The following is a 230,686-nucleotide window of genomic DNA, read 5'->3' on the forward strand; positions in this document are numbered from 1 at the left end:
CACGCTTGAAAAATCCGCCTGGGATTTTACCGGCTGCGTATGTCTTTTCCTGGTAATTAACAGTTAGCGGGAAAAAGTCACGCCCTGGCTCTTCAGCTTTCTTTCCAACAACAGTAACTAATACTGTTGTATCACCCATACTCGCTAAAACAGCAGCGTCGGCTTGACGTGCGATAACACCCGTTTCTAACGTAACGGTGTGCTGACCATATTCAAAACTCTTTACGATTGGATTCACGTGAACCATTCCTTAAATTTAATTACCTTAATTACGCGCGTAAGTATACTTCAAGTTTATTCAATAGATAAAGGGAATAGATTAATGACAAAGCGGAATCTTTTCTCTAAAGTGAACATATGACTAAAAGTATGTTCCCAAAATACAACGACTCACCAAGCCAAGAAAATATAAGTTATTGAAATAATGGAAAAGAGTTGATGAAGGGAGATTTCAAATCACTGACATGGAAACAAACAACACTTGTTGTTTCCTCTACGTTATTTTTTGCTGTTGTTATTTTTCTTGTTGAAATATCGCTAGTTTTTGTCAACGCACGCCAGCAACTTATTTCAACACAGCAAGAATTGCTCAATTCAGTAGAGCAACCGGCGACTAATGCCGTCTGGGCCATGGACGAAACGTTAGCAGCGCAAACCATACAGGGATTGCTGAAGGTCGATAATATCGCTTCTGCTACTATCGAATTAGATGATGGCAGCCATTTTGTTGCCGTCAACAGCACTGTTACCGTTGAATCTTCTACACTATTTAAAGATATCAGTGATGAAATATTTGGCGATATCCAGCAAATATCTCGCACACTTTACCGCCCATTTTTCAGCAGCAGTAACTATAAGAAAGAACTCATAGGAAAGCTCACCGTCAACTATGATCCACAAAGTTTGACCGGGTCGCTGTTCGCAACTTTACGTTATAGCCTCTGGGCTACCTTAGTCCGCGCATTTTTACTGACATTAGTGCTATCTATTGTGTTTCACCGCTTCTTAACGCAACCGATAGCGCGCATCAGCGAAGCGATTGACAGAATCGACCCAGAGTCACCAGGCGACAATTTATTACCAAACTCACGACCGCATATGGATGATGAACTCGGTCTTGTCACCAGTAAATTTAATCAAATTTTAGTTCAATTTGCTAAGACTCAAAATAAGTTGCGTAAGATGGCCACCAGAGATCCATTGACAGGCTTACCCAATCGCGCTCTTTTGCTAGAAACCATTGCCGTCGCCATTCAACGCGCTAGAGTACATAGAACACAGTTTGTCCTACTGTTTATTGATTTAGATAGGTTTAAGAACGTTAACGACTCGCTTGGCCATGCATTTGGCGATCAGTTTTTAGTACAGATAGCACGTATTTTAGAAAGCGCTGTAGCTGAGTTAGGAACCGTTGCTCGATTAGGCGGCGATGAGTTTGTTATTTTGGCCGACGAATTGACATCTCCAGCCGAAGCCGCCGAGTTTGTCGATAAACTGTTATTACAGCTCAATACACCAATGCGCCTTGATGAGCATGCTATTCACCCTGCCGCATCAGTTGGGATATCTATCTACCCTGACGATGGTTTGACCGCTGACGATCTTATTCGCCACGCTGATATTGCAATGTACAGTGCAAAAGCTGCCGGCTCCAATCAATGGGCTTTCTTCAAACAACAGATGACTGAACGCGCAGCGGTTCGTTTAAGAACCGAAGCCTCACTACATGACGCATTGAGAAATAATGAATTTGTACTGCACTTCCAGCCGAAGCTAGATATAAAAACTGGTGAACTACTCGGTTGTGAAGCACTGATCCGATGGCAGAAAGATGGCCAACTTATTAGCCCAATGTCGTTTATTCCCGTCGCCGAAGAAACTGGAATTATCATTCCAATCGGTCGCTGGGTGATAGAGGAAAGTTGTCGCACTATTCAAAAGTGGCAACAACAGTACAATGTAACACTGCCTATTGCTGTTAACGTCGCCCCACAGCAGTTTGAACACATAAGTCTAGTGCCAGATATTAAGCAAGCAGCATTTCGCTACCAGATTGCAGCTGAACTACTAGAGATTGAGATCACTGAAACATCACTAATGAATGACATACAACTCGCGATTGAAAAGCTTGAGCAATTGCGCGCCGCAGGCTTTGGTATTGCAGTCGATGACTTTGGAACTGGTTATTCCTCGTTGTCATATCTACGCAATTTGCCAATCACTACCCTTAAAATTGATCGATGCTTTGTGAGTGATTTACCTCAGGAGAGTGCTATCGCTTCAACAATTTTGATGTTAGGAAAGCAGTTAGATTTAAAAATTGTTGCAGAGGGGATTGAAAGCGAAGCACAGCTTAGATGGCTACAAGAGCAGGATTGCTTATTAGGCCAAGGTTATTTATTTAGTAAGCCTTTAACATTAGCAGCGTTCGAAGATAAATATATAAAGCTCAATACCCGAGTAACCCAAGCAGTAAACTAATATTCACCTGCTATTATTTTTAAGCACAAAAAAAGGAGGCAAAGCCTCCTTTTAATAGGTCAAACGTTATCTAATTAAAGATTAACGACGTAGACCTAACTTCTTGATTAGCTCTTGGTAACGAACATTTTCAGTACGCTTAAGATATGCAAGAAGTTTACGACGTGTGTTTACCATACGTAGTAGACCACGACGTGAATGGTGATCATGGATGTGCTCTTTGAAATGGCCTTGAAGGTGGTTAATCTGCGCAGTTAGCAGAGCAACTTGAACTTCAGAAGAACCAGTATCATTTTCGCAACGACCAAATTCAGCTAAGATTTCAGCTTTTTTCTCAACACTTAGTGACATTTCTATCTCCAAAATAATAATTAAAAATCTTTAGCCGATCACTAACTCAGCCAAAGTGAGCGCGTATTCTACCTATTAAGCAAAATAGTAGCAACTAGATTTCTCACCGCGCGACAAAACATTGCTATTCGTCGGAATCCGTTCTCAAAACGATAAGTCGCTTAGGCGCAAGTAGACCGTCATCATTCATTTGGCCAACACCAACAAACTTGCGTTCCTCACCTAGGGTGATCCGCACAAGCTCATCGACTGGTAGATTAGCCACCTGCACCGGATTACCATTCATTAAGAAGGGAGCGATATCGTCAGAGACGTTGATCTCTTTAAAGCCACTCACCGAAGTATCCATCGGCAATAGAAGTGGATCCAACACCTCAGACAAGGTTAGAGACTCCTCTTCAACCTTATTTACCAGCGCTTCCAACTGTGCAAGCGATACCATATTATCGTATGGGTAACCCGCAACTTGGGTACGACGCAACATAATGACATGTGCACCACAGCCTAGCATTTCACCAAGATCATCGGTGATCGTGCGGATATAAGTCCCTTTTGAACAATGTATATCTAAGGTTAGCTCATCGCCTTCAAGACTGATGAAATTAAGCTCAAACACATTGATTGGACGCGCTTCACGGGGAACCTCAATGCCTTCACGAGCATACTTATATAAAGGTTGCCCTTGATATTTAAGCGCCGAATACATTGAAGGAACCTGCATGGTTTTACCGCGAAAATATTCAAGAGCGGTATCTAACTGCGCTTGAGTAAAATCTATTTCACGTGTCTGGACGACTTCACCATCAGAATCACTAGTATCAGTACGTTGCCCAAGTTTAGCGGTCACCAAGTAACGTTTGTCAGCATCAAGCAGATGTTGAGAGAACTTAGTTGCCTCGCCTAAACAGATAGGCAGCATGCCTGTTGCTAATGGATCAAGTGCACCAGTATGACCCGCTTTGTTTGCATCAAAAAAGCGCTTAACTCTTTGTAATGCAAAGTTTGAACTCATACCAGTGTCTTTATCAAGCAATAACACACCATCGACAAAACGACCACGAGAACGGCGACCCATTACTTGTCGTCCTCAGCCTTGCCGTCTTGCTCAACATTTTCTTGAGTGCCGTGCTCTTGTTGCTTTGCTTCATCATTACTGATCACGCGGCTAACAAGGTTTGACATACGCATACCTTCAACCAGTGAACTGTCATAGATAAAACGCAGTTCAGGCATCACACGCAGCTTCATACGGCCAGCCACAAGCGAGCGTATATAGCCCGCAGCATCATCTAATGCCTGCACTTTTTCTTGAACAAGCTTTTCGTCTTCTTCAAAGAAGGTCACGTAAACTTTTGCATAGCTTAAGTCACGTGAAACATCGACATCATTAACAGTAACAAAACCGATACGAGGGTCTTTCATATCACGCTGTAGCACCTGTGCAAGCTCTTGTTGTAACTGCTGTGCTATGCGGCGTGTACGACTAAATTCTTTTGCCATAATATGTTTACCATTTACTTTAAACAATAAAGGCGGCTTACGCCGCCCCTATAAATAAGTTACAAGATAGGTTACAAAGTACGCGCTATCTCAACGGTTTCGAAGACTTCAATCTGATCGCCAACTCTGACGTCATTATAGTTCTTCACACCGATACCACATTCCATGCCGTTACGAACGTCAGAAACATCGTCTTTAAAGCGACGAAGAGATTCAAGCTCACCTTCGTAGATAACAATGTTCTCACGTAGAACACGGATTGGAGCACTACGCTTAATAGTACCTTCTGTAACCATACAACCAGCGATAGCGCCAATCTTAGGAGACTTAAATACATCACGAACTTCAGCAAGACCAATAATTTCTTGTCTAAATTCTGGCGCTAGCATTCCGCTCATCGCGTCTCTAACTTCATCGATCAACTGATAAATGATGCTGTAGTAACGAAGATCAACACTTTCGCTGTCGATGACTTTACGCGCTTGTGCGTCTGCACGAACGTTAAAGCCGACCATAATAGCGTTCGATGCTGCTGCTAGGGTTGCATCAGTTTCAGTTAAACCACCTACGCCGCGAGCGATGATGTTAACTTTAACTTCGTCAGTTGATAGCTTGTTAAGCGAGTCTGAAATCGCTTCAAGGGAACCTTGAACGTCAGCTTTTAGTACCAAGTTAAGCTCTTGAACTTCACCTTCTACCATATTGGCGAACATGTTTTCTAGCTTAGACTTCTGCTGGCGAGCCAACTTAACGTCGCGGAACTTGCCTTGACGATATAGAGCAACTTCACGCGCTTTACGCTCATCACGTACCACTGTCGCTTCATCACCCGCAGACGGTACACCAGAAAGACCTAGAATCTCTACTGGAATTGACGGTCCGGCTTCAGTAATTGCTTGACCGTTCTCATCACGCATAGCACGAACTTTACCGTACTCAAGACCACAAAGAACGATATCGCCCTGCTTCAATGTACCTTCTTGTACAAGTACGGTTGCTACTGGACCACGGCCTTTATCAAGCTTAGATTCAACAACAACACCAGCAGCCATACCTTCACGAACCGCTTTAAGCTCTAGGACTTCAGATTCTAGAAGAATACCTTCTAGTAACTCATCAATACCATCACCGCTCTTAGCTGAAACGTGAACAAACATGTTGTCTCCGCCCCAATCTTCTGACATTACGCCATGTTGAGACAGTTCAGACTTAACACGATCAGGATCCGCTTCTGGCTTATCCATTTTGTTAACGGCAACAATTAGTGGCACGCCACCCGCTTTAGCATGCTGGATAGCTTCGATGGTTTGTGGCATAACACCATCATCAGCCGCAACCACTAGAATAACGATATCAGTCGCTTGAGCACCACGAGCACGCATTGCGGTAAACGCTGCGTGACCAGGAGTATCAAGGAAGGTGATCATGCCGTTTTCAGTTTCGACGTGATAAGCACCAATATGCTGAGTAATACCACCGGCTTCGCCAGAGGCTACTTTTGCACGACGAATGTAATCAAGTAGTGATGTCTTACCATGATCTACGTGACCCATGATAGTAACTACTGGAGCACGAGGCTCAACGCTTACGTCACCATTACGGTCAGCAAGTACTTGATGCTCAAGTTCGTTTTCGCGAGTCAGAATCACTTTGTGACCCATCTCTTCAGCAACAAGCTGCGCAGTTTCTTGATCAAGGACTTGGTTAATAGTAACCATAGAACCCATCTTCATCATCTGCTTGATGATCTCAGTCGCTTTAACAGCCATTTTTGAAGCTAGTTCTGAAACCGAAACGGTTTCGCCAATGCTAACTTCTGCTTTAACAACAACAGCTGACTTATTGAACGCGTGGTCCATTGATTCAGGTGCAACACTACGAGCATTACGTGAATTACGTGAATTACGTGAATTACGGCTGTCACGACGGTTGTCCTTGCCACCGCGACGCTTTCCTTTACCCGTTGTAGCAGGTGCAGGAGTCGGTGCTTTACGTGGACGACGATCACGCTTTTCAGCATTGGCGTCGGCAGTATCTTCCGCTGCACGCGCTTCAGTAGAAGTCGTAACGTGGTGGTCACCGGTCTTTTCAGCTTCTTTACGTGCTTTTTCTTCATCAGCCCAACGCTTAGCATTTTCTTCAGCTAATCGACGTGCTTCTTCTGTTGCGGCAGCAGCTTCTGCATCGGCCTTTGCCTTAGCGACTTCATCTTGTACAGCCTGAAGCTTGTCAGCTTCGGCTTTAGCTGCTTTTTCATCTGCAGTTTGCGCAGGAGCGGCTTCTTGCTTTGCCACTTTAGCTGCTGCTGTTTTTGCTTTAGCTTCTTCGTCAGCTTTCTGTTTTGCTTCGGCGTTTGCTTTAGCTTTAACTTCGGCTTCCGCTTTAGCTGCCGCAGCTTTAGCGTCTTCTTCAGCTTTTGCTGTTGCAGCTAATTCAGCTTCTTGCGCTTCATCACGCTTAACAAAAGTACGCTTTTTACGTACTTCTACTTTAACGTCTTTTGATTTACCGCCACTACCAGCAACGCTCAGGGTTGAAACTGATTTGCGCTGCAGCGTCATTTTAGTTGGTGCAGCATCGCCACCGTGTTGCTTCTTTAAAAAATCAAGCAACTGCTGTTTTTCTGTTTCAGAAACCGTATCTGTTGTCGATTTCTTAATACCAGCCTGAGAAAACTGTTCGACGAGTCGATCAGCACTTTTCCCAACTTCTGTGGCTAGTTTGTCTACTGTTGTATCTGCCATTATTAAATTCCCCTCTGTTGATCGACTTATGCTTCTTCGCCAAACCAACAGATATTACGGGCAGCCATAATGAGCTCACCTGCTTTTGCTTCTGTTAATTCTTCAATTTCGATCAAATCATCAATGCCTTGTTCGGCCAAATCTTCTAGCGTGATTACGCCTTTGCTTGCAAATACGAATGCCAAGTGTCTATCTAAACCTTCTAATGCTAGAAGATCTTCACTCGGTGAAACACCATCAAGTGCTTCCTCAGTCGCAAGTGCGCGAGTCGAGATCGCCGCTTTTGCACGTTCTCTTAAAGACTCGACGATATCTTCGTCAAATCCATCTATTTCTAATAGTTCTGATGTTGGTACGTAGGCAATCTCTTCTAAAGAAGTAAAGCCTTCGTCAGCCAGAACTTGAGCAAACTCTTCATCAACATCTAGCGCTTCAATAAGTAGGTTAACCACTTTTGCGCTTTCTGCCTGATGCTTAGCTTTCATGTCGTCAACTGTCATCACGTTTAGTTCCCAACCAGAAAGTTGAGTCGCTAGACGAATATTCTGACCATTACGACCAATAGCTTGCGCTAGGCTATCAGCTTCTACTGCGATATCCATTGAGTGGTTATCTTCATCTACGATGATTGACGCCACGTCAGCAGGTGCCATACAGTTGATAACATATTGCGCTGGGTTATCGTCCCAAAGCACGATATCAACACGCTCACCGCCAAGCTCGTTAGAAACGGCTTGAACACGTGCACCACGCATACCAACACATGCACCGATAGGATCGATACGACGGTCGTTAGATTTAACAGCAATCTTTGCGCGAGAACCTGGATCACGAGCTGCGCCCATGATTTCGATCATCTCATCGGCAATTTCAGGTACTTCAACACGGAAAAGCTCTATCAGCATTTCAGACTTAGTACGTGTTAGAAACAGCTGAGCGCCACGCGCTTCAGGACGTACAGAGTAAAGCAATGCACGTACACGATCGCCTGGACGGAAAGACTCACGTGAGATCAAGTCTTCTTTAAACAGCACGCCATCAGCGTTAGTGCCCAAATCAACGACAACACTTTCACGGTTGCTTTTCTTGACCACACCGACAATTAACTCACCTTCGCGATCACGAAATTGGTCAACGATCTGTGCGCGCTCAGCTTCACGTACTTTTTGTACGATAACTTGCTTTGCCGTTTGCGTCGTAATACGGTCGAATGCTACTGAATCGATTTCATCTTCAATAAAGCCACCTAGCTCTATTTCAGGTTCATCATATACTGCCGCTTCGAGAGTAATTTCACGGAAAGGGTTTTCTAATGGCTCGCCAGTGTCTTCAACAACCATCCAACGACGGAAAGTTTCATAGGCACCCGTTTTGCGATCAATAGCGACACGAACTTCAATGTCACCTTCATATTTTTTCTTGGTTGCTGTGGCTAGTGCAATTTCCAACGCTTCAAAAATCTTTTCGCGTGGTACACCTTTCTCATTTGAAACCGCCTCAGCGACTAGCAGAATCTCTTTATTCATTCTCTTGCCTCGTTCACCTTGAATTCATCAAAACTTAGCGATTAAATTGCCTTTACGGATGTTATCCAAAGCAACTATCAGTTCGTTACCGTCTACTGACAAAGTGAGCATTTGCCCCTCGACGCCAATAACCGTACCTTTCAAATTACGACCGCCTGCGACAGGCATCGTTAGTTGTACTTTTACAGTCTCACCGGTATAGAGTTCATACTGCTGTGCAGTAAATAGTGGTCTATCCACACCTGGTGAAGAAACTTCGAGTGTGTACTCTGTTGAGATTGGGTCTTCAACATCCATTACAGCACTAACTTGACGACTGGTCTCTGCACAGTCCTCAATAAAAATGCCTTTTTCGTTGTCTATATATAGACGCAAGATAGAGTGCTTACCTGCTTGAATATATTCCAAACCCCAAAGCTCGTGGCCTAATGCTTCAACTGGCGCTTTGAGCAGCTCTACCAGTTTGCTTTCTAATGTAGCCAAGGTTACCCCCTGAAAAACAAAAAAGGGCCTAATAGCCCATTAAAAAGTCACTAAACATGACAATTGTGTAAGTCCCAGATAACAAAAAACCCCGTAATGACGAGGTTGATAAATCCAGAACCTGTACAGTATAGGATCTAAATCCTGTACTGGGAAGCTGGTTGCGGGGGCCGGATTTGAACCGACGACCTTCGGGTTATGAGCCCGACGAGCTACCATACTGCTCCACCCCGCGACAACTTGTGCAAGTATATTGAGAATCATCTCTACTTGCAATAACAAAGCGTCTAACTCGACGACTTTATTATCTTTGATTTGGCCATTAAACAAAATCAAAGATTTGGTGCGGATGGGGGGACTTGAACCCCCACGAGCTTGCGCTCACCAGCCCCTCAAGCTGGCGTGTCTACCAATTCCACCACATCCGCATAATTTCTACGTCGATTGTTTTCATTAATGACTACGTTGAGAGGTTAATAGTCATTTAAACAATCTCTACTAATCGATTTGATTAATAGTATCCATAAGTTGCTATGGATTAGTCAGGGATTTTATCTTCTGACTTTTCAGCTTCTTGCTGAACTTGCTCAACAGCTTGTGCTGCATCGCTACCTAAATCGTTCCAAGCGTCTTCAGCTTTCGTATGGTTTGCACTTAAGTTACCGATGGTTAAACTTAAGGCAAAAAATGCAATTGCTAAAACTGCTGTTGAACGAGTCAAGAAGTTACCAGAACCTGATGAACCGAAAAGAGTATTCGATGCTCCAGCGCCAAAAGAGGCACCCATATCTGCACCCTTGCCTTGCTGGATCAAAATAAGTCCTACTAGACCTATAGCAACCAACAAGTATATAACCATTAGAACTTCATACATATTTATGCGCTCATCGCTATCGTACATAGACTGAGAAATTCAGTAGCATTGAGGCTAACACCGCCAATCAAGCCACCGTCTACATCAGGCTGCGCAAATAAATCCGCAGCATTACTCGGTGTTACGCTACCACCGTACAAAATCCTGATATTTTCTCCGATAAATGGAGAAACTTCAGAGAGGCGTTTGCGAATAAACGCATGAACTTCTTGTGCCTGCTCTGGCGTAGCGCTCTTACCTGTTCCTACAGCCCAAAGCGGCTCATAGGCGATAATCGCGTTGTCAAAAGCCATGGTGCCATTTTTTTCAATGACGATATCTAACTCTTCCGCAATAACTTCAAAAGTACGTCTTGCTTCACGAGCTGGACCTGATTCACCAACACAGAGTATCGGGGTCAAACCATGTTTTTGAGCTGCAGCAAATTTCTCTGCTACGATGTCACTCGTCTCTCCGTACATACGGCGACGTTCTGAATGTCCGATAATAACATATCGACATCCTGAATCTTTTAACATCTGCCCAGATATTTCGCCAGTATATGCACCGAAGTCATGTTGACTGACATTCTGCGAACCCATTCTGACAAGACAACCGTTTAAGGCTTCTTTATTTTCATCTAGCAGCTGTCGAACACTTTCTAAATAAATAGAAGGCGGACACAGAACCACTTCAGCTGAATCATTTTGGAGCTTGGTAGCGAATTTCTTGAATAGCTCTTGCGCTAGTTGCGCACTGCCATTCATTTTCCAATTACCAGCAACCATCGGACGTCTAAGTGCCATCACGGTCTCCTCTGAAAGCGGCGTGAATAATAGCGAACCACTTGTTAAGTTACAATAGCTAAAGGCGTAATTTTTAATAAACTCGGTTAGAACGCATATTTTTTACCCGACCAAGGAGTTATATCGACAATACAACTCCTTTAAACAGCCAGATCAAGGTTTATGCAATCAAGCTCTGTCTAATATTTATACCAGATGACGAACCGCATCTGCGATGTCATTAGCAAACTTGGTTACATCATTTCTATCATCACCTTCAACCATCACTCTTAGTAAGGGTTCGGTGCCTGATTTGCGCAGCAAAACTCGACCTCTAGCGCCAAGTTTCTGTTCTACTTCTGTTTGAGCCGCTAACACCTCAGCTGACGTTAGTGGATCATTGCTGCCTTCAAAGCGCACATTGACCAACACTTGCGGCAACATAGTAATACCTGCGGTTAAGTCCTCTAAATTAGCATTTTGACGGCGCATTGCAGCTAGAACCAAGATCCCAGCCACAATACCATCACCGGTTGTGCCATGATCTAGATTTAAAATATGGCCGGAATTTTCCCCACCGATTCTCCAGTCATGCTCTTTTAGCAACTCCATCACATAGCGATCGCCGACTTTTGAGCGAACAAACGGGATATCTAGTGCTTGCAGCGCAAGTTCTAAGCCCAAATTGGACATTAGTGTACCGACTACTCCGCCTTGCAATACGCCACGCTTTTGCGCATCACATGCCAAAATATAGAGAATTTCATCGCCATCAATTACCCGCCCATGACGGTTAACCATCATGATGCGATCACCGTCACCATCAAGCGCTATACCTAGGTCAGCATTCTCTTCCAGCACAGTTTCACAAATTTTTGCCATCGAAGTTGCACCAACTTTATCGTTGATATTCAATCCATTTGGTTTATCACCAATGGCGATAACTTCAGCGCCAAGCTCTTTAAATACACTTGGAGCGATGTGGTAGGTTGCACCATGAGCACAATCAACAACTATCTTTAGTCCACTTAATGTTTGTTCTGCAGGAAAATGGCTTTTGCAGTATTCAATATAACGACCCGCTGCATCATCTATTCGAACCACCTTGCCTAACAGATGAGATTCTACGCAGGTTAATGGTTTCTCCAATTCGGCTTCGATTTCAAGCTCAACTGCATCGTCAAGTTTACTGCCATCGGTATAGAAAAACTTAATACCATTATCATAATAGGGATTGTGTGAGGCACTGATCACTATGCCCGCTTCAGCGCGAAATGTACGGGTCAAATAAGCGACTGCGGGGGTTGGCATGGGCCCAATTAGCATCACATCAAGACCAGCAGCTGACAGTCCAGCCTCTAGTGCCGATTCGAATAGGTAACCAGAGATACGGGTATCTTTTCCTATAATGACTTTATGGGTGCCCGTTCGAGATAACACGCGCCCCGCTGCCCAGCCCAACTTCAGGGCTAATTCAGGTGTCATTTTACCTGCACCGACTTTACCGCGAATACCGTCAGTACCAAAAAATTGTCTTTGTTTCACGAAAACTCCAAACTTAATCGCTGTGGGTAGAAAAGAATGCACAGATCCTACCGAGTATTACTTTATTTAAGCTGAACGCCTACTTAGCTTAAATCCATGTGATTTTTAGTTGCGCTTAACACTGCCATCATATCGGCTGTTTCTTGCACATCATGCACTCGCACAATGTTTGCGCCCGCCTGCAATGCCAACATATTACCTGCCAGAGAAGCACTTAGTCTTTGTGACACTTCACGATTAAGTAATTGGCCAAACATGCTTTTTCGAGACAAACCAGCCAGAAGCGGAAGCTCAAACGAACTAAATTCAGCTAAACGCTGTAGTAACTGGTAATTATGCGCTAATGACTTACCAAAACCAAATCCTGGATCAAGCACAATGTTATCGCGCTTAATACCAACCCCAACACACGCAGCAATACGCTCCTCAAAAAAAGAGCTTATATCTTTAACAATGTCATCATAAACTGGCGCTTGTTGCATGGTTCGTGGTTGCCCTTGCATATGCATAAGGCAAACAGGAACACCAAGCTCACCTGCAGCCGCTAATGCACCAGGCTCTTGCAACGCCCTAACATCATTAATAAGGTGCGCACCCGCAGCTACAGCAGCCCTCATAACCACAGGCTTGCTAGTATCGATAGAGATCCATACATCATGAGCTTTAGTGACATACTCTATCAGCGGAATTACTCGAGCGAGCTCATCTGCTTCTGAGACATCCTTAGCGCCTGGCCGAGTAGACTCACCGCCGATATCGATAAAAGTAGCCCCCTGGGCGACCATATTATCAGCTTGGCGGCAAGCGGCTTCAAACGAAGAAAACTCTCCACCGTCAGAAAATGAATCAGGTGTGACATTAAGGATCCCCATAATTGCGGGGGTGGATAAATCTAACGATTTATTACCACAGGTTAATCTCGACAAAATAGAGCTCCATAAACAAGAAAACCCCATAAAGGGGTCTTCTTAAATTTTCTAAAGATTACTTAACTGGTGATTCATCAACATCACTTACATCAGTTTTATTATCTTCAGTGTCCTTAACGTCGTCTTTCTTTTCAGAAGATGCATCATTATTGTCATTATCGTTAGCCTGCTTATCTTTTTCCCATTCAGCAGGTAAACGAACTTCGCGACGCTCCATTAAGTCATCAATTTGATTCGAATCGATGGTTTCATATTTCATTAGCGCGTCTTTCATCGCATGAAGGATGTCCATATTATCTGTAAGATACTGTTGCGCTCTGTCGTAGTTAGACGATATCAGCAACTTAACTTCAGCATCAATAATACGCGCAGTCTCATCCGACATATGTTGTGACTTACCCATGCTGCGCCCTAAGAATACTTCATTCTCATCTTCAGCATAAAGTACTGGACCTAACTTTTCAGAGAAGCCCCACTGAGTCACCATGTTACGTGCTATCGATGTCGCATATTTAATATCCTGCGAAGCACCGGTAGAAACTTTTTCGCTACCGTAGATAATCTCTTCCGCTAAACGGCCACCGTAGGCAACTGAAATCTGACTTTCAAGTTTCTGTCTGCTTTGACTAATTGCATCAGCTTCTGGCAAGAAGAAAGTCACACCCAAAGCTCGACCGCGCGGAATAATCGTCACCTTATGCACCGGATCATGCTCAGGCACTAAGCAACCCACTATCGCATGGCCAGCCTCATGGTAAGCGGTCATCTCTTTCTCAGCTTCAGACATCACCATAGTACGACGCTCTGCGCCCATCATGATCTTGTCTTTGGCACTTTCAAACTCTTCCATACCTACAACACGGCGACTGTTACGAGCAGCAAACAATGCGGCTTCGTTAACAAGGTTCGCTAGATCGGCACCAGAAAAACCAGGTGTACCACGGGCGATAACACTCGCCTTGACACCGTCAGCCAATGGTACTTTACGCATATGGACTTTAAGAATTTGCTCGCGACCACGCACATCCGGCAGACCCACAACCACTTGACGGTCAAAACGACCCGGTCGTAATAACGCCGCATCTAACACGTCCGGACGGTTAGTCGCTGCGATAACGATTACGCCTTCGTTACCCTCAAAGCCATCCATTTCAACCAGCATCTGGTTCAAGGTTTGTTCACGTTCATCATGACCACCACCAACACCCGCGCCACGTTGGCGACCAACAGCATCGATTTCATCAATGAAGATGATACATGGCGATGACTTCTTAGCTTGTTCAAACATGTCACGAACTCGCGACGCACCAACACCAACAAACATTTCAACGAAATCAGAACCTGAAATAGTAAAGAACGGCACTTTAGCTTCACCAGCAATGGCTTTAGCAATAAGTGTTTTACCGGTACCAGGTGGACCAACTAACAGCACACCAGTAGGAATTCGGCCACCTAACTTTTGGAAACGTGTTGGCTCTTTTAAGTAATCAACCAACTCTTTAACGTCTTCTTTCGCTTCATCACAACCTGCAACGTCAGCAAAAGTCGTTTTAATTTGGTCTTCGCTCATCAATTTGGCTTTACTCTTACCAAATGACATCGCGCCTTTACCACCACCGCCTTGCATCTGACGCATGAAGAAAATCCATACACCAATAAGCAGTAACATTGGGAACCAGGAGATAAAGATTTGGGTTAGGAAACCCGACTCCTCAGCTTCTTGCCCCTTCATCATGATACCTTTACGGTTCAGATCATTGATCAAGTCAAGGTCTGGCATTGGCATGATGGTGACAAACTTCTCACCGGTGCGCATTGTTCCTTCGATGGTACGTTGATCACTTTTCACTTCGACAGTGCTAACCTGCCCAGCTTTAACGTCATCTAAAAAGGTAGAATAGTCCATCTTCTGCTTATTAGAAGAAGAGGGGGAATAGCCCTGAAACACTGACATCAAAACAACAGCGATGACAACCCAGAGAATTAAATTTTTAGCCATGTCACTCAAATTACTCGACCTCTTTTAAAGTCTTTCGAAAACTAATGTTAGAGTACTTACGATAGATTACTATAACTTGTACCCCGTCGCCACAAGATAGACTTCTCGCGATCGTGCTCGCGATGAATCCGGCTTACGTGTTTTAACGGTTTTAAATGCTTCTTTAACTATTTTCATGTATTCGTCAAAGCCCTCCCCCTGAAAGACTTTAACAGCAAAACAGCCATTAGGAGCCAAAACTTGATGGCACATGTCTAATGCGAGTTCGACTAAATACATAGCACGGGGTTGATCAACTCCGCCTGTACCACTCATGTTGGGCGCCATATCAGATAACACGACATCCACTTTAGCGTCGCCGACTCGAGTCAGTAGCGCTTCAAGTACTTTCTCTTCGCGGAAATCACCCTGCAGGAAATCGACTCCTACAATTGGATCCATAGATAAAATATCACAGGCGATGACTTTACCTTTGTCACCCGCGAGCTTAACAGCCACTTGTGACCATCCTCCCGGTGCCGCACCTAAATCGACCACTGTCATACCTGGTCGTATAAGTTTATCTTTCTCTTGGATCTCCTCTATCTTAAAGGCCGCTCGCGACCTAAAACCGCGCTTTTGCGCCAGCTTGACATAGTGATCATCGAAATGTTCTTGCATCCAGCGTGAAGAACTGGCTGTTCTTTTTTTACCTGACATTTAAAATCCGCAACAATTGAGAGTTACACAAAGCATATATAAGGGTAGAATAGCGGCTTTTCAACAGTAACTCAGCATAAAGTTGGTATAAATGAACTTAACAACCAAACAAAAACAGCACTTAAAGGGCTTAGCGCATAATTTGAAGCCTGTAGTGATGCTTGGTGGCAACGGTCTGACTGAAGGTGTACTGGCTGAAATTGATAGTGCACTCTCTCATCATGAATTGATCAAAGTGAAATTAGCCTCTGGTGACAGAGAGCTTAAAAATGCAATTGTCGACGCCATTGTACGTGAAACCCAAGCTGATAAAATACAGCTTATCGGTCACGTCTTAGTACTGTTCCGTCAGTCTGAAGAAATGAAAATTGCTGTGCCTAAGGCAAAGTAATTAGCAACGGCCTCTTCAATCCATAAAAGAAGCCTTAGCAAGATAGATAAAAAGAGCCGCTGATTACTCAGCGGCTCTTTTTTTGCCATTTTATGGCGTCTGGCTAATCGGTTCCACTTTATAATGCTCCCCACTAACCTTCAGGAGTTCCGGTAAGCAAGTGCCCACCGAGATAGAAGATATAGTGCCAATTACAATGCCTAAAAACATAGCGATGGAAAAGCCTTCCAATGGTGCGCCCCCCATACTCCATAATGCAGCAACTGTAATTAAGGTAGTGCCACTCGTGACCATTGTGCGCGATAACGTTGCTTTTACAGCACTACTGCAAATTTGCTCGATCGCCATTTTGGGCTTTGCTATCAATATTTCTCTAATCCTGTCAGCTATGACTATCGAGTCGTTTAACGAGTAACCTAGGATGGCTAATACTGCCGCTAAAATAGTTAAATTAAATTCCATTTGAGTGAGTGAGAAAAATGCCAAAACAAATACCACATCATGGAACAAGGCTAATAGTGCACCACTAGCGAGCCGCCATTCGAATCGAAAACTTAAATAGGCAAGGATACAAAGCATTGCAACCAATAGGGCTACGCCACCTTGCTCCGCAAGCTCCTGACCGATTTGCGAACCAACAATACTTGAATTAAGCACTTCAACATTATTGCTTAACGGTGCAAATATACTGGCCATATCGGTACTTGATTCAGCATCAACCTTACTATACCTAAGCACCCAGCGTCCTGCCTCTCCGGCAGAGATAACGCTCACCTCTTGAGCTGAATGCTCAGCCAACAGCTGGCTTATCTGAGAGGCCTTAATCCTACTATCAAGCTTTACCTCGGTTACGACCCCACCCGTAAAATCCAAGCCCCAGTTAAAACCGTTACTCACTATAATGGCGATAGAGGAGATCATGATTATTAAAGACAGCAAACTTGATAGGTAACGGGCTTTAGTTAACTTACTCATATTGATTAATTTCATCTTATACCTTCACATCGCGGTTAAAATCGCGGCCATAAAGCCAATTCACTAGTGCTCTAGAAGCAAAAATACCGGTAAACATGCTGGTTAATAAGCCTAGCCCTAAGGTCAAGGCAAAACCTTGAATGGGGCCATTGCCAATGGAATACAGCACGACAGCCGTAATCATGGTGGTAAAGTTAGCATCTAAAATGGTTGAAAATGCGCTATCAAACCCCTTATCAATTGCATGAGCAAAGCTGCTGCCCTCCTTTAATTTGTCTTTAATTCTTTCAAATATAAGCACATTGGTATCGACCGCCATACCAACTGTTAAGACCAATCCAGCGATTCCCGGTAGGGTCAACACCGCCCCAGGAATGAGTGCTAGCAACCCAAATAGCACGACCATATTGGAGATCAATGCCACATTCGCTATCCAGCCTAAACGGCGGTACCAAAGCCCCATAAACAGCAAAGTGATGGCCATGCCTAGTGCAAGTGCGGAGAATCCGTTAGTGATATTTTCCTCGCCTAAACTCGGGCCTATCGTACGCTCCTCCACTATAGTCACCGGTGCAGTCATAGATCCCGCCCTAAGCAATAATGCCAGCTGCTGCGCACTGGCATAGTCGCCAGCACCTGTAATGCTAAAACGGTCCCCCAATTGAGACTGAATTGTTGCCACACTAATCACTTCAGTGGTTTGGCTAATTTTGCCTTTATCGTCTCGGCTATATTCACTGTACGATGTCGCCATCGGCTTACCGATATTCGCACGAGAAAAATCAGACATCATTTTGCCGCCTTCACGATCAAGGTGGATCACCACTTCAGGCAGCCCCATCTCACCTGATTGAGCTCTAGCATCTACAATGTGTTCACCGCCTAACACTGCCCGCCTGGCTACAGATACAGACCCGCCTTGGTCATCTTTTAAAGTTTTGGAATTAATCGAATCTGGTTGCATGACCTGATAAAAAGCTAAACTCGCAGTCGCACCAATCACAGATTTAGCCGCTGCTGGGTCTTGAATACCTGGCAGTTCGATGCGAATGCGCTGCTCTCCTTGACGCTGGACTAGCGCCTCGGTGATCCCCAACTGCTCAATTCGGCTGCGCATAATCTGCAGATTTTGCTTAACGGTCAGATCTCGAATATTAATCTTCTCACTATCAGACAGTTTAATATTAAGTGAATTGCCTCCAGAGTTGGTCGTTTGCCAATGAGGATATTGCTTATTAATAAACTGACGCAGCGCTTGCCTGTGACTAACTTTTGATGTTGAGATCAGCACGCTGTCACCAACCAACTGTTGAACTGTAACGCCATAGAACGACTCTTCTCGTACGAACTGTCTAATCGATTCAACAAAGGTGTTGTAGTGCAGTTGATAAACAGGCTCAATTTCGACATCCAGTAAAAACTGCACTCCCCCTCTAAGGTCTAAGCCTAGTTTTATCGGTGAAAAACCTAAAGACAACAGCCAGTTTGGAGCTGAAGGCGCTAACGTTAATGTTAGCTCCGATGGGTTCTCTACTTGCTCCGCAAGTAGAGATTTAACTTGAGCTTGTTGCGAATTATCCTCTAACACAACCAAGGTTTGACCTTTAGACTGGTCAATGCGCTTAACACCTATGCCTTTGGAGACTAATTGTTGATGTAATACTAAAGCGTCTGTCTTTAGGCCCGCTTCCCTGCTCACTTGAATTGCAGCATCTTCACCATAAAAAGTCGGCAATGCGCTGAATAACATAATGGTGATAGTGACCACTAACAACACATATTTCCATGCACTGTAATGGTTTAAAATTGTCGCTTTATTCTGTTTTCTCATACTGTATTGCTCTTTATATTCACTAAAAACGCGAAAAAAGTTCTGCTCCACATCAATCAACCAATCTACTTTTCAAGCAGACTCTAATTGAGTAGTGCAGCAGTAATAACTATCAAAGACTGGGCTTTATGGTTAACGAATCGAGTTTAATCACACCTCAACAGTAAAGCGCCACAACAGATCCAAGGGCACTCGATTCAAAACACAACCTGTAATGAATACACAAGCACACTTCCTAATGTATAAAGCTTAAGCTTCATACACTGCTATAAAATGTTGTTGATAGTTAAGCCTGAAACGGCTATCGGGATTTAGCTAATGGAGCGAGTATGGGATAAACGATATAAAAGATTGGATTCTTTCCATGCGGAAAGCCTAAAAGATGATCCACCAACATGTAGTTGCCAATCTACCGCTGGTGCAAAGTCCATGCGATAACCAACGGTTAAAGAGGGAACTGGTGGTGAGACAAATTCAAATGCGAGTCGGTAATCTGGTCGACTTTGCAGCCGCTCATGTTGCGCAAAGCTCATAAAGCGCTGAGAGACGAGTGGCGCATACTCTGAACTATGGCCCTCTGTTTGCTTTAGATGCCGACCTTGTAAATTATCTTCTATTTTTAAGGGCGTTTTTGCTGAAGGCTCCAACAGAGTTAGAATCAAGGGAGCTTCAATGTCCAAATCTTGAACAGATAGGCTCTGCACATTGACCTGTTCATCTGCTGTAGTGAGTGCAGGTTGTTGGGTATGGGTATGGTTTTGGTTTTGTTCAGATGCACTTGCAGACATAGGTGTGAGAAATAATCCCCCCATGAACAACAAAATAAATCCAAACCGCCAAAATAACTGCACTAATTGCTGCCTACGCCAAGTATATCTATTGAGGCTTATATACTAAGCGTAGAACTCAGCTTATACAAACTTTTAATGGCATCGGTACAAAGTGCCCATAAACGCCCATAAAAAAACCGCTAAAAAGCGGTCTTATTTACTATCTAATAAATTAACTTAGATATATTCGACTTTAACAATCTCAAAATCGTTGGTGCCGCCGGGTGTGGTAATAGAGATCTCATCATCTACGCTTTTGCCCACTAAACCACGAGCGATAGGCGAGCTCACTGACAATAAATTCTCTTTCACATTAGCTTCATCTTCACCCACAATGCGATAAGTGACCTCTTCATCGGTATCGATGTTTAAGATAGTCACAGTGGTACCGAAAATAACGCGTCCAGTATTAGGCATTACCGTTACATCAATAATCTGTGCATGAGACAATTTGCCTTCGATATCGCGAACGCGGGCTTCACATAGCCCCTGCTCTTCTCGAGCAGCATGATATTCAGCGTTTTCTTTTAAATCACCAAGCTCACGAGCTTCACCGATTGCCTGTGCAATTTTCGGACGACGATCAAATTTCAAAATTTCTAACTCTTGGCGCAATCTATCTGCACCGACGACAGTCATTGGAACCTTACTCATAAGCTTCTTTCGTCTCCTTTAAAACAAAAGCAGGCCTCGCTGACGGGTTAATTTGTCAACGTGGCTATAATCTGTGGAATTGCGCTATTGTAAACGCTGAGGGCAAATGTTGCACCCTAGGAATCTATAGAGCTTACTCAACCTTGAGGGGAGTTGCTAGCAAAGTCAGATAAATTTTTATTAACCGAGATTCCCTTCACTAAATTTACTTGATGGCCTCAACCAGCAGTGCGTAAGTTTGCCATTTATCCTTGCCCTATTCTTCGGTTGATTTTCGACTCTTTAGTTTTAGCGTAACCGTGTAAATATTTCATAAAAAAGGCCGCAATAATGCGGCCTTTTCAGCGTCACTAAATATTACTTAGCAATACGTTTATGCAGCTCTTGCACTGAAGACACGTTGGTACGGTCATCGGCAGCATGGGCCATACACGTTGCAAATGCAGCATTCAATGTCGTGGTGTAGTTCACTTTATAACGCAGTGCACCGCGGCGAAGCTGACGCGAATCTTCAATCGCCTTACGACCTTCAGTTGTATTAACAATGTAGGTGTATTCGCCATTCTTAATACGGTCAAGAATATGCGGACGACCTTCGTGTACCTTGTTTACTAGGCGTGGGTTAATACCCGCTTCACCTAAGATAACCGCAGTACCGTGAGTCGCATCGATCTCATAACCCAGTTCAATCAACTTAGCGGCTAAATCAGCAACGCGCGCTTTATCACTGTTACGAACAGACAGTAATGCACGGCCAGACTTAGGCACTTCAGACGTCGCACCAAGCTGTGCTTTAGCATAAGCCTCGGCAAACGTGTCACCAACACCCATCACTTCACCTGTTGAGCGCATTTCAGGACCGAGTAATGGATCTACACCTGGGAATTTGTTAAACGGCAACACCACTTCTTTCACAGAGAAAAACGGCGGAATGACTTCCTCAGTAAAGTTCTGTGACTTAAGGCTTTGACCCGCCATAACACGTGCGGCAATCTTAGCTAACGGGATGCCAGTCGCTTTCGATACGAAAGGAACAGTACGTGCAGCACGCGGATTAACTTCGATCATGTAGATCTCATTATCCTTAACCGCAAACTGTACGTTCATCAATCCGATAACACCTAATTCCATCGCCAACTTGCCCACTTGCTCACGCATGCGGTCTTGAATATCTTGGCTTAAGCTGTATGGCGGCAATGAGCAACCAGAGTCACCAGAGTGAACCCCCGCTTGTTCGATATGCTCCATGATGGAACCGATAACAACCGTCTCACCATCACAAACAGCATCGATATCAACTTCAATCGCGTTATCAAGGAATCTATCGAGCAATACAGGTGATGCATTTGACACACTCACCGCTTCATTGAAATAACGACGCAGATCTTGCTCGTCATAAACAATCTCCATTGCGCGGCCACCCAATACATAAGATGGACGAACAACGAGCGGATAACCGATACGCTCTCCAGAAATAACAGCACCTTCAACGGTAGTCACTGTGTCATTTTCTGGCTGCTTCATGTTCAAACGCTCAATCGCTTGCTGGAAACGCTCACGGTCTTCTGCACGGTCGATTGCATCAGGGCTTGTACCAATAATGGGTACGCCTGCAGCTTCTAAATCACGCGCCAATTTGAGCGGTGTTTGTCCACCGTACTGCACGATAACGCCTTTTGGCTTTTCGATACGGACGATTTCAAGCACATCTTCAAAGGTAATCGACTCAAAATATAGACGGTCTGAAGTGTCATAATCGGTCGATACCGTTTCAGGGTTACAGTTAACCATGATGGTCTCGTACCCGTCTTCACGTAGCGCTAGCGCTGCGTGGACACAACAGTAATCAAACTCAATACCTTGACCAATTCTGTTTGGTCCGCCACCCAACACCATGATTTTGTCACGATTTGATGGGTTAGCTTCGCACTCTTCTTCATAAGTTGAGTACATATATGCAGTATCAGTCGCGAACTCAGCCGCGCAAGTATCAACACGCTTGTATACAGGGTGAATTTCAAAACGAGTACGCAGTTTACGCACCTCAGACTCGCTCACTCCAGCTAGCGCTGCTAAACGAGAATCGGCAAAACCTTTACGCTTAAGCTTACGCAATGCGTCTGCATTTAACCCTGCAAGACCTGCTTCAGCCACCTGAGCTTCAGACTTAAGTAAGTCTTCAAGTTGTACTAGGAACCATGGGTCGATATTGGTTAACGCAAAAATATCATCAACTGATAAACCGCTGCGGAATGCATCGGCGATATACCAAATACGCTCAGCACCCGGCTCTTTTAGCTCATGGCGAATGCGCGACATAGCATCAGGTTCAGTGATGTCGATTTCAGGGCAAAGACCATTTTTACCGACTTCAAGACCACGTAGAGCTTTTTGCAGTGACTCTTGGAAAGTACGGCCAATTGCCATCACTTCACCAACAGACTTCATTTGAGTGGTTAGACGGTCGTTAGCACCAGCAAACTTTTCAAAGTTAAAACGAGGTATTTTAGTGACAACGTAATCGATGGCTGGCTCAAATGACGCAGGAGTCGCTCCACCAGTAATGTCGTTACTCAGCTCATCGAGTGTAAAACCAACTGCCAGCTTGGCTGCAATCTTAGCGATTGGGAAACCTGTCGCCTTTGATGCCAATGCAGATGAACGCGATACACGTGGGTTCATCTCGATGATAACCATGCGGCCATCTTCGGGGTTGATACCAAACTGTACGTTAGATCCACCAGTTTCAACACCAATCTCACGCAAAACAGCCAGTGATGCATTACGCATCAATTGGTACTCTTTATCCGTAAGTGTTTGGGCTGGAGCGACTGTGATTGAATCCCCCGTATGCACACCCATTGGGTCGAAGTTTTCAATGGCACAGACAATGATACAGTTATCATTACGGTCACGTACCACTTCCATTTCGTACTCTTTCCAACCAATCAAAGATTCGTCGATAAGGAGTTCACTGGTTGGCGATAACTCAAGACCTTGAGAACAGATATCCTCAAACTCTTCTTTGTTATAAGCGATACCACCGCCACTGCCGCCCATGGTAAATGATGGACGAATAATACATGGATAGCCGACTTCAGCTTGTACGGCGCGAGCTTCATCCATGTTATGCGCAATACCTGCACGAGGACATTCTAGCCCAATCGCCTTCATCGCTTTGTCAAAACGGCTACGGTCTTCCGCTTTATCGATAGCATCAGCAGTTGCGCCAATCATATCGACGTTAAACTCTTTTAGTACGCCACGGCTTTCAAGCTCAAGTGCACAGTTAAGTGCAGTTTGGCCACCCATTGTTGGTAAGATCGCATCAGGGCGCTCTTTAGCAATAATGTTGCGTACAACTTCCCAGTGAATTGGCTCGATATAAGTTGCATCGGCCATCTCTGGATCTGTCATGATTGTTGCAGGGTTAGAGTTAACAAGAATAACTCGATAACCCTCTTCGCGTAGGGCTTTACAGGCTTGAGCGCCTGAGTAGTCAAACTCACAGGCTTGACCAATAACAATTGGTCCAGCACCTAGGATAAGAATACTCTTTATATCGGTACGTTTTGGCATTGCTTAAATCTTCTCCCGGATGAGGTTACTACTTGGCGTTCTGGCGATACAGTTCAATCAAATCAATGAAGTGATTAAACAAAGGCGCAGCATCATGTGGTCCAGGGCTTGCCTCAGGGTGACCCTGAAAACTAAACGCTGGCTTATCAGTGAGATGAATACCTTGCAAAGAGCCATCAAACAATGACTTGTGAGTCACTTTGATATTGGCCGGCAGTGTTGATTCATCTGCAGCAAAACCGTGGTTTTGGCTGGTGATCATCACATTGCCTTGCTCGATATTGCTCACTGGATGGTTTGCACCATGATGGCCAAATTTCATTTTTAAGGTTTTAGCGCCTGAGGCTAATGCTAATAACTGGTGACCTAAACAGATGCCAAAGACAGGAATATCAGTCTTCAAAATCTCTTGAATCGCAGCAATCGCATAATCACAAGGCTCTGGGTCACCAGGACCATTTGATAGGAAAATCCCATCTGGGTTCATCGCCAACACTTCCGATGCAGGTGTTTGTGCTGGTACCACTGTGACATCACAGCCACGGTCAACGAGCATGCGCAATATATTACGCTTAACACCATAATCATAAGCAACGACTTTATACTTAAGCTCAGCTTCAGTCTTATCTGACGGCAGGCCACCAACTAGACGCCAGCTACCGCTGCGCCATTGATATGCTTCTGTGGTAGTTACTTCTTTGGCTAAGTCCATGCCTTTTAAACCAGGGAACGCTTTAGCTGCTGCTAGCGCTTTGGCTTCATCCAAGTCACCCACAAGAATACATCCTGCTTGGGCGCCTTTTTCTCGTAAAATACGAGTCAATTTACGGGTATCAATATCCGCAATACCAACCACATTGTTGGCCTCTAAGTATTCACTTAAAGATTGCTGATTGCGGAAGTTACTTGCGATAAGCGGCAAGTCTCGAATAATCAGGCCACAAGCATGAACAGAAGACGATTCAGTGTCTTCATCATTTGTGCCAGTATTACCAATATGTGGGTAAGTTAAAGTTACGATTTGACGTGAGTACGATGGATCAGTCAAAATTTCTTGGTAACCAGTCATTGAAGTGTTAAATACCACTTCACCAACAGACATCCCTTCAGCACCAATTGCAGTGCCAGAAAAAACGGTTCCATCTTCAAGTACGAGTAAGGCAGACTTTGTCAACGCGACCTCCGGAAAGAGCCAAGCCATTGAAATACAATGTTTTTTGTGTTTTTTTAAAATACCAACTTTCGCTAAAATACGAAATTTTGACAAATTCCGCCGATTTTATATGGAAAATTGCTATCCGTCTATAGCGGAACTGTGCTTTTATCAAAAATTACTGTTCGCGCAAAAAAAAACCGCTAATCGCGGTTTTTAGTATTTATTGTTTTAGGCCAAGGACTTGCTGCATATCATACAGACCAGAACCTTGAGCGCTGAGCCAGGAGGCGGCACGCATAGCACCATTAGCAAAAGTCATTCGACTCGATGCTTTATGAGTAATTTCGAGTCGTTCACCAATATCGGCAAACAGTGCAGTATGTTCACCAACAATATCGCCTGCACGTATGGTAGAAAAGCCAATGGTTTCTCTATCGCGCTCGCCAGTGATCCCTTCTCTGCCATATACGGCACATTTTTCAAGATCGCGACCTAAAGTTTCGGCGATAACTTCGCCCATTTTTAGCGCTGTGCCTGAAGGTGCGTCCTTCTTGTATCTGTGGTGACCTTCGATAATCTCGATATCGCTGTATTGACCCATTACTTCTGCAGCAACTTCAAGTAGCTTCCACAATAAGTTAACACCGACGGCCATATTAGGTGCCATCACAATCGGCACTTGTGTAGAGTATGCTGAAATAAGCTCTTTTTGAGCTTGATTGAAACCTGTGGTGCCAATAACAATAGCTTTACCATGTTTAGCACACCACTCAGTATGGGTGACACTAGCCTCAGGCGATGTAAAGTCGATGAGTACATCAAAATCATCAACGGCCTTGTCTAGTGAATCGGTAATCGCAACATTCATTGCGCCCACACCTGCAAGTTCTCCAGCGTCAACACCCATCAACGTCGAACCCGCACGCTCAATCGCAGCGCCCAACAAAATAAGATCATTTTGTTTAGCCGCTTCAATAAGAGTTCGTCCCATACGACCACTGCCGCCGGTAATAGCCACTCTTACTTTTTCAGTCATCTCAGTCACTCCCTGCAAATGTCAAAAAAAAGCCTAAGGATTAACTTAGGCTTATTGTCTAACTTAGATAATCTCTAACAATTCAACTTCAAATACCAAGGTTGAATACGGTGGGATTGAAGCACCTGCTCCACGTTCACCGTATGCTAGGTGATGCGGTACGAACAGTTTCAACTTAGTACCAGTAGGCATGAGTTGTAATGCTTCAGTCCAACCAGCGATAACGCCAGAAACTGGGAATTCAGCAGGCTCGCCACGAACAACTGAGCTATCAAATACATCACCAGAGATGAAAGTACCATGATAGTGAACACGTACTGTAGAGTCATAACCAGGCTTCTCGCCGTTGCCTTCAGCAATAACTTCATACTGTAGTCCAGATTCAGTAGTCATCACGCCTTCACGAGCAGCGTTATCAGCTAGGTATTTATCACCCTCTTCTGATGCAGCAGCGGCAGCAGCTTCTTGAACTTTCTGGATACGTTGGCTGATTTCAGTAAATGCAATTTGCATATCTTCCATAGCAACAACACTTTCTTTACCTTCAAAAGCGTCAGATAGACCCAATTGAACAGCAGAAATATCGATACCTTCAAATGAGTTAGCAGCTAGCTGCTCACCAAGTTGACGACCAACACCGTAACTTGCTTGCTCTTCAATTGTACTGAACTTATCAGACATAATGATTGTACTCTCAATGATTTCAATGAATTTTCGCGCGCAACTTTAGCATATTTTCTGTGATATAGCCCTAAAAAGCGTAGCTATTTTGGCCTGCGGCAACTATTTTTCACGCTAATACGATTAGCTTCATAAAGCGGTTGAGCTTTATCCTGCATTAGTTGTAATTGGCTAATACGCTGGCCATGGGATGGATGGGTTGAAAGTAGTTCGGGCCCCTGTTCACCTCCCACTTTGGCCATATTACGCCACAGTTCGACACTTTGGGCGGGATCGAACCCTGCTTTCGCCATCAACTCAATCCCCATAATGTCAGCTTCACTCTCCTGCTCTCGACCATAAGGCAGGGTATAGCCCACTTGTACACCCAACCCTAATGCCGCCATGTATACCTCTTGATTTGACATTCCGCCTACGCCTAAAGCAAGATCCGCTAATTGCATTCCCGCCCCAGTCATCTGTGCGCGCGATACTTGTTCATTACTGTGGTTGGCCAGCACATGCGCCACTTCATGGCCAATCACCGTCGCCAATTGGTGTTCATTGACTGCTACATTGAGCAAACCGGTGTAAACCCCGATATGACCTCCAGGCAGTGCAAAGGCATTCACTTGTTTTGAGTCGAATACGATCACCTCCCAGGGTTGGCTTTGATCCGGTAACGCACGTGTAATGCGATTCGCCACACAATCTACATATTGGTTTAGAGTCTCGTGATTACTGATTTTCTCTCTCTTTTTAAGCTCAGCAAAGGACGAATCTCCTAGTTGTGACATCTCTTGAGCAGAGAACAGTAGTGTTTGACTGCGGCCTGTCGGCGACTGATGAGTCGCACAGCCTGAGGTGATTAAAACAGCAAGAAGTAATAGCGGAAATATTTTCATCGATGGGTAATCCTTTGTAATACTAGACCTAGGTTCTAGGTTCTAGGTTCTAGGTTCTAGGTTCTAGGTTCTAGGTTCTAGGTTCTAGGTTCTAGGTTCTAGGTTCTAGGTTCTAGGTTCTAGGTTCTAGATTCTAGATTCTAGATTCTAGATTCTAAAAAGATTCTATCAAACTTTCACTAATTTTTGACTCTAGATTATTACCACAATTAACCATCCTTGGATTATGGCATAAGTGTTCCAGACACAAATATCACAATTAACCACCCTTGGATTGTGGCATAAATGTTCCAGACACAAATATCACAATTAACCATCCTTGGATTGTGGCATAAATGTTCCAGACACAAATACCACAATTAAGTTATGCCGATTGCTACTAATTAAAGAGCAACTTTTGTTCTTCCATAAAAAAACCTCGCAATGCGAGGTTTTATAAATTTAATTTCAGCGATAGCGCTTTGAAATCAAATTAGCTATTCAAATCCTGAAAGAACTTTTTAACACCGTCAAAAAAACCATCAGCTTTAGGGCTATGTTTTTTTGATTGACCAGTGAGAGTCGCTTCAAACTCAACTAATAGTTCTTTTTGGCGCTCGTTAAGGTTGACTGGAGTCTCCATCACAACCTTACACAGTAGATCGCCTACTGCATGGCTACGAACAGACTTCACACCTTTACCGCGCATGCGGAACATACGACCAGTTTGGGTTTCCGTTGGGATCTTAAGGTTGACCTTGCCATCAAGTGTTGGCACTTCAATCTCGCCGCCTAACGCCGCCTTGCTAAAGGAGATTGGCACTTCACAATAAAGGTTATTGCCATCTCTTTGGAAGATTGCATGCTCACGTACACTGACCTGAACATATAGATCACCAGGAGGTGCACCATACTCGCCCGCTTCGCCTTCGCCAGATAGACGAATACGATCGCCATTATCAACACCCGCTGGGATCTTAACTGACAGAGTTTTGCTCTTCTCAACACGCCCTTCGCCATGACACTTATTACAAGGGTCTTTAATGATCTTACCGCGACCATGACAAGTAGGACAAGCCTGCTGAACAGCGAAGAAGCCTTGGCGCATCTGTACTTGGCCTTGGCCATGACAGGTACCACAAGTGGTCGGCTTTGAGCCTTTCTTAGCACCGCTACCATCACAAGGTTCACACGCAACCAGTGTAGGAATGCGCAGCTCTTTGCTTAAACCTTTAACTGCTTCTTCTAAAGACAGTTCAAGGTTGTAACGCAGATCGCTACCTCGGGCAGCTTGACGCTGTCCGCCACCGCGACGTCCGCCACCGAAGATATCACCAAATACATCGCCAAACACGTCGCCAAAATCTGCTCCGCCGTGTCCGCCGCCACCACGATTAGGATCAACGCCAGCATGACCAAACTGATCATAGGCCGCTTTCTTATCGCTGTCGGTTAGGATTTCATAAGCTTCTTTAACTTCTTTAAAGCTTGCTTCTGCTTCCTTATCACCTGGGTTACGGTCAGGGTGAAACTTCATTGCTAAACGCTTATAAGCTTTTTTAACTTCGCGTTCGCTGGCGTCGCGTCCAACGCCTAATACTTCGTAAAAATCTCGCTTTGACATAATCTCATGCTTTCTTTGCTGGAGTTGCACGAACGGGCGTTAGAGTTTCCTCATAACGCCCGCTGGAATAAATTAGGAGTTACCCGTCATTATTTTTTGTCGTCTTTCACTTCTTCAAACTCAGCGTCAACAACGTCATCAGCTGCGTGAGCCTCTTGTTGAGCTTCGCCTGCGCCTTCTGGTTGACCTTGCTGTGCTTGCGCTTTAGCTTGGGCAATTTCCATTAACTTAGCAGAGGCTTCCATAAGTTCTTGAGTCGCTTTTTCAATCGCTTCTTTGTCATTGCCTTTATTGGCAGTTTCAACAGCAGTCATTGCAGCTTCAATCTTCTCTTTCTCATCGCTTGGTAACTCTTCACCAGCTTCTTCGATCTGCTTCTTAGTTGCGTGAACCATGCCATCAGCCTGGTTACGAGCAGTTACTAGCTCTTCGAACTTAGCATCTTCATCAGCATGAGCTTCAGCATCACGAACCATTGCTTCAACTTCTTCATCACTTAGACCTGAAGAGGCTTTAATGGTAATGTTTTGCGCTTTGCCGGTCTTCTTGTCTGTAGCAGATACATGCAAGATACCATCAGCATCGATGTCGAAAGCAACTTCAACTTGTGGCATACCACGTGGAGCTGGCTCAATACCCTCTAGGTTAAATTGACCTAGTGACTTGTTGCCGCTTGATTGCTTACGCTCACCTTGAAGTACGTGAATAGTCACAGCACTTTGGTTGTCGTCAGCAGTCGAGAAAGTTTGCGAAGCCTTAGTCGGGATAGTGGTGTTCTTCTCGATAAGCTTAGTCATTACGCTACCCATAGTCTCAATACCTAGAGACAGTGGAGTAACATCTAGTAGCAATACGTCTTTAACGTCGCCAGATAGAACGCCCGCTTGAACTGCTGCACCGATAGCAACCGCTTCATCAGGGTTAACATCTTGACGTAGCTCTTTACCGAAGAATGAAGATACTTCTTCACGTACTTTAGGCATACGAGTCTGGCCACCAACAAGAATCACTTCATTGATATCAGAAACTGATAAGTCAGCATCTGCTAGGGCAACTTTTAGTGGCTCAAGTGAACGAGTAATCAAGTCTTCAACCAGTGACTCAAGTTTTGCACGAGTGATCTTAACCACTAAATGCTTAGGACCTGTTGCATCAGCTGTGATGTAAGGCAGGTTAACTTCAGTTTGTGTTGTGCTTGAAAGCTCAATCTTCGCTTTTTCAGCAGCTTCTTTAAGACGCTGCATCGCTAGTGGATCATTACGTAGGTCAAGGCCCTGCTCTTTTTGGAACTCTTCAGCAAGATACTTGATCATACGGTTATCAAAATCTTCACCACCTAAGTGAGTGTCACCGTTAGTCGCAAGAACTTCAAAAGTTTGCTCGCCATCAACGCTGTCGATTTCAATGATAGAGATATCAAATGTACCACCACCTAAGTCGTATACAGCAACGATGTTATCGCCCTGCTTCTTATCAATACCGTATGCAAGTGCTGCAGCTGTTGGCTCGTTGATAATACGCTTAACTTCAAGACCGGCGATACGACCAGCATCTTTAGTTGCTTGACGCTGTGAATCGTTAAAGTATGCAGGAACAGTAATAACAGCTTCTGTGACTTCTTCACCGAGGAAATCTTCTGCAGTCTTCTTCATCTTCTTCAAGATTTCAGCAGAGATTTGTGGTGGCGCCATTTTCTTACCTTGGGCTTCAACCCAAGCATCGCCATTATCAGCACCAACAATTTTGAATGGCATGATGTCAACGTCACGTTGAACTTCGTCATCTTTAAAACGACGACCGATAAGACGCTTAATAGCATATACGGTGTTAGTTGGGTTTGTTACAGCCTGACGCTTTGCAGGTTGGCCAACTAAAGTTTCATCTGCAGTGTATGCGATGATTGAGGGTGTAGTACGATCGCCTTCAGCATTCTCTAATACGCGAGCTTTGTCGCCATCTAATACTGCAACACAAGAGTTTGTTGTGCCTAAATCGATACCAATAATTCTACCCATGGAGTCCTCCGAAATCGTCTTAACTAATTTGTTATCTGGTAATAGAAATGGGGTCAGACTGAATCGTTTTCAAGTCTTACATTTTGCCCATCTCGTCTCTTGGTTACCTATATTGGGACGTTTGAAACGAATACAAGGGAAAAATGTAAATTTTGTCATTTGATTGCGTTTTTTTGATCTCACACTCAGTTCCAATTAATCGCGAAACGTATAATGCATACAATCGAAGAAGGTATCGTTCAGTTTAACGCCTGTGATAACTGAGCGCTTGAATGTAGTCTCGAAGTAGAGTAATTAAAATTGAAACAATCCCATCAGGCTTATGCTTTCGGCATAAGTGCAATATTGCTGTGGTCGACCGTAGCAACGGCTTTTAAAATAGCCCTGACACATTACACCCCTCTGCAGCTGGTGTTAGTTGCTGTGACGACCTCTATTGTAGCGCTTGGATTTATCTTGGTGGCACAAAATAAGTTGTCATTGATACGACATCAATTTGTTAGCCGGCCACTATTTTATCTACAAACGGGTTTACTCAACCCTTTCTTGTACTATCTAGTGTTATTTAAAGCCTATGACTTATTACCCGCACAGCAAGCGCTGTCGCTTAATTACACTTGGGCTATTTTACTGCCACTACTGTCAGTGCCTTTATTGGGGCAAAGGCTAAGAAAGAGTGATATCGCCGCAGCCCTTGTTGCCTACTTGGGCGTATTTACCATTGCAACTAAAGGTAATTTGACTGGGTTTGAGTTCGAAAGTACCACCGGAGTGATACTCGCGCTAACAAGTACCCTGCTGTGGTCTCTCTATTGGATAGTTAATACTAAAGATAAGGGCGATCCTGTGGTGAGCTTATTACTCAGTTTTCTGGTTGGTCTGCCTTTTATTATCACGGCACTGCTTATGACACAGACACTGCCGACCTGGAATGTAGAAGGCATGCTTGCCGGGGTATATGTTGGTCTGTTTGAGATGGGTGTGACCTTTGTGCTTTGGCTTATTGCGCTAAAGAAAGCCGAGCGCACCGCCAGTATCACCACATTGGTATTTATCACCCCGGTACTGTCGATTGGTTTTATCGCATGGATATTGCACGAAAGCATCGAACGTTCTACCTATGTCGGTTTAGGATTGATCCTTGCGGCTCTCGCACTGCAACAAGCCCTGCCCAAGCTCGGTGACTGGCGCGATAAAAAGCGAATTCCAGTGCAGTAACCTTATTAATGTTGCCGCAAACGAGAACGACAAAAAACCGACTGCTAGGTCGGTTTTTTGTGCGTCATCTAAAAATAGCTATCGAATAATCACTATTGGAAATGCTAACCCTACAACTTAACCACCACTATTTCACCGACACCAACATCAACTGACAATGCCGCTTCGCCACTCAGATCCTTACTTGAATATGACTGAGCCACCAACCTTTCTTCTACTGCTAAATGCTTTCCCTGCTCTGAAATCGAAACATCACCCACACCAGAGTCTAGATCGATAGAACTAAAAGAGGCTTGATGCTCGACTCTGGCACTACCAATGCCAAGCGCAATTTCAATATCATTCGACAGCCCCGTAACTTCAATATCACCAATGCCAACCTCCAATGATAGAGCTGCCTGTTTTGGTAAATAAACTATCCATTGCTGCTCTATATTATCTTGCTCACTCAGCATCAAACTGATTTCAGTTGCCGTTACGTTTGATTCGATAGCCACGGCACCCAGATCTGTGTCTCCCCAAAAAAACAACCAGCTAGTATCAGCGCCTTCAACCACCACTTCAATTTTAATCTCACTGCTATCTGTGGCAAAAAACTTTGCCGAACCGATCTCCATATCCAAACTAACTCGTTGGCCGCTATAGACATAACTCTGGTTAAGGGTGCGTGTCGATTCTGCTACAGCGCTAGTTGATGCCAGTGCTAAGATAAGAGCAAGCGATGTCAGGATACGAGTTGTTATTGTTTTGCTTTTAGTCATACAGAAGTCCTTTTGATCCGATTCATTTCAATTGTTAAGTATTCAAATGCAATCAATAGGCCAAGTTTAAACACCCTACATATCAACAAGATAGGAACATACTAATGATGGCTTAAATGTAACAGTAATCTAATACACTAACTAATCGCCTTTCTTACCAGTCGTTTTGCGGGTATAGGAGCAATCTCAGACAAAGGCGCGCAATAACTTTGAGGTCAATAAAAAGGCCGCTATCGCGGCCTTTAAAAGCAATTGAGTGATTAACCTCTTACGGTATAATCTCCCCAAGCCAACCATTTATATGTGGTAAGCGCTTCAAGCCCCATTGGCCCACGAGCATGCAATTTTTGCGTACTGACAGCAACTTCAGCGCCAAGGCCAAATTCACCACCATCGGTAAAGCGGGTACTTGCATTAACGTAAACGGCTGCAGAGTCTACCGCGTTCATAAATTCGCTCGCGGTATGAATATTATCAGTCAAAATCCCCTCTGAATGACCACTCGAATATTGTCGGATATGCGCAATGGCGTCATCAAGCGTGTTAACCACTTTTATTCCTAGGTTTAACGATAACCATTCGGTTGAAAAGCTTTCGTCGGTTGCCGCTAGCACCTCTTGCTCATTCATCGCCATAACGGCTTGAGTTTGTTCACAACCATAAAAGCTAACACCTTTAGTTGCTAACTGCTTACATAGCGCCGGGATGAAACTCTGCGCATTCTTTTGATGCACCAATACTGTATCTAAAGCATTGCAAACGGTTGGGCGCTGTACTTTAGCGTTTTCTACCACTGAAATTGCCTTTGCTAGATCCGCCTGCGCATCAACAAAAAGATGGCAGATACCGATACCACCCAAAATAACTGGAATAGTGGCTTGTTCAGCACATAAGCGTTGTAAGTTCTGTCCGCCTCTTGGCACTATCATGTCGACATATTTATCCAGTTTCAATAAGCCAGATACCAAGCTTCTATCCGGATTATCAATAAGCTGAACACAATCCTCAGGTAGACCTTGCTCCGCCATCGCACTGCGAATGACTTTGCACAGGGCTCTATTCGAAGCTAAGGTTTCTTTACCACCACGCAGTATCACTGCATTACCGGTTTTTAATGCTAAGACTGCAATATCAACAGTAACATTCGGGCGAGCCTCGTAAATGACACCGATGACGCCAAGTGGTACACGGCGACGAGATAACCGCAGACCATTATCCAATAGCCGACTATCAATTTCACTGCCCACAGGATCAGTTAGACCAATAACATTATCAATGTCGGCTATAACACTGAGCAACCTTGACTCATCTAATAGCAATCTATCTATCATCGCTGCTGACAAACCGTTAGCTTGAGCTTGCTCAACATCTTTTTGGTTAGCAGCAATTATCTCAGATTTTGCATAAGTTAATTTACTTGCAATACCACGTAATAAGGCCGTTTTCTGTATGCCTGTTAAGCTCGCTAGCGCATAGCTTGCCGTCTTCGCCTTTTGACCAAGACTATTTAGAAATTCGCTATTACTCATAACACCACCATATCGTTGCGGTGAACCACTGCATCACCATAATCATAACCGAGCACCGACTCGATGCTATCTGAATGTTTACCCGCTATCAGCCCTAAATCTTTTGAACTATAGCGACTCATACCTTTAGCGCGGACTTTACCTTTAGCATCTGTAAGCTCGATGGTATCGCCACGCTGAAACAGACCGTCAATCTCAGTAATTCCTTTCGAAAGAAGGCTTTTTCCTTTATTTGTCACCGCGACAACAGCACCAGGATCGAGCTTAACTTGGCCACGGGTTGCTGGGCCAGCCAAGATCCACTGTTTGCGACTCTCTAATGGATTTTTTAATGCTGCAAAATGGGTACCCACGGGCGTTGAACAGACCACTTTTTGAATAACATTTTCATGATGACCCGAAGCAATCACAACATCTACACCTGCCCTTCTTGCAATGTCAGCAGCTTCTAACTTAGTCGCCATACCGCCAGTTCCAAGCCCTGAGACAGCCCCACCCGCAAGCAGACGCAAACTATCGTCAATATTAACCACTTGAGTGATTAGTTTTGCATTTGGGTTTGTGCGCGGATCGGCATCAAATAGGCCTTTTTGGTCGGTCAACAAAATAAGCATGTCCGCATCACAGAGCAGCGCCGCTCTTGCTGATAGGTTATCGTTATCACCAACTTTAATTTCAGCCGTTGCCACTGCGTCATTTTCATTGATGATGGGGATGATGCCATGGGCTAACAGTGCGTTTAACGAATCCCTTGCATTAAGGTAACGCCCTCTGTCATGAAGATCTGCACGGGTCAGCAGTAGTTGACCGACGTGCAAGCCATAAATACTAAATAACTGAGACCATGCGAGGATCAGCTGGCCTTGACCAACAGCTGCCAATAATTGCTTGCTCGCAATAGTATCGGGGAGCTTGGGGTAGCCCAAGTGCTCTCTCCCTGCGGCGATAGCACCAGATGTACACAGCACAACCTCGACACCCGCCTTCATCAAACTGGCCATTTGACGTGCAAGTTCGACTAAATGTGCCTTATCCAATTTTTGGCTGCCTGATGTCAGCACACTCGTTCCCAACTTTACCACTACACGGCGGTAACCGATCTCACTTAAGTTCATTTTTATCTAGCTAAAATGCATTGAATAAACCTTATACCTAATCTCAGTTTGAATTGGTAGTGACGACTCACAAAGAGCAGTAAAATAATAAGATCAATTAGATATATCTCATGTTCTTGATATTAAATTCAGCCATTTGGCAGTAGAAGCTGAGAATAGATAAGAAAGCCACCCTAGTGGTATTCAACTCGATGAGGTTTGAATTATTTGAACATGTTAAAAGCTTAACCAACTTGCATAAAAAATCCGAGACCTAGAGATAGGGCTCGGATCCTTAAGCAATTAGAAGCTCAGTCAACCGCTCAATAAATCATAAAATGAACGGTATTATAGTCACATGACTGGCTTTTAACGGTCTCAGCTAAACGGTAAAATGTTAAGCTTTCTCGATAACGCCTTCATCACCCTTGCCCTTAGTCTTGATGATAATCAATGAGGCAATGACAGCAGTAGAGACAAGACCCGCTATGGTTGAAATGGTGATAGGCAGCCCAGCACCTAAGGTGTGTGAGCTCAACAGGAAGCTAATCACTACCGTAGTCATGAACATGGCCGGTGCCGTACAGATCCAGTGGAACTTGTTGTGTCGCAGCAGGTATGCTGAGGCTGTCCATAACATCATGACCGCAGTCGTTTGGTTTGCGACACCGAAGTAACGCCAGATAACACCGAAGTCAACTTGAGTCAGAATTGCACCTATGATGAATAGGGGGATGGCTAACATTAAACGCTTAGGTAATGCAGTCTGTGGTATCTTGAAAAATTCAGCCAGGATTAAACGAGCTGAACGGAAGGCAGTATCGCCAGAGGTGATAGGCAAAACAATAACACCTAGGATTGCCATAAAGCCACCGACGGCTCCCAGAAGCCCAGTTGATGCTTCATATACAACGTTTGCCGGGTTACCCGCCATCCCTTCGTTAAGACCTTCAACACCACCGAAGAAAGAGAGAGCAATTGCACACCAGATAAGCGCAACTACGCCTTCACCTATCATAGCGCCGAAGAAAACAAAGCGACCGTTAGTTTCACTTTCTACACAACGAGCCATTAAAGGAGATTGAGTCGCATGGAAACCGGATACTGCACCACAGGCAATAGTAATAAACAGTGCAGGCCACAAAGGCATATCATTAGGATTAAGGTTGGTCAGGAAGTCGCCAGCCTCGAAGCCAGGTAATAGTGTGTATTCACTCGAGACCATGATGGCAATAGTCAGACCGATTGACATGAAGAGCAGAAGCGCACCGAAGAATGGATAGAGTCTACCGATGATCTTATCGACCGGTACAATAGTAGCGATAAGATAGTAAGCAAAGATAACGCCTAGGAAGATTGATACATCCCAACCAGTTAGCTTTCCTAGTAGCCCTGCGGGTGCCGAAATAAATACCACACCAACAAGCAATAATAAGATGATGGCAAATACATTCATAAAGTGCTTTGCGCCTTTACCTAAGTATTTACCTGCCAGATTCGGAACTGACTGACCGTTATTACGAACAGACAACATACCGGAAAAGTAATCATGAACGGCACCGGCAAAAATACAACCGAAGACAATCCATAACATGGCCGCAGGGCCATAAAGAGCACCGAGAATAGGGCCAAATATGGGTCCTACACCTGCGATATTGAGCAGTTGAATAAGGTAAACCTTACCCTTAGACATAGGCACAAAATCAACGCCATCTGTTTTAGTAAATGCCGGTGTTTGGCGTTGAGCATTGATACCGAAGACCTTCTCTACGAAAGCACCATAGACAAAATATCCACCTATAAGCAGGCCGACACACATTAGAAACCACATCATAATTACACTCCCCCATTTTGAATTGCAGACAGTGTAAAGAGGTTTGTCATTTAGAAAATGGAGAATAAGGTGAGTGGTCAGATTGAGAGGGTTAACGGTTTTATATCGACCCTAAGTGGTTTTACCTTGTTACAGACCTGACAGGGTGTCAGCGGCAATGTTAAACATTTGAAAGGCAGAGCTTAACGAACTCCGGCAGTGCTCGTTGCTTTTTATGCCATCCAACTCGACTAAAAAGCTAACAGGTTATAGGAAACCGAATATCTGCTTCAGTGGTTTTAAGTAACGCCTTGAAACCGGCACTTTAGCGCCTGAGGCTGTTGTGACTTCGGCTCCGGTTTCCTGGATCTCTATTTCAGATATTGCTTCAGGACTTATCAGGTACTGTCGATGACATTTGATTAATGAGGTTTTTTCTTCCAGTACTTTTAAGGTCAAATGCGTATGTACTTGCTCCTTATCAGTTGCAACATGAACACCACTAAGATCGCTGAACGCAAACTCTACCTCTTTAATCGATATCACCTTAAGCTTACTTCCGCTATAGCAAGGGAGATGAGTTAACAGCTCAGGTGTAAGAATACTGACGGATCTTGGTTTAAGATCTATTCTGACGCGATTTAATGTCTGTTGAAGCCGCTTTTCATCAATCGGCTTTAACAGGTAATCGAAGGCGTGATTATCGAAGGCCTTGATAGCAAATTCATCGTAGGCGGTTACGAAAACGATACGTGGCATGATGTCGGGATCCAGCATGCCAATGAGTTCAATACCGGTGATCCTTGGCATTTGAATGTCCAGAAAGATCAATTGGGGCTTAAGCTTGGTGATCATCTGCAGTGCTTCGATAGCATTACTGCATTGGCCAATGATCTCTATATCTGAATTTTCACTCAGTAGATCGGCTAACTCTTCTCGAGCATAATGCTCATCATCGATAATTAGTGATGTGATCACGTATGGGTTTCCGTATAGGGTAGCTTAATGCAGACTCTGGTGTATTCATCTTTGCGACAATCGACATCTATACCAAATTCAGATCCAAACTGGTTTTGAATTCGTTTATGAACCAAATTCATCCCCAGCCCCTCCGAATTGTTATCTAACTTGTATAGCCCTGCATTATCAATTACCTCTAATATTAATAAATCATCGTGGATCTTGCCAGTAACGCTTATAAGCCCCTGCTTTAGCATATTGCTGGTACCATGCTTTACTGCATTCTCAATGATGGGTTGCAGGGTAAATGCCGGCAAACGAAAAGACAACAGACGTTCAGGGATATCTATCTCAACGTTTAGCTTATCGAGAAAGCGTGCTTTCTCGATAGTCAGATATGAATCTATATGTTCAAGTTCGTCAGAAAGAGTCACGAGTCCAGTGGTGCGTTTGAGGTTAATTCTTAAAAATTGAGATAATTGCTGGATCAGTTGCCTTGCCTTTAACGGATCTCTTTTTGTGATTGCTGCGATGGTATTGAGCGCATTGAAGAGGAAGTGAGGATTAACTTGCGCCTGCAATAGCTTCAACTCTGCCTGAGTGAGCATACTTTGTTGACGCTCGAAGCGACCAAATAAGATTTGGTTCGACAATAATCGACCAATTCCTTCACCCAGCGTACGGTTAATGTTGAGAAATAGCTTATTCTTTGGCTCGTAAAGTTTAATGGTTCCAATGACCTCATTTTCGCTACGAAGCGGGATCACTAAGCTGGAGCCTAATCTACATTGTGGCGAGATAGAACAGGAGTAAGCCATATTGACCCCATCGGCAAACATGACACAATTATTATCGATGGCATCTTGAGTTATTTTCGATGATATTGGAGTGCCTGGAATATGATGGTCGGCGCCAGTTCCAATAAAGGCCAACAGGTGCTCTCTATCGGTTATCGCAACGGCTCCTACATGGGTTTCTTCGATAATTATTTGGGCAACCTGCGTACTACTTTTTTGATTGAACCCCTTCGATAACACCCCAACGCTGCGTTCGGCAATTTTTAATGCTTGAGTTGAAAATGCGGATGAGAGTTTGTCGAACATGGTTTTTTGATCTCTTACCATACTCATAAACAGGGCTGCACCGATGGAGTTCACTAAGAGCATAGGTAGGGCAATCTGTTTGACCAACTCCCATGCATCGGCAAAAGGTTGAGCGACGAGTAAAATAACCCCCATCTGAAGCATCTCTGCACAAAAGGTTACCAGACAAACCAACAAAGGGGCGTAAATTAGTTCACTTTTGTCTTGCCTGCGTAAATAGAGACTGACTATGCCCGCTGAAAACCCTTCGAGAGTCGTAGAAATTGCACAGGCCAGATCGGTAAAACCTCCCATGCTGTATCTGTGTAAACCTCCCGTAAGTCCGACTAAAAAACCTGTCACAGGCCCGCCTAACAGCCCGCCTAAGACGGCCCCCATGGCACGGGTATTGGCAATAGCATCGTTTGTCTGTTCACCAAAGTAGGTTGCCATGATGCAAAAACCGGAAAAAATCAGGTAAATGAATATCTTGTGAGGCAAACGGGTTGCGGCTTCTGCAAAGAACTTGAATAAAGGGGTCTTACTGACAAGATAGACCATCACCAGATAAAGGCTCATCTGTTGAGTTAAAAGTAAAATCAACGACATGATAAGTATTCCAATGAGTCATTGTTGGCATTCAGTAGCAAGATATGCAGAATATCAATTCAAATTTCGGTTGAGATCTATCTGTGAGTGTAAGAGCAAAGTCTAATTTTCGAAAATAATTTATTAAAGATATAGATAGTTTGTACCTCATAATGAGACAGCGTATATCGAACTCAGCAACTGCCCATGAAGTTATGCTATTAATGTTACCCCTTGGGAAAGCGATTAGCAAAGAGGAGTAACACTCTTGATGCATAAATAGTTAGAGCTCATGCTTATTATCACACCAGCTCAGCAAATACGATGACTGCTGCACAGTGGCGTGAATTTTATAGCAGCAAAAAAAAGCCACACAAGGTGGCTTTTAGTTGGTCGCACTCAATAGACGCTATTCTTGAGTTTTAGCGCGCTTAACCATAGATAAATTTGGCGATAAACAGCGCCGCTAATACCAGCACACCAAAACTTAAATCTTTATAACGGCCACTCATTAACTTGATCACTGCGTAAGAGATAAAGCCCATCGCGATACCGGTAGCGATGGAAAAAGTCAGCGGCATTAAAATACAAACCACCACCACAGGCGCGGCTTCGGTAATGTCTTCCCATTCAACATGCACTAGGCCTGACATCATCAAAATAGCGACATAAAATAGCGTTCCAGCGGTGGCGTATGCAGGCACCATTCCCGCGAGAGGAGAGATAAACAGTGAACCCAAAAACAGTAACCCCACCACGACCGCGGTTAAGCCTGTGCGCCCACCCGCACTCACGCCCGCCGTGCTCTCAATGTAACTGGTGGTGGTAGACGTTCCCAACATCGCCCCCGCTATGGTTGCAGTACTGTCAGCGGTTAATGCTCTGTTTAGCCGTGGTAGTTTACCCTTGTCATCTAAAAAGCCACCTCGCTGTGCGACAGCAATCAAAGTGCCTGAAGTGTCAAACAGATCAACAAATAAAAATGCGAATACCACCGACAACATGCTCACTTCAAGCACACTCGATAGATCCATCTTCATAAAGGTAGGCATGATTGATGGCGGCATAGCCACCATACCCTGATACTGCACATCACCAAATAACAGCCCAAGCCCAGTTACCGCCAGAATGCTAACAATTACCGCAGACTTCATCCCTCTGTGCACCATGGCAATAATCAAGAAAAATCCCAGTACCGCCATCACCGCCGGAAATGCTGTCACATCCCCCATCGTCACCAAGGTTGCTGGGCTTGCCACCACAATCCCGGCACTTTTTAAGCCAATCAGCGCTAAGAACAAGCCGATACCAGCCGCTATGCCTATGCGTAAAGACATAGGAATACTATTAACAATCCACTCTCGAATACGTACCAGTGACAGCACTAAAAAACAGATCCCCGATAGAAACACCGCCCCGAGTGCGGTTTCCCATGAATAACCCATCTCACCCACAACCGTGTAGGTGAAAAAGGCGTTCAAGCCCATTCCTGGTGCAAGCGCTATCGGATAGTTAGCAACAATCCCCATAATCAAGCAACCAATAGCCGCGGCTAAACAGGTGGCAACAAACACTGCGCCATGGTCCATTCCCGCATCGGCGAGCATCATAGGGTTAACAAAGATGATATAGGCCATGGTTAAAAAGGTGGTCAAGCCAGCAACAGCCTCTTGTTTTAACGACGTTTGATTTTCTTTTAGTTTGAATAGTTTTTCTAGCATGGAACAAGGTTCCTTGATTTTTATTATGTAGGGTTAATACGGTTTCTACTGTCATATAAATGTTTACGAACTGTTAAGCTCGCACATTTTTAGGCGATTATACGGGCAGATATCAGTTGATGCTAGCGATTTGCTCTAGCTTAGAACAGGCTAATTTAAATAGTATTTTTTGAAAGAAGAACAAACAAAGTCAAGCAGGCTAAAAGGATATATGGCACTCAAATAAGCTTTACACTTATATCCAGAACTTCAATTTTAATCAAATGCAATTAAGCTGCATTGCGCTTTTGCAAGTCGCCGTGAATATGTCCCTATAGGCTCTTCTAAATCATCCATGATTTAGAAGCTTGCACAGCCCAATTCAGATGAATAGCTAGCAAGCCCCCTTTAGTAGCTAACTCATTATTAGATAAAAACGAGCTCGTTTACGTCTAATAATGAGTTAGAGCAATGCAGGGAGCAATTGCCGAGTGAAGCTTCAGGGCTGAATCCCAGTGCCTTTAAGTCTAAAATAGGCCATATTGAAATTGCAGAGCATGCGCCCTGTGTCTTAACAAGCCGCCACAAGTACGTCCATGTAGGCTCTGCTAAATCATCCGTGATTTAGAAGCTTGCACGCCCCACAGCACATGCTCTGCCAGCAAGTTCAATGTAGCGTCTGACACGCTTCTGGACAGAAACGAGTTTGTAACGCCCCTCTAAAAAGTGAACCATGTGCTGGCGGGCGATTTGCTCAGCAAATGGCATGACAGCCTTGGAGAATTTTAATTCAGAGGCTTGTTAGTAACCTTTGCAAACTGCCAAACATCTCTATTTGCATATAAAACCCAGCTAAGCTTCGGGGATACTAAATAGAAACACAAAATATCGGTAGTATCCTGAAAATCAGAAAAATCTTTCCAATTTAAATGAAAGCTACCACTCAACCGCCTGATTTCACCAGTAGACTTATATATCCGTTCAAATTTCTCAAAAGCAAATACAGTCTCATTACTCTTAAATTCAGGGAGGGGTGAGAATAATTGTTCAAAATCTTCTTTGGTTAGCCAATTGTCTAGCTCTGAATTTTCACCTTGAATCATTGCCCAATCACTAGATATAAGGTTCAATTCAAGATCGTTTTCTATGTCAATAATTGACTTCAAATCGTCAAACTTCAATTGCCCCCTCCTTGGCTACTAACGCCCATTTAAGGGGCTGATAATAGTTTGCTAAAATGTGTAGCGTAGCGAAACCGAGCAAACTGCACAGTCCTTATTGATTAGCTTGTTAGGGTTACGTTGCACCCACATTTAAATCTAGTTCTTCTTTTATAGGCTTAACATTAACCTTTTTAGGGATAAAAAAGAAATGCTCACTGCTATTGTTAATTATTAGAGTTAGTTTATTGATATCAGCTAACTCTGTGATTTCATATTTAGTTATTTGCTCCCAAGGAAACAAAACAATAGCACCACCTTTTAACCTAACTATTCCGTTAGGGCCAGAATCGATTTTTATAGGCGACAACCAAGAAATAACATACAACAACCAACATAACGTAAAACCAAAAGTTGGTGCGATCCATAACCTTGAGATAACCGTTTGGACATAGTTATCATGTGCAACTAGTGAAACAATGATTAAAATAAGAAATATCAGAGACCACTTTAGGCAGCGTAATAATACTTCTTTTGATATGAGATTAAGCTTCTCTTGATGTTTGATTGAGAAAGCCCAAGGTTCAGTCCACTTCATAAATCGAGAGTAACCCTAACGCCTACTTAAGCGGAAAAATATAGTTGGCTAAAATGTTGAACGGAGTGAAAACAGCCAACTGTATTTTTTCCGTTTGAAGTTCTTGTTAGCAGTTACTTATATAAACCTTCGACATATTTATTAATTGGCTCTTCCAAAAGATCTTGTGGGTGATCGCCTCCAAAAGTTGCCCACTTACTTTCACCTGAAAATGTAGTGTTACCAATTTCTTTTTTTGTTTTTGAGTCAAAGGTAATTATTTGAATTTCGAGCTTATCAGATATCCCAGACCATTCAGTTGCACGATCTTCCCAATGAAGAATGATCGGCTGGACGTAATACCCATATGTATCAGAATCAATTGTGTCTAGGCAACTGTCACCATCACATTCAGTAGTAATAGATACTTTACGAGAATTTTTGGAAAATGCCCTTCTTACTTCATTCGCTGTCATACGACCAGAAGTTCTATATTCTTTATCGTCATACCATCCATTTTTAGGTGTAGAAATTAATACACCTGTGTTTTTATTTAATTGTATTTCTGGTTTTTGAAATTCATTGTGTTTATAAGAAGAGCTACACCCAGCTAAAGTTAATAAAGTGGCTCCCAAAAAGATAATACTACGATTCATGCACATAACTCCTTTGTACTGCTAACGCCCGCATAAGGGGCTGGTAATAGTTTGCTAAAATGTGAAGCGAAGCGGAACCGAGCAAACTGTTACCAGTTGATCTTCACCCGATAAAATAGACACCGTCCATTTTCAAAATAATCTCTGCTCAAATTCAACAGGTGTTTTATATCCTAAGCTCGAATGTAGGCGCTGTCTATTGTAGAAATAGTTTAAATAACCTTTGAGCTTAGAATGTAATTTAGTGCTCGTTGCAAATGTGTTCCCTCTGATCACATCCGCTTTCAATGAATGAAAAAAAGACTCAACCTCAGCATTGTCTGTACAACAACCAGGCCTGTTCATGCTGGCTATAATGTTGTGACACGCTAAATACTGCTGAACCACATGAGCTCTGTACTCTGCCCCTCTATCGGTGTGAAAAAGGACAGTCTCACTGGGTTTACGCTTTCTTATTGCGAGTTTCAAGGCCTTTAAAGTCAACTCAGTTGTTTTGTTCTCCCCAAATGCCCAGCCTATTACTCGGCGGGAAAACAAGTCGATGACAACAGCTAAATAATGCCACCGAGCCCCTACTTTTAAGTACGTAATATCTCCAGACCATTGCTGGTTCATATCTGTTGCTTTGGCCATATCTTTACGCCTATTTTCAATGGCTTTGTAGAAGAACTTTACTTTCGCTGGTTTACTGTAAGTCTTTAATGCTCGAGCCCTTAGGCCATTCTCTCGCATCAATCTAGCGACTCGCTTTTCACTGGTAATAACGCCTTCTTTTATAAGAGCATGAAATACACGGGGGCTACCATACGTTTGGTGATTGGCATTAAATACTTGCTCAATCTTTATCAGCAAATTAGCATCAGAAACTGCTCGTGAAGATATAGGGCGATGACACCAAGCATAATAACTGGTAAGCCCCCAGTTTTCTAGACACTTTCTAGGTTTTCATAATACTGCTTCTCGAACTTGATCGGAGACAGTCCATTATTACTACCATGATGCCGCACTGGATTATAGAAATATTCGATATAGTTAAATACTTCTGAGCGTGCTTCATCTCTGGTTTTATAGACTTTTCGCTTAACCCTGTCTTTTTTCAGCAGCGAGAAGAAACTCTCAGCGACAGCATTATCATGGCAGTTTCCTCTTCGGCTCATACTGGCTTCAAGGTTGTGTTCTTTTAGAAAACTACGCCAATCTGAGCAGGTATATTGCACTCCTTGATCGGAATGTATTAGCACCTTTTCTGTAGGTGAGCGTCTCCATATAGCCATCAATAGAGCATCTATAACTAACTCTGCCTTCGGTGTACTTTTCATCGTCCATCCTACGACTTGTCTTGAAAAAAGGTCTATCACAACGGTGAGATACAGCCAGCCTTCATGGGTACGAATATAAGTGAAATCGGTCACCCAAATCATATTGGGTTTGACGACATCAAAGCCTCGATTTAATGTATTAGGTGCCGTATGGTTAACATCGCCTCCGCCAAAGGTTGGATTGCGTTTATAACCTCGTACAGCTTTAATTTCAGCCTGTTTCATGATTCGATATACACGGTTTTTACCAACAACTTCACCATCATCTTTAAGGTCCAAGGTGATATTTCGATAGCCATAAACGCAACCACTTTCCAGCCAAAACTGTTTAATCTTACCCAGCAAGCGTTTGTCTTCAGTCGCTCTTCGACTCTGAGGTTCCTTCAGCCAGGCATAGAAACCACTACGATGGACTCCAAGTATTTCGCATAAGATTTTCACAGGATACTGCTTGAGCCTAGACTTTATGAACGTGTACTTTTCTTTGACTCGCTTGCAAAGTACACGGCGGCCTCCTTTAGGATGTTTCGCTCTTCGGTTACACGGCGAAGCTCCGCCTTGAGCTTACGTATTTCGTCTTGCTGATTATCAATGGTGATGTGCTGCTTTTCTGGCTTATCAAACTTGTTAATCCAGTTGTGCAAACTTTTGGAAGTAACCCCTAATCTGTCAGCAACATCTGCTATTTTATAGCCACGTTCAGTGACCTGTTTAACGGCTTCAATTTTGAACTCATCGGGATATCGTTTTCCGCGCATGTAACACCTCATATTTTTGGTTAAGTATAACTCTATGAAGTGTCTACTGTTCTAGGGGCTTACCACCAGTCCCGTCTTAATGCGCTTGTTATGCTACTAGAGCTCTTTAAATTGTATGTTACTAAAAAATTCTTCTGCGCTTTTATTTAGTTCTGGGTACTCTTTGCCTTTAAAGTGACGAAGAGAATACTCTGTATGTACGCCAACAGATTTTTTAAATGGGTGTATGCAATTATACCCAATATACTCTATTTGCATTACGGCTGATTTATTACTATCAATTTTTGCATTGTTATCTTGAGAAATTGTTCTGTGCTTAACGCATGTTGCACCATTAAGGTTTACTAATTTTTCGACGTTTTCTTTAAGTTCAAACCTACCAATATCAGGTGAAGATGCTCTGTGCTGGACTACGTGCGATAAGAATTCTTTATCCGAAAGGAATTCAGGGATTTCATAGAGAGACATATTTATAACGCCACTACCGTTATCCGTCACTTTAGCGCCAAGAGCAACTTGGTAGCCACTTGAAGTAATAACAGACCAACTGCCATTTTGGGGTGATAATGATGTAACACCATAAATATTAACAGGTGTGCCTGAATTCAATTTTGAGGTAGTTGTTGCGCATGAAGTCACAAACAACAACGAAGTCATAATGATGGTTAGTTTAAACACCGAACTCTCCTTGTAGCATAGACATAATGACTCCCCACTAAAGATGCTGATCTCCAATCAATCGTGGGTTAGCTGAAAGCCAGAGCCATAATAGTTTTGTTAAAGAAACTAAATCGGAGATCAGCATGAATAAACATAACATACTTTTTATTGGCCTTGATACACATAAAGAATTTGTAGAAGTTGCTTATATTGAAGATCAAAGAGGAGCGCAAGCGGTTCATTTTGGACGAGTTTCAAGTGCGAAAGCCTCTATCACTAAACTGGCTAGGCAGTTTCAATCTAAGTATCCAGAAGCAACCTTACACTTTGTGTATGAGGCAGGACCCTGCGGTTACTGGATCTACCGATTGCTTACCAGCCTAGGTTACTGTTGCTATGTTATAGCCCCTTCACTTATTCCCAAAAAGCCTGGTGAGAAAATTAAAACCGATAAACGTGATGCGCTTAAATTAGCAAAGCTGCTTAAGTCGGAAGATCTTACCGCGATTTATGTTCCAGAGCCTGAAGATGAAGCTATCCGCGATTTATCTCGTGCTCGTGAGACCGCGATGAAAGATTTAAAAGACGCCAAATACCAGCTTAAAGCGCTTCAGCTAAGAAACAATATTAACTACAGAGGCACTGCTAATTGGTCGCTAAAGCACTTACGCTGGCTGACTGAACTGATATTGCCGCACCCGAGTCAACAGATTGTCTTGCAAGAATACTTACAAACCATTTCAGAGCGGATCGCGAGGCTAAAACGGCTAGACAATGAACTTGAGCATCACGTTAAAAAGTGGCGTTACTATCCAGTCATCAAAGCCATACAAGCATTACGTGGAGTGAGGTTACTGGTTGCTGCAGGTGTCATTGCTGAGTTGGGAGACTTAACTCGCTTTGATCATCCCCGAAAACTAATGAGTTATGTAGGCTTAGTGCCTTCAGAGCACTCGAGTGGCGGCAAGCGGCATGTGGGTGCGATAACGAAATGCGGCAATGGTCGAGCAAGGCGGCTATTAGTCGAAGGGGCTCACTCCTATCGCTACCCCGCTAAGATCTCAACCGAGATGCAAATAAGACAAGAAGGTTTACCGAAAGAAATCATTGATATTGCATGGCAAGCGCAGCTTAGGCTTTGTCGTCGATACCAAAAACTCACGTACAAAGGTAAACATAACAACGTAGTCGTGACAGCCATAGCCAGAGAAATTATTGCTTATATTTGGGCTATTTCACGAGAAGTGGTACTGACAAATGTTAACCCTAAACTACGGTTGTCGAGAGTACCTGCATGATGAACGATTTTGAGCTAATACAGTGGGTCAAGCATCGGATGTGACACGATCACCGAGGGCGTTAGGATGGCAATACGGTTAACTCTGTATTGAACCACGAACATAGACTGAAGACAGGTGTCACGACGGATTATGTAAGGTAGGCGCTGCTTATTGAAAGATAAGTAATCCACGGATATCAGCATGACAACCGACGAAATTGCTTGCTTCATCGACTGTGTTAGCTCAATCCAATTTGGATGAGAAGAAAAGATAAAGGCTTAAGTATTTAGGCCGGTATCGTCATGTTCTGCTTGACGTGGGGAGTCATACCAACGCCCCATTAAGAGGCAAAAAACAGCTTGCTACAATGCCTGAGGAACGAAGGACAGCAAGCTGTTTTTTGTCCTTTTGAATGGCTTGTATGGATAATAAACCCACCTAATTACACTTAATTCCCAGTTTCGGGTAATGTGAGACCCAGGCTTTAGCTGCAACTAAAGCTTTCATTTGTCGTAGTTCGATTGAATGATGGATCCTCTATCGAGAGACCGATAACAAGAAAGAACGCGACAAACGACTCCAAGCAAAATACTCGAATAGTCTACTGGGTCTCGAACCCGCATTTGCAAGCAAGAGTTAGCTTATTATGAAATCAAAAACTAATCAAAACATTAACGTTGGTGTCGATACTGGTAAGTACCAACTCGACATTTATATTCGACCATTAGATATCTATTTCACCGTTTCTAACGATGATAAAGGGATTAAAGAAGCAGTGCGCCTCATTAAAAAGCACCATCCTGAGCGTATTGTCATTGAAGCGACAGGACGTCTTGAGATGCCCTTTATCATGGCTTGTGCTAACGCCAATTTACCCTTCGTGATAGCCAATCCAGTTCACATTAAACGCTTTGCTGGAGCAATAGGCCAACGCGCTAAAACAGATAAGCTAGACGCACAGCTGATAGCTCATTACAGTGAAGCGATTAAACCTAGGCTATCAACGCTGAAACCTGATGTCATGCAGGCTATGAGCGATCTCGTAGGAAGGCGGAGCCAGCTTTTGGTCATGCAAACGATGGAAAAGAATCGGCTTCAAATTCTCCCTCAAGAGCTTGCAATGACGATCAAGCCAATCTTAACGGTCTTCAAAAATCAGATAACGAAGATAGAAGATAAAATCGTTAAACTCATCGAATCGAACGCTGACTACCAAGCTAAAAACCTTATCCTGCAAAGCATGAAAGGAATAGGTAAAATTGCCGCAACATCCATTATCAGTAACCTACCAGAGCTTGGCTATATTAATAACAAAGAAGCCAGTTCGTTGGTTGGTGTAGCACCGATGAATAAAGAAAGTGGACGCTTTAAAGGCCATAGAAAAATCCAGGGAGGGCGACATCAAGTTAGAACCGTTTTGTACATGGCAATGATGTCAGCAATACAATCCAACCCCGTTTTTAAAGAGACTTATCAGCGACTCGTTGCAGCTGGAAAACCTAAGAAAGTAGCCATTATTGCCTGCATAAGGAAGATGGTTGTGATCTTAAATTCGATGCTAAGAGATGGTGTTTTGTGGGAAGCGCCAAAAGCTTAAAATTAGTTATTGACGCCATAGTCTCTTGTTAGTATGCTTTAGCACGGTCAAAGATTGTTTCCACACAACCGCTAATTGTTGGAAATAAACTTGATGCATTTATATGATGCTTATCTAAAACATCAATTAATTCAAAAGCTTTACTTGATGGAAGTTTAAATTCACATAACACTAAACCATCAAGTCTAGACTTTAACTCTTGCAGGCCTAGCAAAGTATTGTTTTCGCTTTTTTCTTCGTTATTTTTATTATTAATGTATGTTACATAATTTTTGATACATACAGGAAGAAAGCCACGATGTTTGATATTTCCAAATTCATACTGGCATGTGAAAAGCCCTTTTTGAGCTTTTAGATGTGCATTAAAGTAGGTTGGTGGTTTGACAATACCAAATGTAATATCTTCTTCAGAGTTATTATAAATTTCATTATGGTGCTTATCTAACTCACTTTGGCCTTTAAATTCACTCCAGCCCGCATTCAAAGCAAACACTGATAAAGATTTAACTTTAGAACCTTTTTCAATTTGTTCAATACACTGCTTAGCTGCAAAATATGCTGCTATTAATGAATGGTTAGTCCAGTCAAGAAGTCTAGTTGGGAGACCGTAATGCTGTGCTAGCGCTAATATAGAAAGGTACTCTTGATCAGGCCAAACTTTTTCGTGACGAAGAATCTGAGATACCTCTTGGGTATTATCTAAAGTATCTAAAATTTTATAGATAAGGTTTTCATTTGGTAAATGGAAACCATTTGAATTAACTTCTTTAATAAAAGAAACTATTAATTCCCACTCCATTTCTCGTTGCTGCCCGAAAGTTCGCTTAGGGCCTTTTTGAATACCTAAATATGGAATTTCAGTTTCGTCACGGTAAACGGAAGGCAACAAAGACCATTTAGAATCACCTTGCCCTCGAAAAATGTAATTTTTAAAGGGGTGTGAATTTATATCCCCAAAAGGTGATATTGCTTTAATCAAATTTTCAACAGTATTAAACCTTCTGGATTCTAGCATCTCAACTCCGTTTGCATACTAACGATCTAGCTCACGAGCCGCAGGTCTCGTGAAGCGAGTTGTTAAGGATGACTGGAGTGCAAGCCTGCAGGCTATGTTCAACTTATTTCATCCCTAAAAAATAGATGTTCCACTGAAGCCCCTCTGGGAAGCTTATTGTCTTCAGGGAGTATCCTTACTTGACGTGCTCGTTGTGTCCTTTTGAACCCGTTCAACGGCGCAAACGAGTTGCGTCAAGCTAGCATATTTACACGACCGCTTCCAATCACCTTTTCGACTTGAAATATCTGTTTATAGGTCTAAAACTGATTTTACAAATGCCGAAAATAAGCTACCCAGACGTCTTTAACATTTTAATATACGGCGTGCGCGTTTTGCCAAGCCATGTTGAAAAAGCGTGCACAGTAAAAAGCCTGAAAAAATCATTAATAACAGCTTATTAAACCTTTACGCTTAAGATTGTATCCAATACACCTAGGGAGAAAAGTGAGTCGCACACTTTGCTTTCCGGTTATCTGAACTTTTCATGAACGCACACTTACATCTTACTGAATTTACGCCTATTTCTCTTTTCACTCAATAGCAAACCGTGAACTGATTACGCAAAATTTAGAGATTAACCGCACAAAACCGATACGACTGTATAAAAGTACAAACATTGGTTAACTAAAAGGTTCTCGCTAGGCGGAACCCATACCTTTCCGACTGATGAGAAAAAGTATTACAAAGAGGTCAGTGTTGCATAGGGCAAATTACTGGAGATAACACGTAATGGGGCATAAATGCTTTAGCTGCTGATAAAAGTGGTTCCAATTGCCCGCGGCAGGTGCTGGACAGGATGTTCGAATGTTGTGATCACATGGATGTGAATGAACGACCGTATGTGCAGGCGCGGCTGAGGCTCGCCGCGAGCACCTCCTTGTGGGCTCAACGAAAGCGTCCCTGTTTTCGACGGCCTCAGCCGCACCTACACTAGGTTATAAAAGCAAAAAATCTCAGCATTAGAGTTACCAATAAAAGCTTTTAAATTAGATAAAACTCCACATCAGTGAACATCAGAACTTACATTTAAGTAGCCAAATTTGCAGACTGCAATCTTCCCCGTTGGAAATTTTGCTTTTAAAAAAAAAAGCCGGGGCGCTGAGGGATTGTCAATGGGCGCAAGCGCTTTGCCCCTTGGCTCGGGTGTGGGCGAAGCGCCACGACGTTGTCGGCCACAAGGCCGCACTACCTTGAAACCATATTGAGATACCAATAATTTGATGTAGATGTAGATGTAGATGTAGATGTAGAAAATTTACCCTTTGCCAAATTACAGGCAAAAAAAATGCCTGCTCAAAGAGCAGGCAGACATATTCAAATGTTCCTAGAGGAAATCGGCATAATGCTGCTAGCGTTGATTCAACACAAACACATAACCAAAATACTATTAATTAGTGAACATCAAATTGCAGGCAAAAAAAATGCCTGCTCAAAGAGCAGGCAGACATATTCAAGTGTTCCTAGAGGAAATCGGCATAATGCTGCTAGCGTTGATTCAACACAAACACATAACCAAAATACTATTAATTAGTGAACATCAAATTGCAGGCAAAAAAATGCCTGCTCAAAGAGCAGGCAGACATATTCAAGTGTTCCTAATGGAAATCGGTTAGCGCGCTAGCGTTAATCAATGGCACGTTGACAATCGTCAACATACAACTTGCGTCTAAACACACCCAAAGGGTGCTATAAGGTTGATGGATATGGAACTACTTTAAAGGAGGGTTAGCCCTAAAAAGTCATGGCGAAAAAACCGCCACGCAAAACATCTGTATTTAACCAAGAGCTTTGCGAATAAATGGTAGAACTAGTTGCAAGTGACATAATCATTACTCCAAACAAAGTTGTAAAAAAAATACTCTAATCAATTTAACTACGGGGTTGAGACCAATTAAACTGATGAGTCAACTTGTCGCTCGATTCCTTGGAGAATTATCCTTCCTGGATAGACTAACCTTGATAGGCATTAACCCTAATCAAGAGTTGCCATTATAGGGTTTCGTAATTTAATTACAACTACTAATTAAGAATAATCCCAAAACTGGCCATAAACGTAATTTAACCACACCCGGCACACCTCGAGATCACAAAAGCGGCCGCTTTTGCGAACCACACCTAAGTACTGGCGATTATCGGTCAAGAAAATTACGGTTAAATAACGATAATCGACAGACACATGATCTTGTGAGTGACCAAATAGCAAATGGGCAGGGCAAAAAAAAGCCCGCTCAATGAGCGGGCAAGACATATTCAAGTGTTCCAGATGGAAATTGGTTAACGCGCTAGCGGTAATCAATTGCAAATTGATGTTCAACTTACAACTTGGTCTATAAACACCTTATAAAGGTGCAATAAAGGATGATGAAAACGGCTGACTACAAGTAGGTTAGCCCTTGTATGCCATGGTATATATACCGCCACGCAAAACATCTGTGTTTAACCAAAAGCTCTGCGAATAAATTGTGCTGCTCATTGTAAAAGACATAATCGTTACTCCTAACTAAGTTGAATTCCAAATACTGTGCTTGTTGTTACAACCCATCTTGGGTTAAGCAAAGTCAACTTGTCGCTCGATTCCTTGGAGAATTATCCATCCTGGATAGACTAGCTCGATTAGGCACCTGCCTAACCAACGAGAATCATTATAACGAAATGTAGTTTTATTACAACTATTTTTATTAAAAAAGCTAAAAAACACCCTTTAATGTAATTTTATTACATGAATACAGCTAAAAAAGCCGACTCCTTAGTCGGCATTAAAATAATTATACCCATCCAACCTGAAGATGGGTATACACCAAACTTACTGGCTATCGACCATGTAGTTAAACAGCCCCACCAAAGGCGTTGCCGTAGGCGAGCCGTATTGTGGATGCCCTTCAGTCGCGCTGCCAGCAATATCCAAATGAGTATAAGCGATAGGTTTGTCACTATTTAAGCCGTGGCGACTTAATCCTGAAGCCTCAATTAGAAATGCGGCAGGGTATTGATGCCCTCGCGCAGTAATTGAAGAGGGAGCGTTATTAGATGAAAGCATATCAGCGGCACTCGATGGATCTATAATTTTACTAAAATCATCTCGGCGCAATTGTGACACCTCAATAGGTTCGCCCCAAACAGCTGCTTGTTGCTGTATACGGTTAGCGACATTAGCCTGCTTAGCCACACTATTTTCTACTGCCGCTGTATAACCACCAAAACAACGAACAACATGGCCGGTTAAAGTCGCGACTGAAAACATCTCTGGATTAACCGCAGATTGCGCCTTAATACGTAGGTGGGAGAGCAAGTCGGCTAAAACAAGTCGACCTTCGGCATCGGTATTACCGATGCGCACCCGTTTACCTGCATGGCTGGCAATGATCTCGTCGGTGACAAACGCTTCGCTACCAATGCTATTGCGTACTAACCCCAGCTCGGCAACAATACGAATGCCTTTGGGCTTAAGCATACTAACGGTTTTCATTAACCCCGCCACAGCCGCTGCGCCGCCTTTATCACGGCTCATGCCAGCCATTCCACCAGCAATCTTTATATCTGCCCCACCGGTGTCGTAAACAACTCCTTTGCCGGCAAATAAGAAAGTACGTTCAATATCGCCTTCACCGACATATTCAAGCTTAACCACTCGAGGCTGATGCCGGAGTACTGCAAAAGATGAACGACCTACTGCACTCAGTAGCGGATAGTCACGCTCTAGAATATCTCTATCTTCAACAACTGACATGGTTAAGCCGCTATCAGCAAGTGCAGCCAAACAGTAATCAGCAAAAGCTGGGGCTGACATACGTTCAGGTTCGGTACCACATAAGTCTCTGGCGAGAGTACGCCCCACTTCAATCGCCGTTAACGTCGCCGCATGATGCGTATCGCTCAGCAAACCAATACACTCTAGTTGCGCATCTGCACCGCCCGCTTCTCGCAGCTCTAATGCTTGCCATAACTCTTGACCACAAGCTAAAGCAGCAACTTCGGTCGATTTTTGATAGCGCGCGTCAGCGATACCATTAACTAGCAATAATGGTCGTTTTGCCCCCGCCTCTTTAGCGACTCGGATCCCTTTACGCGCAGCGTCAGCAAATACTCGTACATCTTCATACTCATCACTTGCCTTAGTTACCGGTGATATAACTAATCGGCCACCCGCTAAACCTGGCGCAAACAACAGAGTTACGGATTTGCCGACTCGCTGGTCAACTTTCTGACCATGGTTTGCCAGCAGTGCAACTTCTTCAACCTTAATCGCATTGAGATCGGCAGCAACAACCACTAGCGCATCCCATCCATTACCTTCGAAAATCGCCTCTTGAGAGGCTACATCAACATATTTAACTACAGCCATGACCCTTCCTTTTTATTTTTAATTGCTGGCATTATTGTCCTATTGAGCACAGATTACCAACGACTTAATTGTGCTTAAAAATTTATCTGGCAACTTCAGCTGACAGCCACTCGCTAAAGCACAGTAAACCACTCTTGCGTAAACAAAGATTGTGGTAGAATATTGCGGTTTTCAGCCTCAAGCGCACCAGCGCTCTAGTGATAATTTGAGTAATAGGGGAATTTTCTGTGACTGCACTAAACCAGCTACAACCACAAGCACTATGGCAATGGTTCGAACAAATCTGTGCCATTCCACACCCATCTAAGCATGAGCAAGCGTTGAGTGAGCATATTCAAGCTTGGGCAAAAGACAAACAGCTTTCAGTTATTGAAGATAAAGTCGGTAACCTTATTATTAAGAAAGCCGCAACTGCGGGCATGGAAGATCGTAAAATAGTGGTGCTACAAGCCCATATCGATATGGTCCCGCAAAAGAATGCCGATAAAGAGCATGATTTTGAAAAAGACCCTATTGATGCTTATGTTGATGGTGACTGGGTAAAAGCGAGAGGCACTACGCTGGGGGCAGATAACGGCATTGGTATGGCTTCGGCTTTAGCTGTTCTTGGTGCTGATAACATTGCCCATGGTCCACTTGAAGTGTTATTAACTATCGATGAAGAAGCTGGAATGACGGGTGCGTTTGGCCTAGAAGCCGGCATGCTTGAAGCTGACATTCTTATTAATACCGACTCTGAGCAAGAGGGCGAGATTTACATGGGCTGCGCTGGCGGTGTTGATGGTCAAATCAGTGTGCCTATGGTGTGGCAGTCTCCAGAGCCAACAAACTCAAGCTTTACACTATCAATTGCGGGTCTTAAGGGTGGCCATTCAGGGGTCAACATTCATTTAGGTCGCGGTAATGCCAATAAATTGCTCGCTAGATTCCTATTCGATCATAGCGATGAGCTTGCACTTGAGCTAACTAACTTCACTGGCGGTTCACTGCGTAATGCGATTCCCCGTGAAGCGCAAATTAGCTTTATGACGCCCGCTGAAAACGTAACACTACTACAGCAACGTATTGCGGAGTTCCAGGCATTGGTTCGCCAAGAGTTGGCTATTGCAGATCCTGACACGACGCTGACACTCACTGAGATCCCAGCAGAAACAAAGGTGATGAGTGAAGACTCACAACAGATATTAATTGATATCCTCAATGCCTGCCCTAACGGCGTAGTGCGCATGAGCGATGAAGTTGCTGGCGTAACTGAAACCTCACTAAATGTCGGCGTCATCAGTACTGAAACTGATTCTGTGCAAGTGCTTTGCCTTATCCGTTCATTAATCGACTCTGGCCGTGAAGAGATAGAGGGTGTGTTGACCTCATTGAGTAACCTTGCGGGTGCCAACGTTGAATTTAGTGGTGCTTACCCTGGTTGGAAGCCTGACAACAGCTCACCGGTTATGGAAAGTGTCCGTGCTACTTACGAAGACATCTATAACAAAGAGCCAACAATCATGGTGATCCATGCTGGCCTTGAGTGCGGTTTGTTTAAGAAGCCTTATCCAGAGATGGACATGGTATCGATTGGTCCGACTATTCGCTATCCACATAGCCCAGATGAGAAAGTTAACATCACTACCGTTGGTCAGTACTGGAAACTGTTGTTAGCAGTGCTTGAGCGTACTCCGGTTAAAGATTAAACCCTTTAAATAGTGACAACCAAATAAAAAGCCGCTGATGTAAATTCAGCGGCTTTTTTTATCTTGGTTGAGACTCAGCTAAAACGCTTTCTAAAAGCCTAAGTCTAGTTGCGATGCACTTGCTGCACTCGCCTCATCATTAATGGCTTGTTTAGAGGCCAACCCCACTGCAACGCCCAATAAGCGTATTCCTCGGCCCTGTTGTCTTTCTAGCGCTTGTGCCAATAACTGGTAAAACAGATTAACAGACACTTCATCACTTCGGTGCTCAATTGTGGTTTGTTTAAAGTCATCAAACTTAAGCTTTACCACTTGTTTATGAATAGTACGATCTTTGGCACTACGATTGACTCTAGCCCCCAGCTCTTGGATCAATTGCGGCATTACGGCTTTGCACTGTTCCAGCGTGTGAATATCTTTCGCTAAGGTAGTTTCAACACCAACCGACTTACGCTCTCTATTGGCAGAAATCCCCCGCGTGTCGATGCCTTTAGCGCGCTCTATCAATACCCCTCCAAACTTACCAAAACGCTCAACTAAAGCGTCATCAGAATAGGCCTGCACGTCGCTACACGTATGCAGACCAATATCCGCTAACTTCTTAGCGGTGACTTTACCCACTCCTGGAATTTTAATCAGCGGTAATGTTTTTACAAACTCTTCAATCATTTCAGGACGGATAACATATTGGCCATTAGGTTTATTGAGATCAGATGCTATTTTTGCTAAAAACTTAACCGGTGCAATTCCAGCAGATGCAGTGAGTCCCGTCGCCAGCAAAATATCCTGCCTGATGGCTTCTGCAATACGGGTGGCAGAGCCTTGGCAGTGAGGACTGTCGGTGACATCCAGATAGGCTTCATCTAACGATAGTGGCTCAATGTGGCTAGTATATTTAGCAAACACCGCGCGAATTTGAGTCGAAACGTCTTTATATACCTGCATACGACCAGGCACTAAGATGAGATCAGGGCAAAGCTTAAGTGCATAAGCTGATGCCATTGCTGAGCGCACACCATATTTTCTTGCTTCATAGCTGCAAGTACTTATCACACCACGACGATCACTTCTGCCGCCAACAGCTATGGGTTTACCTCTAAGCTCAGGAAAATCACGCATCTCTACTGCAGCGTAAAAGCAGTCCATATCGACATGAATTATTTTTTGCAATCTCAACTCCTCCACAATAGATGTTACTGTATATATAAACAGTACTCAAGAGGCGTTAAGTAAATTATGCGTTCAAAGTGTGGGGGAGCAAGCATATAGGATCGAAAACGGAGCCAATTGGCTCCGTTTTGCTTAACCTGATGCTTTAAGCGTTAGCGGTCTAGATCTTGAACTGCTTAATGTTGCTTGATAATGACTCTGTCACCTGGGCAAAACTGTCAAAGTTACGTGATAGTTCTTCACTTGCAGCTAACGAGTCATCAGATAAAGCGCGAACATTCTCAACATTGCAGGCCACCTCTTCAGCAACCACGGCTTGCTGACCTACAGCGGCGGAGATCTCAATGGTTTGCTGCTGAATAGCTTCAATCGCACCGGTAATACTGTCTAGCGCGATTTCTACTTTAGCCGTGAGATCCTGACCGATATTAGCTTGCTCAACTCCCGCTTCCATCACCTGCTCTGCTTCATTGGCATTTTGCTGTAACGTCTGAATTATCTCTTGAATATTGGCGGTTGAATCTTGCGTGCGCGAGGCCAGTGTACGCACTTCATCAGCTACAACGGCAAAACCACGCCCTTGCTCACCCGCTCTCGCAGCTTCAATAGCGGCGTTAAGCGCTAACAAGTTTGTTTGCTCCGCAATGCCTCTGATGACGTTAAGCACTTCACCAATTTGCTCTGAGCGAGTGCGAAGTTGCTTAACCACTTTAGCCGCTTCAATCACCTGCACCGATAAAGACTGCATCCCTTGAGTTGCTTGTGCGACAATCGCGCCCCCCTCAATTGATTCAGTCTGTGCCTTATCGGCAAAGTCGCTGGCACGTTGTGCACTTGCCGCCATCTCTTGACTGGTATGCGCCATTTCTGTAGCCGCGGTCGCAACGGAGGCTATCTCCGCTTTCTGCTGTGCAACAGAATTGAGTGCTCGCTCGCTGACTTCTGCTGCGGCTGTAACACCATTTTCAACCTCTAAGGTTAAATCGCGAGTATCTTGCAGCATCCCCTGCACTTTTGCTGCAAATCGGTTGAAAGCATCACCGAGTTGCCCAAGTTCATCCTCTCTGTCCATTTCGATACGTTTTGCCAGATCGCTATCGCCTTCGGCAATATCTTCCATCGCCAGCAATAAGCTATTAATCTGTTTTCTGAACGGCATTAACATGCCCCAAACCGTGACACCGACAAAGAGCATTATCAAACAAGCAAGTAAAATTGAGTTGATGATAGCGTCGGTCACTGGCGCCTCAATAACCTCCGTTGGCAACATGAATGCTAGGTGCCATCTCTGTGCAGGGAAATCACCACCCACTTCCACAAAACTGACTCTTTGCGATTCGCCTTTAAAGGTTACTTCGGCAAAACCTGTGCGTTGAGACTGCATTTGACGACTCAGCGCATTAAAACCTTCACTATCTCTAAATTGGTTGTCTATTTCAGCAGCGTCAGAACCCGGTGGGAATTTCTCAGTAAAACCAGGAAAGTATACTAATTTTCCAGCATCAGTAATGAGGAACGCTTGGCCTGAACCTTGGTACTTAATTGGTGCTAAGAGTTCGCTACCAATGGTGTCGATCAGAATATCCATACCACCGATGCCGATGAACCGACCGGACTGATCTTTTACAACTGTTTTAACGGTTGCAGATATTGAACCATCATTGGCATCAACAGCAGGATCACCGACAAACATACCATTTTGGTCAATGGCTTCTTGCCACCACGGGCGCTTATTAGTGTAGTACTCACTGTCGTTGTAGCGACCATTAAGGTCAAAGTATTCAAAGGTATTGGCGGAGCCGAAAAACACTGACTTAATGTCACTGTCTGTATCGGAGAAGAACTTAAAATACTCAACAATAGCACTGTACTGTTTATCTGCAGATAGATCGCTTAAGCGGCGATCATATTTTCCGAACCACTCTAATACTGTCGGATCAGCAAACACAGCATGAATTAATTGACCTTTGGCGACAAAATAGCTGCGAACTTCGTTAGATTTAAGTTGTACTAAACTCGTTAAGTCATTGTCGATTTGCTGACGGGTACTGGTACTTTCATTCTTAACTAAGAACAATGCTACAATGGTGAAAAGTACCGCCAAAGCGCCAACAATAGTCACAACCAGCTGCATACTTAGCGAGCGTTTAAACCAATGCATCCTATATCCCTTTATTATTATATTTTTTTAGGAATAATGAATTTAACAGAAAACTGACAAGATTAAAGCACAAAATTCAACATTAAGTACTAACTGTATAAATAGCAGTTTACGGAGCACGAAAGGAATTTGTCGCGTTGTTTAGCAACGCGAGTCTCAGATAAAGAATGGCGGAATACAATATTATTTGATAGTCGACGTTACCAGATAAGACTTTTTAACACTCTCGATCTTAAGACTGTAACGTTCAAAATAGCTTTGTGAGCATTGACAGTTCATCTACAGAAAGTGTCGACTTAGTCGTGTTGGCTTTATGGGGGTGTGAACGACAATATCCGGACTGAGCCATTTCAAGCTGTTGTTCTAGACGCTCAATCTTACAAAGAAGACGTTCGATTTTAAGCTGATTTTCACTGTCATATACGTTGCTTTTTACAGAAATAATCATAACCTCTCCTCTGCATTGGGTTTGAGTTAGCTTTCAATTCAATCACATTACTGCAATTTAAGGTTAGTCTAAAAACCCTACACGACCAGCAATTTTTGTGTTTTATTGCTTGAGTAGAAATAGTAATGTCTAGTAGCTGAATACTCGCTGTATAGCTGCATGGAAAGCAACAGAAATGGGATAAGTTAAATAGTAGTAGAGGGAGTAGAAGGAGTAGAAGGAGTAGAAGGAGTAGGCACCATCACTAATCGTAGCTCTGGTGCCAATAAAACATCAATCTTTCAAAAATAGCGGACTACATTTTACTTTGTAGATAATTGGGTAAACCAACCATATCAATCAAGCCTAACTGCTTCTCTAACCAATACATATGATCCGATTCAGTCTCTTCGAGTAAGACCTCTAAAATTTCACGACTCTCGTAATCACTTTTCTGCTCACACAGTGCAATTGCGCTACGTAGATTATCAGCAACTTGATACTCGTATGCTAAATCATTCTTAAGCATCTGCTCTGTGTTTTTACCAATATTAAGCGGCTCACGGCTGGCAACGTCAGGTGTGCCTTCTAAAAAGAGGATGCGCTGCACCAGTTTTTTGGCATGTTCGCGTTCATCATCTGATTCATGGGAGATCCGCTCATGCAACTCATTCAAGCCCCAATCTTCGTACATCAATCCGTGTACAAAATATTGATCCATTGCCGACAACTCACCGGTGAGGAGTTTATTTAATGTGTCGATGACATCTTTATTGCCTTTCATAATAGTCTCCGGTTAGTCCATTTTCGATTGTAAGTAGTTTTGAATGCCCATCAGTGAAATAAGCTCTAACTGAGCTTCGAGCCAATCTAAATGCTCCTCTTCATCTTCTAACAGATCTTCTAACATATCTCGGCTAACGTAGTCTGCGGAGAGTTCGCACAAAGCAATTGCTTCACGCAATGACACAAGCTGCTCCTCTAACATCACTTTGTCGCATTCCAGCATCTCTTGGCTGTGCTCGCCGATGCGAATTTTGTCCAGTTGCTGCAGATTAGGTAGTCCTTCAAGGAACAATATCCTCTCAATCACTTTGTCGGCATGCTTCATATCTTGGATTGATTTTTTGTAAGCTTTTTCATTTAGCTCACCCAAGCCCCAGTTTTTAAACATTCTGGCATGGAGGAAATATTGGTTAATGGCGGTTAGCTCACTAGTCAACACCTTGTTTAGCTGGCTAATGACCTTAGGTTGTCCTTTCATCTGCTCATCCTTAGTAAAATTGATCTATATCAATATTTACAGCCTAGAACAAAAAACAACCAAACACAAATTAACCTTACATTTCAGTGATTTAATAAGGATAACCATTATCATTAGCACTACAATTACCAATTAGCGACGACTCTGTTAATTGACGATTTTATTGAGCAAAACTAGGGGATTGAGAGAAGCGATTTACAGACATTGATAATATTAAAACGTTGCTGCGGATGCTGAATAGTCAATAAAATAGTAAACAGCATTAAATATAGCGATAAAAGATATAAAAAAGGCTCCAAAAAAGGAGCCTTAATCATCGTCACGAACACCAGCTTAGATAATTCTGTTCTGCTCTAGCTTTTCGCGGCGCTCTTGTTCAGCCATTCTGGCCTTACGTTTGTCACATGGATCATCACAATCACATGCTTTCTCAATTCCTAGTGCGCCTAGACCACCGCAGCTTCCTGCCACCACTTGTCTCTTAACAAGGTAACCTATCGACATTAAGAAAAAAAATGCGAGTAACGCGACAAATGCCGCTATAAATGTGCTCATATTCGACTCCTACTACTGAGTAACGAAAGGTTTAAAAGCTTCACTATAAAAAACTTTAAAGCCATCTTGCTGCTTTTCTATTAGCATTATCGCAAGATGCTCGCGATTAGCAAGTTCTAGTGACTCCTGAGTCCCTAAAACCATCATAGCTGTAGCATAACCATCGGCAATCATTGACTCTTCGTGCAACACAGTGACAGACGCCAACCTATGGTTTATAGGGTAACCCGTTCTTGGGTCAATCAAGTGCGAGAAGCGTACGTCCTCCTCCTCAAAATAATTACGATAGTCACCAGAGGTTGCCATTGCCATATTTTTAGGGGAAATTACCTGCTGAATTGCGCCGCCCATTTCACCTGGTTGCTCTATAGCAATAACCCACAGAGAGCCATCGGCTTTAGTACCACGAAGGCTAATTTCACCACCGATCTCAACCAAGTAACCCATTGGATGATACTTATCTAAAAGAGCAGCTATTTTATCAACACCAAACCCTTTTGCAATTGATGAAAGATCAACATATAAATCAGGATTTTGCTTGCTGATTTTATTTCCAGATAGCGACAAATACTCGATACCAGTGCGGCTCTTAGCTTCTGCAATAACCTCTTTCGTCGGAATTGACGTTGGACGTTTATCAGGACCAAAACCCCATAAATTAACTAATGGCCCTAAGGTAATGTCGAGAGCACCATCGGTAATTTTGTATAGTTCTATACCTTCCGCAATCACTTTAGCAGTATCAGCTGAAACTTCCATTTGAGCGTTACGACTCATCTGGTTGAATCTAGATAACTCCGAATTAGGACGGTAAGTTGACATTTGATCGTTCACTTTCTCAAGAGCCAGATCAATTTCCGCCTGTAAGAGCTGAACATCCGGCAGCGACTCACTGCGCACAACTTTAATATGATAAGTTGTGCCCATTGTGTTACCGGACAGTGAAATTACTTCAGCAGGTTTAGCACATCCTGAAATAAAAAAGGCTAACCCGATAAGGGCCAGCCAGTTTACTAAGGTCTTAAACATTATGACCTAGATCTCCAATTAGAGAGGGTTTAGCCACCGAAGTCATCTAGTAAGATGTTTTCATCTTCGACACCAAGATCTTTAAGCATACCGATCACAGCAGCGTTCATCATCGGTGGGCCACACATGTAGAACTCACAATCTTCTGGCGCTTCATGATCACGTAGATAGTTTTCAAACAACACATTGTGAATGAAACCCGTGTAACCATCCCAGTTATCTTCAGGCTGTGGATCAGACAGTGCAACATGCCACTTAAAGTTGTCATTATCAGCCGCTAGGCCATCAAAATCTTCAACGTAGAACATTTCACGGCTTGAACGCGCACCATACCAAAAGCTAATCTTACGCTTTGAGTTAAGGCGCTTAAGCTGATCGAAGATGTGTGAACGCATTGGTGCCATACCTGCACCACCACCAATGAATACCATTTCTGCGTCAGTCTCTTTAGCAAAGAACTCACCGAATGGGCCAGAGATAGTGACCTTATCACCCGCTTTTAGGCTAAAGATGTACGATGACATCTTGCCACAAGGTAGCGATAGGTTACGCGGCGGAGGCGACGCAATACGCACGTTCAACATGATGATACCTTCCTCTTCAGGATAGTTCGCCATTGAATATGCACGGATTGTTTCGTCGTCAACTTGAGACTCAAGCTTAAAGAAACCAAAATGCTCCCAGTCACCACGGTACTCTGCAGGAATATCATAATCTGCATATTTTACGTGATGTGCTGGTGCTTCTATCTGAATGTAACCACCAGCACGGAAAGGTACTGAATCGCCACCAGGTATTTGCAACTTAAGCTCTTTAATGAAGGTCGCTTTGCTATCGTTAGAGATAACTTCGCATTCCCACTTCTTAACACCAAAGATCTCTTCTTCTAGTTCGATCTCCATATCAGCTTTAACGTTTACCTGACAAGATAAACGGCAGCCCTCACGAGCCTCACCCTTGCTGATATGATCCATCTCAGTCGGCAGAATATCACCACCACCTGATTTAACGTGTACTTTACACTGACCACAAGTACCACCGCCACCACAAGCAGAGGATACGAAAATACCGCTCTCAGCTAGTGCGCCTAGTAGCTTTCCACCTGCCGCAGTTTTAATTGCTTTATCAGCATCATCGTTGATGCCAATAGTGACATCTCCGCTCGGCACTAACTTAGATTTGGCAAATAAAATAACCAAAACTAAAACCAATACAATTGCGGTAAACATACTCACACCGAGATATACATCGATTGGAGTAGATTCAAGAATACCCATTAACTTATCCTTAAAGGTTCAAATTAAGACGTCGCTTTGGTGTCTCTTTACAGAGACACACCAGAGAACGACATGAAACCTAGAGCCATTAAACCTGCGGTAACAAAGGTAATACCCAGTCCGCGAAGCCCATTAGGAACATCAGCATATTTTAACTTCTCACGGATACCGGCAAGTAAGACAAGTGCTAATGCCCAACCGATACCGGAACCAATACCAAACACTAAACTTTCAGTCAGGTTGTAATCACGCTCAACCATGAAAGATACTGCACCGAAAATTGCGCAGTTTACAGTGATTAGCGGTAGGAAGATCCCCAATGCGTTATATAACGGCGGGAAATACTTATCCAATGCCATCTCAAGGATCTGTACCAACGCTGCGATAACACCGATAAAGGTGATGAACTTCAAGAAGCTCAAATCAGCATCTGGAACGCCCGCCCAAGCTAATGCGCCTGGAGCAAGAATACCTTGATAGATAATTTGGTTAACGGGAACTGAAATCGCCAGTACCACGATAACGGCAACACCTAAGCCCATAGCTGTTTTTACTTTCTTAGATACTGCTAAGAAGGTACACATACCGAGGAAAAAGGATAACGCCATGTTTTCAATGAAAACAGAACGAATTAGTAGACTAATATAATGTTCCATTATGCTTATCCTTTTGCTTCTACTTGCTCTGGCTTCATAGTACGAATAATCCAGATCAATGCACCGATCAGGAAGAACGCACTAGGAGGCAGAAGCAATAGGCCATTAGGCTGATACCAGCCACCGTCTGAAATCTTGCTTAAGATCTCGATGCCGAACAATGAACCGTTACCAAATAGTTCACGTACGAAGCCAACAGACAATAGGATTGCACCATAACCAATACCATTACCAATACCGTCCATGAAGCTCATCAAAGGCGGTGTCTTCATCGCATAGGCTTCAGCTCGGCCCATAACAATACAGTTAGTAATAATCAAACCTACAAATACAGATAGTTGCTTAGCAACATCGTAAGCGTAAGCTTGTAGTACTTGGTCAACCACAATTACCAATGACGCAATAATCGTCATCTGCACGATGATACGTACACTGCTTGGAATGTGGTTACGGATTAGTGAAATAAATAGATTAGACAGCGCACATACAGCGGTAAGCGCGATAGTCATTACAATGGCAGTTTCCATTTTAGCGGTAACAGCCAGTGCACTACATACACCCAAAATTTGCAATGCAATCGGGTTATTACTAAGGACAGGTCCAATTAGAACCTGTTTAAGCTCTTTAGCATCAGCCATTAGCTAAGCCCTCCATTACGCGCTTTTTCAATAAAGCGAGCAAAGCCTTCTTCACCTAACCAGAATGTCAGTGAGTTCTGCACACCGTTACCTGTTAGCGTAGCGCCCGATAGTGCATCTACACCGTATGGTGAAGCTGCAACGACAGGGTTTTTAGTAACGCTAATCGCTAGCTCACCTTTATCGTTATATAGCTTCTTGCCTTCCCATTTAGCAATCCATTGTGGGTTTTGAACTTCACCACCAAGACCAGGAGTTTCACCTGAACCGGTAAAGCTGTAGTAAACCAAGCTACGAATTGTATTTAGATCAGGCTCAACAGCCAAGAAAGCGAACATCGTTGACCACAATCCATAACCTTTAACAGGAATAATCACTGTTTGTAGTTGCTGGTTGTCATCACGAACGAGGTAAACCACGGCATTATTTGCTACACGCTTAACTGACGCAATGTCATTTTGCGGTACAAAAGAGGTCGCTGGCGTACGTGCGGCTTTCTCGGTGTCAAAAGTATCTGCATCACCAGCAACGAACTCACCGGTTTTAAGGTCAACAAGCTTAGCTTCAACATACTTATTGTATGTCTCCAAAACTTGCGCTTTCTCGACTTTGTCTTCTCTGGTATTAATCAGACCAGCAGCTTCAAGAATATACTTTTGCTTATCAAGTAGTTTGTTCTCTTGCTGAGTTGGTTTCAATAATACTGCAGCCGTCGAAACGAACATAGAGCAGATGAAACACAAGCCAACAACAACAAATAGTGTTCTTCCGAACGAATCTTTATTACTAGCCACGAGCAATCCTCCGCTTGATATTCGACTGAACCACAAAATGGTCAAATAATGGAGCAAATAGGTTAGCGAACAAGATGGCCAACATCATGCCTTCAGGGAAAGCAGGATTAATAACACGAATGAATACCGCCATAGCACCGATTAAGATACCGTAGCCCCACTTCGCATTATTAGTGAAAGACGCTGAAACAGGGTCTGTCGCCATGAACATCATACCGAATGCAAAACCACCTAACACCAGATGCCAATACCAAGGCATGGCAAACAGTGGGTTAGTATCGCTGCCAATAAAGTTCAGTAGGAATGAGACGGCAATCATACCGGCCATCACGCCACCCACGATACGCCATGAAGCAATACGGGTATAGATGATAACTGCGCCACCGATCAAGATAGCCAGAGTCGAGACTTCACCAACAGAACCTGGAATGAAACCGAAGAACGCATCCCACCAGTTTTGAGTCAGTCCATACTCCAATGTGCCTTGCGCCGCTTGGCTCAGTGCCGTAGCACCTGAGAAGCCGTCAGCAACGACCCAAGTTGTATCGCCAGACATACTTAGCGGATAAGCAAAGAAGAGGAACGCACGACCAGCAAGTGCCGGGTTTAAGAAGTTACGACCTGTGCCACCAAATATCTCTTTCGCCACAACCACACCAAAGGTGATACCTAAAGCAACCATCCATAAAGGAATTGTTGCAGGCAGTGTTAGTGCGAAAAGAATCGAGGTAACAAAGAAGCCTTCGTTAATTTCATGCCCGCGTACTGATGCAAACAGCACTTCCCAAATACCACCAACAGCGAATGTCACGGCATATATGGGTAAGAACCAACAAGCGCCATACCACATTAATGCGGCCACACCTGAGTTTGCTGTCAATTCAGTACCAAACATACCGAACAAAGCAACTTGCCACGTATCAGGAGAGGCAAAGCCTGCTACTAACGCGTCTTGTGCTTGTAAACCTACGTTGTACATACCGACAAACATAGCTGGGAATGCACAGGCCCAAACCATGATCATCATACGCTTTAGGTCCAAGTTATCACGAACATGGGTACGACCCTTGTTCACGTGACCTGGCGTATAAAAGACAGTATATGCAGCTTCAAAAAGCGCATAAAACTTCTCATATTTACCGCCTTTTTCAAATTGCGGTTCAATATTTTCGAAAATCTGTTTTAAGCCCATTAGCCTTCCCTCACGATCGTATCTAAACAGTCACGTAGATATGATGCATAGTCATATTTACCAGGACATACGAAAGTACACAGTGCCAAATCTTCTTCGTCCAACTCCAATGCACCTAATGTCGCAGCGCCATCGTAGTCACCAGAGACCAGGTCTCGTAGCAGCATAGTCGGAAGAATGTCCAGCGGCATGACACGCTCATAGTTACCAATGGGTACCATGGCACGATCCGATCCACCTGTGCTCGTTGTCATATTAAACAGACGAGAAGATGAAAGGTGCCCAAGGAATGCACGAGTGATAGAGAATTTATCAGCGCCAGGCATAGCCCAACCGATGAACTCTTTCTCTGTACCCTCTTCCAACAAGCTAATTTGGTTGTGGTAACGACCAAGATAAGCATGAGGACCGGCAGCCTTACGTCCACTCAAAACTGAACCGGAGATAATACGAACATTACCTTCGCTTACTTCATTTTGAGTCAGTTCAGCCATAGAAGCGCCAGCGACAGTGCGAACTAATCGAGGCTTAACCGCTTTAGGACCTGCTACAGATACCACACGCTGAGTGTTTAGCTCACCGGTAGTAAAGAGCTGGCCTATCGCGATAACATCTTGATAGTTAATCTGCCATACCGTTCTATTTGCAGAAGCGGGTAAAAGGAAGTGTATATGGGTACCGGCTAAGCCTGCAGGGTGTGCCCCGGCAAACTCTTCAACCTGAGCATTTGCACTTGGAATATCAGCGCCAGGAGCTTTACAAAGGTAAACTTTACCTTCAGTTAACTTTGAAAGTAGCGTTAAGCCATGTTCAAAATCTGCTTTATGCTCAGCAATCACGACGACAGGATCTGCAGCCAGTGGTTGAGTATCAATCGCGGTGACGAAAATACCAGCTGCAGTTGAATCAACCGCGGGTATTCTACTGAAAGGACGCGTTCGCAAAGTCGTCCACAAACCTGATTCAATCAGATTGTCACGTACTTGCTGAGTCTCAACTTTTCCTATTGCAGTGGCGTCAAATTTAGCAAAAGAGATACTGTCATCTCCTTCGACATCAATAACAACAGACTGCAGAACACGTTGAGCGCCCCGGTTAACTTCGGAAATGGTGCCACTGGCTAAAGCGGTATATTTCACACCCAGATTCTTTTTATCTTCAAAAAGAATCTGACCTTTTTTAACTTTATCGCCTACCTTAATTTTCATGGTAGGACGTAAGCCAATATACTCTTCACCCAAAATAGCTACATGGTTGATGGCTGGGCCATCATGAATAACTTGTTCTGGCCCACCGGCTAAGGGTAGGTCCAATCCTTTCTTTATTGTAATCATATCCACAAGCACTACGTTATGAAGGAAAGACAATGCGCCGCGTTCCTGCTAAACACACAAGTTTTAAACAAACCTTTTTTCGTGTTGAGCTAGCGCAGATTTATCGCTGAAATGCGATCGCAATCACGCTGGTCGCGCGCATTTTACCGCAAATATCACTAGGTCGCCATGAAAAATATGCCTGTTTTAAAAGGTTGCCGACGTTTTAATAACAAACATCCCAAATTAGTGAAATGTTCGCGTTTCAATTAATCGTCACCAATCCCCCTTTATCCATATGTATAAAGGGGTTAATCGATTTCCATGTAAAGAAACCCATCCGACATTAGCGTTTTATTATTAAGAAAGCCCTTGAGTCTGAATGCTGGTTATTTAAGCAAGCCTTCTTTGAAGTGTTAATCAATATGACCAAAGAATCAGATAATTGCAGCTTAAGCTGGCCATATATATGGGCAAAGTTCCTTTGACTTTTCGCCCTAAGCAACTCAAATAGCTTGTAATTCACTCTCGAAGTCGCGAGTTATTATGGTTCGGTCACCGTTTTGCTGAGTAACGGTCAAAAATAACTATCGCCACAGAATTATCTTATGACGATATAGAAACAAAAAAGCGGCCTAAGCCGCTTTTTAACACCATCGACACAATCAACATTTATAAGCCGTTTAAGATCTCATCACTTAAAATGAGTTCATCGTTGCGGTTCACGTTTATCCCTGCTGATATGATACTGCGCGCAATTTCTTTAGCCTGCTCCAATGAATGCATCTCATAAGTGCCGCATTGGTATTCATTAAGCTCAGGGATCTCAGATTGCTCAACGACCGCAAGTACGTCTTGCATGGCAGCCAACCAAGCATCAGCCACAATCGACTCTGTTGGTGTACCGATAAGGCTCATGTAAAAGCCGGTACGACAGCCCATAGGGGAAATATCGATAATCTCGACACTACCACCATTAAGATGATCACGCATAAACCCGGCAAAAAGGTGCTCAAGTGTATGGATCCCCCTTTCACTTAAAATCTCTTTATTTGGCACACAAAAGCGCAGATCAAATACCGTTATTGTATCGCCCTTAGGGGTAGACATTGATTTGGCAACACGAACAGCGGGTGCATTCATTCGAGTATGGTCAACGGTAAAGCTATCTAATAACGGCATAATTAATCTCCAAATTCACTCTTTTTTTACAATTGAGCATGGTGTGGGTTACTGCCTTAATCGACTGTAGGCATCTTCTGATATCAAGTGATACTTACGTACCCCTGCTTCGTAGTCAATATAAGCGTCATAAACTTTTTTCATTAAAGGATCTCGCTGAGATTGATCCGCAATCACTTCTTTAGAAATAATTGCCAGCTTAGCCATCACCTCTTCTGGGTATTGCTTAAGAATAACGCCATGTTCATTCAACAAAGAGTCTAACGCCGCACCATGTCTTGCAGTATATTCATCCAGCATATCTTGGTTAATCGCCTTCGACGCAACTTTTACTATGCTCTGAAGATCTGCTGGTAGCGTTTCAAACGCAGCTTCATTAACCAAAAACTCTAAGGTGCTACCAGGCTCATGCCAACCTGGGTAATAGTAGTACTTAGCCGCTTTATGCAAACCAAACGCTAAATCGTTATAGGGGCCTACCCACTCTGTTGCATCGATAGCCCCGGTTTGCAGCGCGGTATAGAGCTCACGACCTGGTAAGGTCACAGGTACTCCGCCCGCCTTTTTCAACACTTCACCACCTAATCCTGGCAGACGCATCTTTAAACCTTTGAGATCATCAATAGAGTTGATCTCCTTATTAAACCAGCCCCCCATCTGTACGCCGGTATTGCCACCCGCAAGTGGTATTATTCCAAAGGGTTGATACACCTCTTGCCATAACTCCATGCCGCCGCCATAGTGCAGCCAACCATTCATCTCTTGCGCATTAAGTCCAAAAGGAATTGAAGTGAAAAACTGCGCAGCTGGGACTTTTCCCTTCCAGTAATACGCGGCGCTATGTCCCATCTGCACAGTCCCCTGGCTCACGGCATCAAACACTTCAAACGCCGGCATCAACTCCCCAGCGCCATAGACTTTGATGTTAAGCCGCCCATTTGACATCTCTGTTACCAACTCTGCAAAACGTTCTGGCGCCATCCCAAGCCCTGGAAAATTCTTCGGCCAAGACGTTACCAACTTCCACTCAATCGGTTTCACTTCTGTCGTCGCGATCGCAGCTGAAGGGGTTTCCTCATTGCCGCATCCCGTCATCGCAATTACACTCAGTGCAATTGATAACGCTATAAATCGTTTCATCTCACTCTCCTTTGTCATCGTTTCCGTATTTTGTTAACCGTAAATCACGCTGGGTAACCAAGTTATTAAGCTCGGCCAGAGACTTAAAATCAGTAACAGCAGTAGTTGAATCACCACAAAGGGCAATACGCCACGGTAGATATCGCTGCTGCTAATTAAGTCTTTTGTCACCCCACGCAGGTAAAACAGTGCAAATCCGAATGGCGGGGTTAAAAATGAGGTTTGTAAATTCACCGCTATCATTATGCCAAGCCATATCGGGTCTAAGCCCATGGCCAATAATATTGGCGCCACTAACGGCACCACAACAAAAGTTATCTCTATAAAGTCGAGAATAAACCCGAGTAAAAAAATCACCAACATCACCAGCAATGTGGCACCAACAACCCCGCCGGGCATGTTGCTAAATAGCTGCTGAATTAACTCTTCACCACCAAAACCTCGAAACACCAAGGAGAAAATAGACGCGCCGATTAAAATAAGGAACACCATAGATGTGACCTTAACCGTGCTTAACATGACCTCTTTGAGCACCGTAAAACTTAACTGCCTTTTCAAGGCAGCAATAACCAATGCGCCAAAAGCCCCCACGGAAGCCGCTTCAGTCGGCGTGGCAACTCCAAATAGAATCGACCCTAGCACCATAAAGATAAGCACTAATGGTGGCAGCAAGGCGTTTAATATTCGCCAAACAAAATGCAAGTTAAGTTTGCTGACCTCTGCTGGTTTGGGAAAACGTTCTGGTTTGAGTTTGATCAGCAGCAAGGTATAGAGGCAGTACATGGCAAGTAGCAATATACCGGGGATCAAAGCCCCCGCAAACAGGTCGCCAACGGAAACAGATTTTGGACTAAAAATGCCCATCTGCAGCTGCGCTTGCTGGTAAGCGTTGGACAATACATCTCCGAGTAGCACCAGTGCAATCGAGGGAGGGATTATTTGACCTAGTGTGCCGGTGGCGCAGATGGCGCCGGCACTAAACGCAGGGTCATAACCGCGTTTTAACAGCGTAGGCAGAGACATCAGCCCCATCGTCACCACAGTGGCCCCGACAATGCCAGTGCTCGCTGCCAGTAACATACCGACAAAGAAAACGCTAAAAATCAGTCCTCCTCGCAGACGACCAAACAACTCAGCCATACTGGTTAACAACTGCTCTGCAACTTTAGATTTTTCTAGCACCACCCCCATAAATACAAAGAGTGGAACGGCCATTAATATCGAATTATTAATAATACCAAAAAGTCTATTAGGTAGCGCACCGAGTAGTGTCGAGTCGAAAACACCCATTAGCTCGCCAACACCAGCGAACATTAACGCGACGCCAGCCAGTGTTAATGCGACGGGATAACCAAGCATCAACACAATACAAACAACGACGAATAATAGAATCGCCATTATTTAGCCCCTGTTGCAGGGGATAAAAACAGTAACCGACTTAAACGTATTAGCTCAACAATCCCTTGCAGCATCAGGCTCACGGTAAGCGCTAGTAGCAAGGACTTTTGAATATAAACAAAGGCTAATCCTCCGGCTTCTACCGATGTTTCACCATAGCGCCAAGATGCCAATACATAATCAAAACTGGCATAGGTGATATAGAGCGATACAGGGAATAGAAAAAGTAAGCAGCCAAGAAAATCGACCCAATGCTGGCCTCGCACAGAAAAACGACGATAGAAGATATCAACCCGGACATGACCGTCGTGCTTTAAGGTATAACCTGCAGCTAGGGTAAATACAGCGCCATGGAGGTATAGCGCCATCTCTTGAATTGCTGTCGCCCCAGTATTAAAAATATACCTTAATAGAACCACAGCCAGTGTCATCAGCACCATCAATAGGGTAAACCAACTTACCCCGCGACCGATGCTCTCGACCAGTTTTTCGAGTAATTTCATTATTATCAATAAGTAAATTTAAAACGTACTTATTAATAACAAATGCACAACAATAATGATACCTGACTAAAAGTAGTTTGTTTCACATTGCAGTGCCCTAAAATACAAAATCACAGCGTTATGCTGTGATTTTTACACTTTTTTAGCTATTACTAGCCTTTACATTTAGGTGATGCAGGAACCGCAGATTCTAGCGCCCACTCCTCCGGTGTAAATGTATGCATAGAGAGTGCATGTAAGCCTTGAGCGAACTCGTCAGCTAACGCCTCGTTTACCGCGCGGTGACGCCCTATTAGACGTTTGCCGACAAATTCACTACTGCTAATAATCACTTTAAAGTGAGTTTCAGAGTTTGGCGGCACGTGATGGTTATGGCTTTCGTTTATCACTTCGAGATGTGACGGTGAAAGTGCTGCGGTGAGCTTTTCGGTAATGATCTGTTCAACTGACATAACGATGTTCTCAAATGGCATAAATGCGATTGCGGCAGGTTACTGCCATGAGAAGTAAAGGTCAACTATCGCCTGTACTGCGAATAGGCTTAAATTGCTCTATATAACACTCACCCTTAAATCTTCAGATATTCCCTCTAACAACTCTACGACACTTTCGTTGCTTACCTCTTTTGGCAGCAGGACTGTGAGCTTAGAGGTGAACACGGTCTGCCCGATAGTCGATACGTGCACACGATTAAACTCCATATGCTCAATGCCAAGATCTAAGTTAACCAGTACATCGGCTATTTCTCGGGTTAAACCAGGGCGGTCTTTACAATCCACATTAAGGTGAATCACTCTAAGATCACTCTGGAGAGCGGCAATCGACTCATCAAATAAAATAGTGAGTGCGGGGAACTGTCGTTCGAACTGGGCTTTTAATTGCTGTGACATGTCATCTTCGATAGCCACCTTTAACAAAGCTGCAAAATGGTGGTCTACCTTAATCACCTTGCTGGTTATCCATTCACCACCCGCTTGCCGCGTTTCTTGAGCCAGAGCTTTAATCACACCAGGAGTAACGGAGCCTAGCACTGTTGCAATAAATATTTTTTTCATTGAAAACTCCTTGACCGTTGCCATGAGCGAAAACAGTAAGCCGCCCATTTCGCAGTTTAATAGTAGATAGCAGTATTAACTTTATACTTAACAACTATAGAGTAACTAATGAGCGCAGAGTGCGAACTGGCCAACAAAACAGTACAAATTCGACCATAGTCAATGATCACCGATGAAAGTTCGCTATTAGCTTTCTAAAGGTAAAATTAATCCTGCATTGAGTCTCTCGCAATCGTTTCGGTAGTGAATGCTCCCAATGTGCCTGCATGGGCCAATGCATTATCAATAGATCACCACTATTTAACCTCAGTACTATTTTCTGTTTAGTGAGCTTGTGGCGTAAAAAAAAGTCTCGGCTTGCACCTAATGTTACTGAGGCGATATCGCTACCCGCTTCAATCTCTGTCTCATCATCGCTATGCCAGCCCATCGATTCAGTGCCATCTTTGTAGCAGTTAACCAGCACACCGTTGCTCATCAACGAAAAGTCTCGATTCAGCTTGTGCCGCAATTTATCCGCATACTTGGGCCAGGGTAATGCTTCAATAAATAGCCCAGAGTAAAAGTAGTCACAGCCTTTATCTGCAAACCAAACTTGGCTACGAGGAATAGGATGACTTTTGCCATAGACCGTCAACTCAGGCCGACTCATTGGATATTGCATAGCTTCAGTTAATAATGCCTGTCGTTGAGCATCATTAAGGTAGTCCCTTATTAATGTATAAGGGGCTGATGTTTGCTGCGCAGTTACACCGGCCTCGACAAGGCCCTCCTCACTTTTTAGCTTATCTTGATTTGATGATGTTTTATCATCAAAGGTAAAACCCTCTTGTTCCACTTCCCCGATCCTGTCAATCCACGGCTTTAATGCTACAAAGCTATCATTACGTCTAATATATACCTAAGATCATAAATCTGCGATAATACGCGCCCGCATTTATTTGGTACTTATTGGCATATGACGACACAACTTTTAGTATCGGGCATCGAGCTCGAACTCTTCCGTTACCCTAGCAGACAAGAGTCTAATCTGCAGGCGTGGGACGCTGCCGATGAGCACTTAATAAAGCATCTGATTGACACCGAACAAACTGCAGTTAGCACCGCCATTGTCAATGATAGTTTTGGCGCATTAACGGCAGGATTATTATCCATTACTCCTGATTGGCCGCTAACATTAGAAACAGATGCAAAGACCAGTTTATTAGGCACTACCGAGAACCTCGCTCGTAATCAGCTCAATGAAGACAGCCTGACATGGGTTAACAGCCGTGACGAGTTACCCCAAGGCATTAAGCTCGTTCTCATGAAGCTGCCAAAGAATCTTAACTACTTTAGCCACCAGCTAAAGAGATTGTCACAGGTTCTTCCAGCGGGAACACAGGTGCTGATTGGGGCTAAAGCTAAGTCGATTAACAAGTCACTGCTAGAGACCATAAGTCGCAACCTTGGCGAAGCTAGCGCGAGCCTCACTTGGAAAAAGACCCGAGTGATTACCTGTATCGCAGACGGCAAAGCACGCAGCTTACCAACAACCACAAACTGGCCTGTCCCCGAGTGTAAACTCCAGATAAGCAATTTAACTAACGTATTTGCCGCCAGTAAACTCGATATTGGGGCACGGATAATGCTCGACAATATGCCTAAAGGCGATTTTAAATCGATAGTCGATTTAGGCTGCGGCAATGGTATTTTAGGCCTGCACGCTAAACAATGTTTTCCAGAAGCTTATGTCCACTTTATTGATGACTCTGAAATGGCAGCCGCTTCGGCGAAAGACAACTGGGCATTAAATGATTTAGATAACCCTCTTCTTGTTGGCGAGCAAGCCACCTTCTCTTGGGATGATTGTCTAACACATATGAACGAAGGCTTCCGCCCAGATTTAATCTTATGTAATCCGCCCTTCCACCAAGGTGAAGCCATTACCGATCATATTGCGTGGCAGATGTTTTTAGATTCGTTTAGACGCTTAAAGAACGGCGGGATCTTACATGTGGTGGGCAATCGTCATTTGGCTTATCACGTAAAATTACAGCGTATTTTTAAGAACTGCACCACAGTGGCATCTAATGGTAAATTCGTCATATTGCAGGCGCAAAAAATCAGTAAAAAAGCACAAGAACCTGAGCTCGACGCTGATCAAACACCAGACACACCACATCCACAAAGTGCCCTGTATGGTAAGCCTAACGCTTAATCAATACAGCAATAGTACATCCATAGAAGAATAAAAAACGGTGAGCAATTAGCTCACCGTTTTTTGTTGTCTCATTCTCTATGAAGCACCAATCTGCACTATTTCGCTTCCGCAACCGGATCTTCCTGCTCATCACTCTTTGGTGGCTCATTAACTAAGTGCGATTGATTAACTTGAGACTCAGCTGTCGCAGGCGGCGCAAACAGTAGCTTAAAACGTTGTGCTGGGCTGAGATTTGCCGCAAGCGTCTCTTTAAACATATCGCGCCATTCAGTAAAGGTAACAACAAGCGGATTAAAGCTATTGATAGGCTTGGTAATGCCGTACTCAACCGTTTCGACCTCTTTCTCGAAAGTAGCAAACATACGATCCCAGATAATCAAAATACCGGCATAGTTTTTATCGATATATTGCGGATTACGGCCGTGATGCACTCGATGATGCGAAGGTGTATTGATCAGCCACTCCAGGATCCCTAATGACTTTATCGCTTGAGTATGGACAAAAAACTGCAAACCTAAATTGAGTAGCACCACAAATACCACCCAGTTAGGGTCAAAACCAACCACCACTAACGGCAGCCAAAAGAGCCACATTCCAGCTAACGGATACATCAAGCTTTGACGAAATGCTGTACTAAAGTTCATGTTCTCAGAGCTATGATGAGCCACATGAGCAGCCCACATCCAGCGAATTCTATGGCTGGCGCGATGGAACCAGTAATAGCAAAAATCTTGAGCGACCATTAGTGCGATAAATGTGGCGCCATTCATCTCAATATCAAATAAACGCCAACCAAAAAACATCAAATAAAGTTTAGCGATTAACAGTCCTGTCAGAATATCGGTTAATTGATGCATACCTGCCAAGCCAAAATTACACAATACCTCCGGCAAATGGTAACGCGCATTGAGTGGTAATCTGTTTTGCCTATCCCCGACATACCACTCCAATAAAATACAGACGAAAAAAATCGGTGCTAATACCAGTAGCAATACTTCAGGGTGGGAGATCAGTGAATTAAAATCCATCTTATAAATAGTCCTTTGTTATCTGTATTTATTGCTCACTTCACAGAGGAGGTGAAGCAGCCAACTAGCTTACCAACGTGCAAAATGATCTTCAGTTAAGCCCAGCACATTGGTTAACTGATGCTTTTTACCTAAGTTATCGGTTATAACGCCGTTAAAGTGGCCGAGATACTGCCTAAAATTACTTTTAATCAGCCATAAGTTAAGCTTCTCTTGGCGGCAGTTTTGCGGGGTAAAGGTCAGCTCGACTTGACCGTTATCGGAATAGACCCGCCACTGCAGTGGTAAATCCTCAGCTGAGCGCTGCCGGGTAAACTCAAAATGTACTGCGCCAAGCAGATGACGCTCGCCATTAAGCCAAAATGCGTTTTCATTACAACCCGTTTCATTCACACCCGCAGCTAAGTTAAGCCCTAAGCGGCCCTCTTCGGTTAAGCTGTTGATACTTGCCCAACGCCAACTGGTTTCACGGCGCATGAAACCGGCACTAAAGTCATAGCCCGCAGTCACTCTTTGCAGGGGTTGTGGCTCATGGTTAATGATCAACTTGCCTTTAACATTCAATGCATTGTGCTTTTCGGTGTAAGTCCAGCCGCTGTAACCTGTTGGATTACACATTGCCATAGGCAAGCTTAGTGGTTCAGGTTGCAAATTCAGATCAGCCTCTATGCCTAAGGTCGCTAACTTTACCCGCCACGCGCCTTGCTCGATATCAAACTCAACAGTACCTTTAGCGCCACTAATCTTTGCACTGCCCTGCATCGGTGACGCGGACATCTGGTAACCCATTCCCAACGGTTTGAGCCAACTCGTTTCGAGCAATTGGTTTTGTTTAATGTCGTATAGATAGCAAAATGCACTCCCCACATAACGAATATCGGCCAGCGCAACACCAATGACGTAATGAGGCGTCACAATGCTAACAAATTGAAACTGCTTAAAATCAAAGTATTTAGCCCACTTCGAGGCAGGTTTATCCATTTCATTAAAGTAACAGAATTTATCAGTGGCTAAATTATCAACCGGACCATCGAAATGCCCATAAACAGCACAGCCCCTATCATCAATAAGGCTTTTAGGAGCGGTAGAGCTGGTAAGTACGTTAGGCGTCCATGGCACACGATTCGCTGGCATAACTCGTAGATCCGTAAGAGTATATTTGACCTTTTACTCTAACTGGAACTGACACAGGTTAAAAGCTGTTAAAGCACTTTTTGTTATCAGACTGTAAAACAATACGATTCAGCGGCTGCAGAGGATGCAATATGATGTGGTTTAACGTACTGAAAATGATGAGTCTTTGAGTAATCAAATTCATGGCGCCCATATTTAGTGCGCCATGAAAAGCTCAAATTAATTTTTAAAACTGGTAACTTATCCCGAAGTTTAAGTTTTGAGCTGTTAGTGCCTGAATAGGGATATACTGATATTCGATGTTCATGCCAAAGCCTGAATGAAAACGAACTTCCCAACCGACTGCAGTGTATAGGTCTTGGCTGTTGTCACTCTCATGGGTAAATTCGTCATTGCTAAATGGACGTCCTCTTTCATAGCTTAGCTCATTAGCACTTACACCTAACTTGGCGTATAAGCGATTTCTTTCAGAAAGCCTGTATTGACCATAAAGAGTGGCCCTAAAGCCAGAGTACTCAACGTTCTTAATACCGCTAAAAACACTGGTAAATGCCGATCCAAGTCCAGCATCTCCTGAAAAATAACCCGCTTCGATACCAAAGCTATCGTGCCACATATAGCGGTAATAAATATCATAAACAAAGTTATCGCCATCAGATGAGTCATCGTCCTTTACCCCATCAAAATCATTAAAGCCATAGCCAACGCTACCACCAATAACATGATCCCCTTGTGCAGCCATAGCACTGCAACTCAATAACCCCGCGACAACGAATGTTAAAATACGCATATTGATTCCTTTAATACACTTTTAGGAAAGCAGTGCATTCTACTATCCCTTTAATAAATAAACAGTTCAGTTACATAGCTGAGAGATATTACATCAATATTTACAACGTAATCCAGAGAAAAAGCAGTCAAAAACGCTATTAACGCAAATCTCACTTCGACTGTGGAATTCAGATCCTGTTCTGGTATGCTGAAGCCATCTAATTTCTGACAAAACAGTGATAATGAAATCTCTAACTCTAGTGATAGCCGCTGCATTTACCGTTATCGGTTGTGCCAACCAAGCTCCGACTCATATTGCATTGAATCCCGAAGTGCCTAGCATTACCCAGCAGACAAGTGCTGAACTGCCGATCGCAATTGACACTATCGATACCCGCTCAGCCAATTTTATTGTGCGCTTTAATGACGGCGATAATGCAGCACGGTTAGTGAGTCCAAGCGAGGCACCGCGAGTACAAATGGATCAGGTCTTTAGAGAGGGGTTTTCTCAAGCTGGTTATCGCATCGATCCAAGTTCAGTAAAGCATTTGCAGATCCAAATAGAGCAGCTATTAACCGATGTAGATGAGGGCACTTTTGGCTTTGAAGCTAACAGCCAGATCATCATCAATGTTATCGCCCAAAATACCAATCAATCGCTGACTAAACGTTATCGAGCCAAAGGCATGTTAAAAGGTCCGTTTAGTGCAGATTTTGCCACCTTGGAGCTTGAAATGAACAAATTACTCGGCCAACTTACTCGTGACATTATTAACGACCCAGAACTTAACCAGTTCATACAACAATAACCAAGGAAGACTATGAAATCCTGGATGATAAAATGCATTAGCTTTACTGTATTGCTGCTAAGCCCTGTTGCTCATGCTGTCGATATTCAACCAAACACGCTTTACCCCGAAGTTGAGTTCGACACCAGCATGGGAAAGATAGTGGTTGAGCTCGACAGAACCCGCGCGCCACTTACTGTTGATAATTTTCTCACCTACGTTGTAAAAGGTCACTATGACAACACACTCTTTCACCGTGTTATTGCAGACTTTGTGGTACAAGGCGGCGGGCTAGATTTAGAAAAAGAGGAACGCCCTACAGATCAACCTATTGTAAATGAATCTGGTAATGGCTTGTCAAACCTCACAGGCACTATTGCAATGGCACGAGAAAATGAGCCGCATTCAGCCACCAGCCAATTTTACTTTAACGTTGTCGATAATGAGAAATTAGACCCCTCCTCACGCCGCTGGGGCTATGCCGTTTTTGGTGAAGTCACCTCGGGAATGGAAGTATTAGCGGCAATGGCGCTCGTCCCAACTGAGTTTAATCGCAAGCTGGAGTGGCCTGATTTTCCAATCGAAGACATCGTCCTTAAGCAGGCTAGATTATTGCCTAGAAAGTAGCACTTCTCAGCCGCTTTGAATACTTTATAAAATAAATCTGTATTTTAGAGTGAAAAACCTAAAAGTCGTTCTATACTTATATCGCTAAAGTAAAAGGAGGCGGTTCAATGACCCCAAATGAGTTCATTGATGATAAAGCGCCCCAGCTGGCTTTCTATGGAAAAGCGTTTTTAAGTAATCAACTCGATTTCAATGAGATCCAGCTATATCTATGGGACACCCTAGAAGAATGGCAGATGTATGACCATCAGGGTGATGCGCAAACAGATATGGAACGTGTGTTTTGGCACTTACTGCATTCCTTTGACAAATGGCCCTGTTGGGCAATTAGAGGCAATCAGTTCTTGAGGCAGCAAGTCGACGACTGCTGTGACTACCTCAGTATTGGTGGGCAGATCCCTCAAGGATGTGTAGGTATCAGACCTTAGTTTCGATCTTATGCTTTAACTAGAAGTGACACCCCAAGCCCAAACCCTTTCGGTTTGGGCTTTTTAGTGGATTTAATCATTTATTCGTTGTCCCATCATTAAACCCTTGAACCAAAACACACTCGCCCGTAAGCTGTTTCTATCCTTACTTGTTAAGCAAGCATATGCCTTCTGTTTCCAAGACCTCTTATTCTCAGCGCATCAAAGACTCACTCTCAATCTACTGCCATAAACGGGTATTGAGTCTATTACTTTTGGGGTTTTCAGCGGGTTTACCTCTTATGCTGGTGTTCTCAACACTCTCTTTTTGGTTAAGAGAAGCTGGCGTAGATAGAACGGCTATTGGTTACTTCAGTTGGATAGCATTGGTCTATGGTTTCAAATGGGCATGGTCTCCGCTAGTCGATCGAATGTCACTGCCGATATTGACCAAGCTACTTGGTCGGCGCAGGGGCTGGATGATATTCGCCCAACTTATTTTAGTCGCTGCCATTGTAGGGATGAGTCAGAGCGACCCTCTGGTCGATATTGAAAAGTTAGCACTTTTTGCCTTAATGGTCGCCTTTGCATCTGCGACTCAGGACATTGTTATTGATGCATTCAGAATTGAATCGGCATCACAGAAAATGCAAGCAGCATTAGCCGCTGCCTATCAAGTGGGTTACCGCAGCGCGATGATTATCGCCACTGCAGGTGCATTAACCATCGCCGCCTGGATTGAGCCCAATAATGAAACCTACAGCTTAGTGTCTTGGCAAACAGCCTATTTGGCCATGGCTGGCTTGATGTCGATTGGCATCATCACCACACTGTTTAGTGCTGAACCCAAAGTTGAAACTAAAGAGGCGGACGAGAAAGAAGCAGAACTTAAGCAGCAGTTTTCTAGGCGCTATCCAAAGCTCATAGCAGCCACTCTGTCTTGGTTATACACCGCCAGTGTTTTACCCTTTCTCGACTTTTTTAAGCGCTATGGTAAAAGTGCCATCCTAATTCTATTGTTGATATCGACTTATCGAATTTCAGATATCGTGATGGGCGTAATGGCCAATGTATTTTACGTCGACATGGGGTTTTCTAAAGCCGAGATAGCCACATTAAGTAAAGTCTATGGTTTAATCATGACGCTTGTCGGGGCTGGAGCTGGCGGGCTATTAGTGGCTAAGTACGGCACAATGAGAACCCTTTTTCTAGGCGCTTTTTTAGTTGCTACTACCAACCTACTGTTTGCCTATCAAGCTCTCCTTGGCTACAACGTGCCTTTTCTAACACTGGCTATTTCAGTCGATAACTTTAGTGGTGGCGTGGCAACCGCGGCCTTTATCGCTTATCTATCGAGCCTAACCAGCACGGGTTATAGTGCGACTCAATACGCATTGTTGTCATCCATCATGTTGCTATTCCCTAAGTTTGTCGCTGGTTTCTCCGGCGCCTATATCGATGCTTATGACTACGTCAGTTTCTTTATTGGTGCCAGCTTAATTGGCTTCCCTGTATTGGGGCTTATTGTCTTAGTGCAAAAGTACGTCCCCGATAGTCGGAGCACTCCAGCAGACGTCAGCCCCCAACAAAAAGAGCTCAACAGTTGACTGTGAGCTCTCATTAAAACCATCCGCTGTCGACGCTAGCGATTAGCCATTAAAATGGTTAGTCGTGACGGCGACTAATCTCGGAAGTTATTAAACTGGAAAGGCTGCCCAAGATCAGATTCGCGCGCTAGCGCCATTACCGCTTGTAGATCATCACGTTTTTTACCCGTGACACGCACTGAGTCGCCCTGAATAGAGGATTGCACTTTAAGCTTGCTGTCTTTTATCTGTTTAACCAGTTTCTTCGCGATGAGTGTTTCAATACCCTCTTTAAACTTCACCCGTAAAGAGAAAGTTTTACCGCTATGTACCGCTTTATCATCAACATCCATCGACTTAGGATCAACATTACGTTTGCTCAATTGCATCCGCAGAATATCCACCAACTGCTGACATTGAAAATCATCTTCTGCTGATAACGTTACAACATGGTCTTTGTACTCAAAACTGGCTTCTTTGCCGCGAAAATCAAAGCGGCCTTGCAATTCTCGTACAGAATTATCCACAGCGTTACGTAATTCGACTTCATTTACTTCAGACACTATATCCATTGAAGGCATGCGCTTGATCCTTAAAATTTGATTTAACGGTATTTTACCCACGAAAAGCGATGACTTGAAGAGCCAATAAAGATTAAATTGATACCAAGCATAGTTATAGGTGACTTTGTCGGCCTATTTTTTTATGATGAAGACAAATAACTTCAGTGTGCATGATGTGATCAACAGACAAAACATTTTCAAGCTCGCGTTAGCAATGACCTTGATAGTCGTTAGTTATTTGGTTTTTTCTAAACCGAACTATAACATCAACACCATTGCTCATTTTGATAAAATAGGTCATATCGGCAGTTTTTTTGTCCTATCCTATCTGACGTACTTTGCGTTCAAACCAAGATGGTATCTGCTTGCGTGCGTATTAGCCTTCTATGCCGTTTTTATCGAAATAGTCCAATCTCAGCTTTCTTATCGCAGTGCCTCCGTCGCTGATTTCATTGCTGATATGATAGGTATTTTACTGTTTTATATAACGCAGTGGCTCTATAGCAAATACTTTAAGGCAGCTAAGATTATCGACAATAGCACTGGCTAAATAATGCGGCCCACGCCTGATAATTAAACAACATAAGTTACTGATTATGACTTTAGCAAAGGATTCAACTGCAACAAACTCTGCCAGATTAAAACAGATCTCTATTGTGGGCGCCGGCGCTATAGGCCAGCTGATATACCATCAGCTAAGTTCAGCAGCTAATGGGAGTAACGTATCGTTAAACATCATTAGCCGAGACAAGTATTCACGCACACACACACTTACCTTTACCGATCTAAACAATGTCGAGTCTACTCATACAGCAGAGCTTGTTGGCCAAGATGACTATGAGCAACAATTACCTAAGACCGAACTACTCATTGTTTGTGTAAAAGCCTATCAAGTTGCTACAGCCCTGAAAATACTCATCCCAATGCTCAGCAGTAACTGCCACATATTACTGCTACATAATGGCATGGGGCCACACTTAGACGTTGCCAACATGCTCAAAGGACAAAGCCTAACTCTTGGCACTACCTCCCAAGGTGCATTGAAGCAATCTGCATGGCATACGAAACAAACTGGCAAAGGTGTTACTCAGCTAGGCACTTTTAATAGCCAAAGTGCTTTTAATACTCAAAACGCTTTTCCCTCGCAACAGGCTGCGAGTCAGCACAGTGGAGCTGAGCCATTAGTGTTACCTGAATCACTTAAAAATATTCTGTTAGCAGCCATACCACACAGTCAGTGGTGCGCGGATATCTTAACCATGCTATGGCAAAAACTAGCCATTAATGTGGCAATAAATCCGTTGACGGCTATCCACAATTGTCGAAATGGAGAACTAGCAGATGAACAATACCGCGATAGCATCACAGCCGCAGTCACAGAACTGGTTTACGTTGCCAAAGCGGAACATATTTCATTAGCGTTATCTCCATTGTTAGAGCGGGTCTACCAAGTAATAGCGCTCACTGCTGATAATTACTCATCTATGCATCAAGATGTGCAACATCAGCGAACCACCGAAATAGACGCTATTAATGGCTTTGTAGTACAAATAGCAAAACGGCATGGAATTGCGACGCCTCACAACCAGCAACTTGTCGACCACATTGAGCATTTAGAGCTGCAATATCAGCGTTAGTCTCTACGACTAATGACGAGCATACACAGCTCTAGCTCATTTCAAGCAAGATTCTGAATTCAAGCTAAAATTAAGCCATTACAGCCAATTTACAATCAAGTGATTGGAAAGAAAAAGGCGCGTTCGATGCAAAGAGAACAATGGAATTCTAGAACTGGCTTCATTCTAGCCGCAGTAGGCTCAGCTATCGGTTTGGGTAATATTTGGCGCTTCCCCTATATGGCTTATGAAAATGGCGGTGGCGCATTCTTTATCCCTTATCTGTTTGCCATGCTCTCGGCCGGTATTCCCTTTATGATCATGGAATTTAGCCTTGGGCATAAATACCGCGGCGCAGCACCAAAAGTGTTTGCCAAACTAGGGCAAAGCATCGGCTTTAGATTCGAATGGTTAGGTTGGTTCCAGGTCTTTATCGCCGCGGTAATTGCCGTTTATTATGTCGCCATTATTGGCTGGGCGATGTCCTACTTAGTTTTTTCTGTCACTCAAAGCTGGGGCACTGATACCAATAGCTTCTTCTTCGATGAATACCTTGGCTTGGGTGACAACTCCCCCACTAAGCTTGGTGACCTGCAGCTTCACATTGCAATACCGATGACCATTGCTTGGTCAATCACCACCCTTGCGGTTTATTCTGGTGTTAAAGCTGGAATTGAGCGCGCCAGTAAAATCATGATGCCTTTACTCTTTATCATGGTGTTACTGCTAATCGGTAGGATCATCATGTTACCGGGCGCATTAGAAGGGCTAAACTACCTGTTTAGGCCGGACTTTAGTAAAATTCTCGACGCTAAAGTATGGTCAGCAGCCTACGGACAAATATTTTTCACCTTAAGCGTCGGCTTTGCCATCATGCTCGCCTATTCCAGTTACTTGCCTGAAAAGTCCGACATTAACAACAATGCCTTTATGACGGTATTGATTAATTGCGGCTTTTCCATTCTCGGCGGGATCATGATTTTTGCGGTATTGGGCTATATGGCGGCCGAACAATCGAAACCGATCACCGAAGTGGTCTCATCGGGGGTGGGATTGGCTTTTGTCACCATTCCTGCAGCAATTAACTTGTTGCCAATCCCCTATATTCTTGGGCCCTTGTTCTTTCTTGCCTTAGTGGTCGCGGGGATTAGCTCGCACATATCGATTATTGAAGCGGTAGTATCTGCAGTGATTGATAAAGTCACTATTTCAAGAAAAAAAGCGGCGTTATTGGTGTGTGGACTAGGTTATGTCACTTCACTCGCCTTCTCGACTAATGGCGGCTTACTGCTACTGGATCTGGTGGACTACTTCATCAATAACGTGGCACTCCTTAGCAGTTGTTTGATTGAACTACTGATCATGGGCTGGCTGTTTAAACTGGCAGATGTAAGAGAGTACGTTAACCGCTGTAGCGAGTTTAGTATCGGCAAATGGCTTATCGTCTGCTTACGCTTCGTAAGCCCGATTATGTTGGCGGGTATTTTGGTCAAAAATCTAATCAATACCATTCAAAATGGCTACGGCGACTATCCAATTGCTGATCAGCTATTTCTTGGCTGGGGACTTATCGCACTAATGCTTTTCTGTGCCATATTTATCGGCCTAGTTTCAAACCAACATCTACCGCAGGAGCGTAAACCATGAGTACTGGAGCTATTGTAATGATGGTATTGTCGTTAATCATCACTTGGGGCGGCGCAGCAATCTGTATTGCTATTGCAATGAAAGCATCACGGAAGCAATAAGTGCATCCTAAAATGACTTGTACTTAGCAGCCTCAATCCTTAAACTCTGTAGCAATTAAAACTGTTGCTAAGCCATTGATGAGTAAGCCTACAACTTCACTTAAAAAGTATTCGCTGCCCCCTAAGTTTGCGCCATCGATTAGTATCCGCACCAGTATCTGGCTGTACCTTGCCGCCATATCACTAACACTTTTCAGCGTGCTATTTCTCGATAGAAATATTGCCAGTTGGATGCATGAATACAGTCACGCCAGTTTTATCTTTAAGCCCTTGAGCCAGATGCCGCTACTGTTTGAAATATTATCCGTGCTGGTATTGATCTGCTGCGTCACCCAGAAAGGCCGCCAAAGGTTTGCTTCGTTAGCACTTACTTTAGCCATAACCTTAATCATTGCCAGTGCCGTTCGCCTGAGTGCTAAGTTTATCTTTGGCCGTACTTGGCCAGAAACTTGGATCCATACAGCAACGGGTAGTAACCCTTCTTGGATAACCGACAGCGTAGAGGGCTTCCACCCATTTGCCCAAGGTCTGGCGTACAACTCCTTCCCCTCAGGGCACGCGCTGTTTACTTTCGCCTTGGTGAGTGTATTTTGGTGGCGTTTTCCTGGTTTAAAAGTGATTTGGGCCATTGCTATGCTCGGTGCTATTGCGGGCCAGATTGGACAGAACTACCACTTTCTAGGCGATCTGCTGGCAGGAGCCACTTTCGGAGTACTAACGGCTCATATGTCGATTAACATAAGCCGCTATCTATTGTCGCGATTCAAGCCTGCTCGCTAAGGCCTATATTTGACGTATGACTGTAAGTTAGCTCAAGCAAAACTCTAATGACTGAAACATTGAGGCAAGCTACTAGCCCCACATAACTAAAATCGCCGCAATGGCAATCATCACTAGTGCGGCCATATCTTTTATTTTAACCTTTTCTTTTAGCCAAAATGCCGCAATGAGTAGCGTAAAGAAAACCTCAATTTGCCCTAGCGTTTTAACGTAAGGCACCGTTTGCAAAGACATAGCGCTAAACCAACCAATAGAGCCTAGGCAACTGGTCAGGCTGGTGAGTAACGTCAGCTTCGGCCGTTTGAATAAGCTATCAATCGTGCTTCTATCTGCCACATAGGCATATATCACCAACACCGATGTTTGAATGGCAATAATAAACAACAAAACCCACGCCGCTCGATGAGGAAAGGGTAAATCTAAACTAAGACTGGCAGCACGCACCCACAATGAAGTCAGCGCAAATGCGCCACCACAAGCAAGCCCGAGCATAACGGTGGCAACTGATATCTGTGTTAACTTTTTACCACTGCTCATAATGAAAACAGCGACGCCACCGAGCAAGACTCCCAACCAACCTAGCCATGACAGATAAGTGCCAAAGAAAACCACGCCCAAAATAGCAGCCATCAATGCTTCACTCTTAGCTAGACCAGCACCGACGGCAAAGTTTCGCATTTTGAACAGCTTAACCATCAACACAGTTGCAAGGATCTGCATTGCTGCGGCCGCGAGCACATAGAGGCTGAATTTAGGAGTAATGAAAGGCAAGCCCACTGGCTGCCAATAATATAAGCCGCCTAAATAGATGAGTGCGATGGGCGTCGCCCATAAAAAGCGCGCCAAAGTCACCGCTGCGGTATTAACCTCTTTACTGAGTTGGCTTTGGAATGCGTTGCGCCAAGCCTGCATGGCAGCCGCTAGAAAAGTAAATAGAATCCATGCCATTGGGTATTGCACCTAAAGTCGTCGAACATCAAAGCCAAGTAGCTGCATATTATGCCTGCAGATGGCGGAATTATCTCTGCGAACCACAGATAGTGAATATTTGTGGTGATGATATAGCAGTGGGAGGATAATAATGCTTGAGCATTTTGTAGCTCGCCTTTGGACATAAACGAGCAACTGAATGGCCGTTGATAGTTCCAACAACAATGACATTTCCTACGTCCGTGTAGGTCAGATTCACGAGGTAGAGCAATGCAGGGAGCAATTGCCGAGTGAACCTTCTGGGCTGGATCCCAGTGCCTTTAAGTCTAAAATAGGCCATATTGAAATTGCAGAGCATGCGCCCTGTGTCTTAGCAAGCCGCCACAAGTACGTCCATGTAGGCTCTGCTAAATCATCCGTGATTTAGAAGCTTTCACGCCCCACAGCACATGCTCTGCCAGCAAGTTCAATGTAGCGTCTGACACGTTTTTGGACAGAAATGTACTAGATAATTTGCTCTAATGCGGGTGACTCAGATGAGAAAAAGTATCTTAGTTTTATTCGAAAGCCCTAATTCGCTTCGACCCCTTTATCAATTGGTTGAATTCGGCCTATTTGTTCTTCAAACTTTATGGTTTTTAGCTAAAACCATTTCTATAAATAAAGCCAAATACATGCTCGAGTATTTTCTTTTGTATTGCGTTGCGATCTACACCTTCTCGATCTTTACACAAAGATACGCCTTTTACTTCCCGGTCAGAGTCGCATTCGTCGATATACACAAAATGACCTGCGCCTTGCTCAATACCTACTAAATTCGCACCTTGAATATGGTCTGCATAATATTTGGAATGTGCGGTGTACGGCAGAAAATCATTTTCTACAGAGCCCAGAACCAGAGCAGGAACCTTTATGCTCTCTAGGCTATTTTCGCTAACCGCATGGCCTAGGGCCGGATCTAAAGCAATAACTGCAGCAACTCGATCGTCTCGCATTTGCTCTGCTAGCAAGCCTATTTTCTTTACCATTTCGTCACTCATTGGCTTACGCTTTCTATGCTGGCCATAATCGCAGCCTTTATCATCTTTTGCCATTTCTGTCGCGCAATAGACTTCCGATTTACCCGCTTCTAAATTCGCTCCCGCCATTGCTAAAGACGTAAACCCGCCTGAAGAATGTCCAAGCATTATTACCTTGTCCGTTTTAAGCGAGGTATTAAAGAGCTTCTCTTCAGATAAACTATCGATCGCAAAGCTTATATCTTGTGGGCGCTGCCAGAACCGCATAGCCGAACTAGGATCGATGTTTTCAGACCCATAAACCCATGACTCACCAAAATGAGCTACCCCCGCAACAACCCAACCTTGCGAGGCTAATGCATAGCCCAGCCAGTTCATTTCACGAGGAGAGCCAAAGGCGCCGTGAGAGATAATCGCAACCCGGTGGCTGCTTTGCTTCGGTGATAAGCAAATCGTCGCTTCACAGGATTCTGAACCACTTTGATACCAAAACTTGATTTTAACCGGTCGATTCACTTGCTGATTAAAAAAATCTACTTCTGTTGTCTTCAGTTCCATTGCACCGCTAGAGAAGGCTTGAGCACTGCCAAAAAGAGTAAGCAACATAAGGCCAAAACTGTAAAGTTTAGTTATTTTTAGGTCCATAGTTCTCTCTATTTATTTTTCATTAAACATTCTATGCTGCAAATATACATACATTAATAAGATTGAGCTGTGCAGAAAGTGCGCTTTGTGAAAAAACATCAATTCAGGCAGAATTTTAAGCTTTCTCTTCTACGGCAAAGTCTTTAATTGCGAAACCTTCTACTGCAAAATATAACTCCGTTTTAAGTGCTTCAGGCTCGGTTTCCATAGGGTTATTCAGATATAGCTGCACAATTTGTTGGTCTTTAAGCTTGATGCTATTAGGTAGGACCCATTGTGCATAAACCTGGGAAATAGTTTGCCACATGCAATTGTGTGGACCTGTATGCGTGAAACAGGCCCATCGACCGGCCCGCCATTTAAAAGCTACCAGTTTTTCATGGTGAGCGGACAGACCTTCAATAAAGCCAGCAAAAAAACGGCTTTCAGTTTGCTCTCCCGTCCACGGGTTATCAACAGAAACGCCAATAGGCTGTAACCCCCCATAACTTAATGGCTCGGCCATAGCGGCTAGACGGCCGTATAACTCTCCAGCCACCGCGGAAAAAGATTGCTCATTAAAACCTTTACCATAGAAGCCGTACGCTTTTTGCTCAGGTAACGTTTTCCAAACAGGTTCCAATTTTTGGTTAATTAGTAATTTTCTAGGTTTCAGGCTGCCAGCACGATCGTTGAACGGTAAATTACCTTGGACTACGTCGCTTGGCGTAACAGAAAAGTTCTTTTTAAACGCCCTAGAAAAAGATGAAGGGGAATCGTAGCCGACGCTAAGAGCGACATCGATAATATTGTGGTTTCCCTGTTTAATTAAGTGCAGTGCCTTTTCCAGTTTATGCCGCTGAATAAACTCACCCAACTGGTAACCCGTCGCTGCAAAAAATATGCGGTTAAAATGGTACTTAGAAAAACCTGTATAACTTGCCAGATCGTCCAAGCTGATTGTCCGGTCGCTATGGTCATAAATATACTGCCCGACCTGGCTAATGATTTTTGCGTTATTGTTGTTTAAGGTATCTACCACGATTTTTTATCTAACTTCCACAATGTATATATCCGCCTGCCATATTACTAGCCAGGGTGACCGCATGAGTGTTTGCTTTTTGCTCATCTGAGCCAACCCTGCCCGAATTCAAGATCTAAGTGCACCACTTCAAATCATCTAAATACTTCTGCTGGTGTTTGGTAATTCAGTATCTTTCTTGGCCTGTTATTTATTAAGTTTACAATGGTTTCTAGTTGTTCGCTCGTAACTACTGAAAAGTCAGTTCCTTTAGGGAAGTATCTCCTTAAAAGGCCGTTGGCATGTTCGTTAGCTCCCCTTTGTCATGAGCTATAGGGATCTGCAAAGTAAATATCGATCCCTACTGCGCTTTCAAGCTCTTTAAACGCACTAAACTCCTTGCCATTATCGAGTGTTAGCGTAAGCCTTTTCGCCTCAGGTAATGCTTGAAAAGCTTCAATTGATACACGGTTAAATGATGCCGCTTTTTTGTCATCGATTTTCTTTGCTATTAAGCAAAGACTCTTCCTCTCTAGATGCGTTACAAAGTAACCAGAGCCCTTTTTCCCTTCAACTAGATCTCCTTCCCAATCACCGATACGACTGCGGGTATCTACGACCTGAGGCCTATCATGAATGCTGATCCTGCCTTTTATTTGACCACAAAAAGATAGGGCAGGCATAACCTTTTTAAATTATCAAACTCTTTCACATTAGCTTTTCTATGGACAAAGCTATAATCAGCCTATTTGCCTTTTGAACTTCGAAACTGATTTTGGGGTATAAATGAGTTTGACGCTTCGATGAACTTGCTAGCAGCTTGTGCGCTGGGTGGCGTGCAAGCTTCTAAATCAGGGATGATTTAGCAGAGCCATCAGGGAAGATTTTACGGCGGCTTGCAAAGACACTAGCGCATTGGCTGCAGATCGTTGACCCTTACTCCAAATACAAAGCAAAGATCGCTAGACTCCAGTCCAGAAGCGTTACTGGAGTGACGAATTGAATTAGCTCTAAGTTGTTTCGGTCGGATAAGCGGCACTTGTTACCAAGTGCCGCTCTCCTAAGAACCTATGTGGACTCCCCAACTGTCAACAACAAATAGTTATGAATCGAAGAATTAATGCGTACTTATGTACGAGCTCTCATTGAGTAGCGAACTCAGGCTCTCTGATATTTACGCAGACCAATAAACAATTCTGTACGACGAGCTCGAAGCTCTTGGTTCTTAACTGTTTTTACTGGCTGATTTTTATCTTCGATTAAGCATTTTGTTGTTTGAACTCGTTAACTGGCCGAGATTAATTTGGCCTTATACTCTGTTCCTTGGGTTAACATGGCAAAAGCCGTTCTTACTGTTTTATTGGCTAGTGCCACTGCTGCACATTTCTTTCCACGTCTTTCTACCAACCCTTGTATCCATTTTTCTTTGGTGGTTCGGGCTTCTCTTTTCACTACCTGGATTACGCAGGACATGGCGCCAGCAATAAGTTGGCTACGAAGCATACTGTTTTTTACATGTTTGCCTATAGAGCCCATTTTTGTCTTACCACCGCTAGAATGCTGTAATGGCGTTAACCCTATACACGCCGATGCATCTTTTCCTTTATTAAAAGTGCCTAGCTCAGCACAACCCAATGCAATATAGAGGTTAATTGCGTTTATACTTCCCACACCTTCTAGTTTTAGTAGTTTTTTACAATCTGAGTGTTCATGTATGGATTTTTCGAGACAATCATTATAAATAGCCAATGATTTTATTGTTTCTAAATACAGCTTCCACGCACTGTCTAATGCAAGTCTAAACAAGTCAGAAAAATCATTTTCTGCATCTTCGAGCGTTGACTCGACTGCACTCTTCAATCCACCATTGCGATTCGCGGTGCTGATATTAAACTCAGACAACAAGGAAACAAGTTGATTGCTGAGCGCTGTTTTTTGCTTACTGCATAGCTCTCTTATTCTCATCATGGATTGCAATTGCTGCTGTTGAACCGATTTACCGGAAATAAAATTAACTTCTGGCAGCATAGCTGACTGAACAATAGCTAAAGCATCATTTTTGTCAGTTTTCTGGTTTTGCCTCACTGAAGAAACTAATTGCGCAGATATAAGGTTTGCATCATGACCAAAAGATAGTGCTTTTTGTTTCCAATAATTTGAAGAGGCGCATGCTTCAAAGACAACCATCATCGGTTCTGATTTGGCGAGAAATTCGGTGAATTCGCAAGGTGTCATTTCTTCATTAGAACGCACTGTTTTGTTTGTATATACACAAACTTGAATTACACGTTTTCCTAAATCAACGCCAACTATTGTCTTTTTCATTATGGACTCCAATAAGTTATGGTGAATATTAAAAATACACCATTCGATTAAGATTGGGGGAGTCCAATTATCTGTACGTGCAACTTTCACTGCATACGGCTCAAGCCTCCACTAAGGCGTACTACGTTACCCGGTAACCACAAGGGTTACCTTTGCAATACTAACTTGAAGCTTTGATACTTTCTGCGCTATGACTTTCCAATCGATGGCTTGTCATTGAGCAAAGCAAGGAGAGGCACTAACTTCAGTTGAAGTCATCATTTGCGTTTCTCCATCAACAAAGTTCTTCTAATTTTCTTGCAACGGGAGACCAGCTGGAAGTGGGCTCACTTTCGTGCCAGACACAAGGTCTGTATCTGCATCATTACAATGCAGCTTTGGCTTTCTCCAGCCTCCTTTACCTGCACCACTATCGGCTATCTTCACAGATAACTTTCCCAATGGGAGCGGTTCAGGCTTACCGTGTTCCGTATGAAGCGTAATGTCAGGTTAGATGCCCACTCTAGTGCGAAGAGCTATTATGACCACGAAAGAGCATTGCCCAATCTCTTTCCAGCTCTCGTTGCCATTTTGGCCACAGCGTATAAACCACTTCCGCTGCTTCTCATATAACGCACCTTATGTGGATTCACCTATGTTCATCATACTGACTCCCTAGCACTTACCCGATTGTGGTTATCAGGAAGAACGTCCTCTCACGATTTCGTTCCCATTCGGCATAAAGCCAAATATCGTTACATTGTCTGGCTCGCTACTTTATTCAGAGCCATAGGGTCATCTGGTGATACAGATGGTTCACTCTTATCGCCGTGAACAGCGCTTCATACGACTTCAGGTCGCACGGACAGAATAGAGTTACCTTCAGGCAAAGGTGGTTCCAATGACCTGCGGTCAGCGTATGTGCAGACGCAACTGAGGCTCGCTTTGCGCCGTCAGACCTCCAAGGACGGAGGGAATGCCAAATTCTGTATGGAACAGAATTGGCCATGGTCGCTCTGCGGTTTCATCCCTGAAGCCGAAGGCCTCAGTTGCATCTACACTGGTTTCGAAAAGCGCAAGCTCTCAGCATTATAGTTATCAATAAAAGCTTTTAAATTAGATAAACCTCCACATCAGTGAACATCAGAATTTACATTTAAGTAGCCAAATTTGCAGACTGCAATCTTCCCCGTTGGAAATTTTGCTTTTTAAATTTCGCCGGGGTGCTGAGGGGTCGACTCTTATGAAATCAACAGCGGGCGCAAGCGCTTTCCCCCTCGTCTCACTATTAGCTAATTATCGAATAACTATCCGCTATTACAAGCCATAGCTGTAACTAGCACCAAGCCCTAGCGGTAAGCCTATTGACCAATATAGCAGTAACCAGGCACTCCAAATTGTCATCAAGGCTAGACTAAACGGCAACATCATCGAGATAAGTGTACCGATCCCAATATTGTTCACATAGCGTTGGCAATAGACCACCACTAACGGGAAATAAGGCATCAACGGAGTAATAATATTGGAGCTTGAATCCCCAACCCTATAAGCCGCTTGCGACAGATCCGGACTGATATTGAGCTGCATCAACATTGGCACTAATACTGGACCTATCAATGCCCACTTTGCCGATGACGAACCAACAAATAAGTTAACAAAACCAACCAGTATAATCATACCCACCACAGTGATCTCTGCCGGTAAGTTAAGCGCTTTAAGACCGCTCGCACCCTCTACTGCAATTAGCGCCCCTAGATTGGATGCCGAAAATGCTGCCACAAACTGAGCGCAGAAAAATGCCATGACGATGTAATGCGACATCCCACTCATCGATTTAGACATTGCTTGAACCACATCAGCCGAGTTCTTAAAACTGCCAGTGATATAGCCATACACGAGTCCAGGCAACATAAAAAAGATAAATATCAGCGGTACAATCGATTGCATTAACGGCGCACTAAAACTGGTAAGTGAGCCGTTACTATCACGCAAAGTCGAGGTTTCAGGCAGGGTTAGCGAGAAAAAACCCACTATCGCGATTAACATCACCAAAGAGGCACTTCGAAATGCTTTCAACTCTATAGGCGTGACTTTATCCATTGCGGGCAGGTCCACTTCATCGCGGTTTACCTTATGGGTTCGATTCAATCTAGGTTCGAGTACCTTGTCGGTTAACCACCAGATAAGCAGCGTGATTGGAATACAAGATGAAGCAGCAAAGAACCAGTTATTAAGTGGGTTTACCTCGATGCTCGGGTCAACAATTTGCGCTGCTGACTGGGTAAAGCTTTGCAATAGAGGGTCGATACCCGATGGAATAAAGTTAGCGCAAAAACCGCCGGACACCCCCGCAAAGGCCGCTGCAATACCCGCTAACGGATGACGTCCAACCGTAAAAAAGATAACCCCAGCAAGTGGAATAACCACCACGTAACCCGCATCAGTAGCGGTATGCGAGATAATACCCACCAGCACGACTGCAGGAGTCAAAAACTTAGCCGGTGTTATCTTTAGCATCTGTTTAAGCGCGGTATTGATAAAGCCCGAATGCTCAGCGACTCCAACACCGAGCATGGCGACTAATACCACGCCTAAGGGAGCAAATGCAGTGAAAGTGCTAACCATGGAGGTTAGGAAGTGAGTGAGTGCTTCCGCACTGAGTAGATTGTTCACTACAATAGGGCTGTCTGTGCGCGGGTCTATCGCATCAAAGCTCACACCCGACAGCAGTGCTGAAAGCCCCCATACCGCAAACATCAGTATTAAAAATAACATCGCAGGATCAGGTAGCTTATTCCCCACGCGTTCAATACCGTCCAGCGCTTTACCTAACATGCCCTGCGCGCCGTTATCAGCAGGGATTTGTGTACTAGCCATAATCAATCCAACCTATTTTGTTTTTATCCGTCTAGCTAAATACAGCAAGCCAGTACAATTGGCTCAGCATTAGCAACGCGGATTTCTTAGTAAACAATAGGATAGAATTGAAGGCTTTACCCAAGCTTAAATTAAGCACTTGATTTTAAAATAGCTAGAAACGGCACTATTTCAGATAGACATAAAAAAAGCCCCGTTGACCAACGGGGCTTTAGCAGTAAACGCGCTTTAAGTGAAAAACTACTTACTAGTATCGATTGGCGCAAATGACTTGATAAGATCATCAACTGCTTTCATCTGCACTAAATAGTTCTCTAACTGATTCAACGGCAGAGCACAAGGACCATCACACTTTGCATTATCTGGATCTGGGTGCGCTTCAATAAACAAGCCCGCTAAACCTAATGCCATGCCACTCCGTGCAAGCTCTGTTGCTTGAGCGCGGCGTCCACCAGCACTATCGCTACGTCCACCTGGTTGTTGTAATGCATGAGTTGCATCAAAAATGACTGGATAGCCTGATTGCTTCATCTCATCCATGCCCAACATATCAACCACTAGGTTGTTATAACCAAAGCTTGAGCCACGCTCACATAAAATGATCTCGTCATTACCCGCTTCATTAAACTTAGTAATGATGTGACGCATTTCGTGAGGCGCTAAGAACTGTGGTTTCTTAACATTGATAATCGCACCAGTTTGCGCCATTGCGACAACCAAGTCAGTTTGACGTGCTAAGAAGGCTGGCAACTGAATAATATCGACAACTTCAGCCACTGGAGCACACTGAGCAACTTCATGTACGTCCGTAATTAATGGTAGGTTGAAGGTTGATTTGATCTCTTCAAAGATCTTTAACCCCTCTTCCATGCCAGGGCCACGGTAAGAGTTAACCGATGAGCGATTCGCCTTATCAAATGACGCTTTAAATACGTAAGGGATCCCCAGTTTCTGAGTCACTTCCGCGTAAGTCTCGGCTATCTGCATTGCAAGATCGCGTGACTCCAGCACATTCATACCACCAAACAACACAAAAGGTTTGTCATTTGCGATTTCAATCGAACCTAAACCAATGGTTTTATTGCTCATCAATCTCTTCTCTCTTGGTGAGCCAAGACTTTTGCCTTGGCGTTATTCAAATTAAATTGTTACCCATAACACTAGGTTGCGACTATTTGCAGGATTTGACCACACATCCATGCCATATAAGTGCCTAAAGCATAGCCCAACACAGCCAGAAGCACACCAACAGGCGCAAGCGCTGGGTGGAACGCTGCTGCAACAACAGGGGCTGATGCTGCGCCACCGACGTTAGCCTGACTGCCTACCGCCATATAAAATAGCGGCGCTTTAATTATTTTGGCGACAATGAGCATAAAGCTGGCGTGCACTGTCATCCAAATAATACCAATAGCAAAGTACCACAGGTTCTCCGCATCAAATAGCTTAGACACATCCATATGTAAACCGATAGTCGCGACTAAGATGTACAAGAATACTGTTGCAACTTTCGATGCGCCAGCCGCTTCTAGGTGGCGCACTGGGCTGAACGACATTGCTAAGCCGATGGTTGTTACTGTGACGATTAACCAGAAGAACTTAGAGGTTAAACTGTAATCGCGGGTCCATGGGTAGTTCGCTTCAAAAAATGGCCCTAAGAAATCGGCGAATAGATGCGCTAGACCGGTAATACCAAAGCCAACTGCAGCAATCATCATTAAGTCGTTAAGGCTCGGAATACGTGCGTTCTCGGCATGGTACTTTTCTACTTTCTCTTTCAACGCCTCTAAGGCCGAAGTATCAGCCCCTGTTTTAGCGTCGATCTCTTTGGCTTTTGATGCCATAAATAGCAATACTGCCATCCATATATTGGCCACAATGACATCGACGGTCACCATGATAGAGAATATTTCGCCACCGGCTCCGTAGATCTCTTTCATAGCAGCCTGATTCGCGCCGCCACCAATCCAACTCCCCGCAAGCGTTGTCATACCACGCCATACAGCCTCTGGACCAGTCACACCTAACACGTCAGGGTTGATGCTAGAGATAATCAACAGTGCAATAGGGCCGCCAATCACAATCCCGACGGTACCTGTCAAAAACATGATAATCGCTTTGGGGCCGAGAGACAGAATTGCTTTAAGGTCAACACTTAAAATAAGCAGCACTAAACAAGCCGGTAGCAAATAACGAGATGCGACGAAATACAGCTTGGAAGTGTCGCCGTCGATAATATTAAAGGTGTTTAGCAATGATGGTAAAAAATAACACATCAACAATGCGGGAATGTAAGTATAAAACTTCTTCCAAAAGTGGTTACTACTGTTGCTGGTATAAAAAACAAAACCCAACACAACGGCGAGTATACCGAGCGCTGTCGCATCATTAGTCACTAATGCGCTGGTTACCGAATCGGAACTACTCATTGATCCTATCTCCCTGATAATGGCTGTACTTTTATTTGCAGTACTTTGCCTAGTTATTATTCTTGCTATTCAATTTGTGATTTCACTAATGGCGCATTAGTGCGCTCTAATACTAATGATGGCTTTACCAATAAAGGGCCGTTAGGCCCCTATACCCGTTCGCCCCAAGATGCAGATTTCTGTACTTTGAAGTAGAACGGGGATAATTACTTAATGAAACGTTTCAACGTTCTCTTTAAGCTCTTTCAATTGCATTTTAACCAGTTCAATGACCGGGTCATGTGGACTGTTATCGACAAAATGTTTTAAGTCGGCCGTAGCAACACTGATACACCCCAACTGCTGGGCAATAAAAGCCCGCTCACGATTGAGGTTAAGATCATCTGCATGCCATTGAAGCAGCAAGTTACAACACTCCATCGCAGGCTCAAATTTGTGTGCAACAATACTGCCCGCTTTCATCTCATGGATCATACGTGACACGAGACGTTTAACTGAAGCAGGCTTTAAATAACTCGGCTTTAATACTGCCGCATTACCCAGCTCACCGCGCACCAAAATATGCAGCTGGTGCTTGCTAAACTCATTACCAGTCAAGGGATCAATAAAACGAATGTCGTCATCAATCTGGCTAACGAGCACCGTTTGACCCGGTAAAAGTAATGGCTCTAACTTAAGGTCAAGCTGCTTTGCGAGTAGCATTAACACTGTCGCTAGCGTGGTGCTATTCCCCTGCTTTGAGGTCATGCATTTACCGAGGTCGGCAGCATCGGCGCTGTAATACGCTTCGCGAGGGCAGAACCCCAAATCATTATAAAACCAATTGAGTAACCCAGCTAAACGCTCATGACGATCGACAACATAAAAGCTCAGCACTGAACCCGCGAGTTCAAGCCACGCCCAGTTAGCATTCTTAGCTTTTGAAAATCCAAGGTGCTCTGCAACTTCAAAAGCTGTTTCAGGTAGTTTAATTGAATCGTTAAGTTTCAAGGAAGTCTTCAACCTAATAATATAGCTTGCTTAAACACAGCGAGTTTAGCGGCATAAAATACCCAACCTAAAGCGCCCAATGCAGCAAATACTTTAAATAATTTATTACGATTGGCTTTCAGTGCAATGGTCGCAAGCAAGATATAAGCAACAACGGCACTAAGCTTTTCAGTCATCCAAGGATCAACAAATGGATACTGTTTGATTGAGAAGCACAAAATCAATCCAGACAAAAGCAGCAAGGTATCGATAACGTGTGGCGCTATCTTAACGAATTTCTTATCCATTATCGGAGATTGACGTAAATGAAGAGAAAAACGCACAATAAAAAACAATACGCTTAACGCTACAAACGTCATGTGAGTATGCTTAAACACAGGGTACAAACTATAGAATGTTTCCATGATTTTAGGTCTTTTAGCCGACAAAGGCGCTAGTGTACCCGATCCCAAGAATCATAACCAATATCATGCCTTCGATCCCGTTGGAGTGCACATTTTTTAACCTCACTGTAAGTCGATATTAAAAATGCGGTTAATCTAACTCAAATAAATGCCGATAATGATAACGCTGCCAACTTGTTTGTAATCAGGCATAATTCCCCATAAACAATCATCGATACAGAGTACAAAATCGTGGCTCAATTTACCTTTGATAATAGTGATGCCTTTGCCGAAACGGTGAAGAATAGAATCGCTGTATTTAACTGGCAACACTGGGAAGTTTCTGAAAGGTTACCCCTCGGACTAAAACTTGAAAGCCAAACAGGCGAGCTGTTAGCCGGTTTTTCAGGAAGAACCTTCGGTAATTGGCTGATGATTGATAATTTGTGGGTCGATGAAAGCCTACGAGGCCAGCAAATTGGCCACCAGCTACTTGTTGAAGCTGAGACTATTGCGCGATCTAAAGGTTGTAAATTTGCAATGCTTGATACGCTTAACTTTCAGGCCAGACCTTTTTATGAAGCCAGAGGCTATGAAGTGCAATGGACACAAGCGGCGTACCCGAAGACTGGCTGTAAATATTTTATGGTCAAAGCCTTATAGCGTATTGTTCGTGGCTAATACATACAAAAAAGGCACTTTTAAAGTGCCTTTTTTATCGAAAGTATTGACTCGCTATCTTGGCCTACGCCCCAACGTACAGCGATCATTGCTGCCAAAGTCTCGTACAGTGGCTACGTTTTCGTAACCGAGTTCAATCAACTTTTCTCTAAGCTCAATCGCCTGCTGGTAGCCATGTTCAAGCAACAAGTAACCACCTGGCGCTAAATAATCTCGGGCGCAACTTGCGATATGAAACAAGTCAGCGAAACCTTTTAAAGGCGCAGTTAAGGCACTTTGTGGCTCAAATCGCACATCGCCTTGAGAAAGATGTTCATCCTCTTCGTCAATATAGGGCGGATTAGACACAATCAAGTTAAAGTCATAGCACTCAACGGCATCAAACCAATCGCTTTGGAATACATCGACTTGCTCAAGCTTTAAGTTAGTGCGGTTCTCAATCGCCAGCGCAACAGCCTCTTCGACTTTATCAATCGCGCACACCTGCCACTCGTTACGCTCATGCGCCAATGACAAAGCTATCGCACCAGTACCCGTGCCTAAATCCAATACCCGCGCATTTTCAGCTAATGGTAGATTTAAAGCTGTTTCGACCAATATTTCTGTATCAGGTCTTGGGATCAAGGTGGTGGGGTTAACTCTAAATGGCAGCGACCAAAACTCTCTTTCACCAACAATATGGGCAATCGGGTTACCTCTAAGCCGCTTGGCGAGCATCTGTTTAAACTCAGAGACTTGTGTTGACTCCAAGCTTTTTTCTGGCCAAGTGTAGATGTAGCTACGCGGTTTATTGATAATATGCAGCAGCATAACTTCAGCATCTAACGAAGCTGAATCCGAAATAGTGTCTAACTGAGAAGAGGCCCATTTAAGGGCCCCAGATATAGTCAATTGCAAGGAATGTCCTTATTCATCGAATATGATAGAACTGAGCCAACCAGTAACAGTTAGCCTTCGCCAAGAGCTGCAAGCATATCGGCTTGGTTTTCTAGGATAAGCGGTTCAAGAACAACATCTAAATCACCTTCCATAAACTCATTTAAGCGATAGAGAGTAAGGTTGATGCGATGCTCACTGACTCGACCTTGAGGGAAGTTGTAAGTACGAATACGCTCAGAACGATCACCACTACCGACTAAGTTACGGCGGGTACTTTCTTCGGAGCTACGACGTTTTTCATCCTCAACGGCTTGAATACGAGCAGTAAGTACACTCATCGCTTGAGCACGGTTTTTATGCTGTGAACGCTGATCTTGGCATTCGACCACTATACCCGTCGGGATATGCGTAAGACGAATAGCTGAATCTGTCTTGTTGACGTGCTGTCCACCGGCGCCTGATGCTCTGAAAGTATCGACCTTCAAATCACCTTTATTGATTTCAATGGCCTCTGATTCAGGGATTTCAGGCAACACAACAACGGTACATGCTGAGGTGTGTACTCGACCTTGAGATTCTGTTTCTGGCACCCGCTGAACGCGGTGTCCGCCAGACTCAAACTTCAACTGTCCGTACACGCCTTCACCACTAACTTTAGCAATAACCTCTTTAAAGCCGCCATGTTCACCTTCGTTGGTGTTCATCACTTCTAACTGCCAGCGTTTACTTTCAACATACTTGCTATACATGCGGAACAGATCGCCAGCAAAAATAGCCGCTTCATCGCCACCTGCACCCGCACGGATCTCAATAAAGCAGTTATTATCATCGTTAGGATCTTTTGGCAGCAAGAGAATTTGCAGCTCATCTTCAAGTACGGCAATAGCTGCTTTAGCAATTTTGTACTCTTCTTGAGCCATCTCTTTAAGCTCAGCATCATCCTCTTCCATCATCTCTTTAGCTGACTCGAGATCTTCCTCGGCTTGCTGAAAAGATTTAAAAGTACGGACGACATCCTCTAACTGAGAATATTCTTTAGACAAGGCGCGAAAACGCTCCTGATCGGCAATAACACCCGCATCGCTCAGTAGCGCCAACACTTCTTCATTACGTTCAAGCAAGCCTTCAAGCTTGCGAATCACACTGTCCTTCATTAAAACGCTAACCTTAGTCTTTATCTAGTCCGAGCACTGTCCTTAATTGTCCAAGAGAGTTGAGATCCCCTCGGCGACTCGCAGCGGTAAGCGCTTGGGTCGGGGCATGGATCAATTTATTGGTTAGCTTATTGGCAAGCTCTAGCAACACTTGTTCGCTATTGCCGCCTTGGGCCAACTTATTGACCGCCCGCTCTACCAACTCATCTTTTATCGCCATACTCTGGGTGCGATATTCACGGATACTGTCAACCGACTCTAATGAGCGGATCCACTCCATAAATTGATAAGATTGATCATCTGCAATTAATTCTGCTTGCTCGGCAGCTTCTCTTCGAGAAGCCATATTCTGTTCAATGATGCTTTGCAGGTCATCTACGGTGTATAGGAACGCATCATCCAGATCCGCTACTTCAGCCTCAATATCGCGAGGAACTGCTATATCTACCAACAACATAGGTTGATGACGACGCTGCTTAAGCGCTTTTTCTACCATGCCTTTACCAATGATCGGTAATGGGCTAGCCGTAGAGGATATCACGATATCGGCCTTAGGGAGAAAATCAGGGATCTGTTCGAGGGTAATTGCTGTCGCGCCAAACTCTTCACACATGGCTTCAGCACGTGAAATAGTTCGGTTTGCCACGACCATTGTCTTGACGCCGTTATCTTTTAAATGACGTGCCACTAGCTCTATCGTCTCGCCAGCGCCCACGAGTAACACTTGCGTGCTACCTATTGAGGAGAAGATATGTTTTGCCATGCTTACCGCGGCAAATGCAACAGATACCGCTGCTGCACCGATCTCTGTTTCGGTACGGATTTTCTTAGCGACTGAAAAGGTATTTTGAAATAACCTGTCCATTGTGGCAGCAACGGTGCCGGCTTCTTTTGCTTTAACAAAAGATTGCTTAACTTGCCCTAAGATTTGAGGTTCACCTAGGATCAGCGAGTCTAGTCCTGCAGAGACACGCATCAAATGCTTAACCGCTTCCTGATCTTTATATTGATACAGGCAAGGTTCAACATCTGCATGAGAAAGTTGATGATATTCTTCCAACCATTGGACAACATCAGACTCTTCACCATTATTACAGTAAAGTTCGGTCCGATTACAGGTGGAGATAATGACGGCTTCGCCCGACTGAGTGCGTGACGCAAGACTCTTCATGGCATCATGAATTTTGTCTGGCGCAAATGCGACTTTCTCACGTAGGTCGACCGTGGCCGTTTTATGATTTATTCCGATTGCTACAAGGCTCATTTTACTCGTTCTGGACTCTTGGGCATCTTATTTATGGGTGCCATTCTAATGAATTGGTTTTGTTAAAAACAGAATACGCTTAACAAAACCGAATAATAATTTCTGTTGTTACCCATTTTTTCAATTAGCGTCACTCTTTTAACTATTTCTACATAGATATGACACACATTAACGATAATAAGCATTGTACAAATAGTTATTTTTTGCATATGGGCATTGGTAATTTATCCAAGCCCTCGTATCATAAGGGCTCTTTTATATCAGTAATAGATGAATAATTTGAGCAGCATCACAAAAAACACTTATGCATGGGTGATATTGAGCTTTATTTTTATTAGCGGTTGCTCAACTACCATACCAGACAACTTAGTTCCCGTCTCTGTCGAGCAGGTTGAACTAGCGCAAGCGTGGGAAATGCAGGGCAAGTTAGCCGTGCGCACAGCTGATGATAAATTTAGTACTAATTTATATTGGCTACACACTCACTCCTCTAATGAATTGAAGCTCACCACCATGCTGGGCACCACAGTGTTAAGCCTAACCAGCACTCGAGGCAATACAGTATTAGAGCTCGACGGTAAAACCTACACCGACACCGACGCTCAACGCCTGCTTACTCGGATCACCGGCTGGACAATTCCCATTGATGCCTTACCACTTTGGATAACCGGCCAACTCAGTAGTAGCGACGAACTGGTAAGCCAAGATGCTCAAAACCGCCCGTTAAGCATCATGAATGCCACACAGCTTCCGCCGTGGAAGGTTGACTTCAAGAGCTGGCAAACCCAGAGCGGTGCCGAGCTACCTCGACTGCTTAATTTAACGCGTGATGACATTCGACTTAAAATACAGATAAACCAATGGCAAGCCCTCGCCCCAGAAAAGACATCAGTGACAAATCGTCCACAATCAAACTCTAGTGAGCCCCCGTTATGACCGCCCCACTCTCTTTAGGTTGGCCAGCGCCGGCCAAGCTCAACCTTTTCTTACATATCAACGGGCGCCGAGACGACGGTTACCATGAATTACAGACGCTGTTTCAATTTGTAGAGCATTGTGATTACCTCGATTTTAAAGTCACAGACAAGCCGAGCTTGATATTGCATTCAAATATGTCCGACGCTGTCGCAGATAACGATAACTTAATTCTGCGAGCCGCAAAATCATTAAGAGAGCACACTCAATGTCTACTAGGTGCTGAAATTTGGTTAGATAAACGCTTACCTATGGGCGGAGGTTTAGGGGGCGGTTCATCTGACGCTGCAACCACATTGGTGGCGCTAAATGCACTATGGGGAACTGGCTTATCCGCTAAGGAACTCGCCGTGATTGGGTTAGAGCTCGGAGCCGATGTACCTGTTTTTATTAATGGTTTATCCGCTTTTGCCGAAGGTGTTGGTGAGCGATTAAAAGATGTTGCTCCAACTGAACCTTGGTACCTTGTATTAGTACCCGATGTACATGTATCCACCGCAGAGGTTTTCCAAGATCCTGAACTGCCACGTAATACCCCTAAGCTCACACTTGAATCTTTAATGAGCAAGCCTTGGCGGAATGACTGTCAAGAACTGGTCCTAAAACGCTACCCTCAAGTTGCCAAGACCTTAGCGTGGCTGCTAGAATATGCGCCGTCAAGAATGACCGGAACGGGAGCATGTGTTTTCGGTCAATTCGAGCATGAGCAACAAGCTAAAGATGTCTTGGCAAAACTGCCAGTATCGATAAATGGCTTTGTTGCCAAAGGAACAAATAAATCACCGTTAATGCTGAGATTAGCTCAGGATTAACCACATCTGGGATACCTTTTTAGTCCCAGCCACTATCATGAAGCATACGCCTGAGGTTCATACAGTGCCTGACATTAAACTTTTTGCCGGTAACGCAACACCTGGTCTCGCTAAGAAGATAGCCGATCGTCTATTTTGCAAACTTGGAGACGCAGATGTAGGCGTTTTCAGTGACGGCGAAATCAGTGTCCAGATAAATGAAAATGTACGTGGTGCGGATGTATTCATCATTCAATCTACTTGTGCTCCGACTAACGATAACTTAATGGAACTGATCGTTATGGTTGATGCGCTTCGTCGTGCATCTGCTGGTCGTATTACTGCCGTTATCCCTTACTTCGGTTATGCACGTCAAGACCGTCGCGTTCGTAGCGCTCGTGTACCTATTACAGCTAAAGTTGTTGCAGACTTCCTATCAAGCGTTGGCGTTGACCGCGTATTGACCTGTGACCTGCATGCTGAGCAAATTCAAGGTTTCTTCGATGTTCCAGTTGATAACGTTTTCGGTAGCCCTGTGTTGCTTGAAGATATGTTAGCTAAGAACCTAGAAAATCCAGTGGTTGTTTCACCCGATATCGGTGGCGTTGTACGTGCTCGTGCAGTGGCTAAGCTGCTTGATGATTCCGATCTCGCTATCATCGATAAGCGTCGTCCACAAGCAAACGTCGCACAGGTTATGCATATCATTGGTGATGTTCAGGGCCGTGACTGCATCATCGTCGATGACATGATTGATACCGGTGGAACTCTGTGTAAAGCAGCTGAAGCACTAAAAGAGCACGGTGCAAACCGCGTATTCGCTTATGCAACTCACCCAGTATTCTCAGGCAACGCTGCTAAAAATATCGCTGAATCAGTAATTGATCAAGTAATAGTGACAGATACGATTCCATTGAGTCCTGAGATAGCGGCACTTGAGAAAGTTTCTCAGCTTACAATGTCTACCGTAATGGCTGAAGCTATTCGTCGCGTAAGCAACGAAGAGTCTATTTCGGCTATGTTTAAGCACTAATCGCTATTTGGATAGCTGAATGTGATTAGGCTTAACCCTGACATAAAAAACGCACTCAATTGAGTGCGTTTTTTTATCTGCTTCTTTTAATTAAGTAGGCATCAGCTTAAAGTGACACCTGCTCTCTATGAGCCCAAACCATAGTCTCGCCCCATAATGGCAGCATCCACACGCCACTATCATCATCTTGATAAAGTTGTCTGATGACCATGCGCTCATTTTGCAACACGTTTTTGCGGATCTCTCGGTAGATGGTCGCAGACTCTTTTGATATCTGTTGTGGACTGGTAAACGAGCGCTCTTTTATATCAACAAGGAACGTGTTTACCGCTTTGCCATCGACCTGACTTTTAGTCAGCTTAAAGTCGCCGCTAAACTGATAACGAATTGAGATTTTTCTGAGCATATCATCAGTAATACATGCCGCTGCAACTAGTTTACCTCGATTCATTGAATCGAAAATCAATGACAACCTAACATCTGCGCGCACGACATTCTTACTCTCTGAGTAATAGTACACATCGGCACGAAATACGTCTTCAATCAGGCCTTTATCGGTAGGTTCAAATTTATCTAATAGAATTTTATTGTAGGTTACCTGCTCCATTCTCAACTTAGTATCCGCTAACCATTGAATGTCCAGCGGAGCCGTCGGCGCATTAACAGATCGAACTAGATTAAGTGGCTGCTTATCAATACAAATCCCATCGAACTCGTTACACAAGGCGACCGACTCGTAGCGGCCATTATCAAAAGTAAACAATTGTTTTTCGGTAGAATTTTGGAATATGTTCTCATAATTAAACCAATTGTTGACCACTTTTTCAACGGAAATGGTCTCTTTCAGTTGATTATCTAACTGCACAGCATTAAGTAGCGTGGGGCTTTGTGCCAATGAAAAATGCTTTTGGCTGATTGATGCCACATCCGGCTCGGTGAGTACAGAAAGCTGATTAACGATGACTTTAAGCCCGCCTGAGAAGTGCAACCCTGCGACAAATATCACTACTGCAACGATCCCAGCAAGGCGATAGAACGCGGGTCTAAATACTGCTATCCCAGCGGCAAATTTAGCACCTTTGGGACTTGCTGGATTTGAGTGCGAAGTGTTTACATTTTCTGATGCTAGTTTATCAAAACCGCTGACAGGGTCGACAACCGCAGATGCTACAGCCTCTGCATGCTCAATAATGCATAAACTATAGCCGTAACGAGGAATGTTTTTTAACTCAATATCTGTTTGCCCAGCAAGCTTTTTTCGTAAACTGCTCATACATTGAGTCAATGAAGAGGCTGCCACCACTCTGCCAGGCCAACCTGCAGCATTTAGTGTCTCTTTGCTAACCACTTCACCCACATGGTTAACTAAGCTTTTTAGTACTTCTAGCTCAGCTAATGATAATGCGCAGCGAGTCGAGTTCTTGATATCAACTAACTCTCTGGCATCTAGATCAATAATTAAAAATTCAGTAATATTCACAACTTAACCTCTACTACTTTTAGTAGATCTCCAAACAACATTCTAAGCTATTTTGTTAATACTAAACCGGACACAATGCTGAGTTCTGATTAAACAATTGCTGCTTTGTTAATATTTGTGATCCCCGTAAAAAAAGACCCTAGCAAAATGCTAGGGCCATAAAATATTGCAGGGATGAGAACTTTATTTCAGGTTATGTGATTCCTTTAGGTTGTTTAGATCATGACATACAGCACATGACTCTTCGCCAGTGTACTGGCCAAGTTCGACACCAAACTGAGCGCCATTTTGCTTCATGTGGCTGACCACGTCTTTGCGGACCTGACGGCGGTCTTCACCCTCTTCCGCGGCGCGCTTACCATGACAGCTCAAACATACTGCTGCGGTAGGCGATACAAAAGCATCTGCAACTGCATCGACGGCATAACGCTTGTTGCCGCTGGTGTCTTTACCATTCGCAGGGTCTAAACCGTCATAAGTATCCATGTAGTCAAGATCCAGTGCCAGCGGCTTACGGCCCACTAGGTACTTGGCGTCAAAGCTATCTTCGATATGACATTTTGCACAGTTAGCGAGATCTGCCGAGTACTCAACATTACGCTTCCAACCTTCACCACTTTGGTTAGCACGGTTGTTGGCATGCATTGCATGGATCCATACCTTCTGATCTGGATGACTCATCGTCAGCTGTTCAATATAATCCTCATCACCTTGCTTGGTTTGAGAGTTACGGATGACCTGAGTTGGCATGTTGTTGGCGTTATGACAAGCCACACACTCTTCACCAGCATTAGATGCAGTCGTCCAGTCACGTTCGCCGCGTGGCATCAGATTCTTCATCATAACCATAGGGTCTAAAGAACCGTCACCATCTGAATCGACCGAGCCAGAAGCACAGGTGGTACCGAAGTAAGTGCTATCGTTCTTGACGACAGAGTGACAGCTACGACAGTTGAGGGTCATCTGTACGAAACCATCATCTGAGGTAGTGGTACCATGACAATCACCACACAGCTCGTTGGTCACGATTTGACGACGAGGACGCTCTTCCAGCATGCCTTCCTTATTGAAGAAGTGTTGCCAGTTATAACCTGCAGCACCATTACTCCAATCCGTTTTGCCGTCACAATCCTGGATTGTTTCACCATCTGGTTCGATACAGAACCAGATACGTGGTGTAACCATTCCGTAGCTATCATTCAAGTCACCATCGAAATCATCTTCAAGATCGAATGGACCAATTTCAAACGTCGTCTTACCATTTTCATAGTTAAGCACGATTGGCTCATCTACATAGCCTGGGAAGTTTTCTTTATTGGTATGAACACGCAGTACCTTACCACGATCCATGCCCATATCCTGGCCACCCCAGTTGATATAGAACTCGGCGTAATACATGTATTTAACCAGATCTAACTGCTCGTTACGCGTGTTACCATTTTTGTCCAAAATATCGACAGTCAACTGTACATAGCCAGTCTTATCAGTATCTAGGTTGGCATCAATATTGGCTTTTGCTTCAGGAGCATCAACCATCTTAGCTTCAGTCACTGTTAGATGAAGATTTTCACGACGCTCGTTCTGACCTTTATAGGTCGACAAATGAACCATCTCGAGGGTATCTGCCGTGTGACAACTGGCACACTGTGCATTGTCCTGATACGGCCAGTGGCCAACGCCTTCCTTAAAGTTAACGTCTGTATGGCAGGTAATACACGTTTCCTGAGTAGGGACGTTCTTCCAGTTTGCAAAATCAGTGGCTTGCTCATTTTCAGCATGGCAGTTATCACAACCGCCCACAGGAGCAGGGATCACGCCGATATGTACATCATGCGCAAGCATTGGAAATACTTTACTGATATCACTAACTTTGTTATCCGCATGGCAAGAAACGCATGTTTCAACTTCTGTGTACTTACCACCATGGATAGTAAAATCATCATGACAGCTAACACAGTTTTGGTTGTTAACCACATTCTTGGTATAGAGCGGCTCTAAGCCTTCGCCTCTAAAGTCATAGTGCATGTTTGCGTAACTTAACTCAGTTGCGCCTACAGCTTCGCCACCGGTTCTTAGCACTAACCGTAATGTCTTATCATCTGTGATAGTAAAAGCTGTTTCTGCTGAAACATCTTTCTCAAAGCTATAGGTATAAGTACCGTCTTTATTATCAAGCAAGCTACCACACTTAGAGTACTTGCTAGCAGGACATGCTTCAGAGCTAAGTAACTTCCAGTTATTAGCATCGCCGTCTGTACCCTGTTCAAGCCCTGAGAGTATAAAGCCAAACTTTTCTAAGCCTACAACTGGTAAGTCTTTTTCATTAGTTACGGTAAAAGTAACATCGGATGTTGCGCCAACAGCAATAGTGTCAACAGCAACAGTCAAGGCCTTGGCATCGGTAGCAACCGGGATCCCAGGAGTGCCTGGCGTTCCAGGTGTACCTGGAGCGCCATCTTTACCATTTGTTCCATCATCTCCAGAACAACCCGTTAAGGCCAACCCGATGAGGGTTGCTAGTGTTGCAACTTTCATATCGAATATTTTCATCATCAATTCCACTCACTTATATTCCGCCCTCTTTATTGGGGCAAGTGAAATTTATCTGCTTAGCGAGTGATTTAGTGTGATGACTTCGATTGCAATTCTGACAAAATTACCTCTTGAGAGGTATGCCACATAACTTTCGAATCAGGTAAATAGCTGGTATCAAAAAAGAACTAAAAATGTAACAACAAAGTAGCATGACCGTTAAAAACAGCTAATATCATGTGATTGTTAGCACATTTTAAGCTGACAATAGTTAACAAAACCCTGATTTGTTACCAAACACTAGGATTTCATCCAAGAATGGGGACTCGGCAGCAAAGTACTTTGCTTCCCTTTCGAGTGCTAAAATCGTTTTTGCATAAATAGATGGCATAAATATGTCAGCATTTAACAGGCACATGGCTAGACATAAACGAGTTAATATCTGCCATCCGTGATTCCAATGACCTGCGGCCGGCGTATGTGCAGATACTGCTGAGGCTCGCCGCAAGCACATCCTTGTGGGCTCAACGAAAACAAAACATCCTTGTTAAAAGGCCAGCTCGTTTCCATACCTCTCGTTCAAGAGCTTAATAACTTCGTTATCTTTCGGCCTGTTTTCGAAGGCCTCAGCTGCATCTACACTGGGTTAGAAAAGCACATCCTTTGACCTTAAGCGTTATGGCTAAAGCCCTAGCTAGTTTCTGGACAAAAATGAGCTCGTTTACGTCTGACATCTGAGCCAGATTCGTCATCCCGCGACTGAATGACCGTTGATAGTTCCAACAACAATGACGTTTCCTACGTCCGTGTAGGTCAGATTCACGAGGTAGAGCAATGCAGGGAGCAATTGCCGAGTGAACCTTCTGGGCTGGATCCCAGTGCCTTTAAGTCTAAAATAGGCCATATTGAAATTGCAGAGCATGCGCCCTGTGTCTTAGCAAGCCGCCACAAGTACAGTCCATGTAGGCTCTGCTAAATCACCCGTGATTTAGAAGCTTGCACGCCCCACAGCACATGCTCTGCCAGCAAGTTCAATGTAGCGTCTGACACGCTTCTGGACAGAAGAGAGTTACCTTCAGGCAAAGGTTGTTCCAATGACCTGCGGTCAGCGTATGTGCAGACGCAACTGATGCTCGCTTTGCGCCATCCATGGCCGCTCTGCGGTTTCATCCCTGAAACCGAAGGCCTCAGTTGCATCTACACTGGTTTCGAAAAGCGCGATCATCCAGCATTATAGTTATCAATAAAAGCTTTTAAATTAGATAAACCTCCACATCAGTGAACATCAGAATTTACATTTAAGTAGCCAAATTTGCAGACTGCAATCTTCCCCGTTGGAAATTTTGCTTTTAAAAAAAAGCCGGGGCGCTGAGGGGTTGACTCTTATGAAATCAAGAGCGGGCGCAAGCGCTTTGCCCCTTGACTCTGGTGTGGGCGAAGCACCACGACATTGACGTTGACGTTGATTCTGATTTGAAAAAGCAATAACTGATTTTGCAGCCAGCACGTTTTGGGGCATTTCCGGTTAAGCATCAAACCGCAAGGGGATAAATTGAAACACCAGTTACCTTGTGTAGATACGGCTGAAGCCGTCGAAAACATGGATGTTTTCATTGAGCTTACACGGACGTACTTGAAGCGTGCTTCAGCAGTGCCTGCACAGACCCCGCTGGAGGCGATTAATAGCCATGAGACCACAAGTTCAAATAGGTTGCTTGGCAACACCAATCAAAAATGTAATCAGTCTTCATTCGAAGGCCAACTAACTTTGGGGCATTTGCGTGCTAGAAGCCTTACTACAACGGTATAAATTAAAACACCAGTTAATCCGTGTAGGTGCGGCCGTGACCGTCCATGACATGGACCTCATGGCCGAGCTTCCAAGGATGGACTTGCTGCGTGTCATGGCAGTAACTGCACATGCGGTCGTTCCTACACATCCATGTGTTCACGACATTCGGACATCCTGCCCAGCACTAGCTGCAGGCGATTTTTAACGACAAAATTCAAGTTTAGGTTGGCGACTTGAGTAGCTCTAGCAGCATTGTTTGAGCGAAAAACCATGAGCTGCTAACCAAAGAAGATACTATAGGTAATACCAAGCAGAATTCACAAACGCTAAACGGCAAAAAGCCCGTCATATAGACGGGCTTTTTGTTTATGGCTGGGATACCAGGATTTGAACCTGGGAATGCCGAGATCAAAACCCGGTGCCTTACCGCTTGGCGATATCCCAATTAACTTTTTATACTAAAATTCAATGGTACGGGAAGAGAGACTTGAACTCTCACACCTTACGGCACCAGAACCTAAATCTGGCGTGTCTACCAATTCCACCACTCCCGCATTGAATCTTACTGCAAGTTACCTTGCTTCATCTTTATAGCCCGCAACAATAAAATTGTCTAGTCACTATTAAGACAAGGTCAATAAATCAACCTTTTAAAAATGGCTGGGATACCAGGATTTGAACCTGGGAATGCCGAGATCAAAACCCGGTGCCTTACCGCTTGGCGATATCCCAATTAAACTGTATAGCTAATAACAAGTAGAAACTCATTACTTTAAAATAAATGGTACGGGAAGAGAGACTTGAACTCTCACACCTTACGGCACCAGAACCTAAATCTGGCGTGTCTACCAATTCCACCACTCCCGCACTGCATCAAGTTTACATCTTGATTAAGATGTCTCGATTTTACATCCTGAGAAAGATGGTAGCAATGGCGGGACTTGAACCTGCGACCCCAGCATTATGAGTGCTGTGCTCTAACCAGCTGAGCTACATTGCCAAAGATGGCTGGGATACCAGGATTTGAACCTGGGAATGCCGAGATCAAAACCCGGTGCCTTACCGCTTGGCGATATCCCAATTAATCTTTCTTACTAATAACCCGCCTGAGCTGATTACTTTTCAATAAATGGTACGGGAAGAGAGACTTGAACTCTCACACCTTACGGCACCAGAACCTAAATCTGGCGTGTCTACCAATTCCACCACTCCCGCACTGCATCAAGTTTACATCTTGATTAAGATGGCACTCGGTTATAGCGTGTCTAATATCAACATCCACCACTCCGCACTGCATCAAGTTTACATCTTGATTAAGATGTTGCCGACCCTATGTCTGAAGATTAAAACCTCCAACTAGTCGGCTATTCTCAATTTTACATCTAGAGAAGATGGTAGCAATGGCGGGACTTGAACCTGCGACCCCAGCATTATGAGTGCTGTGCTCTAACCAGCTGAGCTACATTGCCATCTATTTTTCGTCCCTCTCACTGAGGAACGGGGCGTATTATGCTTATTCAGCGTATTCAGGTCAACTGCTTTTTTTCGCTAATTTAAACTAAATTCACTGTTAGGCTATTACTTCGCCAAACTGAGTAACAGATGTGCAATATATTGCGATTTACGCGAATTAAGCCGTTAAAAAGAAGTTTATTTTCTTAGTCAAACCTCTAGCAGAGCTCGCGAGATGTGCAAAATCCAACCACTCGCCAAGCTTAGCACTAAAAGTGAATCATGCTTGCCTAGCTCAATTGATGCCAAAATATAAACGCGGCGCTTAAAGTTTCCTTTAAGCGCCGCGTTTTACACTCTCTTCATGGCAGTAACTGCCGTAACGAGCTTATACGTTAAATAGGAAGTGCATTACATCGCCATCTTTAACGACATATGTTTTACCTTCAACACGTAATTTACCCGCTTCTTTAGCGCCAGCTTCACCTTTATAGGTGATAAAGTCTTCATACGCCATAACTTGAGCGCGAATAAAGCCACGCTCAAAGTCTGTATGGATAACACCAGCAGCTTGAGGAGCGCTAGCCCCTATTTTAACGGTCCATGCTCGTACTTCTTTAACACCTGCGGTAAAGTAAGTTTGTAATGTAAGCAGGTCATAGCCAGAGCGGATCACCCTATCAAGACCAGGTTCTTCCAGTCCTAAGTCAGCCATAAACTCTTCACGGTCTTCAGCGTCCATTTCAGCTAATTCAGATTCAATCGCTGCGCACACAGCCACTACAACGGCATTCTCTTCAGCTGCAAGAGCACGAACTGTATCTAAATGTGGGTTATTTTCAAAGCCATCTTCAGCAACGTTTGCAATATACATGGTTGGCTTAATGGTTAAGAAGTTCAAATAAGCAATGGCTGCTAGCTCTTCTTTGCTTAAGTCCATTGAGCGTAACATTTTGCCTTCATCTAGTACTGGGCGCATCTTCTCAAGCACAGCAACTTCAAACTTAGCTTCTACATCTCCACCTTTAGCGCGTTTTGCTTGGCGAGTGATAGCACGTTCACATGAATCCAGATCTGCGAGTGCAAGCTCAGTGTTGATGACTTCGATATCACTTGCTGGGTCAACCTTGTTCGCCACATGCACAATATTGTCATCTTCAAAACAACGCACAACATGGCCAATAGCGTCAGTCTCACGAATGTTAGCTAGAAATTTATTTCCAAGTCCTTCGCCTTTAGATGCACCAGCAACTAAACCTGCGATATCTACAAATTCCATTGTTGTTGGCATAACACGCTCAGGCTTAACAATCTCAGCGAGTGCATCTAGTCTTGAATCCGGTACAGGAACGATGCCAGTGTTTGGCTCAATCGTACAGAACGGGAAGTTTGATGCTTCGATGCCTGCTTTAGTTAACGCGTTAAACAGTGTTGATTTACCAACATTTGGCAGGCCTACGATGCCACATTTGAAACCCATATTGTTACCTTTATATCAATGAATAACTTGGAGGTTTGCCCCAAGCATTTGTTTATGCTTTAAAAGAATGCAACCTGTGCATCGCCTTTGCCATATCTTCGTTAAATAAAATCTCAGTGGAGCGCACTGCTTCATCTATTGCAGCGTCCATCAACTCTTGATCCGTTGGTGACGCTTTACTCAACACATAGTTACTGACCTGACTTTTATCACCAGGGTGTCCGATACCAATGCGTAAGCGATAGAAACCTTTATCATTTGCCAGTTTGGCAATGATATCTTTCAGACCATTGTGGCCACCGTGCCCTCCGCCTAACTTAAACTTTGCCACACCTGGTGGCATATCGAGCTCATCATGCGCGACCAATATCTCGTCAGGAGCGATACGAAAAAAATTCGCTAACGCACCCACCGATTTACCACTTAAATTCATAAACGTTGCCGGGATCAATAAGCGGACGTCCTTGCCATGCAGCGTCACTCTTGCCGTCATGCCAAAGTACTTACTGTCTAACGTTAACGTTGCACCACAGACTCTTGCGAGCTCTTCAACGTACCAAGCGCCTGCATTATGGCGCGTTCGCTCGTACTGCGCGCCGGGATTTGCTAACCCAACAATAAGTTTAATCTTGCTCATAATACTCTGTCTGTGTTTGCTTACTTACGTTTTGCCGCCATTAGCCACAAAATTAAAAACTCGGCATTTTAGCACTCAAACCGCGCGCCAACAAATTATACGCAAAATTGGCTATATCGCATGGTAAGCATTGCCTTGAAATACTGTCTAATTTGCCCCTTAAAAAGAAAGCGAAAAGCTGTTGTGCAGCTTTTCGCTTTCTTGTTTCAGCTCGATCTTAGCGGCGATTAAAAACCCATAGCGTATTTAAGTACCTGCTTTTTAATCGGACTATCGATATTCGCTAATTTCAGCACGCCATTTCTTAATAGTTTTAGCGGTAATATATCGTTGCTAAAACTGGCATAAAACATATCCATGGCGGTCATCATCAACTGGTTATCACGATAACGACACTCTTGGTACTCTTTTAATACCGCAACACTCCACCAACCAGCATTGTGCTGTAAATGAGACTCTAGTGTGGTGATAAGTGCATCCACATCTTTAAAACCGAGGTTAACGCCCTGCCCCGCTAATGGATTAATCGTGTGTGCTGCGTCACCTAGAATCACCAGGTTATTACTGTAATAACGCTCAGCATGACGACGCGTCAGCTTAAAACTCGCTTTATTAACCACTTTAAAATCACGATCTAGCCTCTCAGGAAAATGCTGATCAATTTGATTTTTCAGGGCCTGATTATTCAACTGAGACAGTTGCGCGATGCGATTGGCATCATCGTACCAAACTAAAGAAGCATTATTGCCTGGAAGAGGGAGCAAAGAGCGCGGGCCTTGTGGGGTAAATTGCTGCCAGGTAACATCTTGTTCGTCTGCACCAGTTTCAATATTAACCAGCATCGCTGACTGACTGTAATCCCACCCCGTAATACCTATCTTCGCCCACTGCCTAACATAGGAGTTTGCTCCATCTGCACCGACTAATAAACGCGTAGAGAACGATTGGCCATCTTCAAGGCTGATATCAATCACATCATTATCTAATCGCTCTAACTGATTAATTTTTACAGGGCAAAATAGGCTGATATTGTCTAACTGTGCCATCCGATGCCACAAGGACAGCTGGATCAAGCGGTTCTCCACAATATGGCCGAGATGCGAAGTGCCTATTTGATCGGCATGAAATTGGGTAATACAACCCTCTAACTCCCATGTTTCAAGCCCTTTATAAGCGACTTGGCGCATGGTCCCGAGATGCTCTAAAGCCCCGAGCCGGGATAATAGTGCTTCTGATGCAGCGCTAATCGCTGAAACTCGCAAATCTAGCGGTTGTGAGCTTTCATAAGCTTGAGGCAAAAATGCTTCAACGACTGCAACTGTTAAGCCTAACTGGGCTAAACCAATCGCCGTCGCGGCGCCAACCATGCCGCCGCCAACAACGACTGCGTCATACTTACTGTTTTTATTGTTCAGCTGTTCCACAGATCCTAGGCTCCTGAAAGATGACACCACTTATACCCATCTTACCTGAAGAGGCAGGATTCACTGGTATGGGGATATATGTAGGCAAGTTTACACTCAATTACAGATGAATTTGTCCTAAGCTCGACATATTTTGCTCAAAGCTGTGCTTCTTTAGCAAAGATGATGCAATTAGCCCAAATAAAATATGTCGTTTAGTGTCTCAACTCACTCTAACGTATTTAAATGTGTCTGAGACGCCAATGATTAACAACTGGTTACATACCATCCAAACTAGCATTCAAACCATGCCATAGACTCAAATAGTCAAAAGAATATATCCCCATGGAATAAGTGAGAATGGTATGAAAAAACTAGCTATAGCAGCAGTGCTAATATCGTTATTAACCCCATTAACCAGCCTTGCGGCCGCACAGCAGCAAGATATGGAGCATATGTCTGTTACCTATCGAACTCCACTTGAGTATGCTATTTACCAATACACCACAGATTTACTCAACAGTTTTAAGCTACAATTACGTGCAGACATCCATTTGCAAGCTAGGATGAATATCCAGCAAATGTATCAAGAACAAAGTTTTACTGATAATACACTCAATGCAGATCAGCAAGAAACTATACCCGTACGCTTGACAGGGGCAACGACCTCCGCAGAATAATTTCACTCAAACATAGGCTAAATGCTAGCCAGCAGCGCCTTTAAGCGTTAAAATATTGCGCTATTTTTTCGGTGCATCTAGAGTGATACAAACTGATGAGTAAAAAACTCCATATTAAAACTTGGGGCTGTCAAATGAATGAGTACGACTCATCAAAGATGGCCGATCTTCTCGACGAATACGAAGGCTATACGCTGACAGATGACGCGACAGAAGCTGACGTGCTTTTGCTAAACACCTGTTCTATTCGCGAGAAAGCACAAGAGAAGGTTTTTCATCAGCTAGGGCGTTGGAAAACACTAAAAGACAAAAAACCAGGCCTTATTATTGGTGTTGGTGGTTGCGTCGCATCTCAAGAAGGAAAGGCGATTAAAGATCGAGCTCAATGTGTGGATCTTATTTTTGGCCCACAAACGCTGCATCGCCTACCAGAAATGATTGACCAGATTAAAGATGGCAAAAAAGCAGTTATTGATGTCAGTTTCCCTGAGATTGAAAAATTCGACCGTCTGCCTGAACCACGCGCTGACGGCCCGAGTGCATACGTTTCAATCATGGAAGGTTGCAGCAAGTACTGCTCTTTCTGCGTTGTTCCTTATACTCGTGGTGAAGAGGTCAGCCGTCCATTAGACGATATCATCCTTGAGATAGCCCAACTGGCTGCGCAAGGTGTGCGTGAAGTGAATCTACTCGGCCAAAATGTCAACGCCTACCGCGGTGCAACCCATGACGATGAGATCTGTACCTTTGCAGAACTGCTTCGCTATGTTGCTGCGATTGATGGAATTGACCGTTTACGCTTTACCACCAGCCACCCAATTGAGTTCAGCCAAGACATTATCGATGTTTACGAAGACACTCCAGAGCTTGTCAGTTTCTTGCATCTACCGGTTCAGTCTGGTTCAGATTTGATTTTGACGCAGATGAAGCGTGGCCATATGGCTATTGAATATAAGTCCATTATTCGCCGCTTGCGTAAAGCACGCCCAGATATTCAGATTAGCTCTGATTTCATTATTGGCTTCCCTGGTGAGTCTAAGCAAGATTTTGCTGACACTATGAAGCTCATTGAAGATATTCAGTTTGATCACAGTTTTAGCTTTATCTATAGTGCGCGCCCAGGCACACCCGCCGCAGATCTCCCAGACGATGTATCACTGGAAGAAAAGAAAGAGCGCTTAGCCATCTTGCAAGATCGAATCACTCAGCAAGCCATGCGCTATAGCCGTCATATGGTAGGCACTGTGCAGCGTATTTTAGTTGAAGGCCCATCGGTTAAGAACCCAATGGAGCTGCGTGGCCGTACTGAAAACAGTCGCGTGGTCAACTTTGAAGGTAAGCCCGAGCATATTGGCGGCTTTGTTGACGTTGAAATTGTGGATGTATACACCAACTCATTGCGCGGTGTTTTTGTCCGTGCTGAAGATGAAATGGATCTACGTCGCGATCTGCGTCCATCTGATATTGTGGCAAAATACAAGCAAGATGACGCCATAGGTGTCAGTCAATTTATACCGTCTTAATTGACTGAATAACCAAGGGTAAATTAGCTAAAAAAGCGTCATCTTAGATGGCGCTTTTTTCGTCCCTATAATCAATAAAAAATACCATTCGCATTTATTGATTATCGCTCGTAAACTAGAGTGCTCACGCTTGATAATATTCTTGGATCTGGAGTTATTTTTTGTCTAATAAGTTAACGACGCTCAACCTGTATTTGGAGCCAGCAGAAACACGCAGACTAGCCTCACTTTGCGGTCCTTTTGATGACAATATTAAACAATTGGAACGTCGTATCGGTGTTGAGATCAGCTATCGTGACAATCACTTCCAAATAGTCGGTGTGCCTAAGAACTGTTTAACAGCCAATAATTTACTAAGAGATCTGTATATTGAAACTCAGCCTCTTAGAGGTAGCACTCCAGACTTAGAACCAGATACTGTCCATGTTGCTATCCAAGAAGCTGTCGCTTTTGATATGGAAGCACCACGGGATGAGAAAGAGCTTTATATCAAAACTAAGCGCGGTGTCATTAAGCCTCGTAATCCAAATCAAAGTGATTATGTGCGCAATATTGTCTCCCATGATATTACTTTTGGTATTGGTCCAGCTGGCACCGGCAAAACGTACTTAGCCGTCGCTGCCGCCGTTGATGCGCTTGAGCGTCAAGACGTTCGCCGTATTCTGTTAACCCGTCCAGCAGTGGAAGCGGGCGAGAAGTTAGGTTTCCTACCCGGCGACTTGAGCCAAAAGGTCGACCCGTATTTACGACCACTATACGATGCGCTATTTGAGATGATGGGCTTTGAAAAAGTCGAACGCCTAATAGAAAGAAATGTCATCGAAGTTGCACCACTGGCTTATATGCGCGGACGCACCTTAAACGATGCATTTATTATTCTTGATGAAAGCCAGAACACCACCATTGAACAGATGAAGATGTTTTTAACCCGAATAGGGTTTAATTCACGGGCGGTTATCACTGGCGATATCACTCAGATCGATCTACCTAGACATCAAAAATCGGGTCTGCGTCACTCAATTGAGGTGTTAGGTGAAGTCAGCGAAATTAGTTTTAACTTCTTCCAAGCTAAAGATGTCGTTCGTCACCCTATTGTGGGGCGAATTGTTGAAGCCTATGAAGAATTTGAGCTAAAGAGCCAGACAATTAAAGGCAATAAAGATAGCCAATACCAGCTACAGGAGGTGCAAAATCATGACTAATGTTCAAACTAGTATTGATCTCGATCTGCAGATTGCAGTTGATGCCGTTAAACTTCCTTCGGAAAAAGAGCTGGAACTTTGGGTAAAAACAGCACTCAGAGACAGTATGACTCATGCTGAATTGACGATACGAATTGTCGATTCAACAGAAAGCCAGATGCTAAATAATACCTACCGCGGTAAAGATAAGCCAACCAATGTGCTCTCTTTCCCGTTTGAGGCACCACCAGGCATAGAACTACCACTACTGGGCGATTTAGTTGTCTGTGCAGCAGTGGTAGAACAAGAAGCAATTGATCAAAACAAACCCCTTAGCGCACATTGGGCGCACATGGTTGTACATGGTTGTCTCCATCTGCTAGGGTATGATCATATAGACGATATAGAGGCTGAAGAGATGGAGTCACTAGAGACCCAACTAATTGAAAGTCTTGGTTATAACAATCCTTATGAGGAGCAATAATTGACTCAAAAGAGTCAATAGAAAACTATGAGTGACGATATCCCCCCGAGTACCAGCGCCCAAAAGAAGGGCTGGTTGGAAAAAGTAAGTCAGTTATTCCAGGGCGAACCCCAAAATCGCGAAGACTTGGTTGATGTAATTCACGATGCAGAACTGCGTGAAGTGATCAGCGAAGACACGCGTGAAATGATTAAAGGTGTATTGGAAGTCTCCGATCTTCGAGTGCGGGACATTATGATCCCACGCGCGCAAATCGTCGCACTTCAAATTAACAATACGGTAGAAGAACTTCTCTCTACAGTTATCGGCTCTGCACACTCTCGCTTTCCAGTAGTCAATGAAGATAAAGATCATATCGAGGGTATTTTGCTCGCAAAAGATCTGCTTCAGTATGGCTTTAAGAACAATGAAAAGCCTTTCGAACTAGGGCAAGTTATCCGCCCAGCAGTTGTCGTTCCGGAGAGTAAACGGGTCGACGTTTTGTTAAAGGAGTTTCGCTCTCAACGTTATCATATGGCGATAGTTGTCGATGAATACGGTGGAGTGTCAGGCTTAGTGACAATTGAAGATATTCTTGAAGAGATTGTTGGCGATATTGAAGATGAGTTTGATCATGACTCTGCAGAAGAGACTGAAATCAAGCAAATTGCCAAGCAAGTCTATATGGTCAAAGCATTAACGCCAATAGATGACTTTAATGATGCGTTTAACACTCGATTCAGCGATGAAGAGTTTGATACCGTAGGTGGTTTAGTATCTCATGCATTTGGCCACCTGCCAGAACGTGATGAAAAAGTCATGATTGAAGGTATAGAGTTTAAAGTCGTCAACGCCGATACTCGTAGACTGATTCAATTACGCGTAAAATTCCCCGATAAAGCTGCCACCGAGAATATTGCCTAGCAATAAGCTCCTTTAACAGCGACCAATGATGAGGCTGTATGCTGAGTAAATTACGGGCATCTGCCCATCATTCCTATCAAAGATTGGTGCTAGCCTTTGCGGCTGGCGCCATGACAGCTCTTGCTTTTGCCCCCTACTCCTATTGGCCCTTATATTTAATCGCCATGGCATTTGCCCTGCACCAAAGTGCCAGCTTGACTGCCAAGCAGGGATTACAGTACTGGCTAAGTTTCGGCTTTGGTTGCTTTGCTATTGGTATTAGCTGGGTGCATGTCAGTATGGATACCTTTGGTGGTATGCCACTCATTGCATCAATTGGCCTAATGGCGCTACTGGCACTTTATTTAGCCATCTATCCGGCAATTACTGGCTACTTACTGCAAAAACTATCCCCACAAACCAGCATCAGCCGTAACTTAATGCTGTTCCCTGCGCTTTGGACATTGACGGAATGGGCTCGCGGTTGGGTGTTGACAGGCTTTCCATGGCTGTGGGCTGGCTATAGCCAAACCCAAGGACCGCTAAAGCCGATAGCCTCGATGACGGGGACATTAAGCTTGAGCTTTATAGTGGCTTTGCTCGCCGGTGCATTAGCACTTGGATTGGCTAAACGCTGGCGCAGTATGCTAATTATTGTCCCAGCTACTGCAATGCTCGTTTTGATTGCTCCATATACTTCTACTGTTGAATCAAAAGGCGAAAGTCTCAGTGTTGCACTTGTGCAGGGGAACATTCCCCAGAGCATGAAATGGGAACCAGATGCATTGTGGCCAACCATGCTCAAGTATATGGATCTGACGAGGTCAGAGTTTTCAGCTGACCTTATCATCTGGCCAGAAGCAGCAGTCCCAGCGCCCGAGCACATGGTCAAAGATTTTCTTTATAATGCCAACCGCGCCGCCAACTTAAATAACAGTGCCATCATTACTGGGATTATTAGTCAACGAGGTAGTCGCTATTATAACTCCCTCATTGTTTTAGGTAATTACGATGCCAAACAGCAAGAAAAGGCCGATTACTACGGTGAAGAGCATAACGAGTTTAGAAAGCATCACTTGTTACCTATCGGTGAATTTGTGCCGTTTGAATCACTATTACGCCCTATAGCACCACTGTTTAATTTGCCTCAGTCATCTTTCAATCGAGGTGATTTCAAACAAGATAATTTGAATGCTGTTGGCCACCAGATATCCCCTGCTATCTGCTATGAAATTGCATTTCCGGAGCAGTTAAGAGCCAATATGAATGAAACCACTGACTTGCTGTTGACGGTTTCAAATGATGCCTGGTTTGGCAGCTCAAATGGACCTCTGCAACATATGGAAATAGCGCAAATGCGCTCGGTTGAGCTTGGCCGACCTTTAGTGCGGGCAACCAACAATGGCGTGACCGCTGTAGTGAACGAAAAAGGGGATATTACCCACCAGCTACCGCAATTCGAAGCGGGAGTGTTAACGGCCGAAATTCCACTGGTTAAAGGTCATACGCTCTTCACGTTAGTAGGCCAGTGGCCAATATTAATACTGAGTTTTCTTACTGTTTTCGTCATCCTCATTAGAAAAATATTGGTGAGGATGCCGAAGGTGTGAGCGAGGAGATCCATCGAGATACACTTCTCCAGATAGGGATAGCTTTTCAGCAAGGTTTTCTCCATGGTAAAGCCCAACCGCTATCAGTTTTGTTCACACAAGATAACCAACAAGACTTTTATACCCTACCCTACACACCATAATGGTACCGTTACATGAACTCTAATGGCGTGCCCTCTTTACTCATACCTTAACGCTTCAATAGGATCTAAGTTGGCGGCTTTGCGAGCTGGGTAATAGCCAAAGCCAATACCAATCACTGCTGTACCCGCTACCGACAACAACATAATATTGGTCGGCAACACCATCTCCCAACCAAAGAGAGGGCCAGCAATAATAAGGGCTAACACAGATAAGGCAAGGCCCAGTAAAGCGCCAACTAAACACAGCACCACACTCTCAATTAAGAATTGATTACGAATATCAGCAGGTTTAGCACCCACCGCGAGTCGCAAGCCAATCTCCCTCGTACGCTCGGTGACGGTGACCAGCATGATGTTCATCACTCCGATACCGCCCACCAGTAAGGAGACTCCTGCGACTCCGGCCAGCAGTGAACTAAATACCTGAGATGCTTCTGCTCGAGTTTCCATCATTTGCGACAGGTTCATCACGCGAACAGGTGAAGGTTCATCATCGGCCACTCTGTGGCGCTGTTTAAGGATGTTTTCTATCTCAGCGGCGACCCAATCCATATTACTGGGTTCGTCGACTTGCACCGTAATGCGCTTGATCCGGTCTTGATACTTGCTATTGCCACCGATCACTCGGCGCACCGCAGTAGAGAAAGGCAGCATAACTGTATCGTCTAAATCACTGCCGCGCATATCTTCGCCTTTGCCTTTTAACAGGCCGACCACGAGTATGGGGATCTTGTTAATTCTAATGGTTTCACCGACCGCCATAGAGGCAATACCAAACAACTCTTCGGCGACGGTTTCGCCGATAATAGCCACCTTGGCTGCGCTTTTCATCTCCTGTTCGCTGAAGGTTCTACCTGCTTTAATTTCCCAATTGTGGGCACTGAGAACATCAAGGTTGATCCCCTCGATGCGGGTGTTCCAATTTTCATTACCCCACACCACCTGCGCCTGCGCGTTGACAGAGGTACCTGCGGCTACAATCTGTTGGATCTCACGCTTTAAAGCCGCAACATCGTCTAACGTCAATTTCTGTACGTCACCCGCCGCGCCCTTCGCCCCCCCAGTGCTCACAGAAGAAGACTTCACCATTAGCAAGTTTGTCCCAAGCGCTTCGATTTGCTGCTCGACTTTTTTCTGGGCTCCCTCACCTAGGGCAAACATTATAATCACCGCACTAATACCGATGACGATCCCAAGGGTGGTGAGCATGCTACGCATGAGATTACGCCTCAGGGAGCTCAGTGCCGTATTTACCAGTTGTATCTGTATCATGCGGCGTTCTCCACTTTACCGTCCCGCACCATAATCGTTCGGTCGGCGTACGCGGCTATCTCTGGTTCATGGGTGACTAGAATAACGGTGATACCGCTGCTGTTGAGCTCTTTAAACAGTGCCATGATCTCCTTACCCGTCTTAGTATCTAACGCTCCCGTTGGTTCGTCAGCCAATAATATTTTGGGTTGATTCACCAGTGCACGAGCAATGGCGACACGCTGTTGTTGCCCCCCAGATAATTGGCTCGGTGTATGGCCCGCTCTATCACCGAGTCCCACCATATCTAGGCAATGCAGAGCTCGTTGCTCATCATTTCGAGCCGGATCGAGGTTATACATCAATGGCATCTGGACATTGTCCTGCGCCGAGGTCCGTGCCAGCAAATTAAACTGCTGGAAAACAAAGCCGATGTGCTGACTGCGCAACGCTGCCAACTGCTCCCGACTCATGCCAGCCGTCTGCTGGCCCAGCACAGTAAGGCGACCCTTTACCGGGGTCATTAAGCAGCCGAGTAGGTTCATTAGAGTAGACTTGCCAGATCCCGACGGCCCCATAATGGCCAACATCTCACCAGTTTTGATCTGTAAATTAATATTATCTAGCACGGTTAATGCTTCCCCTGCCATGGGGAAACTATGGCTTAAACCCTGACAACTGAGAGCAATACTCATAGCTTCACCTGCTGGATCTGGGTAACCACCGCTTTACCCACTAATGCTGTACCTTCAATTTGAGTAAATTGATCATCGCTAAGACCCAATTGCACTTGCATCAACTTTGGCTCACTCTCCTCTAGGATCATCACGTAACCGGATTTAACCTGTCCGCTGCGTAAAGCCTTCAATAATTGCTGTTGCTCTGAAGTGAGGATCTGCTTCAATGCTCGATCTAGCCGTTGGCGAGCCTGCTCTCTATTACGAGCCATAGGGTCAGCTCCTTTATCTGGGCGAGCAGCTGCCACCTGCTGACGTTGCAAATCGGTTAACTCCAGTTGATCCATTAACTCGCTCATCTTTCCCATAGATTGCTTACCACTGCGTTCATTTGAGGATTTGAGGCTAGCTTGTCGAGCAGCAATGCGAATAGCAGAGTTCGGCACTCGTACCACATTTCTTGCGGTATCAATCCGGACCGTAAGATCGGCCGTCATTCCGGGTAAGAGCTGGCCTCTTGGGTTCGGGGCGCTGATAATCACCGTATAGGTCACCACCCCTGAATCGGTTTCAGGGTATTGGCGGATTTGGCGAACTTTGCCGAAAAATTTCGCCAGCGGGTAGGCATCGACAGCGAAATCCACCCGCTGGCCGCTAGTAATAAAACCGATGTCAGATTCATCGACATAGGCTTCAATCTCCATCTGCGATAGATCTTTAGCGATGACAAAAAGCTCTGGAGTGTTGTAGCTCGAAGCCACGGTTTGACCGGCTTCTATGGTGCGGTTAATAACAATCCCACTAATAGGGGCGCGAATTTCGGTTCTGTCTAGTTCAATTTGCGCCTGCAGCAACTGCGCCAACGTGCTTGCCTTGCTGGCTGTCAAGGCATCTAGCTCGGCTTTGGCTTTTAATACGTCGAGATCGCTGATTGCCGCAGCAGTCTTAAGCTGATCTAGCTCCTCTGCAGAGATATTGTTGCTGGCGACTAACCCTTGACCGCGAACCAGATCCCGTAGAGCGAGACTAGCGCTAAGCTTTGCCTTACTGATAACGACTTGCTGTAGTTTCATGCTGGCATCTATGTTGGCTATTTGAGCCTGATATTGTTCGACTTTCGCACTAAAGGTGCGTGGGTCAATCCGAGCCAATAACTGCCCTTTCTCCACTTTATCGTTGAAATCCACCAGCAGCTCAGTGATCTGCCCCGAGAGCTGCGACCCCACCACCAAATCATCGACCGCCGCGAGAGCCCCCGTTGCTCCCACCGTTTTCTGGATGTCTCCAGTCGCCAGTACTTGCGTCTGATATTGAAACTCAACTTGATTGCTCTCGGCAGGGGTAAAGTACCAAAAAGCAGAAAAGATCAGTGCTGTGGCGGCAATAATAAACTTGTTCATCTGGGATCCTCTTCAATCTAATGTAGGGGATTCTACCTCTATAAAATTCAAGCGTATTAGAGCTTTAATCATCTTTACATTTCTTGAAGCCATTACCACATTGATGACACTAAATGACAAAAATTCCTGCCAGACTACAGTCCTAAATGAGAATGCGGTTATTTCAGTTCTGCTATTAGGTTTATTACCCATACCAGCTCGCTCATACGAACAGAGTGACTCATTTGCAGTTGCAAAGTAATAGACAAAAAAATACCCGTAATGAACGGGTACTTTACTTTGTAACCTAGTCGATAGACCGACGAGAGAATAGCGCTAAACAATAAACTGATTCAGCAAGGATTCCTGGTGCTTGACCTGTTTCATTTGAGTCACCATAGCTGCATTAGCTTGCTCAGCGTTATCAGCAACTTCCACAGTAAGATCCTTAATGTTTGACGTATTCTTATTCATCTCTTCCGCAACCTGACTTTGCTCCTCTGCAGCGCTAGCGATTTGAAGGTTCATGTCGGTAATATCCTGAATACTCTTGCGTATCTCTTTCAGGGTGTCATTTGCCATCAATGCCTTTTCTACCGTGGTTTGGGTTGTCCCACGACTCTCATCCATCACATTAACGACCGCTGCAACTCCCGACTGTAACTTCTCAATTTTCTCTTTAATTTCCGATGTAGACTCTTGGGTACGCGCAGCCAAGCTACGAACCTCATCAGCAACGACTGCAAAACCTCGCCCTGACTCGCCAGCTCTGGCAGCCTCAATTGCCGCATTCAGAGCCAATAAGTTTGTCTGCCCTGCAATTTCATTGATGACACCGAGGATAGATTCAATGCTAACAGTATCTGCTTCTAGCTCTTTTACAGCTGCACTGGCTTGCATAATTTGTTCTGACAGGTGGTCGATAGAATCCGTCGTTTGATTCACAGCAGATGCACCGTCGCTAACTGCCGCATCAGCCTGTTGAACAGCAAAAGCCGCACTCTGTGCGTTGCCCGCAACTTCGGATGCTGTTACCGCCATTTCATGCATAGCAGTTGCAAGCTGCTCAACTTCCTGGGTCTGTTCACCCATAGCTCGAGAAGCTGATTTTGCGCCTTCGGCCGTCATTTCCGTCCCATTTGCAACTTCGCCGCCAATCACTTTAACTTGCTGGATCAGATCTTGAAGCTTGATGACAAAACTATTAAAGCTACTGGCTAAACTAGCAAACTCTACATCTGAGTCAGTGCTCAAACGTCGTGTCAGATCCCCTTCGCCAGATGCAACATCTTTCATTGCCTCATTCAATACATCCAATGGTTTCATCAGATGTCTAATAAATCCAGCCATCAGCAATGTAGCCAAAACGAGTGCCAATAAGGAATAGAAAATAGCATCACCGCGCAGTTTATCAGCAGCGGCATAGATAACCTGCTCATCAAGCACAATGCCCAGGCTCCAATCCAAGCCTGATAAAGGATTGAAAATAACAGTATGCATTTTACCATCGATCTCGATATGGCTGATATCTTGAGTCACATCTAGCTGGCCACCAAACACCAACCCCATAGGACGTCCATTCTTAGTCGCATCCGGGTACGCTATAAAATCACCATTATTGCCCACAATAAAAGCGTAGCCTGCACCAAATAAATTCGCTGTATTGCTAATATCCGCTAAGGTTTTGAGGCTAATATCAGCAAACATTGCCCCTTGAAACTCACCATTTTTATATAAAGGTGCCGCTGCAGATACTAAGATCTCTCCAGTGGTAGCGTCCGCATAAGGCTCAGTAAATAACTGCCGGCCTTGTTTCTTCACCTCTTGGTACCACATTCTTTTACGAGGATCATAGTTTTGCGGTTGCCAGCTAGATTCATTACCGATGAAATGCCCTGACTCAAGCCCCATACCCGCTAAGATAAAATGCTCTTTGATAACAGGTTGCCCCAACACTTTTTGAAAATTTTCATCAGAAAGTTCAGATTCAAATAGCGAAGCCGCAAAGCGAGTAAGGTCTGACTTCTCGGCCATAACAGCCTCAATGTTGTTTTTCATCGAGTCAGCTAATTCAGCCACACTCTGACTCACTTGGTCATTTATCTGTTGTTTAACTTGGAAGTACTGGTAGCTAGACAAACCTCCTAGTGACAAGATCAAGATCAGACTGGCACTTATAACGATTTTATGGACAAACTTCATTCAAATCCCCAAAACTAACGATGCTTCACTAGAATCCAAAGTTCGCATCTACAACTACGCAGCCGAAACATCTCCCTATGAATAGCTACAAATTAACATCATGTGTTTCAAACATGATCATCGGCTGCACATTAGGGGATCTTTAGTGTTTTGTCATAAAAAAGCATGTGAAATACAGCTTTAATATGAAAAACAATCAAGTAGACGGAAGGAAATAAGGAAAAACCGCATTCTGATTTAAGCAATGCGGTTCAATTCATCATAAAAAGAGCAACGAAAATAATGAAAATGTTAACTAAGGCGCTAACGCTTCACGGGTAAACTCGTCGTTATCACACTGGGTGCAACCAGACAAAACTTGAGGGAACTCGATTTTCGATTCATGGCCACAGGCAGTGCATACCATGGTCCCTTGCCCGACTATTTCACCAGACTCGTAATAGCCGTGATGCTTAAAATCTTGTGCTACTTCATGCCACTCGACCTGACTGCGGTCGGTAATTTCACTCAACCAATGCCATAACGTATTTTCAACTGTGATCATTGTGGGGCTATGGCTTAGATCTTTAGCATTTTTCTCTTGTAAAAAACTGGCAATATCACGTTTTAAAAATTGTTCAACTAAAGCTAGCTCTTCAGCCTTTGCTTGCTGTTTAATAGCCAAGTATTCTTTACAGGTCTGAGTCTGACTATATAAACTCTTTACTGTCAAAGAGTTATCATCACTGTATTGCGCTTTAATTTGATGAATAAGTGCCTCGTAAAGCGAAAGTAGCTCAGTACTTTGTTCACTCATAGTAAATACTCCTTCGACGAACCTTTTTAATGACTCACTTCTAGTTTATTCTATGTCGATATAACTCGCGCATAAATAGCGCTAGATCAAACAACGGCCGGAAATAGATTGATGCAAGAGCAATATACTCCTTCTGAAATTGAAGCAAAAGTGCAACAGCACTGGAAAGACGAAAAGACATTTGAAGTTACCGAAGATGAAAACAAAGAAAAGTTTTACTGCCTTTCTATGTTTCCATACCCTTCAGGCCGACTGCACATGGGCCATGTACGTAACTACACCATAGGTGATGTTGTCGCACGTTACCAACGTCTACAAGGCAAAAATGTGCTGCAGCCTATCGGGTGGGACTCTTTTGGTCTGCCAGCTGAAAATGCGGCAATCAAAAACAATACCGCGCCAGCACCATGGACCTATGAAAACATCGACTACATGAAGAACCAGCTAAAAATGCTTGGTTTCGGTTATGACTGGTCGCGTGAAATAGCGACTTGCACGCCAGAATATTACCGCTGGGAACAGTGGTTCTTCACTAAGCTTTACGAAAAAGGCTTAGTTTACAAGAAGACCGCCAACGTAAACTGGTGCCCAAATGATGAAACCGTTCTTGCCAACGAGCAAGTCATCGACGGTTGTTGCTGGCGCTGTGATACCACTGTAGAACAAAAAGAGATCCCGCAGTGGTTTATCAAGATTACTGAGTATGCCGACGAGCTGCTTAAAGATATCGACCAGCTAGATGAATGGCCAGAGCAAGTTAAGACCATGCAACGTAACTGGATTGGTCGTAGTGAAGGTATTGAGATGACCTTCCAGGTTGCCGATAGCGACCAGAGCTTTGATATCTACACCACGCGCCCTGATACTGTTATGGGTGTCACTTACGTTGCTATCGCAGCGGCTCACCCTCTTGCGAAGCAAGCTGCAGCCAATAACCCTGCGCTAACTGAGTTTATCGAAGAGTGTAACAACGCCGATACTACCGAAGCTGCTATGGCTGCGATGGAGAAAAAAGGTGTTGCTACTGGTCTTAATGCAATCCACCCACTTACAGGTAAAGAAGTACCAATCTGGGTCGGTAACTTTGTATTAATGAACTATGGTACTGGTGCCGTAATGTCTGTACCGGCACACGATCAACGTGATTATGAATTCGCCAAGAAATACGGCTTAACTATCGAAGGTGTTATTAAGCCTGTCGATAGCGAACTAGATATCTCTGAAGAAGCCTACACCGACAAAGGTGTGCTGTTTAACTCGGCAGAATTTGATGGTCTTGATTTCCAAGCAGCGTTTGATGCCATTGATGCAAAGCTGGTTGCTGAAGGCAAAGGTAAGCGTCAAGTGAACTTCCGTCTGCGCGACTGGGGTGTTTCACGTCAACGTTACTGGGGCGCACCTATTCCGATGGTGACACTGGCTGATGGTACTGTTGTACCGACGCCAGAAGATCAGCTTCCTGTGATCTTGCCTGAAGATGTCGTTATGGACGGCATTCAAAGCCCAATCAAAGCAGACAAAGAGTGGGCTAAAACCCAGGTTAATGGTCAAGAAGCTTTCCGCGAAACCGATACCTTCGACACCTTTATGGAGTCATCTTGGTACTATGCACGCTACTGTAGCCCTCATGCAGATGAGATGCTTGATCCTGCCAAAGCAAACTACTGGTTACCAGTGGATCAATACATTGGTGGTATTGAGCACGCTTGTATGCACCTATTGTATTTCCGCTTCTTCCACAAGTTGCTACGTGATACTGGTTTAGTGAACTCTGATGAGCCAGCTAAACGCCTACTGACTCAAGGTATGGTTTTGGCTGATGCTTACTACTATAACAATGAGAAAGGCGCACGTATTTGGGTTGCACCAAGTGATGTAACCGTGCTTGAGACTGATGACAAAGGCCGCACTGTAAAATCGGTAGACAGCGAAGGTAATGAGCTGGTTTATACCGGTATGAGCAAGATGTCTAAGTCAAAGAATAACGGTATTGATCCACAAGAGATGGTCAATAAATACGGTGCCGACACCGTGCGTCTATTCATGATGTTTGCTGCACCACCAGAGCTTACGCTTGAGTGGCAGGAGTCGAGTGTTGAAGGCGCACATCGCTTTATTAAGCGCTTGTGGAAAACAGCACACGATCATGTTGCTGCAGGTCCAACAACTGAACTCGACTTAACCTCACTTAACCCTGCTCAAAAAGAGCTACGCCGTGAGTTGCACAAAACAATTGCTAAAGTCGGTGATGATATTGAACGTCGTCAAATGTTCAACACTGCTATCGCTTCAGTGATGGAGCTGATGAACCGCTTACAGAAAGCCGCCACTGAAACAGAACAAGATAGAGCACTGATGCAAGAAGCATTGAGCGCTGTAACTCGTTTACTTTACCCAATCATTCCTCACACCAGCTTTAGCTTGTGGAATGAACTGGGTAATACAGGTGCGATTGAAGACGTACTTTGGCCTGAAGTAGATGAAGCCGCACTGGTTGAAGACAGCAAGCTTATTATCGTACAGGTTAACGGCAAGCTACGCGCTAAAGTTACTGTTGCTGCAGATGCAAGCAAAGAAGAAGTTGAAGCGGCAGGGTTGGCTGAAGAGGGTGTGGTTAAGCACACTGAAGGAAAAACTGTTCGTAAAGTTATCTACATACCGGGTAAGTTACTCAACATCGTAGCGAACTAAATGCAGACTCATTTGCTTTGCAAACCGAAAATGCAAACAAGGAAGACTAAACAAAGCTTATGCTAATTAGACGCATACTTTTAGCAACCTTAGCACTGAGTGTACTGCTCAGTGCGGGTTGCGGCTTTAAATTACAGGGAAGCTACTCCATCCCTGAACAGTTGCAAACATTGAGCTTAACCAGCCAAGACGAATACAGTGAATTAACTCGTCTAGTGCATGAACGTTTAAGACTTAATCGTATTGCCGTTGTAGAGCCAGCACATGATATCCCAACGGTTCGTATTATTAGTGACTCGCTAGACCGCTCCACCCTGTCTATTTACCCAACGGGTAACGTGGCTGAGTACGAGTTGATCTACCAAGTCTCTTTTGCTGTACAACTGCCTGATACTGAATCTCAGCGATTTGAAGTTGATATTCATCGCGATTACTTGGACGATCCGCGTACCGCGTTAGCAAAGAGTCGAGAGATGCAATTGCTACTCAAAGAGATGCGTATTCAAGCTGCCGATCGTATTATTCAAGCTCTGGCAGCTATCGAGGTTAATTGATGCGGGTATACCCAGATCAATTACTGAGAAACCTCAGCCCCTTGCCTCAATGCTGTCTTATTTTTGGTGATGACCCATGGTTATGCGAACAAAGCCGCAGTGCTTTATATCAAGTAGCAAGACAGCAAGGTTTTGATGAGAAAATTCAATTAACTCAAGAAACCGGCTTTAGTTGGAATGAGTTAATCGAGCAATGGCAAGCCATGAGTTTGTTTTCCAGTCGCCGTATTATTGAGCTTACAATGCCCACTGCGAAGCCGGGCACTGAAGGTAGCGCGATGTTCCAATCATTAATGCAGATGGATAACCCTGATGTGTTACTGATCCTAACGGGTCCTAAACTCGCTGCCGAGCAAACCAAGAGTAAATGGTTTAAGTCGTTAGACGCAAAAGGTGTATACGTCCCCTGTATTACCCCTGAAGGTGCTCAATTTCAGCGTTGGCTTGATACAAGAATCAACCATTACGCATTGTCTTTATCTCGAGACTCTCGCGATATGTTGTTTGCACTGTATGAAGGTAATTTACTTGCTGCAGACCAAGCATTGCAGCTACTGCAACTGCTCAGCCCAACGGCACCGATTGATCCCGAGCAGCTAACCCAGTATTTTGAAGACCAGTCGCGTTTTAGTGTTTTCCAGTTAACTGACGCGATGTTGAGTAACCAGCAAGATAAGGCGCAACATATTTTGTCACAGCTGAAAAGTGAAGGCGTAGCAATGCCAATCATACTCTGGTCACTATTCAAAGAGTTGAGCGTATTACTACAGCTCAAAACAGCTGAAGCCAATGGTCAACCAATACAAGCCCTTTGGAGTAAGTTGCGCGTATGGGACAAACGTAAGCCATTGTATCAACAGGCACTCAAACGTTTATCCCTACCACAAGTCGAAACACTGCTAGCGACCTCATCAGTACTTGAGTTAAAGCTAAAGCAGCAAGGTATAGAGGATTGGACTGGACTGAGCCACATCAGTCTGCTTTTCGATGCTAAAGCCCATGCAGCACTCAAACACATAGCGATCGACTAATGAAAGTCGGTATTCTAGGCGGCACCTTCGACCCGATACATTTTGGTCATATTCGTCCCGCGATTGAAGTACAACAGCAGCTTAAGCTAGATGAGGTTTGGCTAATGCCAAACCATATTCCGCCGCACAAAAATGGCACCCACGTTAGCACTGATGACCGCTTGGCAATGGCGCAGGCTGTATGCGATCAATTTCCACAGCTGAAGCTATGCGAAATCGAAGCTAATCGAGACACTCCTTCTTATACTGCCACCACATTAGCAGTGCTTCGACAACAATACCCAATGCATGAATTCTATTTTCTAATGGGGATGGATTCATTTTTAGGGCTACAGAGTTGGTATCAATGGCAGAGTCTATTTGATCTGTGCCACATCGTAGTGTGCCAACGACCGGGTTGGCAACTATCGAAACGGCACCCAATGCAGGCAGTGTTAACTCAACGCAGTGCTCAAACAGCAGCAATGGCTAAAACAGGGTTGATCTTTCGCGTATCAATCACAGAGCAGCCCTTTTCGTCGACGCAGATTCGCACCGCTCTTAGCCAAGGTATGTCGGTTAATGATGCATTACCCTCCAGCGTTCAACTGTATATAAAGCAGCATCGACTATATGGCTCAAAGACTTAGTACAACCCACAAAAATCTTCACTGCTAAAGTCACTATTTCTAATCTTCGCTATTAATCTCATACCTATTACCTGCTATACTATCGCGCTGTCTAAAAATTAATGGGGTATCCGCGTGGAAAGCGCCGAGCTAAAGCAATTTGTAATCGATAAGGTTGAAGACCTTAAAGCCAAAGATATTGTTGTAATGGACGTATCTGATAAATCTAACATCGCCGACTTTATGGTGGTTTGTACTGGTAATTCAAAAACTCATGTTAAAGCAATCGCTGAAAACTTAGTGGTTGAATCAAAGCGCGCTGGCCTAAAGATTTTAGGCGTAGAAGGCCGTGAAAGCAGCGAATGGGTTCTTGTTGACCTAGGCGATGTCATCATGCATGTAATGCAAGACCAAACTCGCGACTACTACCAGCTTGAAAAGCTATGGTCAGAAAAACCTGAATAATGAAAATTCAGTTAGTTGCAGTAGGGACCCGCATGCCAGATTGGGTCGAAACAGGTTTTAAAGAATATCAGCGCCGCTTTCCTCGAGATATGGCGCTTGAGTTAATTGAAATCCCCGCTGGCAAACGCGGTAAAAATGCCGATATAGCTCGTATCCTCCAAAAAGAGGGCGAGTTAATGTTGGCTGCAATCCCTAAGGGTAACCATATCGTCAGCCTCGACCTTCCAGGTAAAAACCTGAAGACACCCGAGTTGGCGCAGCAGATGAACAAATGGCTACTTGATGGCCGAGATGTCAGTCTGTTAATTGGCGGCCCCGAGGGGCTATCACCCGACTGTAAAAAAGCAGCAGCGCAAAGTTGGTGCTTATCAGCGTTAACTCTTCCCCACCCTTTGGTCCGAGTGATTGTTGCTGAAAGCCTTTATCGAGGCTGGAGTATTAATAATAATCACCCTTATCATAGAGAATAATATCGACTTTACATTAAGTTAGCCTTACCTTTACAGCAATAAGCTATGTGCCTGGCACCTTTTTTTGAGCAGGAGAAAATGTAAGTGTCCCCTAGAAAGCGCATTACCATGAACGACCATGCGGCTGAAGCCTCGCTGTTTAAACGTCGCGCTCTGTTTACTTTCCTTTGTGTGTTCATTCTGCTGAGCTTACTCCTCGTCAACCTCTATCAGCTGCAAATTCTCTCATTTAAAGATTATGAAACACGCTCCAACGATAACCGCATCAGAGTCGTCCCCGTAGCCCCAAGTCGTGGACTTATTTATGACCGCAATGGACAGTTACTTGCGGAGAACCAACCTTTCTTCTCTTTAGAGATGGTGCCCGAAAAAGTTAACAACATCAGTGATACTTTGGATGAACTAAGCCAAGTCATCTCTCTTACTGATGATGAAAAAGACAGTGTTATCGAGGCGCTCAAATACCACAGACGTTTTAAGCCTCTCACCATTAAAAACAAACTCACCGAAGAGCAAGTCGCCGAGTTTAGTGTCAATCAATATCGGTTCCCTGGTATTTCCATAGAAGCTGGCCTAAAACGCCATTATCCTTACGATGGCCTAATGACTCATGCGTTGGGCTATGTAGGGAAAATCAACAGTCGTGACAAGGCGTCACTTGAGCGCAATAACAAGTGGAGTAACTATGCCGCAACCAAAGATATTGGGAAGCAGGGTATCGAGAAGTTTTACGAGAGCATGTTACTTGGTAAGCCTGGCCACCTTGAAGAGGAGGTGAATAACCGTGGCAGAACCATTCGCACGTTAAAATCGGAGCCTCCGGTTCCCGGACAAGATATCTACTTAACCTTAGATCTTAATTTACAAAAAAAAGCCATGGAACTACTCAATGGTCGCCGTGGTTCTGTAGTGGCTATTGATCCTAGAGATGGCGGCATACTGGCCCTCCTATCAAGTCCAACTTACGATCCAAACCCATTTGTACATGGCATTAGCAGCAGAGCTTATAACGAGCTGTTGAGCTCAAAATCACGCCCTTTAATTAACCGCGCGACTCAAGGGCAATACGCACCGGCTTCGACAGTGAAGCCACATCTAGCGCTGTTAGGCTTAGAGACTAAAGCGATTACACCGAAAACTCGCATATGGGATCCAGGATTTTGGCAGATCCCAGGCGTTGAACGTAAATACCGAGATTGGAAGCGTTGGGGCCATGGCTGGGTTGATATTAACAGTGCGATTATCAGTTCTTGTGATACCTATTTCTATGATTTAGCCTATAAAACCGGTGTCGATGCTATCGCCAACTTTATGGAACCCTTTGGCTTTGGTGAGCGAACCGGTGTCGATATATTTGAAGAGTCTGCTGGTATCATGCCATCAAAAGATTGGAAACGTCTGCGCTATAACCAGCCTTGGTATATAGGCGATACTATTTCAGTCGGTATTGGCCAAGGCTACTGGACTACAACGCCACTACAGCTAGCTAATGCAACCGCTATTATGGCCAACAAAGGCCGTCGTTTTGTGCCACATCTGCTCAAATCTATTCAAGATCAAACGGCAAAAATAGACACCCCAGCCGATGAACTTGCGCCAATTGTACTTAAAAACCCCGACAACTGGGACATCGTTAATGAGGCCATGCGAGATACCGCACACAAGTCTCGTTTCACCGACGCCAAATATACGGCAGCAATGAAAACCGGTACAGCGCAAGTATTCAGTGTTGCAGAAGATGCCAAATACGACGCCGAAACGATTGATGAACGTCTAAGAGACAATGCATTGGTTATCGCCTATGCCCCCTATGAGAACCCCACTATTGTACTCGCTGTAGTACTTGAAAATGCGGGCTGGGGAGGCAGGAACGCAGGCCCTGTAGCGCGAGCGCTACTTGATGAGTATTTACTAAGAGATTCATGGGACAAAAAAGAATGAGTGCACACAACCATCGTCCAAATATTTGGCAGCGCCTTCATATCGACTTGCCACTGTTAATTGGGCTATTAGCACTAATGGGCTTTGGGCTCGTGGTAATCTACTCCGCTGGCGGTGAGGATTTAGCATTAATGGATCGTCAGTTAGTGCGTATGGGCTTGTCACTGGTGATCATGTTTGCCGTAGCCCAGATAAACCCTGAAGTCTTTCGCCGCTGGGCATTCCCCATCTATCTTGCGGGGATAATATTATTACTTGGGGTACATTTTTTTGGTGAAATAAATAAAGGGGCACAGCGCTGGCTCAACCTTGGTTTTATGGAGTTCCAGCCCTCAGAATTAATTAAACTCGCCTTTCCAATCACAATGGCGTGGTATATCAGTAAATTCCCACTGCCCCCTAAGAAGCGTTACTTAGCCGGTGCATTAGTCATTTTACTGGTGCCAACGTTACTCATTGCCAAGCAGCCTGATTTAGGCACCTCAATCTTGGTCGCCGCATCGGGGATATTTGTCCTTTTCTTATCAGGTATGAGCTGGCGAATTGTCGGTGGCTTTATCGGTACAGTATTAGCTATGTTGCCCGCACTGTGGTTTTTCTTCATGCATGATTACCAACGCACCCGCGTACTAACACTACTTGATCCTGAAAAAGACCCCCTTGGTGCAGGCTACCATATAATTCAATCTAAAATCGCTATTGGTTCTGGTGGACTTTGGGGCAAAGGTTGGCTCGATGGTACTCAATCCCAGCTCGAATTTTTACCTGAGCGACATACAGATTTCATCTTCGCCGTCATTGGTGAAGAGTTTGGTCTTATCGGCAGCTTGCTGCTATTGGCACTCTATCTTTATGTTATCGGTCGGGGTCTCGTTATCGCTTCTCGCGCCCAAACCAGCTTTGCTCGGTTATTGGCAGGCAGCATAACCTTAACTTTCTTTGTGTATATATTTGTCAATATAGGCATGGTTTCGGGCTTATTGCCTGTGGTAGGTGTACCTCTGCCGTTAATCAGTTATGGTGGTACCTCTATGCTGACATTAATGACCGGGTTTGGGATCTTAATGAGTATTCATACTCACAGACGATTCATTGATAGATAACATTAGCCACAAGCAAACAGAATTATTAACTCGACAACGTTTACCGTATTCAGGTATCACTGTAAGCGTTTAATCGACATTGAGGATTAAATAGCAGATGACACTGTTAAACCGTTTTGTAGCGCCTTTAGCGCTGGCCATTTTATCGAGCTCCGCATTCGCAAACACCACAGAGCCTTCGGTCGACGAACTAAAAGCTGAGTTTATTAAAACTCAATATGCTAAAGGCTTTAGTGATACAGAAACTCAAGATTTTATCGACAATGCTGAGTTTAACCAAGCCGTTATAGATGCAATGACCAAGCCTTGGGAAGCTAAACCTTGGCATCAATACTACCCAATTTTTCTAACTGACAAACGTCTAGCGGCAGGACTCAAATTCTGGAAAGAACACGCCTCGACCATAGATAAAGCCTCGAAAGAGTTCAATGTTGATCCACAAATCATTGTCGCTATCATAGGTATCGAAACTTTCTATGGCGGTTATATGGGCAACTATCCTGTTAAAGACGCTTTGTACACATTAGGCTTTCATTACCCGCCTAGAGCCACCTTCTTCCGCAGTGAGTTTGCTAATTTACAAGCATTAGTAAAAGAGGAAAATCTTGATATTAATAGCTTAAAAGGCTCATATGCTGGTGCAATGGGGTTTGGCCAATTTATCCCATCCAGTTACCGTCATTACTCGGTAGATTTTGATAATGATGGCAGCCGAGATCTGCTTAATAGCCCGGTTGATGCCATTGGTAGCGTGGCTAATTACTTTCATCAGCATGGCTGGCAACAAAACCAGCCCGTGGCAGTAGAATTAACATTGACTAAAGCATTGCCTGATACAGTTAAGACATGGTCCGGCGAGAAGATGCATTATACTATTGCTGATATTTTGTCCCCTAGTGTCGCGTTAGCTGAATCAATCGATATCGATGTATCCAAACCAGCACTGGTGGTTAAATTAGAGCAGACAGATAAGGAAGAGTACTGGCTAGGTTTAAAGAACTTCTATGTCATCACCCGTTATAACCGAAGCCCTCTTTATGCGATGGCGGTATACCAGTTTAGTCAGGAACTTGAACAAGCTTATGCAACGCACTAACGCCCTCGCTGTCATCTTATTAGCAAGTATTTTGGCAGCTTGCTCTAGCAGCCAAAACAGCCGCTACGATATTGCTGATGATAAAGCACCAACATCGGCACCCGATGTATCAAAAGTTGAAGACGCTCACCCGAAGTTTGAGCCCTATAGCCGCGGAGGCAACAAGGCAAATTACACTGTTTTAGGTAAAAACTATCAAGTCATGGATAGCGGCGAAGGTTATCAAGAAAAAGGCATAGCCTCATGGTATGGCGCTAAGTTTCATGGCCATTTAACCTCTAATGGTGAAACCTACGATATGTACTCAATGTCAGCGGCACACAAGAGTTTGCCACTGCCAAGTTATGTGCGGGTTACCAACCTAAAAAATGATAAAACCGTAATTGTTCGTGTTAATGATCGCGGGCCTTTTCATGAAGACAGGCTTATCGATCTGTCCTATGCCGCCGCTCATAGACTCGATATGTTGAAAACGGGCACTGCCAATGTCAGCCTTGAGGTGATCTATATTGCCAATCCTGAATCAATTGCGTTAGCGGAGCTAAAAGGAACTGCGCTGCATTTTATCCAAATTGTGGCGTCTTCAAACAAAACACGCTTGGACCTTTTAGCTAATGAGCTTGAGAAAAAATACCAAGTAAACAGCCGAGTACAAGAATCGAACAAACTATACCGCTTACAGCTTGGCCCGATTGGACAAGCGCAGCTAGCAAACAAACTGACAGAAACACTCAAACAGCAAGGTTACCCGCAAAGCTATTTGATAACAGAATGAAACAAGATTAATGAACCTAGTGCGAATTAGCTTGTCGACTAATGATATACTTTGCGGAACTTCGCTTTCATTATACCTAAACATAAAGACGTGCATGATTAATATGAATTTATTAAACCAACCTATAAAAACGCTTTTGCTCGCGACCTCAGTCGCCGCCTTTTCTGCACAAGCAGCTCCTGTTGTTACGCCAAATGCACCAACCGTTGCCGCTAAAGCCTATGTCCTATTGGATTATAATACTGGCCAAATTATTGCGGAAGACAATGCCTACGAGAGCTTAAATCCAGCCAGTCTAACTAAAATGATGACCAGTTATGTTATTGGTCATGAAATTAAAGTGGGCAACATATCACCTTCCGATGAAGTGACCATCAGTAAAAAGGCTTGGTCAAAGAACTTCCCCGATTCATCGAAAATGTTTATCGAAGTCGGTAAAACCGTTTCGGTTGAAGAGCTCAACAAGGGCATTATCATACAATCTGGTAATGACGCTTGTGTTGCAATGGCTGAACATATCGCAGGCACTGAAGATGGCTTTGTCGATCTGATGAATTCATGGGCTAAGCAGCTAGCTATGCAAGACAGTTACTTTGAAAACTCTCACGGTCTCGATTCAGATAACCACAAAACAACGGCCTATGATATGGCGATTCTTGGCGCCGCTATCATTCGTGATGTGCCAGATGAATATGCTGTCTACAAAGAAAAATCTTTTACCTATAACGGTATCAAGCAATATAACCGTAACGGACTTTTATGGGATAAAAGCCTAAACGTTGATGGTATTAAGACTGGCCATACATCGGGTGCTGGCTACAACCTAGTGACCTCAGCGACTAAAGATGGCATGCGTCTTATCTCTGTTGTCATGGGTACTAAAAGCGAGACAGCACGTAAAGCTGAAAGTAAAAAGCTACTCAATTACGGCTTCCGTTTTTTCGAAACCGTCACCCCTTACCAGGCAGGCGATAGCTTCGTTACTCAAAAAATTTGGTACGGCGACAGAGAAACCATTGATCTTGGTGTCACCACTGAGACACCAATCACTATTAGCCGCGGACAAGCGAAAAACCTACAAGCTAATTTTGAGCTAACCAAGGAGCTAAAAGCCCCTATTGCCAAAGGTGAAACGGTTGGCCGTATCTACTTCCAATTGAATGGTAAAGATATTGCGCAATTCCCACTTGTGACGTTGCAAGAAGTAAACGAAGGCAGCTGGTTTAGTCAGTTAATGGACTACTTTAAGCAGATGTTTGACGGCTGGTTTAGCTAATCAAACTGATGAAAATTGAAGCCACCTAAGGGTGGCTTCTTGCGTTTAATAGCGTTGATATCACCTTAGTGCACTTGAATTCGCTATAATCGACACCATATAACAGTTATAGAAATTGCTGAGAGTAAAAAATGTTAGATACTAAATTTGATGAATTGATGGAATTCCCAAACTCTTTTCCATTCAAAGTTGTTGGTGATGCCCATGAAACATTGGCCGATCGTGTTGTTGCCGTTGTTCAAAAACATGTCCCAGGGGATTACGTACCAAGCACTAAAGTCTCAAGTAAAGGGACTTATCATTCAATCACAATCCGAGTGACAGTGCAGAGTAAAGAGCATGTCGAAACTTTATACGTCGAACTAGCTAAAATAGACGGTGTAAAACGCGTCCTATAGATATTACTCATTACTGATAAATGTGATCTGTCTTACATTTATCAATTTGAAGCGTATAATAGCCGCACTTATATTTGGGGGAGAGGTTGCCCTTGCTAAAAAGCGCTTTGCATATTCGACATCTTGGTAAGCAAGATTACGAATCAGTGTGGCATGCTATGCAGCACTACACTGATAATCGCGATGAGAACAGCCAAGATGAAATCTGGGTTGTAGAACATACGCCAGTATTTACTCAGGGCCAAGCAGGTAAGAGTGAACACATCTTGAACCCAGGCGATATTCCAGTTATCCAAGTAGATCGCGGTGGTCAAGTGACCTACCACGGACCAGGACAATTGGTCATTTACCCTCTTTTAGATATCAAACGACTCAAAGTTGGCGTACGCCAGCTCGTCACCCATATTGAACAAAGTATTGTCAACATGCTTAAACGTTATGATGTAGAAGCTTATGCTAAAGCTGACGCACCTGGCGTGTATGTTGAAGAGCGTAAAATTGCGTCACTCGGTCTGCGGATCAGAAAAGGATGCTCTTTCCATGGATTGGCTCTCAATGTAGATATGGACATGTCACCGTTTCAACGGATCAACCCATGCGGTTACGCCGGAATGGAGATGATCCAATGCAAACAGCTCGGTGGACCGCAAACTGTCGAAGAAGCTGGCAAGCAGTTAGTTGAAACCCTTAGCCAAGAACTTGGTTTAAGCAACCTAGTTCATCATCAAGGATTACCAGAGTCATTATGAATAGGCCTGAAAGATTACAACCTGGCGTTAAGTTAAGAGACGCTGACAAGGTTTCACGTATCCCAGTGAAAGTCGTCCCTTCTGAGCGTGATACCATGCTGAGGAAACCTGATTGGCTGCGCGTTAAGTTACCCGCTTCGAATCAGCGTATTACTGAGATAAAACAAGCTTTACGTAAGAATGGTTTGCACTCGGTATGTGAAGAAGCCTCGTGCCCTAACTTGTCAGAGTGTTTCAACCACGGTACCGCCACCTTTATGATTTTGGGTGCTATCTGTACTCGACGTTGTCCTTTTTGTGACGTTGCACACGGGCGTCCATTAAAACCCGATGCTGCAGAGCCGAAAAAGCTCGCTCAGACCATCAAGGATATGAAACTTAAGTATGTGGTTATAACCTCTGTAGATCGCGATGATCTTCGAGATGGCGGCGCGCAACACTTTGCTGATTGTATACGTGAAATACGGGTATTAAATCCTCAAATTAAGATTGAAACCTTAGTGCCTGATTTCCGCGGTCGCATCGATAAAGCCCTCGAGATTCTAGCGACTGAGCCACCAGATGTGTTTAACCACAACTTAGAAACAGCGCCGATGCACTATCGTAAAGCGCGACCAGGTGCGAACTATCAATGGTCACTCGATCTGCTAAAGAAATTTAAAGAACGTCACCCTGATGTACCGACAAAATCTGGTCTTATGATGGGTTTAGGTGAGACTAACGAGGAGATCGCTCAAGTGCTACACGATCTTCGCGCTCACAATGTTGAGATGCTGACGTTAGGTCAATATCTGCAACCGTCAAAGTTCCACCTGCCAGTTGAGCGCTACGTGCCTCCAGCAGAGTTTGATGAGCTAAAAGAGATTGCAGAGCGCATTGGCTTTACTCATGCAGCCTGCGGTCCTTTAGTTCGTTCAAGCTACCATGCAGATCTTCAAGCACTCGGTAAAGAAGTTAAATAACTTTGCTTGAGTGAGAAAAGATAAAAAAATAGCGCCTATCTGGCGCTATTTTTTTATCTAATGCTAATACCACTTGTACACTCTAAAAGGTCAGCGTCATCAATATGGCATCTTCAGGCTCGCCAGCAGTTCTATAGTAACCTTTTCGGGCTCCTGACAGCTCAAAGCCTGCCTTTACATATAATGCCCTAGCACCAACGCCTGACTCTCGCACTTCAAGCATTAACACTTCAGCCCCGTTAGCTTGAGCTTGGTCAATCACCCTATCAAGCAAAGCTTTGCCGTAACCTTCGCCTTGATGCTGAGGCTCAACACAGATATCCATTAAGGTCGCGTCTTCAAAGATCTGATGCAATATAGCAAAACCACACAACTCATCACCTTCATAGGCGCCTAAGCAAGTATATAAAGCGCCAAAGCAGGTTTTGATTGTCGACTCGCTCATAGGGTGGCTATGTGCACTGGCTGCTATCAGTGCCATCTGAGGCGCTGATAGCTCGGTAAGAGGAATAACTGTCACTCTGAATCCTTTTGTACTATGAAAGGCTGCATATTACGCCATAGCAACTTCTTGGCTTCAGGGTTAGATTCAATTTCATTAATGGGAGCCGACATTAATATATTGTCATCATATTGCACCGGCTTACCACGCATATCCCAAATGACTTTTGAGTGCTTATCTGCACTGGTCGCAAACCGTATGTGCTCACGATCATAACCAAGCATCTCAAGTACTTTAGAAATAATGGGACTATCAATCTCAGTAAGCCTTCGCGGGCTCACTAATACCGTTGAGATTTCAGCTTTCAATTCAGGCTTTACCCAACGAGTTATTCCCATGGCATCTAAGTAGTCGCTTGATTTCATACTGGCTCTAATGGTCATAATAATAAGCAAGGATAACAGTTCGCTCACAAGCTTGTGAAGCCATCTAATCCTAACATTGAGATTTCTAAATTGCAGATGCAAAAAAGCCGAGCTAATGCTCGGCTTTTTCTAATTTGGCAGGGGTGGGGAGATTCGAACTCACAACATCCGGTTTTGGAGACCGGCGCTCTACCAATTGGAGCTACACCCCTGTTGACGACACGCATTATGCGTAAACAGACCTAAAAGGTAAAGTACTTTTTTATATAAAGGCTATCGACTGCAGGTTTTTCGGCCAACACAAAGATAACAACGCTAATTAACTAAAAGAAATCAAAATAACAAAGCCAAATAAGTATGAGAAAAATTGCAGATGTAAAAAAGCCGAGCTGGTGCTCGGCTTTTTCGAATTTGGCAGGGGTGGGGAGACTCGAACTCACAACATGCGGTTTTGGAGACCGCCGCTCTACCAATTGGAGCTACACCCCTGTTGAAGACGTCACTATGCGTAAACTGACTGAAAAGGTAAAGTACTTTTTAAGACTAAAGCTACTGACTGCATTTTTTTTACGCAGAAGCACTATCAAGGTTCAGGTATTGCACAACAACGTGCTGATATTGGCCTATTTTGCTTATCTCCCACCTCCCAAGCAATAGCTAAAGCAAGAGAGGTAGCTCTTATCTAATCCGCCTAGCCGCTATACAGTTACATCCTCACTCCCCATTAGGCAGCATCCTCTAAAAATTAGAGTTATTGATCGCCGAAGGTATCAGAGAGTCTATTGATACCGAGTACGAGATCACTTACGGCGCATCAGATATTTACTGCATATTGCATCCACTAGCGCAACTGAAGACTTGTAACCTCCTTTGTCAATCAAGACGCCCTGAAACAGCAACGACACCAAGTTTCAGAAACGGTCTATTCACTCTCTTACAGCTCGATAATTAGAAAGAGTCGGCGCCTGTAATCGCCAGCTACGCTAGAGCTCCGCGCTGACTAACAAGGATTCGGGGGAGTGCAGAAAGTGTTGGGGCAACTTTCGGCCGTAAGCACATCGCTATTGCGATATTCACCCTACACCGCCATTGATGGTGGAAGTGTCGATTATGCACGACTATGTGGATATAGGAGCTACGATGCCAAGGATGGACAAAGGGAGAATAATGCAGGAGCAATTATCGACCTATCATATTCCCCTTGTGAGAGTTACCATTCAAAAGCTGTTAAACGAATAAATCCCCCCCCACAAAGTACTAGGTATTTATCGCTTCTATCTCGAGACAGAGGTGATGAACAGCCGCGTCTGGAAATGAGCTACTCTTTATTTTCCTCGAAGTGGACACATGGGCATATCGACCACATAGCAATAAATGCCAATACTCAGAGTCATTAAACCATGCATGTAATGACTCGAAACCACAAATCGCAGACGTAAAAAAGCCCGTTACGCTAGCAACAGGCTATTCACTCTCTTACGAGACTGATATTAGAAAGAGTCGCGTCTGGAAATGACCTACTCCTTATTATCCTCGCGGGCGCCGCTTGGGCATATCGACCACACAGCTATAAATGCCAATACTCAGAGTCATTAAACCCTGCATGTAATGACTCGAAACCACAAATCGCAGACATAAAAAAGCCCGTTGCGCTAGCAACAGGCTATTCACTCTCTTACGAGACCGATATTAGAAAAAGTCGCGTCAGGAAATGAGCTACTCCTTATTATCCTCCTCAAAGTGGACACATGGGCATATTGACCACATAGTGGCTCTCGTTTTAAAGCTGGGAAAAATGCCGTTGATCCATACTCATAACGACTCAAAACCACAAATCGCGACGTAAAAAAGCCCGTTGCGTTAGCAACGGGCTTAATACTCTCTTTCGAGAAATTAGGCGCCTGGAAATGACCTACTCTCACATGGGGAAACCCCACACTACCATCGGCGATACTGTGTTTCACTTCTGAGTTCGGAATGGGATCAGGTGGGACCACAGCTCTATGGTTTCCAGACAAATTTGGTTATTACTTTCAGCTTTTAAAAAGCTAAAGGTAAAAAGTTTAGAAAGCTGATACTCGCTACCGCAAGTAATATTAAATTATTGAGTCTTACACACACATTAAGTGCTTCTAATTCTGGTTTCTGTCGAAACATCAGTCTCATACAAAACCCATCAGGGTTGTATGGTTAAGCCTCACGAGTCATTAGTACAGGTTAGCTCAACGCCTCACAACGCTTACACACCCTGCCTATCAACGTCCTAGTCTCGAACGGCTCTTTAGAGGAATTAAATTCCTAGGGATGACTCATCTTAGGACTCGCTTCCCGCTTAGATGCTTTCAGCGGTTATCGATTCCGAACGTAGCTACCGGGCAATGCTATTGGCATAACAACCCGAACACCAGCGGTTCGTCCACTCCGGTCCTCTCGTACTAGGAGCAGCTTCCTTCAATCATCCAACGCCCACGGCAGATAGGGACCGAACTGTCTCACGACGTTCTGAACCCAGCTCGCGTACCACTTTAAATGGCGAACAGCCATACCCTTGGGACCGACTTCAGCCCCAGGATGTGATGAGCCGACATCGAGGTGCCAAACACCGCCGTCGATATGAACTCTTGGGCGGTATCAGCCTGTTATCCCCGGCGTACCTTTTATCCGTTGAGCGATGGCCCTTCCATACAGAACCACCGGATCACTATGACCTACTTTCGTACCTGCTCGACGTGTATGTCTCGCAGTTAAGCTGGCTTATGCCATTGCACTAACCGTACGATGTCCGACCGTACTTAGCCAACCTTCGTGCTCCTCCGTTACTCTTTGGGAGGAGACCGCCCCAGTCAAACTACCCACCAGGCACTGTCCCGAACCCCGATTCAGGGGCCGCGGTTAGAACATCAAAACTACAAGGGTGGTATTTCAAGGTTGACTCCACTTCATCTAGCGACAAAGCTTCAAAGTCTCCCACCTATCCTACACATGTAGGTTCAATGTTCAGTGCCAAGCTATAGTAAAGGTGCACGGGGTCTTTCCGTCTAGCCGCGGGTATACGGCATCTTCACCGCAATTTCAACTTCACTGAGTCTCGGCTGGAGACAGCGTGGCCATCATTACGCCATTCGTGCAGGTCGGAACTTACCCGACAAGGAATTTCGCTACCTTAGGACCGTTATAGTTACGGCCGCCGTTTACCGGGGCTTCGATCATGAGCTTCTCCGAAGATAACCCAATCAATTAACCTTCCGGCACCGGGCAGGCGTCATACCGTATACTTCCTCTTGCGAGTTTGCACAGTACTGTGTTTTTGATAAACAGTTGCAGCCACCTGGTATCTGCGACTGCCAACAGCTTAGGGAGCAAGTCCCATCACCGTCGGCAGCGTACCTTCTCCCGAAGTTACGGTACCATTTTGCCTAGTTCCTTCAGCCGAGTTCTCTCAAGCGCCTTGGTATTCTCTACCCAACCACCTGTGTCGGTTTGGGGTACGATTCCTACTAACCTGAAGCTTAGAAGATTTTCCTGGAAGCATGGCATCAACTACTTCAGTCCCTTAGGACCTCGTCATCAACTCTCAGCATTGCAATTTAATGCGTATTCCCGGATTTGCCTAAGAATACTGCCTACAGCCTTAAACGCGGACAACCAACGCCGCGCTAGCCTAGCCTTCTCCGTCTCTCCATCGCAGTTAGCAGAAGTACAGGAATATTAACCTGTTTCCCATCGACTACGCCTTTCGGCCTCGCCTTAGGGGTCGACTCACCCTGCCCTGATTAACATTGGACAGGAACCCTTGGTCTTTCGGCGAGGGAGTTTTTCACTCCCTTTATCGTTACTCATGTCAGCATTCGCACTTCTGATACGTCCAGTGTGGGTTACCCCTTCACCTTCAACCGCTTACAGAACGCTCCTCTACCGCTTGCTAGTAAACTAGCAAACCCATAGCTTCGGTGTATTGCTTAGCCCCGTTAAATCTTCCGCGCAGGCCGACTCGACTAGTGAGCTATTACGCTTTCTTTAAATGATGGCTGCTTCTAAGCCAACATCCTAGCTGTCTAAGCCTTCCCACATCGTTTCCCACTTAGCAATAACTTTGGGACCTTAGCTGATGGTCTGGGTTGTTTCCCTTTTCACGACGGACGTTAGCACCCGCCGTGTGTCTCCCGTATAGTACTCATTGGTATTCGGAGTTTGCAAAGGGTTGGTAAGTCGGGATGACCCCCTAGCCTTAACAGTGCTCTACCCCCAATGGTATTCGTACGAGGCGCTACCTAAATAGCTTTCGAGGAGAACCAGATATCTCCCGGTTTGATTGGCCTTTCACCCCCAGCCACAAGTCATCCGCTCATTTTTCAACATAAGTCGGTTCGGTCCTCCAGTTGATGTTACTCAACCTTCAACCTGCCCATGGCTAGATCACCGGGTTTCGGGTCTACACCTTGCAACTAAACGCGCAGTTAACACTCGGTTTCCCTACGGCTCCGCTATTCGCTTAACCTCGCTACAAAATGTAAGTCGCTGACCCATTATACAAAAGGTACGCAGTCACGGTCTCAAGAACCGCTCCCACTGCTTGTACGTATACGGTTTCAGGTTCTATTTCACTCCCCTCACAGGGGTTCTTTTCGCCTTTCCCTCACGGTACTGGTTCACTATCGGTCAGTCAGGAGTATTTAGCCTTGGAGGATGGTCCCCCCATGTTCAGACAAGATGTCACGTGTCCCGTCCTACTCGTTTTCACGTAAAGTTAGTTTTCATGTACGGGGCTATCACCCTGTGCCGCTGTGCTTTCCAACACATTCCACTAACACCCTCTACGCTTAAGGGCTAATCCCCGTTCGCTCGCCGCTACTAGGGGAATCTCGGTTGATTTCTTTTCCTCCGGGTACTTAGATGTTTCAGTTCCCCGGGTTTGCCTCACAACACTATGTATTCATGTTGTAATACTCACTTATGTGAGTGGGTTTCCCCATTCGGACATCGTTAGCTCAAATGCTTGTTACTAGCTCGCCAACGCTTTTCGCAAGTTACTACGTCCTTCATCGCCTCTGACTGCCAAGGCATCCACCATATACGCTTAGTCACTTAACCATACAACCCAAATAAGTCTCTATGAGAAATAATCGTTGTTTCAAGCGGGTAAGCTCAAAACAGTCGTATCGTAACTAATGGTTTCTACTTTCGCCAAAATTAGAATTTTTAACTCGTAACCGTTAAGTCACAAGCCAAGACACTTAATGTTTAAGTGTTTAGAACTCAATTTTTTAATTTCGCGCTAATCCTATAAATAACAATACGATAAATCGTAGCTGCTATCCCTTTCAGATTAACACTATCAGCTTTCCAAATTTTTAAAGAACGATATCACTGCAACAAGGCAGGATATTTTGTCGCTCGCCTCAACTCAATTAAGAGATAAGGAGAACAAGCAATCTGTGTGGACACTCAAACGTATTTGCATACTTCAGATGCGAGTTAGTCGTATAGGTAAGGAGGTGATCCAGCCCCAGGTTCCCCTAGGGCTACCTTGTTACGACTTCACCCCAGTCATGAACCACACCGTGGTAAACGCCCTCCCGAAGGTTAAGCTATCTACTTCTGGTGCAGCCCACTCCCATGGTGTGACGGGCGGTGTGTACAAGGCCCGGGAACGTATTCACCGTAGCATTCTGATCTACGATTACTAGCGATTCCGACTTCACGGAGTCGAGTTGCAGACTCCGATCCGGACTACGACCGGCTTTGTGAGATTAGCTCCACCTCGCGGCTTTGCAACCCTCTGTACCGGCCATTGTAGCACGTGTGTAGCCCTACTCGTAAGGGCCATGATGACTTGACGTCGTCCCCACCTTCCTCCGGTTTATCACCGGCAGTCTCCCTAAAGTTCCCACCATTACGTGCTGGCAAATAAGGATAAGGGTTGCGCTCGTTGCGGGACTTAACCCAACATTTCACAACACGAGCTGACGACAGCCATGCAGCACCTGTCTCATAGTTCCCGAAGGCACACCAAAATCTCTTTCGGCTTCTATGGATGTCAAGAGTAGGTAAGGTTCTTCGCGTTGCATCGAATTAAACCACATGCTCCACCGCTTGTGCGGGCCCCCGTCAATTCATTTGAGTTTTAACCTTGCGGCCGTACTCCCCAGGCGGTCTACTTAATGCGTTAGCTTGAGAACCCAGTGTTCAAGACACCAAATTCCGAGTAGACATCGTTTACGGCGTGGACTACCAGGGTATCTAATCCTGTTTGCTCCCCACGCTTTCGTACATGAGCGTCAGTCTTTGTCCAGGGGGCCGCCTTCGCCACCGGTATTCCTTCAGATCTCTACGCATTTCACCGCTACACCTGAAATTCTACCCCCCTCTACAAGACTCTAGTTTGCCAGTTCGAAATGCAGTTCCCAGGTTGAGCCCGGGGCTTTCACATCTCGCTTAACAAACCGCCTGCGTACGCTTTACGCCCAGTAATTCCGATTAACGCTTGCACCCCTCGTATTACCGCGGCTGCTGGCACGAAGTTAGCCGGTGCTTCTTCTGCGAGTAACGTCACAGCTGTTGGTTATTAACCAACAACCTTTCCTCCTCGCTGAAAGTACTTTACAACCCGAAGGCCTTCTTCATACACGCGGCATGGCTGCATCAGGCTTTCGCCCATTGTGCAATATTCCCCACTGCTGCCTCCCGTAGGAGTCTGGACCGTGTCTCAGTTCCAGTGTGGCTGATCATCCTCTCAGACCAGCTAGGGATCGTCGCCTTGGTGAGCCATTACCTCACCAACTAGCTAATCCCGCCTAGGTTCATCCAATCGCGGAAGGCCCGAAGGTCCCCTCCTTTCCCCCGTAGGGCGTATGCGGTATTAGCAGTCGTTTCCAACTGTTATCCCCCTCGATTGGGCAGATACCTAGGTATTACTCACCCGTCCGCCGCTCGACACCTCAGGAGCAAGCTCCCTTGTGTTTCCGCTCGACTTGCATGTGTTAGGCCTGCCGCCAGCGTTCAATCTGAGCCATGATCAAACTCTTCAATTAAAGTTTTTTGCTTTACCCCGTTAAGAGCAAAGCGGCTCAATGAATTATACTGTTTTTCAAATATCCGAAGATATTCGAAGTTTACATATTGCTATGGTCACTCAGTGGTTCATTGAGTTAATATTTTTGATTGCTCGTCCTCTACTAGAGAGGAGCGAAGCAATTTCGAATAACTCAACACCTGTGAGTGCCCACACAGATTTGCTTGTCATATTGTTAAAGAGCGTGACATCAATCTTTCAGATGTCGCCGAAGACGCTAGGTCGTTGGCTTGAGGAGGCGTATTCTACACTCTCCAGTGTCGGCGTCAAGGGCTTATTTTAAGAAGTTTTTCAAGCGATGATTTCTTAACCACTCTCGTGAAATCAATCATTACCCGAAGCCCTTAAAGCGCTTGTCACCTGAATCAAATCTCCGAAGAAGTTTAACTCTCTAACACTGCTGCAAGTCCCGTACAACCTAAGCTGTTGGCCTCCTGTGCCGTGTCAGTGGATGCGCATTATAGGGAAATCTAACAAGAGCACAAGGGGTTAAATACTAAAAAGTGCAATAAAAATGAAATAAGGTTTCAACCCGTGCAAAATCCACCCACAAAGTACATATATCATCCAAAACATGTCTAAAACGGCCGTTTACACTAATTTCACTGGCTTAACACTTTGGTTGATTTACCTCTTGATAGGTCATTTTAAAGAAGACTGTTGCTTACATGCTTTGTTTTGACGATGACACGAGCATCTTCAAGTAGGATGGGAATATGAGATCTGTTGCTATTCATATAGTGTTCACGCTAGCATGAGGAACACTCGTTTCATCGTCAAAACTAATCATAGATATAACTATGGAAGGTGAATAATGGTATTTGATCCAGCTAATGGTGTCGCGGAATATAAAGTAGCTCCATTTATATCCACTCAATCACTTTGGGTAATGCTCAGTAGCTTGTTACTCATAGCGAGTCTGTTTAGCAGTAATTTATATGCTAGCGAAATCTATACATGGGTTGATGAAGATGGCGTAACTCATTTTACTCAGGAGCCTCCAGAGCAACAAAACGCTGAAAAAATGTATAGCGAAGATATAAAGCCTGGAAAAATAGGCAGTGTATCTCCAACCAACTCGTCCAAATTAGCAGAGGCCCCGACAGAGCTAGAAAGAGCTGCACTCGCAATAAATGAATCAGATAAAGCACAAGCAAAATCAATATGCGAAAGTGCTAAGCACAGCCTTAGTGTATTAACGAGCCATTCAAAACTTAATAAAAGGAGTAAAGAAACTGGCAAAACCGTGGCAATGACCGAGGGGCAGCGACAAGCTACTATAGCCGAGCAAAAAGAGCGGATCTCTTTATTTTGCCAAAAGTAATTAATATTGACTAAAAAGACTTAGAAACAGACTCCGCAGAAGCCCGTTTCTAAACGTTAGCTACTTACCCGCACCAAGGTTATACATAGAATACTGTACACCACCTTCACATGCTTTAAGGCCTGCTGCCCAACCATCATCAAATTTATCTAATCCATCAAGGGCTGTATCTTTTGCTACCGAATCATAAAGCTCTGCTTGTTGCTTCTTCATTACATAAGCATTCTTACAGCCTCGGAAATATCCATAATGATATAGGCTCTCATACTCTTTATTACCTTCGCCTATGTAGGGCGCCGACGTTTGCTCTTTTTTATCACTGGAGTTAGCACAGCCTACCATTACCATTGACGTTAAAACGATTATTGCTAACTGACGTTTCATACTGTTCTCTCCCTGTCACGAACAAGCTTTAGTAGTAGCCATTAGCATTTATACTAAAAAGCAGATACTAGCTGCTAGCTATACTAATTTTAATAATATTGAGTATTGTTGAATAATTGGATAATACAAACATATCGGTAATATGAACTGGAAGTTCCGCTATCAAGTAAGCTTAACACTACAAATATTAGTATAGCTGTAGCTCTATACAGCGAGATAGGCGATGGCGATGCATTAAAAAGTGGCATCAACCCTAGTTAATGCCACTTTAAAACGTCTTGAGTAACAGAGTTACCACAGTATTACTGAGTAAAGCAGAGTTGCCCTTCGGTAACGGTTACCTGTATCGGTGTACCAGGCTGAAGCTGTCCACTTAATATCTTTTGTGCCAATGGGTTTTCAACCTCTTGCTGCAGAGCTCGCTTCAACGGTCTTGCACCATAAATCGGATCATAGCCCGCATCAGCAATAACGGCCAATGCTTCATCACTGATCTCCAGTTCATAGTCTTTCTCTGACAACCTAAGTTGCAGTGCCTCTATCTGAATCCTAGCAATATGGGCAATATTGGATTTATCCAGTGGATGGAAAACCACGGACTCGTCAACACGATTTAAGAATTCGGGCCTAAAGTGCTGCGTCACCACCTGCATCACATTGGACTTCATCTCTTCGTAGCTTTGCTCGCCAAAGCCTGCTTGAATAACATCAGAACCAAGGTTTGATGTCATAATCACCACAGTATTACGAAAATCTACAGTGCGACCTTGGCCATCCGTTAAACGACCATCATCTAATACCTGCAGTAAAATGTTAAATACATCGGGATGTGCCTTTTCAACTTCATCAAGCAATATGACTGAATAAGGCTTACGCCTTACCGCTTCAGTTAAGTAACCGCCCTCTTCATAACCTACATATCCAGGAGGTGCTCCAACCAAACGCGATACTGAGTGCTTTTCCATAAACTCAGACATATCAATTCGTACCAGTGCTGATTCAGTATCAAATAGGAACTTGGCGAGTGACTTACAAAGTTCTGTTTTACCCACACCCGTTGGGCCTAAGAATAGAAAAGAACCAATCGGTCGACTTGGATCAGAAAGCCCGGCTCGACTACGACGAATTGCATTTGATACAGAATCAACTGCTTCATTCTGACCGATGACACGTTCATGCAGCGCGTCTTCCATCTGCAGCAACTTTTCCCGTTCCCCTTCAAGCATTTTTGATACAGGGATCCCAGTCGCCTTAGATAACACTTCTGCGATTTCAACGTCAGTAACCTTATTACGCAACAAGGTCATATCTTGCATTTCGGCTTGCGCCGCTAAGTCGAGTTGCTTTTCAAGTGCAGGAATGCGGCCGTACTGTAACTCTGACATACGGGTTAAGTCGCCCGCTCGCCTGGCAACCTCTAAATCCATTCTTGCTTGCTCTAGATCAGCTTTAATCTGTTGCGTACCCGCGAGGGCAGCTTTTTCGGTGTGCCAAATTTCATTCAGCTCAGCAGCCTTAGCTTCAACCTCTTTTAGCTCAGTACGCAGTACTTCCAAACGGCGTAAACTGGCTTCATCTTCCTCCTTGCGCACCGCTTGCTCTTCCAGCTTTAACTGAATAGCACGGCGTTCGAGTCGATCAAGAGATTCAGGCTTCGAATCTATTTGGATTCTGATACTTGATGCAGCTTCATCAATCAGGTCTATCGCTTTATCAGGCAATTTACGATCTGAAATATAGCGATTTGACATACTGGCTGCCGCGACGATTGCAGGGTCAGTGATCTCAACGTGATGATGCAGCTCATAACGCTCTTTAAGGCCACGTAAAATAGCAATGGTATCTTCAACATTAGGCTCATCCACCAGCACCTTTTGAAAACGACGCTCTAACGCTGCATCCTTTTCAATATACTGACGATATTCATCTAATGTTGTCGCACCTACACAATGTAGATCGCCACGTGCCAATGCTGGTTTAAGCATATTACCCGCATCCATTGCACCATCGCCTTTACCAGCGCCAACCATGGTATGTAGCTCATCTATAAAGAGGATCACTTGCCCCTCCTCTTGAGAAAGCTCATTAAGAACCGCTTTTAAACGCTCCTCAAATTCACCTCGGTATTTTGCACCAGCAATCAAAGCACCCATATCTAAAGATAGAACCCGTTTGTTTTTGATCCCTTCTGGCACTTCATTGTTAATGATCCGCTGTGCTAATCCCTCTACAATGGCGGTTTTACCGACACCAGGTTCACCAATCAATACTGGATTATTCTTGCTACGACGCTGCAATACTTGAATAGTGCGACGAATTTCGTCATCGCGGCCAATAACAGGATCTAACTTGCCCTGCTCTGCTCGTTCAGTAAGATCGACGGTGAACTTTTTAAGCGCTTGGCGCTGATCTTCCGCGTTAGGGTCATCAACCTTTTGGCCATTACGCATCTGTTCTATGGTCGACTCCATTAACGTCTTTGTTGCACCGGACTTCTTTAGTGCCTGTGCTAAGGCGTCATTGCCCTCAAGCGCAGCTAAGACAAACAATTCACTTGAGATAAATTTGTCTTTACGTTTTTGTGCCAGCTTGTCGCACAAATTCAGTAAACGGATCAGTGCTTGAGATAACTGTACATCTCCGCCCGTCCCCTCTACTTGTGGTCTTTGCTCTAGCTCTTGGCTCAACAACGAGCGCAGAGTACTCACTTGAATGCCCGCTTGGGTCAGAAGGGTGTGAATTGACCCGCCATCTTGATTCAACAGTGCCATCATCAAGTGGGCAGGTTCTATAAATTGGTGATCTCGACCCAATGCTAATGATTGAGCATCCGATATAGCAATTTGGAATTTATTGGTCATACGATCGAGTCGCATAATTCCTCCGATAACTTATTACTTGAATCCAGCGTTAGCTTTGTAACAGGGACATGCATGGAGTGCATCGAGCACGCAACTCTGAATAGAAAGACTGACTCCATTCACGCTTTGATACAAACAAGATATATTGATTTGCTCTACAAGACAGTAAAGCATCTGATAACTAAAAGATGGGGGCTAAACGAGCAATTTCAAGTCAAGGTTTACGCTTCAAGCCAAATAAATGATGCCATTCTGCCTGTAACACCATCTCGGCGATAGGAAAAAAACGATTCAGCATCGGTTAGCGTACAACGCTTATCGGCAAAGATGGTATTTATACCCAGCTTGGTTAATCTAAGTTTTGCCAGACCATGAAGATCGGCTAAGTATTTATCACTAAGATGTTCACTCGTTGGCACAAAACAATCTTGAGCTTCGGCGTGCTTTGCCTCAAATTGCTGCTTCACTTCAAAGCCAACTTCAAAAGCTTTAGCTCCAATAGCGGGACCTAAGTATGCGATCAAGTCTTGTGGGGAATGGCTAAACTTGTTGACTGCGGCTTCAATTATGCCATCACACAATCCGCGCCAGCCAGCATGCACTGCTGCGACTTCAGTGCCGCTTTTATCGCACAGCAAAATAGGCAGACAGTCTGCTGTCATCACCACACACACCTGGTTGCTATTATTACAATAGCTAGCATCAGCATGATGGGTTTGACTATTATCGGCATTTACAACGTTAATACTGTGAGTCTGTTCAAGCCAAGCAGGGCTTACAGGCAGGTTCAGACGTTGTTCGATGTTCTGTCGATTACGAGTCACACAAGTAGGTTCATCGCCAACATGTGCACCGAGGTTTAAGCTATCGTATGGAGGAAGACTTATCCCGCCTTGGCGAGTCGAGAAAGCCAGGTTTACTCCCTTAGGAATAAACCAAGCTTGTTTCTCATCGAAAGCATCTGTCATTAAATAACAGGTGGATTATCTATAGTATCTTGACGAAGTGCTTTAGTCAGCTTCACCATGTCTTCTGGAATAGGCGCGCGCCAGCTCATCACTTCACAAGTGAAAGGATGTGCTAGTTCAAGTCGAATCGCATGCAATGCTTGTCGTCTGAAAGCCATATAAGTTTCGAAAAAGTCAGGTGCAGCCCCTTTTGGAGGACGCGGTCGACCAGCATAAACAGGATCACCAACTAACACGTGGCCCATGTAAGCCATATGTACACGAATTTGGTGCGTACGACCCGATTCTAGACGAAGGCGCAAACGCGTATGCAGTCTGAACTTTTCAGCTACACGGTAATGCGTCATCGCAGGTTTACCATTATGCACTACAGCCATATGTGTGCGTTTAGTTGGATGACGATCGATAGGCTCATCGATGGTACCGCCAGCAATAATAGTACCTTGAACAATCGCTTCGTATTCACGCGTGATCTCACGAGCCTGCAGTGCAGTCACCAAATGAGTTTGCGCTTCAACCGTTTTAGCCACAACCATTAAACCTGTGGTGTCTTTATCTAAACGATGAACAATACCTGCACGCGGTACCAATTCGATACCAGGGCAATGATGCAGCAATGCATTCATTAAGGTACCGTCTTGATTACCAGCACCAGGATGTACAACTAGACCAGCTTGCTTATTGATAACCAAAATATGGTCATCTTCATAAATAATATCTAGGTCGATAGCTTGGGCTTTTGCGGATGTTTCCTCTTCCAGCGTCGCATCTACGACGATGTCCTGACCTTCCAGAACTTTCACTCTGGGTTTATCAGTAACAGTGCCATCAATGCTGACTGCACCGGACAGAATCCACTCTTTAATGCGTGTTCGCGAGTAATCAGGGAACAAATCAGCCAGAGTCTGGTCTAATCTTTGCCCTGATTGTATTGATGTTATCTCGCTTTTTAGTTTAATCTCTTGAGTCATATGAACCGTACCCACGTTTCGGGGTCCAAAAATGTTTACTATCTGTTACAATCGGATTGTTTCTATTTTATCGTAAAATGGAAAAATTCATAACTATAACTTTAAAAGAATCGAATTCAAGTATGCATAAATTTGCCAAAAGTGTTGCTGTAGTCCTAATTTCGCTTGCTGTTACGGCCTGTAGTAGTAAACAGGGCGAAGACCCTGCTATGATCAAAAGTTCGCCTGAAGTGCTTTATTCTCAAGCAAGAACCTCTATGGAGCTGGGGAATTACAGCAAAGCAGTTCGTTCTTTAGAAGCTTTGGATTCCCGTTTTCCATTTGGACCTCATAAAACGCAAGTCCAACTCGATTTAATATTTGCTTACTACAAGCTTGATGATCCAGCTTCAGGTATTGCTAACATCGACCGTTTTATTAGATTAAACCCAACACATAAAGACATTGATTACGTTTATTATATGCGCGGTCTTGTCAATATGCAGTCTGATCGTTACCTTTTTCACGACATGTTAAATATCGATAGATCTGATCGTGATCCCAAAGCTGCACAGGATGCATTTAAGGATTTTGACAGACTGATTAAGTCTTATCCAAACAGTAGCTATGCAGCAGATGCGCAAAAACGCATGCAACACTTAAAAAACAGACTGGCACTTTACTCGATCAAGGTAGCTGAATACTATATAAAAATGAATGCATGGAGTGCAGCAGCTATTCGCGCCCAGCTAGTGATGGAAGGTTACCCAGGTACACCGTCAACTGAAAGAGCCTTGGAGATCATGTCAGAAGCATATGGTGAATTAGGGCAAGATAAGCTTAAAGAGCATACACTTATGGTCATGCAAGCTAACTTCCCAAGCAATAAATTAGTCGCAAAAAAGTAATTCATAACAGTGTTTTATCACTCGTTATAGAAAATAAAGGCCTCAAATGAGGCCTTTATTTTATTACAATTGATTGACTAATGTTGATAAACAAACCCACCGTATAAGTATTTGGTCGCCTCAGCTCCCAATACCATCACTTTGTCGCCCTTTGCTAGTACGCCTGAATTGATAAGTCGAGATAAGCTTACCCATATTGCCGCCGATCCCAGGTTACCCAGTAATTTAGCATCATTGATAACACGGCTAGCTTCGATACCAAGTGCACCAGCTAATAACTTGTCAATATGACCATTCGCCTGATGAGGCAAAATAAAACGAAAATCATCAAGGTGGTGTCCTTTTGACTGCAAAGCCGCTAAACCAAGCTCAAACAACTGGCTTCCCTGCTTTCTTACTGCTGCTGTATTATGGTGAAAACGAGCCATCTGTTTATTGCCGACATCATTAGAGCCACCGTCGAGGTAGAAACCAGAATCTTTACCGACTCCTATATGGCCTAGATAGATATCAGAAATAATACCCGAGCGATCAATTGCTTGCTCAAGAGGTGCCACTACTGCCGCTGCGGCACCGTCGCCCATTTGCACAAAATTGACTAACTGCTCGGTATCGATGAATTGATTATCCATATCAAAATAAACCGACCCGGTCTCACAACCAATAATAGCCACTGGCTGTTGATTCACTGCACAAAAGCTCGACGCTATCTGCAGGCTATTTGCAAAACCAGTACAAGCTTGCCTTAACTCTAAATAGGGACCGTGATATTGCTGCTTATCTGCTATCCATGCGGCATTCGGTGGTACTTGAGTATGTGGTGTGCATGTATGGGAAAGTAAATAATCAAGCTGATGCATCTCAACCTTTGCCGCGGTAAGCGCTGCATTTAGTGCTTGTACACTCAACTCGATACTCGTCGGTGATGGCGCACTCGTAGCCACGCTAAGATCACGAGTCAAATGTCGCCCATCTATACCCATTCTACGAGCGATAGCTTTAGCTTTTCTCGCCGTCAGTAATCCGCATTTATTTTTGAGTTTCTCAAGCAGCACCTCATTATTAATGGTTGCATGAGGTAAGGCGTGAGCAATTCCTTTTAAACGCAGTGAGTGCTTAGCAAATTTTACCGCCATTTAGTCTCCAGTTTTTGATTCAACCTATCTAAACAGACCCCCATGGACTCAAACGCATCGCCTTGAGTCTGTAACAACTTCATTAAGTCTCTTAGTACATACTCATGTTGATAAGAAAACTGTTCCAACGTTGCCCCGAGTGCAAGTGCATGTTTACGGCTAACGTAAACATGCTTTGCTTCATCTTTTTTAATTAAACCACACAATTGTGAGAAACGATGTTCATCACCTAAATGACAATGCTCAAACGCTTGCATGATATGGGTGACACAGGTATCTAATATGGAAATTCGGACAAAGTGTTCACTGTAACTGCTAACCCGCCCCAAGTGAGCATAAAAGCGCTTTGCTTTTCTTTGCACTAGAGTAAATTCGGGCAATTGACTTACTGCAAGCGCCACATGCTGCAGCGCAATGTCATGACGGTGCTCGTCTGCTTCGACATCTTGTAAGCAGGCCACTAATGAATATTGCTGCTCTGAGGCTAAACGCTGGATCTCGCCGTTAAACACGAGTTGTGCCGACTGTTCACCGCATAGCAATAGCGGAAGCAAGCGACTCATTGCATCTGTTTGTATATCGCTAAACTGCACAGGTTTGTATTGAGCATCAGCAAGCCAGCGCATAATACGCTGACTATTCGCTGACAACGTAACTGGAAATCCCGTAGTAGCCTTAAGTGGGAAACAGCGAGTTAGCACCTTATTCTGCATGTTCTTTCCTTAACACCCAACGCTGATAAAGCACAGGCAACATCAACACATCAAAGCCCCAAGCAAATAACACCACTAAACAAGAGAGTAAGCTTAATTGAGAGATCGGCGTAAAATCAGACATCAATCCAATAGCAAAACCTAAGGCGATGGTTAGCGTGGTAAATGTAATCACTGGCAACACCTTACTCAGCGCATCCCACATCATAGCGTTATTGTTGTCACTACCATCCTTGCTCGGTAACTTAAGCATCAAATGTAAAGTATCATCGACAATAACCCCCAACATCATTCCCAATACAACCGCGGTACCTAGACTAATAAAGCCGCCATTGAGCTGCCATAGGGCAAACACCCACAGTAAGGGTAAGAAGTTAAGTAATAACCCCATCAAGCCAAAGATAAATGAACGTTTCAACATACTTAATAATGCAGCTAATGCCAGCAATGCTACCCCAAACGACATCAACATATTATTAGCATTATCGATACTCAGATGAGCAAATAGAAGGTTACTCCCAAGAGGCGGACTAACATCGACACTTCCAGCGTTGGTATCTAACCAAGTTTTTACTTTGGCTTCGAAAGCCACTAACTCCATCGCCGTCATTGGCACCAAATACAGGGTGACTAAGCTGGCATTTTTAAGCTGAGCTAGCTCGCTCTGCAACCGCAACTGTTCCACAGAGTTTTCAGATAACAATCGCTTAAATTGGTTCTGACCAATACCAGCACTTTTAACCCAATCGCCAAGGTGCTGAACCTTATTGACCTCAGCTTGTGCTTTTAAAAAACGAGCAAACTTATAGATAAACGTCAATTCAACCTTATCTAGCCGCACGCCCGATTTACTACTCACTACATAATGCTGCAAGTTTATTCCAGCAAAGTACTGCCGCATTTTTTGACTAGAGAGTGTGAAAGGATTATTAGATTCGAAGTAACCCAAAGGGTCATCATTGAGGGTTAATTTTGATACGCTCATTAGTGAAAGTATGCTCAACAGTACAATGCCAAAAATGACTGAATTTGGTCTTTTAACATTATTTTGAGCTAGTGATAGCACCGAACCAAAGTTTACCCCAATCTGTTTGGTTGGCTTAGAAAAACCGGCAAAGTAAATTAATGTTGTCAGACTTAATAGGTAATTACACAAAACGGCAAATGCCACCAACAAACCAAAGCTCTGTATTGGCGGCGATGGGCTAAACATTAATAAGCAGAAACCAAATATGGTGGTCAGGGTCGAGTAAAACAGTGGCGCTTGATTGACGCTCACACTTTGCTCTAGTGCTTGCAAGTTTGATTTGCCAAGCTTGATGGCACCTCGCCAAGCAAAATAGAGGTGAGACGCATACGCCAAAGCTAGTGTCACTATAATCACCGGCACAAAGGCACTAATTGCTGCCAACGTTAGTTGTAACCAAGCCGCCATGCCTAAGGTCAAAATAAGAGTGATGACACAATTAAGGCATAAGGCGGCAATCCACATTTTCTGCCTGATAAATAGCATCGCCATTAAAAATATAATGCCCAATAATGACGGTGCAAACCAAAGCAAGTCATGGCGCAATACTTTGGCGTACTGCCAATTTAATGCATGTGTACCATTAAGGTAGCTATTTACCTTCACTGGCTGCCAAAAGGCATGTGCTTCAGCATTGATGTCATCAAGGGTACTCATCAACCACAAACTACGTGTGGCAAAGGCTTTTGACTCAGCCTCGTTTAGTTTTAACTGTAACAGTATTGCTTGGCCATTTTCTGACAACACCGACGCCAACCGCGGGTGCTTTTTATAGTTAAGGATCCTCTCGGTTCTCGCATCGCCTTGAAGAAACTGATTGTAGCCCTGCACACTTAATACATTAGGATTGCCTTCCAACTGCTCTACAAAATTCTGAAGAGGCTGCGACAGCGCCACTTCTCGCCAATCTTGCTCCCTTTCTAGCAGCAGCCATAACTGGTCATGGCGATCAAAACTATTGTTCATCTGCTTAAACGCGACAAACTGAGGATCTGTCGGTGAGAAGTAATCACTAAAATTAACATCAAGGTTCAATCTATGCAGACCGAAAAGTGACAGCAGGCTCAGAAAGATGATACTGACAAATAGCGCTAATGGGTGACGCTGAACAGCCCAAACAGTACGAGTATGCAACCCCAAGCAGCTCTCCCTAATAATTCATTATTCAATGGTGTGTAGATACAAGACCGTTGAAACCCCAATAATATTCACATTTAGATAACAACACACCATATTAACCACACACTCTCACTTTTGACTAATTGTTCAGTTCTGCAGCTAAACGCTGGATAATTCAACGTGTAAACAAAAAAAAGCCCTATTTAGCAAAAATGGGTTGACTCAAATCGGTAAAAGCCTTTTAATAGCGCCCGTTGCCCGAATAGCTCAGTCGGTAGAGCAGAGGATTGAAAATCCTCGTGTCCCTGGTTCGATTCCGGGTTCGGGCACCAATATTTAGTTTAGGTGTAGCAACATTTAAACCAGAGTCTAAGGCAAGTTAAGACCTTAAGCACTCAACATCAAACCTCGCCTTGCGAGGTTTTTTTGTATCTGCTAGTTGCTAGTAAGCAGCATGATCTTGCTCAGAGCAAATATAGAAAACAAAAAGCCAGTCCCATTGAGACTGGCTTTTTAACATCAATTAAGTCAATGCCTCGACTATCGCCTATTTAAAGCACGCTATAGCTCACGCTGAAAAATAGCTCTCGACCCGGGCTATTGTAATTAGTCACTGAGACAATATCCTCATCAAACACATTATTGGCTTTTAAGCGCAGCTGCCAGTTGTCAGACACTTTATAACCAACACCCAAATCTAACTGATGATAAGCATCTAAATACTGCTCGTATCCCGCATAGCGTTTGCCTTGGTAGTGATAGCTAGCTAGCAGATCAAAATCTTGCCATTGGTAGCTTAAACTATAGTTAAATTCATTCTCACTGCGCCCTATAAGCGACTCTTCTGTCACTTTGTCTTCTGTATCAAGGTAGGTATAGGCAAATTGATGCTCTAGGCCAAATAACGAAAACTTGGTAAAGAACTCAACACCTGAAATTTCTGCATTGTTTACATTGGCTGGCTTCCAGATATCCCAACCATCATCATCAATTTCGCCAGTAGGCGCCCACGCAATCAGGTTATCAATGTCATTTTTGAATACGCTAACATAGGCACTAACAGTGTTACGGCTATAATTTAGCGTCAAATCATAGCTTGTCGATGTTTCAGATAGTAGATCAGGGTTACCAGAATCTGGCCAGTACAAATCATTAAAAGTAGGCACTTTAAACGCTGTTCCGGTAGTCGTTGATAAGCGCCAATGAGCATCAAACTGATACGCTAGACTGACGTTATAAGTAGTTTCACTTTCGATGCTTTCAACATCATCATAGCGAACCGCAACTTCAGCAAGTAACTGCTGCCACTGCTTAGCAATCAATATATACGCGCCAAGAGTATCTCTTTCATCCTGAGCATAATCTCCAAGCACCGCCTCATTTGACCAATCTAGTCCACCGTTAAGGTTTAGGCCGTCAGCAACAAGGTACTGATTGCTCCAGCTAACTTGCTTACGCATCGTTTCAAACTCAGCAATAGCTAAATCTTTATTATCACCACGAAAATTCTCGTTATAATCTCGAGACTGATTGACCGATAATTTACTGGTCAGTTTTTCGCCGCTGTATTGTGTTCCTAAATTCCAAATATAGTTGGCAAAGTCAGACTCATCTGCCCCGCCACTGCCATATTTGTCATCGTACTGTGTATTACCCTTATCGTATTGGCCACTCCACAATGCTTGCCATTGCTGAGTCAGCGCCTGTGAACCTTTGAGTGTTATCGAGGTACGGCTATAACCGTCATCATCATTCTCTGCGTCCACACCTTGATAAACATCATAGCCATTTGATTGCTCACGGTTCACAGATAATGTGCTGCTGCCCTCACCATGTTCCATACCAACACCGGCAGAACCACGAATGTAATCGTTACTGCCATATTCAGCACCAACATACCATTCATCATTTTTAAGTTGGCGAGTAAAAATCTGGATCACTCCACCGATTGCATCGCTGCCCCAAACTGACGCTCTTGGACCTTTCAAAACTTCAATACGCTCAATGCTTTCTGGAGACAAGCTATTGAAACTCACGCTACCCAATGTCGCAGAACCGACCTTAACTCCATCGATAATCACTAAAACGTGGCTTGAATTTGTCCCACGTAAGCTAATAGAAGTATTTTGTCCTGCACCACCATTACGCGCAACACTAACGCCTGGCAGCGCTTCTAATACATCTGCGACTGACTTGGGATTAAGGCGTTCAATCTCTTCACGCTCAATGGTATTAATAACCGTAAGCTGCTGATCGCTAGTTCGATCGAAACGAGTGCCAGTCACAGTAATAATGTCATCGATAGTAACTGATTGATTAGATTCTGCTGCCATTGTTGGCAATGCAGTTAAGCTGAATACGCCGCTGATAAGCAACGCAATTTTAGATGGTTTAGTACCCATTTACCCTTGACTCCTAAAGGAAAACGGGGCAATGCGTCACGAAATGACAAAGGGTTAAGCGCCAAGACTCCATCGCTACATTTGCACATTATCGCACTTCGAGATCTGCCCGCCGAAATCATCGAAATCACTTTACGGGCCGGTCTCCGGACTTAGGTTCTATACCGATTTGATTATCGATATGCGAGTACAAGCTTTAATACGCCTGTCTCTCACCATTCACCGTTGCGGGGGCAGTGCCAGAATTTAACTGACTTCCCGATTATCCTTACCCAACAATTAAGCTGAAAGTGAAGGCACCAATAAAGTTGACTAGTTAGTTATTTTTTAATTTTTTGTACCCAGTAATAACATCCGTTGTTACTGAACCCGCGCATTATAGACGTCTATACGGTTAAAAGTCTAACTTATCAAAAAGTGATTTGTTCTAGCTTAGATGACAAATATTGAATCGTGGCTTGGGGTTGATAAAGAAAAAGCAGCGGGCTAACGATAAATACAGGCTAATCCTTTAGTCTGAGCTATTCATACTATTTTAGAGATCCTGCAAGGTAGGAGATACATTCTGTACATTAAGATGTGATAACAGAAACAATTAGCTCAGTGCCAGTGTTATAAAAATGCCACTGAGCGCAATCAGTTAATTTAACTTAAAAGGCGTTATCGCTGACATAAACTCACGATAATTAGTTTTTTCAAGCGGTGCTGATGTTGAAGTAAACTCCCTTCCCCTTATAGACTTATGAATAAGGTAAAGATCTTCTTCTCCTTTTACCGCAGTGTAATGGCCGATTTCACCTAGATGTTCTGGCTCTTTATACACATTGGCAGGTAACTCATTGAGATGAGTATTGGGCATTCGAGTACACCCCATAATCGCACTGGCCGTCTGATGATCATTAATGAACTCATCCTCGACACGTTGATACAACACCTCACCGTGGCAGCTCTCACGATAAGTTTCTGCCATCGTATCGAGAAAGTCCACCGGCTCAATATTGTCAGATAAACCTTTGAAACCTTGAATGCACACCATTGAGGCCCAATTGCGTAACTCTTCATTTTTAGGTAGGAATTCTGCGGTAAACATACCATGCTCTAAATGTGAGAAAGCTAACTTCCAACCATTAGGGAGGTAAAAGCTGAGTTTTTGGCTAAAAATAGGCAAGCGTTTAGATATTTTGTCTATCGTCATATCTACATCGTCAGATGCATACAGATTCAGACAAAAGCTGAAATTAAAAAGTACTGAACAGGAAGCCCAATAACAGAGCTGACTTACTTTCATACCGTTACAATCCTTGTTTAGGGTATTAATTAGCGCCATTCTATCGTTACTCACCATAAAGTGGTACATAAAAGATTATCTGTAGCAAAAAAACAATCCTCGTCCCTAAGGCATAACGACCAACGCAATCACAATCACAATCACAATCACAGATGTTACAACCAAGTAAACCAAAAGCAATTACTTTACATTTAAACTTGCATCTTATGATTACATTTGTAATCCTAAGTGAAATTACAAATGTAATCGAGGCTATTCATGAAAGAGATAAGTAATGCAGAGCTCAGTGTGCTCAATATTCTTTGGCAAAATTCGCCAATGAGTGCCAGTGAAGTGGTCGCACAATTGGCACAAAGTAATGACTGGCATGAAAAGACCATCAAAACTCTGCTGAATCGACTCGTTAAAAAACAAGCAATTGGATTTGAGAGACAGGGGCGTTCGTACTTATACCGGCCTTTAATTGATCAAAGTGACTATCAACTAAAGGAGAGTGAGTCCTTTATTGAAAGGTTATTCTCCGGTCGAGTAGCTCCTTTGGTAGCGGGTTTCGCCCGTGAAAATAAGCTGAGTTCCGAGGATATTGAGGAGTTACAACAGCTAATCAATACCTGGCAAGAGGAGAATCACTCATGATGCTCTGGCTCTTGCAACAAACTGTGTTGCTCAGCTTTGTTTGCGGCATATTACTAGTTGGACATAGTGCTTTTCAAAAACACCTAGGTGCCCATAAGACCTATTCTTTATGGATGATGCTACCACTGGTTTTAATCAGTTCAGTGTTAGCCAATTATTTGCCTAGCAACTTTTTACCAGTGCAATCAAACCAGATAGCGTATTACAGTATCAAAGCGGGCAAAGCGATAACTCAGAGTGAGTCTACTTGGTACAGTCAAACGCTAATCGCTATTTGGGTGCTAGGCTTTATCCTTATGAGTCTGACATTATTTCTACAGGGGACATATCTGAAGAAGTTACTGCTAACCGCTAAAAAAGTAGAAAAGTTGGATTCATACTTACCCACCTATAGCCACCCAAAGGTGCTATCGCCAATGTTAGTCGGTTTTTTTAATCCCAGAATTATCCTTCCGACTAACTTTCTCAGCCTTAGCCAATTAAAACAGCATTCAATTATCGCGCATGAGCAGTACCACCATAAGCGATTCGATCTACCCTGCAATCTTTTAGCCTACGGGATCTTGACCATTTTCTGGTTTAACCCACTCTTTTGGCTAGCCTATCGACGATTTAGAGATGACCAAGAGTTAGCCTGTGATGCAGAGGTTACTGAAACACTCAATAAGGAAGAGAAAATAATTTACAGCAAAATGCTTTTAGCTTACTCACAACAAGCTAATCACGGACTTTTGCACACACACTATGGAAATAAACACATACTCAAGGAGCGTATAATGCAAATGAAAACCCGACAGAAAGGCCAAAGTGGATTGGCAGTATTGGGACTCACAATTACACTTGGTTTAAGCAGTCTTCTACTCAATCAACAGGTGCTAGCTGGTGATGATAAGGGTAATGATATTCACCCGGTGATTAGAATAGAACCGGTATATCCAGCTGCCGCAGTAAAAGCTAACCAGAATGGTTTTGTGGTATTGCAGTTTGATATTAGCCCACAAGGCGAAGTTAATAATATCAAAGTGATCAAATCTTCGCCGACTGCTATGTTTGATGCATCTGCGACCGAAGCACTTAAAAAGTGGCGTTACAAAGAGTCTAAAACGGGTGCTAAAGGCTCAATGGTACAGCTCGACTTTGTTATTGAAGCACCCACAAGTGATATTGAACGGATCAAAGTGACCTCGAAATAAGCTCTGGCTTAGGGTCAATGACAATAACATAGACCAATTAGCTTATCGGCTAATGGAGTTTATCAAACAAAGAGCCATGTCGCTCTTTTTGTCGTTGAAAAACAATTAACTTTCTATGGCCGAATGACTTTCCATCAAACCTCAACTAGCACAACTGGATAGTCGCATTGACTAAATTCCACCCATAAAAAAACCTAGTGCGAACACTAGGCTTATATGTATATAACCAAACGTGGTTTACATTATTACTTTCGGCGGTTTAGAACACTCTGGTTCAACACGCTAAGCATTTTTTCGGTATCATCCCAACCAATACAAGCATCAGTGACGCTCTGACCATAACAAAGCGATTGCCCTTCAACTGGATCTTGACGGCCTTCAACCAAGTTACTTTCAACCATCACACCAAATATTGACGTCTCACCAGCACTTATTTGCCCAGCAACATCGTCAGCGACAGACATCTGCAATGCAAATTGCTTGCGGCTGTTGGCATGGCTAAAGTCGATCATAATGTTGTTAGCTAAGCCTGCTTTATCCAGCTGCTGATTAATTTCAGCCACATGCGCAGCACTATAATTAGGCTCTTTACCACCACGGAGAATGATATGGCAATCAGGATTACCCTTGGTTTCAACAATCGCAGAGTGCCCGAATTTAGTCACAGATAAGAAGTGGTGTGGAGCACTTGCTGCGCCAATCGCATCGATAGCCACTTTAATCGTGCCATCAGTGCCATTTTTAAAACCAACCGGACTAGAGAGACCAGAAGCGAGTTCTCTATGCACCTGTGATTCGGTGGTACGGGCGCCAATTGCGCCCCAGCACATTAGATCAGCCACATACTGGGGAGTGATCATGTCAAGAAACTCACCCGCTGCAGGCAAGCCCATATCATTGAGATCCAGCAATAGCTTTCGTGCTGTGCGCAGGCCATCATTTAGTTTGAAACTATTGTCCATATTTGGATCGTTGATTAAGCCTTTCCAGCCGACAGTCGTGCGAGGCTTTTCAAAATAGACTCGCATGACAATCTCTAACTGATCTTTATATTGCTTACGTAACTCCACAAGACGCTTACCGTATTCAACCGCTGCTACCGGATCATGGATAGAGCAAGGACCAATAACCACTAACAGACGGTCATCTTTTTTAGCTAAAATATTGTGGATGCTTTCACGCGCATTAAATACGGTCGCTGATGCGTTCTCTGTTGCCGGAAATCGCTCCAAGATAGCAATTGGAGGTAACAACTCTTTGATCTTATTAATTCGAACATCATCATTTTGGTAATACATGGTAATACTGCGCTCCGTCTAGCGTATGAAAAATAAAAATGGGACTCTCAATTGCGATACTGAGTTCAATTTATCCAGTATCTCTTCACATTGCAATCAAGTTATCAAAAATAACAATAAATAAATTTAAGCACATGTTTTAGAAAGACTTAGCAAAACACTTTTACATTAGTTTCATTCATATATAGCCCATTCAATCCCGTTAAACATCAGGTTATTCTTTTCAAGGCACCATAATGCACTCAAACATCACTACACTCAGCTAATGACTGTGCAGCTCAAGCTTAATTGAATCGATAGTAGCAATAGAAAAGACATGCTTGCCGGCCGTTCTGCGACAATGGCACCGCATATTTAGCTAGATAAATTGAGTAGGCTAAATCCCGCCGTAAATGACGTATCTATAATGAATGGGCAGGATGAAGTAGTGTGACTAGTGGCTCTTCATCGCATGAAGCTTTGACTGGTATCGGCGCTTACTGTTGCTATCGTTTGTTAGCGATAATGCTTTTCTCATATTAACTTCAGCCCGTCGTTCGTCACCTGTAGCCCAATAGGTCCTTGAAAGTCCGAAATAAAATTCATGGCGGTAATCGGCTTTCTCAATCGCTCGTCGGTACCATCTTAATGCCAGCTGATATTCTCTATCAAAATACGCTTGCTGCGCCATACCATAGTAATAATAAGGGTTTCTAATACGGGCAAGCTCCATAACTTTGTGCACTCCAGCCCACTCGTCGAGTCTATCTTGCTCGCCGAGAATAATCGCATAGTTATACAGCGCGTTCATATCTTCTGGGTTTATCGCTAAAGCCAGCTTATACAAGGCTTCAGCTTCATCTGGTAAGCCTTTATATCGATACAACACGGCTAGGGTGTTTATAGCGGGCAAAAACTGGTTATCTTGCTGTAAACTCAGTTTAAGTAATCCGTAGGCCTTGTCATACTCTCTTTTTACCAGCGCTTCAGCAGCCAGATTATTGTAAAACATCGAAGTAACCATAGATCGGCTAACCCGGTGTTTATCGTACCCTTGCATGGCACGCTCCGGTAAGAAATCGATCTGAATAGCACCGGCAGAAACATTCAATATGTGGCCCTTCTCTTGCGGCAATAGTTTTAGATTAATATGTCCATTGACCAAATATAACCCTCCCTGCTGATCCCATACCGGCGGAATATCAATCTCTTGATACTCAACTCTCACACCCAGTTGTTGTGCAATAGCGGCCGTTAGTAGCACCAGAGACAAGCAGTTACCCTCGCGGTCGCCAAATGTATCGCTAGCAGAGCGAGTCACATTATCGGCATAACGAAAACCACCCTCTTGAGCATTTATATAATTAGCTAACCATTGATGCGTCATAGTGCTCGATTTTGATAGCTTAGCTCTATTAGCCTCATTTCTAACTCGAGTTATGTCTTTTTCACTTAGAGAAAATATGCTTTCCGCAGAGGGTAAATCGTTAGGTATATTGAAATGCTCATCATGATAATAGCTTTCAAGCTCATACTGAAGGCTTGGCCCGCTAGTCGAGCTACAAGCTTGAAGCAAGAATAGAAGCGGAAATGATAGAACTAAAGGAATGAATTTCATAACGCTCTCAACGCAAAAAATCATACCTATAAGCATAGTAAGAAAAACGAATCGACTTGGATAAAAACGTTACAAAGAGTAAATCAAAAGTATACTAACCATAGAAAGCCTCAGCCTCTATTACTTAGCCTGTGGCTGATCGATCTCAATGTAGAGCTGTTGTTTTTGATATTCATAAGGCCTATAGAACTGGCCACGACAGGTAAAATAACGATAAGGTGTAGCAATAGGCAAGCAACCCACGGGCAATGCTTGTAAGATTTGGATTTGTTGTTGAAATCTGAGCATTTCCTGCCATTCATGGTCTGCAAGCACCTGATCGCGCACAGCAAAAGCATCGAACGGTTCGCTAGATTTTCGCACCACAACCTGCCCCGCTACTGCCGGTAAGCAGTAGGTAAACAACAGCAATAGGCTAATGCTAATCACTTTACTCATCAGATAAGTACCCAATTATAGTAGCAAGTCTCCAGCCATCGTATACCGATAACCACAGCAATTCCACCAAGTCTCTTATCATTAATAGAAAGGCCATAACATCGCTTAAGGGGAAATTTCAGCTAGCGTAATTGCATTGTAGATTAATCAAATGCCCAGATAAAAAGCAGGGCCTAAGCCCTGCTCCCTTGCTGTACCATAACAATATTAGTTGGCACTTTTCACCGAGACAAACTCAGGGTATGCATCAATACCGCAATCAGATGCATCCATTCCATTATACTCTTCCTCTTCTGTAACACGGATCCCCATCGTCAATTTGAGTCCAAGCCACACAACAGTAGACGCCAAGAATACCCAACCGAATATCACTGCAGCACCATAAAGCTGTGTGCCAAAAGAGGCATCGGCGTTAGACAGCGGAACCAACATTAACCCCAGTAACCCAGCTACACCATGGACTGAGATAGCACCGACTGGATCATCAATTTTTACTCGGTCAAACGCAACAATAGAGAATATAACCACGCCGCCAGCCACGATACCAATGACGCCGGCCATAGCAAGAGAGGGAGATAAAGGATCTGCAGTAATCGCAACAAGCCCTGCCAAGGCACCATTTAAGATCATGGTTAAATCAGCTTTGCCCCAAATCAACCGACATACAATCAGTGCTGAAATAGCACCAAAGGCGGCTGCAGAGTTAGTATTAACAAAAATTTTGGCCACTGCGCTAGCATTTTCAGCATCCGACACTAGCAGCTGTGAGCCACCATTAAAGCCAAACCAGCCCATCCACAAGATAAACATGCCCAGTGTAGCCATAGGTAAATTAGAACCAGGAATCGGATTAACTTGACCATTAGCGCCATATTTACCTTTTCGAGCGCCAAGTAGCAGTACGCCTGAGATAGCCGCTGCCGCACCCGCCATATGCACAATACCGCTTCCAGCAAAATCAACAAAACCCGCTTCAGACAAGAAGCCTCCGCCCCATGTCCAGTAACCTTCCACCGGATAAATAACCGCTGTCATAAATACTGAGAATGCAAGAAACGCCCATAGCTTCATTCTTTCTGCCACTGCACCAGATACAATCGACATCGCCGTTGCAACAAACACCACTTGGAAGAAAAAGTCAGACTCAAGCGCATGATCTGCGCCATCGGATTGCGATCCAATCAATGATCCAAACGAAGGTAACCATCCACCTTCAGTGTTATCAACGTACATAATGTTATAACCAACAACTAAATACATTACACAGGCAATTGAATATAAGCAGACGTTCTTAGTTAAAATTTCAGTGGTATTTTTAGAGCGAACAAGACCCGCTTCTAACATAGCGAAACCGGCTGCCATCCACATCACTAACGCACCAGAGATAAGAAAGTAAAACGTATCAAGGGCAAATCGTAGCTCTGTGACCGTTAATCCTAGTTTGGTTAATTCATCCATTGTCCTATCTCCTTTAAAGTGCTTCGTTGTCGAGTTCGCCAGTTCTTATTCTGGTTGCTTGCTCTAGGTTGGTAACAAAGATCTTTCCGTCACCAATTTTGCCAGTACGAGCGGCATTCGTTATCGCCTCGACGAGCATCTCTACGTTTTCTGCTTTAGTGGCAATTTCAAGCTTCACCTTGGGTAAAAAATCAACCTGATACTCAGCGCCTCGATATAGTTCGGTATGTCCCTTTTGTCGACCAAATCCTTTTACTTCAGTTACTGTCATTCCCTCAATGCCCACATTGGCGATGGCTTCTCTTACATCATCTAACTTAAACGGCTTGATAATGGCGCTGACTAATTTCATGGCAAACTCCCTGAAGACTATTTTTAATTCTACTAAAGACAATTCAAGCATTAGGCCAAATATTAAATTCGTTAAAAAACACAGTGATAGCTTAATCTTGTCACAAGAGACAGCATATTAATGCACCAAAAAAGTGCAGTTATTCACTTCCTGCACACTCATAAGGCAAAGTGGTAGCGGCTTAGACTTATCGCCTATTGGATAAAATCGACTTTTGAGGTGTACTGGTAGCCTATTGCAACAAGCCTAAGGACATTAGAATGTTGAAGCCAGAAGATTGCGTATTAGTCATTGTTGACGTGCAGGGGCAACTTGCACGAGTCATGCATCAAAGTGAAGAGTTACACCATAAATTAACGCTGCTTATTAAAGGCATTCAGTTATTCGACATTCCTATCCTATGGCTCGAACAGCTGCCCGATAAATTGGGCGCCACCACTGACGTATTGGCCGCCGAGCTGATAAAAACCACAGAGCCAATTGCAAAACAACATTTTAGTGGCTGGCAATGCCCAAGATTCAGAGCAAAATTGTCAGCAATGGGGCAGAAACATATACTGGTTGCGGGCATAGAAACCCATGTTTGTGTGTACCAAACTTGTATGGATCTATTGGATAATGCTTATCCAACCCACTTAGTTGTAGATGCTATGTCTTCGCGAGATCCTCACAATAAGAAGCTTGGGATAGAGATGATGCAAGCGCATGGGGCGTTACAAACCAATGTAGAGTCACTACTGTTCGAACTGCAACATGAAGCCCTTGGTGAAAGGTTTAAGGCATTACTTACCTTGATTAAATAACTTATTAGTAATTCAGCTATGCTTTATCGCAGCCAAAAAAAAAGCCCTCATTAATGAGGGCTTTTTATAGAGAGCTAGGTAACAAAACCTAACAACACATTAGTCGCTACTTGTAAGTTGCTTCGCGTTTTTCAGCTTCAGCTTCCCACTGAGGAACCAGTGTTTTCTTGAATTCAGCTTTATCAGCATTCATCTTCTTCATATCCATACCTAGAGCCGCTTGAGCTTTAGCCTTGGTAGAAGTGTCTGGGTAAGCAATAGGTTGTTTAACACCTTTAGCAGCAAGTAGTTGAGCTAGCTTGATGCGAGCATCAGCAGCTTTATCTACCGCAGTACCAAGTACGCGTAGTGCTTCGTCAGCAGCGTGAGCAGCAACACCGTGTGATGCAGTTGCATAATCCCAGCGCCATTGTGAATGACGGATATCCATAAGGATAGGCTTCATTTCAGTTGCAGTTGCACCCGCATCCCAAGCAGCTTTTGCTTCGAAGTGAGCTTTAACTAACTGAGTTTCAGCACGTGCTTTAAGATCAGCAACTTTATGCTTACGCTCTTCAGTTAGGTTAACCATGAACTCTTTGCTTTGCTCGTGACAAGTAGCACAAGTTTCTTCAAAGCGATCGAATGGGTTACCAACTTTATGGTCAGTAAACTTACGACCTTCAGCATTCTTAACTTTAGGCATGTGACAGTCAGTACAACTTACGTTGTTCTTACCGTGAACACCTAGCTGCCAAGTTTCATAACCTGGGTGCTGTGCTTTAAGCATTGGAGTCTTAGAAACAGCGTGAGTCCAATCTGAGAACTCGATGTTGTCATAGTAGACTTCCATCTGTTCAACTGTGGTACCGTTATCCCAAGGGAATTTAACAAAGCCTTTCTTGTCTTTAGTCTTCTCGAAGTAGTACTCGACGTGACACTGACCACAAACCATTGACTGCTTGTCTTTACGAGAAGCTTTATCAAATGGTGTGCCTAGAGTTTCCATTGCACGCTCGCCGAATGGACGAGAGATACGTAGCTTAGACTTACCTTTTTCGTGACAGTCACCGCAACCAAGAACGTTTACGATTTCTGGACCGCCTTTAGCCCACTTGCCTGTAAAGTAGCCGTCTTCACCTTGCTCTTCGATCATGCGAGGTACATCAGGGCTCTTACAAGACCAACATGCCATTGGCATTGGACCGTCTTCAGCAGATTTTGGACCACCAGTACGTAGCGTATTACGAACATCGGTAATAGCATACATGTGACCGCGTGGAGCGTTATAGTCTTTCGCAAAACCGTAACCAGCCCAAAGCACAACTAAGCTTGGAACTTGCTCAAGCATATCAACAACTTCTTTACTTTCTGAAGTGTCATGCCAGCTATCATACTGCTTAGAAAATTTATCTTTATAAACCTCGTTACGAGGTTCAGTTTTGTCACTTGCGAATGCGCTACCAGCGATTAAACTTGCAGCAACCATTGCACTTAGTGCAAAAGTTTTTTTAGTTAATGTTCTCACCATCTCATCTCCATTTTACTTTATAATCTTTATAGTCCCACCTATTCCAAGGTCAAAGTTAGTCTCTTGCAGCAAACATAGACATACCCCATTAGGGGTATCCGCCTTAAAACTTGCGGTAGATCAACTTGTAAACGTGTTGTTGCTCACACTTTTATGTTTTTAGTAACGTATTCAAGTAGTCACTAATATAGAACAGCTATAAACGAATAGCACATAAAGCCAATAAATGAGAGTTTTTGAATGAAAAAAGGCAGACTTACATCAGCGATATGGGGATTCATGCTAACGCTGATATTACTGTCCAGCGGACTAGCCATTTTTGCCATCGTTAATTTGTCCTACAGTTTAGGCGATGCTAGAGCAATTAATGCTTCAGGGTCGCTAAGAATGCAAAGTTATCGACTAATGTTTTATGCTAATTCTGGAAGTGAATCGGCAGCTGATAAAATAGCAGAGTTTGAAAATACATTAAATTCTCAAGCACTTAAAGCATCACTTACCTGGTACACTCCACAAGACATGAAGGATAAGTACTTAGCCGTCATCGATAAGTGGCAAGTGATGCGTTATTACATAGAATCGGAGAACTCTAGACTGTATGCCGCGGCGCTAAAAGACTTCGTCGATACCATTGATCTTTTTGTATTAGAAACGGAGCAACATGCTGCCTTTAAACTTAAGCTACTTGCGATAAGCCAAATAGTCGGTTTAGGTATCATGCTGCTGGTTGCCTTTGTCACTGTAAGAATCGCCAAGCGCAAAGTTGTTAAGCCTTTGCAACAATTAATGCAGGCTGCAGATACAATTTCACAAGGCAATTTTAATGTAGTAATGCCTAAAACAGAGTATATCGAATTGAGTGCATTAAGCAGTGCTCTCGATAGTACTGTAAAAAAACTGGCGAGTGTCTATCAAGGACTAGAATCTCAAGTACAAGAGAAGACCGTTGCTTTAACGCGTGCCAACAATGAGCTTAAATTACTCTATGACAATGTAGTAATGCTGCACTCAAGTAAATTAGACATAAGTACGCTGACTGATGCCATAAACCAATTGCAAACCCATGAACCTAACATCAGCTTGAGATTAGTCGTGGTAGAGGACGAACAGGTCCAATACATCATCGACGCACAAGGGGAGTGGCCCCATGACGTTAAAGCCTCACAGAAATTTGCACTGCTGTTTGAGCAAAACAATCTAGGTTATTTAGAAGTCATCTCTGATCACCCATTCTCAACAGCACTTTATAGTAACTTTGCCATTATGCTGGCCCGCTCTATGGTGATCCACAATGCTGGTGAGCAACGACAACAACTCGCACTAATGGATGAACGCGGCGTTATCGCGCGCGAGTTGCATGACTCTTTGGGGCAATTACTGTCATTTTTAAAAATCCAAGTCAATTTACTCTCAAAAGAGTTGGATAGAACATCTAAAAGCCCACGGGCGGCTGAGCAGCTACAGGAGATAAATGAAGGGGTTAATACCGCCTATGCCCAGCTCCGAGAGTTGTTATCCACCTTCCGGCTAACCATTAAAGATCCCAACTTGGGTCATGCAATAGAAGCCATGGTGGAGCAATTACGCTGTCAAAGTGATGCAAACATCACACTCGATTATAAACTGCCAGTGCAACTGCTAGGGGCTCATCAGCATATTCATATTTTGCAGCTCACTCGTGAGGCAACACTCAACGCCATCAAACATGCTAGCGCGCAACATATTCATATCAGCTGTCAGAAGATATCGGATGCTAAAGTTATTATTAGTATTAGTGACGATGGCGTTGGAATAGAGAAGCTCAAAGAGAGAGATCAACATTTTGGCTTAGGGATAATGCATGAGCGCGCAAGTCGGCTATCAGGTGTGGTAGAATTTACCTCTAATGAGGAAGGTGGCGCTACAGTGACATTAACCTTCCCGCCTCAGCAGGAGCCTGTATGAGTTTAATGTTAAATAAAACAGGTTCTAAACAGGTACAATTGACATGTTTTTCGAATTACGAATTTACCTCAGCAGGAGGCATCTAAATGGGTAAGCCTTATTCAGTGCTCGTTATTGACGATCATCCACTACTTCGTCGTGGGATTTGTCAGCTTATTACTTCAGACTCTGACTTCACGCTATTTGGTGAAGCAGGCAGTGGACTAGACGCGCTTTCTGCCGTCGCAGAAAATGAACCCGATATAGTGTTGCTTGATCTCAACATGAAAGGGATGACAGGTCTAGATACTCTCAATGCTTTACGGCAAGAAGGTGTCACATCACGTATCGTTATTTTGACCGTATCGGATGCTAAACAAGACGTGATTCGACTGGTTCGTGCCGGTGCAGATGGTTATCTGCTTAAAGATACTGAGCCAGATCTACTGCTCGATATGCTCAAAAATGCCATGCTAGGTCATCGTATTATTAGCGAAAACGTTAAAGAGTATTTGTCAGAGCTAAATAGCTCGATCAACGAACAAGAGTGGATTGAAAACCTAACTCCTAGGGAACTCGAGATACTGCAGCACCTCGCTGAAGGGCAGAGTAACCGAGTGGTCGCTGAACAATTACATATTAGCGAAGGTACCGTTAAGGTGCATGTAAAGAACCTACTTCGTAAAGCGAATGCTAAATCACGCACAGAGATGGCCGTGAGGTATCTTAACCAATAACGTTTATCGTTAAACAGCAAAAAGGCAGCCTAGGCTGCCTTTTTCATTACGTTAAAAACATAATTATTGTTCATCCAAAAACTTACGCCAATTAACCAAGACAGCATAAAAATCCTCTAGACCACAAAATGCCTCAGACTCACCATCATAGAATGACATTGATTCATCCATCTCAGCTTCATCATCCTCGCCCTCTGCAATATTATTGGCAAACACTCTGACCTGTTCATTATCTAGCTCAATCGACAATGCTTTGCCAATTAGGCGCCATTCGCTCAACTGACTCGATTGTAGTAGTGCTATCTGTTGGCATATATCAACATACTTTTCAGCATTGTCACCAAGCTCTTCCGACAACCAAAAACCTAGCGCTTCATGATCCATACTAAACCGGGCAAATGCAGTACCGGTTATTGTATTGCGCAAAAAATCATATTCCATAATCTGGCTCAAAATTTAATAAGACTTCAACTAACCTCATTTTAACTTAATAAACGTCGACTTGCCCTATTCTGTTCAAATACTAATGATTGGATATCCAATTAACAAATAGTGACAGTTTGATACACACTTAATCACGCTATATCGTGACATTACAGTTTAACGTATACTTATTCAGCCTTTATACCCATCCTAGCTGATATGCAGGATCCAGTGGGATGGCTATATCACTCATTTCGCGACGGGATCGACCATGGCAGCTATCAACCTTAAGCATAAAACCACTCATGCAGACTTTCTGCCCGAGAACCAACTGATACTCAATGCGGTCAGCGAAGGTATTTATGGATTTGATCTCGACGGTAATGCGGTTTTCATCAATCCGGCGGCTGAAAAGATGACGGGTTGGCAAACTCAAGAGTTGTTAGGTAAGAATATTCATGACTGCCACCACCATAGCCATAATGATGGCAGTCATTACCCCAAAGATGATTGCCCTATTTACAATACCCTCAAGGATGGCGCAGCCAGAGAGATAAGCCATGAAGTGTTTTGGCGTAAAGATGGTTCTAGCTTTCCAGTACATTACACCTCAACTCCAGTGTATAAAGATGGCGTGCTCATGGGCGTAGTCGCGATATTTCGTGACATCAGTATTCAAAAGCAAACGGAGCAGTCACTCCGCCAAGCATTAGAACAAGTTCAAGCCTTATCTGAAAAGCTCTCCTTCGAGAATCAATATTTGCAATTAGAGCTGGCCGACCGCACTGGAGATGTGGGTATATCAGGTAGCAGTCAGCCCATTAACCAACTGATCCAGCAAATTAAGTTAGTGGCCAATACCGAAAGCACTGTATTAATCAGTGGTGAGAATGGCACAGGTAAAGAGCTTGTTGCGCGTAACCTGCACCGCTTAAGTAACCGAGCAAACAAGCCACTAGTGAGCGTCAATTGCGCTGCATTTTCAACAGCATTGCTTGAAAGTGAACTGTTTGGTCATGAAAAAGGCGCCTACACAGGTGCCACAAGCCGCCGAAAAGGCCGTTTTGAACTGGCCAATAATGGCACTCTGTTTCTCGATGAAGTGGCCGAGCTGAGTCTAGAAGCGCAATCAAAACTACTGCGAGTGATTCAAGAGCAAGAGTTTGAGCGAGTGGGCAGTAGCCAAACCATTAAAGTCGATATCCGGCTCATCACAGCAACCCACCACGATCTACTCAAGCGAGTCGAGCAAGGTCTATTCAGAATGGATCTGTATTATCGTCTTAATGTATTTCCTATTGTGGTACCGCCGTTGCGTAACCGCCTGTCCGATATACCAGAACTTGTCAGCCATCTGATGCAAGAGCTTAATAAAAAGCTGGGTAAAAAAATCAGCAAGGTTAGCCAACGTGGCATGCAAAACTTAGCTAAACATACCTGGCCAGGTAACGTGCGCGAACTACAAAACGTACTTGAACGAGAGATGATTCTATCAACAGGAGCGGTGCTCGAATTTGGCCAACTAGCAACCGAGCCTCAGGCAAAAATATCTACCACAACCCCCAATGCTAAACAGACCTTAGCTGAGATTGAAAAAGCGCATATTCTAAGAATATTAAAACAAAGCCAATGGCGGATCTCAGGGCCAAGTGGAGCTGCAGCGATTTTAGGTATGCCGCCCAGCACCCTACGCTCGCGTATGAGTAAACTTGCCATTTCTCGACCAGTGTAACCAAGCTCCAGAGCCAAAGAGCACGACATAGAGCAAATTAGCGATATATCGTGAGTTAAATATATCTAATCAAAAGTAATAGTCCTATTAATCAACAACTTAAAATATGGCCTAGAGCTTGCTATATAGCCCCTGAGTGAACAATGTCAGTGCCTATAGAGAAGCCAATGTTAAATAACAACAATAGCAACGCAATAGAAAACACCAATAACCAGCTAACGAATAATCGCATTCCGATAAAACAAATCCCCTCACTGCAGGTCGACAGCCAACCCAGCAGCAAGATCCACATGCGGGAACAAAAAGGCTATTTCCAACGCATTCGAACTGGGATGAATAGTTTATTGGTGGCGTTATTTTTTCTACTGCCATTTATCTCCTATCAAGGTCGACAAGCAATTCTGTTTAACATTAGCGACCAGCAATTTATCTTTTTTGGTACCACACTGTGGCCGCAGGATTTCACTATTCTTGCATGGGTGTTTATCGCCGCTGCGTTCCTGCTATTTTTTGCCACGGTATTTTGGGGCCGGGTCTGGTGTGGCTATCTGTGCCCACAAACTGCGTGGACTTTCATGTTTGTTTGGATTGAGGAGCGTATTGAAGGCAGCCGCAACAAGCGTTTTGCTTTAGATAAAGCGCCAATGAGTTTAAAGAAGTTCAGCAAACGCACCAGTAAACATTTGGCATGGGGCTTAATCGCCCTTTTTACTGGTTGTGGCTTTATCGCTTACTTTATTCCTGCCAGAGAGCTGTATGTTGATATTCTAAGTTTTGATGCCAGCTTTTGGATCAGCACCTGGGTATGGTTCTTTGCCATCTGTACTTACCTAAATGCCGGTTGGATGCGCGAGCAGATGTGTTTACATTGCTGTCCCTATTCTCGTTTTCAGTCAGTTATGTTTGACGCTAACACTAAGACCGTAACCTATGATGCCACTCGCGGTGAAAGTCGTGGTCCTCGTAAGCGTAAGCAAGCAACTGACTTAGGCGATTGCGTAGACTGCAACCTTTGTGTGGATGTTTGCCCAACCGGTATCGACATTCGTAACGGACTTCAATATGAGTGCATCAACTGTGGAGCGTGCGTCGACGCCTGTAATCAAACCATGGAAAAGTTCGGTTATAAAACCAACCTCATTAGCTACACTAGTGAGAATGGCCTAGTTGACAAAGCCGTGCCATTTTATGAGTCATACAAATTCCTCGGCTACGGAATTGCAGCCTTGATCATGCTCACTGTCATTGGAGTTGATATCAGTAATCGCACAGCCATTGAACTAAACATCATTCGTGACAGACAAACACTGTACCGTGAGACCTTAACTGATGAAGTTGAAAATAGCTTCACACTAAAAATCCGCAACAAGACTCAGCAAGCGCGTCATTACCAAATATATGTCTCTGGCAATACTAGCTATAAACTCGCAGGGAACAGCCGTTTGTTGATTAATGCAGGCGAACAATTGGATTACCCTGTGACCGTTTCAGCCGATCTTAAAGCACTTGAAAGCAGCCGTAGCGCAATAACATTTACCGTGGCGGAGCAGCACAATCACAACCAAGTGTCCCAGCAATCTAATTTCTTTAGTCCGCTCTAACGATAGCCAGCCGAACTGAAAAGCAAAATTCAGCAGGCCAAGAAGTCGGGCAGATAATAACAATCAAGCTTGAGTTAACAGGCAAAGTCCCATGCTTTGTCTGTTAATCCAAGTGGTTAATATCACCACGGCCAAATAGAGTAAAAAATCTAATTGTTACAAGCCGATAGCAATTCATCCATTCTGCTGCAATGAAACAATTTATTTCACCCTTGACCATTGACCTTAAGGTGATAATCGCACTAATCTAAACACCTGTTTGATTTTTATCTTCAATAAAAGAACTGGCTAACTAAGGTATCTCCATGGCATATGATTCAGATTCAACACTCGATCTCTCCCGCTACGCCTCACTCAATGACCTGATTGACCTTGCGAGTGCCAGATACGGTGACAAAGCCGCTTACTCCTGTTTAGGGAAAGAGACCACATTCAACGAGATCAACCGTTATTCACGCCAGTTCGCCGCCTATTTGCAGCAAGAGACCAACTTGGTGCAAGGCGATAGAATAGCCATTCAACTGCCTAATATTACTCAATTCGTGATTGCTGCCTATGGCGCTATTAAAGCAGGCATGGTGCTAGTTAACACCAACCCCTTGTATACCCAGCGAGAGCTGATCCACCAGTTCAATGATTCAGGCGCAAAAGCCTTAGTGGTGCTGTCAGACTTGCTGCCAACATTAACCGAAGTGGTTGCCAGTACCGAAATTGAAACTGTTATCTCAACCCATGCCATGGATCTAATTGCACCGCAACCGCAGCCAGAAGTGCCGTTTGCCACTATTCACTTTTGCGATGTCTTAAGAGTGGGTGAACAACTTAGCTATGCACCGGTCATTAGCGTATCGGGGCAGATAGCCGCGCTGCAATATACTGGTGGTACGACTGGGTTATCGAAAGGGGCTATGTTGACTCATGGCAATTTACTTGCCAATGCCATGCAGATAAAATCACGCTTAGGCAGTCGCCTAGTTGAAGGTGAGGAGATATTTGTCGCCCCGCTGCCTGTTTATCATATCTATGCCTTTATGGTGAATTTAGTGCTTTATTACGAGCGCGGTGGTTGCTCAGTACTGATCCCCAATCCACGTGATATCTCAGGGCTAATCTCAGCCTTAGCGCAATATCCCTTTACTGGTTTTGCAGGGCTCAATACCCTGTTTGTTGGCTTGTGCCATCAACCAGAATTCAAAGCATTAGATTTTAGCCATTTAAAAGTGACTATTTCAGGAGGCACTGCTTTGACTCAGGCAGCCGCCACGGTTTGGCAGCAAACCACAGGTTGCACCATCTCTGAAGGATATGGGTTATCAGAAACCTCACCAGTGGTATCGCTCAATGCACCGGGACTTGAGCAGCTCGGCACCATTGGCAAACCCGTACTAGGCACTCAGGTAAAAATTCTCGATATGGATGATAACGAAGTCGCCAACGGTGAAACCGGAGAACTTGCCGTATTCGGCCCACAGGTAATGCTAGGATATTGGAACAATGCCGAAGAAACCCATAAGGTGATGACCAGCGAGGGCTACTTTAAAACCGGTGACATTGCCGTCGCAACTGATGATGGTTTTCACAAGATTGTCGATCGTAAAAAGGACATGATTATCGTCTCTGGCTTTAACGTCTACCCCAACGAAGTCGAAGATATACTTGCAAGCCATGAAGCCGTGCTAGAGTGCGCCGTGATTGGTATTGATGATGAACGCAGCGGAGAAGCAGTAAAAGCCGTCATCGTACTGGCCGACAGTCATATGGATCACCAGCAAGCCAAAGTCATTATTGAAAGCTATTGCCGCGAGCAATTAGCCGCCTATAAGATCCCAAGAGTGATTACCTTTGTCGACGCACTGCCAAAGTCTACCGTCGGTAAGATATTACGCAGAGAATTGCGTAAGTGATTCTGAGTTTGGTTTTGGTCTGAACACTATAAAGGGAGCCAATGGCTCCCTTTATAGTGAGAATGATTGCCACTACTTTCAAATCTGCAAAGCCATATCATTATAGTGACCTAATGCTCTTGAGTTAACTTCTAACATAAGAGGTTCCAATTGCCTGCGGCAGGTGCTGGACAGGATGTTCGAATGTTGTGATCACATGGATGTGAATGAACGACCGTATGCGCAGACACAGCTGAGGCACGCTTTACGCCGTCCATGGCCGCTCTGCGGTTTCATCCCTGAAACCGAAGGCCTCAGCCGTATCTACACTGGATTATAAAAGCGCAAACTCTCAGCATCTGAGTTATCAGTCTTCCAATAAGAAATAGCTGTCTATCAGTAAACATCATGGCTTAAATACATTAACCAAACCTACAGAATCAAATCTCCCCCGTTGGAAATTTTGCTTTTTAAATTTCGCCGGGGCGCTGAGGGTTTGACTCTTATGAAATCAAGAGCGGGTACAAGCGCTTTACCTCTTGGCTCTGGTGTGGGCGAAGCGCCACGACCTTAGTGGCCGCAGGCCATAGTGCAGGATTCCGAGATGCACAATTAAACGCAGCTTTAATCGCTAGTAGCTAACAGTTACCTACCCGTAATGACCTATGACTGATTAACCCAAATAATCTGTTCCATAGCAAAACCTAACCGCTTAGTCTGCTCGGTAAACTGCTGCTTGAGTTCATCACTCACCTCTGGGGAGCATGACCGAAACCCTAAAAAACAGCTTAACTCGATAACCCTGCTGCATCATCAGTCAACAACTGTAGGCTCGCAAACTCTCGGTAAAGCTCACTGCTCTGCATCAACTCTTTATGAGTACCACTAGCCACCACCTGACCTTTATCCAGCACTAGAATACGATCGGCATTGATAACTGTCGCTAACCTATGGGCAATGATCAAGGTTGTTTTATTCACCATCAAGCTATCGAGCGCTTGTTTAACTTTTTGCTCGCTAATAGCATCGAGTGCACTGGTGGCTTCATCCAATAATAAAATTGGCCTATCGGCTAAAATCGCCCGAGCAATCGCGATGCGCTGCTTTTGCCCACCAGATAAACGCACCCCTCGTTCGCCTAAATAGGTTTGATAGCCATCGGTAAACTCAACTATAAACTCATCAGCCCTGGCGGCAATACAAGCTTGTTTGACTTCAGCTTCAGTGGCATCCAAACGGCCATAACGCACATTTTCCAGTACGCTGCAGGCAAATATCACCGACTCCTGTGGCACCAATGCATATTGCTGGCGTAGTAATTGTGGGCTCAGCTGGGCAATATCAACGCCATCGAGTTCAATGCTGCCACTTTTTAATACATAGAAACGTTGCAGTAGCTCAAACAAGGTGCTCTTGCCCGCGCCGCTAGCACCGACCAAGGCAACCCTTTCAGCGGGTTTGATGTGAATATCCAAACCACGGATAACCTCTCCCTCACCGTCTTGTTCAATGCCGCCTTCGCGGATATTACTATAAGAAAAATGTACCTGTTTTAACGCAAGCTCTCCACGCACAACGGCAGGTAAAGACTGCGGCTCGGCAACGGTCGGTATATCAATCGGAGTTTCAACCAGTTCGATAAGGCGCTCGGTCGCGCCTGCCGCGCGCTGTATTTCACCAATCACTTCGCTAATCGTCGCGACAGACCCTGCCACCATGACCGCATAAAACATAAAGGCCGATAGCTCACCACCGGTGATACTACCGCTCATTACATCGTGCGCGCCCACCCATGTCACCAAGGCAATCGCCAAGATACTCAGAAACATCACTAGTGAGATCAAAATTGAACGGTACATTATCCGCCCTTTAGCGGCGTGCATAATCGCTTCGACCCGATCATTGAAAAGCTCTCGGTCTCGCTCTTCATGGGAATAGGCTTGCACTGTGTGGATCTCATGCAGCGTTTCATCAACATAAGCGCCTAAGTCACCCACTCGATCTTGGCTCTTACGTGACAAGTCGCGCACTTTGCGGCCAAAAAAGAAGATAGGCCCCAATACCATAGGCACGGCGAGCAATACTAATCCGGTCATTTTGAGGCTGGTAATCGCCATCATCACGATGCCACCAATCACAGTAACGCTGGCGCGCAGTGCCATCGACAAACTTTGTCCGACCACCGATTGCAGCAAGGTTGAATCAGCAGTAAAGCGCGAGATCACCTCGCCAGTGCGCAGCTTTGCGTAAAAGCCCGGCGAGAGCTTGAGCAGATGGTCATAGACTTTTAAGCGGATATCGGCGCTAACGCGCTCACCTAACCAAGTCATTAAGTAGAAACGGCAAAAAATAGCGCTGCTGCTAAGGGCGGTAATTCCTACCACCAGCAGAATAATTTGATTTAGACGGGAGCCATTATCTTGTAAAAATCCCTCATCGACCATTAAGCGCACACCTTGCCCTAACGACAGCCATGCCAGCGAACCGATGAACAGAAAGACAATTGCAGCAATCACTTTAGCGCGATAAGGTTTTAGAAAAGTGCCAATCCATGGCAACACAGCCCGGCGACTGACAGGATCAAAACCCGTGGATGTTTTATCATTCGCTGCTGTATTTGGTGCCTTGCTTGGTGTTGTAGTCTCAGAGGTTCCAGAGGAGACTGAAGATGTTGGTTGGCTCAATGCAATATCCTTAATCTCAAACGAGATTAAATTAAAAAGTAAACGACATTAGAATAACAAAACCCGCACAAGAGCGGGACATTTTTGGAACGTGAATATGCAAACAAGTTTGTTTGAGTATTTGGCTAAAAATAAGTAGGCAGATCATAAATGGGCTCATGTTATAGTGAAACCATTCTTAGCTAAGCATTCATAAAATATGGCACAGCAGATCTCAGACGAAACGAAAAATGAAGCAATGAAAGTGGCAAAGTCGATTCAAAAACCAGGACAGACAAAAGAGCAAACCAAGCTCGTTGCCCTAGGAATAGAAAAAGGCATAGCCGAATACAAGAAGCAGCAAAAAGGCAAAGCTCGCGTTCGCGATAAGCAGAAAAAACAGCAGGTACGAGCGAAAGCCCGCGCCACTGAGAATGAGCATGAAGTCGAAGAAAGCATTGAAGATCGCGCCGCCAGTCCCTACCTGCCTTGGGGATTATTAACCCTAAGCTGGATAGGTTTCATCAGCTATATCGTCATGAGTAAGTAGTCTGTGCTTTTCGCACGATAACTACCACGATAACTACCACGATATAACTATCGCGTTATAACGACCGCATCAAAATAATCACCGTTTAGCTGCACCTTTTTGTGTGGCGAGACGATGATTCAGCTTTAGCTTACTATCTGGCACTAGCCCTCAATAGAATTCGCCAAAAATAGGACGTCGACGGCTAATATTAAGCAATAAAAACCACAGCAACACCTCTCTTAAATTCTGTTCATAACTTGTCATAACTTGTCTTAACTTGTTCATTGTTCCCGCCATCGTTGTTCACAACCTCCTACTATAATGTCCTTATCAAAGAAAGGATTGAGCAGGAGAAATACGGTCATGACAAATCAAAATCTCGAGAACGAGCAAACGAGTAACAAGAAGAGTGAGCTTAAAGCCTTAAGTTTTATCATCTTCATTTTATTCCCTGCGTTAAGCATCGCTTTTGTAAGCACTTATGGCTTCATCATCTGGATGATCCAAGCATTTGGTGGCGTTGTCGCTCACTAATCCCTACTCCACTTTTTATACTTATTATGAGGATGCGATTATGAGATGGTTACTTAACATCTGGCGCACACTAAACAAACCAGCACAATACCTTACACTTGGCTCCGTCAGTGTTTCAGCCTTTCTAATGGGCGTTATCTTTTGGGGCGGCTTTAACACCGCGCTTGAAGCCACCAACACAGAAGAATTTTGTATTAGCTGCCACAGCATGGAAAGCATGCCCTATAAAGAGCTGCAAGAAACGGTGCATTGGTCAAATCACTCAGGGGTTCGTGCAACCTGCCCTGATTGTCATGTCCCCCATGAATGGGGCCGTAAGATGGGCCGAAAAATTGAAGCCTCTCACGATGTATGGGGCTGGTTACTCCAGTCAGTCAATACGCCAGAGAAGTTTGAAGAGAAACGCTTAGAGATGGCCAGCCGTGAGTGGAAACGTTTCGACCGAGACAATTCACTGGCCTGTAAAAATTGCCATAACTACGACTCAATGAAATGGGAAGACATGTCTAAGCTGGCGCAAAAGCAGATGAAGCGCGCGGCAGAGCTAGACCAAAGCTGTATCGATTGCCACAAAGGCATCGCTCACAAGCTACCTGATATGGGTACCGCTCGGGCACCAGAACTGATTGCAGAAGTCGGCTCAGGTGTTAACGGCCTAGAAGTTGATCAAAGCTACTTCACCGCACTGACTAAACCACTTTACTTCAACGAGAAAACCGATGTTGAAGCCGGCACGCTAAACATCGCCACTAAAGTGAAAATATTAGAACTTAAAGGTAACCGCGCCAAAATTGGTATCGACGGTTGGAGAAAGAAAATTGGTGCTGGTCGCGTGATCTACTACGACTTTGGCCTAAATATTCTATCGGCTCAGCTCACTAAAGATGCGGCACTTGAAGAGGGTGTAATTCAAACCTTCGAAGAGAAGGAAGATCCAATGACTGGCCTTAAATGGCAGCGTGTGGAAGCGGTTATCTGGACCGATACCGACTACCTCCTTAGTGACCTACAGCCACTTTGGGACTATGCACGTAGCACCTATAGCACCAGTTGCAGCGTATGTCATACCCAACCAGATGAAAACCACTTTGACGCCAACACATGGCCAGGTATGTTCCAGGGCATGATCGCTTTTGTCAACATGGACCAAGATACCCAGGCTTTAGTACAGAAGTACTTACAAGAGCATTCATCAACTTTCGATAAGTCGGCGCACTAATAGGACATCACATTATGAAAAGAAGAGACTTTTTAAAAGGCCTAGTCGGCACATCTTATGTTGTACTTAGCGGCTCATCTGTCCTGGCACCATTAAATGCGTTAGCAGCATCAGGCGCAAAGGCGAGCGACGGTTGGTTAACTACTGGCTCACACTTTGGCGCTTTCAAAATGAAGCGTAAAAACGGCGTGATTGACCAAGTCATTCCCTTTGACCGCGACAAGTATCCAACCGACATGATTAACGGTGTCAAAGGCTTGGTCTATAACCCGTCGCGTGTACGTTATCCGATGGTTCGCTTAGACTTTTTGCTGAAGGGTCACAACAGCGATACCACTCAACGAGGCGACTTTCGCTTTGTACGAGTGACTTGGGACAAAGCGCTGTCTCTGTTTAAAGACTCCCTTGATGAAGTGCAAACTAAATATGGTCCATCAGGGCTACATGCTGGCCAAACAGGCTGGCGCGCCACCGGTCAGCTGCACTCTAGCACCAGCCATATGCAACGCGCCGTCGGCATGCATGGTAACTTCGTAAAAAAAGTGGGCGACTACTCAACGGGTGCGGGGCAAACCATTTTGCCTTATATCTTGGGTTCAACAGAAGTGTACGCTCAAGGTACCTCTTGGCCGCTCATTCTTGAGAACTCTAAGACTATTATCTTGTGGTCAAACGACCCTTACAAGAACTTGCAAGTCGGTTGGAATGCTGAGACCCATGAGTCATACGCTTACCTTGCCGAGCTGAAAGAGAAAGTCGCTAAGGGTGAAATACGCGTTATTAGTATTGACCCTGTTGTGACCAAGACCCAGCAGTATTTAGGTTGCGAGCAGTTGTACGTTAATCCACAAACTGATGTGGCGTTAATGCTAGGTATCGCCCACGAAATGGTGGCAAAAAACCTCCATGACACTAAATTCATTGAAGGTTACAGCTTAGGCTTCGATCGGTTCCTACCGTATATCCAAGGCGAAACCGACGGTGTTGAAAAAACACCTGAATGGGCTGCTGAGATCACAGGCGTTTCAGCTGAGATCATCCGCGACTTAGCAAAAGTGATGACTAAGGGTCGCACCCAAATGCTAATGGGCTGGTGTATCCAGCGTCAACAGCACGGTGAGCAACCTTACTGGATGGCAGCAGTACTGGCCACTATGACGGGGCAAATTGGTTTACCCGGCGGCGGTATTAGTTATGGTCACCACTACTCAAGCATTGGCGTACCATCATCTGGAGCAGCGGCACCTGGCGCTTTCCCACGTAACCTGGACGAAGACCAAAAGCCACTGTTTGATAGCACTGACTTTAAAGGCACAAGCAGTACCATCCCGGTTGCACGCTGGATTGATGCCATTTTAGAACCCGGTAAAACCATCGATTCAAACGGTTCTAAAGTGACCTTCCCTGATATTAAAATGATGGTGTTCTCTGGTAATAACCCGTGGAATCACCATCAAGATCGTAATCGCATGAAACAAGCCTTCCATAAGCTTGAATGTGTGGTAACCATAGACATGAACTGGACTGCGACTTGTCGTTTTTCAGACATCGTTCTGCCTGCATGTACAACGTTTGAACGTAATGACATCGATGTCTACGGCAGTTATGCCAACCGCGGTGTGCTAGCGATGCAAAAGATGGTTGAGCCACTATTTGATAGCTTGTCAGACTTTGAAATTTTCACTCGCTTTGCCCGCCTTATGGGTAAAGAGAAAGAGTACACCCGTGGTATGACAGAACGTGAATGGCTCAACAAGCTTTACAGCGACTGTAAAAATGCCAATGCCGGCAAGTTTGACATGCCAGACTTTGACGCGTTCTGGAAAGAGGGCTACGTACACTTTGGTGAAGGTAAACCTTGGACACGTCATGCTGCCTTTAGGGAAGATCCTGAAATTAACCCATTAGGTACGCCTTCAGGTTTGATTGAGATCTTTAGCCGCAAGATTGCTCAATATAAATATGATGATTGTCCTGGTCACCCAACATGGATGGAAAAGTCAGAGCGCAGCCATGGCGGTCCAGGTTCAGACAAATTCCCAGTATGGATGCAGTCTTGCCACCCTGATAAGCGTTTGCATTCACAGATGTGTGAGTCAGAAGAGTTCCGTGGCACTTACACCGTTAAGGGGCGTGAGCCGGTCTACCTCAACCCTGATGACGCTAAAGCGCGCGGCATAAAAGCGGGCGATGTGGTTCGAGTATTTAACGAGCGCGGTCAACTGCTCGCGGGTGCCGTGGTGTCAAATAACTTCCCTAGAGGGGTCATTCGCATCCACGAAGGCGCTTGGTATGGCCCTGTTGGCGAAGATGGCAGCAAAGAGGGTGGCGCTGAAATTGGCGCACTGTGTAGCTACGGCGATCCGAATACCTTGACTCAAGATATCGGCACCTCAAAACTTGCTCAAGCGTGCTCGGCCTATACTTGTCTGGTTGAATTTGAAAAGTATCAAGGTAAAGTACCGAGTGTCAGTTCATTTAGCGGACCCGTTGAGATAGCACTATGAGCACTGAAACAGCAGCTAACCCAGTAAACCAAGCAAGAAGTACGGTCTATCAGTTACTTTCATCACTGTTTGCGAAAGAGATAGATCATAAAACATTGCATGAGTTGACCAGTACGCAAGCACAAGCGTTCTGGTCACAACTTGCTGCTGAGTCAGACTTCAAAGCAGATGTTGATGTACTAGTGGCTGAGTTTGCCAAACTCAATAACGACAAAGCCCTGCTTGAACTTGCAGCCGATTATTGTGGTTTGTTTTTAGTTGGGACCAAGCACAGTGCTTCGCCTTACGCGAGTTTGTATTTGACGGATAAGCCTGCAACAAAAGGCAATGAACCTCTGTTATTTGGAGAGCAACATCAACAGATGACGCAGTTTTTAAAACAGAGTCAGCTGCAGGTACAAAGTGAGTTCCCTGAACCCGCCGATCATCTGGCGGTGATCTTGGCTTATGTGGCACATACCAACACGCGTACCAATAACCAACAACAGTTGCAGTTTATCCGTGACAATCTTGCTAACTGGTTAGCCACTTTTGTGGCAAAAGTGGCTAAGGTCGATACGGGTAAGTTTTATATCGCATTAGCACAACTGACACTTGCTTGGGTTAAGTCCGATGTTGAGTGGCTTGAAAGCGAAAGCTAAAACCTCAAATGAGGGCTGATAGCGATAGCCGCTGACAAAGCGATACAGGTTATAGCCTTTGGCAACAAACATACAAATGCCGATAATGATTTTTTCATTATCGGCATTTTTGTCTGTCAACAAATCTGTAACTAAGTCAGTACTTCTGCTCTGGGCCTCCTTACTGGTTTGCGCTACACATTGGGTTACATGATAATGACCTAGCCGAATTGGCTGTAGAAATATTCACCTACGGCCTCCCCGCTTCCCTAAACAATTCTAAGATGCTATATAAAGCTAACCAGATCTGCATTTAGCCAGTTAAGTTGTCATTCGAACAAAGACCTATGGGTCAAAGGAGAGGTTACATCATGGAGGAGTCAATCCTACCCCTTGCTATCTTAGTACTCATTTTTTACATCTATCGTTCACAAGAAACCGATAAAAGACTGCGAATCATCGAAAATAAAATAGACACATTGCTGAAAAATAATGGCATTGTCTTTGATGAAGGACTGCATGTATCCAAAGAGGTATTAACCGCTGTCACCTTAGGTAAAAAGCTTACAGCCATTAGGTTATACCGCAAAGAAACGGGGGCGGGCTTGAAAGAAGCGAGTGAGGTCATCAACAGGCTTGTGGCAAAAACATAGACTGCATTGCTAGGTAAACAAACTCCAAAACGACAATATGACACAAGCAGGTTTTATGCATAAAAGTAGATTAGCCGCACTGGTTTTAGACAGCAAAGTGGATAACATAGAGCAAGCAAACCTCTTTTGGGAGCAGGCTTTGGGTGCGCAATGCGTGCGCTCAGATGAAGAGTGGTCTACTCGCTATTCACATCTTGAAACTCCAATTGACCAGCCGCAGATCTTGATTCAGAAAACAACCCACGAGAGTCGAGTTCATCTCGATATTGAAACTGACGACATCGACTCCGAGGTTAAACGTTTAACGCAAATTGGCGCGATAGTGGTAGAAACATTTGCCCGCTGGGTTGTTATGCAAGCGCCAACAGGCCATCGATTTTGCGTGGTCAACCCACAAAGAAAGGACTTTAACACTGCCGAAAATGTCAATACTTGGAAATAGACGGCTGAACTTCGCTTAGCCATTAACGGAATACAAGCGAATTAAACAAGGATGAATATGTTCAAGAACCAGGAAGACCACCTTTTTTGTCGCTGTAAACACTGCAATTCAGCCAATGTGTCTGTCACATTTTCATTTATTCCCAACTTACTCACCTATCCATTAGGGTTGTGTATTATGATCTTAATGGGGTTTCAGCCTCTGCCCATAAAACTGCAGTGTAAGGCGTGCTCCAACACATTTTATGGTAGTGGCATACATCATTAATTAATCAAGCAAAGCTATTTTCATTCAATTTCAAAGACAGGCGTTTTAATCTTATATGGACAATCCATCAACCTTACTCATAGTGCAAAACCTGCAACAATCGAAATCGTTTTATCTTGAGATACTTGGGCTTACTCTAGTCTCTGAAACCGATAGCTGCCTCAAGCTATTAGCTGGAAGCCACAGCATACTGATGTTTCAAGGTACATTGCCCGCACTTGAGTACCAGCATGGTTACAACGCTAGCTCTACATTAATTTTTAGCGTCGATAATCTTGATGACAAAATTGTCGAGCTAAAAAGTCACAGCGTTGAGTTTATTCATCAGTCACCTAATCAAAATGATTGGGGCCGCTATGCCGCCTTTAAAGACCCATCAGGCATCGTTCATGAGCTGTTTGAGATTTTCAGCTAACAAGCAATGCTTCACCACATCTAAAAATTCATTGCATCAGACTCACAACTACTTGTTTCTTTTAGCTGTTTACATTAGTTTATAGCCCAAATAAGCTCATGCGCATCAATAGCAACAATTAACGTCGCTATAGATAGGCAATCAATTTTAGCACCAAGTCCGAACCATAGATGTTTACCTACTGAGAGTAGAAGCTAAATCATCAGTTATAGGAATTAAGTGCATTAATTTTAAGTACTTGAAAAGGAAAGCAAGTGAAAATTATCGCTATCGCCCCGTTATTAATCAGTTTGTCAGCTTGCACCGTCTTTCTTGGCAGTCCTGACGAAAGAGTTGGCAAGTTCAAAGATTTTGAACTCTGTACTGAGCTTGCGGACAAAACATTTAAGTATCATTCAGAGTGGGCTTGGGCTATTACAGATGAGATTAAAAAGCGTGAGTTAGATAAGTCAGCAGAGTGTAAAACCGCTTACACCAACCGAATAGACAGAATAACCAGAAAATTAAAAACCAAGCCTCTCAACTTTGAAGAGGCTTTAGCAAGTACAAGTAACAGCGCTATCTAAAATCAAACAATGACAGAGCGGTTTAACTCGCTCTCTCAGCTTTCAGTAATGAAGCAATGCCGCAGAACAAAGTTATTTAAATAGAGCCGTTTAAATAACTTTAACGTAAGAAAAACTATCCTTGTTCATCTAGCCATAAGGACAATGCATCTAATGAACGCTGCCACAGCTCGAACAGCGCATGATGTTGGCCCTGTTGGTATTCAATAACAGACACGTGCAACTGCTCGATATCACGACATGCTGCCGCCAGCTGCGTTAACCCCATGCTGGCACTACTACCCTTTAGCGCATGTAATATGCGCTCAAAATCTTGCGGTGCTGTCGCCAATGTATCCAAATGCACTTGGCTGGACTCGCGATACAAAGTGAACAGCTCAACCACAGCTTCTTTACCGAGATAAGTCATATCTTGTGTTAGCTGGCTGTCATCTAATAGTGCTAAGCCATTATCTGCCATAACGTCATCTTCCAATGCTGACTCTGCTACCGGTGCTATTTCGGGGGTAAGCACAACGGAGGCTGCATTATTAACATTCCCATCATCAAGCTCTTTAGCTCGTCCAAGCCAAACAGTTAATGCCTGCATATCCAGCGGCTTCATCAATACTTGATCAAAGCCTTTAGCGTGATAGTTTTCCATATCCTCAGCCTGCAGCTGTGCAGTAAACGCCGCTACCTGCAACGAGTGCCCTACCAGTCTATTGATCTGTTGTAACTCCTCGAGCAGTTCGAGGCCAGAACCATCACCAAGTTGAATATCAAGCATCACCGCATCGAACTCACTCGCGCTAGACTTGGTGTAGGCTAGCCTTGCGGCCGCACAACTGGTTGCGAGCACGGAATGATGGCCAAGATGCGATAAAAACCCTTGCGCCACCATCGCATTTATCTTGTTGTCTTCTATCACTAATACTCGCTTGACACTCACGCGCACAGCTTGTTGTTGCTGCGCCACATCTGGCCCTGCGCATTCAATAAGCGGCAGTGAAAAACCAAAACTGCTGCCTTGATTAACTTGGCTAGTTACCCATAATTCCTTTGCTGCATCAGCGCTGGAGCTCATCAATTCGACCAGCTGTTTACTAATTGCCAGCCCAAGCCCAGTGCCACGGTCGCGGCCTTTACTGGGCTCGTTACTGTAGGCTTTAAATAGCTTCTTCATTGCTCTAGCATCAATACCTACACCGCTATCTTGCACTTTAAAGGTCAGTGCATCTTGTTCAACGGCGACACACAACTCAACGGTTCCTTGAGGGGTAAACTTAATGGCATTACCGAGCAAATTAAACAGTACCTGGCGTAATTTAGGACCATCAATATAGACCCACTTTGGCAAGTTTTGGTAGTTCGCCACCAAGGTCAATCCAGCTAAGCCTGCGCCTGCTAACATGATGGCCGCTACTTCATCGAGTAACTCGGCAAGATCCACCGCCCGAGGCTCATTAGCCAACTTACTCTGCTCAAGGCGGGAGAAATCTAAAATGTCATTGAGTACAGTTTGCAACAGCGTGCCACTGTATTGTGATAGTGCCAACATCTGCCGTTGTGCTGGCGGTAGATCCGAGTGGCCAAGTAAAGTTAACGTGCCGAGCAAGCCGTTTAGTGGCGTTCTGATCTCATGACTCATGGTGGCTAAAAACAGTGATTTGGCTTGGTTAGCTTGCTCTGCCATATCGCGGGCGAGTACATGGCCTTTTGCTTCTTTATCAAGCTGAACATTAGCCTCAGCCAGCTCTAATGTACGCGCCTCAACTGTCGCTTCCAACGCCTGTTTATGCTCAAACAACTCTGCTGCAGTATCGCGAAGCTCGGCCTGTAGTTTAAGGTTATGTTCTGTCTTCTGCTTAAAGGCCTTAATGGCGCTGGCCATTGCCGCTAGCTCATCATCACCGGCGGTATCTATGGTCACATCAGTATTGCCCAGACTCAGCTGCGCCATCGCCCTAGTGGCAGCATTCAATTTAAGCGCTATGCCTTGGTATATCACCTTATAAACCACAACGGCTATGACCAGTAGCATCAAAAAACCTGTCAGCAAAAGCCCCAACTTAGACCAAGTTAACTGATTCAGATAATCGACTCTCGCCTTATCAGCTTCTATGCGCTGGAACCGCATTGCGGCATCGACCGCACCATTTAGTGCATCTAGCTTATCGGTGAGGGCTTGCAGTTGTAACTCTTGTACCTGATTAAGTTGAGTATGTTGTTTTTGCAGCAAAATACTCTGCGGCAATTTTTGTAAAATACCGACCTGGCTTGCAAAAGACTTTGATCTCACTGGATCACGGATAATGTTTGAAAGACTGGTCAAGGCGGCAAAATAGCGCACGCCTGCATCTGATGCTGGATCATTCAAACCTGAAGTTGAAACGCCAAGCTGAGCCAATTGGCTATCGTTTTTGGCCAAAGTTTTAAAAATGCCACTATCTAACTCTAGCGACTGGAACACTTGCCCCATCAACGCAATGTCATGCACAATTTTAACAGCACGATTGAGGCGCTCTTGAATATCAATATCTTGCTCAATTAAGGTATCGAGCAACATTGAGGTTTGCTCGACTCCCACGGCTTGGGGATAGGCCAAACTAATTTTGGATAAAATGCCTGAGTCGACAATAGCCAGCTCAGCCATTAACAACTCAGTGCTTTCGTTTGCCGCATCCACCAGCGCTTTCCCTCGGAGCTGCAGTTGGTAAGCCGCCAAAATTCGCTGCCCCACTTGCTCACCAAGATGCGACACATCGAGAATAATATCAGCTGCACTCTGTTCAAGGCTTAAGTCAAAATTGACATTCAAGGCTTTTAACACGCCGATAGAGTTAAGCATTGACGCGCTATTAATGGATAGCTTACGGCCGACGAGTTGCCGTTGAGATTCCTGTTCAGATTGCCCTAGTAGCTTGGCATTTTCGGCCAGAGCATTACTTGATAGTACTAGCTGACGTGCAGCCTCTGATGCTGGTAATGCTTTGTCATAAAGGTATTTATCAGCTTGCTGTACCCAGTGTAGACTTAAGCTTCCCAACGTCACTAGCAGCAGTAATAGCAGTGCCAATAGACTAAATGCCAGCATCAAGCGACCTATTAGGCTCTTTCTTGATAAAGATAATCTGGGTCGCGATGATGGAGTCAGATACAAAGCGCTCACTCTTTTACGTTATGCTGTTACAATATTGACTCACATTAACATGTAATACCAATTCCATTAATCACATATTTAATAGAACTTGTATTACACCAAAGGTATGTTAACGATGGCAAAACCATTGCAACGATGGACAAAACTGTTTTTGACTCTATTACTAGCCAGTCCATTGGCAAATGCAGCCATAACCGTGCCCTCTTGGTCACTTGAGCAAAGACAGCCTTTCGATAACAAGATCCAACAAAGTACTCCGGTGCAATACCCTCCGCTGACGCAGGCTAAAAAAGACTGGCGTATTTGCGTGTTAATGCCTCACCTAAAAGACAGTTACTGGACCGGCATAAACTATGGCCTTGTGCAGCAAGCTTTAAAATTAAACCTGCATTTAGAACTATTTGAAGCGGGCAGCTATTACGGTCTAGATAAACAATTAAGCCAGCTCGACAACTGCATGAAGCACGACTTTGATGCCATATTGCTCGGGGGCGTTCGCCCAGACCTGCTTGATTTTTATAAAGCCCCTATCGATAAGCCTATTATTGCTCTGGTCAATCGCCTCGATCATAAGATTGTCACGACCAGGGTGGGGGTTAACTGGTATCAAATGGGGTTTCAGGCAGGGGAGTATATTCGCCAACAAACGGATGTGCCAACACAGGTTGCGCTACTGGCGGGCCCCGACAAACAAGGTGGCAGTGGCTTAGTAGAACAGGGCCTGAGAGCTGCATTAGCTGACAGCCAAGTCACTATATCGGCAGTGCGCCACGCAGACAATAACCGCAATTTATATCGTGATGAGTTAGAAGCCTTATTGGATAGCCAAACGCCGCAATACATTCTTGGCAGCGCAGTAGCCATTGAGGCTGCAGTGGCCATATTAAGGCAGCGTCAGCTTGAGGATAAGGTAAAGCTTGTTAGCAGTTACCTCTCCCCCGCCATACTCAGAGGGATCTATCGTGACCGAGTTGAATTTAGTAACGACGATTTAGTTGTCGTACAAGGTATGCTTGCCATTGATGTTGCAGTAAGAGAGTTACAAGGCGCTAGGCCTTTTGGTGATATAGGCCCTAAAATACAGAGCCAAATTATCGGAAAAATTAATAAAGAGGTGTTAAAAACCAGCTTGGCACCCGCCGACTATTACCCTATCTATCGCGTCAATCCTGAAGACTAGTACCGATCTTGAGAGTTGCTTATCGTTGCCAAAATTAGTCTTTTACTTTGGCGGCAAAAAGATAACCTTCGCCATGGACGGTGACAAATAGCTCTGCGGATAACTTGTTACGCAAGCGCCTGATAATCACGTCAATAGTACGATCATTCACGTCTTGATTACGATGACTAGTTTGCTGCATTAATCGATCGCGTGATAACACTTGTTGCGGATGAAGAGAGAAAGCCGTCAACAGTTCAAACTCTGCTTTAGTCAGCTTAATGAGCTCACCATTACAGCTCAGCTGCCGACTGTTGAGCTCTAGAATATAGTCATTAAAGGCGATAATATTGTCATTAGGATCAGCTTGCGCACCGCTCTCGGCAATCGCTTTTTGCACTAAAGAGATACGCCATAATAGGTTTTTAACCCGCACCAGTAACTCCCTTAATTCAAAGGGTTTTGTTACATAGTCATCGGCGCCCATCTCCAAACCAACAATTTTATCAATGGTTTCATCACGGCCTGTCACCAGTATGATCCCGACATCGCTGCGGCTGCGCAGTTCACGGGCCAAACTGAGGCCATCGGTGCCGGGGAGATTTATGTCGAGCATAACTAAATCAATATGTTGGCGATCAAATTCATACCACATCTGCTCACCATCTTGAGCTTCAAGAACTTGATAGCCCTCTTTCTCAAAATAGCCTTTTAACCTAGCTCTAATGACAGCTTCGTCATCAACAACCAGCACTCTGTAGCCCATAAAATACCTCAACCAACACTCATTCAGTTTTCAACAACTGCGCTCGAACATTTGCTTAGCAGCATTAAGACCACATAATATACATAATTAGCCGCTAATACACTTAACTAGATCGCAATCTGCTCTAATATACCAAAACTGGCTTTCTGCTTAGGGTTAAATAACAAAAAAGCCGACTTAGTAAAGTCAGCTTTTTGTTCAACCTTGGTATTAGTTGTAGCACTATTTTTTATTGAGGTCCGTTTAGAAACTCTTGCTTAAACCAAACACTAGGCGATCATCAAAGATCTCAGTTTGTGTACCATAGACTAGGTGTGACTCGTCAACAGAGCTACCGTGGTAACGCAGGTCAAAGACTAAACCAACATAACTAGCTTCGACACCTAAGTTCCAGTGAGTCCAGCCTTCAGCGCCTTCTCCATCTAAATCTTGATAACCAAAAGACCCAGATACTTTTACGCCATTATTAAAATCATAGCTTGGGTGTACTGCATAGTTAACCCCTTGCCAACCATCAACACCAAACCAGTCATCAAGAGTTGGGGTCACTTCAAGTGTGACATTTGCTTGACCAAACTGCTTAGCCACTTTAATCCACAATTCGGTATAGTTTGAATAAGAAGCGCCAGCATAAAGATATGAAAACACCATCACGTCGTAAGTAAAACCACTGTCGCCAAAGGCGCCTGCTTTACCGATGTAAGGCGCGGTAACGATTTCGAGATTAGGGTCAGCAAACTTAATGTTTGACGCAAATACACCGGTATACCAACCGTCATCATTACCCCAACCTAACGTGCCTTGTACTACAGGGACGTCGCCGTCCATAGTTTCAGACTCACCACGGAAGACATAGTCAGAGGCAAACTTAACATTACCACTTAGCTGGCCACCCAACAGGTCATTATTGTCGGCAGCAAATGCAGTCCCCATAGAGGTTGCCGCTAAGCTTACAAGCATTAAAGCGTGTGCAGTTTTCATATTCATCATCTCGTTGTGTTATTTGAGACAAATGTTACTCCCAAGTTATTAATAACTATGGGAGTAGTTATGAACCAAAAAACCAACTATATGAAAAAATATGAACGAAGAGGCTAACTCGCCCTTTGTAGCAGTAGACTTTTTAAATCTTCAATTTGCGCTTTAAGCTCGGCTACGTCCGCGACACTGGCGGGCTTTTCTGCATCCGTTAACTCCGCTTCCTCTTCGGCGCGCATGGCCGCAGTCCACCACATCATATAAGCCGAGTATAAAAACGCTGTAAAGCATTAATAAGAACTTATAAATAACTCAAGCCACACACCTTATAGCCTTGGCATTTTTGCTCCTACAAAGCTTGCTCACCTAATAAAATCAACCATAGAGCCACAAAAAGACCACGAAAAGAAAACAGAAACACAACAAAAAACACGCACTTTCATTGCAACCTGTTGAGATTTGATGTAATTTTATTCTGTATATTGCATTCAATATATAATAAAAAAATATTTTAATAAGAATATGTTTGTCAAACTCAGGCATTGTAAGTTAAGGGAAGAAATATGAAACGCTGTCAATTAGCTATTGTAATCGGTGCGGTAATGGCAACTGCCATGCCAAGCTTTGTCTTTGCTGAAGAAGTAAAAGAAAACAAAGATTCAGAAATTGAATATATTCAGATAACTGGTTCTCGCATTCAAAGAACAGATATGGAAACAGTGAAACCTGTTTCAATTATTACTGCTGAAGATATTGCTTCTACGGGCTTAAATGATATTTCTAATGTACTCGCTCTAAGTATTTTTAACTCAGCAGGTTCTTCTGTTGGTGCAACGAATAACTCAGCAGGTAACTTCTCTGCATCGAACCTTCGCGGCTTAGGTAGTAACCGTACTTTGACACTCGTTAACGGTCGCCGTGTAGCTGGAGCATCTTCGCTATATGGTTCGAGTACTAACCTCAATATGATCCCGATTGAAGCAGTAGAACGTATTGAAATCTTACGGGATGGTGCCTCTTCAATTTATGGTTCAGATGCCATGGGTGGTGTAATTAACATCATCACAAAAAGTGATTTCGAAGGTTTAACTTTTGCAGCTAACGTTGCAGTACCGACACAAGGCGGCGGAGAGGAGTACGGTGGTTCACTTACTTTTGGTACCGCATCTGAGCGTAGTTCTTTAATGTTCATTCTTGAACACCAACAGCAAGATAGCCTACTTGGTGGAGAGAGAGATAATATTGATGGTTCAAAGAACCCTGGAAGAATAAGTACTCGTTACTCTCCATGGGGTAGCTACCAAAAAGCAAGCGATGATTGGGTACATCACCCAAGCCCTACTTGCCCAGAAGAAAACTACTATGAACGCAGTGACGGTAGCATAAGCTGTAGTTATGATGTTCAAGAAGGGAAGTACTACTTACCAAAGCGAGAGAAAACATCTGCTTTTTCAAACTTTACATATCAAATATCTGACGATATAGAATTTTATACAACATTCTTATATACAGATGACGATAGCTTCACCTCCACAACTCCAATGTGGGCTCAGGGCTATATGGGTGCAGATAACCCAAACAATCCAACACTTGGAAGCGATAATCCAGAAGAAGTCTATTTTATGACGTATCTCGAAGATAGTGTGCCTCGAGAATTCACGTTTAATAGTCAACTATTCGACCTTAACTCTGGAATCAATTACACCACTGACGCTGGATTTTTATCAATTAATTTGTCTTATAGTAAAGATAGCTTCAACCAAAAGTCAGAATATTATCTAATCACAGATAAATTCCAAGAAGCAGTAGACAATGGTACATATAACCCATTGACGCCAGGTGGTGGTGACTTAGCAACAGAAGAAGTACTAGATACTTTTCGTCATACTCAATCTCGAGAGGGAGAGAGTATATCTCAAGGTATTAACATAGATTGGAGCGCTGTTTTACCCATTGAGCTTGCTGGTGGAGATATCGCTTATGCTATCGGTGGAGAATACCGAGACTTGAGCGTTAGAGATGAACAAGATAGTTTGTCTAACTCAGGGAATGTCCTCGGTGCATACGGCGGTGACACTGTGGGTGAGCGTCAATATCAAGCTGCTTATTTAGAACTTGAATTACCAGTACTTGAATCCGTAGTAGTAACAATGGCTACTCGCTACGATAATTACAGCTTACCAGATCAAGGAAAGTTATCTAGCAGTGCAGGTATTCGTTACCAACCTTTCGAAGACCTAGTATTACGAGTGTCTGCGTCTGAAGGTTTTCGTGTTGCAGATATAAGTGAAGTGCAAGGTGATGAGTCAGTCGGGTATTACACGATGGTTGACCCTAAATATTGCAACCCTGTACCTATGGATGAAAGGGCTACTTCTGACTTATGTGAAGGTCAAAATGTTCCAGTTCGCAGTTTTTCGAATCAAGATATTGAACCAGAGACATCGACTCAATATTCTGCAGGTATGGCATGGAACATCACCGAAGATATTGATTTCACAGCCGACTACTGGGCTATCGAGATTGAAAATCAGATCACATCGATTAGTGCTACAACTATTTTAGATGAAGAGTACCTAGGTAACCTAGGAAACTATGATGGCTTATATGTAAATCGAGATCTTACTGAAAAACGAGAAGACGAAATTATTGAAATCGGTTCTACAGTCACTAACTACCTAGGCAGCGAAACATCTGGTGTAGATATGGCTTTTAATAGCCAACACGATTTGGGTGGAGCAGGTGAGCTAACCTTTAAAGTTGAAGGTACTTATACGATAGAAAGCATACATCAAAAGACGTCAAGCGACCCTGCCTATGACCACGTTGGTTATTATAGCACTCCAGAGTTCCGTGCGAGTTTTAATGCTCATTATAGCATCGGTGACTTCCAAGCCTTTATGACTACTCGATATATAGATGGATTTAAAGGAGAAACTCCTCAAGAAGAAGCAAATGGAGAAGAATGGATCGATTATGCTTCTATGACAACCTTTGACTTTGGAGCACAGTACCAATTTGAAGACTACGGTGATGTAAGCGTAATCTTTAGAAATGCATTTGATACTATGCCATCGGTCAATACAGACGTGACTCCTGGTTACAACTCTGCCTTCCACAGTATCATGGGTAGAACGATTCAACTGACCTACAGAAAAACTTTTTAATTCTTTTAAAAAGTAACTTGGCGCCATATCCCTTATGATATGGCGCTTTTTTTTCAGAAGTTGTTATACCCATTGCATTAACTAATTGACCAATTTAATCCAATCTCTCCAGCACAATCTTTTCACTCTATTTCGGTCTGAAATAAAGGTATTACATGCTATGGATACTTACTCTACAATGTCAGCAAAACCTGAGAACGTTCTATTAGATATGCATCTCTGTCTTAGCTACTGCCAAACTTGTCCTATTGGGGTTAATTCTGGCGAACAGGGTGGCAACTTGCGCAAAGATAAATTATCAAATGGCTGTGCCGTATCCATCGTATGCCAGCCTGCTCCGTTAATCACCACAAGTGCGTGACGTCCGGTTAGAGTGGCTTGTAAAATCTGTTTCAGGTGAAGTGTCATCGGCTCTTTATTAACGAAAGGCGCAATTATGGCTTCTGTTTGACCAGTGTTTGGCATATAGCACCAAATAAGTAGCCGTATTCAAATTGTTGCTGTTTCACAACTCTAGGTCATGTACCGTTTTGGCCTATAGATGTGTTGTGTTGTGTTGTGTTGTGTTGTTTGGTTTTGTTAACCAAATCGGGCTTCATCTTGAAACCAAACATCAACGTGATCAAGTGCAAAGTGCCCTGAGGTTTTAGGGATCGTTTCCAGTTGGAACTTTTTTAAAAGCGTCTTGAGCTTGCTGAGATTGTTTGGGATGCATGGAGTGGCTGGTTATCTAGCTAAACCCTTAAGCATGTAATAAACGATAAATATTACGTACTTGATAATCAACGCTAAACACTCTAGATATATAGAACCTGACATCATCGGCAATTAGGCAACCACCATCCATTTTAACCGAATATGTTTCAATGAATTGGCCTAATTCAGCTAACTGCGACTCAGTTAGACTACATATTCTTCCCGATCTTAGCTGACAATTAAGCGCATCAAGGCCACTAGAAAGATAGGCTGTTACCCAAATATTTACTTTTCCTCATGCGACACCCAATGTTTCAGCTGTTTGAGTTCAAGATTCCCCTAAGCTGAAGTGATATAGCGCTAAGTAACGAATTCTTAATTTAGCATTGTTAGTCTGCTTGGCTAGTAGCTTAAAGTCATTAGAAGAGTGCACTAATAATCCATTTAATCTAGTGGCCCCTATTAGATCAAAATTTTAATGCTATTGGTATTACGCCGAGAAACAAACTCATGACTTCAAGCCATAAGACACTCTCTTTGTATGGATGTAAAGCTTTGCGGTAGTGATGGATAACTAAGTAACCTATTTAGTAAACATAACCATGACTTCACCATACTCACGATACGTTAGAGCACTGTTATTTATTACTTTTTAGATAACTCAAGTCGCTCTTTCATAGTGATGTACTCTGTTATATTACTGGTAACGACTTCAAGTAATCAATATACACTAATCGATATCTACTCTGTTTTAAACTCCTAAATAATCGTTCAATTAGTAGCTCCCCAATAGAATGTATGGTCCATTCAAACTGCAGTTGCAGCATTTCCACATCAATAATCAAAAGTGAACATCTATAGCTTCCAATTCACCACGAAGATATCATTAAAAGCACACTTAGCTGGCCACCCAACAGGTCATTATTGTCGGCAGCAAATGCAGTCCCCATAGAGGTTGCCGCTAAGCTTACAAGCATTAAAGCGTGTGCAGTTTTCATATTCATCATCTCGTTGTGTTATTTGAGACAAATGTTACTCCCAAGTTATTAACCAAAAAAACCAACTATATGAAAAAATATGAACGGAGAGGCTAACTTGCCCTTTGCAGCAGTAGACTTTTTAAATCTTCAATTTGCGCTTTAAGCTCGGCTACGTCCGCCACACTGGCGGGCTTTTCTGTATCCGTTAACTCAGTTTCCTCTTCGGCGCGCATGGCCGCAGTCTCTTGCGTCATCACATCAAGTACTGCACCAACCATCATATTCAAGAACACAAACGCGGTCAGGAAAATAAAGCTAAGGTAAAACAGCCAACTCAGCGGGTAAACGGCCATGGTTTCATACATTACAGAGGTCCAAGACTCAAAGGTCGACACCCTAAATAATGTCAACATAGCGACTGAAACATCGCCCCACAAAAAGTCGTTAATATCGGCAAACAACATGCTGCCGATAGCGCCATAGATATAAAAAATGACGAACATTAGTAGTGCAATGTAGCCCATACGTGGAATCGCTTTAAACAGCGCATTCACCAGCATTCTGAGCTCTGGGATCATAGATACCAACCGCAGCACTCTGAAAATTCGCAGCAACCTTGCCAATAAAATTGCCGAGCCACCCGCTGGGATCAGACTGCCGATAACAATAATGGTATCAAAAATATTCCAGCCGTTACTGAAGAAACGCTTCGGATTCTCGGCGGCTAAAAAGCGAATACTAATTTCAATAGCAAAAAATACTGTAATACCGATATCTAACAGTAATAAACCTTTCTCCATCCAATTTGGCAGATGGTAGGTATGCGCTCCAATCGACAGTGCCGATACAATAATCACGAAAATAACAAAGCCTTGAAAAACTTTACTGTTATCAATTAACTTTAACTTTGACTGTAAAACAGAAACATTGGCTAGCACGGACTGAACCCTCAAACTCATTTGAAATCACTTAAAAAAGGCGGCTATTATCCCCGAATAAACAAGGATCGCACAGTCTAATAAGTAACACTTAATTTGGTGTTAATTTTTTAAAATGAATCTGCGTCCAATAACTCACAGGCATAGCGATACTCACACTAATCATTAAGTAACGCCTCTATCTCAGCGAGATTCTGCTTTACCCAGTCACTTTTTATTGGGCCCCAGTCGGAAATTTTGTAGTAACCAGCATTGTTGCGTGCACCATCTTGTACAAACTCACAAACAATCCCTAAATCACTAAACGCAGCAATGGAATCTTGTAGAGTTCTTCTTGGCATATTCGTCAGCTTATGCAGTGACAATAAGTTATGCGCTTCGGTTTCAATTTGATGGGCGATAAAAAGCTTTCGATAGAATGCTTTTTGCTGCTTTGAGACGGTTTGATTAAGGCTCATGTAGATTGATCTTCAAAAAAGTTATAGTCGTTAAATTACGTTATCTACAGTAAATAACAAGTCATAGCCAGCGCATTTATAACCTGTTCATTATTGTTCGTTAAAGCAATATGTTGCCAAATATGTCTCCTGCTGGCGATTACTCGTCAGATGCTGATATAGTCGATGAAGATAACGAGTGCTACAAGAGTAATGAAATGGACAATTCACACTTGCAAGAGACTAATACCGCAACCGATACATCGACGATGACAAAAGCAGAAGGTGTCACGGCGGCAGCTGAGGTTATTGCTAATAGACCTCAAAAGGTTGAGCAAACAAGCGCTGAAGAGCGCGAAAGCTCGGTGGCCTATTCGGCTCACACTCCAGTGACTCAAACTCAGTGGCAGGGTTTTAATGAAGTTCCACTGCAAAAGATTGATGATCGTCATTACACTCAAGTTCTATACGAAAGTATGTTTTTTTCCTTTGTCGCCTTCACCGCCGCATCTCTCATCACCATTTTGCCTGGTGAATTCAGCGTAGTTATTGTCTTAGCTGTTTTAACAACACTACTGTTACTCCTTTGCGCTATTGGCTATCTAAGACATTTACAAGCAGCGAAACTTGGCTACGCCGCTTGTGAACATGAGTTTTTGATGGAGAAAGGATTGTGGTGGCATAAGCGCACCTCACTACCTTACTCTCGACTGCAACACGTTAGCCTTTCTCAAGGCCCACTTGAGCGACACTTTAACTTGTTCACTTTAAAGTGTTTTAGCGCCGGAAGTGGCAGTGCAGAGATAGAGCTTCCCGGTATTGAACAACACACCGCTGAACACCTACGCCAACACCTACTTGCCCAAGCAGCAAAAGCACATTTAACCGACCCTCTCACCACAGAAGCTGTGGCTCTGACAGCTGGTTCTACAGCGGATAGCTTTACAAGTGAGACTATTGAAGCAATTGATTTAGCGAAGGTAGATGCTGAAGCAACCGTTGATGAGACCGATATACAAGCAGCCGAATCAGAAATTATTGAACCAGACATGATAAGCCCTGAGACTACAGTCAAAAAAGCCGAGGCCAATCATGACCAATAAGTTTTCACAGTGGTCATCGCTGTCAGCTTGGTCTGTGATTAGTTTTACGCTGTTCGCCATTAAACAGGTTCTAAGCAGTGGTTACGCATTAATCCCTGTGATTTACACCGGTTGGAATCAAGGCTTTAGTAGCCCGTGGGTGATTGTGGTTGGGCTGCTTAGTGTAGTTGCAATTCTGGTCTACAGTGTCCTGCAGTGGCTCAAATTTAGTTTCAAAATTGATAACAATAAGCTCAATATCAAGCATGGGATCATCTTTAAGAAAGTCGATGAGATCCCCTTCAATAAAATCCAAAATGTCCGCTTGCAGCAACCACTGTACTTTCGACCGATGGGGCTCTACAGCATTGTGGTCGAAACAGCGGGTTCTAAAGGAAATGAAGCTGAGCTTTCAGCACTCGATTACAAAGAGGCACTGGCGCTAAAGAAACACTTGATGACAGAGCAAGAGCATCACAGTGAAACAATGCCCTCTGCAGCCAGTTTGAGCCAGCATGCTGATAATCAACATAATACAGTTGTGCGGAAAAGTCTGAAAGAGCTAGTGCTATTTGGCCTTTATCAAAATAATGCCATTTGGTTGGCAGTTATTTTAGGCCCAATTTTTGGTCAGCTAGATTGGGAGTCGATGGAAAACCTGCAATCACTACAAGCTTTCTGGGCTTGGTATGACAGCAATATCGCCGTCAGCATGATTTTTCAGATAGCATTTGCGCTTTTAGCACTAACACTATTTTACTTACTGTTCTCAATACTCTCCATGACATCAGCAGTATTAAAATATTCTCCCTATCGCTTAAGTCGCAGTGGCAATACCCTGCATCGTACCGGTGGTATTATAGCGAAGCAAAACGATGCGCTGGCGATAAAGCGTATTCAGGTGGTTAAGTTTTATCAGCCATTCGTCGGTCGATTATTTAAATTATGGACGGTGTATTTTCAGCAAGTAAAGGGTCACGAAGTTGAGCATCGTGGCAGCAACAATATGTTAGTGCCCTCGATGAAGCGCAAAGACATTGTTGAACTTCTTCCCAAACTTAAGGGGATAGAGGCAAATGCTAACCAACTACCGAGTCGTTATCAACATATCCATCTAGGTTGGTTCTGGCGCCGTGGCTGGCTACCTTTGCTGGTTCCGGCAATCAATACCTATTTCCATGGTTTAGACATCTTTACTGAAACCTTATGGGTTGCTGCGAGCCTGTTCTGCTTAGCTATTTATCTGAGGTATAGCCAATATGGGTATGTGATTGAAGGAGATAACCTCTGGTTTCACTCTGGTTTATTGGGACACAGCTGGCAGCTTATCGCTTTAAGTAAAGTGCAACATGTAGCCATTACTCAAAGTCCAAATCAACAGCGCAGCCACTTAGCTAATCTAGACATTGGCCTCGCAAGTGGCACTATCAAGCTACCCTATATATCAATTAATGATGCACAGCATATCGCCGAGCGCTCTCTTACGCTTATTCACAATGATCACCGCAACTGGATTTAATCATGGATAAATTAACAGAGAAAACACAGATCACACCCGACACTATTATTAACTTTTGGTTTGAAGAGATTAAGCCGAAACAGTGGTGGGTTAAAGATATTGAATTTGATGAGCTGATTAAACAGCGATTCGCTGAGACCTTGGCGCAAGCAGTGCAAGGCGAACTTTACCACTGGCGTGCAACGCCGCAAGGGCGATTGGCCGAGATTATCGTGCTCGATCAGTTCTCACGTAACATTTTTCGTGATACGCCACAGTCTTTTGCTGCCGATCCAATGGCCTTGGTGTTAGCACAAGAAGCGGTAGCCCTAAACTATGACGGTGAACTGAAAGACAAACAAGTGCCGTTTTTGTTTATGCCCTATATGCACAGTGAATCACTTGCCATACATGAAGTCGCTGTGCGCTTGTTCAGCCGTGAGGCAGCGCAAGGTAACCTTGAATTTGAACGTAGACACAGGGCCATTATTGAACAATTTGGTCGCTACCCACATCGTAATGCTATTTTAGGCCGCGATTCTAGCCAAGCAGAACTCGCCTTTTTAACCCAGCCAGGATCCAGCTTTTAGGTGCAACTTACTCTCGAACGGTTAAGCCTTCTAACCCACACTAGAAGAGCTATTTAACCACGAGTACTGGGCACTTTGCTTTATTAGCTAAGCCTTCGCCAATATTGGGATTGAGCAGATGCGAGATCCCCTGACGTCCATGACTGGCGATAACAATCATGCCTATTTCACCCAGCTCCGCTTCTGCTAGGATCTCTTTGAGTACCAAGCCAGTGCGAATAACCGTTTTAACTGTTAGGCCTGGGTTAAGTTCCTGCTGCACCTCAAGTTGTATTTTCTGCAAGCTTTCAGTCGCAAACGAGGTTATCTGCTGCTCCAACTCAGCAGCAGCCTCTACCGCAAGCCCATAGTGATGCTCACTAAATGGCTCACTCATTACGTGTAACAAGCGCACACTCACCCCATACAAATTGGCCATTTCAATCGCATAATTTAGCGCATGCGACGCCGTGATTGAAAAGTCTGTTGGACATAATATTTGACGAGTACGCATATACCTCTCCTACTTGAACTTTACGCCTTAGGATCCTACGGACTACTTCACCACCAACACAGGACATTGAGCAGCATTAGCTACGATTTCGGTCACGTTGGTATGTAGAAAGTGGGACAGCCCTGTACGACCATGGCTAGCAATAACTATCATTCCAGCTTCAGATACTTCCGCCTCTTTAAGGATCTGCTCCGACGCAACACCATGACGAATAACACTCTCTACTGACAGGTCACTCTTTAGCTCTGACAGCAACGAATGCATTTGCGCCGCTGCAGACTCCTCCATACTCTGGGCGAGCTCTTCTGGGGTCACTGTGAGTATTTGGTAGTTCTCTAGCCCGACTGGCTGGTCAATAACATGAACAAGCCGTAAACCAACATGGTAAAGGTTAGCCATTTCAATCGCATACTTTAGCGCATGCGAAGCAGTTTCAGAAAAGTCTGTTGGGCATAATATTTGACGAGTACGCATAACTAATTCCTTCATACATTACATCGTTATGGCTAACCTAGGTATTGTGAGCCAATGAACAATAACAAACTTAATTTTAGTCTTTTAACCACTGCTGTGCTTCATTAGTACTTTCAAAAAAATTAGCGTCATAAGGGGTAAACCAGTCTGCCATTTTCGCCATCCACTGCAGTAATACCAGTTCCATTAAATATCTGTTCAATTCAGAGCTCTCTCAGGGCTTTCAATTCCAGACGCATTGTTGAAGATATGGCATTCCCTTTTAAGGCAATGCAACGCAGCAGTGAAAGTCCTGAGAAGCCCACGTTGTGCGGGTTTAAAATCACTTTATACTGCGCATATGGCTTTCGATATAGAATAACTATTAGCTACAACCCACTTGCTTGCCTAAAGTGATTTTAATTCCCGCTGAATGAGCAACTAATTGATGGAATTGGTATTAGGCCCCCTCACCGACAATGGCTATTTTTTTAAAAGCACGCCCATGGGCCAACCCTAGCTTAAGGTCATCCCATGCGGCCCTTAACTCCCAACCATCAAGTTCAGTCAAATCAGCCAGTACATTAATTTCAGGATGTTCCACCCCCGCTAAAGCAGACTCAAGCATAGGCACCATATATTGATAGTCTTCATGGGTAAGTTTGCCTTTCGCAATTAGGTTCAAATAAAACTGGTTGTCGAAACGTTCAATTCCTACCGATATCCCGTGTCTTTTATCACTCACCTTAATCTCCTTTCGAGGTTCGATCTCAAAGATGGCTTTTAAAGAGCACTCTTTAAAAGAGTACTCTTTTCATTCTAGTGAAGTTTAGCCAATTGGAGTTGATCTCGCTCACAAAGCAAACAGAAGTTTGACCTTTTTAAAAAAGTAGAATAATATCAGACCGACTAATCAGTCGGTTAATTAAAGTACACCTCAGGAGTTTCGTAGATGAACATGCCTATTCAAGCCCAAACAGCATTGCCGCTGTCGCAGATCTTAATCAATCAACGTGCTCACTATCTTGCGGACCCCTCACCCGCTTATGAAGCAAGAATAGAGCACCTGAAAAGTCTTAAAAAAGCCATTCTGAGCCACCAAGAAGAACTCATTAATGCGCTTAACGAGGACTATGGCAATCGCTCGGTAGATGACAGCATGATCTCTGACATCATGCCCTGCATTAATAATATTAATTACAGCATAAAGCATTTAAAAAAATGGATGAAGCCTAGCCGCCGTCATGCAGGATTGTTGTTGGCTCCAGCCAGTATTAAAGTTCAGTATCAGCCATTGGGCGTTGTCGGAATTATTGTGCCGTGGAATTTTCCTGTCATGCTGTCAGTCGGTCCGCTTATCACCGCACTCGCAGCAGGAAATCGAGCGATGATAAAACTGTCTGAATTTACTCCAGAAACCAATAAAATACTAATCGCTATGCTAGCCAGTATTTTTGATCAAAACCATGTTACATGCATCGAAGGCGAAGCTGACATCGCAGCCGAATTTTCATCGCTGCCATTTGATCACCTCTTATTTACCGGCTCAACAACCGTCGGTCGCCACGTAATGCGTAGTGCGGCGCAAAACCTGACACCCGTGACTTTAGAACTGGGTGGAAAGTCACCAGTGATTGTTGCCGATGATATCGATATGGACACCGCGGTCGAACGGATGATCTACGGCAAGTGCCTTAACGCTGGCCAGATATGCGTCGCCCCTGATTACGTCTTGGTCCCGAAAGAAAAACTTAACGACTTTGTGCAAGCCTACAAACGAAAATTTACTAAAATGTACGGCCAAGTCAGTAATAATAAAGACTACGGCAGCATTATTAATCAACGTCAATTTGAGCGGGTAATGCAGGTGCTTGAAGACGCAAAAGCCAAAGGTGCTAGCGTGATGAGTGCCAATGATGAAGCGATCAACATCGAGCATCAAAAAGTGCCGACGCAGATTATCACTGGCGCGACAGATGATATGTTGTTGTTACAAGATGAGATCTTTGGGCCACTGTTACCCGTTATCCCTTATGACAACCTACAGGAAGCGATTAGCTACATTAATCAACGTCCGCGTCCGTTGGCACTGTATTTGATGAGTTTCGATAAAAATACCCAACAAACGGTCATGAATCATACCCATTCGGGCGGTGTTTGTATTAATGAAACAGTATTTCATGTCGCAGCTGATGACGCCCCCTTTGGCGGCGTAGGCCCGTCAGGCATGGGACACTATCACGGCAAAGAGGGGTTCCTCACCTTTAGCCATGCTAAAACTATCCTTAAACGGGGTAAGTATTTTAATACTGGTAAACTGATCCACCCTCCTTATGGTGGCTGGTTGCAAAACCAATTAATGAAATTCTTCTTGCGTTAAGCAGCCAAGGTATCGCATTAATGAGCCGAATAGATAAAAAACAAGCCATATTAGACACTGCGCTGACACTGTTTGTCAGCCAGGGATTTTATGCGACTTCAACCGCCTCTATAGCCAAAACGGCAGGGGTGGCAACTGGGACGCTATTTCACCATTTTGCGTCAAAAGATGTGCTAATGAACCACCTTTTGCTCTCTATCAAACAAGAGTTTGCCTCTGCAATCAAATCACAGATGTGCAGTAAGGGAGATCTTAAACTTGATGCCGAACATCTGTGGCATGTCGCAATTGATTGGGCAATAGCAAACCCGTTAAAGCAGGAGTTCTTTCAGCAATATTCAATGTCTCCTGCTATCGCGACAGAGGTAAGAGAGCAAGCAATGACAGGTATCCTCAGCTTTATGGGAGAACTGATCATTCAAGGTCAAAAATTAGGCGTTCTCGCTAATTTTCCGCTATCCTTGATGCTAGAAGGTTGCCACGGACAATACTTGGCCGCGACAAGATACTTTCTAGACCACCCTGATAGGTGGAATGATGTGACCCATAAACAGGCGAGTTTTTCCATGTTTTGGAATGCGATGAAAACCTGAATATTATGTGACAAGCTCATGGAAGAGGTAAACCCTTGTTACAGTCGTTGTAGAAGTAGAGAAGTTATTCAAGGGAGTGAATTTATGTTAAGAATGAAGACTGAGTGCGAACACTGCAAGACTAAGCTAGCCCGCAAAGACGTTGCTTATATCTGCTCATTCGAATGTACTTACTGTAAGCGCTGTAGTGAGAAGGTACATTTCACCTGTAACAACTGCCAAGGCGCTTTAGTACTGAGGCCACCTAGATTAATCGAGCCGTTTAAGATCCCCGCTGCCGAGCTTAAAAATACCCTTTTTAGTTAGCTAAGCTTGGTATAAAGGAATAGGTATAGGTAGAGATAAAGACAGCGAGAAAATGAAAGGTCAGCAGATGCTGGCCTTTATTATATCTGAGTTTTGTGGACTTGCTGCTTCAATAAGTTAGCCCCAACAACACCGAACATGAGCATCGATTACTGATGATCGATTTCATTTCCTTACTGCTGCTGTAACTGGTTTTTGGACATAAATTGGTTAGTACTTAATCTTTGAAAGCAACGATAGCCATTAGGGAAAGTATGGCACTCTAATATTATGCGGTAACGCTGCGTCAAGTTGTGAGTAACTCAACCACTGAACCTAACCTATTGTGCCGTCATCACTACCCCTTAAATGCTAAGCGTTCCGAATATGCCTTAACTCTTTGTTATTTAACGCCCTAATAATGGGTATAAAGTTGTTGGCTAAAATGTTGAGGAACGAAAACAGTCAACTTTTGTCCTTATTTATTAGCTTGTTAGGCTTTTTTGCAAGTAATTAGTACATTGGCTTCTTTATGCATTGGATTAACTGCTTTAAATTGTAACTTTTCCCCAAGGGATATAACTTCATTTTTAGCCCAATTCTTTTTTACAAGTTGATCATCCGCAATTTTTTGTCCTTTCTGTTTGTTAATTTCCGGACTATTAGAAGAAAGAAAGGTCGACTGTTCAAACTTGATATCATAATATTGCTTTTAAAAGTCCAAGTTCCAATCAACTCAACTTCGAATGTAAAAGAAAACCCATTTTGGTACTCTACAGTCGCTTTAGAAACTTCTAAAAACTGACCATTGGCTTTATAAACTGGTGAATCATGCACTATTACATCATAAGCCTCGTTATTCATAACATATGGTTCGCAGTCCCAGTTCCCAACTAGCTGTGAGGATGTTGAACCAAATAAATAGCTAGAGAAAAATATGGATAGAAAAGAGCTGAATATTGTGATCCGTGACATGTATATATCCTTAAAGCCTAACGCCCGCATAAGGGGCTGATTAATAGTTTGCTAAAATGTGAAGCGAAGCGGAACCGAGCAAACTGTTAGCAGTCCCTTTCTTAATGCGCTTGTTATGTGTCTGTACGAACGTATTTTTGAGCTTCTTTGTGGCCATTTGTCGCAGCAATCGTTAGCCAAAACATACCTTTTTCGCTATCTTTTTTAAGATATTCACCTTCAAAATAACAATAGCCGAGAAAATACTGAGCATTAGTATGCCCTTTGTTTGCTGCAATATTTAGCCACTCAACTCTCCATTCGGTTAGCCGCTCACCGGTTTCATGGGTGAATTTCCCCGTTTCTGGCTCATCGACCCACTCGTGTTGCTTTATTAGTACCAAAGGCTCCTCGGAACCATCAATTGTATTGGAAAATTCGAGAGCTTCGTCATAAGTATGAAATGCGTAATAGTAGATTTCACCATCAAACTCATCAGGCGCCTTGCCAAGGGCGGCACCAGACACGATATTCTAAAACTTGATCGTAGAAGTAACCACCGCCTGATTTTGTGTAAGCTGGGTATTCTCCAACCATATTTTTGTCTACTGAATGAGGATACATCGACATTCCTTCCATGGTATTTAACGCCTTGCTAAAAATAATCAAAACCAGTCATTATTAATCAACAACATAGCTAGAATTCTACTAGATATCAACGTTCAGCGTCTATCAAATTACCAATTGAACCGTTTTCGATATCATGGCTGCGAATGAACTCATAAAATGAATGTTCTAGGCGAATATAGGCTGTTTAAACGCGATAAGTATGGGTAAAAACTAAAGGCTTGTAAATCTAACTCGAGCAACTGGACGGAGTAACAATCACCTCCTATATTTGTTTGTATAGAAAGAATCAAAGTAGATCACTCTAAATTTAAATTTAGCGATGGAAAATACTTAGCAACTGTCGTTCAGTTACAAGCATTCATTAATGGGTATCATTATGGACTCATTAGTTGGATAACGGACAGACACACTGCCATGGTTCAAGAGCTAGGAGCTAGCAAACGGCTAATGGGGTACAAGTATACACTCCAGATAAAGAATACATTTTCATCATGATGCTACATTGCTTAAGACACCAGCATAACATCGACCCTTTGGATAAAAACAATGGCTAAAAATAGAGACGTCCTCAGCGAGGATAGATGCCGAGATTTAGTGGTTGAGTAAATATTTCTAATCGAACTGTATCACTATTTAATGTTTGTTCGTTTGATTTAAAAGACAATTTTTAAAAACACCTGTTAGACCTGTTGCAATGACTTTTGACAGATAGTTAGTAAGGTTTGGCGTAACCCTACAGGGTCAAATGAGCGCCCCGTAGGTAAGTTGACTAGGATTACGCCGCTTATTTTAATATAAGATACGGGCTGCCAGACATTGTGGCCTGGATCTTATTGCGTAGGAAAATGCTATGAGAACTCGTCAGATACTTTGCCCGACTGATTTTTCTGAAACAGCCGAGCATGCCATGAGTTATGCTTTCGAAATGGCCAACTTTTATAACGTTGGGATTCGTTTATTACATGTTGCTGACAAACCATTTGGGGATAAACATACTCGAGCCTTGTCTGTCACCCCCGATGACTTGGCCGGTAGAATGAATAAAGAGGCGGCAGATAGAATGCGGCAATTGATAAAGACGCTTGGCAAAGATTTAACTGTTGAAGGTGTTATCCGTCATGGACATGCAGCTGAGCAGATCTTAGCATCTGCAAGCAAGATGAATGCTGGCATGATCGTTATGGCGAGTCATGGTCGAACGGGCTTTGACCACCTTCTTCATACCAACATTGCCGAAGAGGTGGCTAATAAAGCGACTTGTCCTGTTTTGGTGGTTAAATAAACTGAGCTGATATTTGAAGCCGTTATTGATTAGCAGGATTTTAACATTGTTCAATTAGGAGGTTGTCATGCGTACTCGTCATATATTATGTCCAACAGACTTCTCAGAAACGGCTGAGCATGCCTTAGGGTATGCTATTGAAATGGCAAATTTATATGGGGTGGATATCAGGCTGTTACATGTGAAGAGTTCACCTTATGGTGCACCAGATTACCGCATAGTAGTAGACAGCCCCGCAGAACTGTTACAAGACCAAGAAGCCTATGCCAACGAGAAGATGCAAGACATTATTGCTGAGGTGCGTGAGCAGATGCCGAATGATTTGATGGTTCATACTAGCGTCCGCTCTGGCGGTGTATTAGCTCAGGTTTTGGAAGAAGCTGAAGAACACGAAGTGGGTATGATAGTGATAGCAAGCCACGGTCATACTGGTTTATCACATTTGTTAAGCCCAAATATCGCCGAGGCGGTAGCCAATAGTGCTAAGTGTCCTGTGCTTGTGGTGAAATGAAAAGCGTACCTTACAGACGCTGATTTTTAGCTAGCGACAAACATCAGTATAAAGTTGTTCGGGGCATGACTCATCTCCATCAAATCTCCCCGCCGATACGTTTGCTCGGGCAGCATTTATACAGCAGAGATTGGAAGGGAGTGGGCTATACCCGAGTTGCTAGCGATCAACACCATGTCGAAGATGTGTTGATTAGTGCCGCTATCGGCGTGGTCTACGCTCCTTACTTTACCTCTCGTACCAGAGCAGGACTGGACACTGAAGATGCAAAAAATGCTCCTATTAGGTCACTAGCACCGGTGATATATTTAAACCGTTAGTTGTAGATGACAGGTCAATACAAAGGCACTTGGCCAATCCCAGCATGAGTCAATCTACAACCTTCAGTATTAGCTATCATAAGCTCAGTATCCCAACAGTTACCACGAGATTCATGCTCTGTTTTATCCGATAGTGCCATAGCATTTGTCGAGGAAGTTTACCCCATATGGCTATACAGATTCATTAAGCCACTTTACTTGAGTACTATATAGGATAGGGCCGCAGAGGGAGAGCAAAAAAGGAGACAAGCGCTTCACCCCTTTTGGTCTACTCTTGATTTCAAGAAGAGACGAAGCACCACTACTTTTGCTGTGATTAAAAGCTAAGGTTTAGATGGACAGAATGAGTTGAACAAAGCGGCATCGTTCGTCGGTGCATACCGCTGTTAGCTCACGCTCTAGCCAGAGCCAAAGTTGATAGCTGCTATCACTTGATGTTCAGTCCATCTCGCCAGGCAATGACCTCGAGTTCACCGCGGACGGCTTCATCGACCTCAATAACGGGACGCGCCTCAAATACGAAAGCAGGAAACATCGAACAATGCTTGTGAACGGTCACCTGATCGTCACACTCTACCAGCATATGCCCGCCCCACTCACCTACTCGTATCACGAAGAATTCGATCTTAAAATTGGCGGGCGCCTTCCATTGGTCGAATACCTCAAGAATGCGCTTCTGGGCATTCTCATACTCAATGGGCGAACCCTGAGGACGTTCGAACCAGCTGATCACGTATTTCATTGGCATTCTCCTAACTAGGTTAGTTTCCGGTACGATTGCTGCTTGGATGAGCTAATAACTAATTATACGGGCCGTTCAAGTAAGGTCATCTTACAAAGTTGACCATGCTAATACAGCATCCACTTCAAGTACCTAACAGCGGCATAAGTTTAGTCTAAAAAAAGCACTATCACTGGTTAAATAATACGCGGAAATGTACTGTTCAAAAACAGTGCTATGGAGTAGGTTCAACAGATTAAAACCATTGGGATATTCTGATGCAGGTACTTTTCTGGACTGTGGTTATATTGCAACTATTGGAAAGACAAATCCAAAAATTGGCCGCGCCATCCATGATTTAAAATACAACGCTTAACAAGCCCTAGCCCAAAGCTGTAGTCGCGCAATTTTCCAAACAGATAATGGCATGCAGGCGTGTCTGCCAAATTCTGTCTGGAACAGAATTGGCCTGTAAGCTCGGCCATGACAAATAGCATTCATGCTAAAAAGCCAGTTCGGCATCCATGTCTCTCGTTCGCAAGCTTGATAACCTTGTTATCTCTCACCAGAACATGGATGGCCACGGACGTATCTACATTAGGTTAGAAAAGCACAGACTCTTAGCATTTGAGTTTTCGTTTTTCCAGTAGGAAATAACAGTCTCTTAGTAAACATCATGGCTTAAATACATTAACCAAACGTGCAGAATCTAATCTCCCCCGTTGGAAATTTCGCTTTTTAAATTTCGCCGGGGCGCTGAGGGACTAACTCTTATGAAATCAACAGTGGGCGCAAGCGCTTTGCCCCTTGGCTCGACTCTTGATCACAAGAATCGGCGAAGCACCACGACTTTGACTTTTCTAAAAGTTAGCTAAAAGCGTAGCTGGATAACTAAGTTTGTTTAGGCAACCACAATCTAACACAAAGCCCTTTTTCATCGCGGTTCTGCAAGCTGATCCGACCGTCATGGGCTTCGACAATTTCACGGCACAATGGTAGCCCTAAGCCAGTGCCTGATTGCTTAGTGGAATAGAAAGGTAATAGTGCTTGACGCAACACCTCTGGTGGCATGCCAGAGCCCTCATCGCTAACTTCAATGAATACACCTTCAGTGCCATCCGACAGGCTAGAGTCAACAATCGATAGACTCACTTTATCGACACTAGAACCTGATTCATGGGCATTTTTCAGCAGATTCAATAACACTTGTTCCATCTGAATCAGATCAAATTCCACCGTAGAGTTCGGCAAGTCATTATCAAGCACAAATGAATAATGCTGCTTCAGTTGCTCGGTCAATTTAAGCCAGTCAACGGTGCTCTTTTTCGGTAAGGGCAGTTTGGCGAAGCGAGCATAATTGAAGATAAACTGACTCAAATGGCTGGTGCGATCTTCTATGGTATCAAAAATAAGCTTGAGTTTAGGGTCATCCAGATCTTTAGTGATTATGCGACCGGAATTGACCATAGAGGCTATCGGCGCAACGGAGTTATTAAGCTCATGGCTAATAATACGGATCACTTTTTTCCACACTGCGACCTCTTGGCGATTCAGTTCCCGCGTCATCTGCTTGAGTAAAATAAGGTGGTGAAACTGGCCATTCAGTAAAAACTGGCCACGAGAAAGGTGCCAGGTTTCTAGCTCTTCGCCGCTGTCTTTGGCTGCTAAGGAGAACAAACCGTCTTTAGGGTTTTCCAGTGCCACGCCTAGCTCATCAGCAACTTGCGCCATCAATTCACTAAGCTGCATGCCTTCAATTCGCAGCCCTTTGTTGAACAGGTGCCTTGCCGCGTCGTTGGCGTAGATAACACGTTTGTCGTCATCGAGCAGTAACATGACATTAGGCGAGCTTTGGATCACTTTATCGAGCAGCAGCTCTCGTTGATAAATATACTGGCGCTCTTTCCTTAACGCTTCTGCCGAATCATTAAACAGTAGCGCTAAAGCCTGCAACTGCTTATCTCCACCAACTGGAAGACTGACACTAAAATCATTATCTTTGAAATTAAGTAAACCAATTTCAAGCGCCATTAAACTGGTGGCTAAATGCCGAGTCGACACATAACTCGCCGCTAGCGCCAGGCTTACCGCTGTGATAAATATGATCAACAACAGATCCAACTGCTTAGCAACCGCTTGCGATACATCTGCATCGGCAAACCACAACAGCAAGCTAAGCGCCAGCATGAGCGCTACCGTCGTCGCCAAGGCGCTACCAACAATCAACTTAGCGCGCAGCGAAATTCGGCTTAATGACGTTCTGTCTGATGTAACCGCTGGGTTATTTTTCAATGCCATATTTTTCCATACGTCTATATAGCGCTTGTCGGCTTAAGCCTAGAGATTTAGCGACCCTAGCAATCACGCCTTTATGGTTATCTAATGCCGCTTCGATATTGGCTTTTTCACCTGCAGATGAAATAGTGGCTTGACCTGTAACTGTGGCGTTAATTACCTCTGTTTTAGTATTCTGCGCTGCAGGCTCGCTTTGTAGATGTTCTGTGTTACTAGCCGTACTTGCAGAAATATGCTGCAGCGAACTCGCCTTGGCGCTGAGGTCTAACAAGCCAAAGTCGTCGCTGGTTAAACAGCTGCTCTCAGCCAATATCACTGCTCTTTTGCAGGCATTTTCAAGCTCTCGCACATTCCCCGGCCAGTGATGTGCCTCCAGCGTTTGCCGCGTGTGTTTGTCCAATGAATAGTCAGCGCCGATGAAATGGCTAACTAAGGGTAATACATCATCTTTACGCTCATTTAAGGCAGGTAACGCCAGTTCAATCACATTGAGCCGATAGAACAGATCCTCTCTGAATCGTCCAGCTTGAATGTCTTTAATCAAATCAGCATTGGTCGCGCTAATAACGCGGACATTCACTTTACGAGTTTGATGGCTACCAAGCCGTTCAAACTCACCTGTTTGCAGTACTCGCAGTAACTTAACCTGCCCAGAAAGTGGCAAGTTACCAATTTCATCTAAAAACAGTGTGCCACCGTCGGCAGCCTCAAAACGACCAATGCGTGTTTTATTCGCGCCGGTAAACGCACCCGCTTCTGCGCCAAATAGTTCAGCTTCAAGTAGCTCCATTGGCAGTGCGCCAATATTGACCTTGATGAAAGGTTTATGTTTTAAATTTGAGTTGGCGTGAATAATATCTGCCAGTTTATCTTTACCCGCACCATTGGGCCCAGTCACCAGTACCGACACATCGCTACGGGCAATTTGCAAGGCCAAATCCACGCAGCGTTGCATCGCACCACTGCTAAAAATAATGCCGCATAAGTTGGCATCTTTGATTACTGCCATACGCTGATTATCGACTCTTGATAACTTAGCATTGGCTTTAGATAGAGCATGTAGAGAGATTAGGTTACCGACACTGGTGAGTAACTTGGCATCGTCCCAAGGTTTACCCATATAATCGGCTGCACCTTCTTTCACTAGCTCTACAGCCACTTCAAGCTGGGTCCAGGCGGTGAGCAAGACTATCGGCAGTTGTGGCTGTAACAGCCTTAAGGCATAAAACAGCGACACGCCCTCTTCACCGGAGGTGGTGTCTTGGGTGAAATTCATGTCTTGTACAACAAGTGCAATATCATGTAGTTGTACTAGTTCTAACGCCACTTCTGGTGACAAGCAGGTCAACGTACGATAACCATTAAGTTCAAGCATCAACGACAAGGCGTTACATACTGCTTGGTTATCATCAACGATGAGAATCGTATCCATATCTTCTTATAATAATGAGAGGGTAATTTAAGACTTGCCTAAAACTAACGTAAAGCGAAACAGAGATAAAGGTAAACACCTTAAATTTCAATAATCAACCGCCCATACAGCAGCTAGCTTTGGGCGGTTGATTAACCTATCTAGACGCTTCTGGTGGCTATTGCCGGAGAGATGTTAGCCGCTTTTCGAGCCGGTAATATCACAGCCACAGTCGTTAAGACCAATAGACCGGCCACTGTCACTAGCGGATAAATAAGATCCAACTTCGGCAGGCTGTACAAGGTCATTAATTGCTGCCCCAACTGCACTGCGATGAGCCCTCCTAATACGCCACCGATGAGGCATATTAGGTAGTTTTCAACTAAGAAGAAGCTAATGATGTCGCGTTTTTTAGCCCCTAGCGCACGGCGAGTACCAATTTGCTTTGTACGGCGCTCAATATTAAACATTACCATTCCCGCTAACCCCAAAGAGGTGATAAGCAGCAGTAACACCACCATCATAGACAACACAGTCGCCATCAACTCATGGTTACGGTATACGCTAGTACGGTGCTCACTAATGGTGGTAAAGCCTCTGACAACACGATTAGGGTGCTCTTTATGCAGCGCAGTTGGAATCGCCTCTTTTAATCCGACAATGGCAGCTTCATCCGCTCTTACTAAGATACGGTTAAATGATGAAGCCAGCTCCACATTAAGAATAATACTGAGATCCAAATTATCGTTATCAACCCAAGCACCTTGCAGACGCTCTACCACGCCGATAATCTTCATTGGTTGGGTACCAATATTACCGCGATACATCACCTTGCCTACGGCAGGTTCATCTCCAAAGGTATCTTTAGCAAACTGCGCTGACACTATCGCTAAACTCGCAAGCTCCGGCCCACCAGCATTAACTTCATCAGGGTAAAAGTTGCGCCCTTCAATTAAGTTGAGCCCGAGGGTTGGGATCATCTGCTCATCGCCATAATAGATAGCGGCGTTGGGACCATCTTTACGATCCTCTTCACTGGTACCATGGGAGAAGTTTGATGACCAGCCACCGCCACTCAATGGCGTCATACTGGTCAATGTAGCGGCCTTAACTCCGTCAAGTTGTCGAATAATATCGAGATCTCGAAGTGGCTGCGTGACAGGATCAACACTGTCATCAAAGTTGTAGATACTAAAGTCAAACACCTCTGACTCAGCAATTCCCGAATCTCGATTCATCAAGCCGATACGCTCACTAATGATAAAGCTGGCATTAGCCACAATAGCAACCGAGAGAATAATTTGGATCAGCAACAATAGCGGACCACTCTTATTGTGCAGCAACATACTGACAATGGGTTTAATCTGAAACATGTTAAATTCCTTTTCCGTTACTGGCTCTTGAGGTAAACGCTTGGATTAGTGCTACAAATGCGCCAAGCGGGGTAGATACCAGCGATGATTGCCGCTGAAACGGCGATAACCGGTGCAATGAACCACATACTCTGATCGAGCTGAGATAAAGAGGCTTCAAGCTCGAATCGCGATGCCAGAAAATACAATGCAAGCCATGCCCATAACAATCCGAATACGCCACCACAAAAGCCAATCAGACCGACTTCAACAAGGTGCTGGGCAAAAATCTGCAATCGACTCGCCCCAATGGCGCGCCTTACACCCACTTCGGGCGCTCGCTTAAGGAACTTAGCCAGTAAGAGCCCCAACATGTTGACTAAGCACACAATCAAGAACAATACACTTAGGCCAACCAGTACCTTGTTATCTTCTGGCACCACATTGTTAGTGGTCAGCCAAGTTGCAACATCCGATATTTCACCTTTGGCATCCGGACGTTTAAAACGGCCCAATGCCTTTTGCTGCTCAACGTAACGGACTAACCACTCCTTGTATTCTTGCTGCATAGCGGGTGAGCCAAGCTCTGCCCAGTATTGGATCCAATGCATTTCAGAGTTGAGGCGGTCGTTATAATTTCTAATATCTTCATGACGCCAGCTGTTGTTATTCCCCCAGCTTTCAAACTCCTCGATAGGAGCTAAAGAGAACGGCACAAAAATCTGCTCTGAATCATTAAATGCACCATTATTGACGTCGTAATACTTGGGGCTTGGATTCCAGGTTTTGGTGATGCCGACCACTTGATAGGGTTTGCGGTTGAGCATCAATGTCTTGCCTATATTGTTGCCGCCGCCCAAGGCTTTGTTGTTGAGCTCTTCACTGATAACAACCTTGTAACCGCCCTCTTGGTCAACTTGCTTACTCCAAGTGCCGCCATGTAAAAATGGCACTGCAAACATGCTAAAGAAGTCCCCCTCTACAACACGAACTCCTTCTAGAATGGGTGAGAAGTTCTCATCTTCAGTTTGTACTGCAAGCCCGGTACGAAACATTGCCGTTTGACGCACTGGCACTTCGCTTTTGAGCAAATTGGTAGCATCTTGATAGGTGATCTGCTCATTGATGCGTTGCCATGTATCAACATCTTGGCTCATCAGCTGCACCGCAAATAGCGTTGATGAACGCTCTCCAGCAGGGTTAATCGATGCCATCTTATAAATATTAAGAGTGGTAATGGTTATCCCGATCCCGATAGAGATAGCCAACACCATCAGTAGCGATAGAAAGGGGGTTTTCTTTATGCTGCGCCATGCGAGATCTAAATAATAAAAAAACATAGTTATCTCCCTCGATTATGATGCTACAGCTGATGCAACTGAAATAATTTCAGCATTTTTGTCCTGCGCTGAAGCGGCTTGTGCAACGCTGCCATGTTCACCCTGATACATAGTGAAATCACAAACTTGGCCATCGACAATCTGAATATTTCGCTGGGCACGACGCGCTAATTCAGCATCGTGAGTCACCATGATAATGGTGGTTCCCGCCTTATTAATGTCCTCTAACAGCTCCATAACCTGTCTTGCCATTAGGCTATCAAGGTTACCTGTTGGCTCATCGGCAAGTAGGAAGTGTGGCTCACCCGCTAGTGCTCGTGCTATTGCAACGCGCTGCTGCTGCCCACCAGAAAGCTGTGTTGGTAGATGTTTCATTCTTGCAGCTAAACCAACTTGCTCTAACGCACGCTCTACACGCACTTTACGCTCTTTAGCATTAAAGCCGCGATAGCGTAATGGCACTTCAACGTTTTCGGCTAAGTTAAGATCAGCGATCAAATTGAATCCCTGAAAGATAAAGCCTATCTTCTCATTTCGAATTGCCGCACTCTTGTTGTCGCTAAGGTTTGAGATGTTGACGCCATCAAGAAAGAAATCGCCATGGGTAAAACCTTCGAGCAGACCCGCAATATTCAAAAAAGTGGTTTTTCCTGAGCCTGATGGTCCTGTTACCGCGACGAACTCACCCTCTTGTACATCTAGATTGAAATCGCGCAGTGCATGGGTTTCGACTAAGTCCGTTTTAAATACCTTGCTGATGTTTTTCATTGATAACATGGTTAATATTCCCTTAATTAATTTTGTTTACTAACCCGAATTCAGGTTATTTAAGTCGTTAGTCCGCTAAACAATGCAAGATTGAAAGCAAAATCTGGCTGATGTCATCGCTCGTAATTAGCGCCACATCTGCAATACTGGGTAAATTAAATGAGCTGTCGTTGGTCAACTCGATTAAATCGAGACCAATGAATATCCACTCACCGGCACTGTCAGTCGATACTTGTACCGCAACTATCAGCATGAATAACGCCAATGCTGTCACTAACTGAGGGCTTTTAAATTTAGTCATTTTCAAACTCCTAAGATTTGATATTCATCAACTAGCGAACAAGAACTTGTGGCGCTTTTTTGAAAGGCTCAACGCTTGAGGTCACCCAAACATCACCCACCTTGCCGCCTTGAATCACTTCAATATGGCTCATGCTGCGAGCACCAAGTTGAATAGGCATATGCTCAGCAATATCACCTTGCATTACGTAGACTTCTTGCCCGCCACCACTCGTGACAAATGCACCGCGTTTTACCATTAATACATTCGCTCTATGCTCTAATAACACTCGTGCTGAAAGACGCTGATTCTGACGTAGATGCAGGCTGTCGTTCTGTTCGAAGCGCACTCTGGCAGTGACTTCACGGTTACGCACTTCAGGTGAGATAGAGGCAAGCTCTCCCATCATGGTGATAGCGCCAAAACTCAGCTCTACCGCCATCCCTAGCCCTAACTCATCGGCGTATGACTCTGGTACAGCAAGCTCGGCTTCAAAAGCACTCAAATCCACCACGGTTAAAATGGGTTGGCTTGAGCCGATTCGCGCTTTTTGCTCTGTTAGCCAATTACCAATAATGCCGCCAACAGGAGCAATAATATTAAGCGCCGCGACTTGACGCTCTAGCTCTTTCACCACTAACGCTTGACGATCGACCTCTAACGCAGTGTTCTTTAACTCGAAGGTTAGGGTGTCTTTCATCAGTAACGCTTCTTGACCCGCATGAGCAAACATCAGCTTTGCTTTATGCAAATCATCTTTACTTTTTTCAAAATCAATTTTGCTAATTAACTTGGACTGGATCAGTTGATCACCACGGCGACTTTCACGATCCGCGGCCTCTAAGTCTACCTCCGCAATATCCAGTGTTTGCTGTGCTTTTAGTTGTTGTCTACGCGCATCGAGGCGGGCACGTTCTAGTGAGCTTTTCATGCCTTCGAGCAGCGCTTCTTGCTGCTTTAGATTATTGGTCAACTTGTGGCTTTCGATAGAGGCCACAATATCGCCCTGCTCGACACGGTCACCCGGCTTGGCAAGCAAGGTAACACTCCCCTGTTCAGGGCTATAAAGGACTGGTGCGTTAGCAGCAACAATTTTTCCAGTAGTGGGGATATCACGTATAAGCGTACCGCGCTCTAGCGTGGCAAACCTCAGTTCAGAACGCTTGATTGAAGTGGCAACAGAATCGCTCCCCATACTTGACCAAACCAAACCTGACACCAACAGTGCCGCAATACCCAACATTGCAGGGCGCTTAACCTTGTTCACCTTGCTTGGCTGTTTAACTGTATCTTGTGCGCTGGTATCCTGAATCATCTGCTGTCCCTATTTGTGTCCGATATCTACAATATCTATTCCGATAGGCTTATTAATACAAACTGTGTGCCAAAAAATAAAAAACCTTTATTAACAACATCTAAAATACTATCCAGCCTCAGCGGACAGTCAATAGTGTCCGCGGTCACTTGTTAAAAGTGTCCGTTCATCTATTTGATTGTCCGATATAGGGAAAGTGTCCGAAATATTTAGAAGCAGGTTTGAGAATGAACAGGGGCTAGGAGCTAGGTTTGAAAGCAAGCAGGTTCTAGGGGCTAGGTTTGAGGTTTGAGAATGAGCAGGTTCGAGGTTATAGGAGCTAGGTTCCGCTGTATTAACCGTTAATACCACGCCGCATTTCCTAGCACCTGCTCTGCCAAGAACCTGCTAGCGCCTGCCATTCCTAGAACCTGCATTTCCTAGCACCTGCCTTTCCTAGCACCTGCCTTTCCTAGCACCTGCCTTTCTTTAAAACGCTTGGCAGAAAACGGTAAAGCTGGCGATGATAGCGACAAACCAAGATAGGCTTCTCAAGCTGCCCATATCTTTTAGATATAGCACTTGGTAAGCCACCCGAGCAGCTACATGCACAATGGCGGCGGTCTCGGCGACCATGTTCACCTTACCCGTCGCGAGTACAACCAACACAGCAAGGCCGAAAATAAGCAATGATTCGAAGGCATTCTGATGTCCCGCAACCGCTCTTGCACCAAAACCTGTTAGCTTTGATTGCTGCTCACGGGGGTGACTATTGTCATAGCCACCCAGTTTCGCCATCGCGACCGCCACAGGTCCTTTAGCAACATAAGGCAGTAACATCGCAATGAGCAAACAGATAAGTAAAGTGGTCATATTAGGATCCTTTTTTAATTTATTGTTTTAGCTTTTTAATTTGAGCAGCACCTTAACATAACCGACAACATCAGACACAGCTGAGCCAGAGCCTGTACCTAGCTATAGGTCCTAAAATATAAGGAATAACTAAAGCTATTAATTTAATTGACTTTTATAATACAAAATTAATAGTATGTCATCATTATGCCTTACTTTGTCCAGCGCAAAGCATGTAAGCAGTATTATGGCGACGGAAGCCGTTTTTTACGGATAATCAATTATAAAGGACTATAGATGCAGCACTGTTCTAGCCCACTTTTTATCAATGATAGTTTTTGCCCTGATTGCGGCGATAAAATTGACAACACGCTATCCATAAAATCTCTTGAGCAACACTATCCAGATATTATTGAAGCCCTATTAACCCACTGCCCTGATGCGAATATTTATACGGGTTGGGTTGAAAAAACTCACCATTACAAACGCGTACACCGAAGTGGCGGTAACGATAGCGAAACCCTATATTACTCATACTGGTTTCTTACGCTTAATAATGAGAAAGATGAACCTTTTACCATCAGTAT

The 230,686-nt window shown here is 44.1% G+C and carries 194 protein-coding genes, 13 tRNA genes, 3 rRNA genes, 5 pseudogenes and 1 riboswitch (2 of these 216 running past the window's edge); of the genes and pseudogenes, 73 read left to right on the forward strand and 142 right to left on the reverse strand.

What is annotated here, in order from left to right:
• A protein-coding gene (gene pnp, locus JK628_RS16680; protein WP_202286033.1) for a polyribonucleotide nucleotidyltransferase crosses the window boundary here: on the reverse strand, positions 1–238 show its start. 1,868 nt of this gene lie to the left of the window's left edge; 238 of the gene's 2,106 nt are visible here — the first part of the coding sequence; it begins with the start codon at positions 236–238; the stop codon falls past the left edge of the window.
• A gap of 200 nt (positions 239–438) precedes the next feature.
• Here pnp and JK628_RS16685 point away from each other — a divergent pair, with 200 nt between their 5' ends.
• Positions 439–2,481 carry an EAL domain-containing protein gene (locus JK628_RS16685; protein ID WP_202286035.1) on the forward strand — a complete coding sequence of 681 codons (2,043 nt, stop codon included), beginning with the start codon at positions 439–441 and terminating at the stop codon, positions 2,479–2,481.
• An 81-nt stretch (positions 2,482–2,562) separates the two neighbouring features.
• Here the strand turns inward: JK628_RS16685 and rpsO are convergent, their stop codons facing one another.
• The 14 genes from rpsO to rlmE all read right to left on the reverse strand — a co-directional run bounded on the left by rpsO (position 2,563) and on the right by rlmE (position 15,895).
• Entirely contained in the window at positions 2,563–2,832 is a 270-nt protein-coding gene (rpsO, locus tag JK628_RS16690) for a 30S ribosomal protein S15 (protein WP_202286037.1), read from the reverse strand.
• A gap of 124 nt (positions 2,833–2,956) precedes the next feature.
• Positions 2,957–3,907, reverse strand: a complete 951-nt coding sequence (gene truB / locus JK628_RS16695; RefSeq protein WP_202286039.1) for a tRNA pseudouridine(55) synthase TruB — start codon at positions 3,905–3,907, stop codon at positions 2,957–2,959.
• A complete protein-coding gene (rbfA, locus tag JK628_RS16700; protein ID WP_202286041.1) occupies positions 3,907–4,332 on the reverse strand; it encodes a 30S ribosome-binding factor RbfA in 426 nt (141 codons plus the stop codon). Before rbfA ends, truB begins: the two co-directional genes overlap by 1 nt.
• A gap of 71 nt (positions 4,333–4,403) precedes the next feature.
• Complete coding sequence (gene infB, locus JK628_RS16705; protein WP_202286043.1) at positions 4,404–7,076, reverse strand: translation initiation factor IF-2; 2,673 nt, start codon at positions 7,074–7,076, stop codon at positions 4,404–4,406.
• A gap of 26 nt (positions 7,077–7,102) precedes the next feature.
• Positions 7,103–8,602 (reverse strand): transcription termination factor NusA, encoded by a 1,500-nt coding sequence (gene nusA / locus JK628_RS16710; protein ID WP_202286045.1) that lies wholly within the window; start codon positions 8,600–8,602, stop codon positions 7,103–7,105.
• Between the two features lie 27 nt (positions 8,603–8,629).
• Positions 8,630–9,085 carry a ribosome maturation factor RimP gene (gene rimP / locus JK628_RS16715; protein WP_202286047.1) on the reverse strand — a complete coding sequence of 152 codons (456 nt, stop codon included), beginning with the start codon at positions 9,083–9,085 and terminating at the stop codon, positions 8,630–8,632.
• 158 nt (positions 9,086–9,243) lie between these two features.
• A tRNA-Met gene (locus JK628_RS16720) sits at positions 9,244–9,320 on the reverse strand.
• A gap of 106 nt (positions 9,321–9,426) precedes the next feature.
• A tRNA-Leu gene (locus JK628_RS16725) sits at positions 9,427–9,513 on the reverse strand.
• Positions 9,514–9,623: 110 nt separating this feature from the next.
• Positions 9,624–9,959, reverse strand: a complete 336-nt coding sequence (gene secG, locus JK628_RS16730) for a preprotein translocase subunit SecG (RefSeq protein WP_202286049.1) — start codon at positions 9,957–9,959, stop codon at positions 9,624–9,626.
• Between the two features lie 2 nt (positions 9,960–9,961).
• Positions 9,962–10,744, reverse strand: coding sequence for a triose-phosphate isomerase (tpiA, locus tag JK628_RS16735; protein ID WP_101089995.1), 783 nt, complete (start codon positions 10,742–10,744; stop codon positions 9,962–9,964).
• A 186-nt stretch (positions 10,745–10,930) separates the two neighbouring features.
• Positions 10,931–12,268, reverse strand: coding sequence for a phosphoglucosamine mutase (glmM, locus tag JK628_RS16740; protein WP_202286051.1), 1,338 nt, complete (start codon positions 12,266–12,268; stop codon positions 10,931–10,933).
• Between the two features lie 83 nt (positions 12,269–12,351).
• Positions 12,352–13,194 carry a dihydropteroate synthase gene (gene folP, locus JK628_RS16745; protein ID WP_443019970.1) on the reverse strand — a complete coding sequence of 281 codons (843 nt, stop codon included), beginning with the start codon at positions 13,192–13,194 and terminating at the stop codon, positions 12,352–12,354.
• A 58-nt stretch (positions 13,195–13,252) separates the two neighbouring features.
• The gene (gene ftsH / locus JK628_RS16750; protein WP_202286055.1) at positions 13,253–15,196 is read right to left on the reverse strand and encodes an ATP-dependent zinc metalloprotease FtsH; all 1,944 of its coding nucleotides are present in this window, start codon (positions 15,194–15,196) and stop codon (positions 13,253–13,255) included.
• A gap of 69 nt (positions 15,197–15,265) precedes the next feature.
• Complete coding sequence (gene rlmE / locus JK628_RS16755) at positions 15,266–15,895, reverse strand: 23S rRNA (uridine(2552)-2'-O)-methyltransferase RlmE (RefSeq protein ID WP_202286057.1); 630 nt, start codon at positions 15,893–15,895, stop codon at positions 15,266–15,268.
• Positions 15,896–15,986: 91 nt separating this feature from the next.
• Here rlmE and yhbY point away from each other — a divergent pair, with 91 nt between their 5' ends.
• A complete protein-coding gene (yhbY, locus tag JK628_RS16760) occupies positions 15,987–16,286 on the forward strand; it encodes a ribosome assembly RNA-binding protein YhbY (RefSeq protein WP_202286059.1) in 300 nt (99 codons plus the stop codon).
• 90 nt (positions 16,287–16,376) lie between these two features.
• Here the strand turns inward: yhbY and secF are convergent, their stop codons facing one another.
• The 11 genes from secF to dnaK all read right to left on the reverse strand — a co-directional run bounded on the left by secF (position 16,377) and on the right by dnaK (position 31,530).
• Entirely contained in the window at positions 16,377–17,276 is a 900-nt protein-coding gene (gene secF / locus JK628_RS16765) for a protein translocase subunit SecF (protein ID WP_202286061.1), read from the reverse strand.
• A gap of 1 nt (position 17,277) precedes the next feature.
• On the reverse strand, positions 17,278–19,092 hold the full coding sequence (secD, locus tag JK628_RS16770) for a protein translocase subunit SecD (RefSeq protein ID WP_202286063.1): 1,815 nt from the start codon (positions 19,090–19,092) through the stop codon (positions 17,278–17,280).
• A gap of 311 nt (positions 19,093–19,403) precedes the next feature.
• Complete coding sequence (locus tag JK628_RS16775) at positions 19,404–19,943, reverse strand: hypothetical protein (protein ID WP_202286065.1); 540 nt, start codon at positions 19,941–19,943, stop codon at positions 19,404–19,406.
• A 156-nt stretch (positions 19,944–20,099) separates the two neighbouring features.
• Complete coding sequence (gene greA / locus JK628_RS16780; RefSeq protein ID WP_202286067.1) at positions 20,100–20,576, reverse strand: transcription elongation factor GreA; 477 nt, start codon at positions 20,574–20,576, stop codon at positions 20,100–20,102.
• Positions 20,577–20,933: 357 nt separating this feature from the next.
• Entirely contained in the window at positions 20,934–24,155 is a 3,222-nt protein-coding gene (carB, locus tag JK628_RS16785; RefSeq protein ID WP_202286069.1) for a carbamoyl-phosphate synthase large subunit, read from the reverse strand.
• A 28-nt stretch (positions 24,156–24,183) separates the two neighbouring features.
• Positions 24,184–25,356, reverse strand: coding sequence for a glutamine-hydrolyzing carbamoyl-phosphate synthase small subunit (carA, locus tag JK628_RS16790; protein ID WP_202286071.1), 1,173 nt, complete (start codon positions 25,354–25,356; stop codon positions 24,184–24,186).
• Positions 25,357–25,531: 175 nt separating this feature from the next.
• A complete protein-coding gene (gene dapB, locus JK628_RS16795; RefSeq protein WP_202286073.1) occupies positions 25,532–26,347 on the reverse strand; it encodes a 4-hydroxy-tetrahydrodipicolinate reductase in 816 nt (271 codons plus the stop codon).
• Positions 26,348–26,410: 63 nt separating this feature from the next.
• The gene (locus JK628_RS16800) at positions 26,411–27,028 is read right to left on the reverse strand and encodes an FKBP-type peptidyl-prolyl cis-trans isomerase (protein WP_202286075.1); all 618 of its coding nucleotides are present in this window, start codon (positions 27,026–27,028) and stop codon (positions 26,411–26,413) included.
• 83 nt (positions 27,029–27,111) lie between these two features.
• On the reverse strand, positions 27,112–27,912 hold the full coding sequence (locus tag JK628_RS16805; RefSeq protein WP_202286077.1) for a M48 family metallopeptidase: 801 nt from the start codon (positions 27,910–27,912) through the stop codon (positions 27,112–27,114).
• A gap of 472 nt (positions 27,913–28,384) precedes the next feature.
• Positions 28,385–29,515: a molecular chaperone DnaJ gene (gene dnaJ, locus JK628_RS16810; RefSeq protein ID WP_202286079.1), complete on the reverse strand. Its 1,131-nt coding sequence runs from the start codon at positions 29,513–29,515 to the stop codon at positions 28,385–28,387.
• Between the two features lie 89 nt (positions 29,516–29,604).
• Complete coding sequence (gene dnaK / locus JK628_RS16815; protein WP_202286081.1) at positions 29,605–31,530, reverse strand: molecular chaperone DnaK; 1,926 nt, start codon at positions 31,528–31,530, stop codon at positions 29,605–29,607.
• A 300-nt stretch (positions 31,531–31,830) separates the two neighbouring features.
• Here dnaK and JK628_RS16820 point away from each other — a divergent pair, with 300 nt between their 5' ends.
• The gene (locus JK628_RS16820) at positions 31,831–32,748 is read left to right on the forward strand and encodes a DMT family transporter (protein ID WP_202286083.1); all 918 of its coding nucleotides are present in this window, start codon (positions 31,831–31,833) and stop codon (positions 32,746–32,748) included.
• 110 nt (positions 32,749–32,858) lie between these two features.
• Here JK628_RS16820 and JK628_RS16825 read toward each other — a convergent pair whose 3' ends face one another.
• From JK628_RS16825 to JK628_RS16885, 13 genes and pseudogenes are all read right to left on the reverse strand, one after another.
• The gene (locus JK628_RS16825) at positions 32,859–33,509 is read right to left on the reverse strand and encodes a hypothetical protein (RefSeq protein WP_202286085.1); all 651 of its coding nucleotides are present in this window, start codon (positions 33,507–33,509) and stop codon (positions 32,859–32,861) included.
• Positions 33,510–33,769: 260 nt separating this feature from the next.
• The gene (locus JK628_RS16830; protein ID WP_202286088.1) at positions 33,770–35,038 is read right to left on the reverse strand and encodes a glutamate-5-semialdehyde dehydrogenase; all 1,269 of its coding nucleotides are present in this window, start codon (positions 35,036–35,038) and stop codon (positions 33,770–33,772) included.
• The gene (gene proB, locus JK628_RS16835) at positions 35,035–36,153 is read right to left on the reverse strand and encodes a glutamate 5-kinase (protein WP_202286090.1); all 1,119 of its coding nucleotides are present in this window, start codon (positions 36,151–36,153) and stop codon (positions 35,035–35,037) included. Before proB ends, JK628_RS16830 begins: the two co-directional genes overlap by 4 nt.
• Positions 36,154–36,529: 376 nt before the next feature.
• Positions 36,530–37,966, reverse strand: coding sequence for a carbon starvation CstA family protein (locus JK628_RS16840; protein WP_202286092.1), 1,437 nt, complete (start codon positions 37,964–37,966; stop codon positions 36,530–36,532).
• A 246-nt stretch (positions 37,967–38,212) separates the two neighbouring features.
• Complete coding sequence (btsR, locus tag JK628_RS16845; RefSeq protein ID WP_202286094.1) at positions 38,213–38,923, reverse strand: two-component system response regulator BtsR; 711 nt, start codon at positions 38,921–38,923, stop codon at positions 38,213–38,215.
• Positions 38,920–40,596 (reverse strand): sensor histidine kinase, encoded by a 1,677-nt coding sequence (locus JK628_RS16850; protein WP_202286096.1) that lies wholly within the window; start codon positions 40,594–40,596, stop codon positions 38,920–38,922. Before JK628_RS16850 ends, btsR begins: the two co-directional genes overlap by 4 nt.
• A 410-nt stretch (positions 40,597–41,006) precedes the next feature.
• Positions 41,007–42,296, reverse strand: coding sequence for an NCS2 family permease (locus JK628_RS16855; protein ID WP_202286098.1), 1,290 nt, complete (start codon positions 42,294–42,296; stop codon positions 41,007–41,009).
• A gap of 764 nt (positions 42,297–43,060) precedes the next feature.
• A complete protein-coding gene (locus JK628_RS16860; RefSeq protein WP_202286100.1) occupies positions 43,061–43,456 on the reverse strand; it encodes a hypothetical protein in 396 nt (131 codons plus the stop codon).
• Between the two features lie 115 nt (positions 43,457–43,571).
• Positions 43,572–44,033 (reverse strand): hypothetical protein, encoded by a 462-nt coding sequence (locus JK628_RS16865; protein ID WP_202286102.1) that lies wholly within the window; start codon positions 44,031–44,033, stop codon positions 43,572–43,574.
• A gap of 113 nt (positions 44,034–44,146) precedes the next feature.
• Positions 44,147–44,668 carry a DUF4823 domain-containing protein gene (locus tag JK628_RS16870; RefSeq protein WP_202286104.1) on the reverse strand — a complete coding sequence of 174 codons (522 nt, stop codon included), beginning with the start codon at positions 44,666–44,668 and terminating at the stop codon, positions 44,147–44,149.
• 132 nt (positions 44,669–44,800) lie between these two features.
• Positions 44,801–45,580: pseudogene (locus JK628_RS16875) on the reverse strand (IS3 family transposase); the annotation flags it as partial.
• Positions 45,581–45,594: 14 nt separating this feature from the next.
• Positions 45,595–46,745 (reverse strand): IS3 family transposase gene (locus JK628_RS16880; RefSeq protein ID WP_202286106.1). Its coding sequence is split into 2 segments (ribosomal slippage): positions 45,595–46,508 and positions 46,508–46,745, totalling 1,152 coding nucleotides; the frame shifts between segments, so codons are not numbered across the junction.
• Between the two features lie 96 nt (positions 46,746–46,841).
• Positions 46,842–47,423: a hypothetical protein gene (locus tag JK628_RS16885; protein ID WP_202286108.1), complete on the reverse strand. Its 582-nt coding sequence runs from the start codon at positions 47,421–47,423 to the stop codon at positions 46,842–46,844.
• Positions 47,424–47,548: 125 nt separating this feature from the next.
• On the opposite strand from JK628_RS16885, the gene JK628_RS16890 reads away from it, so the two are divergent.
• Together JK628_RS16890 and JK628_RS16895 are read left to right on the forward strand one after the other, a co-directional pair.
• Positions 47,549–48,703 carry an IS110 family transposase gene (locus tag JK628_RS16890; protein WP_202286110.1) on the forward strand — a complete coding sequence of 385 codons (1,155 nt, stop codon included), beginning with the start codon at positions 47,549–47,551 and terminating at the stop codon, positions 48,701–48,703.
• A gap of 628 nt (positions 48,704–49,331) precedes the next feature.
• Entirely contained in the window at positions 49,332–50,282 is a 951-nt protein-coding gene (locus JK628_RS16895) for an IS110-like element ISSpi5 family transposase (protein WP_202286112.1), read from the forward strand.
• A gap of 28 nt (positions 50,283–50,310) precedes the next feature.
• Here JK628_RS16895 and JK628_RS16900 read toward each other — a convergent pair whose 3' ends face one another.
• Complete coding sequence (locus JK628_RS16900) at positions 50,311–51,297, reverse strand: FRG domain-containing protein (protein ID WP_202286114.1); 987 nt, start codon at positions 51,295–51,297, stop codon at positions 50,311–50,313.
• Between the two features lie 2,845 nt (positions 51,298–54,142).
• Positions 54,143–55,681 (reverse strand): M17 family metallopeptidase, encoded by a 1,539-nt coding sequence (locus JK628_RS16905; RefSeq protein ID WP_202286116.1) that lies wholly within the window; start codon positions 55,679–55,681, stop codon positions 54,143–54,145.
• Between the two features lie 227 nt (positions 55,682–55,908).
• On the opposite strand from JK628_RS16905, the gene JK628_RS16910 reads away from it, so the two are divergent.
• On the forward strand, positions 55,909–57,369 hold the full coding sequence (locus tag JK628_RS16910) for an aminoacyl-histidine dipeptidase (protein WP_202286118.1): 1,461 nt from the start codon (positions 55,909–55,911) through the stop codon (positions 57,367–57,369).
• 90 nt (positions 57,370–57,459) lie between these two features.
• On the opposite strand, the gene dinB is transcribed toward JK628_RS16910, so the two are convergent.
• The 20 genes from dinB to JK628_RS17010 form a co-directional block, all read right to left on the reverse strand.
• The gene (gene dinB / locus JK628_RS16915; RefSeq protein ID WP_202286129.1) at positions 57,460–58,539 is read right to left on the reverse strand and encodes a DNA polymerase IV; all 1,080 of its coding nucleotides are present in this window, start codon (positions 58,537–58,539) and stop codon (positions 57,460–57,462) included.
• Positions 58,540–58,699: 160 nt separating this feature from the next.
• The gene (locus JK628_RS16920) at positions 58,700–60,700 is read right to left on the reverse strand and encodes a methyl-accepting chemotaxis protein (protein WP_202286131.1); all 2,001 of its coding nucleotides are present in this window, start codon (positions 60,698–60,700) and stop codon (positions 58,700–58,702) included.
• A gap of 247 nt (positions 60,701–60,947) precedes the next feature.
• Entirely contained in the window at positions 60,948–61,148 is a 201-nt protein-coding gene (locus JK628_RS16925; protein WP_202286133.1) for a hypothetical protein, read from the reverse strand.
• A gap of 295 nt (positions 61,149–61,443) precedes the next feature.
• Entirely contained in the window at positions 61,444–61,911 is a 468-nt protein-coding gene (bfr, locus tag JK628_RS16930; RefSeq protein WP_202286134.1) for a bacterioferritin, read from the reverse strand.
• A 12-nt stretch (positions 61,912–61,923) separates the two neighbouring features.
• Entirely contained in the window at positions 61,924–62,391 is a 468-nt protein-coding gene (bfr, locus tag JK628_RS16935) for a bacterioferritin (protein WP_202286135.1), read from the reverse strand.
• Between the two features lie 333 nt (positions 62,392–62,724).
• Positions 62,725–62,946, reverse strand: coding sequence for a (Na+)-NQR maturation NqrM (gene nqrM / locus JK628_RS16940; protein WP_202286136.1), 222 nt, complete (start codon positions 62,944–62,946; stop codon positions 62,725–62,727).
• Between the two features lie 12 nt (positions 62,947–62,958).
• Entirely contained in the window at positions 62,959–63,975 is a 1,017-nt protein-coding gene (locus tag JK628_RS16945) for an FAD:protein FMN transferase (protein WP_202286137.1), read from the reverse strand.
• A gap of 29 nt (positions 63,976–64,004) precedes the next feature.
• Complete coding sequence (nqrF, locus tag JK628_RS16950; RefSeq protein WP_202286138.1) at positions 64,005–65,252, reverse strand: NADH:ubiquinone reductase (Na(+)-transporting) subunit F; 1,248 nt, start codon at positions 65,250–65,252, stop codon at positions 64,005–64,007.
• A 47-nt stretch (positions 65,253–65,299) separates the two neighbouring features.
• Positions 65,300–65,908 carry an NADH:ubiquinone reductase (Na(+)-transporting) subunit E gene (gene nqrE / locus JK628_RS16955; RefSeq protein WP_101089960.1) on the reverse strand — a complete coding sequence of 203 codons (609 nt, stop codon included), beginning with the start codon at positions 65,906–65,908 and terminating at the stop codon, positions 65,300–65,302.
• A gap of 5 nt (positions 65,909–65,913) precedes the next feature.
• Positions 65,914–66,546, reverse strand: coding sequence for an NADH:ubiquinone reductase (Na(+)-transporting) subunit D (locus JK628_RS16960; RefSeq protein WP_202286139.1), 633 nt, complete (start codon positions 66,544–66,546; stop codon positions 65,914–65,916).
• Positions 66,546–67,340, reverse strand: coding sequence for a Na(+)-translocating NADH-quinone reductase subunit C (locus JK628_RS16965; protein WP_202286140.1), 795 nt, complete (start codon positions 67,338–67,340; stop codon positions 66,546–66,548). The genes JK628_RS16960 and JK628_RS16965 overlap by 1 nt, the downstream gene beginning before the upstream one ends.
• Entirely contained in the window at positions 67,333–68,532 is a 1,200-nt protein-coding gene (locus tag JK628_RS16970) for an NADH:ubiquinone reductase (Na(+)-transporting) subunit B (protein WP_202286141.1), read from the reverse strand. The genes JK628_RS16965 and JK628_RS16970 overlap by 8 nt, the downstream gene beginning before the upstream one ends.
• Complete coding sequence (locus JK628_RS16975; RefSeq protein ID WP_202289857.1) at positions 68,532–69,866, reverse strand: Na(+)-translocating NADH-quinone reductase subunit A; 1,335 nt, start codon at positions 69,864–69,866, stop codon at positions 68,532–68,534. The genes JK628_RS16970 and JK628_RS16975 overlap by 1 nt, the downstream gene beginning before the upstream one ends.
• A 651-nt stretch (positions 69,867–70,517) precedes the next feature.
• Positions 70,518–71,027, reverse strand: a complete 510-nt coding sequence (luxS, locus tag JK628_RS16980) for an S-ribosylhomocysteine lyase (protein ID WP_202286142.1) — start codon at positions 71,025–71,027, stop codon at positions 70,518–70,520.
• A gap of 48 nt (positions 71,028–71,075) precedes the next feature.
• Entirely contained in the window at positions 71,076–72,122 is a 1,047-nt protein-coding gene (locus JK628_RS16985) for a TRAP transporter substrate-binding protein (protein ID WP_443020015.1), read from the reverse strand.
• Between the two features lie 78 nt (positions 72,123–72,200).
• The gene (locus JK628_RS16990) at positions 72,201–73,565 is read right to left on the reverse strand and encodes a TRAP transporter large permease (protein WP_202286144.1); all 1,365 of its coding nucleotides are present in this window, start codon (positions 73,563–73,565) and stop codon (positions 72,201–72,203) included.
• Positions 73,565–74,068, reverse strand: a complete 504-nt coding sequence (locus tag JK628_RS16995) for a TRAP transporter small permease subunit (protein ID WP_202286145.1) — start codon at positions 74,066–74,068, stop codon at positions 73,565–73,567. The genes JK628_RS16990 and JK628_RS16995 overlap by 1 nt, the downstream gene beginning before the upstream one ends.
• A 152-nt stretch (positions 74,069–74,220) precedes the next feature.
• The gene (locus tag JK628_RS17000) at positions 74,221–74,520 is read right to left on the reverse strand and encodes a BolA family protein (RefSeq protein WP_202286146.1); all 300 of its coding nucleotides are present in this window, start codon (positions 74,518–74,520) and stop codon (positions 74,221–74,223) included.
• 99 nt (positions 74,521–74,619) lie between these two features.
• On the reverse strand, positions 74,620–75,123 hold the full coding sequence (locus tag JK628_RS17005) for an ACT domain-containing protein (protein ID WP_202286147.1): 504 nt from the start codon (positions 75,121–75,123) through the stop codon (positions 74,620–74,622).
• 166 nt (positions 75,124–75,289) lie between these two features.
• Complete coding sequence (locus JK628_RS17010; RefSeq protein WP_202286148.1) at positions 75,290–75,961, reverse strand: alpha-ketoglutarate-dependent dioxygenase AlkB family protein; 672 nt, start codon at positions 75,959–75,961, stop codon at positions 75,290–75,292.
• Between the two features lie 120 nt (positions 75,962–76,081).
• Here JK628_RS17010 and JK628_RS17015 point away from each other — a divergent pair, with 120 nt between their 5' ends.
• The gene (locus JK628_RS17015; protein ID WP_202286149.1) at positions 76,082–77,323 is read left to right on the forward strand and encodes a methyltransferase; all 1,242 of its coding nucleotides are present in this window, start codon (positions 76,082–76,084) and stop codon (positions 77,321–77,323) included.
• A gap of 98 nt (positions 77,324–77,421) precedes the next feature.
• Here JK628_RS17015 and JK628_RS17020 read toward each other — a convergent pair whose 3' ends face one another.
• The 3 genes from JK628_RS17020 to JK628_RS17030 form a co-directional block, all read right to left on the reverse strand.
• Positions 77,422–78,354 (reverse strand): sterol desaturase family protein, encoded by a 933-nt coding sequence (locus JK628_RS17020; RefSeq protein WP_237524041.1) that lies wholly within the window; start codon positions 78,352–78,354, stop codon positions 77,422–77,424.
• A gap of 69 nt (positions 78,355–78,423) precedes the next feature.
• On the reverse strand, positions 78,424–79,488 hold the full coding sequence (locus JK628_RS17025) for a DUF2804 domain-containing protein (protein ID WP_202286150.1): 1,065 nt from the start codon (positions 79,486–79,488) through the stop codon (positions 78,424–78,426).
• A gap of 226 nt (positions 79,489–79,714) precedes the next feature.
• Entirely contained in the window at positions 79,715–80,278 is a 564-nt protein-coding gene (locus tag JK628_RS17030) for a porin family protein (protein WP_202286151.1), read from the reverse strand.
• 223 nt (positions 80,279–80,501) lie between these two features.
• Between JK628_RS17030 and JK628_RS17035 the strand changes: the two genes are divergently transcribed.
• From JK628_RS17035 to JK628_RS17050, 4 genes are all read left to right on the forward strand, one after another.
• A complete protein-coding gene (locus tag JK628_RS17035) occupies positions 80,502–81,068 on the forward strand; it encodes a YajG family lipoprotein (protein WP_202286152.1) in 567 nt (188 codons plus the stop codon).
• A 24-nt stretch (positions 81,069–81,092) separates the two neighbouring features.
• Positions 81,093–81,674 carry a peptidylprolyl isomerase gene (locus JK628_RS17040; RefSeq protein WP_202289858.1) on the forward strand — a complete coding sequence of 194 codons (582 nt, stop codon included), beginning with the start codon at positions 81,093–81,095 and terminating at the stop codon, positions 81,672–81,674.
• Between the two features lie 107 nt (positions 81,675–81,781).
• Positions 81,782–82,102 (forward strand): hypothetical protein, encoded by a 321-nt coding sequence (locus tag JK628_RS17045; protein WP_202286153.1) that lies wholly within the window; start codon positions 81,782–81,784, stop codon positions 82,100–82,102.
• Positions 82,103–82,266: 164 nt separating this feature from the next.
• Positions 82,267–83,688: an AmpG family muropeptide MFS transporter gene (locus JK628_RS17050; protein WP_202286154.1), complete on the forward strand. Its 1,422-nt coding sequence runs from the start codon at positions 82,267–82,269 to the stop codon at positions 83,686–83,688.
• Positions 83,689–83,762: 74 nt separating this feature from the next.
• On the opposite strand, the gene JK628_RS17055 is transcribed toward JK628_RS17050, so the two are convergent.
• Positions 83,763–84,248: a YajQ family cyclic di-GMP-binding protein gene (locus JK628_RS17055; protein WP_202286155.1), complete on the reverse strand. Its 486-nt coding sequence runs from the start codon at positions 84,246–84,248 to the stop codon at positions 83,763–83,765.
• Positions 84,249–84,405: 157 nt separating this feature from the next.
• On the opposite strand from JK628_RS17055, the gene JK628_RS17060 reads away from it, so the two are divergent.
• The 5 genes from JK628_RS17060 (at position 84,406) to JK628_RS17080 (ending at position 88,374) form a co-directional block, all read left to right on the forward strand.
• Positions 84,406–84,780 carry a VanZ family protein gene (locus tag JK628_RS17060; protein WP_202289859.1) on the forward strand — a complete coding sequence of 125 codons (375 nt, stop codon included), beginning with the start codon at positions 84,406–84,408 and terminating at the stop codon, positions 84,778–84,780.
• Positions 84,781–84,826: 46 nt separating this feature from the next.
• Positions 84,827–85,867, forward strand: coding sequence for a ketopantoate reductase family protein (locus JK628_RS17065; protein ID WP_202286156.1), 1,041 nt, complete (start codon positions 84,827–84,829; stop codon positions 85,865–85,867).
• A 126-nt stretch (positions 85,868–85,993) separates the two neighbouring features.
• Positions 85,994–87,493 carry a sodium-dependent transporter gene (locus JK628_RS17070; RefSeq protein WP_202286157.1) on the forward strand — a complete coding sequence of 500 codons (1,500 nt, stop codon included), beginning with the start codon at positions 85,994–85,996 and terminating at the stop codon, positions 87,491–87,493.
• The gene (locus tag JK628_RS17075; RefSeq protein WP_202286158.1) at positions 87,490–87,594 is read left to right on the forward strand and encodes a methionine/alanine import family NSS transporter small subunit; all 105 of its coding nucleotides are present in this window, start codon (positions 87,490–87,492) and stop codon (positions 87,592–87,594) included. The genes JK628_RS17070 and JK628_RS17075 overlap by 4 nt, the downstream gene beginning before the upstream one ends.
• Before the next feature lie 78 nt (positions 87,595–87,672).
• A complete protein-coding gene (locus tag JK628_RS17080) occupies positions 87,673–88,374 on the forward strand; it encodes a phosphatase PAP2 family protein (protein WP_202286159.1) in 702 nt (233 codons plus the stop codon).
• A gap of 72 nt (positions 88,375–88,446) precedes the next feature.
• On the opposite strand, the gene JK628_RS17085 is transcribed toward JK628_RS17080, so the two are convergent.
• From JK628_RS17085 to JK628_RS17130, 10 genes and pseudogenes are all read right to left on the reverse strand, one after another.
• Positions 88,447–89,322, reverse strand: coding sequence for a DMT family transporter (locus JK628_RS17085; RefSeq protein ID WP_202286160.1), 876 nt, complete (start codon positions 89,320–89,322; stop codon positions 88,447–88,449).
• 620 nt (positions 89,323–89,942) lie between these two features.
• Positions 89,943–90,968, reverse strand: coding sequence for an alpha/beta hydrolase family protein (locus tag JK628_RS17090; RefSeq protein WP_237524042.1), 1,026 nt, complete (start codon positions 90,966–90,968; stop codon positions 89,943–89,945).
• A gap of 115 nt (positions 90,969–91,083) precedes the next feature.
• Entirely contained in the window at positions 91,084–91,989 is a 906-nt protein-coding gene (locus tag JK628_RS17095) for a helix-turn-helix domain-containing protein (protein ID WP_202286161.1), read from the reverse strand.
• Positions 91,990–92,123: 134 nt separating this feature from the next.
• A pseudogene (locus JK628_RS17100) lies at positions 92,124–92,630 on the reverse strand (IS30 family transposase); the annotation flags it as partial.
• A 622-nt stretch (positions 92,631–93,252) separates the two neighbouring features.
• The gene (locus JK628_RS17105) at positions 93,253–94,293 is read right to left on the reverse strand and encodes an IS110 family transposase (protein ID WP_202285492.1); all 1,041 of its coding nucleotides are present in this window, start codon (positions 94,291–94,293) and stop codon (positions 93,253–93,255) included.
• A 1,296-nt stretch (positions 94,294–95,589) separates the two neighbouring features.
• Positions 95,590–97,149, reverse strand: a complete 1,560-nt coding sequence (locus JK628_RS17110) for an AbgT family transporter (RefSeq protein ID WP_202286163.1) — start codon at positions 97,147–97,149, stop codon at positions 95,590–95,592.
• Positions 97,150–97,389: 240 nt separating this feature from the next.
• Positions 97,390–98,238, reverse strand: a complete 849-nt coding sequence (gene kdsA, locus JK628_RS17115; protein WP_202286164.1) for a 3-deoxy-8-phosphooctulonate synthase — start codon at positions 98,236–98,238, stop codon at positions 97,390–97,392.
• A 71-nt stretch (positions 98,239–98,309) separates the two neighbouring features.
• Positions 98,310–99,578, reverse strand: a complete 1,269-nt coding sequence (locus JK628_RS17120; RefSeq protein WP_202286165.1) for a DUF819 family protein — start codon at positions 99,576–99,578, stop codon at positions 98,310–98,312.
• Positions 99,579–99,788: 210 nt separating this feature from the next.
• Positions 99,789–100,568 (reverse strand): transglutaminase family protein, encoded by a 780-nt coding sequence (locus tag JK628_RS17125; RefSeq protein WP_237524043.1) that lies wholly within the window; start codon positions 100,566–100,568, stop codon positions 99,789–99,791.
• Between the two features lie 8 nt (positions 100,569–100,576).
• The gene (locus JK628_RS17130; RefSeq protein ID WP_202286167.1) at positions 100,577–100,972 is read right to left on the reverse strand and encodes a SirB2 family protein; all 396 of its coding nucleotides are present in this window, start codon (positions 100,970–100,972) and stop codon (positions 100,577–100,579) included.
• Between the two features lie 231 nt (positions 100,973–101,203).
• Between JK628_RS17130 and JK628_RS17135 the strand changes: the two genes are divergently transcribed.
• Complete coding sequence (locus tag JK628_RS17135) at positions 101,204–101,614, forward strand: GNAT family N-acetyltransferase (RefSeq protein WP_443019971.1); 411 nt, start codon at positions 101,204–101,206, stop codon at positions 101,612–101,614.
• Positions 101,615–101,686: 72 nt separating this feature from the next.
• Here JK628_RS17135 and prmC read toward each other — a convergent pair whose 3' ends face one another.
• Genes prmC through hemA form a run of 3 tightly spaced genes read right to left on the reverse strand, consistent with a single transcriptional unit; the run spans position 101,687 to position 104,929 of the window.
• Positions 101,687–102,529 (reverse strand): peptide chain release factor N(5)-glutamine methyltransferase, encoded by an 843-nt coding sequence (prmC, locus tag JK628_RS17140; protein ID WP_202286168.1) that lies wholly within the window; start codon positions 102,527–102,529, stop codon positions 101,687–101,689.
• 50 nt (positions 102,530–102,579) lie between these two features.
• The gene (gene prfA, locus JK628_RS17145) at positions 102,580–103,665 is read right to left on the reverse strand and encodes a peptide chain release factor 1 (RefSeq protein WP_202286169.1); all 1,086 of its coding nucleotides are present in this window, start codon (positions 103,663–103,665) and stop codon (positions 102,580–102,582) included.
• Between the two features lie 13 nt (positions 103,666–103,678).
• Complete coding sequence (gene hemA, locus JK628_RS17150) at positions 103,679–104,929, reverse strand: glutamyl-tRNA reductase (RefSeq protein WP_202286170.1); 1,251 nt, start codon at positions 104,927–104,929, stop codon at positions 103,679–103,681.
• A gap of 270 nt (positions 104,930–105,199) precedes the next feature.
• On the opposite strand from hemA, the gene lolB reads away from it, so the two are divergent.
• From lolB to JK628_RS17165, 3 genes are all read left to right on the forward strand, one after another.
• Positions 105,200–105,865 carry a lipoprotein insertase outer membrane protein LolB gene (gene lolB, locus JK628_RS17155; RefSeq protein ID WP_202286171.1) on the forward strand — a complete coding sequence of 222 codons (666 nt, stop codon included), beginning with the start codon at positions 105,200–105,202 and terminating at the stop codon, positions 105,863–105,865.
• Positions 105,862–106,716 (forward strand): 4-(cytidine 5'-diphospho)-2-C-methyl-D-erythritol kinase, encoded by an 855-nt coding sequence (gene ispE / locus JK628_RS17160; RefSeq protein WP_202286172.1) that lies wholly within the window; start codon positions 105,862–105,864, stop codon positions 106,714–106,716. The genes lolB and ispE overlap by 4 nt, the downstream gene beginning before the upstream one ends.
• A gap of 64 nt (positions 106,717–106,780) precedes the next feature.
• A complete protein-coding gene (locus JK628_RS17165) occupies positions 106,781–107,728 on the forward strand; it encodes a ribose-phosphate pyrophosphokinase (protein WP_202286173.1) in 948 nt (315 codons plus the stop codon).
• A gap of 106 nt (positions 107,729–107,834) precedes the next feature.
• On the opposite strand, the gene JK628_RS17170 is transcribed toward JK628_RS17165, so the two are convergent.
• Positions 107,835–109,208: a winged helix-turn-helix domain-containing protein gene (locus JK628_RS17170; protein WP_202286174.1), complete on the reverse strand. Its 1,374-nt coding sequence runs from the start codon at positions 109,206–109,208 to the stop codon at positions 107,835–107,837.
• Between the two features lie 183 nt (positions 109,209–109,391).
• Complete coding sequence (locus JK628_RS17175; protein WP_202286175.1) at positions 109,392–111,761, reverse strand: multiheme c-type cytochrome; 2,370 nt, start codon at positions 111,759–111,761, stop codon at positions 109,392–109,394.
• 1,531 nt (positions 111,762–113,292) lie between these two features.
• On the opposite strand from JK628_RS17175, the gene JK628_RS17180 reads away from it, so the two are divergent.
• Complete coding sequence (locus JK628_RS17180; protein WP_202286176.1) at positions 113,293–113,550, forward strand: hypothetical protein; 258 nt, start codon at positions 113,293–113,295, stop codon at positions 113,548–113,550.
• Between the two features lie 351 nt (positions 113,551–113,901).
• Here JK628_RS17180 and JK628_RS17185 read toward each other — a convergent pair.
• From JK628_RS17185 to JK628_RS17235, 11 genes are all read right to left on the reverse strand, one after another.
• Positions 113,902–113,976: transfer RNA gene (locus tag JK628_RS17185), tRNA-Gln, on the reverse strand.
• 25 nt (positions 113,977–114,001) lie between these two features.
• A tRNA-Leu gene (locus JK628_RS17190) sits at positions 114,002–114,086 on the reverse strand.
• Between the two features lie 103 nt (positions 114,087–114,189).
• Positions 114,190–114,264, reverse strand: a tRNA-Gln gene (locus JK628_RS17195).
• Positions 114,265–114,314: 50 nt separating this feature from the next.
• Positions 114,315–114,399: transfer RNA gene (locus JK628_RS17200), tRNA-Leu, on the reverse strand.
• Positions 114,400–114,455: 56 nt separating this feature from the next.
• Positions 114,456–114,532: transfer RNA gene (locus JK628_RS17205), tRNA-Met, on the reverse strand.
• Positions 114,533–114,537: 5 nt separating this feature from the next.
• Positions 114,538–114,612: transfer RNA gene (locus tag JK628_RS17210), tRNA-Gln, on the reverse strand.
• 50 nt (positions 114,613–114,662) lie between these two features.
• A tRNA-Leu gene (locus JK628_RS17215) sits at positions 114,663–114,747 on the reverse strand.
• Between the two features lie 177 nt (positions 114,748–114,924).
• Positions 114,925–115,001, reverse strand: a tRNA-Met gene (locus JK628_RS17220).
• Between the two features lie 371 nt (positions 115,002–115,372).
• Positions 115,373–116,464 (reverse strand): redox-regulated ATPase YchF, encoded by a 1,092-nt coding sequence (ychF, locus tag JK628_RS17225; RefSeq protein WP_202286177.1) that lies wholly within the window; start codon positions 116,462–116,464, stop codon positions 115,373–115,375.
• 52 nt (positions 116,465–116,516) lie between these two features.
• The gene (gene pth / locus JK628_RS17230; protein ID WP_202286178.1) at positions 116,517–117,101 is read right to left on the reverse strand and encodes an aminoacyl-tRNA hydrolase; all 585 of its coding nucleotides are present in this window, start codon (positions 117,099–117,101) and stop codon (positions 116,517–116,519) included.
• Between the two features lie 227 nt (positions 117,102–117,328).
• Positions 117,329–118,468 (reverse strand): FAD-dependent monooxygenase, encoded by a 1,140-nt coding sequence (locus tag JK628_RS17235; RefSeq protein ID WP_237524236.1) that lies wholly within the window; start codon positions 118,466–118,468, stop codon positions 117,329–117,331.
• A gap of 401 nt (positions 118,469–118,869) precedes the next feature.
• Here JK628_RS17235 and JK628_RS17240 point away from each other — a divergent pair, with 401 nt between their 5' ends.
• The 6 genes from JK628_RS17240 (at position 118,870) to lnt (ending at position 124,864) form a co-directional block, all read left to right on the forward strand.
• A complete protein-coding gene (locus tag JK628_RS17240; RefSeq protein WP_202286180.1) occupies positions 118,870–119,184 on the forward strand; it encodes a hypothetical protein in 315 nt (104 codons plus the stop codon).
• A gap of 95 nt (positions 119,185–119,279) precedes the next feature.
• Positions 119,280–120,707, forward strand: a complete 1,428-nt coding sequence (miaB, locus tag JK628_RS17245; protein ID WP_202286181.1) for a tRNA (N6-isopentenyl adenosine(37)-C2)-methylthiotransferase MiaB — start codon at positions 119,280–119,282, stop codon at positions 120,705–120,707.
• A 161-nt stretch (positions 120,708–120,868) separates the two neighbouring features.
• Complete coding sequence (locus tag JK628_RS17250; protein WP_202286182.1) at positions 120,869–121,909, forward strand: PhoH family protein; 1,041 nt, start codon at positions 120,869–120,871, stop codon at positions 121,907–121,909.
• Positions 121,902–122,372 carry an rRNA maturation RNase YbeY gene (gene ybeY / locus JK628_RS17255; protein WP_202286183.1) on the forward strand — a complete coding sequence of 157 codons (471 nt, stop codon included), beginning with the start codon at positions 121,902–121,904 and terminating at the stop codon, positions 122,370–122,372. The genes JK628_RS17250 and ybeY overlap by 8 nt, the downstream gene beginning before the upstream one ends.
• 27 nt (positions 122,373–122,399) lie before the next feature.
• Complete coding sequence (gene corC, locus JK628_RS17260; protein ID WP_202286184.1) at positions 122,400–123,275, forward strand: CNNM family magnesium/cobalt transport protein CorC; 876 nt, start codon at positions 122,400–122,402, stop codon at positions 123,273–123,275.
• 38 nt (positions 123,276–123,313) lie between these two features.
• Positions 123,314–124,864, forward strand: a complete 1,551-nt coding sequence (gene lnt / locus JK628_RS17265; RefSeq protein WP_202286185.1) for an apolipoprotein N-acyltransferase — start codon at positions 123,314–123,316, stop codon at positions 124,862–124,864.
• 179 nt (positions 124,865–125,043) lie between these two features.
• Here lnt and JK628_RS17270 read toward each other — a convergent pair whose 3' ends face one another.
• From JK628_RS17270 to JK628_RS17290, 5 genes are all read right to left on the reverse strand, one after another.
• Entirely contained in the window at positions 125,044–126,279 is a 1,236-nt protein-coding gene (locus tag JK628_RS17270) for an ABC transporter permease (RefSeq protein WP_202286186.1), read from the reverse strand.
• Positions 126,276–126,953 (reverse strand): ABC transporter ATP-binding protein, encoded by a 678-nt coding sequence (locus tag JK628_RS17275; protein WP_202286187.1) that lies wholly within the window; start codon positions 126,951–126,953, stop codon positions 126,276–126,278. The genes JK628_RS17270 and JK628_RS17275 overlap by 4 nt, the downstream gene beginning before the upstream one ends.
• Entirely contained in the window at positions 126,950–128,335 is a 1,386-nt protein-coding gene (locus JK628_RS17280) for an efflux RND transporter periplasmic adaptor subunit (RefSeq protein ID WP_202286188.1), read from the reverse strand. The genes JK628_RS17275 and JK628_RS17280 overlap by 4 nt, the downstream gene beginning before the upstream one ends.
• Before the next feature lie 315 nt (positions 128,336–128,650).
• Entirely contained in the window at positions 128,651–130,516 is a 1,866-nt protein-coding gene (locus JK628_RS17285; RefSeq protein ID WP_202286189.1) for a methyl-accepting chemotaxis protein, read from the reverse strand.
• Positions 130,517–130,811: 295 nt separating this feature from the next.
• Positions 130,812–131,312 carry a zinc ribbon-containing protein gene (locus JK628_RS17290; protein ID WP_202286190.1) on the reverse strand — a complete coding sequence of 167 codons (501 nt, stop codon included), beginning with the start codon at positions 131,310–131,312 and terminating at the stop codon, positions 130,812–130,814.
• A 111-nt stretch (positions 131,313–131,423) separates the two neighbouring features.
• Here JK628_RS17290 and leuS point away from each other — a divergent pair, with 111 nt between their 5' ends.
• From leuS to lipA, 14 genes are all read left to right on the forward strand, one after another.
• The gene (gene leuS, locus JK628_RS17295; RefSeq protein ID WP_202286191.1) at positions 131,424–134,003 is read left to right on the forward strand and encodes a leucine--tRNA ligase; all 2,580 of its coding nucleotides are present in this window, start codon (positions 131,424–131,426) and stop codon (positions 134,001–134,003) included.
• 59 nt (positions 134,004–134,062) lie between these two features.
• The gene (locus JK628_RS17300) at positions 134,063–134,557 is read left to right on the forward strand and encodes an LPS-assembly lipoprotein LptE (RefSeq protein WP_202286192.1); all 495 of its coding nucleotides are present in this window, start codon (positions 134,063–134,065) and stop codon (positions 134,555–134,557) included.
• The gene (gene holA, locus JK628_RS17305) at positions 134,557–135,588 is read left to right on the forward strand and encodes a DNA polymerase III subunit delta (RefSeq protein WP_202286193.1); all 1,032 of its coding nucleotides are present in this window, start codon (positions 134,557–134,559) and stop codon (positions 135,586–135,588) included. The genes JK628_RS17300 and holA overlap by 1 nt, the downstream gene beginning before the upstream one ends.
• Positions 135,588–136,217, forward strand: a complete 630-nt coding sequence (gene nadD, locus JK628_RS17310; protein ID WP_202286194.1) for a nicotinate-nucleotide adenylyltransferase — start codon at positions 135,588–135,590, stop codon at positions 136,215–136,217. Before holA ends, nadD begins: the two co-directional genes overlap by 1 nt.
• A 114-nt stretch (positions 136,218–136,331) precedes the next feature.
• On the forward strand, positions 136,332–136,661 hold the full coding sequence (rsfS, locus tag JK628_RS17315; RefSeq protein ID WP_202286195.1) for a ribosome silencing factor: 330 nt from the start codon (positions 136,332–136,334) through the stop codon (positions 136,659–136,661).
• Positions 136,661–137,131: a 23S rRNA (pseudouridine(1915)-N(3))-methyltransferase RlmH gene (gene rlmH / locus JK628_RS17320; RefSeq protein ID WP_020913937.1), complete on the forward strand. Its 471-nt coding sequence runs from the start codon at positions 136,661–136,663 to the stop codon at positions 137,129–137,131. The genes rsfS and rlmH overlap by 1 nt, the downstream gene beginning before the upstream one ends.
• Positions 137,132–137,215: 84 nt before the next feature.
• Positions 137,216–139,072 carry a penicillin-binding protein 2 gene (mrdA, locus tag JK628_RS17325; protein ID WP_202286196.1) on the forward strand — a complete coding sequence of 619 codons (1,857 nt, stop codon included), beginning with the start codon at positions 137,216–137,218 and terminating at the stop codon, positions 139,070–139,072.
• Positions 139,069–140,175 (forward strand): rod shape-determining protein RodA, encoded by a 1,107-nt coding sequence (gene rodA, locus JK628_RS17330; protein WP_202286197.1) that lies wholly within the window; start codon positions 139,069–139,071, stop codon positions 140,173–140,175. The genes mrdA and rodA overlap by 4 nt, the downstream gene beginning before the upstream one ends.
• Positions 140,176–140,272: 97 nt before the next feature.
• Positions 140,273–141,271, forward strand: a complete 999-nt coding sequence (gene mltB / locus JK628_RS17335; RefSeq protein WP_202286198.1) for a lytic murein transglycosylase B — start codon at positions 140,273–140,275, stop codon at positions 141,269–141,271.
• On the forward strand, positions 141,258–142,046 hold the full coding sequence (locus JK628_RS17340; RefSeq protein ID WP_202286199.1) for a septal ring lytic transglycosylase RlpA family protein: 789 nt from the start codon (positions 141,258–141,260) through the stop codon (positions 142,044–142,046). Before mltB ends, JK628_RS17340 begins: the two co-directional genes overlap by 14 nt.
• Before the next feature lie 103 nt (positions 142,047–142,149).
• Positions 142,150–143,322 (forward strand): serine hydrolase, encoded by a 1,173-nt coding sequence (locus tag JK628_RS17345; RefSeq protein ID WP_202286200.1) that lies wholly within the window; start codon positions 142,150–142,152, stop codon positions 143,320–143,322.
• A 131-nt stretch (positions 143,323–143,453) separates the two neighbouring features.
• Positions 143,454–143,720 (forward strand): DUF493 family protein YbeD, encoded by a 267-nt coding sequence (gene ybeD / locus JK628_RS17350; protein WP_202286201.1) that lies wholly within the window; start codon positions 143,454–143,456, stop codon positions 143,718–143,720.
• Between the two features lie 92 nt (positions 143,721–143,812).
• Entirely contained in the window at positions 143,813–144,469 is a 657-nt protein-coding gene (gene lipB, locus JK628_RS17355; RefSeq protein WP_202286202.1) for a lipoyl(octanoyl) transferase LipB, read from the forward strand.
• Positions 144,466–145,431, forward strand: a complete 966-nt coding sequence (gene lipA / locus JK628_RS17360) for a lipoyl synthase (protein WP_202286203.1) — start codon at positions 144,466–144,468, stop codon at positions 145,429–145,431. Before lipB ends, lipA begins: the two co-directional genes overlap by 4 nt.
• An 82-nt stretch (positions 145,432–145,513) precedes the next feature.
• On the opposite strand, the gene rimI is transcribed toward lipA, so the two are convergent.
• From rimI to JK628_RS17395, 7 genes are all read right to left on the reverse strand, one after another.
• Entirely contained in the window at positions 145,514–145,912 is a 399-nt protein-coding gene (gene rimI / locus JK628_RS17365) for a ribosomal protein S18-alanine N-acetyltransferase (protein ID WP_202289862.1), read from the reverse strand.
• A 35-nt stretch (positions 145,913–145,947) separates the two neighbouring features.
• Positions 145,948–146,298 carry a DNA polymerase III subunit psi gene (locus JK628_RS17370; protein ID WP_202286204.1) on the reverse strand — a complete coding sequence of 117 codons (351 nt, stop codon included), beginning with the start codon at positions 146,296–146,298 and terminating at the stop codon, positions 145,948–145,950.
• 135 nt (positions 146,299–146,433) lie between these two features.
• A tRNA-Trp gene (locus JK628_RS17375) sits at positions 146,434–146,510 on the reverse strand.
• Between the two features lie 200 nt (positions 146,511–146,710).
• A tRNA-Trp gene (locus tag JK628_RS17380) sits at positions 146,711–146,787 on the reverse strand.
• Between the two features lie 1,410 nt (positions 146,788–148,197).
• Positions 148,198–148,313: ribosomal RNA gene (gene rrf / locus JK628_RS17385) — 5S ribosomal RNA — on the reverse strand.
• Positions 148,314–148,484: 171 nt separating this feature from the next.
• Positions 148,485–151,389 (reverse strand): 23S ribosomal RNA (locus JK628_RS17390).
• Positions 151,390–151,786: 397 nt separating this feature from the next.
• Positions 151,787–153,329, reverse strand: a 16S ribosomal RNA gene (locus tag JK628_RS17395).
• Together the 16S, 23S and 5S rRNA genes form the textbook arrangement of a ribosomal RNA operon.
• Positions 153,330–154,184: 855 nt before the next feature.
• On the opposite strand from JK628_RS17395, the gene JK628_RS17400 reads away from it, so the two are divergent.
• Complete coding sequence (locus JK628_RS17400) at positions 154,185–154,694, forward strand: DUF4124 domain-containing protein (RefSeq protein ID WP_237524044.1); 510 nt, start codon at positions 154,185–154,187, stop codon at positions 154,692–154,694.
• 60 nt (positions 154,695–154,754) lie between these two features.
• Here the strand turns inward: JK628_RS17400 and JK628_RS17405 are convergent, their stop codons facing one another.
• The 4 genes from JK628_RS17405 to rluD form a co-directional block, all read right to left on the reverse strand.
• The gene (locus JK628_RS17405) at positions 154,755–155,078 is read right to left on the reverse strand and encodes a hypothetical protein (RefSeq protein WP_202286205.1); all 324 of its coding nucleotides are present in this window, start codon (positions 155,076–155,078) and stop codon (positions 154,755–154,757) included.
• 302 nt (positions 155,079–155,380) lie between these two features.
• Positions 155,381–157,954, reverse strand: coding sequence for an ATP-dependent chaperone ClpB (gene clpB / locus JK628_RS17410; RefSeq protein ID WP_202286206.1), 2,574 nt, complete (start codon positions 157,952–157,954; stop codon positions 155,381–155,383).
• 206 nt (positions 157,955–158,160) lie between these two features.
• On the reverse strand, positions 158,161–158,907 hold the full coding sequence (gene pgeF / locus JK628_RS17415) for a peptidoglycan editing factor PgeF (RefSeq protein WP_202286207.1): 747 nt from the start codon (positions 158,905–158,907) through the stop codon (positions 158,161–158,163).
• Positions 158,907–159,878 (reverse strand): 23S rRNA pseudouridine(1911/1915/1917) synthase RluD, encoded by a 972-nt coding sequence (gene rluD, locus JK628_RS17420; RefSeq protein ID WP_202286208.1) that lies wholly within the window; start codon positions 159,876–159,878, stop codon positions 158,907–158,909. Before rluD ends, pgeF begins: the two co-directional genes overlap by 1 nt.
• Before the next feature lie 122 nt (positions 159,879–160,000).
• Here rluD and JK628_RS17425 point away from each other — a divergent pair, with 122 nt between their 5' ends.
• Entirely contained in the window at positions 160,001–160,765 is a 765-nt protein-coding gene (locus JK628_RS17425; RefSeq protein WP_202286209.1) for an outer membrane protein assembly factor BamD, read from the forward strand.
• A 77-nt stretch (positions 160,766–160,842) separates the two neighbouring features.
• Here the strand turns inward: JK628_RS17425 and JK628_RS17430 are convergent, their stop codons facing one another.
• Genes JK628_RS17430 through JK628_RS17440 form a run of 3 tightly spaced genes read right to left on the reverse strand, consistent with a single transcriptional unit; the run spans position 160,843 to position 164,781 of the window.
• Positions 160,843–161,901 (reverse strand): 3-oxoacyl-ACP synthase III family protein, encoded by a 1,059-nt coding sequence (locus tag JK628_RS17430; protein WP_202286210.1) that lies wholly within the window; start codon positions 161,899–161,901, stop codon positions 160,843–160,845.
• On the reverse strand, positions 161,892–162,614 hold the full coding sequence (locus tag JK628_RS17435; protein ID WP_202286211.1) for a hypothetical protein: 723 nt from the start codon (positions 162,612–162,614) through the stop codon (positions 161,892–161,894). Before JK628_RS17435 ends, JK628_RS17430 begins: the two co-directional genes overlap by 10 nt.
• Positions 162,604–164,781, reverse strand: coding sequence for an efflux RND transporter permease subunit (locus JK628_RS17440; protein ID WP_237524045.1), 2,178 nt, complete (start codon positions 164,779–164,781; stop codon positions 162,604–162,606). The genes JK628_RS17435 and JK628_RS17440 overlap by 11 nt, the downstream gene beginning before the upstream one ends.
• A gap of 235 nt (positions 164,782–165,016) precedes the next feature.
• On the opposite strand from JK628_RS17440, the gene JK628_RS17445 reads away from it, so the two are divergent.
• Positions 165,017–165,092, forward strand: a tRNA-Phe gene (locus JK628_RS17445).
• Positions 165,093–165,311: 219 nt separating this feature from the next.
• On the opposite strand, the gene JK628_RS17450 is transcribed toward JK628_RS17445, so the two are convergent.
• Both JK628_RS17450 and JK628_RS17455 read right to left on the reverse strand, forming a co-directional pair.
• The gene (locus JK628_RS17450) at positions 165,312–167,162 is read right to left on the reverse strand and encodes a TonB-dependent receptor domain-containing protein (protein WP_202286212.1); all 1,851 of its coding nucleotides are present in this window, start codon (positions 167,160–167,162) and stop codon (positions 165,312–165,314) included.
• 120 nt (positions 167,163–167,282) lie between these two features.
• Positions 167,283–167,481, reverse strand: a riboswitch (cobalamin riboswitch).
• Positions 167,482–167,802: 321 nt separating this feature from the next.
• A complete protein-coding gene (locus tag JK628_RS17455; protein ID WP_202286213.1) occupies positions 167,803–168,450 on the reverse strand; it encodes a hypothetical protein in 648 nt (215 codons plus the stop codon).
• Positions 168,451–168,708: 258 nt separating this feature from the next.
• On the opposite strand from JK628_RS17455, the gene JK628_RS17460 reads away from it, so the two are divergent.
• Both JK628_RS17460 and JK628_RS17465 read left to right on the forward strand, forming a co-directional pair.
• Positions 168,709–169,086 carry a BlaI/MecI/CopY family transcriptional regulator gene (locus JK628_RS17460; protein WP_202286214.1) on the forward strand — a complete coding sequence of 126 codons (378 nt, stop codon included), beginning with the start codon at positions 168,709–168,711 and terminating at the stop codon, positions 169,084–169,086.
• The gene (locus JK628_RS17465; protein WP_202286215.1) at positions 169,083–170,279 is read left to right on the forward strand and encodes a M56 family metallopeptidase; all 1,197 of its coding nucleotides are present in this window, start codon (positions 169,083–169,085) and stop codon (positions 170,277–170,279) included. The genes JK628_RS17460 and JK628_RS17465 overlap by 4 nt, the downstream gene beginning before the upstream one ends.
• Positions 170,280–170,524: 245 nt before the next feature.
• Here the strand turns inward: JK628_RS17465 and aroG are convergent, their stop codons facing one another.
• From aroG to JK628_RS17490, 5 genes are all read right to left on the reverse strand, one after another.
• The gene (gene aroG / locus JK628_RS17470) at positions 170,525–171,577 is read right to left on the reverse strand and encodes a 3-deoxy-7-phosphoheptulonate synthase AroG (RefSeq protein WP_202286216.1); all 1,053 of its coding nucleotides are present in this window, start codon (positions 171,575–171,577) and stop codon (positions 170,525–170,527) included.
• Positions 171,578–172,010: 433 nt separating this feature from the next.
• Positions 172,011–172,943: a tetratricopeptide repeat protein gene (locus tag JK628_RS17475; RefSeq protein ID WP_337249429.1), complete on the reverse strand. Its 933-nt coding sequence runs from the start codon at positions 172,941–172,943 to the stop codon at positions 172,011–172,013.
• 351 nt (positions 172,944–173,294) lie between these two features.
• On the reverse strand, positions 173,295–173,612 hold the full coding sequence (locus JK628_RS17480; protein WP_202286218.1) for a hypothetical protein: 318 nt from the start codon (positions 173,610–173,612) through the stop codon (positions 173,295–173,297).
• A 207-nt stretch (positions 173,613–173,819) separates the two neighbouring features.
• A complete protein-coding gene (locus JK628_RS17485) occupies positions 173,820–175,070 on the reverse strand; it encodes an ammonium transporter (RefSeq protein ID WP_202286219.1) in 1,251 nt (416 codons plus the stop codon).
• A 13-nt stretch (positions 175,071–175,083) separates the two neighbouring features.
• Entirely contained in the window at positions 175,084–175,422 is a 339-nt protein-coding gene (locus JK628_RS17490) for a P-II family nitrogen regulator (protein WP_202286220.1), read from the reverse strand.
• A gap of 260 nt (positions 175,423–175,682) precedes the next feature.
• Here JK628_RS17490 and JK628_RS17495 point away from each other — a divergent pair, with 260 nt between their 5' ends.
• Complete coding sequence (locus JK628_RS17495; protein WP_202286221.1) at positions 175,683–176,225, forward strand: isochorismatase family protein; 543 nt, start codon at positions 175,683–175,685, stop codon at positions 176,223–176,225.
• Positions 176,226–176,331: 106 nt separating this feature from the next.
• On the opposite strand, the gene nrfA is transcribed toward JK628_RS17495, so the two are convergent.
• On the reverse strand, positions 176,332–177,735 hold the full coding sequence (nrfA, locus tag JK628_RS17500) for an ammonia-forming nitrite reductase cytochrome c552 subunit (RefSeq protein WP_202286222.1): 1,404 nt from the start codon (positions 177,733–177,735) through the stop codon (positions 176,332–176,334).
• A gap of 240 nt (positions 177,736–177,975) precedes the next feature.
• Between nrfA and narQ the strand changes: the two genes are divergently transcribed.
• The gene (gene narQ, locus JK628_RS17505; protein WP_202286223.1) at positions 177,976–179,679 is read left to right on the forward strand and encodes a nitrate/nitrite two-component system sensor histidine kinase NarQ; all 1,704 of its coding nucleotides are present in this window, start codon (positions 177,976–177,978) and stop codon (positions 179,677–179,679) included.
• 86 nt (positions 179,680–179,765) lie between these two features.
• Positions 179,766–180,395 carry a response regulator gene (locus JK628_RS17510; RefSeq protein ID WP_202286224.1) on the forward strand — a complete coding sequence of 210 codons (630 nt, stop codon included), beginning with the start codon at positions 179,766–179,768 and terminating at the stop codon, positions 180,393–180,395.
• A gap of 63 nt (positions 180,396–180,458) precedes the next feature.
• On the opposite strand, the gene JK628_RS17515 is transcribed toward JK628_RS17510, so the two are convergent.
• Entirely contained in the window at positions 180,459–180,836 is a 378-nt protein-coding gene (locus JK628_RS17515; RefSeq protein ID WP_202286225.1) for a YacL family protein, read from the reverse strand.
• A 253-nt stretch (positions 180,837–181,089) separates the two neighbouring features.
• Between JK628_RS17515 and JK628_RS17520 the strand changes: the two genes are divergently transcribed.
• The 3 genes from JK628_RS17520 (at position 181,090) to JK628_RS17530 (ending at position 186,055) form a co-directional block, all read left to right on the forward strand.
• Positions 181,090–182,550 (forward strand): sigma-54 interaction domain-containing protein, encoded by a 1,461-nt coding sequence (locus JK628_RS17520; RefSeq protein ID WP_202286226.1) that lies wholly within the window; start codon positions 181,090–181,092, stop codon positions 182,548–182,550.
• A gap of 167 nt (positions 182,551–182,717) precedes the next feature.
• A complete protein-coding gene (gene ccoG / locus JK628_RS17525) occupies positions 182,718–184,151 on the forward strand; it encodes a cytochrome c oxidase accessory protein CcoG (protein ID WP_202286227.1) in 1,434 nt (477 codons plus the stop codon).
• Positions 184,152–184,456: 305 nt separating this feature from the next.
• Positions 184,457–186,055: an AMP-binding protein gene (locus JK628_RS17530; protein ID WP_202286228.1), complete on the forward strand. Its 1,599-nt coding sequence runs from the start codon at positions 184,457–184,459 to the stop codon at positions 186,053–186,055.
• Positions 186,056–186,822: 767 nt separating this feature from the next.
• Here the strand turns inward: JK628_RS17530 and JK628_RS17535 are convergent.
• Positions 186,823–188,718 (reverse strand): ABC transporter transmembrane domain-containing protein, encoded by a 1,896-nt coding sequence (locus JK628_RS17535; RefSeq protein WP_202286229.1) that lies wholly within the window; start codon positions 188,716–188,718, stop codon positions 186,823–186,825.
• Positions 188,719–188,917: 199 nt separating this feature from the next.
• Here JK628_RS17535 and JK628_RS17540 point away from each other — a divergent pair, with 199 nt between their 5' ends.
• From JK628_RS17540 to JK628_RS17580, 9 genes are all read left to right on the forward strand, one after another.
• Positions 188,918–189,247, forward strand: a complete 330-nt coding sequence (locus JK628_RS17540; RefSeq protein WP_202286230.1) for a DUF2956 domain-containing protein — start codon at positions 188,918–188,920, stop codon at positions 189,245–189,247.
• 345 nt (positions 189,248–189,592) lie between these two features.
• Positions 189,593–189,763 carry a trimethylamine N-oxide reductase system protein TorE gene (gene torE / locus JK628_RS17545; protein ID WP_202286231.1) on the forward strand — a complete coding sequence of 57 codons (171 nt, stop codon included), beginning with the start codon at positions 189,593–189,595 and terminating at the stop codon, positions 189,761–189,763.
• 40 nt (positions 189,764–189,803) lie between these two features.
• The gene (torC, locus tag JK628_RS17550) at positions 189,804–190,982 is read left to right on the forward strand and encodes a pentaheme c-type cytochrome TorC (RefSeq protein WP_202286232.1); all 1,179 of its coding nucleotides are present in this window, start codon (positions 189,804–189,806) and stop codon (positions 190,980–190,982) included.
• Between the two features lie 14 nt (positions 190,983–190,996).
• On the forward strand, positions 190,997–193,489 hold the full coding sequence (gene torA / locus JK628_RS17555) for a trimethylamine-N-oxide reductase TorA (protein ID WP_202286233.1): 2,493 nt from the start codon (positions 190,997–190,999) through the stop codon (positions 193,487–193,489).
• The gene (gene torD, locus JK628_RS17560) at positions 193,486–194,130 is read left to right on the forward strand and encodes a molecular chaperone TorD (RefSeq protein WP_202286234.1); all 645 of its coding nucleotides are present in this window, start codon (positions 193,486–193,488) and stop codon (positions 194,128–194,130) included. Before torA ends, torD begins: the two co-directional genes overlap by 4 nt.
• 350 nt (positions 194,131–194,480) lie before the next feature.
• Complete coding sequence (locus JK628_RS17565; RefSeq protein WP_202286235.1) at positions 194,481–194,762, forward strand: hypothetical protein; 282 nt, start codon at positions 194,481–194,483, stop codon at positions 194,760–194,762.
• 55 nt (positions 194,763–194,817) lie between these two features.
• Positions 194,818–195,204 carry a VOC family protein gene (locus JK628_RS17570; RefSeq protein ID WP_202286236.1) on the forward strand — a complete coding sequence of 129 codons (387 nt, stop codon included), beginning with the start codon at positions 194,818–194,820 and terminating at the stop codon, positions 195,202–195,204.
• A 322-nt stretch (positions 195,205–195,526) separates the two neighbouring features.
• Entirely contained in the window at positions 195,527–195,886 is a 360-nt protein-coding gene (locus JK628_RS17575; protein WP_202286237.1) for a VOC family protein, read from the forward strand.
• 254 nt (positions 195,887–196,140) lie between these two features.
• Positions 196,141–196,452, forward strand: coding sequence for a hypothetical protein (locus JK628_RS17580; protein ID WP_202286238.1), 312 nt, complete (start codon positions 196,141–196,143; stop codon positions 196,450–196,452).
• A gap of 115 nt (positions 196,453–196,567) precedes the next feature.
• On the opposite strand, the gene torS is transcribed toward JK628_RS17580, so the two are convergent.
• A complete protein-coding gene (gene torS / locus JK628_RS17585) occupies positions 196,568–199,594 on the reverse strand; it encodes a TMAO reductase system sensor histidine kinase/response regulator TorS (protein WP_202286239.1) in 3,027 nt (1,008 codons plus the stop codon).
• A gap of 115 nt (positions 199,595–199,709) precedes the next feature.
• Here torS and torT point away from each other — a divergent pair, with 115 nt between their 5' ends.
• A complete protein-coding gene (gene torT, locus JK628_RS17590; RefSeq protein WP_202286240.1) occupies positions 199,710–200,774 on the forward strand; it encodes a TMAO reductase system periplasmic protein TorT in 1,065 nt (354 codons plus the stop codon).
• A 34-nt stretch (positions 200,775–200,808) separates the two neighbouring features.
• Here the strand turns inward: torT and torR are convergent, their stop codons facing one another.
• From torR to JK628_RS17605, 3 genes are all read right to left on the reverse strand, one after another.
• Entirely contained in the window at positions 200,809–201,519 is a 711-nt protein-coding gene (gene torR / locus JK628_RS17595; protein ID WP_202286241.1) for a two-component system response regulator TorR, read from the reverse strand.
• Between the two features lie 243 nt (positions 201,520–201,762).
• Complete coding sequence (locus JK628_RS17600; RefSeq protein WP_202286242.1) at positions 201,763–202,500, reverse strand: TorF family putative porin; 738 nt, start codon at positions 202,498–202,500, stop codon at positions 201,763–201,765.
• A 113-nt stretch (positions 202,501–202,613) separates the two neighbouring features.
• A complete protein-coding gene (locus tag JK628_RS17605) occupies positions 202,614–202,757 on the reverse strand; it encodes a hypothetical protein (protein WP_202286243.1) in 144 nt (47 codons plus the stop codon).
• 303 nt (positions 202,758–203,060) lie between these two features.
• On the opposite strand from JK628_RS17605, the gene JK628_RS17610 reads away from it, so the two are divergent.
• Positions 203,061–205,664, forward strand: coding sequence for a TonB-dependent receptor plug domain-containing protein (locus JK628_RS17610; protein ID WP_202286244.1), 2,604 nt, complete (start codon positions 203,061–203,063; stop codon positions 205,662–205,664).
• A gap of 81 nt (positions 205,665–205,745) precedes the next feature.
• On the opposite strand, the pseudogene JK628_RS17615 reads toward JK628_RS17610, so the two are convergent.
• The 4 genes and pseudogenes from JK628_RS17615 to JK628_RS17625 form a co-directional block, all read right to left on the reverse strand.
• Positions 205,746–206,793, reverse strand: a pseudogene (locus tag JK628_RS17615) (IS630 family transposase).
• 436 nt (positions 206,794–207,229) lie between these two features.
• Positions 207,230–207,358, reverse strand: a complete 129-nt coding sequence (locus tag JK628_RS23480) for a hypothetical protein (RefSeq protein ID WP_272931631.1) — start codon at positions 207,356–207,358, stop codon at positions 207,230–207,232.
• Between the two features lie 92 nt (positions 207,359–207,450).
• Entirely contained in the window at positions 207,451–208,278 is an 828-nt protein-coding gene (locus tag JK628_RS17620) for an ion transporter (protein WP_202286245.1), read from the reverse strand.
• A gap of 158 nt (positions 208,279–208,436) precedes the next feature.
• On the reverse strand, positions 208,437–208,736 hold the full coding sequence (locus JK628_RS17625; protein ID WP_202286246.1) for a winged helix-turn-helix domain-containing protein: 300 nt from the start codon (positions 208,734–208,736) through the stop codon (positions 208,437–208,439).
• 122 nt (positions 208,737–208,858) lie between these two features.
• Here JK628_RS17625 and JK628_RS17630 point away from each other — a divergent pair, with 122 nt between their 5' ends.
• From JK628_RS17630 to JK628_RS17640, 3 genes are read left to right on the forward strand one after another with little or no spacing between them, the layout of a single operon-like run.
• On the forward strand, positions 208,859–209,818 hold the full coding sequence (locus JK628_RS17630) for a PH domain-containing protein (protein ID WP_237524048.1): 960 nt from the start codon (positions 208,859–208,861) through the stop codon (positions 209,816–209,818).
• Positions 209,808–211,316, forward strand: coding sequence for a PH domain-containing protein (locus tag JK628_RS17635; RefSeq protein WP_202286247.1), 1,509 nt, complete (start codon positions 209,808–209,810; stop codon positions 211,314–211,316). Before JK628_RS17630 ends, JK628_RS17635 begins: the two co-directional genes overlap by 11 nt.
• A 2-nt stretch (positions 211,317–211,318) precedes the next feature.
• Positions 211,319–211,885 (forward strand): DUF924 family protein, encoded by a 567-nt coding sequence (locus tag JK628_RS17640; RefSeq protein WP_202286248.1) that lies wholly within the window; start codon positions 211,319–211,321, stop codon positions 211,883–211,885.
• A gap of 49 nt (positions 211,886–211,934) precedes the next feature.
• Here the strand turns inward: JK628_RS17640 and JK628_RS17645 are convergent, their stop codons facing one another.
• The 4 genes and pseudogenes from JK628_RS17645 to JK628_RS17660 form a co-directional block, all read right to left on the reverse strand.
• A complete protein-coding gene (locus JK628_RS17645) occupies positions 211,935–212,378 on the reverse strand; it encodes a universal stress protein (protein WP_202286249.1) in 444 nt (147 codons plus the stop codon).
• Positions 212,379–212,420: 42 nt separating this feature from the next.
• Positions 212,421–212,852 carry a universal stress protein gene (locus JK628_RS17650; RefSeq protein WP_202286250.1) on the reverse strand — a complete coding sequence of 144 codons (432 nt, stop codon included), beginning with the start codon at positions 212,850–212,852 and terminating at the stop codon, positions 212,421–212,423.
• A 76-nt stretch (positions 212,853–212,928) separates the two neighbouring features.
• Positions 212,929–213,054: a hypothetical protein gene (locus JK628_RS23485; RefSeq protein ID WP_272931632.1), complete on the reverse strand. Its 126-nt coding sequence runs from the start codon at positions 213,052–213,054 to the stop codon at positions 212,929–212,931.
• 246 nt (positions 213,055–213,300) lie between these two features.
• Positions 213,301–213,576 (reverse strand): annotated as a pseudogene (locus tag JK628_RS17660) (STAS/SEC14 domain-containing protein); the annotation flags it as partial.
• Between the two features lie 207 nt (positions 213,577–213,783).
• Here JK628_RS17660 and JK628_RS17665 point away from each other — a divergent pair.
• The 3 genes from JK628_RS17665 to JK628_RS17675 all read left to right on the forward strand — a co-directional run bounded on the left by JK628_RS17665 (position 213,784) and on the right by JK628_RS17675 (position 216,110).
• Complete coding sequence (locus JK628_RS17665) at positions 213,784–215,211, forward strand: coniferyl aldehyde dehydrogenase (protein WP_202286252.1); 1,428 nt, start codon at positions 213,784–213,786, stop codon at positions 215,209–215,211.
• A 20-nt stretch (positions 215,212–215,231) separates the two neighbouring features.
• A complete protein-coding gene (locus JK628_RS17670; RefSeq protein WP_202286253.1) occupies positions 215,232–215,804 on the forward strand; it encodes a TetR/AcrR family transcriptional regulator in 573 nt (190 codons plus the stop codon).
• Between the two features lie 84 nt (positions 215,805–215,888).
• Entirely contained in the window at positions 215,889–216,110 is a 222-nt protein-coding gene (locus tag JK628_RS17675; protein ID WP_202286254.1) for a DUF1272 domain-containing protein, read from the forward strand.
• Between the two features lie 1,067 nt (positions 216,111–217,177).
• On the opposite strand, the gene JK628_RS23335 is transcribed toward JK628_RS17675, so the two are convergent.
• The gene (locus tag JK628_RS23335) at positions 217,178–217,570 is read right to left on the reverse strand and encodes a tetratricopeptide repeat protein (protein ID WP_237524049.1); all 393 of its coding nucleotides are present in this window, start codon (positions 217,568–217,570) and stop codon (positions 217,178–217,180) included.
• A 953-nt stretch (positions 217,571–218,523) separates the two neighbouring features.
• Between JK628_RS23335 and JK628_RS17685 the strand changes: the two genes are divergently transcribed.
• The 3 genes and pseudogenes from JK628_RS17685 to JK628_RS17695 all read left to right on the forward strand — a co-directional run.
• Complete coding sequence (locus JK628_RS17685; protein WP_202286255.1) at positions 218,524–218,955, forward strand: universal stress protein; 432 nt, start codon at positions 218,524–218,526, stop codon at positions 218,953–218,955.
• Positions 218,956–219,022: 67 nt separating this feature from the next.
• On the forward strand, positions 219,023–219,466 hold the full coding sequence (locus JK628_RS17690) for a universal stress protein (protein ID WP_202286256.1): 444 nt from the start codon (positions 219,023–219,025) through the stop codon (positions 219,464–219,466).
• A 58-nt stretch (positions 219,467–219,524) separates the two neighbouring features.
• Positions 219,525–219,699 (forward strand): annotated as a pseudogene (locus JK628_RS17695) (phosphatase PAP2 family protein); the annotation flags it as partial.
• 514 nt (positions 219,700–220,213) lie between these two features.
• Here the strand turns inward: JK628_RS17695 and JK628_RS17700 are convergent.
• The 9 genes from JK628_RS17700 to JK628_RS17740 form a co-directional block, all read right to left on the reverse strand.
• Complete coding sequence (locus JK628_RS17700) at positions 220,214–220,528, reverse strand: DUF3303 domain-containing protein (RefSeq protein WP_202286258.1); 315 nt, start codon at positions 220,526–220,528, stop codon at positions 220,214–220,216.
• A gap of 870 nt (positions 220,529–221,398) precedes the next feature.
• Positions 221,399–222,805 carry a sensor histidine kinase gene (locus JK628_RS17705; protein WP_202286259.1) on the reverse strand — a complete coding sequence of 469 codons (1,407 nt, stop codon included), beginning with the start codon at positions 222,803–222,805 and terminating at the stop codon, positions 221,399–221,401.
• Positions 222,789–224,234, reverse strand: a complete 1,446-nt coding sequence (locus tag JK628_RS17710; protein ID WP_202286260.1) for a sigma-54-dependent transcriptional regulator — start codon at positions 224,232–224,234, stop codon at positions 222,789–222,791. Before JK628_RS17710 ends, JK628_RS17705 begins: the two co-directional genes overlap by 17 nt.
• A gap of 140 nt (positions 224,235–224,374) precedes the next feature.
• Complete coding sequence (locus JK628_RS17715; RefSeq protein WP_202286261.1) at positions 224,375–225,586, reverse strand: ABC transporter permease; 1,212 nt, start codon at positions 225,584–225,586, stop codon at positions 224,375–224,377.
• 17 nt (positions 225,587–225,603) lie between these two features.
• Positions 225,604–226,905 (reverse strand): ABC transporter permease, encoded by a 1,302-nt coding sequence (locus tag JK628_RS17720; RefSeq protein ID WP_202286262.1) that lies wholly within the window; start codon positions 226,903–226,905, stop codon positions 225,604–225,606.
• Between the two features lie 15 nt (positions 226,906–226,920).
• Entirely contained in the window at positions 226,921–227,682 is a 762-nt protein-coding gene (locus JK628_RS17725) for an ABC transporter ATP-binding protein (RefSeq protein WP_202286263.1), read from the reverse strand.
• Between the two features lie 58 nt (positions 227,683–227,740).
• Entirely contained in the window at positions 227,741–227,974 is a 234-nt protein-coding gene (locus tag JK628_RS17730; RefSeq protein WP_202286264.1) for a hypothetical protein, read from the reverse strand.
• A 31-nt stretch (positions 227,975–228,005) separates the two neighbouring features.
• On the reverse strand, positions 228,006–229,268 hold the full coding sequence (locus tag JK628_RS17735) for an efflux RND transporter periplasmic adaptor subunit (protein WP_202286265.1): 1,263 nt from the start codon (positions 229,266–229,268) through the stop codon (positions 228,006–228,008).
• 468 nt (positions 229,269–229,736) lie between these two features.
• A complete protein-coding gene (locus JK628_RS17740) occupies positions 229,737–230,120 on the reverse strand; it encodes an MAPEG family protein (RefSeq protein ID WP_202286266.1) in 384 nt (127 codons plus the stop codon).
• Between the two features lie 276 nt (positions 230,121–230,396).
• Between JK628_RS17740 and JK628_RS17745 the strand changes: the two genes are divergently transcribed.
• Positions 230,397–230,686, forward strand: partial view of a hypothetical protein gene (locus JK628_RS17745; protein WP_202286267.1) — the 5' portion only. Its footprint extends 1,576 nt past the window's final position; 290 of the gene's 1,866 nt are visible here — the first part of the coding sequence; the start codon lies at positions 230,397–230,399; its stop codon lies off the right edge, out of view.

The sequence above is a fragment of the Shewanella sp. KX20019 genome (assembly GCF_016757755.1).
Classification (GTDB): domain Bacteria; phylum Pseudomonadota; class Gammaproteobacteria; order Enterobacterales; family Shewanellaceae; genus Shewanella.

Coding starts and splice junctions, on each gene's coding strand:
- JK628_RS17670 (WP_202286253.1), top strand. CDS start 215,232: ATGAGCCGAATAGATAAAAAACAAGCCATATTAGACACTGCGCTGACA.
- JK628_RS17045 (WP_202286153.1), top strand. CDS start 81,782: ATGACCCCAAATGAGTTCATTGATGATAAAGCGCCCCAGCTGGCTTTC.
- JK628_RS17290 (WP_202286190.1), bottom strand. CDS start 131,312: ATGAGTGAACAAAGTACTGAGCTACTTTCGCTTTACGAGGCACTTATT.
- JK628_RS17075 (WP_202286158.1), top strand. CDS start 87,490: ATGAGTACTGGAGCTATTGTAATGATGGTATTGTCGTTAATCATCACT.
- JK628_RS16870 (WP_202286104.1), bottom strand. CDS start 44,668: ATGAATCGTAGTATTATCTTTTTGGGAGCCACTTTATTAACTTTAGCT.
- JK628_RS17085 (WP_202286160.1), bottom strand. CDS start 89,322: ATGGCATGGATTCTATTTACTTTTCTAGCGGCTGCCATGCAGGCTTGG.
- nqrM (WP_202286136.1), bottom strand. CDS start 62,946: ATGAGCACATTTATAGCGGCATTTGTCGCGTTACTCGCATTTTTTTTC.
- JK628_RS17740 (WP_202286266.1), bottom strand. CDS start 230,120: ATGACCACTTTACTTATCTGTTTGCTCATTGCGATGTTACTGCCTTAT.
- JK628_RS16970 (WP_202286141.1), bottom strand. CDS start 68,532: ATGGGCTTAAAACAGATTTTCGAAAATATTGAACCGCAATTTGAAAAA.
- JK628_RS17285 (WP_202286189.1), bottom strand. CDS start 130,516: ATGAAGTTTGTCCATAAAATCGTTATAAGTGCCAGTCTGATCTTGATC.
- JK628_RS17110 (WP_202286163.1), bottom strand. CDS start 97,149: ATGGCTAGTACACAAATCCCTGCTGATAACGGCGCGCAGGGCATGTTA.
- truB (WP_202286039.1), bottom strand. CDS start 3,907: ATGGGTCGCCGTTCTCGTGGTCGTTTTGTCGATGGTGTGTTATTGCTT.
- JK628_RS17300 (WP_202286192.1), top strand. CDS start 134,063: ATGCTAATTAGACGCATACTTTTAGCAACCTTAGCACTGAGTGTACTG.
- rimI (WP_202289862.1), bottom strand. CDS start 145,912: ATGGCACTGATAGCAGCCAGTGCACATAGCCACCCTATGAGCGAGTCG.
- nadD (WP_202286194.1), top strand. CDS start 135,588: ATGAAAGTCGGTATTCTAGGCGGCACCTTCGACCCGATACATTTTGGT.
- prfA (WP_202286169.1), bottom strand. CDS start 103,665: ATGAAGGACAGTGTGATTCGCAAGCTTGAAGGCTTGCTTGAACGTAAT.
- JK628_RS16830 (WP_202286088.1), bottom strand. CDS start 35,038: ATGAGTAATAGCGAATTTCTAAATAGTCTTGGTCAAAAGGCGAAGACG.
- JK628_RS17665 (WP_202286252.1), top strand. CDS start 213,784: ATGAACATGCCTATTCAAGCCCAAACAGCATTGCCGCTGTCGCAGATC.
- secD (WP_202286063.1), bottom strand. CDS start 19,092: ATGAGAAAACAGAATAAAGCGACAATTTTAAACCATTACAGTGCATGG.
- JK628_RS17490 (WP_202286220.1), bottom strand. CDS start 175,422: ATGAAATTAGTCAGCGCCATTATCAAGCCGTTTAAGTTAGATGATGTA.
- JK628_RS17700 (WP_202286258.1), bottom strand. CDS start 220,528: ATGAAATACGTGATCAGCTGGTTCGAACGTCCTCAGGGTTCGCCCATT.
- JK628_RS17065 (WP_202286156.1), top strand. CDS start 84,827: ATGACTTTAGCAAAGGATTCAACTGCAACAAACTCTGCCAGATTAAAA.
- torA (WP_202286233.1), top strand. CDS start 190,997: ATGAAAAGAAGAGACTTTTTAAAAGGCCTAGTCGGCACATCTTATGTT.
- dnaK (WP_202286081.1), bottom strand. CDS start 31,530: ATGGGTAGAATTATTGGTATCGATTTAGGCACAACAAACTCTTGTGTT.
- lipA (WP_202286203.1), top strand. CDS start 144,466: ATGAATAGGCCTGAAAGATTACAACCTGGCGTTAAGTTAAGAGACGCT.
- holA (WP_202286193.1), top strand. CDS start 134,557: ATGCGGGTATACCCAGATCAATTACTGAGAAACCTCAGCCCCTTGCCT.
- JK628_RS17570 (WP_202286236.1), top strand. CDS start 194,818: ATGCATAAAAGTAGATTAGCCGCACTGGTTTTAGACAGCAAAGTGGAT.
- nqrE (WP_101089960.1), bottom strand. CDS start 65,908: ATGGAACATTATATTAGTCTACTAATTCGTTCTGTTTTCATTGAAAAC.
- JK628_RS16985 (WP_443020015.1), bottom strand. CDS start 72,122: ATGACGGGATGCGGCAATGAGGAAACCCCTTCAGCTGCGATCGCGACG.
- JK628_RS17645 (WP_202286249.1), bottom strand. CDS start 212,378: ATGCGTACTCGTCAAATATTATGTCCAACAGACTTTTCAATCACGGCG.
- pgeF (WP_202286207.1), bottom strand. CDS start 158,907: ATGACAGATGCTTTCGATGAGAAACAAGCTTGGTTTATTCCTAAGGGA.
- JK628_RS17495 (WP_202286221.1), top strand. CDS start 175,683: ATGTTGAAGCCAGAAGATTGCGTATTAGTCATTGTTGACGTGCAGGGG.
- carA (WP_202286071.1), bottom strand. CDS start 25,356: ATGGCTTGGCTCTTTCCGGAGGTCGCGTTGACAAAGTCTGCCTTACTC.
- JK628_RS17710 (WP_202286260.1), bottom strand. CDS start 224,234: ATGGATACGATTCTCATCGTTGATGATAACCAAGCAGTATGTAACGCC.
- leuS (WP_202286191.1), top strand. CDS start 131,424: ATGCAAGAGCAATATACTCCTTCTGAAATTGAAGCAAAAGTGCAACAG.
- proB (WP_202286090.1), bottom strand. CDS start 36,153: ATGAACTTAAGTGAGATCGGTTACCGCCGTGTAGTGGTAAAGTTGGGA.
- JK628_RS17340 (WP_202286199.1), top strand. CDS start 141,258: ATGCAACGCACTAACGCCCTCGCTGTCATCTTATTAGCAAGTATTTTG.
- ftsH (WP_202286055.1), bottom strand. CDS start 15,196: ATGGCTAAAAATTTAATTCTCTGGGTTGTCATCGCTGTTGTTTTGATG.
- JK628_RS17270 (WP_202286186.1), bottom strand. CDS start 126,279: ATGATACAGATACAACTGGTAAATACGGCACTGAGCTCCCTGAGGCGT.
- JK628_RS16685 (WP_202286035.1), top strand. CDS start 439: ATGAAGGGAGATTTCAAATCACTGACATGGAAACAAACAACACTTGTT.
- lnt (WP_202286185.1), top strand. CDS start 123,314: ATGCTGAGTAAATTACGGGCATCTGCCCATCATTCCTATCAAAGATTG.
- JK628_RS17450 (WP_202286212.1), bottom strand. CDS start 167,162: ATGGGTACTAAACCATCTAAAATTGCGTTGCTTATCAGCGGCGTATTC.
- JK628_RS17565 (WP_202286235.1), top strand. CDS start 194,481: ATGGAGGAGTCAATCCTACCCCTTGCTATCTTAGTACTCATTTTTTAC.
- nqrF (WP_202286138.1), bottom strand. CDS start 65,252: ATGGGTATTCTTGAATCTACTCCAATCGATGTATATCTCGGTGTGAGT.
- JK628_RS17635 (WP_202286247.1), top strand. CDS start 209,808: ATGACCAATAAGTTTTCACAGTGGTCATCGCTGTCAGCTTGGTCTGTG.
- JK628_RS17345 (WP_202286200.1), top strand. CDS start 142,150: ATGAATTTATTAAACCAACCTATAAAAACGCTTTTGCTCGCGACCTCA.
- secG (WP_202286049.1), bottom strand. CDS start 9,959: ATGTATGAAGTTCTAATGGTTATATACTTGTTGGTTGCTATAGGTCTA.
- JK628_RS17460 (WP_202286214.1), top strand. CDS start 168,709: ATGAAAGAGATAAGTAATGCAGAGCTCAGTGTGCTCAATATTCTTTGG.
- JK628_RS17130 (WP_202286167.1), bottom strand. CDS start 100,972: ATGGAAACATTCTATAGTTTGTACCCTGTGTTTAAGCATACTCACATG.
- JK628_RS17055 (WP_202286155.1), bottom strand. CDS start 84,248: ATGCCTTCAATGGATATAGTGTCTGAAGTAAATGAAGTCGAATTACGT.
- JK628_RS16960 (WP_202286139.1), bottom strand. CDS start 66,546: ATGGCTGATGCTAAAGAGCTTAAACAGGTTCTAATTGGACCTGTCCTT.
- JK628_RS17510 (WP_202286224.1), top strand. CDS start 179,766: ATGGGTAAGCCTTATTCAGTGCTCGTTATTGACGATCATCCACTACTT.
- JK628_RS17020 (WP_237524041.1), bottom strand. CDS start 78,354: ATGGATTTTAATTCACTGATCTCCCACCCTGAAGTATTGCTACTGGTA.
- JK628_RS16865 (WP_202286102.1), bottom strand. CDS start 44,033: ATGAAGTGGACTGAACCTTGGGCTTTCTCAATCAAACATCAAGAGAAG.
- JK628_RS17725 (WP_202286263.1), bottom strand. CDS start 227,682: ATGTTATCAATGAAAAACATCAGCAAGGTATTTAAAACGGACTTAGTC.
- JK628_RS17730 (WP_202286264.1), bottom strand. CDS start 227,974: ATGACTAAATTTAAAAGCCCTCAGTTAGTGACAGCATTGGCGTTATTC.
- JK628_RS16900 (WP_202286114.1), bottom strand. CDS start 51,297: ATGCTAGAATCCAGAAGGTTTAATACTGTTGAAAATTTGATTAAAGCA.
- JK628_RS16920 (WP_202286131.1), bottom strand. CDS start 60,700: ATGCATTGGTTTAAACGCTCGCTAAGTATGCAGCTGGTTGTGACTATT.
- JK628_RS17175 (WP_202286175.1), bottom strand. CDS start 111,761: ATGATGAAAATATTCGATATGAAAGTTGCAACACTAGCAACCCTCATC.
- miaB (WP_202286181.1), top strand. CDS start 119,280: ATGAGTAAAAAACTCCATATTAAAACTTGGGGCTGTCAAATGAATGAG.
- carB (WP_202286069.1), bottom strand. CDS start 24,155: ATGCCAAAACGTACCGATATAAAGAGTATTCTTATCCTAGGTGCTGGA.
- ychF (WP_202286177.1), bottom strand. CDS start 116,464: ATGGGTTTCAAATGTGGCATCGTAGGCCTGCCAAATGTTGGTAAATCA.
- JK628_RS17240 (WP_202286180.1), top strand. CDS start 118,870: ATGAAAAAACTAGCTATAGCAGCAGTGCTAATATCGTTATTAACCCCA.
- JK628_RS17610 (WP_202286244.1), top strand. CDS start 203,061: ATGAAACGCTGTCAATTAGCTATTGTAATCGGTGCGGTAATGGCAACT.
- JK628_RS17275 (WP_202286187.1), bottom strand. CDS start 126,953: ATGAGTATTGCTCTCAGTTGTCAGGGTTTAAGCCATAGTTTCCCCATG.
- JK628_RS23480 (WP_272931631.1), bottom strand. CDS start 207,358: ATGAAAACTGCACACGCTTTAATGCTTGTAAGCTTAGCGGCAACCTCT.
- JK628_RS17485 (WP_202286219.1), bottom strand. CDS start 175,070: ATGGATGAATTAACCAAACTAGGATTAACGGTCACAGAGCTACGATTT.
- luxS (WP_202286142.1), bottom strand. CDS start 71,027: ATGCCGTTATTAGATAGCTTTACCGTTGACCATACTCGAATGAATGCA.
- torC (WP_202286232.1), top strand. CDS start 189,804: ATGAGATGGTTACTTAACATCTGGCGCACACTAAACAAACCAGCACAA.
- rlmE (WP_202286057.1), bottom strand. CDS start 15,895: ATGTCAGGTAAAAAAAGAACAGCCAGTTCTTCACGCTGGATGCAAGAA.
- greA (WP_202286067.1), bottom strand. CDS start 20,576: ATGAGTAAGGTTCCAATGACTGTCGTCGGTGCAGATAGATTGCGCCAA.
- torR (WP_202286241.1), bottom strand. CDS start 201,519: ATGGGCTACAGAGTGCTGGTTGTTGATGACGAAGCTGTCATTAGAGCT.
- nusA (WP_202286045.1), bottom strand. CDS start 8,602: ATGAATAAAGAGATTCTGCTAGTCGCTGAGGCGGTTTCAAATGAGAAA.
- rlmH (WP_020913937.1), top strand. CDS start 136,661: ATGAAAATTCAGTTAGTTGCAGTAGGGACCCGCATGCCAGATTGGGTC.
- JK628_RS17080 (WP_202286159.1), top strand. CDS start 87,673: ATGAGTAAGCCTACAACTTCACTTAAAAAGTATTCGCTGCCCCCTAAG.
- JK628_RS16805 (WP_202286077.1), bottom strand. CDS start 27,912: ATGAAAATATTTCCGCTATTACTTCTTGCTGTTTTAATCACCTCAGGC.
- JK628_RS17280 (WP_202286188.1), bottom strand. CDS start 128,335: ATGAACAAGTTTATTATTGCCGCCACAGCACTGATCTTTTCTGCTTTT.
- JK628_RS17715 (WP_202286261.1), bottom strand. CDS start 225,586: ATGTTTCAGATTAAACCCATTGTCAGTATGTTGCTGCACAATAAGAGT.
- JK628_RS16890 (WP_202286110.1), top strand. CDS start 47,549: ATGAATAAACATAACATACTTTTTATTGGCCTTGATACACATAAAGAA.
- JK628_RS17435 (WP_202286211.1), bottom strand. CDS start 162,614: ATGCAGAATAAGGTGCTAACTCGCTGTTTCCCACTTAAGGCTACTACG.
- JK628_RS17575 (WP_202286237.1), top strand. CDS start 195,527: ATGGACAATCCATCAACCTTACTCATAGTGCAAAACCTGCAACAATCG.
- JK628_RS17030 (WP_202286151.1), bottom strand. CDS start 80,278: ATGCGTATTTTAACATTCGTTGTCGCGGGGTTATTGAGTTGCAGTGCT.
- dapB (WP_202286073.1), bottom strand. CDS start 26,347: ATGACTGAAAAAGTAAGAGTGGCTATTACCGGCGGCAGTGGTCGTATG.
- JK628_RS17675 (WP_202286254.1), top strand. CDS start 215,889: ATGTTAAGAATGAAGACTGAGTGCGAACACTGCAAGACTAAGCTAGCC.
- torD (WP_202286234.1), top strand. CDS start 193,486: ATGAGCACTGAAACAGCAGCTAACCCAGTAAACCAAGCAAGAAGTACG.
- bfr (WP_202286135.1), bottom strand. CDS start 62,391: ATGAAAGGACAACCTAAGGTCATTAGCCAGCTAAACAAGGTGTTGACT.
- nrfA (WP_202286222.1), bottom strand. CDS start 177,735: ATGGTGAGAACATTAACTAAAAAAACTTTTGCACTAAGTGCAATGGTT.
- JK628_RS17370 (WP_202286204.1), bottom strand. CDS start 146,298: ATGAAATCAAGCGACTACTTAGATGCCATGGGAATAACTCGTTGGGTA.
- ccoG (WP_202286227.1), top strand. CDS start 182,718: ATGTTAAATAACAACAATAGCAACGCAATAGAAAACACCAATAACCAG.
- rluD (WP_202286208.1), bottom strand. CDS start 159,878: ATGACTCAAGAGATTAAACTAAAAAGCGAGATAACATCAATACAATCA.
- JK628_RS17090 (WP_237524042.1), bottom strand. CDS start 90,968: ATGGACCTAAAAATAACTAAACTTTACAGTTTTGGCCTTATGTTGCTT.
- JK628_RS17540 (WP_202286230.1), top strand. CDS start 188,918: ATGGCACAGCAGATCTCAGACGAAACGAAAAATGAAGCAATGAAAGTG.
- JK628_RS16905 (WP_202286116.1), bottom strand. CDS start 55,681: ATGGCTGTAGTTAAATATGTTGATGTAGCCTCTCAAGAGGCGATTTTC.
- tpiA (WP_101089995.1), bottom strand. CDS start 10,744: ATGGCACTTAGACGTCCGATGGTTGCTGGTAATTGGAAAATGAATGGC.
- JK628_RS17625 (WP_202286246.1), bottom strand. CDS start 208,736: ATGAGCCTTAATCAAACCGTCTCAAAGCAGCAAAAAGCATTCTATCGA.
- JK628_RS17120 (WP_202286165.1), bottom strand. CDS start 99,578: ATGAGTAGTTCCGATTCGGTAACCAGCGCATTAGTGACTAATGATGCG.
- JK628_RS17405 (WP_202286205.1), bottom strand. CDS start 155,078: ATGAAACGTCAGTTAGCAATAATCGTTTTAACGTCAATGGTAATGGTA.
- JK628_RS17515 (WP_202286225.1), bottom strand. CDS start 180,836: ATGGAATATGATTTTTTGCGCAATACAATAACCGGTACTGCATTTGCC.
- JK628_RS16825 (WP_202286085.1), bottom strand. CDS start 33,509: ATGACTAAAAGCAAAACAATAACAACTCGTATCCTGACATCGCTTGCT.
- JK628_RS17480 (WP_202286218.1), bottom strand. CDS start 173,612: ATGAGTAAAGTGATTAGCATTAGCCTATTGCTGTTGTTTACCTACTGC.
- JK628_RS17720 (WP_202286262.1), bottom strand. CDS start 226,905: ATGTTTTTTTATTATTTAGATCTCGCATGGCGCAGCATAAAGAAAACC.
- JK628_RS17690 (WP_202286256.1), top strand. CDS start 219,023: ATGCGTACTCGTCATATATTATGTCCAACAGACTTCTCAGAAACGGCT.
- JK628_RS17040 (WP_202289858.1), top strand. CDS start 81,093: ATGATAAAATGCATTAGCTTTACTGTATTGCTGCTAAGCCCTGTTGCT.
- corC (WP_202286184.1), top strand. CDS start 122,400: ATGAGTGACGATATCCCCCCGAGTACCAGCGCCCAAAAGAAGGGCTGG.
- infB (WP_202286043.1), bottom strand. CDS start 7,076: ATGGCAGATACAACAGTAGACAAACTAGCCACAGAAGTTGGGAAAAGT.
- rbfA (WP_202286041.1), bottom strand. CDS start 4,332: ATGGCAAAAGAATTTAGTCGTACACGCCGCATAGCACAGCAGTTACAA.
- ybeY (WP_202286183.1), top strand. CDS start 121,902: ATGACTAATGTTCAAACTAGTATTGATCTCGATCTGCAGATTGCAGTT.
- JK628_RS17430 (WP_202286210.1), bottom strand. CDS start 161,901: ATGGCGGTAAAATTTGCTAAGCACTCACTGCGTTTAAAAGGAATTGCT.
- pth (WP_202286178.1), bottom strand. CDS start 117,101: ATGAGCAAGATTAAACTTATTGTTGGGTTAGCAAATCCCGGCGCGCAG.
- JK628_RS17530 (WP_202286228.1), top strand. CDS start 184,457: ATGGCATATGATTCAGATTCAACACTCGATCTCTCCCGCTACGCCTCA.
- JK628_RS17015 (WP_202286149.1), top strand. CDS start 76,082: ATGACGACACAACTTTTAGTATCGGGCATCGAGCTCGAACTCTTCCGT.
- JK628_RS16925 (WP_202286133.1), bottom strand. CDS start 61,148: ATGATTATTTCTGTAAAAAGCAACGTATATGACAGTGAAAATCAGCTT.
- JK628_RS16975 (WP_202289857.1), bottom strand. CDS start 69,866: ATGATTACAATAAAGAAAGGATTGGACCTACCCTTAGCCGGTGGGCCA.
- JK628_RS17705 (WP_202286259.1), bottom strand. CDS start 222,805: ATGGCATTGAAAAATAACCCAGCGGTTACATCAGACAGAACGTCATTA.
- JK628_RS17070 (WP_202286157.1), top strand. CDS start 85,994: ATGCAAAGAGAACAATGGAATTCTAGAACTGGCTTCATTCTAGCCGCA.
- aroG (WP_202286216.1), bottom strand. CDS start 171,577: ATGTATTACCAAAATGATGATGTTCGAATTAATAAGATCAAAGAGTTG.
- clpB (WP_202286206.1), bottom strand. CDS start 157,954: ATGCGACTCGATCGTATGACCAATAAATTCCAAATTGCTATATCGGAT.
- lolB (WP_202286171.1), top strand. CDS start 105,200: ATGAATAATTTGAGCAGCATCACAAAAAACACTTATGCATGGGTGATA.
- JK628_RS17400 (WP_237524044.1), top strand. CDS start 154,185: ATGGTATTTGATCCAGCTAATGGTGTCGCGGAATATAAAGTAGCTCCA.
- JK628_RS17235 (WP_237524236.1), bottom strand. CDS start 118,468: ATGGTTGGCGCCGCGACGGCGATTGGTTTAGCCCAGTTAGGCTTAACA.
- dnaJ (WP_202286079.1), bottom strand. CDS start 29,515: ATGTCAAAGCGAGATTTTTACGAAGTATTAGGCGTTGGACGCGACGCC.
- JK628_RS17425 (WP_202286209.1), top strand. CDS start 160,001: ATGCATAAATTTGCCAAAAGTGTTGCTGTAGTCCTAATTTCGCTTGCT.
- narQ (WP_202286223.1), top strand. CDS start 177,976: ATGAAAAAAGGCAGACTTACATCAGCGATATGGGGATTCATGCTAACG.
- JK628_RS17650 (WP_202286250.1), bottom strand. CDS start 212,852: ATGCGTACTCGTCAAATATTATGCCCAACAGACTTTTCTGAAACTGCT.
- ybeD (WP_202286201.1), top strand. CDS start 143,454: ATGTTAGATACTAAATTTGATGAATTGATGGAATTCCCAAACTCTTTT.
- rpsO (WP_202286037.1), bottom strand. CDS start 2,832: ATGTCACTAAGTGTTGAGAAAAAAGCTGAAATCTTAGCTGAATTTGGT.
- torT (WP_202286240.1), top strand. CDS start 199,710: ATGGCAAAACCATTGCAACGATGGACAAAACTGTTTTTGACTCTATTA.
- JK628_RS17105 (WP_202285492.1), bottom strand. CDS start 94,293: ATGAAAAAGACAATAGTTGGCGTTGATTTAGGAAAACGTGTAATTCAA.
- JK628_RS17050 (WP_202286154.1), top strand. CDS start 82,267: ATGCCTTCTGTTTCCAAGACCTCTTATTCTCAGCGCATCAAAGACTCA.
- JK628_RS17465 (WP_202286215.1), top strand. CDS start 169,083: ATGATGCTCTGGCTCTTGCAACAAACTGTGTTGCTCAGCTTTGTTTGC.
- JK628_RS17640 (WP_202286248.1), top strand. CDS start 211,319: ATGGATAAATTAACAGAGAAAACACAGATCACACCCGACACTATTATT.
- JK628_RS17035 (WP_202286152.1), top strand. CDS start 80,502: ATGAAATCTCTAACTCTAGTGATAGCCGCTGCATTTACCGTTATCGGT.
- JK628_RS16990 (WP_202286144.1), bottom strand. CDS start 73,565: ATGGCGATTCTATTATTCGTCGTTGTTTGTATTGTGTTGATGCTTGGT.
- hemA (WP_202286170.1), bottom strand. CDS start 104,929: ATGAGCCTTGTAGCAATCGGAATAAATCATAAAACGGCCACGGTCGAC.
- JK628_RS17455 (WP_202286213.1), bottom strand. CDS start 168,450: ATGAAAGTAAGTCAGCTCTGTTATTGGGCTTCCTGTTCAGTACTTTTT.
- rodA (WP_202286197.1), top strand. CDS start 139,069: ATGAGTGCACACAACCATCGTCCAAATATTTGGCAGCGCCTTCATATC.
- JK628_RS17475 (WP_337249429.1), bottom strand. CDS start 172,943: ATGACGCATCAATGGTTAGCTAATTATATAAATGCTCAAGAGGGTGGT.
- JK628_RS17735 (WP_202286265.1), bottom strand. CDS start 229,268: ATGATTCAGGATACCAGCGCACAAGATACAGTTAAACAGCCAAGCAAG.
- JK628_RS17025 (WP_202286150.1), bottom strand. CDS start 79,488: ATGCCAGCGAATCGTGTGCCATGGACGCCTAACGTACTTACCAGCTCT.
- JK628_RS17000 (WP_202286146.1), bottom strand. CDS start 74,520: ATGTCAGTTGAACAGATCATTACCGAAAAGCTCACCGCAGCACTTTCA.
- JK628_RS16895 (WP_202286112.1), top strand. CDS start 49,332: ATGAAATCAAAAACTAATCAAAACATTAACGTTGGTGTCGATACTGGT.
- JK628_RS17685 (WP_202286255.1), top strand. CDS start 218,524: ATGAGAACTCGTCAGATACTTTGCCCGACTGATTTTTCTGAAACAGCC.
- JK628_RS17600 (WP_202286242.1), bottom strand. CDS start 202,500: ATGAAAACTGCACACGCTTTAATGCTTGTAAGCTTAGCGGCAACCTCT.
- JK628_RS17630 (WP_237524048.1), top strand. CDS start 208,859: ATGTCTCCTGCTGGCGATTACTCGTCAGATGCTGATATAGTCGATGAA.
- JK628_RS16800 (WP_202286075.1), bottom strand. CDS start 27,028: ATGTCTGATAAGTTCAGTACAATTGAAGAGCAAGCAAGTTACGGTGTT.
- JK628_RS17520 (WP_202286226.1), top strand. CDS start 181,090: ATGGCAGCTATCAACCTTAAGCATAAAACCACTCATGCAGACTTTCTG.
- JK628_RS16995 (WP_202286145.1), bottom strand. CDS start 74,068: ATGAAATTACTCGAAAAACTGGTCGAGAGCATCGGTCGCGGGGTAAGT.
- bfr (WP_202286134.1), bottom strand. CDS start 61,911: ATGAAAGGCAATAAAGATGTCATCGACACATTAAATAAACTCCTCACC.
- ispE (WP_202286172.1), top strand. CDS start 105,862: ATGACCGCCCCACTCTCTTTAGGTTGGCCAGCGCCGGCCAAGCTCAAC.
- JK628_RS16855 (WP_202286098.1), bottom strand. CDS start 42,296: ATGCTAGAAAAACTATTCAAACTAAAAGAAAATCAAACGTCGTTAAAA.
- yhbY (WP_202286059.1), top strand. CDS start 15,987: ATGAACTTAACAACCAAACAAAAACAGCACTTAAAGGGCTTAGCGCAT.
- kdsA (WP_202286164.1), bottom strand. CDS start 98,238: ATGAGCAATAAAACCATTGGTTTAGGTTCGATTGAAATCGCAAATGAC.
- JK628_RS17605 (WP_202286243.1), bottom strand. CDS start 202,757: ATGATGTGGTGGACTGCGGCCATGCGCGCCGAAGAGGAAGCGGAGTTA.
- JK628_RS17005 (WP_202286147.1), bottom strand. CDS start 75,123: ATGAAAAAAATATTTATTGCAACAGTGCTAGGCTCCGTTACTCCTGGT.
- JK628_RS16945 (WP_202286137.1), bottom strand. CDS start 63,975: ATGTTTAAGACCTTAGTAAACTGGCTGGCCCTTATCGGGTTAGCCTTT.
- mltB (WP_202286198.1), top strand. CDS start 140,273: ATGACACTGTTAAACCGTTTTGTAGCGCCTTTAGCGCTGGCCATTTTA.
- JK628_RS16840 (WP_202286092.1), bottom strand. CDS start 37,966: ATGATGTGGTTTCTAATGTGTGTCGGCCTGCTTATAGGTGGATATTTT.
- secF (WP_202286061.1), bottom strand. CDS start 17,276: ATGAAATTAATCAATATGAGTAAGTTAACTAAAGCCCGTTACCTATCA.
- JK628_RS16850 (WP_202286096.1), bottom strand. CDS start 40,596: ATGTCGTTGATTTTACTTTTAACTCAACAGATGAGCCTTTATCTGGTG.
- torE (WP_202286231.1), top strand. CDS start 189,593: ATGACAAATCAAAATCTCGAGAACGAGCAAACGAGTAACAAGAAGAGT.